At 73.0% G+C, this 229231-nt stretch carries 209 protein-coding genes, 2 rRNA genes and 2 pseudogenes (1 of these 213 cut by a window edge); 62 read left to right on the forward strand and 151 right to left on the reverse strand.

Annotated features, from left to right (window positions below):
• Nucleotides 1-7: 7 nt before the first annotated feature.
• The 14 genes from ACH5HR_RS09125 to ACH5HR_RS09190 form a co-directional block, all read right to left on the reverse strand.
• Nucleotides 8-3120 (reverse strand): 23S ribosomal RNA (locus ACH5HR_RS09125).
• Nucleotides 3121-3548: 428 nt separating this feature from the next.
• Nucleotides 3549-5074, reverse strand: a 16S ribosomal RNA gene (locus tag ACH5HR_RS09130).
• Together the 16S and 23S rRNA genes form the textbook arrangement of a ribosomal RNA operon.
• Before the next feature lie 484 nt (nucleotides 5075-5558).
• Nucleotides 5559-6818: a tyrosine--tRNA ligase gene (gene tyrS / locus ACH5HR_RS09135; protein ID WP_416477511.1), complete on the reverse strand. Its 1260-nt coding sequence runs from the start codon at nucleotides 6816-6818 to the stop codon at nucleotides 5559-5561.
• Between the two features lie 85 nt (nucleotides 6819-6903).
• The gene (locus ACH5HR_RS09140; protein ID WP_416477512.1) at nucleotides 6904-7581 is read right to left on the reverse strand and encodes a DNA-3-methyladenine glycosylase; all 678 of its coding nucleotides are present in this window, start codon (nucleotides 7579-7581) and stop codon (nucleotides 6904-6906) included.
• On the reverse strand, nucleotides 7578-8201 hold the full coding sequence (locus ACH5HR_RS09145) for a uridine kinase family protein (protein ID WP_416477514.1): 624 nt from the start codon (nucleotides 8199-8201) through the stop codon (nucleotides 7578-7580). Before ACH5HR_RS09145 ends, ACH5HR_RS09140 begins: the two co-directional genes overlap by 4 nt.
• A complete protein-coding gene (gene argH / locus ACH5HR_RS09150) occupies nucleotides 8202-9668 on the reverse strand; it encodes an argininosuccinate lyase (RefSeq protein WP_416477515.1) in 1467 nt (488 codons plus the stop codon).
• Nucleotides 9669-9670: 2 nt separating this feature from the next.
• Nucleotides 9671-10900: an argininosuccinate synthase gene (locus ACH5HR_RS09155; RefSeq protein WP_416477516.1), complete on the reverse strand. Its 1230-nt coding sequence runs from the start codon at nucleotides 10898-10900 to the stop codon at nucleotides 9671-9673.
• 46 nt (nucleotides 10901-10946) lie between these two features.
• Nucleotides 10947-11483 (reverse strand): arginine repressor, encoded by a 537-nt coding sequence (locus ACH5HR_RS09160; protein ID WP_402375135.1) that lies wholly within the window; start codon nucleotides 11481-11483, stop codon nucleotides 10947-10949.
• The gene (gene argF, locus ACH5HR_RS09165; protein ID WP_416477518.1) at nucleotides 11480-12412 is read right to left on the reverse strand and encodes an ornithine carbamoyltransferase; all 933 of its coding nucleotides are present in this window, start codon (nucleotides 12410-12412) and stop codon (nucleotides 11480-11482) included. The genes ACH5HR_RS09160 and argF overlap by 4 nt, the downstream gene beginning before the upstream one ends.
• Complete coding sequence (locus tag ACH5HR_RS09170) at nucleotides 12412-13668, reverse strand: acetylornithine transaminase (protein ID WP_416477520.1); 1257 nt, start codon at nucleotides 13666-13668, stop codon at nucleotides 12412-12414. Before ACH5HR_RS09170 ends, argF begins: the two co-directional genes overlap by 1 nt.
• Nucleotides 13665-14627, reverse strand: coding sequence for an acetylglutamate kinase (gene argB, locus ACH5HR_RS09175; protein ID WP_402375140.1), 963 nt, complete (start codon nucleotides 14625-14627; stop codon nucleotides 13665-13667). Before argB ends, ACH5HR_RS09170 begins: the two co-directional genes overlap by 4 nt.
• Nucleotides 14624-15814, reverse strand: a complete 1191-nt coding sequence (gene argJ / locus ACH5HR_RS09180) for a bifunctional glutamate N-acetyltransferase/amino-acid acetyltransferase ArgJ (protein ID WP_402375142.1) — start codon at nucleotides 15812-15814, stop codon at nucleotides 14624-14626. The genes argB and argJ overlap by 4 nt, the downstream gene beginning before the upstream one ends.
• Nucleotides 15811-16884: an N-acetyl-gamma-glutamyl-phosphate reductase gene (gene argC / locus ACH5HR_RS09185; RefSeq protein WP_416477521.1), complete on the reverse strand. Its 1074-nt coding sequence runs from the start codon at nucleotides 16882-16884 to the stop codon at nucleotides 15811-15813. Before argC ends, argJ begins: the two co-directional genes overlap by 4 nt.
• 54 nt (nucleotides 16885-16938) lie before the next feature.
• Nucleotides 16939-17445 (reverse strand): GNAT family N-acetyltransferase, encoded by a 507-nt coding sequence (locus ACH5HR_RS09190; protein WP_402375146.1) that lies wholly within the window; start codon nucleotides 17443-17445, stop codon nucleotides 16939-16941.
• Nucleotides 17446-17480: 35 nt separating this feature from the next.
• On the opposite strand from ACH5HR_RS09190, the gene ACH5HR_RS09195 reads away from it, so the two are divergent.
• Genes ACH5HR_RS09195 through ACH5HR_RS09205 form a run of 3 tightly spaced genes read left to right on the forward strand, consistent with a single transcriptional unit; the run spans nucleotide 17481 to nucleotide 20125 of the window.
• Nucleotides 17481-18464 (forward strand): quinone oxidoreductase family protein, encoded by a 984-nt coding sequence (locus ACH5HR_RS09195; protein ID WP_416477522.1) that lies wholly within the window; start codon nucleotides 17481-17483, stop codon nucleotides 18462-18464.
• Between the two features lie 45 nt (nucleotides 18465-18509).
• On the forward strand, nucleotides 18510-19349 hold the full coding sequence (locus tag ACH5HR_RS09200) for a methyltransferase domain-containing protein (RefSeq protein ID WP_416477524.1): 840 nt from the start codon (nucleotides 18510-18512) through the stop codon (nucleotides 19347-19349).
• The gene (locus ACH5HR_RS09205) at nucleotides 19346-20125 is read left to right on the forward strand and encodes an LLM class F420-dependent oxidoreductase (protein WP_416477525.1); all 780 of its coding nucleotides are present in this window, start codon (nucleotides 19346-19348) and stop codon (nucleotides 20123-20125) included. The genes ACH5HR_RS09200 and ACH5HR_RS09205 overlap by 4 nt, the downstream gene beginning before the upstream one ends.
• A gap of 31 nt (nucleotides 20126-20156) precedes the next feature.
• On the opposite strand, the gene ACH5HR_RS09210 is transcribed toward ACH5HR_RS09205, so the two are convergent.
• The 8 genes from ACH5HR_RS09210 to infC form a co-directional block, all read right to left on the reverse strand.
• On the reverse strand, nucleotides 20157-21008 hold the full coding sequence (locus ACH5HR_RS09210; protein WP_416477527.1) for an SDR family NAD(P)-dependent oxidoreductase: 852 nt from the start codon (nucleotides 21006-21008) through the stop codon (nucleotides 20157-20159).
• A complete protein-coding gene (gene pheT / locus ACH5HR_RS09215; protein WP_416477529.1) occupies nucleotides 21001-23565 on the reverse strand; it encodes a phenylalanine--tRNA ligase subunit beta in 2565 nt (854 codons plus the stop codon). The genes ACH5HR_RS09210 and pheT overlap by 8 nt, the downstream gene beginning before the upstream one ends.
• Nucleotides 23565-24647 (reverse strand): phenylalanine--tRNA ligase subunit alpha, encoded by a 1083-nt coding sequence (pheS, locus tag ACH5HR_RS09220; RefSeq protein WP_402375160.1) that lies wholly within the window; start codon nucleotides 24645-24647, stop codon nucleotides 23565-23567. Before pheS ends, pheT begins: the two co-directional genes overlap by 1 nt.
• Nucleotides 24648-24681: 34 nt before the next feature.
• Nucleotides 24682-25347 (reverse strand): RNA 2',3'-cyclic phosphodiesterase, encoded by a 666-nt coding sequence (gene thpR / locus ACH5HR_RS09225; protein WP_402375163.1) that lies wholly within the window; start codon nucleotides 25345-25347, stop codon nucleotides 24682-24684.
• Nucleotides 25348-25378: 31 nt separating this feature from the next.
• A complete protein-coding gene (locus ACH5HR_RS09230; protein WP_416477531.1) occupies nucleotides 25379-26245 on the reverse strand; it encodes a TrmH family RNA methyltransferase in 867 nt (288 codons plus the stop codon).
• 43 nt (nucleotides 26246-26288) lie between these two features.
• Entirely contained in the window at nucleotides 26289-26672 is a 384-nt protein-coding gene (gene rplT, locus ACH5HR_RS09235) for a 50S ribosomal protein L20 (RefSeq protein WP_106267912.1), read from the reverse strand.
• A gap of 62 nt (nucleotides 26673-26734) precedes the next feature.
• A complete protein-coding gene (gene rpmI, locus ACH5HR_RS09240) occupies nucleotides 26735-26929 on the reverse strand; it encodes a 50S ribosomal protein L35 (protein WP_106267914.1) in 195 nt (64 codons plus the stop codon).
• 102 nt (nucleotides 26930-27031) lie between these two features.
• Nucleotides 27032-27763 carry a translation initiation factor IF-3 gene (gene infC, locus ACH5HR_RS09245; RefSeq protein WP_402375541.1) on the reverse strand — a complete coding sequence of 244 codons (732 nt, stop codon included), beginning with the start codon at nucleotides 27761-27763 and terminating at the stop codon, nucleotides 27032-27034.
• A 362-nt stretch (nucleotides 27764-28125) separates the two neighbouring features.
• Between infC and ACH5HR_RS09250 the strand changes: the two genes are divergently transcribed.
• The 5 genes from ACH5HR_RS09250 to ACH5HR_RS09270 all read left to right on the forward strand — a co-directional run bounded on the left by ACH5HR_RS09250 (nucleotide 28126) and on the right by ACH5HR_RS09270 (nucleotide 32022).
• Entirely contained in the window at nucleotides 28126-28569 is a 444-nt protein-coding gene (locus ACH5HR_RS09250; protein ID WP_402375167.1) for a Fur family transcriptional regulator, read from the forward strand.
• Nucleotides 28570-28633: 64 nt separating this feature from the next.
• Nucleotides 28634-30094: a catalase gene (locus ACH5HR_RS09255; RefSeq protein ID WP_402375168.1), complete on the forward strand. Its 1461-nt coding sequence runs from the start codon at nucleotides 28634-28636 to the stop codon at nucleotides 30092-30094.
• 212 nt (nucleotides 30095-30306) lie between these two features.
• Entirely contained in the window at nucleotides 30307-30678 is a 372-nt protein-coding gene (locus tag ACH5HR_RS09260; protein WP_416477534.1) for a DUF1844 domain-containing protein, read from the forward strand.
• Nucleotide 30679: 1 nt separating this feature from the next.
• Nucleotides 30680-31288, forward strand: a complete 609-nt coding sequence (locus ACH5HR_RS09265) for a hypothetical protein (protein ID WP_416477535.1) — start codon at nucleotides 30680-30682, stop codon at nucleotides 31286-31288.
• An 80-nt stretch (nucleotides 31289-31368) separates the two neighbouring features.
• A complete protein-coding gene (locus ACH5HR_RS09270; RefSeq protein WP_402375172.1) occupies nucleotides 31369-32022 on the forward strand; it encodes a S1C family serine protease in 654 nt (217 codons plus the stop codon).
• Nucleotides 32023-32032: 10 nt separating this feature from the next.
• Here ACH5HR_RS09270 and ACH5HR_RS09275 read toward each other — a convergent pair whose 3' ends face one another.
• Genes ACH5HR_RS09275 through ACH5HR_RS09305 form a run of 7 tightly spaced genes read right to left on the reverse strand, consistent with a single transcriptional unit; the run spans nucleotide 32033 to nucleotide 37071 of the window.
• Entirely contained in the window at nucleotides 32033-32770 is a 738-nt protein-coding gene (locus ACH5HR_RS09275) for an SseB family protein (RefSeq protein ID WP_402375174.1), read from the reverse strand.
• Nucleotides 32767-33498, reverse strand: coding sequence for a bifunctional 1-(5-phosphoribosyl)-5-((5-phosphoribosylamino)methylideneamino)imidazole-4-carboxamide isomerase/phosphoribosylanthranilate isomerase PriA (gene priA / locus ACH5HR_RS09280; protein WP_402375175.1), 732 nt, complete (start codon nucleotides 33496-33498; stop codon nucleotides 32767-32769). Before priA ends, ACH5HR_RS09275 begins: the two co-directional genes overlap by 4 nt.
• Nucleotides 33499-33544: 46 nt before the next feature.
• Complete coding sequence (gene hisH / locus ACH5HR_RS09285) at nucleotides 33545-34285, reverse strand: imidazole glycerol phosphate synthase subunit HisH (protein ID WP_402375177.1); 741 nt, start codon at nucleotides 34283-34285, stop codon at nucleotides 33545-33547.
• Nucleotides 34282-34827 (reverse strand): hypothetical protein, encoded by a 546-nt coding sequence (locus tag ACH5HR_RS09290; RefSeq protein ID WP_402375178.1) that lies wholly within the window; start codon nucleotides 34825-34827, stop codon nucleotides 34282-34284. Before ACH5HR_RS09290 ends, hisH begins: the two co-directional genes overlap by 4 nt.
• Before the next feature lies 1 nt (nucleotide 34828).
• The gene (gene hisB / locus ACH5HR_RS09295; RefSeq protein WP_402375180.1) at nucleotides 34829-35431 is read right to left on the reverse strand and encodes an imidazoleglycerol-phosphate dehydratase HisB; all 603 of its coding nucleotides are present in this window, start codon (nucleotides 35429-35431) and stop codon (nucleotides 34829-34831) included.
• Nucleotides 35431-36561, reverse strand: a complete 1131-nt coding sequence (locus tag ACH5HR_RS09300) for a histidinol-phosphate transaminase (RefSeq protein ID WP_416477539.1) — start codon at nucleotides 36559-36561, stop codon at nucleotides 35431-35433. The genes hisB and ACH5HR_RS09300 overlap by 1 nt, the downstream gene beginning before the upstream one ends.
• 42 nt (nucleotides 36562-36603) lie before the next feature.
• Nucleotides 36604-37071 (reverse strand): Rieske (2Fe-2S) protein, encoded by a 468-nt coding sequence (locus ACH5HR_RS09305; protein ID WP_416477540.1) that lies wholly within the window; start codon nucleotides 37069-37071, stop codon nucleotides 36604-36606.
• 62 nt (nucleotides 37072-37133) lie between these two features.
• Here ACH5HR_RS09305 and ACH5HR_RS09310 point away from each other — a divergent pair, with 62 nt between their 5' ends.
• Nucleotides 37134-37547 carry a hypothetical protein gene (locus tag ACH5HR_RS09310; protein WP_402375186.1) on the forward strand — a complete coding sequence of 138 codons (414 nt, stop codon included), beginning with the start codon at nucleotides 37134-37136 and terminating at the stop codon, nucleotides 37545-37547.
• Between the two features lie 243 nt (nucleotides 37548-37790).
• The gene (locus ACH5HR_RS09315; protein WP_416477698.1) at nucleotides 37791-40058 is read left to right on the forward strand and encodes a RecQ family ATP-dependent DNA helicase; all 2268 of its coding nucleotides are present in this window, start codon (nucleotides 37791-37793) and stop codon (nucleotides 40056-40058) included.
• Here ACH5HR_RS09315 and ACH5HR_RS09320 read toward each other — a convergent pair.
• Together ACH5HR_RS09320 and hisD are read right to left on the reverse strand one after the other, a co-directional pair.
• Complete coding sequence (locus ACH5HR_RS09320) at nucleotides 40055-43351, reverse strand: DEAD/DEAH box helicase (protein WP_416477541.1); 3297 nt, start codon at nucleotides 43349-43351, stop codon at nucleotides 40055-40057. The genes ACH5HR_RS09315 and ACH5HR_RS09320 overlap by 4 nt on opposite strands.
• A gap of 37 nt (nucleotides 43352-43388) precedes the next feature.
• Nucleotides 43389-44711, reverse strand: coding sequence for a histidinol dehydrogenase (gene hisD, locus ACH5HR_RS09325; RefSeq protein ID WP_416477543.1), 1323 nt, complete (start codon nucleotides 44709-44711; stop codon nucleotides 43389-43391).
• Nucleotides 44712-44784: 73 nt separating this feature from the next.
• Between hisD and ACH5HR_RS09330 the strand changes: the two genes are divergently transcribed.
• The gene (locus tag ACH5HR_RS09330; protein ID WP_416477545.1) at nucleotides 44785-45024 is read left to right on the forward strand and encodes an RNA-binding S4 domain-containing protein; all 240 of its coding nucleotides are present in this window, start codon (nucleotides 44785-44787) and stop codon (nucleotides 45022-45024) included.
• Here ACH5HR_RS09330 and ACH5HR_RS09335 read toward each other — a convergent pair.
• From ACH5HR_RS09335 to dnaE, 3 genes are read right to left on the reverse strand one after another with little or no spacing between them, the layout of a single operon-like run.
• Entirely contained in the window at nucleotides 45009-45416 is a 408-nt protein-coding gene (locus ACH5HR_RS09335) for a pyridoxamine 5'-phosphate oxidase family protein (RefSeq protein WP_402375194.1), read from the reverse strand. The two genes, ACH5HR_RS09330 and ACH5HR_RS09335, sit on opposite strands and share 16 nt — an antisense overlap.
• Nucleotides 45413-45937 (reverse strand): NUDIX hydrolase, encoded by a 525-nt coding sequence (locus tag ACH5HR_RS09340; protein WP_416477547.1) that lies wholly within the window; start codon nucleotides 45935-45937, stop codon nucleotides 45413-45415. Before ACH5HR_RS09340 ends, ACH5HR_RS09335 begins: the two co-directional genes overlap by 4 nt.
• Nucleotides 45934-49491 (reverse strand): DNA polymerase III subunit alpha, encoded by a 3558-nt coding sequence (gene dnaE / locus ACH5HR_RS09345; protein WP_402375198.1) that lies wholly within the window; start codon nucleotides 49489-49491, stop codon nucleotides 45934-45936. Before dnaE ends, ACH5HR_RS09340 begins: the two co-directional genes overlap by 4 nt.
• Nucleotides 49492-49609: 118 nt before the next feature.
• On the opposite strand from dnaE, the gene ACH5HR_RS09350 reads away from it, so the two are divergent.
• Nucleotides 49610-50578 carry a LacI family DNA-binding transcriptional regulator gene (locus ACH5HR_RS09350; RefSeq protein ID WP_402375200.1) on the forward strand — a complete coding sequence of 323 codons (969 nt, stop codon included), beginning with the start codon at nucleotides 49610-49612 and terminating at the stop codon, nucleotides 50576-50578.
• Nucleotides 50579-50594: 16 nt separating this feature from the next.
• Here the strand turns inward: ACH5HR_RS09350 and ACH5HR_RS09355 are convergent, their stop codons facing one another.
• The 21 genes from ACH5HR_RS09355 to mraZ form a co-directional block, all read right to left on the reverse strand.
• Nucleotides 50595-52520 (reverse strand): pectate lyase-like domain-containing protein, encoded by a 1926-nt coding sequence (locus ACH5HR_RS09355; protein WP_416477549.1) that lies wholly within the window; start codon nucleotides 52518-52520, stop codon nucleotides 50595-50597.
• A gap of 84 nt (nucleotides 52521-52604) precedes the next feature.
• On the reverse strand, nucleotides 52605-53534 hold the full coding sequence (locus ACH5HR_RS09360; RefSeq protein WP_402375204.1) for an RluA family pseudouridine synthase: 930 nt from the start codon (nucleotides 53532-53534) through the stop codon (nucleotides 52605-52607).
• The gene (locus tag ACH5HR_RS09365) at nucleotides 53534-54127 is read right to left on the reverse strand and encodes a signal peptidase II (protein ID WP_402375206.1); all 594 of its coding nucleotides are present in this window, start codon (nucleotides 54125-54127) and stop codon (nucleotides 53534-53536) included. The genes ACH5HR_RS09360 and ACH5HR_RS09365 overlap by 1 nt, the downstream gene beginning before the upstream one ends.
• Nucleotides 54128-54144: 17 nt before the next feature.
• Nucleotides 54145-54606, reverse strand: coding sequence for a TraR/DksA family transcriptional regulator (locus tag ACH5HR_RS09370; protein WP_402375547.1), 462 nt, complete (start codon nucleotides 54604-54606; stop codon nucleotides 54145-54147).
• Nucleotides 54607-54733: 127 nt separating this feature from the next.
• A complete protein-coding gene (locus ACH5HR_RS09375) occupies nucleotides 54734-55381 on the reverse strand; it encodes a DivIVA domain-containing protein (RefSeq protein ID WP_402375208.1) in 648 nt (215 codons plus the stop codon).
• 188 nt (nucleotides 55382-55569) lie between these two features.
• On the reverse strand, nucleotides 55570-55866 hold the full coding sequence (locus tag ACH5HR_RS09380) for a YggT family protein (RefSeq protein WP_402375210.1): 297 nt from the start codon (nucleotides 55864-55866) through the stop codon (nucleotides 55570-55572).
• Between the two features lie 166 nt (nucleotides 55867-56032).
• Complete coding sequence (locus ACH5HR_RS09385) at nucleotides 56033-56506, reverse strand: cell division protein SepF (protein ID WP_106267961.1); 474 nt, start codon at nucleotides 56504-56506, stop codon at nucleotides 56033-56035.
• Nucleotides 56507-56598: 92 nt separating this feature from the next.
• Nucleotides 56599-57408, reverse strand: a complete 810-nt coding sequence (gene pgeF / locus ACH5HR_RS09390; protein ID WP_402375212.1) for a peptidoglycan editing factor PgeF — start codon at nucleotides 57406-57408, stop codon at nucleotides 56599-56601.
• Nucleotides 57405-58709, reverse strand: coding sequence for a cell division protein FtsZ (gene ftsZ / locus ACH5HR_RS09395; RefSeq protein WP_416477552.1), 1305 nt, complete (start codon nucleotides 58707-58709; stop codon nucleotides 57405-57407). The genes pgeF and ftsZ overlap by 4 nt, the downstream gene beginning before the upstream one ends.
• A gap of 164 nt (nucleotides 58710-58873) precedes the next feature.
• Complete coding sequence (locus ACH5HR_RS09400; protein ID WP_416477554.1) at nucleotides 58874-59851, reverse strand: cell division protein FtsQ/DivIB; 978 nt, start codon at nucleotides 59849-59851, stop codon at nucleotides 58874-58876.
• On the reverse strand, nucleotides 59851-61368 hold the full coding sequence (gene murC / locus ACH5HR_RS09405; protein ID WP_416477555.1) for a UDP-N-acetylmuramate--L-alanine ligase: 1518 nt from the start codon (nucleotides 61366-61368) through the stop codon (nucleotides 59851-59853). The genes ACH5HR_RS09400 and murC overlap by 1 nt, the downstream gene beginning before the upstream one ends.
• A complete protein-coding gene (murG, locus tag ACH5HR_RS09410) occupies nucleotides 61365-62516 on the reverse strand; it encodes an undecaprenyldiphospho-muramoylpentapeptide beta-N-acetylglucosaminyltransferase (RefSeq protein ID WP_402375220.1) in 1152 nt (383 codons plus the stop codon). Before murG ends, murC begins: the two co-directional genes overlap by 4 nt.
• A 10-nt stretch (nucleotides 62517-62526) precedes the next feature.
• Nucleotides 62527-63762: an FtsW/RodA/SpoVE family cell cycle protein gene (locus tag ACH5HR_RS09415; protein WP_416477557.1), complete on the reverse strand. Its 1236-nt coding sequence runs from the start codon at nucleotides 63760-63762 to the stop codon at nucleotides 62527-62529.
• Between the two features lie 8 nt (nucleotides 63763-63770).
• Nucleotides 63771-65171 carry a UDP-N-acetylmuramoyl-L-alanine--D-glutamate ligase gene (gene murD, locus ACH5HR_RS09420; RefSeq protein WP_416477559.1) on the reverse strand — a complete coding sequence of 467 codons (1401 nt, stop codon included), beginning with the start codon at nucleotides 65169-65171 and terminating at the stop codon, nucleotides 63771-63773.
• Nucleotides 65172-65188: 17 nt separating this feature from the next.
• Nucleotides 65189-66271 (reverse strand): phospho-N-acetylmuramoyl-pentapeptide-transferase, encoded by a 1083-nt coding sequence (mraY, locus tag ACH5HR_RS09425; RefSeq protein ID WP_402375226.1) that lies wholly within the window; start codon nucleotides 66269-66271, stop codon nucleotides 65189-65191.
• Nucleotides 66268-67674: a UDP-N-acetylmuramoyl-tripeptide--D-alanyl-D-alanine ligase gene (locus tag ACH5HR_RS09430; protein WP_402375228.1), complete on the reverse strand. Its 1407-nt coding sequence runs from the start codon at nucleotides 67672-67674 to the stop codon at nucleotides 66268-66270. Before ACH5HR_RS09430 ends, mraY begins: the two co-directional genes overlap by 4 nt.
• A complete protein-coding gene (locus tag ACH5HR_RS09435) occupies nucleotides 67671-69269 on the reverse strand; it encodes a UDP-N-acetylmuramoyl-L-alanyl-D-glutamate--2,6-diaminopimelate ligase (protein WP_416477561.1) in 1599 nt (532 codons plus the stop codon). Before ACH5HR_RS09435 ends, ACH5HR_RS09430 begins: the two co-directional genes overlap by 4 nt.
• A 28-nt stretch (nucleotides 69270-69297) precedes the next feature.
• Entirely contained in the window at nucleotides 69298-71184 is a 1887-nt protein-coding gene (locus ACH5HR_RS09440; RefSeq protein ID WP_402375231.1) for a peptidoglycan D,D-transpeptidase FtsI family protein, read from the reverse strand.
• A gap of 59 nt (nucleotides 71185-71243) precedes the next feature.
• Complete coding sequence (ftsL, locus tag ACH5HR_RS09445) at nucleotides 71244-71666, reverse strand: cell division protein FtsL (protein ID WP_402375233.1); 423 nt, start codon at nucleotides 71664-71666, stop codon at nucleotides 71244-71246.
• Nucleotides 71663-72691, reverse strand: coding sequence for a 16S rRNA (cytosine(1402)-N(4))-methyltransferase RsmH (rsmH, locus tag ACH5HR_RS09450; RefSeq protein WP_402375235.1), 1029 nt, complete (start codon nucleotides 72689-72691; stop codon nucleotides 71663-71665). The genes ftsL and rsmH overlap by 4 nt, the downstream gene beginning before the upstream one ends.
• A gap of 153 nt (nucleotides 72692-72844) precedes the next feature.
• Nucleotides 72845-73279: a division/cell wall cluster transcriptional repressor MraZ gene (gene mraZ / locus ACH5HR_RS09455; RefSeq protein WP_518486616.1), complete on the reverse strand. Its 435-nt coding sequence runs from the start codon at nucleotides 73277-73279 to the stop codon at nucleotides 72845-72847.
• Between the two features lie 365 nt (nucleotides 73280-73644).
• Here mraZ and ACH5HR_RS09460 point away from each other — a divergent pair, with 365 nt between their 5' ends.
• The 3 genes from ACH5HR_RS09460 to ACH5HR_RS09470 are packed head-to-tail and all read left to right on the forward strand — an operon-like array spanning nucleotide 73645 to nucleotide 78270.
• Entirely contained in the window at nucleotides 73645-74658 is a 1014-nt protein-coding gene (locus ACH5HR_RS09460) for an AAA family ATPase (RefSeq protein ID WP_402375548.1), read from the forward strand.
• A gap of 1 nt (nucleotide 74659) precedes the next feature.
• A complete protein-coding gene (locus ACH5HR_RS09465; protein ID WP_416477564.1) occupies nucleotides 74660-75988 on the forward strand; it encodes a DUF58 domain-containing protein in 1329 nt (442 codons plus the stop codon).
• A complete protein-coding gene (locus ACH5HR_RS09470; RefSeq protein ID WP_416477566.1) occupies nucleotides 75958-78270 on the forward strand; it encodes a transglutaminase TgpA family protein in 2313 nt (770 codons plus the stop codon). Before ACH5HR_RS09465 ends, ACH5HR_RS09470 begins: the two co-directional genes overlap by 31 nt.
• Nucleotides 78271-78378: 108 nt before the next feature.
• On the opposite strand, the gene ACH5HR_RS09475 is transcribed toward ACH5HR_RS09470, so the two are convergent.
• Genes ACH5HR_RS09475 through ACH5HR_RS09485 form a run of 3 tightly spaced genes read right to left on the reverse strand, consistent with a single transcriptional unit; the run spans nucleotide 78379 to nucleotide 80497 of the window.
• Nucleotides 78379-78804 carry an SCO2097 family morphological protein gene (locus ACH5HR_RS09475; RefSeq protein ID WP_402375243.1) on the reverse strand — a complete coding sequence of 142 codons (426 nt, stop codon included), beginning with the start codon at nucleotides 78802-78804 and terminating at the stop codon, nucleotides 78379-78381.
• Between the two features lie 38 nt (nucleotides 78805-78842).
• Complete coding sequence (gene dinB, locus ACH5HR_RS09480) at nucleotides 78843-80090, reverse strand: DNA polymerase IV (protein ID WP_402375245.1); 1248 nt, start codon at nucleotides 80088-80090, stop codon at nucleotides 78843-78845.
• Nucleotides 80087-80497: an SAV_6107 family HEPN domain-containing protein gene (locus ACH5HR_RS09485; RefSeq protein ID WP_416477568.1), complete on the reverse strand. Its 411-nt coding sequence runs from the start codon at nucleotides 80495-80497 to the stop codon at nucleotides 80087-80089. The genes dinB and ACH5HR_RS09485 overlap by 4 nt, the downstream gene beginning before the upstream one ends.
• A 193-nt stretch (nucleotides 80498-80690) precedes the next feature.
• On the opposite strand from ACH5HR_RS09485, the gene ACH5HR_RS09490 reads away from it, so the two are divergent.
• On the forward strand, nucleotides 80691-81503 hold the full coding sequence (locus tag ACH5HR_RS09490) for a spermidine synthase (protein WP_416477570.1): 813 nt from the start codon (nucleotides 80691-80693) through the stop codon (nucleotides 81501-81503).
• Nucleotides 81504-81560: 57 nt separating this feature from the next.
• Here the strand turns inward: ACH5HR_RS09490 and ACH5HR_RS09495 are convergent, their stop codons facing one another.
• From ACH5HR_RS09495 to ACH5HR_RS09515, 5 genes are all read right to left on the reverse strand, one after another.
• Nucleotides 81561-81764, reverse strand: a complete 204-nt coding sequence (locus ACH5HR_RS09495; RefSeq protein WP_402375251.1) for a cold-shock protein — start codon at nucleotides 81762-81764, stop codon at nucleotides 81561-81563.
• Between the two features lie 178 nt (nucleotides 81765-81942).
• Nucleotides 81943-82869: a PAC2 family protein gene (locus tag ACH5HR_RS09500; protein ID WP_402375253.1), complete on the reverse strand. Its 927-nt coding sequence runs from the start codon at nucleotides 82867-82869 to the stop codon at nucleotides 81943-81945.
• An 80-nt stretch (nucleotides 82870-82949) separates the two neighbouring features.
• Nucleotides 82950-83390 (reverse strand): response regulator, encoded by a 441-nt coding sequence (locus ACH5HR_RS09505; RefSeq protein WP_402375255.1) that lies wholly within the window; start codon nucleotides 83388-83390, stop codon nucleotides 82950-82952.
• Nucleotides 83391-83399: 9 nt separating this feature from the next.
• A complete protein-coding gene (locus ACH5HR_RS09510; RefSeq protein ID WP_402375257.1) occupies nucleotides 83400-84563 on the reverse strand; it encodes a sensor histidine kinase in 1164 nt (387 codons plus the stop codon).
• Nucleotides 84560-85876: a PP2C family protein-serine/threonine phosphatase gene (locus ACH5HR_RS09515; protein WP_402375259.1), complete on the reverse strand. Its 1317-nt coding sequence runs from the start codon at nucleotides 85874-85876 to the stop codon at nucleotides 84560-84562. Before ACH5HR_RS09515 ends, ACH5HR_RS09510 begins: the two co-directional genes overlap by 4 nt.
• Before the next feature lie 142 nt (nucleotides 85877-86018).
• On the opposite strand from ACH5HR_RS09515, the gene ACH5HR_RS09520 reads away from it, so the two are divergent.
• Entirely contained in the window at nucleotides 86019-88280 is a 2262-nt protein-coding gene (locus tag ACH5HR_RS09520) for a HelD family protein (RefSeq protein WP_416477572.1), read from the forward strand.
• Nucleotides 88281-88322: 42 nt separating this feature from the next.
• Entirely contained in the window at nucleotides 88323-89561 is a 1239-nt protein-coding gene (gene serA / locus ACH5HR_RS09525; RefSeq protein WP_402375263.1) for a phosphoglycerate dehydrogenase, read from the forward strand.
• Between the two features lie 66 nt (nucleotides 89562-89627).
• Here the strand turns inward: serA and ACH5HR_RS09530 are convergent, their stop codons facing one another.
• The 3 genes from ACH5HR_RS09530 to ACH5HR_RS09540 all read right to left on the reverse strand — a co-directional run bounded on the left by ACH5HR_RS09530 (nucleotide 89628) and on the right by ACH5HR_RS09540 (nucleotide 90804).
• Nucleotides 89628-89810, reverse strand: a complete 183-nt coding sequence (locus ACH5HR_RS09530; protein ID WP_416477574.1) for a DUF5302 domain-containing protein — start codon at nucleotides 89808-89810, stop codon at nucleotides 89628-89630.
• Between the two features lie 47 nt (nucleotides 89811-89857).
• Entirely contained in the window at nucleotides 89858-90373 is a 516-nt protein-coding gene (gene nrdR, locus ACH5HR_RS09535; RefSeq protein WP_402375267.1) for a transcriptional regulator NrdR, read from the reverse strand.
• Between the two features lie 89 nt (nucleotides 90374-90462).
• Complete coding sequence (locus tag ACH5HR_RS09540; RefSeq protein ID WP_402375269.1) at nucleotides 90463-90804, reverse strand: LysM peptidoglycan-binding domain-containing protein; 342 nt, start codon at nucleotides 90802-90804, stop codon at nucleotides 90463-90465.
• 201 nt (nucleotides 90805-91005) lie between these two features.
• Between ACH5HR_RS09540 and lexA the strand changes: the two genes are divergently transcribed.
• Nucleotides 91006-91767 carry a transcriptional repressor LexA gene (gene lexA / locus ACH5HR_RS09545; RefSeq protein ID WP_416477576.1) on the forward strand — a complete coding sequence of 254 codons (762 nt, stop codon included), beginning with the start codon at nucleotides 91006-91008 and terminating at the stop codon, nucleotides 91765-91767.
• A 16-nt stretch (nucleotides 91768-91783) separates the two neighbouring features.
• On the opposite strand, the gene ACH5HR_RS09550 is transcribed toward lexA, so the two are convergent.
• The 3 genes from ACH5HR_RS09550 to hflX all read right to left on the reverse strand — a co-directional run bounded on the left by ACH5HR_RS09550 (nucleotide 91784) and on the right by hflX (nucleotide 96431).
• Nucleotides 91784-92743, reverse strand: coding sequence for an L-lactate dehydrogenase (locus tag ACH5HR_RS09550; RefSeq protein WP_416477578.1), 960 nt, complete (start codon nucleotides 92741-92743; stop codon nucleotides 91784-91786).
• Nucleotides 92744-92775: 32 nt separating this feature from the next.
• Entirely contained in the window at nucleotides 92776-94827 is a 2052-nt protein-coding gene (locus ACH5HR_RS09555; protein ID WP_416477580.1) for an ATP-dependent DNA helicase, read from the reverse strand.
• A gap of 74 nt (nucleotides 94828-94901) precedes the next feature.
• On the reverse strand, nucleotides 94902-96431 hold the full coding sequence (gene hflX / locus ACH5HR_RS09560) for a GTPase HflX (protein ID WP_449768916.1): 1530 nt from the start codon (nucleotides 96429-96431) through the stop codon (nucleotides 94902-94904).
• 82 nt (nucleotides 96432-96513) lie between these two features.
• Between hflX and ACH5HR_RS09565 the strand changes: the two genes are divergently transcribed.
• Nucleotides 96514-97119 (forward strand): class I SAM-dependent methyltransferase, encoded by a 606-nt coding sequence (locus ACH5HR_RS09565; protein WP_402375279.1) that lies wholly within the window; start codon nucleotides 96514-96516, stop codon nucleotides 97117-97119.
• Nucleotides 97120-97152: 33 nt separating this feature from the next.
• Here ACH5HR_RS09565 and dapF read toward each other — a convergent pair whose 3' ends face one another.
• Together dapF and miaA are read right to left on the reverse strand one after the other, a co-directional pair.
• Nucleotides 97153-98085, reverse strand: a complete 933-nt coding sequence (gene dapF / locus ACH5HR_RS09570; protein WP_416477581.1) for a diaminopimelate epimerase — start codon at nucleotides 98083-98085, stop codon at nucleotides 97153-97155.
• Nucleotides 98082-99080, reverse strand: a complete 999-nt coding sequence (miaA, locus tag ACH5HR_RS09575; protein ID WP_402375283.1) for a tRNA (adenosine(37)-N6)-dimethylallyltransferase MiaA — start codon at nucleotides 99078-99080, stop codon at nucleotides 98082-98084. Before miaA ends, dapF begins: the two co-directional genes overlap by 4 nt.
• Before the next feature lie 221 nt (nucleotides 99081-99301).
• Here miaA and ACH5HR_RS09580 point away from each other — a divergent pair, with 221 nt between their 5' ends.
• A complete protein-coding gene (locus ACH5HR_RS09580; RefSeq protein WP_416477582.1) occupies nucleotides 99302-99778 on the forward strand; it encodes a hypothetical protein in 477 nt (158 codons plus the stop codon).
• Here the strand turns inward: ACH5HR_RS09580 and ACH5HR_RS09585 are convergent.
• Nucleotides 99691-100392, reverse strand: a complete 702-nt coding sequence (locus ACH5HR_RS09585; RefSeq protein ID WP_416477583.1) for a hypothetical protein — start codon at nucleotides 100390-100392, stop codon at nucleotides 99691-99693. The two genes, ACH5HR_RS09580 and ACH5HR_RS09585, sit on opposite strands and share 88 nt — an antisense overlap.
• A 34-nt stretch (nucleotides 100393-100426) precedes the next feature.
• On the opposite strand from ACH5HR_RS09585, the gene ACH5HR_RS09590 reads away from it, so the two are divergent.
• Both ACH5HR_RS09590 and ACH5HR_RS09595 read left to right on the forward strand, forming a co-directional pair.
• The gene (locus ACH5HR_RS09590; RefSeq protein WP_402375289.1) at nucleotides 100427-100993 is read left to right on the forward strand and encodes a YbjN domain-containing protein; all 567 of its coding nucleotides are present in this window, start codon (nucleotides 100427-100429) and stop codon (nucleotides 100991-100993) included.
• 47 nt (nucleotides 100994-101040) lie between these two features.
• The gene (locus tag ACH5HR_RS09595; protein WP_416477699.1) at nucleotides 101041-101502 is read left to right on the forward strand and encodes a type III secretion system chaperone family protein; all 462 of its coding nucleotides are present in this window, start codon (nucleotides 101041-101043) and stop codon (nucleotides 101500-101502) included.
• A gap of 13 nt (nucleotides 101503-101515) precedes the next feature.
• On the opposite strand, the gene miaB is transcribed toward ACH5HR_RS09595, so the two are convergent.
• Nucleotides 101516-103156, reverse strand: coding sequence for a tRNA (N6-isopentenyl adenosine(37)-C2)-methylthiotransferase MiaB (miaB, locus tag ACH5HR_RS09600; protein ID WP_416477585.1), 1641 nt, complete (start codon nucleotides 103154-103156; stop codon nucleotides 101516-101518).
• 100 nt (nucleotides 103157-103256) lie between these two features.
• Here miaB and ACH5HR_RS09605 point away from each other — a divergent pair, with 100 nt between their 5' ends.
• The 4 genes from ACH5HR_RS09605 (at nucleotide 103257) to ACH5HR_RS09620 (ending at nucleotide 106740) form a co-directional block, all read left to right on the forward strand.
• On the forward strand, nucleotides 103257-104036 hold the full coding sequence (locus ACH5HR_RS09605; protein WP_402375293.1) for an amino acid ABC transporter ATP-binding protein: 780 nt from the start codon (nucleotides 103257-103259) through the stop codon (nucleotides 104034-104036).
• 35 nt (nucleotides 104037-104071) lie between these two features.
• Entirely contained in the window at nucleotides 104072-104917 is an 846-nt protein-coding gene (locus tag ACH5HR_RS09610; protein ID WP_402375295.1) for a glutamate ABC transporter substrate-binding protein, read from the forward strand.
• A gap of 192 nt (nucleotides 104918-105109) precedes the next feature.
• Nucleotides 105110-105787, forward strand: coding sequence for an ABC transporter permease subunit (locus ACH5HR_RS09615; RefSeq protein ID WP_402375297.1), 678 nt, complete (start codon nucleotides 105110-105112; stop codon nucleotides 105785-105787).
• A complete protein-coding gene (locus tag ACH5HR_RS09620) occupies nucleotides 105784-106740 on the forward strand; it encodes an amino acid ABC transporter permease (RefSeq protein WP_402375299.1) in 957 nt (318 codons plus the stop codon). Before ACH5HR_RS09615 ends, ACH5HR_RS09620 begins: the two co-directional genes overlap by 4 nt.
• 21 nt (nucleotides 106741-106761) lie before the next feature.
• Here the strand turns inward: ACH5HR_RS09620 and ACH5HR_RS09625 are convergent, their stop codons facing one another.
• From ACH5HR_RS09625 to ACH5HR_RS09635, 3 genes are all read right to left on the reverse strand, one after another.
• Nucleotides 106762-107364 (reverse strand): regulatory protein RecX, encoded by a 603-nt coding sequence (locus ACH5HR_RS09625; RefSeq protein WP_402375301.1) that lies wholly within the window; start codon nucleotides 107362-107364, stop codon nucleotides 106762-106764.
• A 13-nt stretch (nucleotides 107365-107377) separates the two neighbouring features.
• On the reverse strand, nucleotides 107378-108532 hold the full coding sequence (gene recA / locus ACH5HR_RS09630) for a recombinase RecA (RefSeq protein WP_402375552.1): 1155 nt from the start codon (nucleotides 108530-108532) through the stop codon (nucleotides 107378-107380).
• Nucleotides 108533-108737: 205 nt separating this feature from the next.
• A complete protein-coding gene (locus ACH5HR_RS09635) occupies nucleotides 108738-108971 on the reverse strand; it encodes a DUF3046 domain-containing protein (RefSeq protein WP_402375303.1) in 234 nt (77 codons plus the stop codon).
• Between the two features lie 60 nt (nucleotides 108972-109031).
• Between ACH5HR_RS09635 and ACH5HR_RS09640 the strand changes: the two genes are divergently transcribed.
• A complete protein-coding gene (locus tag ACH5HR_RS09640) occupies nucleotides 109032-113741 on the forward strand; it encodes an ATP-dependent helicase (RefSeq protein ID WP_416477588.1) in 4710 nt (1569 codons plus the stop codon).
• Here ACH5HR_RS09640 and ACH5HR_RS09645 read toward each other — a convergent pair.
• On the reverse strand, nucleotides 113707-114381 hold the full coding sequence (locus tag ACH5HR_RS09645; protein WP_416477589.1) for a DUF998 domain-containing protein: 675 nt from the start codon (nucleotides 114379-114381) through the stop codon (nucleotides 113707-113709). The two genes, ACH5HR_RS09640 and ACH5HR_RS09645, sit on opposite strands and share 35 nt — an antisense overlap.
• Before the next feature lie 158 nt (nucleotides 114382-114539).
• On the opposite strand from ACH5HR_RS09645, the gene ACH5HR_RS09650 reads away from it, so the two are divergent.
• Nucleotides 114540-115343, forward strand: coding sequence for a DNA-formamidopyrimidine glycosylase family protein (locus ACH5HR_RS09650; protein ID WP_416477590.1), 804 nt, complete (start codon nucleotides 114540-114542; stop codon nucleotides 115341-115343).
• Between the two features lie 12 nt (nucleotides 115344-115355).
• On the opposite strand, the gene ACH5HR_RS09655 is transcribed toward ACH5HR_RS09650, so the two are convergent.
• The 3 genes from ACH5HR_RS09655 to pgsA form a co-directional block, all read right to left on the reverse strand.
• A complete protein-coding gene (locus ACH5HR_RS09655; protein ID WP_402375311.1) occupies nucleotides 115356-115685 on the reverse strand; it encodes a helix-turn-helix domain-containing protein in 330 nt (109 codons plus the stop codon).
• 179 nt (nucleotides 115686-115864) lie between these two features.
• Nucleotides 115865-116341, reverse strand: coding sequence for a CinA family protein (locus ACH5HR_RS09660; protein WP_416477592.1), 477 nt, complete (start codon nucleotides 116339-116341; stop codon nucleotides 115865-115867).
• A gap of 8 nt (nucleotides 116342-116349) precedes the next feature.
• Complete coding sequence (gene pgsA / locus ACH5HR_RS09665; RefSeq protein ID WP_416477594.1) at nucleotides 116350-116940, reverse strand: CDP-diacylglycerol--glycerol-3-phosphate 3-phosphatidyltransferase; 591 nt, start codon at nucleotides 116938-116940, stop codon at nucleotides 116350-116352.
• A 109-nt stretch (nucleotides 116941-117049) separates the two neighbouring features.
• Here pgsA and ACH5HR_RS09670 point away from each other — a divergent pair, with 109 nt between their 5' ends.
• A complete protein-coding gene (locus ACH5HR_RS09670; RefSeq protein WP_416477595.1) occupies nucleotides 117050-118384 on the forward strand; it encodes a CapA family protein in 1335 nt (444 codons plus the stop codon).
• 3 nt (nucleotides 118385-118387) lie between these two features.
• Here ACH5HR_RS09670 and ACH5HR_RS09675 read toward each other — a convergent pair whose 3' ends face one another.
• The 4 genes from ACH5HR_RS09675 to dapA all read right to left on the reverse strand — a co-directional run bounded on the left by ACH5HR_RS09675 (nucleotide 118388) and on the right by dapA (nucleotide 124768).
• Complete coding sequence (locus ACH5HR_RS09675) at nucleotides 118388-121156, reverse strand: FtsK/SpoIIIE family DNA translocase (protein ID WP_402375319.1); 2769 nt, start codon at nucleotides 121154-121156, stop codon at nucleotides 118388-118390.
• 117 nt (nucleotides 121157-121273) lie between these two features.
• Complete coding sequence (locus tag ACH5HR_RS09680) at nucleotides 121274-121966, reverse strand: DUF4328 domain-containing protein (protein ID WP_416477597.1); 693 nt, start codon at nucleotides 121964-121966, stop codon at nucleotides 121274-121276.
• Nucleotides 121967-122137: 171 nt separating this feature from the next.
• Nucleotides 122138-123823, reverse strand: coding sequence for a ribonuclease J (locus ACH5HR_RS09685; RefSeq protein ID WP_416477599.1), 1686 nt, complete (start codon nucleotides 123821-123823; stop codon nucleotides 122138-122140).
• A gap of 21 nt (nucleotides 123824-123844) precedes the next feature.
• Nucleotides 123845-124768, reverse strand: coding sequence for a 4-hydroxy-tetrahydrodipicolinate synthase (gene dapA / locus ACH5HR_RS09690; protein WP_402375325.1), 924 nt, complete (start codon nucleotides 124766-124768; stop codon nucleotides 123845-123847).
• Nucleotides 124769-124911: 143 nt separating this feature from the next.
• Between dapA and ACH5HR_RS09695 the strand changes: the two genes are divergently transcribed.
• Genes ACH5HR_RS09695 through ACH5HR_RS09715 form a run of 5 tightly spaced genes read left to right on the forward strand, consistent with a single transcriptional unit; the run spans nucleotide 124912 to nucleotide 129200 of the window.
• On the forward strand, nucleotides 124912-126378 hold the full coding sequence (locus ACH5HR_RS09695; protein ID WP_416477601.1) for an NAD-dependent succinate-semialdehyde dehydrogenase: 1467 nt from the start codon (nucleotides 124912-124914) through the stop codon (nucleotides 126376-126378).
• Nucleotides 126379-126403: 25 nt separating this feature from the next.
• Nucleotides 126404-127117 carry an AzlC family ABC transporter permease gene (locus ACH5HR_RS09700; RefSeq protein ID WP_402375329.1) on the forward strand — a complete coding sequence of 238 codons (714 nt, stop codon included), beginning with the start codon at nucleotides 126404-126406 and terminating at the stop codon, nucleotides 127115-127117.
• Nucleotides 127114-127434 (forward strand): AzlD domain-containing protein, encoded by a 321-nt coding sequence (locus ACH5HR_RS09705; RefSeq protein ID WP_402375331.1) that lies wholly within the window; start codon nucleotides 127114-127116, stop codon nucleotides 127432-127434. The genes ACH5HR_RS09700 and ACH5HR_RS09705 overlap by 4 nt, the downstream gene beginning before the upstream one ends.
• 35 nt (nucleotides 127435-127469) lie before the next feature.
• Complete coding sequence (locus tag ACH5HR_RS09710) at nucleotides 127470-128672, forward strand: MFS transporter (protein ID WP_402375333.1); 1203 nt, start codon at nucleotides 127470-127472, stop codon at nucleotides 128670-128672.
• Between the two features lie 21 nt (nucleotides 128673-128693).
• Nucleotides 128694-129200, forward strand: a complete 507-nt coding sequence (locus tag ACH5HR_RS09715; protein WP_402375335.1) for a GNAT family N-acetyltransferase — start codon at nucleotides 128694-128696, stop codon at nucleotides 129198-129200.
• Here the strand turns inward: ACH5HR_RS09715 and ACH5HR_RS09720 are convergent.
• Nucleotides 129193-130008 (reverse strand): HdeD family acid-resistance protein, encoded by an 816-nt coding sequence (locus ACH5HR_RS09720; RefSeq protein ID WP_416477604.1) that lies wholly within the window; start codon nucleotides 130006-130008, stop codon nucleotides 129193-129195. The two genes, ACH5HR_RS09715 and ACH5HR_RS09720, sit on opposite strands and share 8 nt — an antisense overlap.
• Before the next feature lie 116 nt (nucleotides 130009-130124).
• On the opposite strand from ACH5HR_RS09720, the gene ACH5HR_RS09725 reads away from it, so the two are divergent.
• A complete protein-coding gene (locus ACH5HR_RS09725) occupies nucleotides 130125-131333 on the forward strand; it encodes an MFS transporter (RefSeq protein ID WP_402375339.1) in 1209 nt (402 codons plus the stop codon).
• Between the two features lie 28 nt (nucleotides 131334-131361).
• Here ACH5HR_RS09725 and ACH5HR_RS09730 read toward each other — a convergent pair whose 3' ends face one another.
• The 12 genes from ACH5HR_RS09730 to rimP form a co-directional block, all read right to left on the reverse strand.
• On the reverse strand, nucleotides 131362-131847 hold the full coding sequence (locus ACH5HR_RS09730) for a hypothetical protein (protein ID WP_416477606.1): 486 nt from the start codon (nucleotides 131845-131847) through the stop codon (nucleotides 131362-131364).
• Nucleotides 131844-132623, reverse strand: a complete 780-nt coding sequence (gene dapB / locus ACH5HR_RS09735; protein ID WP_416477608.1) for a 4-hydroxy-tetrahydrodipicolinate reductase — start codon at nucleotides 132621-132623, stop codon at nucleotides 131844-131846. The genes ACH5HR_RS09730 and dapB overlap by 4 nt, the downstream gene beginning before the upstream one ends.
• 10 nt (nucleotides 132624-132633) lie before the next feature.
• Nucleotides 132634-133962 carry a M16 family metallopeptidase gene (locus ACH5HR_RS09740; RefSeq protein WP_416477610.1) on the reverse strand — a complete coding sequence of 443 codons (1329 nt, stop codon included), beginning with the start codon at nucleotides 133960-133962 and terminating at the stop codon, nucleotides 132634-132636.
• 8 nt (nucleotides 133963-133970) lie between these two features.
• Nucleotides 133971-136241, reverse strand: a complete 2271-nt coding sequence (locus ACH5HR_RS09745; RefSeq protein WP_402375347.1) for a polyribonucleotide nucleotidyltransferase — start codon at nucleotides 136239-136241, stop codon at nucleotides 133971-133973.
• Nucleotides 136242-136451: 210 nt separating this feature from the next.
• Nucleotides 136452-136721: a 30S ribosomal protein S15 gene (gene rpsO, locus ACH5HR_RS09750; protein WP_402375349.1), complete on the reverse strand. Its 270-nt coding sequence runs from the start codon at nucleotides 136719-136721 to the stop codon at nucleotides 136452-136454.
• Between the two features lie 139 nt (nucleotides 136722-136860).
• A complete protein-coding gene (locus ACH5HR_RS09755; protein WP_402375351.1) occupies nucleotides 136861-137838 on the reverse strand; it encodes a bifunctional riboflavin kinase/FAD synthetase in 978 nt (325 codons plus the stop codon).
• A 92-nt stretch (nucleotides 137839-137930) separates the two neighbouring features.
• Nucleotides 137931-138890 (reverse strand): tRNA pseudouridine(55) synthase TruB, encoded by a 960-nt coding sequence (gene truB / locus ACH5HR_RS09760; protein WP_416477612.1) that lies wholly within the window; start codon nucleotides 138888-138890, stop codon nucleotides 137931-137933.
• A 1-nt stretch (nucleotide 138891) separates the two neighbouring features.
• Nucleotides 138892-139317 (reverse strand): 30S ribosome-binding factor RbfA, encoded by a 426-nt coding sequence (rbfA, locus tag ACH5HR_RS09765; protein WP_402375355.1) that lies wholly within the window; start codon nucleotides 139315-139317, stop codon nucleotides 138892-138894.
• An 87-nt stretch (nucleotides 139318-139404) separates the two neighbouring features.
• Complete coding sequence (gene infB / locus ACH5HR_RS09770; RefSeq protein ID WP_416477614.1) at nucleotides 139405-142290, reverse strand: translation initiation factor IF-2; 2886 nt, start codon at nucleotides 142288-142290, stop codon at nucleotides 139405-139407.
• Nucleotides 142291-142473: 183 nt separating this feature from the next.
• Nucleotides 142474-142833 carry a YlxR family protein gene (locus ACH5HR_RS09775; RefSeq protein ID WP_402375359.1) on the reverse strand — a complete coding sequence of 120 codons (360 nt, stop codon included), beginning with the start codon at nucleotides 142831-142833 and terminating at the stop codon, nucleotides 142474-142476.
• A gap of 14 nt (nucleotides 142834-142847) precedes the next feature.
• On the reverse strand, nucleotides 142848-143888 hold the full coding sequence (gene nusA, locus ACH5HR_RS09780) for a transcription termination factor NusA (protein ID WP_402375361.1): 1041 nt from the start codon (nucleotides 143886-143888) through the stop codon (nucleotides 142848-142850).
• A gap of 2 nt (nucleotides 143889-143890) precedes the next feature.
• Complete coding sequence (gene rimP, locus ACH5HR_RS09785) at nucleotides 143891-144427, reverse strand: ribosome maturation factor RimP (RefSeq protein WP_416477617.1); 537 nt, start codon at nucleotides 144425-144427, stop codon at nucleotides 143891-143893.
• Nucleotides 144428-144591: 164 nt separating this feature from the next.
• Here rimP and ACH5HR_RS09790 point away from each other — a divergent pair, with 164 nt between their 5' ends.
• A complete protein-coding gene (locus tag ACH5HR_RS09790) occupies nucleotides 144592-145767 on the forward strand; it encodes a DUF4439 domain-containing protein (RefSeq protein WP_416477619.1) in 1176 nt (391 codons plus the stop codon).
• A 24-nt stretch (nucleotides 145768-145791) separates the two neighbouring features.
• Here ACH5HR_RS09790 and ACH5HR_RS09795 read toward each other — a convergent pair whose 3' ends face one another.
• The gene (locus ACH5HR_RS09795) at nucleotides 145792-147639 is read right to left on the reverse strand and encodes a proline--tRNA ligase (protein ID WP_416477621.1); all 1848 of its coding nucleotides are present in this window, start codon (nucleotides 147637-147639) and stop codon (nucleotides 145792-145794) included.
• 49 nt (nucleotides 147640-147688) lie between these two features.
• On the opposite strand from ACH5HR_RS09795, the gene ACH5HR_RS09800 reads away from it, so the two are divergent.
• Nucleotides 147689-148597 (forward strand): DNA-formamidopyrimidine glycosylase family protein, encoded by a 909-nt coding sequence (locus ACH5HR_RS09800; RefSeq protein WP_416477622.1) that lies wholly within the window; start codon nucleotides 147689-147691, stop codon nucleotides 148595-148597.
• Between the two features lie 38 nt (nucleotides 148598-148635).
• On the opposite strand, the gene ACH5HR_RS09805 is transcribed toward ACH5HR_RS09800, so the two are convergent.
• The 5 genes from ACH5HR_RS09805 to ACH5HR_RS09825 form a co-directional block, all read right to left on the reverse strand.
• Nucleotides 148636-149568 carry a GNAT family N-acetyltransferase gene (locus ACH5HR_RS09805; protein WP_416477623.1) on the reverse strand — a complete coding sequence of 311 codons (933 nt, stop codon included), beginning with the start codon at nucleotides 149566-149568 and terminating at the stop codon, nucleotides 148636-148638.
• Between the two features lie 21 nt (nucleotides 149569-149589).
• Complete coding sequence (gene ispG, locus ACH5HR_RS09810; protein WP_402375373.1) at nucleotides 149590-150753, reverse strand: flavodoxin-dependent (E)-4-hydroxy-3-methylbut-2-enyl-diphosphate synthase; 1164 nt, start codon at nucleotides 150751-150753, stop codon at nucleotides 149590-149592.
• A gap of 85 nt (nucleotides 150754-150838) precedes the next feature.
• Complete coding sequence (locus ACH5HR_RS09815) at nucleotides 150839-152104, reverse strand: M50 family metallopeptidase (protein WP_416477624.1); 1266 nt, start codon at nucleotides 152102-152104, stop codon at nucleotides 150839-150841.
• A 33-nt stretch (nucleotides 152105-152137) separates the two neighbouring features.
• Nucleotides 152138-153328: a 1-deoxy-D-xylulose-5-phosphate reductoisomerase gene (dxr, locus tag ACH5HR_RS09820; RefSeq protein ID WP_416477625.1), complete on the reverse strand. Its 1191-nt coding sequence runs from the start codon at nucleotides 153326-153328 to the stop codon at nucleotides 152138-152140.
• Nucleotides 153329-153335: 7 nt separating this feature from the next.
• On the reverse strand, nucleotides 153336-153605 hold the full coding sequence (locus tag ACH5HR_RS09825) for a hypothetical protein (RefSeq protein ID WP_402375379.1): 270 nt from the start codon (nucleotides 153603-153605) through the stop codon (nucleotides 153336-153338).
• Nucleotides 153606-153757: 152 nt separating this feature from the next.
• Here ACH5HR_RS09825 and ACH5HR_RS09830 point away from each other — a divergent pair, with 152 nt between their 5' ends.
• On the forward strand, nucleotides 153758-153961 hold the full coding sequence (locus ACH5HR_RS09830) for a MerR family transcriptional regulator (RefSeq protein WP_416477626.1): 204 nt from the start codon (nucleotides 153758-153760) through the stop codon (nucleotides 153959-153961).
• A 56-nt stretch (nucleotides 153962-154017) separates the two neighbouring features.
• Here the strand turns inward: ACH5HR_RS09830 and ACH5HR_RS09835 are convergent, their stop codons facing one another.
• The 7 genes from ACH5HR_RS09835 to rpsB all read right to left on the reverse strand — a co-directional run bounded on the left by ACH5HR_RS09835 (nucleotide 154018) and on the right by rpsB (nucleotide 160136).
• Nucleotides 154018-154572 (reverse strand): DivIVA domain-containing protein, encoded by a 555-nt coding sequence (locus tag ACH5HR_RS09835; RefSeq protein ID WP_416477628.1) that lies wholly within the window; start codon nucleotides 154570-154572, stop codon nucleotides 154018-154020.
• Nucleotides 154569-155750: a dual-specificity RNA methyltransferase RlmN gene (rlmN, locus tag ACH5HR_RS09840; protein ID WP_480048874.1), complete on the reverse strand. Its 1182-nt coding sequence runs from the start codon at nucleotides 155748-155750 to the stop codon at nucleotides 154569-154571. The genes ACH5HR_RS09835 and rlmN overlap by 4 nt, the downstream gene beginning before the upstream one ends.
• Nucleotides 155751-155767: 17 nt before the next feature.
• Nucleotides 155768-156601 carry a phosphatidate cytidylyltransferase gene (locus ACH5HR_RS09845; RefSeq protein WP_402375385.1) on the reverse strand — a complete coding sequence of 278 codons (834 nt, stop codon included), beginning with the start codon at nucleotides 156599-156601 and terminating at the stop codon, nucleotides 155768-155770.
• The gene (gene frr, locus ACH5HR_RS09850) at nucleotides 156601-157158 is read right to left on the reverse strand and encodes a ribosome recycling factor (protein ID WP_402375387.1); all 558 of its coding nucleotides are present in this window, start codon (nucleotides 157156-157158) and stop codon (nucleotides 156601-156603) included. Before frr ends, ACH5HR_RS09845 begins: the two co-directional genes overlap by 1 nt.
• A 42-nt stretch (nucleotides 157159-157200) precedes the next feature.
• Nucleotides 157201-157965, reverse strand: coding sequence for a UMP kinase (gene pyrH / locus ACH5HR_RS09855; protein WP_402375389.1), 765 nt, complete (start codon nucleotides 157963-157965; stop codon nucleotides 157201-157203).
• A 164-nt stretch (nucleotides 157966-158129) separates the two neighbouring features.
• Complete coding sequence (gene tsf, locus ACH5HR_RS09860) at nucleotides 158130-158969, reverse strand: translation elongation factor Ts (protein WP_402375391.1); 840 nt, start codon at nucleotides 158967-158969, stop codon at nucleotides 158130-158132.
• A gap of 177 nt (nucleotides 158970-159146) precedes the next feature.
• Nucleotides 159147-160136 (reverse strand): 30S ribosomal protein S2, encoded by a 990-nt coding sequence (gene rpsB / locus ACH5HR_RS09865; RefSeq protein ID WP_416477631.1) that lies wholly within the window; start codon nucleotides 160134-160136, stop codon nucleotides 159147-159149.
• A gap of 459 nt (nucleotides 160137-160595) precedes the next feature.
• Between rpsB and ACH5HR_RS09870 the strand changes: the two genes are divergently transcribed.
• On the forward strand, nucleotides 160596-161141 hold the full coding sequence (locus tag ACH5HR_RS09870) for a murein hydrolase activator EnvC family protein (RefSeq protein ID WP_402375395.1): 546 nt from the start codon (nucleotides 160596-160598) through the stop codon (nucleotides 161139-161141).
• A gap of 66 nt (nucleotides 161142-161207) precedes the next feature.
• Here ACH5HR_RS09870 and ACH5HR_RS09875 read toward each other — a convergent pair whose 3' ends face one another.
• From ACH5HR_RS09875 to ACH5HR_RS10020, 30 genes are all read right to left on the reverse strand, one after another.
• Complete coding sequence (locus tag ACH5HR_RS09875; RefSeq protein ID WP_416477632.1) at nucleotides 161208-162152, reverse strand: tyrosine recombinase XerC; 945 nt, start codon at nucleotides 162150-162152, stop codon at nucleotides 161208-161210.
• 87 nt (nucleotides 162153-162239) lie between these two features.
• Nucleotides 162240-163499: a DNA-processing protein DprA gene (gene dprA, locus ACH5HR_RS09880; protein WP_416477634.1), complete on the reverse strand. Its 1260-nt coding sequence runs from the start codon at nucleotides 163497-163499 to the stop codon at nucleotides 162240-162242.
• Complete coding sequence (locus tag ACH5HR_RS09885; RefSeq protein ID WP_402375400.1) at nucleotides 163483-165024, reverse strand: YifB family Mg chelatase-like AAA ATPase; 1542 nt, start codon at nucleotides 165022-165024, stop codon at nucleotides 163483-163485. Before ACH5HR_RS09885 ends, dprA begins: the two co-directional genes overlap by 17 nt.
• Nucleotides 165021-165377: a YraN family protein gene (locus ACH5HR_RS09890; RefSeq protein ID WP_402375402.1), complete on the reverse strand. Its 357-nt coding sequence runs from the start codon at nucleotides 165375-165377 to the stop codon at nucleotides 165021-165023. Before ACH5HR_RS09890 ends, ACH5HR_RS09885 begins: the two co-directional genes overlap by 4 nt.
• Before the next feature lie 131 nt (nucleotides 165378-165508).
• The gene (locus ACH5HR_RS09895; RefSeq protein WP_106268126.1) at nucleotides 165509-165808 is read right to left on the reverse strand and encodes a DUF2469 domain-containing protein; all 300 of its coding nucleotides are present in this window, start codon (nucleotides 165806-165808) and stop codon (nucleotides 165509-165511) included.
• Between the two features lie 7 nt (nucleotides 165809-165815).
• Nucleotides 165816-166646: a ribonuclease HII gene (rnhB, locus tag ACH5HR_RS09900; RefSeq protein WP_416477636.1), complete on the reverse strand. Its 831-nt coding sequence runs from the start codon at nucleotides 166644-166646 to the stop codon at nucleotides 165816-165818.
• Nucleotides 166643-167455: a signal peptidase I gene (lepB, locus tag ACH5HR_RS09905; protein ID WP_402375407.1), complete on the reverse strand. Its 813-nt coding sequence runs from the start codon at nucleotides 167453-167455 to the stop codon at nucleotides 166643-166645. Before lepB ends, rnhB begins: the two co-directional genes overlap by 4 nt.
• Nucleotides 167456-167563: 108 nt before the next feature.
• Nucleotides 167564-167920 carry a 50S ribosomal protein L19 gene (gene rplS, locus ACH5HR_RS09910; protein WP_402375409.1) on the reverse strand — a complete coding sequence of 119 codons (357 nt, stop codon included), beginning with the start codon at nucleotides 167918-167920 and terminating at the stop codon, nucleotides 167564-167566.
• 141 nt (nucleotides 167921-168061) lie between these two features.
• Entirely contained in the window at nucleotides 168062-168943 is an 882-nt protein-coding gene (gene trmD, locus ACH5HR_RS09915; RefSeq protein WP_416477637.1) for a tRNA (guanosine(37)-N1)-methyltransferase TrmD, read from the reverse strand.
• A gap of 1 nt (nucleotide 168944) precedes the next feature.
• Entirely contained in the window at nucleotides 168945-169508 is a 564-nt protein-coding gene (rimM, locus tag ACH5HR_RS09920) for a ribosome maturation factor RimM (protein ID WP_402375413.1), read from the reverse strand.
• A gap of 105 nt (nucleotides 169509-169613) precedes the next feature.
• Nucleotides 169614-169853 carry an RNA-binding protein gene (locus ACH5HR_RS09925; RefSeq protein WP_416477638.1) on the reverse strand — a complete coding sequence of 80 codons (240 nt, stop codon included), beginning with the start codon at nucleotides 169851-169853 and terminating at the stop codon, nucleotides 169614-169616.
• The gene (gene rpsP / locus ACH5HR_RS09930) at nucleotides 169853-170272 is read right to left on the reverse strand and encodes a 30S ribosomal protein S16 (protein WP_416477640.1); all 420 of its coding nucleotides are present in this window, start codon (nucleotides 170270-170272) and stop codon (nucleotides 169853-169855) included. Before rpsP ends, ACH5HR_RS09925 begins: the two co-directional genes overlap by 1 nt.
• Nucleotides 170273-170517: 245 nt before the next feature.
• On the reverse strand, nucleotides 170518-171630 hold the full coding sequence (locus tag ACH5HR_RS09935) for an amidohydrolase family protein (protein WP_402375418.1): 1113 nt from the start codon (nucleotides 171628-171630) through the stop codon (nucleotides 170518-170520).
• 20 nt (nucleotides 171631-171650) lie between these two features.
• Nucleotides 171651-173285 carry a signal recognition particle protein gene (ffh, locus tag ACH5HR_RS09940; RefSeq protein WP_416477642.1) on the reverse strand — a complete coding sequence of 545 codons (1635 nt, stop codon included), beginning with the start codon at nucleotides 173283-173285 and terminating at the stop codon, nucleotides 171651-171653.
• 44 nt (nucleotides 173286-173329) lie between these two features.
• Nucleotides 173330-175096 carry a [protein-PII] uridylyltransferase family protein gene (locus ACH5HR_RS09945; RefSeq protein ID WP_416477643.1) on the reverse strand — a complete coding sequence of 589 codons (1767 nt, stop codon included), beginning with the start codon at nucleotides 175094-175096 and terminating at the stop codon, nucleotides 173330-173332.
• Between the two features lie 177 nt (nucleotides 175097-175273).
• Nucleotides 175274-175612, reverse strand: coding sequence for a P-II family nitrogen regulator (locus ACH5HR_RS09950; protein WP_106268146.1), 339 nt, complete (start codon nucleotides 175610-175612; stop codon nucleotides 175274-175276).
• Complete coding sequence (locus ACH5HR_RS09955; protein WP_402375424.1) at nucleotides 175609-176895, reverse strand: ammonium transporter; 1287 nt, start codon at nucleotides 176893-176895, stop codon at nucleotides 175609-175611. The genes ACH5HR_RS09950 and ACH5HR_RS09955 overlap by 4 nt, the downstream gene beginning before the upstream one ends.
• Nucleotides 176896-177095: 200 nt before the next feature.
• A complete protein-coding gene (ftsY, locus tag ACH5HR_RS09960) occupies nucleotides 177096-178244 on the reverse strand; it encodes a signal recognition particle-docking protein FtsY (protein WP_416477645.1) in 1149 nt (382 codons plus the stop codon).
• Between the two features lie 39 nt (nucleotides 178245-178283).
• A complete protein-coding gene (locus ACH5HR_RS09965) occupies nucleotides 178284-178619 on the reverse strand; it encodes a hypothetical protein (protein WP_402375428.1) in 336 nt (111 codons plus the stop codon).
• Between the two features lie 11 nt (nucleotides 178620-178630).
• Nucleotides 178631-182200 carry a chromosome segregation protein SMC gene (gene smc / locus ACH5HR_RS09970; RefSeq protein WP_416477647.1) on the reverse strand — a complete coding sequence of 1190 codons (3570 nt, stop codon included), beginning with the start codon at nucleotides 182198-182200 and terminating at the stop codon, nucleotides 178631-178633.
• A 136-nt stretch (nucleotides 182201-182336) separates the two neighbouring features.
• Entirely contained in the window at nucleotides 182337-182777 is a 441-nt protein-coding gene (gene ndk / locus ACH5HR_RS09975) for a nucleoside-diphosphate kinase (RefSeq protein ID WP_402375432.1), read from the reverse strand.
• Nucleotides 182778-182878: 101 nt separating this feature from the next.
• On the reverse strand, nucleotides 182879-183322 hold the full coding sequence (locus ACH5HR_RS09980) for a DUF4233 domain-containing protein (protein ID WP_416477648.1): 444 nt from the start codon (nucleotides 183320-183322) through the stop codon (nucleotides 182879-182881).
• On the reverse strand, nucleotides 183319-185031 hold the full coding sequence (locus ACH5HR_RS09985) for an MDR family MFS transporter (RefSeq protein ID WP_416477650.1): 1713 nt from the start codon (nucleotides 185029-185031) through the stop codon (nucleotides 183319-183321). The genes ACH5HR_RS09980 and ACH5HR_RS09985 overlap by 4 nt, the downstream gene beginning before the upstream one ends.
• Before the next feature lie 71 nt (nucleotides 185032-185102).
• Complete coding sequence (locus ACH5HR_RS09990) at nucleotides 185103-185714, reverse strand: TetR/AcrR family transcriptional regulator (protein ID WP_402375438.1); 612 nt, start codon at nucleotides 185712-185714, stop codon at nucleotides 185103-185105.
• Nucleotides 185715-185771: 57 nt separating this feature from the next.
• Nucleotides 185772-186542 (reverse strand): dihydroxyacetone kinase phosphoryl donor subunit DhaM, encoded by a 771-nt coding sequence (dhaM, locus tag ACH5HR_RS09995; protein ID WP_416477652.1) that lies wholly within the window; start codon nucleotides 186540-186542, stop codon nucleotides 185772-185774.
• The gene (gene dhaL, locus ACH5HR_RS10000; protein ID WP_416477700.1) at nucleotides 186539-187150 is read right to left on the reverse strand and encodes a dihydroxyacetone kinase subunit DhaL; all 612 of its coding nucleotides are present in this window, start codon (nucleotides 187148-187150) and stop codon (nucleotides 186539-186541) included. Before dhaL ends, dhaM begins: the two co-directional genes overlap by 4 nt.
• A 32-nt stretch (nucleotides 187151-187182) precedes the next feature.
• Nucleotides 187183-188178 carry a dihydroxyacetone kinase subunit DhaK gene (dhaK, locus tag ACH5HR_RS10005; protein ID WP_416477653.1) on the reverse strand — a complete coding sequence of 332 codons (996 nt, stop codon included), beginning with the start codon at nucleotides 188176-188178 and terminating at the stop codon, nucleotides 187183-187185.
• Nucleotides 188179-188289: 111 nt separating this feature from the next.
• Nucleotides 188290-189696: a bifunctional folylpolyglutamate synthase/dihydrofolate synthase gene (locus tag ACH5HR_RS10010; RefSeq protein ID WP_416477654.1), complete on the reverse strand. Its 1407-nt coding sequence runs from the start codon at nucleotides 189694-189696 to the stop codon at nucleotides 188290-188292.
• A complete protein-coding gene (gene ileS, locus ACH5HR_RS10015) occupies nucleotides 189693-193010 on the reverse strand; it encodes an isoleucine--tRNA ligase (protein WP_416477655.1) in 3318 nt (1105 codons plus the stop codon). The genes ACH5HR_RS10010 and ileS overlap by 4 nt, the downstream gene beginning before the upstream one ends.
• 431 nt (nucleotides 193011-193441) lie before the next feature.
• Complete coding sequence (locus tag ACH5HR_RS10020) at nucleotides 193442-194179, reverse strand: phosphotransferase (protein ID WP_416477656.1); 738 nt, start codon at nucleotides 194177-194179, stop codon at nucleotides 193442-193444.
• A 218-nt stretch (nucleotides 194180-194397) separates the two neighbouring features.
• On the opposite strand from ACH5HR_RS10020, the pseudogene ACH5HR_RS10025 reads away from it, so the two are divergent.
• The 3 genes and pseudogenes from ACH5HR_RS10025 to ACH5HR_RS10035 form a co-directional block, all read left to right on the forward strand.
• Nucleotides 194398-194835 (forward strand): annotated as a pseudogene (locus ACH5HR_RS10025) (histidine phosphatase family protein); the annotation flags it as partial.
• A 94-nt stretch (nucleotides 194836-194929) separates the two neighbouring features.
• A complete protein-coding gene (locus ACH5HR_RS10030) occupies nucleotides 194930-195061 on the forward strand; it encodes a hypothetical protein (protein WP_402375558.1) in 132 nt (43 codons plus the stop codon).
• Nucleotides 195062-195168: 107 nt separating this feature from the next.
• Nucleotides 195169-195711 carry a GNAT family N-acetyltransferase gene (locus tag ACH5HR_RS10035; RefSeq protein WP_416477657.1) on the forward strand — a complete coding sequence of 181 codons (543 nt, stop codon included), beginning with the start codon at nucleotides 195169-195171 and terminating at the stop codon, nucleotides 195709-195711.
• 151 nt (nucleotides 195712-195862) lie between these two features.
• Here the strand turns inward: ACH5HR_RS10035 and ACH5HR_RS10040 are convergent, their stop codons facing one another.
• A complete protein-coding gene (locus tag ACH5HR_RS10040; protein ID WP_416477658.1) occupies nucleotides 195863-196726 on the reverse strand; it encodes a PHP domain-containing protein in 864 nt (287 codons plus the stop codon).
• A 34-nt stretch (nucleotides 196727-196760) separates the two neighbouring features.
• A pseudogene (locus ACH5HR_RS10045) lies at nucleotides 196761-197129 on the reverse strand (maleylpyruvate isomerase family mycothiol-dependent enzyme); the annotation flags it as partial.
• Between the two features lie 106 nt (nucleotides 197130-197235).
• On the opposite strand from ACH5HR_RS10045, the gene ACH5HR_RS10050 reads away from it, so the two are divergent.
• Both ACH5HR_RS10050 and ACH5HR_RS10055 read left to right on the forward strand, forming a co-directional pair.
• Nucleotides 197236-198036 carry an alpha/beta fold hydrolase gene (locus ACH5HR_RS10050; RefSeq protein WP_416477659.1) on the forward strand — a complete coding sequence of 267 codons (801 nt, stop codon included), beginning with the start codon at nucleotides 197236-197238 and terminating at the stop codon, nucleotides 198034-198036.
• On the forward strand, nucleotides 198036-199361 hold the full coding sequence (locus ACH5HR_RS10055; RefSeq protein WP_416477661.1) for an MFS transporter: 1326 nt from the start codon (nucleotides 198036-198038) through the stop codon (nucleotides 199359-199361). Before ACH5HR_RS10050 ends, ACH5HR_RS10055 begins: the two co-directional genes overlap by 1 nt.
• Here the strand turns inward: ACH5HR_RS10055 and ACH5HR_RS10060 are convergent.
• The 4 genes from ACH5HR_RS10060 to ACH5HR_RS10075 are packed head-to-tail and all read right to left on the reverse strand — an operon-like array spanning nucleotide 199330 to nucleotide 202861.
• Entirely contained in the window at nucleotides 199330-200001 is a 672-nt protein-coding gene (locus ACH5HR_RS10060) for a universal stress protein (RefSeq protein WP_402375460.1), read from the reverse strand. The genes ACH5HR_RS10055 and ACH5HR_RS10060 overlap by 32 nt on opposite strands.
• Before the next feature lie 50 nt (nucleotides 200002-200051).
• Complete coding sequence (locus ACH5HR_RS10065; protein ID WP_402375461.1) at nucleotides 200052-200831, reverse strand: SDR family oxidoreductase; 780 nt, start codon at nucleotides 200829-200831, stop codon at nucleotides 200052-200054.
• Nucleotides 200832-200850: 19 nt separating this feature from the next.
• Nucleotides 200851-202392 carry a molybdopterin-dependent oxidoreductase gene (locus ACH5HR_RS10070; protein WP_416477664.1) on the reverse strand — a complete coding sequence of 514 codons (1542 nt, stop codon included), beginning with the start codon at nucleotides 202390-202392 and terminating at the stop codon, nucleotides 200851-200853.
• Between the two features lie 43 nt (nucleotides 202393-202435).
• Nucleotides 202436-202861, reverse strand: coding sequence for a CoA-binding protein (locus ACH5HR_RS10075; RefSeq protein ID WP_402375465.1), 426 nt, complete (start codon nucleotides 202859-202861; stop codon nucleotides 202436-202438).
• 229 nt (nucleotides 202862-203090) lie between these two features.
• Here ACH5HR_RS10075 and ACH5HR_RS10080 point away from each other — a divergent pair, with 229 nt between their 5' ends.
• From ACH5HR_RS10080 to ACH5HR_RS10090, 3 genes are read left to right on the forward strand one after another with little or no spacing between them, the layout of a single operon-like run.
• A complete protein-coding gene (locus tag ACH5HR_RS10080) occupies nucleotides 203091-204113 on the forward strand; it encodes a putative F420-0 ABC transporter substrate-binding protein (protein WP_416477665.1) in 1023 nt (340 codons plus the stop codon).
• Nucleotides 204106-205191, forward strand: a complete 1086-nt coding sequence (locus ACH5HR_RS10085) for a putative F420-0 ABC transporter permease subunit (protein WP_416477667.1) — start codon at nucleotides 204106-204108, stop codon at nucleotides 205189-205191. The genes ACH5HR_RS10080 and ACH5HR_RS10085 overlap by 8 nt, the downstream gene beginning before the upstream one ends.
• Entirely contained in the window at nucleotides 205188-206033 is an 846-nt protein-coding gene (locus tag ACH5HR_RS10090) for an ATP-binding cassette domain-containing protein (RefSeq protein WP_402375470.1), read from the forward strand. The genes ACH5HR_RS10085 and ACH5HR_RS10090 overlap by 4 nt, the downstream gene beginning before the upstream one ends.
• A 5-nt stretch (nucleotides 206034-206038) precedes the next feature.
• On the opposite strand, the gene ACH5HR_RS10095 is transcribed toward ACH5HR_RS10090, so the two are convergent.
• Complete coding sequence (locus tag ACH5HR_RS10095; RefSeq protein ID WP_416477668.1) at nucleotides 206039-206665, reverse strand: hypothetical protein; 627 nt, start codon at nucleotides 206663-206665, stop codon at nucleotides 206039-206041.
• A 119-nt stretch (nucleotides 206666-206784) separates the two neighbouring features.
• On the opposite strand from ACH5HR_RS10095, the gene ACH5HR_RS10100 reads away from it, so the two are divergent.
• From ACH5HR_RS10100 to ACH5HR_RS10110, 3 genes are all read left to right on the forward strand, one after another.
• Nucleotides 206785-207378, forward strand: coding sequence for an HhH-GPD-type base excision DNA repair protein (locus tag ACH5HR_RS10100; RefSeq protein WP_416477670.1), 594 nt, complete (start codon nucleotides 206785-206787; stop codon nucleotides 207376-207378).
• Nucleotides 207375-208439, forward strand: coding sequence for a glutathione S-transferase family protein (locus ACH5HR_RS10105; RefSeq protein WP_416477672.1), 1065 nt, complete (start codon nucleotides 207375-207377; stop codon nucleotides 208437-208439). Before ACH5HR_RS10100 ends, ACH5HR_RS10105 begins: the two co-directional genes overlap by 4 nt.
• Before the next feature lie 73 nt (nucleotides 208440-208512).
• Entirely contained in the window at nucleotides 208513-209361 is an 849-nt protein-coding gene (locus tag ACH5HR_RS10110) for a hypothetical protein (RefSeq protein ID WP_416477674.1), read from the forward strand.
• A gap of 9 nt (nucleotides 209362-209370) precedes the next feature.
• Here ACH5HR_RS10110 and ACH5HR_RS10115 read toward each other — a convergent pair whose 3' ends face one another.
• Nucleotides 209371-210042, reverse strand: a complete 672-nt coding sequence (locus tag ACH5HR_RS10115; protein ID WP_402375480.1) for an AfsR/SARP family transcriptional regulator — start codon at nucleotides 210040-210042, stop codon at nucleotides 209371-209373.
• A 210-nt stretch (nucleotides 210043-210252) separates the two neighbouring features.
• On the opposite strand from ACH5HR_RS10115, the gene ACH5HR_RS10120 reads away from it, so the two are divergent.
• Genes ACH5HR_RS10120 through ACH5HR_RS10170 form a run of 11 tightly spaced genes read left to right on the forward strand, consistent with a single transcriptional unit; the run spans nucleotide 210253 to nucleotide 225686 of the window.
• Nucleotides 210253-210909 carry a hypothetical protein gene (locus ACH5HR_RS10120; protein WP_402375482.1) on the forward strand — a complete coding sequence of 219 codons (657 nt, stop codon included), beginning with the start codon at nucleotides 210253-210255 and terminating at the stop codon, nucleotides 210907-210909.
• A 1-nt stretch (nucleotide 210910) separates the two neighbouring features.
• A complete protein-coding gene (locus ACH5HR_RS10125) occupies nucleotides 210911-211228 on the forward strand; it encodes a LysM peptidoglycan-binding domain-containing protein (RefSeq protein ID WP_402375484.1) in 318 nt (105 codons plus the stop codon).
• Nucleotides 211225-212367: a hypothetical protein gene (locus ACH5HR_RS10130; RefSeq protein ID WP_416477677.1), complete on the forward strand. Its 1143-nt coding sequence runs from the start codon at nucleotides 211225-211227 to the stop codon at nucleotides 212365-212367. Before ACH5HR_RS10125 ends, ACH5HR_RS10130 begins: the two co-directional genes overlap by 4 nt.
• Nucleotides 212368-212377: 10 nt before the next feature.
• Nucleotides 212378-212872, forward strand: coding sequence for a phage baseplate assembly protein V (locus ACH5HR_RS10135; protein WP_402375488.1), 495 nt, complete (start codon nucleotides 212378-212380; stop codon nucleotides 212870-212872).
• Nucleotides 212872-213189 (forward strand): hypothetical protein, encoded by a 318-nt coding sequence (locus ACH5HR_RS10140; protein WP_416477678.1) that lies wholly within the window; start codon nucleotides 212872-212874, stop codon nucleotides 213187-213189. Before ACH5HR_RS10135 ends, ACH5HR_RS10140 begins: the two co-directional genes overlap by 1 nt.
• Nucleotides 213186-213608, forward strand: coding sequence for a GPW/gp25 family protein (locus tag ACH5HR_RS10145; RefSeq protein ID WP_402375492.1), 423 nt, complete (start codon nucleotides 213186-213188; stop codon nucleotides 213606-213608). The genes ACH5HR_RS10140 and ACH5HR_RS10145 overlap by 4 nt, the downstream gene beginning before the upstream one ends.
• Before the next feature lie 5 nt (nucleotides 213609-213613).
• A complete protein-coding gene (locus ACH5HR_RS10150; RefSeq protein ID WP_416477680.1) occupies nucleotides 213614-216169 on the forward strand; it encodes a baseplate J/gp47 family protein in 2556 nt (851 codons plus the stop codon).
• Complete coding sequence (locus ACH5HR_RS10155; protein WP_416477682.1) at nucleotides 216166-218628, forward strand: baseplate J/gp47 family protein; 2463 nt, start codon at nucleotides 216166-216168, stop codon at nucleotides 218626-218628. The genes ACH5HR_RS10150 and ACH5HR_RS10155 overlap by 4 nt, the downstream gene beginning before the upstream one ends.
• Entirely contained in the window at nucleotides 218625-220832 is a 2208-nt protein-coding gene (locus ACH5HR_RS10160; RefSeq protein ID WP_416477683.1) for a phage tail protein, read from the forward strand. Before ACH5HR_RS10155 ends, ACH5HR_RS10160 begins: the two co-directional genes overlap by 4 nt.
• Nucleotides 220833-220834: 2 nt before the next feature.
• Complete coding sequence (locus ACH5HR_RS10165; RefSeq protein WP_416477685.1) at nucleotides 220835-223759, forward strand: DUF6519 domain-containing protein; 2925 nt, start codon at nucleotides 220835-220837, stop codon at nucleotides 223757-223759.
• Between the two features lie 10 nt (nucleotides 223760-223769).
• Nucleotides 223770-225686 (forward strand): SH3 domain-containing protein, encoded by a 1917-nt coding sequence (locus tag ACH5HR_RS10170; RefSeq protein ID WP_416477686.1) that lies wholly within the window; start codon nucleotides 223770-223772, stop codon nucleotides 225684-225686.
• 51 nt (nucleotides 225687-225737) lie between these two features.
• On the opposite strand, the gene ACH5HR_RS10175 is transcribed toward ACH5HR_RS10170, so the two are convergent.
• The 3 genes in view from ACH5HR_RS10175 to ACH5HR_RS10185 are tightly spaced (each overlapping or abutting the next) and all read right to left on the reverse strand, a layout consistent with a single transcriptional unit that may run on beyond the window.
• Nucleotides 225738-226787, reverse strand: coding sequence for an eCIS core domain-containing protein (locus tag ACH5HR_RS10175; RefSeq protein ID WP_416477687.1), 1050 nt, complete (start codon nucleotides 226785-226787; stop codon nucleotides 225738-225740).
• Nucleotides 226784-228688 carry an ATP-binding protein gene (locus tag ACH5HR_RS10180; RefSeq protein ID WP_416477688.1) on the reverse strand — a complete coding sequence of 635 codons (1905 nt, stop codon included), beginning with the start codon at nucleotides 228686-228688 and terminating at the stop codon, nucleotides 226784-226786. The genes ACH5HR_RS10175 and ACH5HR_RS10180 overlap by 4 nt, the downstream gene beginning before the upstream one ends.
• On the reverse strand, nucleotides 228685-229231 hold the 3' portion of the coding sequence (locus ACH5HR_RS10185) for a Pvc16 family protein (protein ID WP_416477689.1). The gene runs 698 nt beyond the window's last position; 547 of the gene's 1245 nt are visible here — the last part of the coding sequence; the start codon falls outside the window, past its right edge; its stop codon occupies nucleotides 228685-228687. Before ACH5HR_RS10185 ends, ACH5HR_RS10180 begins: the two co-directional genes overlap by 4 nt.

A 229231-nucleotide genomic window follows, 5' to 3' on the forward strand; every position in this document is an offset into this window, starting at 1 on the left:
GTGTGTTGTGTTGAAGTTGTTGGCTTATTAGTACCGGTCAGCTGCGACAGTCGTTGGTCCTGTCTTCCACTTCCGGCCTATCTACCCAGTGGTCTAGCTGGGTGCCTTCACCCCACGAGGGGGATGGAAACCTCATCTTGAAGCAGGCTTCCCGCTTAGATGCTTTCAGCGGTTATCCCTTCCGAACGTAGCGAACCAGCGGTGCTCCTGGCGGAACAACTGGCATACCAGAGGTTCGTCCGTCCCGGTCCTCTCGTACTAGGGACAGCCCTTCTCAAGTTTCCTGCGCGCGCAGCGGATAGGGACCGAACTGTCTCACGACGTTCTAAACCCAGCTCGCGTGCCGCTTTAATGGGCGAACAGCCCAACCCTTGGGACCTACTCCAGCCCCAGGATGCGACGAGCCGACATCGAGGTGCCAAACCATCCCGTCGATATGGACTCTTGGGGAAGATCAGCCTGTTATCCCCGGGGTACCTTTTATCCGTTGAGCGACGGCGCTTCCACAAGCCACCGCCGGATCACTAGTTCCGACTTTCGTCCCTGCTTGACCTGTCGGTCTCACAGTCAAGCTCCCTTGTGCACTTGCACTCGACACCTGATTGCCAACCAGGCTGAGGGAACCTTTGAGCGCCTCCGTTACATTTTGGGAGGCAACCGCCCCAGTTAAACTACCCACCAGGCACTGTCCCTGATCCGGATCACGGACCGAGGTTAGATGGTCGATGCGGTCAGAGTGGTATTTCAACGATGACTCCACTCGCGCTGGCGCGCGGGCTTCATAGTCTCCCACCTATCCTACACAAACCGCACCGAACACCAATACCAAGCTATAGTAAAGGTCCCGGGGTCTTTCCGTCCTGCTGCGCGTAACGAGCATCTTTACTCGTAGTGCAATTTCGCCGAGTTCGCGGTTGAGACAGCGGAGAAGTCGTTACGCCATTCGTGCAGGTCGGAACTTACCCGACAAGGAATTTCGCTACCTTAGGATGGTTATAGTTACCACCGCCGTTTACTGGGGCTTAAATTCTGGGCTTCGCCCGAAGGCTGACCCGTCCTCTTAACCTTCCAGCACCGGGCAGGCGTCAGTCCGTATACATCGTCTTGCGACTTCGCACGGACCTGTGTTTTTAGTAAACAGTCGCTTCTCCCTGGTCTCTGCGGCCCTTGCTGCCGTCACCCGCGAGGGGTTGGACAGTTCGGGCCCCCCTTCTCCCGAAGTTACGGGGGCATTTTGCCGAGTTCCTTAACCACGATTTGCTCGATCGCCTTGGTATTCTCTACCTGACCACCTGAGTCGGTTTGGGGTACGGGCGGCTAGAACCTCGCGTCGAGGCTTTTCTTGGCAGCAGAGGATCACCCGATTCCCGCTTGTGCGGTCACCGTCAGCTCTCACCGTGTGTGCTTCGCGGATTTACCTACGAAGCCGGCTACGGCCTTGGACGTGGTCTACCATCGCCACGCCGGGCTACCTTCCTGCGTCACCCCTGTTAACACGCTTACCTACTACCGGTTCGGGTCCCACGCCTCGCCACCGGTGTCACCCGAAGGTGACGGTGGTGGTCCGGGGTGGTTAGCATCACCGGGCTCGGTATGGGCGGTTCTTCGCCGGTAGGAGAATATCAACTCCTTGTCCATCGACTACGCCTGTCGGCCTCGCCTTAGGTCCCGACTTACCCAGGGCGGATTAACCTGGCCCTGGAACCCTTGGTCATTCGGCGGACGGGTTTCTCACCCGTCTTTCGCTACTCATGCCTGCATTCTCACTCGTGTGGCCTCCACCGCTGGATCACTCCGCGGCTTCACTGCCCACACGACGCTCCCCTACCCACCCACACACCTGAACACCCCTCAAGGGGATGCTGGGTAAAGTGTGAGTGCCACGGCTTCGGCGGTGTACTTGAGCCCCGCTACATTGTCGGCGCGGAATCACTTGACCAGTGAGCTATTACGCACTCTTTCAAGGGTGGCTGCTTCTAAGCCAACCTCCTGGTTGTCTGTGCAACTCCACATCCTTTCCCACTGAGCACACGCTTAGGGGCCTTAGCCGGTGGTCTGGGCTGTTTCCCTCTCGACTACGAAGCTTATCCCCCGCAGTCTCACTGCCACGCTCTGGCTTACCGGCATTCGGAGTTTGGTTGACGTCAGTAACCTGGTGAGGCCCATCGGCCATCCAGTAGCTCTACCTCCGGTAAGGAACGCGTGACGCTGCACCTAAATGCATTTCGGGGAGAACCAGCTATCACGAAGTTTGATTGGCCTTTCACCCCTAACCACAGGTCATCCCCTCAGTTTTCAACCTAAGTGGGTTCGGTCCTCCACGCCGTCTTACCGGCGCTTCAACCTGCCCATGGCTAGATCACTTCGCTTCGGGTCTAGACCCGGCGACTGCATCGCCCTGTTCGGACTCGCTTTCGCTACGGCTTCCCCACACGGGTTAACCTCGCCACCGAGCACTAACTCGCAGGCTCATTCTTCAAAAGGCACGCCGTCACCCCTGCTAGGGAGGCTCCGACGGATTGTAGGCACACGGTTTCAGGTACTATTTCACTCCCCTCCCGGGGTACTTTTCACCTTTCCCTCACGGTACTTGTCCGCTATCGGTCACTAGGTAGTATTTAGGCTTAGCAAGTGGTCTTGCCAGATTCACACGGGATTTCTCGGGCCCCGTGCTACTTGGGATCCCCTTCACCAGGCCACGCCATTTCGTCTACGGGACTCCCACCCTCTACGGTCCGCCTTTCAATGCGGTTCGACTATGACACGACTTTCTTACTGGTCAGGACCATGTCAGTGATCCTCGAAAGGTCCCACAACCCCATACACGCAACGCCTGACAGCTTGACACGCATATGGTTTGGCCTCATCCGCTTTCGCTCGCCACTACTCACGGAATATCTCTTCCTGCCGGTACTGAGATGTTTCACTTCCCGACGTTCCCCCCTGCACCCTATGAATTCAGGTACAGGTGACCGCACATGACTACGGCCGGGTTCCCCCATTCGGACATCCTCGGATCACAGCTCGTTTGCCAGCTCCCCGAGGCTTAACGCAGGCTACAACGTCCTTCTTCGGCTCCTAGTGCCAAGGCATTCACCGTGTGCCCTTAAAAACTTCGACACACACTACAAATATGCTACAGAAATCCAAGAATAATACTTGAACATCTGGGATGCTCGCGTCCACTGTGCAGTTCTCAAGCAACGGACGGTCCCGCCGGCCCACCGGTGCACCCACCCCCACAACCGTGGAGCGGTCTGCACCAGACCAACGACCCGTATCCATCCGAGGACAAGCCCCGACCACTTCCATGGCCGGTTGCCTCAGGACCCAACAGTGTGCTCAACCAACCCACCAGCCACGCCGACCACGTTCCAGACCACCACCCAAGAGCAGCAGACGTACTAGCAGCCGACCGCACCAGCGGACCGACGTTCGTCAATGTTCCACCCAGAGCAACCACCAGACGCACGTTCGGCGCCTACAGCAGCTGTGCATGACCACCCACCACGAGGCAAGCCCCGCAGCGAGCAGTATGTGCTCCTTAGAAAGGAGGTGATCCAGCCGCACCTTCCGGTACGGCTACCTTGTTACGACTTAGTCCCAATCGCCGGTCCCACCTTCGACCACTCCCCCCGGAAAACCGGTTGGGCCATGAGCTTCGGGTGTTACCAACTTTCGTGACTTGACGGGCGGTGTGTACAAGGCCCGGGAACGTATTCACCGCAGCGTTGCTGATCTGCGATTACTAGCGACTCCGACTTCATGGGGTCGAGTTGCAGACCCCAATCCGAACTGAGACCGGCTTTTTGGGATTCGCTCCACCTTACGGTATCGCAGCCCTCTGTACCGGCCATTGTAGCATGCGTGAAGCCCAAGACATAAGGGGCATGATGATTTGACGTCATCCCCGCCTTCCTCCGAGTTGACCCCGGCAGTCTCCCATGAGTCCCCGGCATAACCCGCTGGCAACATGGGACGAGGGTTGCGCTCGTTGCGGGACTTAACCCAACATCTCACGACACGAGCTGACGACAACCATGCACCACCTGTGCACCGACCTTGCGGAACCACCATCTCTGGCAGCGTCCGGTGCATGTCAAGCCTTGGTAAGGTTCTTCGCGTTGCATCGAATTAATCCGCATGCTCCGCCGCTTGTGCGGGCCCCCGTCAATTCCTTTGAGTTTTAGCCTTGCGGCCGTACTCCCCAGGCGGGGCACTTAATGCGTTAGCTGCGGCACGGAACTCGTGGAATGAGCCCCACACCTAGTGCCCAACGTTTACGGCATGGACTACCAGGGTATCTAATCCTGTTCGCTCCCCATGCTTTCGCTCCTCAGCGTCAGTGACTGCCCAGAGACCTGCCTTCGCCATCGGTGTTCCTCCTGATATCTGCGCATTCCACCGCTACACCAGGAATTCCAGTCTCCCCTACAGTACTCTAGTCTGCCCGTACCCGATGCAAGCCCGAAGTTGAGCCTCGGGATTTCACACCAGACGCGACAAACCGCCTACGAGCTCTTTACGCCCAATAATTCCGGACAACGCTTGCGCCCTACGTATTACCGCGGCTGCTGGCACGTAGTTAGCCGGCGCTTCTTCTGCAGGTACCGTCCACCCGAAGGCCTTCTTCCCTGCTGAAAGAGGTTTACAACCCGAAGGCCGTCATCCCTCACGCGGCGTCGCTGCATCAGGCTTTCGCCCATTGTGCAATATTCCCCACTGCTGCCTCCCGTAGGAGTCTGGGCCGTGTCTCAGTCCCAGTGTGGCCGGTCGCCCTCTCAGGCCGGCTACCCGTCGACGCCTTGGTAGGCCATCACCCCACCAACAAGCTGATAGGCCGCGAGCCCATCCCCCACCGAAAAACTTTCCAACACCCACCATGCGGCAGATGCTCATATCCGGTATTAGACCCCGTTTCCAAGGCTTATCCCGAAGTGGAGGGCAGGTTGCTCACGTGTTACTCACCCGTTCGCCACTGATCCACCCAGCAAGCTGGGCTTCACCGTTCGACTTGCATGTGTTAAGCACGCCGCCAGCGTTCGTCCTGAGCCAGGATCAAACTCTCCGTAAAAGAGAGAAAACAACCAACAACCCCCGAAAGAGCCGCCAGTCGCCTATCGATACTGGCCAGACCAAACAGACTAGCTGTTCAATCCAGTCCAAAGGAACCAAAAAGGTTCAAAATTTGGCATTGACTATCAAGCACACTGTTGAGTTCTCAAACAACCGACGCACACCATCCAAGACCGGAACAACCGCTCCGACCCCGTCCGGGGCAACCCTTCAACCTTACCCGGTCCGATCCTCTTGGTCAACCTTCGCTCCGTGAGCGCCGGCCGACCTGGATCGGGTGGGTCCTCGATCGATCGGGCACACTACTGTACCCGATCTGAAGGTTCGAGGTGGTCCACCCGCGGGACCGGCCACCGGTACCCAGCCCGTGGGCTGTCTCCTCGGTGTCCGTGCCTCCCTCTCGGGCGAACGACCAGAACATTACACATGCTCCGGCCCCCGGACCAAATCCGCAGGCCAGAGCATGTTTCCGGTCCGGACGGTCAGCCGGCGTCCGCGACAGCGAGGGTCTTCTTGCCCCGCCGCAGCACCGCGTACCGGCCGTGCAGCAGGTCCTCCGCCCGGAGGAGAGCGTCCTCCGACTCGACCTTGACGTTGTTGACGTAGGCGCCGCCGTCCGCGACCGCCCGTCGACCGGCGGCGCGCGACGCCACCAGGCCGCTGTCCACGAGCGCGTCGAGCACGGGCGTCCCGACCTGCACCTCGGCGCGGGGCAGCTCCGCCGTCGCGGCCCCCAGCGTCTCGGCGTCCAGCGAGGTCAGCTCGCCCCGGCCGAACAGCGCCTGGCTCGCGGCGACCACCGCCTCCGTCGCCGCGGCGCCGTGCACCAGGGTGGTGACGTCCGCGGCGAGCGTCTTCTGGGCGATGCGAGCGAAGGGGCGGTCCGCCACCTCACGCTCGAGGTCCCCGATCTCCTCGCGCGTCCGGAACGTGAAGATCTTCAGCCACGGCACGACGTCCGAGTCGGACGCGTTGAGCCAGTACTGGTAGAAGGCGTACGGACTCATCAGGTCCGGCGCCAGCCAGACCGCGCCACCCTCGGTCTTGCCGAACTTGGTGCCGTCGGCCTTGGTGATCAACGGCGTCGTCATGACATGGACCGTCTCGCCCTCGGAGCGTCGCACGAGCTCGACCCCGGAGAGCAGGTTCCCCCACTGGTCGTTGCCACCGGTCTGCAGGGTGACCCCGTGGCGACGGTAGAGCTCCAGGAAGTCGATGCCCTGCAGGATCTGGTAGCTGAACTCGGTGAAGCTGATCCCCTCGTCCGAGCTCAGCCGGCGCGCCACCGTGTCCTTGGCCAGCATGGTGCCCAGGCGGTAGTGCTTGCCCACGTCGCGCAGAAAGTCGATGGCCGACATCCCGTCGATCCAGTCGAGGTTGTTGACCAGGACCGCCGGGTTGTCGCCGTCGAAGTCGAGGAAGCGGGAGATCTGCGCCTTGAGACGTTCCGTCCACTCGGCGACGGTCTCCTTGGTGTTGAGCACCCGCTCGCCGGACTGACGAGGGTCCCCGATCATCCCCGTCGCCCCACCGACCAGCGCGACAGCCCTGTGCCCGGCACGCTGCAGGTGCCTCAGCAGGATGAGCTGGACGAGGTGACCGTGGTGCAGGCTCGGCGCCGTCGGGTCGAAGCCGCAGTAGTACGCGATCGGCCCCTCCGAGAGCGCGTCGCGCAGCGCAGCCTCGTCGGTGGTCTGCGCCACCAGGCCTCGCCAGTGCAGCTCATCGAGAACGTCGGTCACCGTGTGCTCCTCGGGGTGGTTCGTCGCGGCCCGGCCGAGCCGCCCACCTAGTGTGCCCGATCCGCCGGCCGGCCCCGCGCGTGTCTCAGCGCCCCCGGCGCGACACCGGTCGGTACGCCGACACGGTCGGCTCGTCGACGAGCCACGACCGCCACCCGAACCTGGACGGGTCCGCACCTTCGCCGCCCACACCGACGCGTGGTCCGGTCGCGACGGCGCGCGGCAACGGGTCCACCGGCAGGTGCACGACGACGGCGCCCTCGGCGTCGGTCACGCCCGCGCCGTCGTCCCCACGGTCGAGCGCGAGCGCGACCGTGAGCCGCGCGGGGCCACGAGCGATCTGCCGGTCGGAGTCGCACCGGCCCGCCGCCGTGCGACGCGCACGCGCCAGCTCGGTGCCCGCGACGACCTCGCCAGCACGCAGGAGGACGGCCGAGGCCCTGCCCACAGGCCCGCACACCACGTTGACGCAGTGGTGCAGGCCGAGGTGACGGTAGACGTAGAGGCGGCCGGGCCCGCCGAACATGGACCGGTTGCGCTCGGTGCGGCCCCGGTAGGCGTGCGACGCCGGGTCGACGGCCCCGGCGTACGCCTCGACCTCCGTCAGGCGCAGAGTGACCTCGCCCTCGGGCGTCCGGCGCGTGACGTAGGCGCCGAGCAGGTCGCGCGCCACGGTGTGCACGTCCCGGTCGTACCAGGCCGGGCCGGGGACCTGCCACGGCACGGTCGCCGTCCGCGAGGTGCCCGCCGTCGTACCCGTCATATCGCCTCCCGTGACTCCGGCGCCGTCGTGCGCGACCGGCCGAAGCCGTCGAGGTGGACGTCGGCCCGCGCGCGGGTCTGCTCCGCAGCGTAGTGCGCTGCTTCGTCGGCCATCCACCTCAACCAGTGGGGCCGCGCCGCCGCACCGTCGCGCGCGAGGCCGCGCCGCAGCCGCTCCTCGTCGCCGGCCTCGACCCAGATCCGCAGCACGGCCCACGGGTCGACCTGCCGCGCGGCAGCCCCGCACCCCTCGACCACGAGGAAGGGCGCCGGTGGCACGGTGTGCGCCTCGGCGTACGTCCCGGCCTCCCAGTCGAACCGCCGGTACTCCCCCGCACTGCCCGCCGCCAGCGGGTCCAGCACCCACGAGCGCAGTCGTGCCGCGCCGCCGTCGGGCCCGGCCTCCCAGCCCTCGTAGAGGTCGTCCATGTGCACCACCTGGCAGACGAGCTCGGAAGCCAGCTGGGTGGCGAGGGTCGTCTTGCCCGACCCCGCAGGGCCGTCGACGCAGACGAGCCGGGTGGTCCGCCACGGGGCGGACGCACCCGGCCCGGGCAGACGCGGGACGCCGTCGTGCACCTGCTGCACGACGGCGGCGAGCACCTCCGCGCCGACGCTCACTCAGCCCTCGGCCCAGAACCTGAACTCGGTGGCACGCTCCTTCGCGGCCTCGAGCTGCTCCGTGACCCGCGCCGGTGCGGTGCCGCCCACGGCGTCCCGGGACGCGACGGACCCCTCGACCGTCAGCACTTCGCGCACCGCCGGCGTCAGATGGCTCGACACCGCCGCGAGGTCGGCGTCCGAGAGGTCCCACAGCTCGATGCCGCGCTCCTCGCAGACCCGTACGCAAGCGCCCGCGACCTCGTGCGCGACCCGGAACGGCACGCCGGAGCGCACCAGCCACTCGGCGACGTCGGTGGCCAGGGAGAACCCCTGCGGTGCGAGCTCCGCCATGCGGCCTGTGTCGAACGTCAGCGTCCGGACCATGCCGGCGAAGGCCGGCAGCAGGACGGTGAGCGTGTCCACCTGGTCGAAGACCGGCTCCTTGTCCTCCTGCAGGTCGCGGTTGTACGCGAGCGGCAGGCCCTTCAGCGTCGCCAGGAGCCCGGTCAGGTCGCCGATCAGCCGGCCGGACTTGCCGCGCGCGAGCTCCGCGATGTCCGGGTTCTTCTTCTGCGGCATGATGCTCGACCCGGTCGACCAGGAGTCGTCGAGGCGGACGAACCCGAACTCCTTGGTGTTCCACGCGATGATCTCCTCGGAGAACCTCGACAGGTCCACCCCGATCATCGCCGCGACGAACGCGAACTCCGCGACCACGTCCCGGGCGGCGGTGCCGTCGATCGAGTTCTCGACCGGACCGTCGAAGCCCAGCTCGGCGGCCACCGCGGCCGGGTCCAGACCCAGCGACGACCCCGCGAGCGCTCCCGACCCGTACGGCGAGCGGGCCGCGCGCACGTCCCAGTCGATGAGCCGGTCCACGTCGCGCAGCAGCGGCCACGCGTGCGCCAGCAGGTGGTGCGCGAGCAGCACGGGCTGAGCGTGCTGCAGGTGCGTGCGGCCGGGCATGACCGCGTCGCCGGCCGCCTCCGCCTGGGTGATGAGCTCGTCGACGACCGTGACGACCTGCTGGGCGATCAGGCGGGCGTTCTGGCGCAGGTACATCCGCACCTGCGTGGCGATCTGGTCGTTGCGCGACCGGCCGGCACGGAGCTTGCCACCGAGCTCGTCCCCGGCGCGCTCCATGAGGCCCCGCTCGAGGGCGGTGTGCACGTCCTCGTCACCGAGCCGGGGAAGGAACGCGCCGGACTCGACGTCGGCCTCGAGCCGGTCGAGGGCCTCCAGCATGCCGGTGAGCTCGTCGTCGTCGAGCAGGCCGGCTCGGTGCAGGACCCGGGCGTGCGCCCGCGACCCGGCGACGTCGTGCACCGCGAGCCGCCAGTCGAAGTGCGTCGACTGCGACAGCGCCTGGAGCTCCGGCGAGGGGCCGCCGGCGAACCGGCCGCCCCACAGGCTCACCGACGCCGGCGCAGCGACCGCGTCGTTCGGCCCCGCGCCGCCGTCGGACCGCTTCTCGATGTCGGCCATGGTCAGAGGTCTCCGGTGCCGAAGTCGACGCCGTTGCCGAAGCGCTCGTCGCGAGCCGCGGCCTGCTTGGCGGCGAGACCGTAGATCTCGATGAAGCCCTTGGCGTGCGACTGGTCGAACGAGTCGCCCTCGTCGTACGTCGCGAGGTTGAAGTCGTAGAGCGCGGCCTCGGACTTGCGCCCCGTCACGGTGGCGCGGCCGCCGTGCAGCACGAGGCGGATGTCGCCCGAGACGTACTTCTGCGTCTCGTCGACGAACACGTCGAGGTTCTTCTTCAGCGGGCTGAACCACATGCCGTCGTAGACCAGCTCGGACCAGCGCTGCTCGACGCCCTTCTTGAAGCGGGACTGCTCGCGCTCCAGAGTCACGTTCTCGAGCTCCTGGTGCGCCGCGATGAGCGCCATGGCGCCCGGCGCCTCGTAGACCTCGCGAGACTTGATGCCCACGAGGCGGTCCTCGACGATGTCGATCCGGCCCACGCCCTGGGCACCGGCCCGGCGGTTCATCTCCATGATCGCCTGGAGCGGGGAGACCGCGACCCCGTCCAGCGCGACGGGCACGCCCTCGGCGAAGGTCACGACGACCTCGTCGGCGACCGGCGGGAACGTGGGGTCGTCGGTGTAGGAGTAGACGTCCTTGGTGGGCTCGTTCCAGATGTCCTCGAGGAAGCCGGTCTCCACGGCCCGGCCCCACACGTTCTGGTCGATAGAGAAGGGGTTCTTCTTCGTCGTCGCGATCGGCAGGTCGTGCTTCTCCGCGTAGTCGATCGCCTTCTCCCGCGTCAGCGCCAGGTCGCGCACCGGGGCGATCGTCTTGAGGTCCGGCGCGAGCGAGGTGGTGGCCACCTCGAAGCGGACCTGGTCGTTGCCCTTGCCGGTGCACCCGTGCGCCACCGTCTGCGCACCGAACTGGCGGGCGGCCCGCACCATGTGCTTGACGATGACCGGACGCGAGATCGCGGAGACGAGCGGGTAGCGGTCGAGGTACAGGCCGTTCGCCTTGAGCGCCGGCATGCAGTACTCGTCGGCGAACTCGTCGCGCGCGTCCGCCACGTACGCCTCGACGGCACCGCAGTCGAGGGCGCGCTGGCGGATCATCTCCATGTCCTCACCGCCCTGGCCGACGTCGACGGCGACGGCGACGACCTCGGCACCGGTCGCCTCGGCGATCCAGCCGATCGCGACGGAGGTGTCCAGGCCGCCGGAGTAGGCGAGCACCACGCGTTCAGTCATGAAACTTCATCCTTGCTGTGCGGTTGAGGGGTCGAGTCTGACAGGCTCAGGCGTCCGGTGACGCCGTGAGCTCGAGGAACCGTGCGGCGAGCTCGTCGCCGCCGGCCGGGTCCCGGGCGATCACCAGGATCGTGTCGTCCCCGGCGATGCAGCCGAGGACCCCGGGGAAGACGGAGTGGTCGATGGCGGAGGCCAGGTAGTTCGCGGCCCCGGGCGGTGTGCGCAGCACGACCTGGTTGCCGGACGCCTCGGCCGAGACCAGGAGGTCGGCGCAGAGCCGGGCCAGGCGGGCCGCGAGGTAGCCGGAGTCGTGGCCGCCGACGCCGGGGGCCTGCACGCTGCGGTCGCCGCCCTCGCCGGGCACGGCGTAGACGAGCGAGCCGTCCGCGCTGCGGACCTTCTCGGCACGCAGCTCGATGAGGTCGCGCGAGAGCGTGCCCTGGGTGACGGACAGCCCTTCGTCGGCGAGCTCGCGGGCGAGCTCCGCCTGCGAGTGGATCGCGGTGCGCCGCACGATCTCGACGATGCGCGCGTGCCGCGCCGCCTTGGTGGTGAGCGGGCCGTGGGCGGGCGTCGCGCTCATCGCTGCTCCAGGAGGAACGTCAGGACGGCCTTCTGGGCGTGCAGACGGTTCTCCGCCTCGTCCCAGACGACGGACCGGGGGCCGTCGATGACCTCGCCGGCGACCTCCTTGCCGCGGTAGGCCGGCAGGCAGTGCAGGAAGAGGGCGTCGTCCTTCGCTCCCGCCATGAGGTCGGGCGTGACCTGGTACGGCAGGAGGTCGGCGACCCGCTGGGTGGCCTCGTCCTCGTCGCCCATCGACACCCAGGTGTCGGTCACCACGACGTCGGCGCCGACGACGGCGGCCGCGGCGTCCGTGGTCACGGCGACCGAGCCGCCCGTGGTCGCGGCGATCCCGTCGGCGCGGGCCACGACGTCATCGGTCGGGAGGTAGCCGTCAGGGCCGCAGACGACGACGTGCAGTCCGGCGGTCGCCCCGGCGAGCAGGTACGAGACCGCCATGTTGTTCGCCGCGTCCCCGACGTAGACGAGCCGCTGGCCCGGCAGGGCCGCGATCCCGCCGCGGTGCTGCGCGATCGTGACCAGGTCGGCCAGGAGCTGGCAGGGGTGGAAGTCGTCCGTCAGCGCGTTCACCACGGGCACCCGGGAGACGGCGGCCATCTCCTCGATCCGAGCCTGACCGAACGTCCGCCACACGATCGCGGAGACCTGCCGGTCCAGCACGCGGGTGACGTCCGCGACGGACTCCCGTACCCCGATCTGGGCGAGCCGCCCGTCGACCGTGACCGGGAAGCCACCCATCTCGGCGATCCCTGTCGAGAAGGAGACCTGGGTGCGCAGGGTCGGCTTGTCGAAGACGAGGGCCACCCCCTGGGGTCCGGCCAGCGGGGTGCGCACGGTGCGGTCCTCACGGAACGCCATCGCGAGCTCGAGCACCTCGCGCTGCTCGGCCGGCGTGAGGTCGTCGTCACGCAGGAAGTGACGGGGCATCATTCCTCCTCCGGGTTCTCGGGGACGGTCACACCGGCGAAGAAGCGCGCGGCGTCCAGGGCCTGATCGGCCGTCAGGACCAGTGGTGGGGCGAGCCGCACGGCGTCCGGCGCGACGGCGTTGACGATCAGTCCGGCGTCGAGTGCCGCGGCGGCGACCTGCGGTGCCACGGGACGCGCGAGCTCGACCGCCAGGAGCAGGCCGTGCCCGCGGACGCCCGTCACCAGGGGGTTGCCGCCCGCGGTGATCGCCCGGCGCAGCACCTTACCGACCTCGTGGGCGCGGGCGAGCAGCCGGTCGCGCTCGATGACGCCGATCGTGGCGAGGCCGGCGGCCGCGGCCACCGGGTTGCCGCCGAACGTCGTCCCGTGCTGCCCGCGGCCCAGCAGCGTCGCCGCCTGTTCCCCGAGCGCCAGGACCGCGCCCACGGGGAACCCGGCACCGAGGCCCTTGGCCAGCGTGACGACGTCGGGCACGACGCCCCCGCCGATCTCCGGGTGCTGGAAGGCGAACCAGGCGCCGGTGCGTCCCATGCCGGTCTGCACCTCGTCGAGCACGAGGAGCGCGCCGGCGTCGCTGGTGAGCCGGCGTCCCAGCGCCAGGTAGCCCTCGGGCAGTGCCCGGACACCCGCTTCACCCTGCACCGGCTCGACCACCAGGGCCGCGACCTCACCCCGCTCGGCGACGGCCGCCGGGGAGAACGCAGCCTCCAGCGCGTCCGTGTCGCCGAAGGGCAGGTGCTCGACGTCGCCCGGCAGCGGCTCGAAGGGCTCGCGGTAGCCGGGCTTGTGCGTCAGGGCGAGCGCGCCCATGGTCCGTCCGTGGAACCCGCCCTCGAGAGCCAGGACCCGGGTGCGCCCGGTGCGGCGCGTCATCTTGAACGCCGCCTCGTTGGCCTCCGTGCCGGAGTTCGTGAAGAAGACCTTGGACCCCTCGGGCGCCTCGGCGATCTGCAGCAGGCGTTCGGCCAGCGTGATCTGCGTGGGCGTGGCGAAGAAGTTCGACACGTGCCCGAGCGTGCCGAGCTGCGCGCTCACCGCCGCCGTGAGGGTGGGGTGCGCGTGGCCGAGAGCATTCACCGCGATGCCGGCGAGAAGGTCGAGGTAGCGCGTGCCCTCAACGTCCCACACGTAGGCTCCGTCGCCGCGCACGAGGATGCGCTGCGGCGGGCCGAAGGTGTCCATCACCGATCGGGTGTACGCCTCGGTCCACCCGGGGGCGCTCAGGTCACGGCCGGTGCTGGTGATCTCGCTCATGGGGTGAGCTCCTGGTCGGTTCGCAGCGGGACGTCGGGCACGACCATCGTGCCGTTGCCACGGGAGGTGAAGACCTCCAGCAGCACGGAGTGGGGCTGGCGGCCGTCGATGACCGAGGCGCGCGGCACGCCGCCCTGGACGGCCCGCAGGCACGCCTCCATCTTGGGGACCATGCCGGCCGTCAGGCTCGGCAGGAGCGCCGCCAGCTCCCCGGCCGGGATCTGCTCCACCAGGGAGTCCCGGTCGGGCCAGCTCGTGTACAGACCCTCGACGTCGGTGAGCACGATGAGCTTCTTCGCACCGAGCGCCACCGCGAGCGCCGCCGCGGCGGTGTCCGCGTTGACGTTCAGCACCTGGGTGGGGTCGTCGATGTCGGGAGCGACGGTGGAGACCACGGGGATGCGGCCGGCGTCGAGCAGGTCCTGCACCGCCGAGGGGTTGACCTGGACGACGTCGCCGACGAGGCCCACGTCCACGGGCTCGCCGTCGACCGTGGCGTGGCGGCGCACGGCCCCGAACAGCCCGCCGTCCTCCCCCGACAGCCCGACGGCGCGGGGCGCGTGGGCGTTGATCAGCCCGACGAGCTCGCGCGAGACCTGGCCCGTGAGGACCATCCGCACCACCTCCATCGCCTCGGGCGTGGTCACGCGCAGACCGCCCCGGAACTCGGAGGCGATGCCGACGCGGTCGAGCATCCGGGAGATCTGCGGACCGCCGCCGTGCACCACGACGGGGCGCAGGCCGACCTGGCGCAGGAACACCATGTCTTGCGCGAAGGCCGCCTTGAGGTCGTCGTCGATCATGGCGTTGCCGCCGTACTTGACCACGACGAGCGCGCCGGCGAACTCCTGCAGCCACGGGAGGGCCTCGATGAGGACTTCGGCCTTCTGATCGGGGCGCAGGCCGGTGCGGGTGTCGAAGGCGGGTCCGGCGGCGCTCGCCGTGTCGTGGTCGCTCATGAGGAGTACGCGCTGTTCTCGTGGACGTAGTCGTGGGTGAGGTCGTTGGTCCAGACGGTCACGGACGCATCGCCGGCGTGCAGGTCGACCTCCACGTGCACCTCGCGGTCGGAGGCCAGGTCGACGAGCTCCCGTGGCGCACCGACGCCGCCCGCCCGGCAGACCTGCACGCCGTTGATGGAGACGTCGAGCGTCAGCGGGTCGAATGGGGCGACCTCGGGCGGCACCGTGCCGACGGCCGCGAGCACGCGGCCCCAGTTCGGGTCGTTGCCGAACACGGCGGACTTGAAGAGATTGGACCGGGTCACCGCTCGGGCGCACGCGAGCGCGGCGTCCTCGGTGGTGGCGTTCCGCAGGGTGACCGCGATGTCGTGACTGGCGCCCTCGGCGTCCGCGACGAGCTGGCGCGCGAGCGAGGCGGTGACCTCGGTGACCGCGGCCGTCAGCTCGTCGAGGCCGGTCTTGACACCGGACGCACCGCTCGCGAGCAGGATCACGGTGTCGTTGGTGGACATGCAGCCGTCCGAGTCGACGCGGTCGAAGGTCGTTCGGGTGGCGGCGCGGAGCGCGGCATCGGCCGTGGCCGGGTCGACGACGGCATCGGTCGTGATCACCGAGAGCATGGTCGCGAGCCCGGGGGCGAGCATGCCCGCACCCTTCGCCATGCCGCCGACGCTCCACCCGTCCCGCTCGGCGACCGCGGTCTTGGCGACCGTGTCGGTCGTCATGATCGCGTGCGCTGCGTCCGGGCCGCCGTCGGCCGTCAGCGATCCCGCGGCGGCGTCCACGCCGCTCAGCAGCGCGTCGAGGTCGAGCCGGAGGCCGATGAGGCCCGTGCTGCACACGAGCACGTCGCCGGCCCCGACCTCCTCCTCGGGCGTGGCGGCAACGGTAGACAGGACCCCGGCCACGTGCTCGGCCGTGCGGTGCGTGTCGGCGAACCCCTCGGGACCGGTGCAGGCGTTGGCACCGCCGGAGTTCAGCACGACGGCGCGCGCGGCGCCGTCCGAGACTGCCTGTCGCGTCCAGACCACCGGGGCGGCCTGCACGCGGTTGGACGTCAGCACGGCGGCCGCGGTGCGCAGCGGACCGTCGTTGACGACCAGCGCGACGTCACGCCCGCCCGAGTCCTTGAGGCCGGCGGCGACGCCGGCGGCCCGGAATCCTGCCGGGGCGGTGACGCTCATGGTGCGACTCCTTCGGTGCGCAGGCCGGCCGTCTCCGGCAGGCCGAGGGCGAGGTTCATGGCCTGGACCGCCTGGCCGGCGGTGCCCTTGACCAGGTTGTCGAGGGCGGTCACCGTCACGACACGGCCGGCGCCTTCGTCGAGAGCCACCTGGACCAACGCCGCGTTGGCGCCGAGGGTCGCCGCCGTCGACGGCCACTGCCCCTCCGGCAGCAGCTCGACGAACGGCTCGTCGGCGCAGGCCTCCTCCCACACGGCGCGGACCTCGGCGGACGTGGCGCCACCGCGCCCGGGCGCAAGGCGCGCCGTGACCGTGGCGAGGATCCCGCGCGACATCGGCACGAGCGTCGGGGTGAAGCTGATCGAGACGTCCGGCGCTCCCGCGGTACGCAGGTTCTGGGCGATCTCCGGGATGTGCCGGTGCGTGCCGCCGACGGCGTAGGGCACGGCGGCGCCCAGGCCTTCGGCCGCGAGCAGGTGCGGCTTGAGCGCCTTGCCCGCGCCGGAGAACCCGTTGGCGAGGACGGCGACGACGTCGGTCGGGCTGACGAGGCCGGCGGCGACGCCCGGCTGCAGACCGAGGGTCACGGCGGTGACGTTGCACCCGGGCACCGCGATGCGGCGCACCCCCGCCAGGTGGTCGCGCTGGTGCGTGCCGTCCGCGTGGCTCAGCTCGGGCAGCCCGTACGGCCACGTCCCGGCGTGCGCGGAGCCGTAGAACGACTCCCAGTCCGCCGCAGAGGCCAGCCGGTGGTCGGCGCCGAGGTCGAGGACGAGGACGTCGTCGGGCAGCTGGGCGGCGATCTCGCCGGACGCGCCGTGCGGCAGCCCGAGCACGACGACGTCGTGGCCGGCGAGGGCCTCGGCCGTGGTGGGCTCGAGCACCTTGTCGGCCAGCGACCGCAGGTGCGGCTGCACCTCGCCCAGTTGGCTGCCCGCGTTGGAGTGCGCGGTGACGGTGCCGATCTCGAGGTGCGGGTGCGCCGCGGCGAGGCGCAGGAACTCTCCGCCGGCGTAGCCGGACGCTCCGGCGACGGCGACGCGGAACCTGGCGTCCGGTGTGCTGACCATACGCGACACTATACATACCTATGCGCACGCCGGTGAAGATATTCCACGTGGTGGTCAGGTGGAAGGTCGGCCGAGGCTGCGATACATCACGTGCAGGCCGACGCGACCGTGCGCGGGGCTGCGGAACGCGCCGGGCACCGTGCCGACCACCTCGAAGCCCAGCGACCGCCACAGGCGCACCGCCGCCGTGTTGGACTCGACCACGGCGTTGAACTGGATACCGAGGAAGCCCTCCTGCCGGTGCCAGTCGATCACGTGCTCGGCCAGCGCGCGGCCGACACCACGCCCTCGCGCAGCGTCCGCGACCATGAACGACGCGGTGCCGACGTGGTCGCCGTGGCCCGGGCGGTTCGGCCCCATCTTCGCCGTCCCCAGGATCTCGTCGTCGTCCACGGCGACGACGGTGCGGCCCGGCGGACGCTCCATCCACAGCTCGCATGCCTGCTCGGACGTCAGGTCGAGCGGGTAGGCGTAGGTCTCGCCGGCACGGACGACCGCCTCGACGAGGGGCCACAGGATCGGCCAGTCGGCGTCGGTCGCGGCACGGATCTCCAGGGTCACGACCACAGGCTACGGGCGGGCCGTAGGCTCGGAGCATGCGTGCAGTCGTGGCCCGGTCGGCGGGCGGTCCCGAGGTCCTGGAGTACACCGAGCGTCCCGACCCGGAGCCCGGCCCGGGTGAGCTGCTGGTGCGGGTGGCCGCCGCCGGCGTGAACTTCATCGACACCTACCGCCGTGCGGGCGTCTACCCGATGGACTACCCGCACGTGGTCGGTGTGGAAGGTTCCGGCACGGTCGAGGCGTGCGGGCCGGGGGTGGACCGGTTCGCCGTCGGCGACCGCGTCGCCTGGCACCAGGCGCCCGGGTCGTACGCAGAGCTCGCCGTGGTCGGCGCCGACGTCGCGGTCCGCGTGCCGACCGGTCTCGACCTGACGACCGCCGCCGCGCTGCCCCTGCAGGGCATGACGGCGCACTACCTGGTCGCCTCGACCTTCGAGGTGGGCCTGGGGCACGACGTGCTCCTCACCGCGGGTGCCGGCGGCGTCGGGCTCCTGGCGACGCAGCTCGCCGCGGCGCGCGGCGGACGGGTGCTGACCACCGTCTCGACACCGGAGAAGGCCGCGCTCTCGTCCGCGGCAGGGGCGGCCCACACCATCGACTACGCGGCGATGGACGACCTCGCCGCCGAGCTGCCCGCCGTCGTCCACGAGCTGACCGACGGCGCGGGCGTGCACGTGGCGTACGACGGCGTGGGTGCGGCCACCTTCGACGCCTCGCTGGCGTCGTTGCGTCGACGGGGCACGCTGGTGCTGTTCGGCGGGGCGTCCGGACAGGTGCCGCCGTTCGACCTGCAGCGGCTCAACTCGGGCGGGTCGCTGTACGTCACCCGCCCCACGCTCGCGCACTACACCGCGACCCGTGCCGAGCTCGAGTGGCGGGCCGGCGAGGTGCTCGGCGCCGCCGCTCGTGGAGACCTCGAGGTCCGCGTCGGGGCGACCTACCCGCTGGCGGACGCCGCCGCGGCGCACACCGCCCTCGAGGGTCGGAAGACGACCGGCAAGGTGCTCCTGCTGCCGTAGGGATGTATCTTGATGTCAAGATACTTGACGTCAAGGGAGATTTCGGTGGCCGACTGGTCCCCCGCCGCCTACCTGCGATACACCGACGAGCGGTCCCGCCCGTTCGCCGAGCTCCTCGCGCGCATCCCCGGAGAGCCCGCCACCGTGGTCGACCTCGGCTGCGGTCCCGGGCACCTCACCGCGCTGCTGCGCGCACGCTGGCCCGACGCCGACGTCCTCGGCGTCGACGACTCGCCCGCGATGATCGAGCGGGCGACCGCGGACAACCACGACCCGCGGGCGCGGTACCAGCTCGCCGACCTGCGGGACCACGCCGCCGACCGCACGTCGACGGCCCGCGCAGACCTCGTCGTCAGCAACGCCGCGCTGCAGTGGGTCCCCGGCCACCGCGACCTCCTGAGGCCCCTGGCCGCGACCGCCACCCAGACCTTCGCCCTCCAGGTCCCCGGCAACCACGACGCGCCCAGCCACGCCCTGCTCCGCGAGGTGGCGGCCCGCGAGCCGTACGCCGCCGTCGTCGGACCGGTGCCCCGGCGTGCGACGGCGGACCCGGCCGAGTACCTCGACCTGCTCGCCGCGCCCGGCTGGACCGTCGACGCGTGGGAGACCACGTACACGCACGTGCTGGCTGGCCCGGACCCCGTGCTCCGCTGGATCTCGGCGACCGGGGCGCAGCCCACGCTGCAGGCGCTGGCGGCGCACGACCACACCCACGGCACCGCACTGCAGGCGGCCTTCGCGGACGAGTACGGTGCCGCGCTGCGGGACGCCTACCCCGAGCGGGCCTACGGCACGCCGCTGGAGTTCCGGCGGGTCTTCGCCGTGGCGAGCCGCACCGTGCACCCGTTGAGCGAGGCACCGCGCGGCGCTAGCGTGCCGACATGACCTCACGCCCCGTCCGCATCGCCTATCAGCTCGGTCAGCAGCACGGCGACTACGCCACGATCCGCGACACGGTGCTTCGCGCTGAGGATGCCGGAGTCGACGTCGTGTTCAACTGGGACCACTTCTTCCCGCTCTCCGGAGAACCCGACGGCAAGCACTTCGAGTGCTGGACCATGCTCGGCGCCTGGGCCGAACAGACCGAACGGGTCGAGATCGGCGCCCTCGTGACGGGCAACGGCTACCGCAACCCCGACCTCTTGGCCGACATGGCGCGCACCGTCGACCACATCAGCGGCGGTCGGCTCGTCCTCGGCATCGGGGCCGGGTGGGCCGAGAAGGACTACCGGGAGTTCGGCTACGAGTTCGGCACGGCCGGGACGCGCATCGCCGACCTCACCGCGGCACTCCCCCGCATCCGTGCACGCCTCGCGGCCGGCAACCCCGCGCCCACGCGCGAGATCCCGCTGCTCATCGGCGGCGGCGGTGAGAAGAAGATGCTGCGACTGGTCGCCGAGCACGCCGACGTGTGGCACTCGTTCGGCGACGCCGAGACCCTGCGCCACAAGTCGCGCGTGCTCGCGGCCCACGGCGACGACGTCGGCCGGGACACGGACGCTCAGGTCGAACGATCCATCGGCGTCAAGCGGCCCCCGCAGGAGATCGCCGACGACCTGGTCGACGCGGGTGCCACCCTGTTCACCATCGGCACCAGCGGGCCGGAGTTCGACCTCGACCTGGTCCGGCAGTGGGTCGCCTGGCGCGACGCGCGTCAGTGACCGTGCGTGGTGACCGAGCGCCGCGCCGCCGTCAGCGTCCCGTGAGGTCCGGTCCGAGCCGGTCGGAGCCGTTCGCGGGCAGCACCCGCAGGTGACGGGACGTGGGGCCCGTGCCGGTCTCCACCAGCTTGCGCAACGAGGACGGCGTGTCGTGCGTGACCCGGACGTACCAGCCGGAGCACGCGTCCAGGTCACCGCTCGCTATCGCGGCCACCATCTCGACGGTGCGCTCTACCGGTGTCCACTCTGTGCGGTCGGCGTGCATCGCCATCGAGCCCGTCATGTCGGTGGCCACCGTGCCCGGTGCCACCTCGAAGACGCGGAGCCCGCTCCCGGTGCCGGCGACGTGCAGGTGATGGCCGAGGCGCAGCAGTGCCGTCTTGCTCACGTTGTAGGCACTCGCCACCGCCATGTCGTGCGTGCCGGCACCACTGTTGACGTCGACCACGCGGCCGCCGCCACGCGCCAGCATGGCCGGCACCACGTGCCGCGCCAGGAGGAACGGGCCGCGCACGTTGGTCTCGACGACCTGCCACCACTCGTCGGCATCCGCCTCCCAGAGCGGAACCTCGGTGTCGATGCGACCGGCGTTGTTCACCAGCAGGTCGATGCCGCCGAGCCCGCCGTCGGCGACCGGTGCCTCGGCCCGGGCCACGGCCTCGGCGACCGCACCCGGTTCCGTGACGTCGACCGGCAGCGCGAGCGCCGTCCGGCCGCGGTCACGCACCTCAGCCGCGACGCGGGCGAGCCGGGCCTCGTCGCGCGCCAGGAGCGCGACGTCGAGACCGGCGTCGGCCAGCCCGAGGGCGACCGCCCGGCCGATGCCGCGGGTCGCGCCCGTGACGAGCGCCGTGCGGGCGGCAGGCACCGCGCCCTCAGCCACGCAGGACCGCCCCCACCCGCTCGGCGGTGGCGGCCACGACGCCGTCGCGCACGGAGCGGACGTCGTCAGCGCTCAGCGTGCGGTCGGCGGCGCGCAGCCGCAGCGAGTACGCCAACGACTTCTTGCCGGCACCGACCTGCTCGCCGGTGAAGACGTCGAAGAGCCGCACGTCCTCGAGGAGCTCCCCGGCACCCGCCACGATCGCCGCGCGGACGTCCTGCGCGGGGACCTCGGCGTCCACCACGAATGCGAAGTCCTCCTTGGCGGCGGGGAACGCCGACACCGACGACGCCACGACGGGCGCTCCGCTCGCCGCCGCGGCCAGGGCCGAGAGGTCGAGCTCGAAGGCCGACGCGCGGGCCGGCAGCCCGAGCCGCTCGACGACCTTGGGGTGGAGCTCGCCGGCGTGGCCGACGAGCGTGCCGTCCGGCAGGCCGATACGCGCGCACCTGCCGGGGTGCCACGGCTGGTGGTCCGGGTCCGCGGACACGACCACGTCGACGCCGACGACCTGCGCGACGAGCCGCGCGGCCTCCACGGCGTCGGCCCAGTCGACGGGCCGACCCTCGCCCCACCAACCGGTGGGCACCGCGTGCCCGGCGAGAACCCCGGCCACGCGACGAGGCTGCGACGGCGTGGCGGCAGCGAGGGCGTCGAGCTGCTCCGCGCTGGGGCGCACACCGACCGGGAGCTGCGGCGCGGCCGGGGAGCCCGGCGTCGGACGGGACACCAGGCCGATCTCGAAGACCGACACGTCGTCCAGGCCGCGCGAGACGTTGCGGCGGGCGGCCTCGAGCAGCGTGACCAGGAGGTTGGTGCGCAGCAGCGGCCTGTCCTCCGCCAGCGGGTTCACGAGCCGCAGCGCCGCGCGGCGCGGGTCGTCGGCCGGCAGGTCGAGGGCGTCCAGGTCGGGCTCCCCGATGAACGGGTACGTGAGCACCTCGACGAGACCGGCGTCCGCGAGCGCTCGCGCCACGGACCGTCGCAGGCGCTGCTCGGCGGTCAGGCCACGGCCTCCGGGAGCGGCCGGGAGCAGCGACGGGATCTGGTCGTAGCCGGCGATGCGCACGACCTCCTCGACCAGGGTCGCCGGCTCGGTGAGGTCCGGGCGCCAGGTCGGCGGCGTCACCTCCAGCCGGTCACCGCTGCCGTCGACCACGGCGCAGCCGATCTGGTCGAGGATCGCGACGACCTGGTCGCGGGTGTAGTCCACGCCCGCCGTGCGGGTGGGCAGGGTGACGTCGAGCAGGATCGGCCGCGGCGGCGTCGTGGTGTCCACGTCGCCGACGGCGGGGTCGGCCGTGCCGCCGGCCAGCTCGACCAGCAGGTCCACGACGCGCTGCGCCGCGACGGCGGGCAGGTGCGGGTCCACGCCGCGCTCGAACCGCTTGGCCGCCTCGGAGGGCAGCTTGTGCCGGCGGGCCGTCCGGGCGACGGTGACCTGGTCGAAGTGCGCGGCCTCGATCAGCACGTCGGTGGTGGTCCCCGACACCTCGGAGGAGGCGCCGCCCATGACGCCGGCCAGGCCGAGCACCCGGGCGCCCCGGGCGCCGTCCGGCGAGTCGGTGATGAGCAGGTCCTCGGCGTCCAGGGCGCGGTCGACGTCGTCGAGCGTCGTCAGCCGCTCGGACGGCGTGGCCCGGCGCACCACGATCGGCTCGGCCACCTGGGTCAGGTCGTAGGCGTGCAGCGGCTGGCCCAGGTCGAGCATGACGTAGTTGGTCACGTCGACGGTGAGCGAGATGGACCGCATGCCGGATCCCTCGAGCCGGCGCCTCATCCAGGCCGGCGTCGGGGCAGCCGGGTCGATGCCGCGCACGACGCGCGTCACGAACCGGTCGCAGCCGACCCGCCCGTCGATCGGCGCGCCGTCGTCGACCACGACGGCGAACCCGTCCTCGGTCGCCGCGGGCGGCGACGTCGGCAGGGCGCCCGGGAGCCCGCGGTCCGTGAAGGCGGCGCCCGTGGAGTGCGCGTACTCGCGCGCGACGCCGCGGTAGCTGAACGCGTAGCCGCGGTCCGGGGTGACGTTGATCTCGAGGACCTCGTCGCCCAGGCCGAGCAGCGCGATCGCGTCCTGGCCGGGCGTGAGCGCCTCCGCGTCGTGACCGGCGTCGGTGAGCACCAGGATGCCGTCGTGGTCCTCGCCGAGCCCCAGCTCCTTCGTGGAGCAGATCATGCCGTCCGACACGTGCCCGTAGGTCTTGCGCGCCGCGATCTCGAACCCGCCGGGCAGCACCGTCCCGGGCAGCGAGACGACGACGAGGTCACCGACGCCGAAGTTGTGCGCGCCGCACACGATCCCCCGGGCGCCGTCGTCGTCGTTGTGCTCCGGGCCGACGTCGACCCGGCACCAGTTGATGGTCTTGCCGTTCTTCTGCGGCTCCCCCGTCAGCTCGAGCACCCGGCCGACGACGAGGGGCCCCGACACGGCGGCCGGGTGGATCTCCTCCTCCTCGAGACCGACCCGCACCAGGTCGGCCGCCAGCTGTTCCGTCGTCAGGCCGCCGGGCAGGTCGACGTGGTCGGCGAGCCAGTCAGCAACGATGCGGGGCATCAGATCTCCGTCCCGAACTGGGTGGAGAAGCGCACGTCGCCCTCCACCATGTCGTGCATGTCAGCGATGGAGTGCCGCAGCATGAGCGTGCGCTCGATCCCCATGCCGAAGGCGAAGCCCGAGTACTCCTCGGGGTCCACGCCGGTGGCACGCAGCACGTTCGGGTGAACCATGCCGCAACCGCCCCACTCGATCCAGCCCGGGCCGCCCTTCTTCTGCGGGAACCACAGGTCCATCTCGGCGCTGGGCTCGGTGAAGGGGAAGAAGCTCGGGCGCAGCCGCGTGCGAGCCTCGGGCCCGAACATCGCGCGTGCGAACGCGTCCAGCGTGCCCACCAGGTTCGCCATCGTCAGACCCTTGTCGACCGCGAGACCCTCGACCTGGTGGAACACCGGCGTGTGGGTCGCGTCCAGGGCGTCGGTGCGGAACGTCTTGCCGGGGCACGCGATGTACAGGGGCACCCCGCGCTCCAGCAAGGACCGGGCCTGCACCGGCGACGTGTGGGTACGCAGCACGAGGTTCGGCGGGTCCTGGTCCGGCGCACCGTCAAGGACCTCGGTGCCCGCCACGTAGAACGTGTCCTGCATCTGCCGGGCGGGGTGGTCGGGTCCGAAGTTGAGCGCGTCGAAGTTGAACCACTCGGTCTCGACCTCGGGTCCGTCGGCGATCTCCCAGCCGAGCCCGACGAAGAAGTCGGCGATGCGCTCCTGGATCGACTCGATCGGGTGTCGCGCACCTCGCGGGGCGCGGTCGGTCGGCAGCGTGACGTCGACCGCCTCGTCGGCCAGGACCCTGGCGTCGCGTTCGGCCTCCAGCTCGACCTGGCGGGCGGACAGCGCCTGGTTGAGGCGACCCCGCCGCGGTCCCACGTTCTTGCCGGCAGCGGACTTGTCCGGCCCGGGCAGGGCACCGATAGCACGGTTGGCCAGCGCCAGGGTGCTCCGGTCGCCGGTGTGCCGCGTGCGGACGGCCTTCAGCGCGTCGAGGTCGGGTGCCGCGGCGATGTCGGCCAGGGCCGCCTCGACGGCGGTGTCGAGGGCGGCGACGTCCAGCGGGTCGGGCAGCGGTTCGGGCGCAGACATGCGGGCCTTCCTGGAGTTGAGCGTGGCGGCGGGCTCAGTCTATGTGCCCGTCCGGGGCACTCCCGTCGACCGGTTCGTCGCGGCCGATCGGCAGGACCGCGACGTCGGAGTGCGCCGGGCCGCCCGACCGGCCGGCGCCAAGCTCGGACGCGACCACGTGCACGCTGCCGACCTGCCAGCGCGGACCGGCGTAGACCGCCAAGGCGCGGGCCCACGACCCGAAGGGCGAGGCGTCGGTGGGGCGTCGCCGCTCGCGTCCCCCGCCGCGGCGCTCGACCGCGCCGCGCTGGACGGAGGCCCGGGCCACCGTGAGGTGCGGACGGCCGCCCACCCGGTCCTCCGCCGGGACGCCCTCGGCCGCCGCGACGTCGGTCACGACGTCGGTGAGACGGCGCAGCGTCGGCACGCCGTCGCGCACCCCCACCCACAGGGTCCGTCCGCCGAACGTCCCGCTGCCGGCCAGGGACAGCCGGAACGGCTCAACCTGGGCCAGCGCCTCCCGCAGCGAGTCCACGTAGCCGGGCACCGCGCCGTCGGGCACCCTCCCGTGGAACGCGAGGGTGACGTGCCGCTGCTCGGGGACGATCCAGCGCAGGCGTACGCCGGGCTCCGGCTCGGCGGAGGCCCTGACGCCGCCGAGGGCCAGGTCGAGGTGCGTCGAGGCGTCGGCCGGGGGATAGACCGCGGTGAAGAGTCGCACCCGGCGATCTTAGGCCCCGGGTCCGACGCGATCAGCGCTGGGCGCGACCGGAGGCGTACAGGCAGACGGTCGCGGCCGTCGCCAGGTTCAGCGACTCGGCACGGCCGCGGATCGGCACGCGGACGACGGCGTCGGCCAGCTCGCGGTCCGCCGCCGGCAGGCCCCACGCCTCGTTGCCGAAGACCCAGGCCGAGGACTCCGCCAGGTCCGGCACCCCCGCGGGGCGCTCCGCCGTCGGCCCGGCGACGTCCAGGAGGTCGTCGAGGTCGTGGTCGCCCGCGCCGTCGGCGGCGAGCACGGTGCACCCGGCCGCGCGGACGGCGTCGACCACGTCGGCGAGCGGGACGCCGGACACGACCGGCAGGTGGAAGAGCGAGCCCGCGGTGGAGCGCACGACCTTCGGGTTGTGCACGTCGACGCTGTCCCCGGCGAGGACGACGAGGTCGGCACCGGCGGCGTCGGCCGCCCGGATCACGGTGCCCGCGTTGCCCGGGTCGCGCACGGTCGCCAGCACGGCGACCAGCAGGGGACGACGGCGGCCCTCGGTCAGCGTCCCGAGCGCCGCCTGGAGCGTCGGTCGCTCCGCACGCACGACGGCCAGCACCCCCTGGGCGTCCGGGCTCATGGCCGCCAGGACCTCGGGAGTGCCGACGTGGACGTACAGGGCCGCCTCGAGGGCGGCGTCCAGGATCTCGGCGTAGCGCTGCGCCGCGGCCTCCGTGAGGTAGACGTCGCGTACCGCGGCCGGGGCGTGCCGGACCGCCTCGCGGACGCCCTGCGGACCCTCGACGAGCAGCTGACCGTGCTGCGAACGCGCAGGACGCCCGGACAGTGCCCTGACCTGCTTGACGCGCGCCGCTCGCGGGTTGGCGAGGGTCACGTCGGGGATGCGAGGCATCGGCAGGTGGGCTGTCCGGGCGTCCGGGTGGTGCGGCGCAGGCTCAGGCGGCCTTGGGCGCGTTGACGTCCGTGGGGAGGGCGTCCTTCGCGACCTGGACCAGCGCGTTGAACGCGGCGATGTCGTTGACCGCGAGCTCGGCGAGCATGCGACGGTCGACCTCGACGCCCGCGGCCTTGAGGCCCTGGACGAAGCGGTTGTAGGTCATGCCCTGCGCGCGGGACGCAGCGTTGATGCGCTGGATCCAGAGCTTGCGGAAGTCGCCCTTCTTGGCCTTCCGGTCGCGGTACGAGTAGACGAAGGAGTGGGTGACCTGCTCCTTGGCCTTCCGGTACAGGCGCGAGCGCTGGCCGCGGTAGCCGCTGGCGCGCTCGAGGGTCGTACGACGCTTCTTGTGGGCGTTGACCGCCCGCTTCACGCGTGCCACGTGATGCTCCTTGCAGTTTGGGTCGGAAGATGGCTACCGGCGGGATCGGCCGCCGGCGAGGCTCACTTGCCGAGCAGCTTCTTGATTCGCTTGACGTCGGCGGGTGCGACGTCCTGGTCCACGGCGAGCCGACGCGTACGGCGGCTCGACTTGTGCTCGAGGTAGTGGCGAGCGTTGGTCTGCTCGCGCATGAGCTTGCCCTTGCCGGTCACCCGGAAGCGCTTCTTGGAGCCGGAGTGCGTCTTGTTCTTCGGCATGACTGCCGTCTCTCCTCGTGTCGGTCACCCGCCCGAGGGCAGGAGACGTGATGCTGACCGCGGCCGGTGCGCCGGCCCGGTGTCAGGTGGTCTGTCGAGCCGTCAGCTGGACCGCTGGCTCGGCTTGGGTGCGGGCCGCGGCGCCGACGTCGACTCGTCCTGCTCCGGAGCCGAGGCCTCGGCGGGCTTCTCGGCCGGTGCGGCAGGCTGCTCCTGCGAGGCGGCCTTGGCGCGAGCCTCGGCCTTGACCTCGGACTTGGTCTTGCGCTGGGCGTCCACCTCGGCGGAGCGCTTGCGCTGCTCGCTCTTGGCGTCGGCCTTCTTCTTGACCGGCCCGAGGACCATGGTCATGTTGCGCCCGTCCTGCTTGGGCATCGACTCGACGAAGCCGAGCTCCGCCACGTCGTCCGCGAGCCGCTGCAGCAGCCGCACGCCCATCTCGGGGCGCGACTGCTCACGGCCACGGAACATGATCATGACCTTGACCTTGTCGCCGGCGGACAGGAAGCGCTCGACGTGGCCCTTCTTGGTGGCGTAGTCGTGCGGGTCGATCTTCAGGCGGAACCGGATCTCCTTGAGGAGGGTGTTCGCCTGCTTGCGACGCGCCTCACGCGCCTTCATGTCCGACTCGTACTTGAACTTGCCGAAGTCCATGAGCTTGGCCACGGGCGGCCGGGCGTCCGGCGCCACCTCGACGAGGTCGAGGTCGGCGTCCTGCGCCAGCTTGAGGGCGACCCCTGTGGCGACCACGCCGACCTGTTCCCCGCCCGGGCCGATGAGCCGGACCTCGGGGACGCGGATCCGGTCGTTGATGCGAGGCTCGCTGATGGTGATGCTCCTAGAAGTCGTCGTGAGACCGCCAGGAACGAAGGAAGGCCCCCGCCCTGAGCGAACAGGTGGAGGCCATCGTCCGGTGACGTCGAGCGCAGAACGCCGACGACCGGAGGCAGGACGACGCGTGCCGTCCGACCGGACCCGGCCCCTGTCGGCGCTGCCTCGCGGCACGGCGCCCGTCGGTGCTCGGGTGGGATGATCTCCACTTGCTGCACCCGGCCGTCGAGAACGGTCGGGTCGGTCAGCACACGAGACTAGCACGAGCCACCCCCGGACCGGCCAGCACCTGAACAGCCCCACCGTGTCACGTACGTCACGCGGCCAGATTGGAATCATTCCAGACAACGTCGTAGGCTGCGGACATGGCCCACACCACCCCCGCCGACACGGCGACCGCGGAGCACGAGCTCTTGCGTGCCGCCGGTCTCCGGGTGACCGGTGTGCGGCTCGCGGTGCTGCGTGCGCTCGACGGGCACGAGCACTCGACGGCCGACGACGTCATCCGTGCCGTGCGCACCGACCTCGGCACCGCCTCGGTGCAGGCCGTCTACGACTCGTTGAACACCCTGTCCACGGCGGGCCTGCTGCGGCGGATGGAACCTGCCGGCCACCCCGCCCGGTACGAGCGCCGCGTCGGCGACAACCACCACCACGTGGTGTGCCGCGGCTGCGGCCTCGTGGCCGACGTGGACTGCACCGTGGGCCACGCACCCTGCCTGACACCGAGCGACACCCACGGGTTCACCGTCGATCTCGCCGAGGTCACCTTCTGGGGCACGTGCTCCCGGTGCGCCGAGGCGCGCTGATCCCCCTCCACCTCCCCTTGCGCAAGTCCCCGAACCCTGAGAAAGCCCTGAGAAAGGACGTTCTATGACGACCCCCTTCACGACGACGCAGACCGGTACGCCGGTCGCGAGCGACCAGCACTCCCTGACCGTCGGGTCCGACGGTCCCACCGTCCTCCACGATCGCTACCTCGTCGAGAAGCTCGCGTCGTTCAACCGTGAGCGGGTCCCGGAGCGGAACCCGCACGCGAAGGGCGGCGGCGCCTTCGGTGAGTTCGAGGTCACCGAGGACGTATCGCAGTACACCAGCGCCGCCGTCTTCCAGCCGGGCGCCAAGGCCGAGACCCTCCTGCGGTTCTCGTCCGTGGCCGGCGAGCAGGGCTCCCCCGACACCTGGCGCGACGTCCGCGGCTTCTCGCTGCGCTTCTACACCACCGAGGGCAACCTCGACGTCGTCGGCAACAACACGCCCACGTTCTTCCTGCGCGACGCGATGAAGTTCCCCGACTTCATCCACTCCCAGAAGCGCCTCGGCGCCTCGGGTCTGCGCGACGCCGACATGCAGTGGGACTTCTGGACCCTGTCCCCGGAGTCGGCCCACCAGGTCACCTACGTCATGGGTGACCGCGGCCTGTCGAAGTCGTGGCGGCACCTCAACGGATACGGCTCGCACACCTACCAGTGGGTGAACGCCGAGGGCGAGCGCTTCTGGGTGCAGTACCACTTCCTGTCCCAGCAGGGTGTGGTGAACATGTCGGCCGAGGACGCCGAGCGCATCGCTGGCGAGGACGCCGACTACTACCGTCGCGACCTGTACGAGGCCATCGACCGCGGCGAGTTCCCCTCGTGGGACGTCTACGTCCAGGTCATGCCGTACGAGGACGCGAAGTCGTACCGCTTCAACCCGTTCGACATGACGAAGACCTGGTCGAAGAAGGACTACCCGCGCATCAAGGTCGGCACGTTCACGCTGAACCGCAACCCGCGCAACTTCTTCGCAGAGATCGAGCAGGCGGCCTTCTCGCCGGGCAACCAGGTGCCCGGCACCGGCATCTCGCCCGACAAGATGCTCATGGCTCGGGTCTTCTCGTACCCGGACGCGCAGCGCCACCGCATCGGCACCAACTTCAACCAGCTGCCGGTCAACCAGCCGCACGCCGCCCCCGTCGCGAACTACATGCACCAGGGCAACATGCAGTACCACTTCAACGGCCCGGAGCACCGCGTCTACACGCCGAACTCGTTCGGCGCCGCCGGTGGCCCCGTGGCCGACCCGGTGCGCGGCGTCGAGGCGGCGTGGGAGACGGACGGCGAGCTGATGCGCTCTGCGCAGACCCTGCACTCCGAGGACGACGACTTCGGCCAGGCGGGCACCCTGTACCGGGAGGTCTTCGACGACGCAGCCAAGGCACGCTTCCTCGAGACCCTCACCGGGCAGGGCCGGTCGATCACCATCGACGAGATCCGCGAGCGGTTCTTCCAGTACTGGACGAACGTCGACGCCGAGCTGGGCGCCAAGCTCCGCGCCGAGGTCGCCGCCGGCTGAGCCGGAGCGCAGCACAGGGTGGGGGCCGAGGCACGAGGCACCCGCCCGCCGCGGAGCGCAGGCTCGGCCGGCCATGACACCGCCGGCTGAGCCGGAGCGCAGCACAGGGTGGGGGCCGAGGCACGAGGCACCCGCCCGCCGCACGCCGTCCGAGGCCGGGCCCGCTCCTGCGGGCCCGGCCACCGGTCTGTCCGGGCCCAGACGGGGCCACGATGGACCCCCTGGGTCATACCCCCGATCCCGGTGCCGTCCCGAACGCCGGCACGGCGACGCGCGACATCGCCGACGTGGCCGCCGTCGAGGTCATCACCACCGCTGCCGTCCACCTCATGAGCGCCGCCGCCGTCAAGTGCGGCCTGGCGGAGGAGGACTCGGCCGAGCACCTCGACCTCGACGAGGCCCGCAAGCTCATCACGGCGCTCGCCGCGCTGGTGACCGCCGCCGCACCGGACATCGGCAACCAGCACGCCCGGTCGTTGCGCGACGGTCTGCGCTCCCTCCAGCTCGCCTTCCGCGAGGCGTCCGTCGTCCCGGATGAGCCGGGCGAGGGGCCGGGCGAGAAGTACACGGGCTCCGTCGTCTGACATGTCGCAGTCCTCGGGCCCGTGGGAGCCGTCGACGGCGCCGGTCGCGTCCAGCGTCGCCGCGCCGGACGATCCCGCGCGGCCGGGGCGCGCACGCCGGCGCGGCCGGACCGCGAAGATCACCGCCGTCGTGCTCGCCGTGCTGCTGGTGGCGGCTCTCGTCGCCGTGGGTTACCTGTGGCGGACGACGTCCGCCTGGGAGGACCACGCCAGCCGGTGGGAGTCGGAGGCGCACGGCTACGCCGAGGAGGTCGCGTCGCTGCAGGCCGAGCTGGACGGTGTGACCGCCGAGCTCGTCTCGGCGCGTGAGCAGCTCGACACGGCGACCGCGCGGATCACCGACCTGGCCGACGAGAAGGCTCAGCTCGGCGACGAGAACGTTGCCAGCCAGCAGTACCTCGACTACCAACGGCGTGTGAGCGAGGCGGCCGGCGTGGTCGCCACCGCCCTGGGCCAGTGCACGGCCGCCCAGTTCCAGCTCATCGGCTACCTGGAGGACCGTAACGCCTACGACCCGGCCGACCTGGAGCGGTTCGCGGCCGACGTCGAGGCGCTGTGCGCGGAGGCCAACGACGCGAACACCCAGCTCCAGCAGGAGCTCGCGCAGTGAGTCGGCCGGCTCGGAGACCGGCCGGGCTCGCCGCCGTCCTGCTCACGGCGGTCGTCACGTCGTGCGCAGAGGTCCCCGACATGCCGCCGCCTGTGCCCGAGGACATCGTCCCGTCGGTCGCGGCACCGACGCTGTCCGCCGAGGGGTCGGACCAGCTCTCCCCCGACGGGTTCGACGCCGTCCAGCGCATGGCCGTGCGGATCCGGAACGTCGGATGCAGCAGCCTGTCGACCGGGTCCGGGTTCGCCGTCGACGAGCACACCCTCATCACGAACCGGCACGTGGTCGCAGACTCAGCCTCCCTGCAGGTAAGCACCTACGACGGCCGCGACCTCGACGTGTCGGCGGCGAGCACCGCGGCGCTGGCGGACCTCGCCGTCGTCCGCACCGAGGAGCCCTTGCCGTCCTACCCGCGGATCGCCGACGACGACCCCGAGCAGGGCGACGACGTGACGGTCGTGGGCTATCCGGCGGGCGGCCGCCTGACCGTGACGGCCGGGCAGGTCATCGGCACCACGAGGGACCCTCTGCACGAGAACCTCGGCGAGGTCCTGGTCACGGACGCGCCCGTGGAGCCCGGGTCGTCCGGCTCGGCGGCCCTGGACGACGACGGCGAGGTCATCGGCGTCGTCTACGCGAAGACGACGGACGGACGGTCGTTGCTCGTCCCGCAGTCGACGCTGCGCGAGATGCTCGACGACTCCGCGTCGTTCACCGAGCTCGTGCCCTGCTGAGGCGCCGGCGTCAGCGTGCCGCGGCGATGCGCAGCTCGAGCGAGTCCACCCGGTCCGCGACCACCTTCGCCGCGGCCAGCCGCGCGTTGACCTGCCCGAGCACGGTGTCCAGCCCCGCGCGGTCCAGGCCCGGGTCCAGTGCCAGGACGACGGCGACCTCGGCCTTGCGGCCCGGCTCGGCGGAGGCGCGCACGACGTGCTGGACGGGCGCGGCCGCGTCGACGATGGCGCGAGCCACCTCGGCGTCGACCTCCAGCCCGTCGTCCGTCGGCACCAGGGCGGGACGCCACTCGATCCCCTGGGCCAGTGCCCAGACGGCGGGTCGGGGCACGAGCGCGGTCACCGGGCCTTCCGGGTCGACGACGAGCAGCGACCACTTCTCGTTGACCGCGGACAGTGCCGCGCGCGTCGCCTCGACCGGGACGGGACGTGCGTCCGCGCGCCAGGCCCGCATCGACGCGACCGACGTGAAGACCGGCAGGGCCCGCCGTCCGTCGGCGGACTCGAGCGCCACGACGCCCGAGGACGCCTCCTTGTCGACCGTGTGCTCGACACCGTCGTGCTCGACCGTGCCGGTCGCCTCCACCTCGGCGAGCACCGGGACGAGCACGCGGGTCTGCGCCAGACGTGCGACGACGTCCCGCAGCGGGGTGGTGCCGGCCTGCAGGCCGTCGAGCCGGCGCACGAGCTCGGGGTCGGCCGAGCCGTCGTCGCCGGCGAACTGGCTGGTCGGTTGGATGGACCTCATGGGCGCCCCGCGACGTCGAGCGCCTCGGGGAGCGTGAACGCGCCCGCGTAGAGCGCCTTGCCCACGACGGCGCCCTCGACGCCGTCACCGGTCAGTGCACGCAACGCGACCAGGTCGTCCAGCGAGGAGATGCCCCCGGAGGCGACGACCTTGGCCGGCGTCTTGGCCGCGACCTCACGCAGGAGCTGCACGTTCGGGCCGCGGAGCGTGCCGTCCTTGGTGACGTCGGTGACGACGTACCGGGAGCAGCCGGCGTCGTCGAGACGCGCGAGGACCTCCCAGAGGTCGCCACCCTCCTGCGTCCAGCCCCGCGCGGCGAGCGTCGTGCCGCGCACGTCCAGGCCGACGGCGACCTTGTCCCCGTGCTCGGCGATGACTCGTGCCGTCCACTCGGGATCCTCGAGGGCCGCGGTGCCGATGTTGACGCGGCGCGCGCCCGTCGCGAGGGCACGCTCCAACGACGCGTCGTCCCGGATGCCTCCGGAGAGCTCGACCTGGACGTCGACCTCGGCCACGACGCTCGCGAGCAGCTCCGCGTTGGAGCCGCGCCCGAACGCGGCGTCGAGGTCCACCAGGTGGATCCACTCCGCGCCGCCGGTCTGCCAGTCGAGAGCGGCGGCACGCGGGTCGCCGTAGGAGGTCTCCGAGCCGGCCTCTCCCTGGACCAGGCGGACGGCCTGGCCGTCGGCGACGTCGACGGCGGGCAGCAGGACGAGGCGTTCGGTCATGCGTCAGGACTCCAGTCGTGAGGGGTGGCGGGGCGGCCGGAGCGTCTCACAGCGACCGCACCCAGTTCTCGAGCAGGGTGGCGCCGGCGTCGCCGGACTTCTCGGGGTGGAACTGCGTCGCGGACAGCGGGCCGTCCTCGACGGCCGCGACGAACCGGGCGGGCTCCCCGGCCGGACCGTGGGAGGACCACGTGACGCGCGGAGGGACGTAGCGCGGGTCGGCGGCGTCGTCGTGCCCCTGGGTGAACGTCTGGGCCGCGTAGGAGTGCACGAAGTAGAACCGCTCCTGCTCGACCCCGGCGAACAGGGTGGATCCCGGCGCCGCCTCGACGCCCGACCAGCCCATGTGCGGCACCACGGGTGCCTCCAGCCGGTCGACGACGCCGCGCCACTCCCCCATGCCGTCGGCCCGGACGCCGTGCTCGACGCCCGCATCGAACATCACCTGCATGCCGACGCAGACTCCGAGCACGGGCCTGCCGCCGGCGAGCCGACGGTCGACGATCTGGTCGCCGCGAACCGCCCGGAGGGCTTCCATGCAGGCTGCGAACGCTCCGACGCCCGGGACCACCAGGCCGTCCGCCTCCGCGGCGGCGTGCCGGTCGGCCGTCAGCTCGACGTCGGCCCCGACCCGCTCGAGGGCGCGCACGGCGGACCGCACGTTGCCGAACCCGTAGTCGAGCACCACGACGCGAGGACGCGTCGTCGGGGCACCGTGAGGCGCGGGCCGCGCGTTGAGCTCGGCGGCGGCGCCGTCGTCGGGCAGCAGGCCGGGAGCGGCCGTCATCGCTTCTTCTTCCGTCCCTTGCGGGCCACCTGCGAGAGCATCCGCACCGCCTTGAGCCGGCCGATGCCCGTCGACGAGACCACACCGGGCAGGTCGGCGAGCGTGAGGTGTCCGGTCAGGAGGTCCTCGAGCGCGTCGGGCGCGCCGCCGAGCACGAGCCCGGGCGGCAGCTCACCGTCGTCCGTCCCGTCGACGTAGCGCACGCAGGTGAGCTGCTCGCCCCAGCGGGTGACGAGCACGAGCGGGACGCCCGCGACGAGCTGGGAGATCGAGACGGCGGCGCGGTTCGGCAGGTCGTCCGAGGTGTCGCGCAGCACGCCGAGCGCACCGACCGGCGTCGGGACGACGTCGACGTCGATGTCCGCCAGCGCGCACGCGGCCGCGAGCGGCTCCGCCTCGGCGACCTGGGTGATCAGGACCGCGAGCTCGGGCGCCCTGCGTGCTCCCGTGAGGCCCGACAGGTCGTCGGGGATCTCGATGTCTCCGGGCACGTCGGGCAGCTCCTGGTGCCCGGGCTGGTCAGGTGTGGAGGGACTGGGCACCCTACAGCGCTCCCTTGGTCGACGGGATGCCCTCGACGCGCGGGTCGCGGGCGACGGCGGCCCGCAGCGCGCGGGCCAGGGCCTTGAACTGGGCCTCGACGATGTGGTGCGGGTCACGGCCTGCCAGGACCCGGACGTGGAGGCAGATGTCGGCGTGGTGGGCGACCGACTCCAGGACGTGCCGGGTGAGGGACCCGGTGAAGTGGCCACCGATGAGGTGGTACTCCTGCCCGGCGGGCTCGCCGGAGTGCACCAGGTAGGGCCGTCCCGACACGTCGACGACGGCCTGGGCGAGCGCCTCGTCGAGGGGGACGAGGGCGTCGCCGAACCGCGCGATCCCCTTCTTGTCGCCCAGGGCTTGCTTGAGCGCCTCGCCGAGCACGATCGCGGTGTCCTCGACCGTGTGGTGGGCGTCGATGTGGGTGTCCCCCGTGGCCCGGACGGTCAGGTCGATCAAGGAGTGCTTGCCCAGGGCGGTGAGCATGTGGTCGTAGAACGGCACGGTGGTGGAGATGTCGGTCCGACCGGTGCCGTCGAGGTCCAGCTCGACGACGACGCTCGACTCGCTCGTGGTGCGCTCCACGCGCGCGGTGCGGTCTGCCATCACTGCTCCTTCTCGCCGATCACGTCGGTCAACGCGTCCTTGAACGCCTGCGTCTCGTCGGGCGTTCCCACCGAGACCCGCAACCAGCCCTCGGGGCCGGTCTCACGGATGAGCACGCCGCGGTCCAACAGCTGCTGCCAGACGGCGTGCCGGTCGTCGAGCACGCCGAAGAGGACGAAGTTCGCGTCGGTCTCGGCGACCTGGAGCGGCCGGCCGTCGACGTGCTGCTGGCGCAACCATGCCACGAGCTCGTCGCGCCCCGCACGCAGGTCCGCCACCTGGGCGAGCAGCGAGTCGCGGTGCTCGAGCGCCGCGCGGGCCGCGGCCTGGGTGACCGCCGACAGGTGGTACGGCAGCCGGACGACGCGGAGCGCGTCGACAAGCTCCGACGACGCCGCCAGGTAGCCGAGCCGCAGGCCCGCGGCCGCGAACGCCTTGGACATGGTGCGCGTCACGGCCAGGTGCGGATACCGGTCGAGGAGCGCGAGCGCCGACGGCGTGCCCTCGCGCCGGAACTCTGCGTAGGCCTCGTCGACCACGACCACGGCGGGCACCCGCGCCGCGGCGTCCAGGATCTTCTCGATCGTCGCGGTGGGCAGCGCGGTGCCGGTCGGGTTGTTGGGGCTGGCGAGCAGGACGACCGACGGCTGCTCGGCCTCGATGAGCGCGACCGCCTCTTCGGGGGCGACGGTGAAGTCCTCGGCCCGGCGGCCGGTCACCCACCGGGTGTGGGTGTCTCGCGCGTACTCGGGGTACATCGAGTACGTGGGGGCGAACGACACCGCGGTGCGGCCGGGCCCGCCGAAGGCCTGCAGGAGGTGCAGCATGATCTCGTTCGAGCCGTTGGCGGCCCACACCTGTGCGGGGTCGAGCCGCACGCCCGACTCCACTGCCAGGTAGTCCGCGAGGTCGGCCCGCAGGTCCCCGAAGTCGCGGTCCGGGTAGCGGTTCAGCGTGCGCGACGCCTGCGCGACGCGCTCGGCGATGGTCTCCACGACGGCGTCGGACGGCGCGTAGGGGTTCTCGTTGACGTTGAGCCGCACGGGCACGTCGAGCTGCGGGGCGCCGTAGGGCACCTCGTCGGCGAGCTCAGGGCGCAGCGGCAGCGCGGGAGCGTCAGGGGTGGTCACCGACCCAGTCTACGAGCGACCGGGCGGTGCTCCGCCTTGCCGTCAGGAGACGACGACGTCGGCACCGGAGATCTCGACGGCGATCTCTCCGAGGGGCTCGGGCGCCGGGCCGGCCTGCACCGCGGCGTCGGTGAGCGAGAACACCGAACGGTGGCAAGGGCACTCGAGGACGCCGTCGCCGGGGGTGACGGTGCAGCCCTGGTGGGTGCAGACCGCGCTGAACGCGTGCACCTCGTCCTCGGTCGGCCTGGTCACGAGCACCGGCACGCCGGCGACCTCGGCACTCACCGCGCCGCCGACCGGCACGTCGTCCAGGGCGACCACGGCCTGGCCCGCCGCAGAGGCGCTGACCTCGTCGGCCGACCGGTCCGAGCCCGTCCCCTCCGCGCACGCCACCAGGACGCCGCCGCCGGCCACGGCCCCCGCCACGAGGCCCGCGCCGCGCAGCACCTGGCGGCGTGACCGGCACCCGGCACCGGGAGAAGGCGGGGAAACGGTGGACTCGTTCATGGGACGGGCTCCTGGGAGGTCTCGTGGTGACGTCGGCCATACCGGGTGGCAGCATGTCCATCATGGACGCCCCCACCGGACCGGTGCCAGCGGCACGCGGCCGAGGCGCCGTCGGCCCCTCCTGGGTGTGGCGGTCCCTGGCCGCGTCCGGCGTGCTGGTCTCGGCCGTGGTGCACCTCGTGCTGTGGACCCGTGGCTACGACGACATCGACCTCGTGGGGCCGCTCTTCCTCGTCAATGCCGTCAGCGGCGTGGTCCTGGCCGTGCTGCTGCTCACGTGGCGGCACTGGCTGCCCCTGGTGGGCGGCATCGTCTTCGGCGCCGCGACGTTGCTGGCGTTCATCACCTCCGCCACGTCCGACCTGCTCGGTGTCTCGTCGGAGCTCGTCGGGGTGAACGAGCTCGTCGCCGCGGCCGCGGAGCTCGTCGCCGTCGTGGCCTCCACCGTGGCGCTCGTCCGAGAGCACGCGCACTGAGCCTGTGGACGACCACGGCGGGCTGTCGCCGATTCGGCCTACGATCGCAGGGTGACCTCCTCGGACGACCCGTACGCCGACCTCGTACCCGCCTGGACCGACGACGACGTCCCCCCGGACGACGACGTCCCCCCGCCGGTCGACGACGCGCCACCGGACGACGGTCTCGTCCCGCCGGCCGACGCCGCCGCTGCGCGCCCCGCCACCGACCGGTCGGAGGCCGCCAAGCGGGCCAAGCTCGCGATGCTGCGCGGCCTGATGGACACCGCCGGCGGCGAGGGCGGGACACTGCGCGAGCAGGCGACCGAGGCGCTGCGAGCCCTGGTCGGCCGGGACGACGCCGAGCTCCGTGACGACCAGTGGAGCGCGATCGAGGCGCTGGTGGCGTTCCACCGCCGCGCGCTGGTGGTGCAGCGCACCGGCTGGGGCAAGTCCGCGGTGTACTTCGTGGCGACCAGCCTGCTGCGTGCCCGCGGCGCGGGTCCCACGGTGATCGTCTCCCCGCTGCTCGCGCTCATGCGAGACCAGATCTCGGCCGCCGCGCGCGCAGGGATCCACGCGGTGACGATCAACTCCGCCAACGTCACCGAGTGGGACCAGGTGCACGCCCAGATCGCCGCCGGCGAGGTGGACGTCCTGCTGTGCTCCCCGGAACGTCTCAACAACCCCTCGTTCCGCGACGAGGTGCTGCCCCGCCTGGCGGCCGACGCCGGGCTCGTCGTGGTGGACGAGGCGCACTGCATCTCCGACTGGGGGCACGACTTCCGCCCTGACTACCGGCGCATCCGCACGCTGCTGGCCGACCTGCCGCCGGGCATCCCCGTGCTCGCCACGACGGCCACGGCCAACGAGCGGGTGACCCGCGACGTCGCCGAGCAGATGGCGGTCCACGCCGACGGACGCAGTGCGGGCGTGGCCGCCGACGACGGCGCGCTGGTGACGACCGACGACGTGCTCGTGCTGCGGGGCGCCCTCGACCGCGAGTCCCTGCACCTGGCGGTGCTCGAGCTCGGGGACCAGCCGACCCGCGTCGCCTGGCTGGTCGAGGCGCTGCAGGAGATCGACGGGTCCGGGATCGTCTACTGCCTGACCGTCTCCGCCGCCGAGGAGGTGGCGTCCCAGCTCCGGGGCGCCGGACTCGCCGTGGCCGCGTACACCGGGCGCACCGACCCGACGCAGCGTGCGCAGCTGGAGGAGGACCTCAAGGAGAACCGGGTCAAGGCCCTGGTCGCGACGTCCGCGCTCGGCATGGGCTTCGACAAGCCGGACCTCGCGTTCGTCGTGCACCTGGGGGCGCCGTCCTCCCCGATCGCCTACTACCAGCAGGTCGGCCGTGCAGGACGTGGCGTGGACGACGCCGTCGTCGTGCTGCTGCCCGGGCACGAGGACAAGGCGATCTGGGACTGGTTCGGGTCGCAGGCCTTCCCGGCCGAGCCCCAGGTCCGGGCCACCCTCGCTGCGCTCGCCCAGACGGGCGAGACGATGTCGACCGCGAACCTCGAGACGTACGTCGACCTCAAGCGGTCCCGCCTCGAGTCGATGCTCAAGGTCCTGGACGTCGACGGTGCGGTCCGCCGCGTGAAGGGCGGCTGGGTGGCCACCGGGGTCGAGTGGGTCTACGACGCCGCCCGGTACGAGCGCGTCGCCGAGACGCGCCGCACGGAGGCCCAGGCGATGCTCGACTACGTGGCCACGACGGGGTGCAGGATGCGGTTCCTGCGTGCGCAGCTGGACGACCCGGCGTTGCCCGACGGCTGGACGTGCGGTCGCTGCGACCGGTGCGGCGGGGTGACTCTGCCGCCCCCGCCGTCCAGCGAGTCGGTCGCCGAGGCTCGTTCGGAGATGGACCGTCCCGGCGTCGGGGTCGAGCCCCGCAAGATGTGGCCCTCCGGTCTGGCGACGCTCGGGCTGGACGTCAAGGGCAAGATCCCGGAGTCCGAGCGCGCCGAGCCCGGTCGCGCCGTCGCACGGTTCGACGGGCTGGGATGGTCGGGACCTGTGCGCGAGCTGTTCGCGCCGACGACGCCGGACGGCGAGACACCGACCGCGCTCCGGACCGCGGCGGCGCGGGTGCTCGACGACTGGGACGCGATCCGTACGGCTGGTGGCGCCGACGAGGGGTCCGGTGCCGCGCCTGACGCCGGTGTCGACCGGCGGCTCGTCGTCGAGGGTGTGGTCGCCGTGCGCTCCGTGACGCGGCCGCAGCTCACCTATCACCTGGCCAACGGCCTGGCGTCCTACCTGGGCGTCCCGCTCATCGGGGCCGTCGGTCCCGCGCCGGGAGCCGAGGAGCCAGGCCGGCACGACGTGAACTCGGCCATGCGGCTCGCCGGCGTCGTCCAGCGGCTGCGGCTCGAGCTCGGCGAGGCAGCACTGTCCGGCCTCCCGGGTCGCACCGTGCTGCTGGTGGACGACTGGACCGAGTCGGGGTGGACCCTCACCGTCGCGGCACGGCTCCTGCGCCAGGCCGGCGCGGCAGCGGTCCACCCGTTCGTGCTCGGCGTGCGCTAACCGTCGAGCAGGCCGCGCACGTCGTCGGCGGCGAGCGCCCCGGCGAACGCTCCGGCGTCGTCGTCGAGGACCGCGTCGAACAGCGCGGCCTTGCGCTGGGCGAGCGCCATGACCTTCTCCTCGATGGTGTCGGCGGCGACCATCCGGGTGACGACCACCCGGCGGGTCTGGCCGATCCGGTGCGTGCGGTCGATGGCCTGCGCCTCGGCCGCCGGGTTCCACCAGGGGTCGAGCAGGTAGACGTAGTCCGCCTCGGTGAGGTTGAGGCCCACGCCGCCCGCCTTGAGGCTGATGAGGAACACCGGAGCGGTGCCCTGTTTGAATCCGCGGATCACCGCCGCCCGGTTCCGGGTGCTCCCGTCCAGGTAGGCCACGGGCAGGCCGGCCTCCGCGCACCGCTCCTCCACGCGGCGCAAGAACGAGGTGAACTGGGAGAACACCAGGGCTCGATGTCCCTCGGCGGCGAGCTCGACGAGCTGGTCGACGACGGTGTCCAGCTTGGTCGAGGTGGTCCCGGCGTAGGCGTCGTCGACGAGTGCGGCGTCCAGGGCGAGACGCCGCAGCGTCGTCAGGGAGCGGAAGATCGCCGCGCGGTTGGCCTCGAAGTCGCTGAGCAGGCCCAGCAGCCGCTGCCGCTCACGCTGCAGGTGCGTGTCGTAGACCTTGCGGTGGTCGGGAGCGAGCGGCACCCTCAGCACCTGCTCCTGGCGGGCGGGCAGCTCCGGAGCGACCTGCGCCTTGGTGCGTCGCAGCATCAGCACCCGGATGCGCCGCTTGAGACGTTCCAGCGCACGGTTTCCCGCCGCGATGACCGCGGCGTCGTCGTCCTGGGCGGCGGCGGCGACCGGTCGGATGGTCTCGGCCCGGAAGCGGTGCAACGACGGGTACAGCCCCGGTGCCACGATCGCGAGCATCGCCCACAGCTCGGTGAGGTTGTTCTCCAGCGGCGTGCCCGTGATCGCCAGCTTGAAAGGGACGTCGAGCCGGCGAGCCGTCTGGTTCGCCCGGGTGCGCGGGTTCTTCGCGAACTGGGCCTCGTCCAGGATCAGGCCGGACCACTCGAGAGCGTCGAACGCCTCGAACTCCAGCCTGTACACGGCGTACGAGGTGACGACGACGTCGGCGCCGTCGACGATCTCGGCCAGGCGACGGCCCAGCTTCTTGGTCGTGGCGGCGAGAGCGGCCACCTCCAGGCCGGGAGTGAAGCGCGCAGCCTCGTCGACCCAGTTGCCGACGACGGACGCGGGCGCCACGACGACGAACGGTAGTGCGGTCTGCCCGTCGGCCGCCGCGTCCGCGCGGACGCGGGCGAGGAAGGCGAGCGTCTCGACCGTCTTGCCGAGCCCCATGTCGTCCGCGAGGATGCCGCCGAGCCCGTGCTGCCACAGGTAGGTGAGCCACTCGTACGCCTGGTGCTGATAGGGACGCAGGTCAGCATGCAACCCCTCTGGGGGCTCGAGGTGCACCGGTGTGCCACCCCCGTCGGCGATCCGGCGCAGGTCCGCCACCGAGCGGAGCCACCGGTCGGGGACCCGTACCTCGTCCGCGGACTCCTCCAGCTCGCCCCAGAGCTGGGTGTCGTAGCGGCTCAGGCTGAGGCGCCCCGGCCGGTCGCTGAGCGCGGTGGCCTCCTCGATGAGCGAGCGCAGCCGGCCGAGCGAGCGCTGGTTCAGGTGCAGCCACGAACCGTCCACGAGCAGCAGCCGCTTGCGTCCGTGCGCCAGAGCGGTGAAGAGTTTCGTGAACGGCACCTCCTTGCCGGCGACCGTCACCGAGATGCCCAGGTCGAGCCAGTCGGAGCGTCCGGACGGCGCACCGTCGACGACCACGCGCGGGCGCCCGTCCAGGTGGTGGTAGTCGGGCGCCGGGTCGCCCTCGACCCGCACCTCGGCGGCCGCGAGCGCCGGCAGCACGTCCTGCGCCAGGTCCAGGGCGTCTAGCCCGGTGAACCGCTGGTGGTCGTCGATCTCGAACCGCTCGAACCCGGCGATGCCGCGGACCACGGACGTGGCCTTCTCCCGAATCTCCGCCTCGGTCTCCGGGTCGCGGCCCGGGTCCGCCACCGCACCCGTCAGCGGGACGGCACGGGGCTCCCCGTCTCCCCGCGGGTAGCGCCACGTCCAGGTCAGGTCGGCGTGCTCGGGCGAGCCGAACAGGGCGGTGGCGACGAGCAGGGGCCGAGGGTTCTCCGGCAGCTCCACGCTCCCGTCCGAGGCGACGCGAGCGGCACGGCGCAGGGCGGGCAGATGCTCGGTGAAGAACTCGTCGACGTCCGACGCCGGCACGTCGGTGGGGCCGAGCGCCACCAGCTCGCGGACGCCCTCCCCGAGTCGCTGCGAGGCCGGACCGATCCGGAGCACCGCCCGGCCGTCTCTCGTCTCGACGGCGTACAGGCCGGTGTCGCCGACGGTGCCGAGCTGCGCCTCGCCGGACGCGTCGGCCCCGTCCAGGGCGACGACGGGCGACAACCGCACCCCGTCGGCCGACGCCGCGACCTCGAGCCGGACCGTCGCCGCCCTCGCCAGGTGGACGTCGTCACGGGCTCCGTGGCCGACGAACGGGATCTGCAGGTCTGCGGCCTCGGCCAGGAGCGCCCACAACCCTCGCCCGCCGGCGTCGAGCGGACGCCACGCGTCCCGGGACCGCACGGAGCGGTCCTCGAGGGCGGCGCCCAGGTCCGCGAACCAGCGCCGCACCTCCGGCACGGGTGTGGCGCGGACACCGGCGAACGCGTAGAGGCCACGGGTCAGGGCGTCCCAGCTCGCCTCAGGGGCCGTCTTCCAGCCGCCGCCGCGCGACGGGACCACCGGCCGGACCGACAGCCCGGGAGCGGCCTCCCCCAGGGCGCCGTCGAGGCGGAAGCGCAGCGCGACGGGCAGCACTCCGCCGGACGACGGAGCCGCCGTCGGACCGGAAGCGCCCGTGACGGCGGCGAGACGGTCCCGCCAGTCCGTGCCGCCCGTGCCGCTCCGGCCTTCCTCGCCGTGCGGGCGGACGTGGAGCAGCGTGGCCGCGACGTGCTTGCAGTCGACCGCGACCGGGCACGAGCAGGACGAGGCGTGGAACGCGTAGCGACCCGCGTCGTCGACCACGAACCAGATGCGGCAGTCGTAGGGCTGCGGGCCGCTGCCCGCCACCCGCGCGCTCAGGACGAGCCCGTCGGCGTCCCACCGCCAGGAGGCGACCATGCCCGCGCGCTGGTAGCCCTGCGCACGGCGGAACGTCGTGGTGCCCACGATCCCGCCGACGACGAGCGGGTCGAGCCGGGGCGGCAGGGCGGAAGGGGCGGGCATGGGACCCATCGTCCCACCACGCCCTGACACGACCAGCTCAGAAGCGGCCGCGCACCGCCTCGCCGTGCGCGGGAAGGTCCTCGTCGACCGCGATCGCGGCGATGCGGTCGGCCACCTTCGCCAGCGCCTCCCGGGAGTAGTCGACGACCTGCACCGAGCGCAGGAACGCGTGCACGCCCAGCCCGCTGGCGAAGCGTGCGGTCCCGCCCGTGGGCAGCACGTGGTTCGAACCCGCCATGTAGTCGCCGAGCGAGACCGGCGAGTACGGGCCGACGAAGATCGCCCCCGCCGACCGGACGCGCTCGGCGAGCTCGGCGGCCCTCTCGGTCTGGATCTCCAGGTGCTCGGCGCCGTAGGCGTCGACCACCGACAACCCTTGGTCGAGGTCGTCCACCAGCACCACCGCCGACTGCGGTCCGGCGAGCGCCGTCGTGACGCGGGCGGCGTGCTTCGTGGCCTCCGCGAGGTCCACCAGCTTCGCCTCCACCGCGCCTGCGAGCTCCACCGACGGCGTCACGAGCACCGAGGCCGCCATCAGGTCGTGCTCGGCCTGGCTGACGAGGTCGAGCGCCACGTGCCCCGCGTCGGCGGTGTGGTCGGCGAGGACGGCGATCTCCGTGGGACCGGCCTCGGCGTCGATGCCGACGACGCCGCGCACGAGCCGCTTGGCGGCGGCGACGTAGACGTTGCCCGGACCGGTGACGACGTCGACCGGCTCGCAGAGGACCTCTCCGTCGACAGGCTCGCTCCCGTACGCGCCGTAGGCGAACATCGCCACCGCCTGGGCACCGCCGACCGCGTAGACCTCGTCGACGCCGAGCAGGGCGCACGCCGCCAGGATCGTGGGGTGCGGGAGGCCGCCGGAGTCCTTCTGCGGGGGCGAGGCCACCGCGAGGGACGGCACGCCCGCCTCCTGCGCGGCGACGACGTTCATGATCACCGACGACGGGTAGACCGCCAGGCCGCCCGGCGCGTAGAGACCCACGCGCTCGACGGGGATCCAGCGCTGCCGCACCTCCGCGCCGTCGGCCAGGACGGTCGTGTGCTCGGTGGGCATCTGGTCGGCGTGCACTGCTCGCACGCGGACGATCGCCTCCTCGAGCCCGTCGCGGACGAGCGGGTCGAGGCCGGCCAGGGCCTCGTCGATCGCGTGCCGGGGCACCCGCAGATGATCCGGGCGCACCCCGTCGAAACGCTCGCCCAGGTCGCGCAGCGCGGCGGCGCCACGGGTCCGGACGTCGGTCAGGATCGGAGCGACGGCGTCGACGGCCTGCTCCACGCCGACCTCAGGGCGCGGCAGCACCCTCAGCAGCTCGGCGCGGGACAGGACCTGTCCACGAAGATCGATGCGTTGGATCACGTCCCCAGTCTAGGCCGTGCCCTACGGGCCCGGCCGGTCGTCCCGGACGGTGGTCGCTGGGACAATACGAGGCATGGACAACCCCCTCGAGGTCCCGATCCGCGACGACGTCATCCGGCTCGGCCAGTTCCTCAAGCTCGCCGGCCTCGCCGAGTCCGGGAACCACGCCCGCGACCTCGTGGCCGACGGCGACGTCCGCGTCGACGGCGAGACCGAGACGCGGCGCGGGCGTCAGCTGCGCGCCGGCGCACGGGTGACGGTCGTCGGCCCCGAGGGCGAGGAGACCGCCGTCGTCGTTCAGGACGACATGTAGGCCGACGCCATCACCCGGTCCGGGGTCAGCTGCAGCACGATCCGGTCCGGGTCGTGCTCGAGCTGCCGGAACCGCTTCGCGTAGCGGCGGACCGCCTCGGCCACCTCGTCAGCGTCCTCCACGACGGCGATCGTCCCCTCGAGCGTCATCCACCGGCCGCCGTCGACCTGGCAGACGGCAGCCCGTGGCGGCTCACCGTCCGGTCCCCGGCGGCGGGCGTTGCGCGCCTTGACCGACGTGCGCCGCGCGGTGATCCGCACGACACCCCGCTCGGCGTCCCAGGTGAAGGCCACGGGGACCACGTGCGGCGTGCCGTCGGCGCGCAGCGTGGTCAGCGTCGCGAGGTGCCGTTCCGTGACGAAGACGAGCTGCTCGGGGTTGAGTCGGATCACGGGCGCGAGCCTACGCCCCCTGCCGCGCGTCCCGGACCGTCGAAGCCGCGGACCGTCACGCGCGGGACGGCGCCGTCGTGCAGGGCACGCAGCACCACCAGCTCGTGGGGCACGACCGGCTCCGGCAGGTGCACGAACGGGAACCAGCGCAGGTCCGCCGCCTTGTCGCGCTCCTGCAGCACGGGGTCGCCCTGCCACCGGCTCGCCGCGAAGAAGAAGTCGACCCGCTGCTCCAGCGCCGGGCCGCCGGGCAGTCCCCGGTGCATCACGGTCAACGCCTCGAGGTCCGCCGGTGCGACGGTCACCCCGAGCTCTTCGCGCGCCTCCCGCACGGCGGCCTCGAGCACCGACTCGCCCTCCTCGACGTGGCCCGCCGCGCCGGCCGCCCAGTACCCGTCCATGAAGCCGGTGCCGGACCGCAGCTGCAGCAGCACCTGACCCTCGCGGCGCAGCAGCAGGTAGACGGCCGGCACCACGCGGAACCGGTGGCCCGCGGTGCCGTCGTCCCAGGCGGCGCTCATGACAGGCAGCTCGGGCCGAGCAGGGCCTTGAGGTCGCCGAAGAGCGCGGGCGACTTCTCGACCCGCAGCCGGTCGGCCGCGCGCACCACCGTCTTCTTGCCGGGCTCGGCCACGTGCACGTGGACCTCGGCCGGTCCCGGGTGCGACGTCAGCACCTCGCGCAACCGCACCATCACCGGCTCGACGCACCGCGTGTGGGGCACGGTCACCTGCACCGGGGAGTCGGCCACCGCCGAGGTGTCCGGCAGGGTCACCTCCTGCGCCTGGAGCTGCATCTGCTCGTCACGCCGACGGACCCGGCCCTTGAGCGTGACCACCTGGTCCTCGGCGAGGACGGTGGAGTAGGCCAGGTAGGTCTCGCCGAAGAACATGACCTCGACGGAACCCTCCAGGTCCTCGATGGTCACGGCCGCCCACGGGTTGCCGTTCTTGCTCATCTTGCGCTGCACGGAGGTCAGCAGCCCGGCGACGGTGACGGAGGAACCGTCCGGACGGCCCTCGTCGGCCATGAGCGACGCGATGGACGTGTCGGCCGCACGCGCCAGCACGTGCTCCATGCCGGACAACGGGTGGTCCGAGACGTACAGCCCCAGCATCTCCCGCTCGAACGCGAGCAGCTGCTTCTTGTCCCAGTCCGGCAGGTCCGGCACGTCGACGCTGAAGCTCATCTTCTCGTCGCCCGCGCCCAGGTCGGCGAACAGGTCGAACTGCCCCTTCGCCTCCTCGCGCTTGACCGAGATCACCGAGTCCACCGCCTGCTCGTGGACGACGAGCAACGCGCGGCGCGGGTGCCCGAGGGAGTCGAACGCCCCGGCCTTGATCAGCGACTCGATGGTGCGCTTGTTGCACACCACGGCCGGCACCTTGTCGAGGAAGTCGGTGAACGAGGTGAAGTCGCCGTGCTCCTCGCGGGCCGCGAGGATCGCCGAGACGACGTTCGCGCCGACGTTGCGCACCGCCGTCAGCCCGAACCTGATGTCGTCACCGACGGCCGTGAACTTCGCGGCCGACTCGTTGACGTCCGGCGGCAGGACGGTGATGCGCATCCGGCGGCACTCGCCGAGATACAGCGCCATCTTGTCCTTGTCGTCCCGCACGGACTGCAGGAGCCCCGCCATGTACTCCGTGGGGTACTTCGCCTTGAGGTACGCCGTCCAGTAGGCGACCAGCCCGTACCCGGCGGAGTGCGCCTTGTTGAACGCATAGCCGGCGAACGGCACCAGGACGTCCCAGACGGCCTTGATCGCAGCGTCGGAGTAGCCCCGCTCCTTGCAGCCGGCCTCGAAGTTCACGAACTCCTTGGCGAGCACCTCGGGCTTCTTCTTGCCCATGGCGCGGCGCAGGAGGTCCGCCTGGCCGAGCGAGTAGCCCGCGAGGATCTGCGCGGCGCGCTGCACCTGCTCCTGGTAGACGATCAGACCGTAGGTCTCGTCCAGGACCTCGGACAACGGCTCGGCCAGCTCACGGTGGATCGGCTCGATCTTCTGCATGCCGTTCTTGCGCAGCGCATAGTTCACGTGCGAGTTCATGCCCATCGGCCCGGGTCGGTACAGCGCGATGACCGCCGAGAGGTCGTCGAACTTGTCGGGACGCATCTGGCGCAGCAGCGAGCGCATCGGGCCGCCGTCGAGCTGGAACACGCCGAGGGTCTCGCCGCGGGCGAGCAGCTCGTAGGTGGCGACGTCGTCGAGCGGGACGTGCTCGATCTCGACCGCGTCCTTGCCGTTCATGGTGATGTTCTCGAGCGCGTCGTCGAGGATCGTGAGGTTTCGGAGCCCGAGGAAGTCCATCTTGATCAGGCCGAGACCCTCGGACGTCGGGTAGTCGAACTGTGTGATCACCGCGCCGTCCTGCGGGCGCCGCATGATCGGGATGACGTCGATCAGCGGCTCGCTCGACATGATCACGCCCGCCGCGTGGACGCCCCACTGGCGCTTGAGCCCTTCGATGCCGCGCGCCGTCTCCACCACGCGCTGGGCCTCGGGGTCGGTGTCGTGCACCTGCCGGAACTCGGAGGCCTCCGAGTAGCGCTCGTGCTCGGGGTCGAAGATGCCGGACAGCGGGATGTCCTTGCCCATGACGGGCGGCGGCATCGCCTTGGTGAGCTTCTCCCCCATCGCGAACGGGAATCCGAGCACGCGGGAGGCGTCCTTGAGGGCCTGCTTGGCCTTGATCGACCCGTAGGTGACGATCATCGCCACCCGGTCGTCGCCGTACTTGTCGCTCACGTAGCGGATGACCTCGGCGCGCCGGCGCTCGTCGAAGTCGACGTCGACGTCCGGCATGGAGACGCGTTCCGGGTTGAGGAACCGCTCGAAGATCAGTCCGTGCTCGAGCGGGTCGAGCTCGGTGATGCCCATCACGTAGGACACCATCGAGCCGGCCGCCGAACCACGGCCGGGGCCGACGCGGATGCCCTGCTCCTTGGCCCAGTTGATAAAGTCGGCGACGACGAGGAAGTACCCCGGGAAGCCCATCTGGATGATGACCTCGGTCTCGTACTTCGCCTGCGCACGGACCTCGTCCGGCACCCCCGCCGGGTAGCGGCGGTGCAGGCCGTGCTCGACCTCCTTGACGAACCAGGAGATCTCGTCCTCGCCGTCGGGCACCGGGAAGTTCGGCATGTAGTTCGCGCCGGTGTCGAACGAGACCTCGCACCGCTCCGCGATGAGCAACGTGTTGTCGACCGCCTCCGGCATCTCGGCGAACAGCCGCCGCATCTCGGCACCGGACTTGACGTAGAAGTTGTCGCCGCTGAACGCGAACCGGCTACCACCCTGGTCGTAGGTCGGCTCGTCCAGCGTGGACCCGGAGTTCACCGCCAGCAGCACCTCGTGCGCGTGGGAGTCCTCCTGCTTGGTGTAGTGCAGGTCGTTGGTCGCGACCAGCGGCGCCCCGATGTGCTCCGCCAGGCGCAGCAGGTCCTTGGACGTGCGGGACTCGATCTCGATCCCGTGGTCCATGAGCTCGACGAAGTAATTCTCCTTGCCGAAGATGTCCTGGTACTCCCCGGCCGCCCGGACCGCGTCGTCCCACTGGCCGAGGCGCAGGCGCGTCTGGATCTCGCCGGACGGGCAGCCCGAGGTGGCCATCAGGCCCTCGGCATAGGTCTCGAGCAGCTCGCGGTCCATGCGCGGCCACTTGCCCATCTGGCCGTCCAGGGACGCCAACGACGACGCCCGGAACAGGTTGTGCATGCCGGTGTTGTCCCGGGACCACAGCGTCATGTGGGTGTAGGCGCCGCCCGCGGAGACGTCGTCGCGCCGCTGGTGCTGCTCGCCCCACTGGACCTTGGTGCGGTCGTGCCGGCTGGTGCCCGGCGTGACGTACGCCTCGACACCGATGATCGGCTTGACCCCGAACTTCTGCGCGGTGCTCCAGAAGTCGAACGCCCCGAACAGGTACCCGTGGTCGGTGATCGCGATCGCCTTCTGGCCCAGCCGCGCCACCTCGGTGAACAGGTCGTTCATCCGGGCCGCACCGTCCAGCATCGAGTACTCGGTGTGGACGTGGAGGTGGACGAAGTCGTCGTTCTTCTCAGGTGCGTCCGGCATGGGGTCGAGTCTAGGAGCCGCCACCGACCTTCGACGACGCCCCTCGCCGGATCCCCCGGCACCGCCCCGCGCCGTCCGCGTACAGTGCTCCCAACACCCGCCCGGAGAAGGAGGAGCCGTGGCCTCAGTGACGAGTGCCGACGTCGCCCGCGCCGCGGGGGTCTCCCGCACCACCGTCAGCTACGTCCTCAACGACACCCCTGGTGCGTCCGTCTCCGAGGCGACCCGCGAGCACGTCCGGGCGACGGCCTCCCGGCTGGGGTACGCGCCGTCGGCGGCCGCTCGCACGCTGCGACGCGGGCGCAGCGACCTGGTCGTCTGCGTGCTGCCCGACTGGCCGACCGGCCCCGTCGTGGACTCGCTGCTGGACCACCTCACCGACGTGCTCGCCGAGCGCGGGCTGTTCGTGCTGGTCCACCACCACCGCGACTCGCGCGCGCTGGCCGAGCTGTGGCGGGCCGTGACACCACGCGCCGTCGTCGGGCTCGCCCCGTTCCTCCCCGCCGACGTGCGGGCGATGGAGCAGGCCGGGATCGCCGTCGTCGGGTCGGTCGAGTCCGCCGACGGCGGGGCCTTCGACCGCTCGCAGCACGACCTCGCCGTGCTCCAGGTCGACCACCTGACCGCCCGCGGGCACCGCTGGGTCGCGTTCGCCACGACGACGGACGGTCGGCTGCGCCGGTTCGGCGACGCCCGCTTCGCCGGGGTCCGCGACGCCTGCGCGGCACGCGGGCTGCCCGAGCCCCGGCAGGCCGCCGTGCGGACGGACGAGCCGGCCGGCGCGACGGTCCGCTCCTGGCACGCGAGCGGCGTCACCGCCGTCGCCGCGTACAACGACGAGGTCGCCCTGGCCCTGCTCGCCGGCGCCCGGGACGCCGGCCTGGCGGTCCCCGACGATATCGCGGTGATCGGCGTCGACGACGCCCCCGCCGCCCGGGTCACGACGCCCCCGCTGACCACCGTGGCCCAACCGGTGACGGCCCAGTCCGAGCACCTGGCGGCGAGCGTGCTGGCGGTGCTCGACGGGCACGGGCGGCCGCCCTGGCCGGACGACCCCGCCCGCGTCGTCGTGCGATCGTCGACCTGACGCCGCTCGGCGCCGGTCAGGGCACCGGGTAGTCCACGACGTACTCCGGGGACCCCGACGTCGACGGCGGCACCGCGTCGCCCACCCCGTTGACGACGTGCTGGATCGTGCCGGCACTGAGGTTGACCGTCATGAGGTGGTGCAGCCGAACCCCCGGTACCTGCGGCACCGAGAACCCGTTCTCCGTGATGATCTCCGGGTTGTTCTGGTTGAACACGTACACGCCCGCGCCGAACAGGCGGTGCCGCTCGACGTCGTCGGCGACCTTGTACCCCTCCCAGCCGAGCGTGCCGTCCGGCTGCGTCCAGTCCGCCTGGGTCGGCGGGTCGTAGGGCAGCTCGTTCTGGTAGAGGACCACGGTGCCGTCCTCGCCGTTCCAGATCGTGTTGTGCTCCTGGAAGTGCTCGACGAAGAGCCCGGTGGCGGTGACGCGGTCGCCGTCGACCACCACGCCGTTGCGGCCGACGTTCGTGGCCCAGCGCTCCGTGTCGCCGTTGACGCCCGCGGACCCGTCCGTCGCGAAGCCCTCGACGCCGTGGTCGCCGCGCCACACCCAGGTGTGGTCGATGAGCACGTCGTGCGAGTTCACGTCGAGAGCCACGTCCGCCTTGCCGACGTGCGGGCCGCCCACCCGGAAGTACACGTCGGACAACGTGATCGGGTCGGCGGCGTCCGACCTGTGGTTCTTGCCGCGCTCCTTGCCGATGCGCAGCAGCGCCGGCGACTCCTCGGTCCCGGCGTCGATGGAGACACCGGCCACGACGACCCCGGAGGTGTCGGCGACCGTCAGCGGCACCGCGCCGTCGACGGCGGTGAGCGTGGCGTGCCCCATGCCGAGCACGACCGTGCCCGGCCGCTTGACGGAGATGCTCCGGTCGACGTCGTAGACGCCGGGCGTGAGCAGCAGGTGCTTTCCGCGAGCCAGCTGGCTGTTGATCCTCGCCACGGAGTCGCCGGGCCGTGCGACGTAGAAGTCCGCGATCGGCAGCGTGCGGCCGGGGGCGAGGCCGTCGGCCCACGAGACGCCGCGAGTATCCGTCTGCGCGGCGGGGACGCGCACCTGGTAACGCCCCTCGTCGTCGACGAACAGGTACGGCTTCTCACGGCTCACCGGCGTCGTCTCGAGCGTGGTGTACGGCTCCGTCGGAAAGTTCTGCTCGCCCGGCGCACCGTCGACCCCGGCGAAGACCTGGTTCCACACCGCGTTGGACCAGCCGCCACCGAGCTCGCTGTTGCGCGTGAGCCACTGCTGCTGCGAGCCGTTGGTCACCTCGGTGTCGAACCGGGAGTCGGCGATGAAGCCGCCGCTGGCGTACTGCGGGCCCGCCGAGCAGTAGTCCATGAGCGAGAGCGGGCCGCGCACGTCGAGACGACGCATCGAGACAGCCTGCGACACCGCCCAGAAGTTCGTCGTCGCCTCGCAGTCGCCCTGGCCCGCGGTGTTCACGTCGAGCGACAGGTTCGACACGGTCCGCCAGAAGTTGACCAGCGCGATGCAGTTCGGGTTCGCGGGGTCGTCCGAAAGGCAGCGGTTGCGCACCTCGATCGTGCCGTCGACGGTGACGTCGGACGGCGAGGCGCCCAGACCGGCGACCTCGGTGTAGTACCCGACGTCGATCTGCAACGGATCCTCGGCCGAGCCGTAGGTGCCGGGCAGGAAGTAGACGGCGTGCCGGTCGGTACCCATCTCGGCGTCGACCTGCCGGTCGTGCAGGGAGTCCATCGTGGCCTGGATCTCGTCCTGCGGCGTGCTGGGACCGAACACGGTCACGTGCGGGCCGAAGTCCGGGTCGGTGGCGTCGACCAGGTCGGGCCGGGCGGCCTGCGCGCCGGGCATGGTGGCGATGGCGGTCACGAGAGCTGCTCCTGCGGCGACGGCAGGCACGAGCCGGCGGCGCGGCTGCCGTGCGCTCGCTCGTGCCGCTGCGTGGGGTGATGACATGCGTCCTCCTCGTCGAGGTCGTGGGTGACTCGTGTCACCCGTCGCCACGAGAGTAGCCCGCTGCTGCCACCGGGACAAGCGCCGTCAGGCGTAGGCGCCGCGGACGACCTCGAGAGCCGACTGCAGGTCGTCGGGGTACTCGCTGCTCACCTCGACGCGGCCACCCGTCAGCGGGTGCTCGAAACCCAGCCGCATCGCGTGCAGCCACTGCCGCTCGAGCCCGACCCTCGATGCCAGCACCGGGTCCGCGCCGTACGTGAGGTCACCCACCAGCGGGTGCCGCAACGCCGCGAAGTGCACGCGGATCTGGTGCGTCCGACCCGTCTCCAGGTGCACCTGCGCCAACGAGGCCGCCGGGAGCATCTCGAGGACCTCGTAGTGCGTCACCGACGCCTTGCCCTCCGCCACCACGGCGAACCGGTAGTCGTGGTGCGGGTGCCGGCCGATGGGCGCGTCGATGGTCCCGGTCGTCGGCTCGGGGTGGCCCTGGACCAGCGCGTGGTAGACCTTGTCCACCGTGCGCTCCTTGAAGGCGCGCTTCAGTCCGGTGTACGCCAGCTCGCTCTTGGCCACGGCCATCAGGCCGGAGGTCCCGACGTCCAGCCGGTGCACGATCCCCTGACGCTCGGCCGCCCCCGACGTCGAGATCCGGTACCCCGCCGCCGCCAAGGCTCCGACCACCGTCGGTCCCGTCCACCCCGGCGACGGGTGCGCTGCGACCCCGACCGGCTTGTCGACGACCACGACGTCGTCGTCCTCGTAGGCGATCCGCATCCCCTCGACGGGCTCGGCGACGACCGGCGGCGCCGACGACACCTCGGGCACGTCGACCTCCAGCCAGCCACCGGGGGCCACCCGGTCCGACTTGCCGACCTCCCGGCCGTCGAGACGCACCGCTCCGGCGGCGGCGAGCTCTGCCGCCTGCGTGCGCGAGAAGCCCAGCATGCGCCCGAGGGCGACGTCGACCCGCTCTCCGGCCAGGCCGTCCGGCACCGGCAGCGTGCGCACTGTCATCAGGCGGCGTCCCGGGCCTCGCGGCTGCCGTCGATCCCGATGCCGCGGAACGACAGCACGATGATCATGCCCGCCGCGGCCACGATCGCGATGTCGGCAACGTTGCCGACGAAGAAGTCGGCGTAGGCGATCATGTCCACGACCTCACCGCGGGCGAACCCTGGTTGGCGCAGCAACCGGTCGCCGAGGTTACCGAGGGCACCGCCGAGCAGCAGCCCGAGCGCGACCGTCCAGCCCGCCGAACCCAGCCGGCGCATCGCCCGCACGATGACCACGACGACCGCCACCACGACGATCGTGAGGACCCAGGTGTACCCGTTGGCCATGAAGGACAGGGCCGCCCCCGGGTTGAACACCAGGGTGAGGCCGAGCAGGTCACCCAGGAGCGCGACGCGCACGCCCTCGGTGAGCGCGGACAGCGCCCACCACTTCGTGAGCTGATCGACGACGAGGACCACCGCCGCCAGCAAGAACGCCCACCGACCCAGCCGGCCGCGGCGCACCGACGTCTCGGGAGGGAGCGTCGGTGCAGACGTCTCGGGCTCGTCGGGGATCTCGGGAACCGGCTCGGCACCGGTGGGCGTGGAGGACATCGCGCCCGATTCTACGGTCAGCGCCGCTCCTCGCGCGCCTTCGCCTCCACCGACAGCGTCGCCCGCGGGAAGGCCTGCAACCGCGCCTTGCCGATCGGGTGCCCGGTGATCTCGCAGGTGGCGTAGGTGCCGTTGCTGATCCGGCCGATCGCGTGCGACGTCTGCGCCAGCAGGTCACGCAGGTTGTTCACCAGCGTCAGCTCCTGCTCGCGCTCGAGGGCGCTCGAGCCGTAGTCGGCCTGGTCGTCCCCCGCACCGTCCCCGGAGTTGCGCAACAGGTCGCTCAGCTCGGCGTCCGCTGCGGCCAGCTCCCGGGTGTAGCGCTCACGGTCCTCCAGCAGGAGGAAGGCGAGCTCGGACACCTCCTGGAGCGTCCAGGGGTCCTCCCCGTCACGCACCGGGAACTTCTTGACGTCCCGCGCGAGGTTCGGGAACTCGCCCCGGACCGTCTCTCGCTGGGAGGTGGAGAGCTTGGCCATTCGCTGCCCTTCCGTTCGTGAGGTCACCGCAGCGTAAGTGCGCGGACCGGCCCGCACAACAGCACGCGCCGAGGTGGCGTGTCCTGGGGTAAGGCCGGTCCGCGCAGGGACCGCTCCGGAGGTCCGCTCAGAGTTCCTGCGGACGCCCCGCGCCGGCGTTCTGCCGCTGCGGCGGGAGCGCCGAGCCGCGGGCGTCCAGGTCACCGAGCAGGTTCTGCAGGAAGCTCTTGAGCCGCGTGCGGTAGTCCCGCTCGAACAGCCGGAGCTCGTCGATCTTGCGCTCGAGGAGCGAACGCTCCTGCTCGAGCTGGGAGAGCGTGCGGTGGCTCGTCTCCTCCGCCTCGCGCACGATGCGGCTGCCCTCCGACTTCGCCTCGGAGATCAGGCGGTCACCCTCCTCCTGGCCCGAGCGCACGTAGTCGTCGTGCAGCTTCTGGGCGAGCTGGAGCATGCCGGTGGCCGACTCCGGCTCTGCGTGCGGCTTGTCGCCGGCCGGCTGCGCAGCGGCCGCAGCGGCGGCCGCTGCCTGGACCTGCGCCGCGACGTCTGGCTGCTCGGCGGACTGCTGCGCGGCCTCGCTGCGGCTCAGCTCACCCACACGGCGCTCGGCCGCGGCGAGCTTGGATCGCAGGTCGTCGTTCTCCTCCTGCACGGACGTGAGCGTGCGAACGACCTCGTCGAGGAAGTCGTCGACCTCTTCGACGTCGTAGCCCTCGCGGAACTTCGTCGCCGAGAACTTCTTGTTGAGGATGTCCTCTGCCGTCAGCAGTGCCATCGTGTCACCTCGTTGCCGTAGCGCGGTCCAGTGCACGGACCCGGAGCGTCCGTGGATGACCACGGTAGCGGACGCCCGCTGCGACGGCCCCCCGGGGGAGCCGCGCTCACGGTGTCTTCACAGGTCCGGCGTGGGCTGGTCCCGCGTGTCGCGGGACCGGGAGAAGGGTTGCCGGCGAGCCCGGCCGGTCAGGCGGTCGCGGAGAGGAATCCCGCCACGCGCAAAAGGATCGACGTGGCGAAGAACAGCACGAGGAACGCCAGGTCGAGGCGGACGCTGCCCAGCGTCAACGGCGGGATGACGCGCCGCAGCGCGCGCAGGGGCGGGTCGGTGACCGTGTACACCGCCTCCGCAAGGATCAGCACGATGCCGCGCGGACGCCACTCCCGGGCGAAGACCTGCACCCAGTCGAAGACGAGCCGGACGATGAGGCAGACGAGGAACAGGAACAGGGCGAAGTAGACGACGCCGAAGATCACACTCACGAGGGCAACTTACCGGACGCACGACGCGGGGCCCCGGGGGGGGTGGCGGGGCCCGCCGCGGGGGGGGTGGAGGGCGGGGGGGTTGTCGGGCCCCCCCGCGGGCCACCGCCCGGCCCCCCGGCGGGGGGGCCGGGGGGGGGCCCCGGGGCCCCGCGTCGTGGTCGTGTCAGCTCTGGTTGTAGAAGGCGCCGGCGCGGGGGTCGGGCCGCTCGGCGACCTGCTCCTCGCCGGTGATCTCCACGTGCTCGGGCGAGAGCAGGAAGACCTTGTTCGTCACACGCTCGATCGACCCGTGGAGGCCGAAGATCAGGCCGGCCGAGAAGTCGACGAGGCGCTTGGCGTCCGCGTCGTCCATGTCGGAGAGGTTCATGATCACCGGGGTGCCGCCGCGGAAGGCCTCACCGATGAGCCGGGCGTCGTTGTACGACCGGGGGTGGATCGTGGTGATCCGTCGCAGGTCGCCACCGGCGAACGCGTCCATCGGTGCTCCGTCCCGGTGCAGAGGCGTGACCTCGGCCTGGTAGTCGTCGTCGCGCACCGGCTCCAGCTCCTCGTCGAACTCGTCGAGGTACTCCCCGTCGGGGCGCTGGTCGTCGGCCAGCCCCAGGTACAGCATCGTCTTGCGAAGCGCTCCGCCCATCGCCCTGCTCCGTTTCGTCGGTAGGTCTGTGACTTGACGGTAACCAGCAGCGCGCGGTAAGCGCCGCACGACACGCCGTGCACGGCACGGACTCAGCCGAGCACGATCACACCCGCCTGCCTGCCCGTGACCGCACCCGCGGCCGTCGCCCGCCGGTGCGAGAAGAGGTCGGGATCGGTGCGGGTGCAGCGTTCCAGCCGGCTCGCGGGCACACCCAGCGCGGCCAGCCGGGCGCGGACGCCGGCCGGCAGGTCGAGGGCGGGGGTCCCGGCCTCGGTGACGGCCCAAGCCTCCGGGACGACGGCGGTGACCTCGTCGCGCAGGTCCTCGGGCACCTCGTAGCACGGCCCGCACACGGCCGGTCCGACGGCGGCCCGCAGGTCGTCGAGGCGCGCCCCGCGAGCGACCATGGCCTCGACCGCACGGTCGACCACGCCGGCCACGAGCCCTCGACGACCGGCGTGCGCGACGCCGACGACACGTGCCACGGGGTCCGCGAGGAGCACCGGGACGCAGTCCGCCACCAGCACGCCGAGACCCAGCCCGTCCTCGGCGGTGACGAGCCCGTCGGCCTCCCCCGCGCTCAGCGGCGGCGTCGACGACTCCCACTCGGTGCGCTCCGCACTCCCGAGCGTCAGCACCGTGGGCCCGTGCACCTGGTTCGCGAACGCGACGGGCGCCCCGATCCAGTCGGCCACCTGCGCGCGGTTGCGCCGAACCCGGGCCTCCTCGTCCCCGGTCGTCGTGCCGAGGTCGAGCGAGGACCACGGAGCGGGCGACACGCCCCCGTGCCGCGTGGTGAAGCCGGCCACGACGCCCGGACCGAGGTCCACGCGCAGCAGCCCGGCTCCGAGGTCCGCGGGCAAGAGCGCCTCCTGGGCCCAGGTGGCCGACGACGTCACTTGAGGAAGTCGGGCACGTCGAGCTCCGGCTCGGGCCGGGATCTCTCGGCCACCCGGGGCACCTCGACCGGCCGTTCCACCGTCACGCCCTCGCCGGCGCCATCCTCGACCACGGTGAAGGCAGGACGCGGCTGCCCGGAGCCCACCGGCTGCAGGCTCGCGGGGACGTCGTCGGGGTCGGCCGGGATCGGCCGGGGCCGGGCGTGGGCCGGTTCGGCGGCGGGCACCGGCGCGGTCGCGGGCGAGCCGCCGTGGGGCGACGCCGCCGGGGCGGTACGGGCGCTGTCCCCGGCTGACGACGAGCTCGCACCGGCGACCTGGCCCAGGGCGCGGGAGTCCTCGCGCGTCTTCGGCAGCCCGCCGTCGAACCCGGCCGCGATGACCGTGACCCGCACCTCGTCGCCGAGGGCGTCGTCGATCACCGTGCCGAAGATGATGTTCGCCTCCGGGTGCGCCGCCTCCTGCACGAGGCGCGCCGCCTCGTGCACCTCGAACAGCCCGAGGTCGCTGCCGCCCTGGATGGACAGCAGCACCCCGTGGGCGCCGTCGATGGAGGCCTCGAGCAGCGGCGAGGAGATCGCCAGCTCGGCCGCCTGCACCGCGCGGTCCTCGCCACGCGCCGACCCGATGCCCATGAGGGCGGAGCCCGCTCCCTGCATCACCGACTTGACGTCGGCGAAGTCGAGGTTGATCAGGCCCGGCGTCGTGATGAGGTCGGTGATCCCCTGCACGCCGGAGTGCAGCACCTGGTCCGCCGAGTGGAACGCGGCGATCGCCGAGACGCTCTTGTCGGACATGGACAGCAGGCGGTCGTTGGGGATCACGATGAGGGTGTCGACCTCCTCGCGGAGCGCCTCGATCCCCTGCTCCGCCTGGACGGACCGGCGCCGTCCCTCGAAGGTGAACGGCCGCGTCACGACGCCGACCGTCAGCGCGCCCAGCGAGCGCGCGATCCGGGCCACGACGGGCGCGCCGCCGGTACCGGTGCCGCCGCCCTCGCCGGCCGTGACGAAGACCATGTCGGCCCCGCGCAGGACGTCCTCGATCTCCTCCTCGTGGTCCTCGGCGGCCTTGCGCCCGACCTCCGGGTCGGCGCCGGCGCCCAGGCCGCGGGTGAGCTCGCGCCCGACGTCGAGCTTGACGTCGGCGTCCGACATCAGCAGCGCCTGAGCGTCCGTGTTGATGGCGATGAACTCGACGCCCTTGAGGCCGACCTCGATCATGCGGTTCACGGCGTTCACGCCGCCACCGCCGATGCCGACCACCTTGATCACTGCCAGGTAGTTCTGCGGAGTTGCCACGTCGTTGCCTCTCGGGTCGTTCCGGGTCCTGACCCCACCGTCGTCGTCCAACCTTCAGGTTGTAGTTGAAGGTGAGAGTTATGTCAGGTTGCTGCTGTGACGACGGTAGGTCGCCCGGACCGGCGCCCGCCGGACGTGGCCCGGCGTGTCGCGACCGCTCAGCCTCACCGGGTCACCGGGAGCTCCGGCGACGACACGTCGATCACCCCGGCGTCCTTCGCGACCTCGCGCAGGGTCTGGACGACCTCCACCTTCAGCGGGAGGCTGCCGGCCCCGCCCCAGCGCACGCTCACGCCGTCACGCAGGACGGTCTCCACGTCGTCCTGCGTCTGTGCGCTGACCTGCTCGACCTCACGGGCCAGGTGCGTCGGCAGAGCGGCGACGACGGCCAGCGCCGCCTGCAGGCTGCCCACCGACTCGTCGTCGAGCGGGACCGAGACCACGGGCAGCCTCCGGGGAGCCTTCTGGCGCGACCCCACGTGCACACCCTCCGCGTCGACCAGCACGTAGCGGCCGCCGTCGGGCACCGCCGCCACGGGCTCGCGCGAGGTGAGCACCACGTCCATCCCCTGCGGCCACGAGCGTTCGACGCTCACGTCCTTGACACCGCGCAAGCCGAGGATCTCACGGCGCATCGCACCGCTGTCGATCCGCAGCAGCGGCGTCCCGGCCGAGGCCTCGACCACCTCGCGGACCGCGTCCGCGTCGACCGTGGTCCCCTCGCCGGACACGCTCACCTCGCTGCGCTCGAGTGCCAGCAGGTCGGACCAACCAGCCACCCACCCCGCACCACCGAGCAGGGCGAGCACGAGCACGAGCGCGACCACCACGCGCCACGAGCGGTGACGTCGCATCGCCGAGCGCTCGGCGAGCCGGTCGGCCATCGCCGAGGAGACCCGGCCGGGCGCACCCGCCCCTGCATCGCTCGGGCTCGCCGCGCTGCCGGCGCTCGCCGCGCTGCCCGTCGAACGCTCCAGGGACCGGCCCGGTGAGCGGGCCGACCCGGGCCGGCCCGACGGCTGCGAGGTCGCCGACCCCTTGCCCTTCTCCGGCCTCGGGCGCGCCGGGCTCCCCGCCGAGCCGGCGCCCGCCGCCGGGGGCGACGGACGCCGGGACGTGCGAGGACGTGGTGGCGGGCGCATCACCCCATGGTCGCGCCGTCTGGCCTCCCACCGGGACCCGCCACGCCGGGCCGGGCGCGGAGCCGGGCCAGGATCACATCGGCGAGCTCGGTGACGTCACCCGCTCCGACCGTGATCAGGAGGTCGCCGGGACGCGCCAGGTCGGCGACGGCGTCCGCCGCCGCGAACCGGTCCTCGACCGGCCGCAGGGACCCGCCCGAGAGCGTGCCGTCGGACAGGTCGGTGATCGTGCGCGCCGTGACGGTCGGGTCGACGTCCTCCCGGGCGCGGTAGACACCCGTCACGACGACCTCGTCCGCCAGCTCCAACGCCGACGCGAAGCGGTCCGCGAAGGCCCGGGTCCGCGAGTACAGGTGCGGCTGGAAGAGCACGAGCACCCGGCCCTCCCCCGCCGCGGGTCGCGCGGCACGCAGCAGCGCCTCGACCTCGGTGGGGTGGTGGTCGTAGCTGTCGAAGACGCGGACGCCGTCCGCCGCACCCTTGGGCTCGAAGCGCCGGCCCGTGCCGACGAACTCCGCCGCGCCGCGCACGGCCTCGGCGGGGGCGACCCCGAGGAGCACGGCGGTGACGACGGCGGCGGTGGCGTTGAGGACGTTGTGCGCGCCCGGCACCGCCAGGTCCAGCACGTGCTCACCGGGGCCGAGCAGCCCTCCGCCCACGGTCGCGCGCACCGTCCCGGCACCGACCACGACGTCCCGCACGACGACGTCGGCCCCTGCAGCGGTGCCGTACGTCACGACACGACCGCCGGCCTCCCGGTGCGCGGCCGCGAGCCGCGCCGAGCCGGGGTCGTCGGCACAGGCCACCAGCCACCCGTCCGGCGTGATCCGCGCGGCGAAGTCGACGAACGCCTGCTCGAACGCCTCCTGCGAGCCGTAGTGGTCGAGGTGGTCGGCCTCCACGTTCGTCACGACCGCCACCGTCGGCGCGTAGTTGAGGAACGAGCCGTCCGACTCGTCGGCCTCCGCGACGACCAGGTCCGACGCTCCGGCATGGCCGCCGGGGACGGCCTGCTCGCCGCCGCCGTCGTCGCGGACGCGCACCGTCCCGCCGATCGCGAAAGACGGGTCCAGCCCGCCGGCGCGCAGGACGGTCGCGACCATCGCGGACGTCGTGGTCTTCCCGTGCGCCCCGGCGACCGCGACCCCCCGCCGACCGGCCATCAAGGCGGCGAGGGCCTCCGAGCGGTGCAGCACCCGCACGCCGGCCGCTCGTGCCGCCGTCAGCTCCGGGTTGTCCGGGCGGACCGCGGAGGACACCACGACGGTGTCGACCCGCGCCGCCCCCGTCGCGTCGACCACCTGGCCGGCGTCATGGCCCACCCACACCCGCACCCCGTCGGACTCGAGCGCGTCGAGCGCGGGGCTCCGGACGGCGTCGGAACCCTGCACGTCGAGACCGCGAGCCGCGAGGAGCCGCGCCACCACGGAGACGCCGGCTCCGCCCACGCCGATCAGGTGCACGCGGCCGAGCTCCGTCACGGGCACCGGGGCGCTGCCCGACCCCGGGCCACTCATCGCGCGCCGCCCGCCGCGGCGTCGGCCACCAGGTCCGCCATCCGGGCAGCGGCGTCACGCACTCCGACGGAGCCCGCGGCCGCCGACATCGCCGCGAGGCGCTCCCGGTCCCCGACGAGCGGAGGCACGTGCGCGGCGACCCAGGCGGCGTCGAGCTCGGCGTCGTCGACCAGCAGCCCGCCGCCGGCACCCACGACCCCGGAGGCGTTGAGCCGCTGCTCGCCGTTGCCGATCGGCAGCGGGACGTACACGGCGGGCAGCCCCAGGGCCGTCAGCTCGCAGACCGTCCCCGCCCCGGACCGTGCCACCACGAGATCGCAGGCCGCGAGCGCCTGGTGCATCTCGGACAGGTACTCGCGCACCTGGTAGCGCGCCGCGTCATGCCCGCCGGCGGAGACCGCCTCGTCGACCGCGGCACGCACGGGCGTGGACTTGTCCCGGCCGGTCAGGTGCAGCACCTGCAGACCGGCGCCGAGCAGCGCGTCCGCCGCGCCCGCGACGGCCTCGTTGACGCGCAGGGCACCCGACGAACCGCCGGTGACCAGGAGCGTGGGCAGCGTCGGGTCGAGGCCGAGCGCCTCGGCCGCACGCCGGCGCGCGGCGGCGGCGTCGCGCTCGCGCTCGTCGACCAGCGCGGCGATCTCCGCCCGCAGCGGGAGCCCGACGCAGGTCGCGCCCGGCAGCGCGGTCTCGGCGAACGTGGTCCCCACGGCCGCGGCCCAGCGGGCACCGAGACGGTTCGCCAGGCCCGGTCGCGCGTTCTGCTCGTGGATGACCACGGGGACGCCGCGGCGGCGGGCCGCGAGGTAGGCGGGCGTCGAGACGTACCCGCCGAAGCCGACGACGGCGCGGGCACCGATCTCGTCGATCGCCGCCTCGGCGGCCTTCACGGCCGACCCGAGCCGGCCGGGCAGGCGCAGGAGGTCGACGCTGGGACGGCGCGGGAGCGGGACGCGCGGGATCTCGCGCAGCTCGTAGCCGCGGGCGGGGACCAGGTCGGCCTCGAGACCGGCGGCGGTGCCCAGCACGAGGAACGACGCCTCGGGCTCCCGTGCGCGCAGCTCGTCCGCGACGGCCAGGAGGGGGTTGACGTGGCCGGCGGTCCCGCCGCCGGCCAGCACGACGGATCGTACGGAGGAGGAGTTCACACGCCGGACCCTACCGGCCCGCGCGGCGCCCCCGGCCGAGCACCGTCAGCGATCGCCGCACCACTCCGCCACGGGCGGCGAAGGCCTCGGGCGCGCCGGGCTCGGACCGCGCAAAGCTGATCACCATCCCGAGCGCGACCATGGTCGCCACCAGGGCCGACCCGCCCGCCGAGACGAGCGGCAGGGGCACGCCGATGACGGGGAACACCCCCACGACGACGCCGATGTTGAGGAACGCCTGCCCCACGACCCAGCAGGCGACAGCCGCCGTGGTGATCTTCACGAACGGGTCGGGGTGCCGGCGGACCACCCGGGCCATCGCCACCCCGAGCACGGCGAACAGCGCGAGCACCAGGAGGGTGCCCAGCAGCCCGAGCTCCTCGCCGATGACCGCGTAGATGAAGTCGTTGTGCGCCTCCGGCAGGTACCGCCACTTCTCCCGGCTCGCCCCGAGCCCGACGCCGAAGAGCCCGCCGGTGCCGAGGCCCCACAGGCCGTGCAGCGACTGGTAGCACTCACCCTGCGGGTCGGTGCAGCCGCCGTAGGTCGTCATGATGCGCCCGATGCGGTTCGTGTTGCCGACGACGAAGAACGCGACGACGACGAAGGTCGCGACGGCACCGCCGAGGACCAGCATCTTCGACGGCGCCCCGGCGACCCACAGCGCCCCTGCCACCAGCCCGGCCATCACGAGCATGGTGCCCAGGTCGTGGCCGGCCAGCACCAGGCCGAGCAGGACGAGGGCGCCCGGGACCGCCGGGAGGAACGCGTGCCCCCACGAGCCCAGCAGGTGCTGCTTGCGGCCGAGCACGGCACCGAGCCACAGCGCCAGCGCCAGCTTGCTCACCTCGGCGGGCTGCACGACGATCCCGCCCAGGCGCACCCAGCCGACGTTGCCGCCCGCCCCGAGACCGAGCGCCGGGACCAGCGTGAGGGACTGGAGAGCGATCGCCGCGACGAGGGCGGGCCAGGCGAGACGTTTGTACCAGCGCAGCGGCAGGCGCATCGCCAGGATCATGAACGGGATGCCGATCAGCGCGAAGCGCGCCTGGTCCAGGCCGGCCGTGTACGGCGAGTCGCCCGCGGCGATCGACGTGACGGTGGTGCTCGACAGCACCATGATCAGCCCGATCACCAGCAGGAGCCCGGTGGCGCCCACGAGCAGGTAGTAGCTGGTGGCGGCGGAGTTCCACTGCCCGAGCCACGGCCTGTCCGTGCCTCGCCGCACCCCCTGGGTGACCGCCATCGTGCTCCCTACGCCAGGTCCTGCACCGCCGCGGCGAACGCGTCACCCCGTTCGGCGTAGGACGAGAACTGGTCCATGGACGCCCCCGCCGGTGCGAGCAGCACGGTGTCGCCGGGGACGGCGACCTCCCGTGCGGCTCCCACCGCCCGGTACATCACGGTGCCAGTGTCGCCGGGATCGACCACGACGACGGGGATCTCGGGTGCGTGTCGGGCCAGCGCGTCGGTCCACGGCGCCGGGTCCGTGCCGATGACGACGGCGGCACGCAGCCGGTCCGCGCGGCTCGCGACCAGGTCGTCGAAGGACGCGCCCTTGGCGAGCCCGCCGGCGATCCACACGGCGGTGCCGGGCGGGCAGGCCGCCAGCGCGGCCGCGGCCGCGTGCGCGTTGGTGGCCTTCGAGTCGTCGACGTAGGCCACGCCGTCGAGGTGGCGGACGACGGCGGCACGGTGGGCGTCCGGGCGGAAGGCTCGCAGGCCGTCACGCACGGCACGCGCCTCGACACCGTGCGCCCGGGCGAGCGCCGCGGCGGCCAGGGCGTCGGCGACGACGTGCGGCGGCGCGCCGTCAGGCCCGAGGTGCGCCAGGTCGTCGAGGGTCCCCAGCTCCGCGGCGGTGCGCAACCGGTCCCGGGCGTCGGCCGGTGCGTGGAAGGCGCGGTCCACGAGGACCCCCTCGACGACGCCGACCTGTCCCGGTCCGGGCGCACCGAGGGTGAACCCGACCGCGAGCGCTCCCTCCGCGACGTCCGCGTCGCGCACCAGCTGCTCGGTGCGCGGGTCCGCCACGTTGTACACGCACGCCACCCGCGCCCCGCGGTAGACCCGGCCCTTGGCGGCGGCGTACGCCTCCGGCGAGCCGTGCCAGTCGAGGTGGTCGGCCGCCACGTTGAGCACGGCGCCGGCCTCGACCTCCATCGAGACCGTGTGGTGCAGCTGGAAGCTGGAGAGCTCCACGGCGAGCACGTCGAGGTCGGTGTCCTGCGCCGCGGCCAGCACGGGGGTGCCCACGTTGCCCACCGCGGCGGTCCGCAGGCCCGCCGCGGTGAGGATGGACGCCAGCATCCGCACGGTGGTGGTCTTGCCGTTGGTGCCCGTCACCGCGAGCCACGGGGCGCCGGCGCGCAGCCGCCACGCCAGCTCCACCTCGCTCCACACCGGCACGCCGGCCCTCCGCGCCGCCGTCAGCAGCGCTGCCGACGGGGGCCAGCCCGGCGACGCCACCACGAGGTCGGCCGCCGCCACGAGCCGCTCGGCGACCGCGGCGGCCGTCGCGTCGGCACCCACGACGTCGGCGTCCTGGGCGCGGGCGTCCACCGTGACCACGGACGCCGCGCGCCCGGACAGGGCGGCGACCACGGCCCGCCCGGTCACCCCGAGCCCGGCCACCAGCACGCGCGCTCCGTCCACCGGCCCGGACGATCCGGTCAACTGACGACCCACTCGGCGTAGAAGACGCCCATCCCCAGCGCGGCGAAGAACCCGGCGATGAGCCAGAAGCGGATGACGATCGTCACCTCGCCCCACCCGGACAGCTCGAAGTGGTGATGCAGCGGCGCCATCTTGAAGACCCGCTTGCCGGTGAGCTTGAACGACCCGATCTGGATGATGTCGCTCATCACGATGATGACGAACAGGCCGCCGATGATCGCCGCGAGGATCTCGGTACGGCTGAGGATCGACAGCCCGGCGAGCGCGCCACCCAGGGCCAGCGAGCCGGTGTCGCCCATGAAGATCTTGGCCGGGCTCGCGTTCCACCACAGGAAGCCGACGCAGGCGCCCATGATCGCGGCCGCGACGATCGCGAGGTCCTGCGGGTCGCGGACCTCGTAGCAGCCCGGTCCGGCCGCAGCGACCCGCTGGCACGACTGGTTGAGCTGCCAGATCCCGACGAGCACGTACGCACCGAACACGATGAGCGAGGACCCGGTGGCCAGCCCGTCGAGACCGTCGGTGAGGTTCACCGCGTTCGACCAGGCCGTGATGAGGAAGTTCGCCCAGATCACGAACAGGAGCAGGCCCACGGTCGCACCGGCGAAGGCGAGGTCCAGGTTGGTGTCGCGCAGGAACGAGATCCGCGTCGAGGCGGGCGTCCGGGAGTTCGCGTTGGGGAACTCCAGGGCCAGCACCGCGAAGGAGATGCCGACGAACCCCTGGCCGATGATCTTGGCCCGCGCCGTCAGACCGAGCGACCGCTGCTTGCGGATCTTGGTGAAGTCGTCCAGGAACCCGACCAGCCCCAGGCCGGTCATGAGGTACAGCGCCAGCAGCGCCGAGGCGCTCGGTGGCCGACCGGCGAAGATCATCGACGCCGCCACCCCCAGGAGCGTGGCCCCGATGATGACCACGCCGCCCATGGTAGGCGTGCCGCGCTTGGTGAAGTGCGCCGTCGGGCCGTCCTGGCGGACGAACTGGCCGTAGTTGCGACGCACCAGGAACTTGATGAACAGGGGCGTGCCGAGGAGCGCGACCAGCAACGAGACGCCGGCGGCTGCGAGGACCGCGATCACGCGTCTGCCTCCACGAGCTGGTCGGCGAGCCGCCACAGGCCGGAGCCCTGCGACGCCTTGACGAGGACGACGTCGCCCTCGGTCAGCTCGGCGGAGAGCACCTCCCGCGCGGCCTCCAGATCAGGCACGAACACCGACTCCTCTCCCCAGGAGCCCTCCTGCTGGGCCCCCTCGTGGACGTGGTACGCCCCCTCGCCGACGACGACGAGGCGCTTGACGTTGAGCCGGACGGCGAGCCGCCCGATGGCGTCGTGCTCGACGCGCGCGGCGTCGCCGAGCTCGAGCATCTCACCGACGACGGCGACCGACCGGCGGGTGCGCCCCGCCATCACGGCCAGCGTACGCAACGCCGCCCGCATCGAGTCCGGGTTCGCGTTGTAGGAGTCGTCGACGATCGTCACCCCGTCCGACCGCTCGACGACGGCCATGCGGTGCGGGCTCAACGGCCCGGCCTCCGACAGCCGCGAGGCGACCGCGTCGAGGGGCACACCGAGCTCGAGAGCCGCCGCCGCAGCGGCGAGCGCGTTGGTCACGTGGTGAGCGCCGACGAGCCGCAGCGTCACCGGGGCGGAGCCGTCGGCGGTGGTCAGCGTGAACCGTGCCCGTCCGCCGTCGACCACGACGTCGCGCGCGCGGACGCTCGACGCCGGGATCGTGCCGAAGGTGACCACGGCGGTGGTCGGGGCGGCCCGGGCGGCCATCGCGGCGACCCGCGAGTCGTCCACGTTGAGGACCGTCGTCCCGCCCGGGCGGACACCCTCGACCATCTCGCCCTTGGTGCGTGCGATCGTCTCGACGTCGCCGAACCGGCCCAGGTGTGCCGTGCCGACCGCGAGGACGATCCCGACGTCCGGCGGGGCCAGTCGTGTCAGTGCGGTGATGTCGCCCGGCGCGTCGGCGCCCATCTCCAGCACCAGCACCCGGGTGGCGGTGGTGACCCGCAGCACGGTCAGGGGCAGCCCGATCTCGTTGTTGAAGGAACCGGCGGGCACCACGATCGCCTCCGGACCCACGTCCGGCCCGAGGAGCTGGCCGAGCAGATCCTTCGTCGTCGTCTTGCCGACCGAACCCGTCACGGCCACCACGCGGACCTCCGCCGCCGCGCGCACCCGCTCCAGCACCACGCGGGCGAGCTCACCGAGCGCGACCTGGACGTCCCCCACGACGACGCACGGGACGCCGTCGACCGGTCGGGTCGCCAGCACGAGCGCGGCACCGGCCGCGACGGCTGCCGCCGCGAAGTCGTGGCCGTCGACGTTCTGCCCCGGCACCGCGACGAAGAGCGACCCCGCCTCGACCAGCCGCGAGTCGACGACGACGGGCCCGGTCACGGCCACGCCGGCCTCGGCGAGCAGCGTCCCGGACGTAGCGTCGGCCACCTCGGCGGCAGTGAGCTCGATCATGCGGAAGGGGTCCTCTCTGCACGGGCACGCAGGGCGCTGCGGGCCTCGACACGGTCGTCCAGGGCGACGTCGACGCCCCGGACCTCCTGGATGGTCTCGTGGCCGCGCCCGGCGACCAGCACGGTGTCGTCCGGACCTGCCTCCAGCACGGCTCGCCGGATGGCCTCGTCGCGGGGGGCGACCTCCTGCACGACGACGTCGCGCCCCGTCGCACGGGCGCTCGCCCGGGCGGCCTCGGCCCCGGGGAGCACCTCGGAGCGGATCTTCGCGGCGTCCTCGTCGTGCGGGTCGTCGTCCGTCAGCACGACGACGTCGGCGCCCGCCACGGCTGCGGCGCCCATCGCGGGCCGCTTGCCCGGGTCGCGGTCGCCCGTGGCCCCGAAGACCACGACGAGGCGGCCCGCCGTCGTCGGCCGCAGCGCCGCCAGCGCGAGCTCGAGCGCGTCGGTGTTGTGCGCGAAGTCCACGACCACGCGCGGGTGCCCCGCACCACCGGCGCCGACCACCTCCATGCGGCCGGGCACCCGGGCGGACAGCCCGTCCGCGGCCTCGAGGGCGGCCGCGACGTCCTCCAGGGCGGCACCGGAAGCCAGCACCATGACGACGGCGAGCGCCGCGTTCGCCACGTTGAAGCCACCCGGGAGCGCGGTGGAGGTCCGCAGCTCGCGACCGTCGGTGTGCGTCAGCGTGAAGGCCGAGCCCGTGCCGTGCGGGACGACGTCGCAGACCGTCCAGTCCGCCGCAGGGGCGTCCGCCTCGGCGGGCAGCGTGCGCACCGTCTCGACCGGGACGCCGGCGGTCGCCGCCATCCGCTCGCCCCAGGCGTCGTCCACGACGACGACGCCGCGCCGCGACCGTGCCGGGGTGAACAGCTCGGCCTTGGCCGCGAAGTAGGTCGGCAGGTCGCCGTGGAAGTCCAGGTGGTCCTGGCTCAGGTTGGTGAAGCCGGCCACGTCGTAGACGATGCCGTCCACCCGGCGCATCGTCACGGCGTGCGACGAGACCTCCATCGCCAGCGCGTCGACGCCGATCTCGCGCATCCTCGCCAGCAGCGCCTGGAGATCGGCGGCCTCCGGGGTCGTCAACCTGCTCGGCAGCACCTGGTCGCCGGCGCGGGTCTCGACCGTGCCGACCAGCCCGCCACGGTGCCCGAGGGCGCGCAGCAGGTGGTCCACCTGGTACGTCGTCGTCGTCTTGCCGTTGGTCCCCGTCACCGCGAACGTCGTCAGGTCCTGGGCCGGCGCGCCGTGCACCCAGGCCGCGACGGGCCCCAGGACGGCGCGCACGTCGGCGGCGACCAGCACGGGGACGTCCAGACCGGCCAGCAGACCGGCCCCGGCGGCATCGGTCAGGACGGCCGGCGCACCCCGACCCACGGCGTCCGCGGCGAACGCCGCACCGTGGCTGCGTGCACCGGGCAGGGCGACGAACAGGTCTCCCGGGACCACGGCCCGGTTGTCGCTGGCGACGGCCGTCACGACGGTGTCGGCGGGTGGTCCGGAGGACGCGGCGGTCAGCCCGAAGGCCGCGGCGAGGTCGGCCAGCCGACGCGGGACAGGATCCGTGGGACGGATGCGATCGGTCGGGGATGTCACGGGGTAGAACCTACCTGCTGCTGACAGGTCACCAGGTCAGCGGGAACTGGTCGACGGGACGCGTCGAGGGCGGCACGCCCTCCTTGCGCAACGTGTAGCCCATCAGCTCGGAGAACACCGGCGCAGCGACCACCCCGCCGTAGATCGACGACCGAGGGCTCTTGAGGAAGACGGACACCGTGTAGCGCGGGTCGTCCGCCGGCGCGACGCCGATGTACGACGCCACGTAGGTGGTGCCGCCGCCCTCGAACATCTGGGAGGTGCCGGTCTTGCCGGCCACCCGGTAGCCGGGCACCTGCGCGGCCGATCCGGTCCCTTCCTCGCTGGTCGCGGCCTCCATCATGGTCAGCACGTCGTCGGCCGTCCGCTCCGAGACGACCCGCTCGCCCTCGCCCGGTTCCGCGTCGGTACGGACGCCGTCGGGCGTCTGCGTGCCCGCCAGGACGGTGGCAGGCATGCGGACGCCGTCGTTGGCGATCGTCGAGAAGACCTGCGTGGCCTGCATCGCGCTCACCGCCACGCCCTGCCCGAAGAGCACCGTGTACGGCGTGCGGTTCTCGATCTCGTCGATGTTCTCGTCCGGCAGCAGCCCGGCGCTCTCGCCGGGCAGCCCCAGGGCCGTCCGCTCGCCCAGGCCGAACTTGCGCAGGTAGTCGTACCGCACGGCCCACGGGATCTCCTGGCCCATCATCACCGTGCCGGTGTTGGAGGACTGCGCCAGGATCCCTGCCAGCGTCCACCGCTCGACCGGGTGCGGGTGCGAGTCGCTGAAGGTCTCGCCGTCGACGGTGTAGGTGTCCGGCACCTCGAACTGGTCGGTGGGCTCCCAGTAGTCGCCCTCGAGCGCCGCGGCCATCGCGATCACCTTGCCGGTCGAACCTGGCTCGAAGACCACGTTCACGGCGCGGGAGCCGTCGGCGACGGCGTCGGTCGTGCGGTCGTTCGGGTCGACGTCGCCCGAGTCGGCCATCGCGACGACCTCGCCCGTGCGCAGGTCGTGGACGATCGCCATGGCGTACGCCGCGCCGGTGTCGCGGACGGCGTCGTCGAGGAGCTCCTCCGCCTTCCACTGCACGTCCGCGTCGATCGTCAGGCACACGTCCTGGCCGGGCACCGCCACCACGGACTCGATCTCCGAGGCGGGGATCGGCACACCGTCGCGCCCCCGCTCGTACGTGCGCGTGCCGTCGGTCCCGGCCAGCACGTCGTCCAACGCCGCCTCGACCCCGCCCTGGCCGTCCATCTCGGAGTTCACGTACCCCAGGATCGGTCCGGCGACCGCGCCCGACGGGTAGGTCCGCTTCGAGCTCAGCTCGGTGCGGATGTACGCCCGCAGGTCCAGCTCGGTGACGGCGCGCTGCACCTCGGGCACGACGCCCTCCTTGAGCTTCACGTACCGGTCCTCGCCGTTGAGCCTGGCGGCGAGCGTCTCCTCCGTCTCGCCCAGCACGGGCCCCAGGAGCTGGGCGATGCCCAGGGCGCCGTCCTGGACCGGGTCTCCCTCGGCGTCGTGCCGGGAGTTGCCCCGGAAGTTCTGGATCGACTCCTGGTCCGCGATGATCGAGTACCGGTCGACCGACGTGGCCAGGACCGTGCCGTCCCGGTCGAGGATGTCCCCGCGGTGCGCCGGCGTCACCTGCGTGGCGAGCCGGTCCTGCTGGGCGTCGGAGGCGAGCGCCGCCCCCTGCACCACCTGGACCTGCACGAGCCTGCCGACGAACACCGTCAGGACGATCGCGGCGAGGACGATGAGCCACCGCTGCCGGCGTGCGGGGTCCCCCGGCTCGCGCCGGCGAGGGGTCCGCCCCTTCGCCGGTGGCGACGGTGGTGGCCGCCGTCGGCTCGTGGCGGCCTTCCGGCCGGCCGCACCGGCGCTCCGCGTCGCGCGGCTCCGGCCGGCGGGTTGTCTCGTCACCCCTCGATCTTGCGTCCGGGTCGGGCCGGATCGTCGGGGCCGCGCCGGGCGTGTCGCGCTCACGGTCCCTCCGGGGCCCCCGCGAGGATCTCGCCCTCGAGCACGGAGAGCATCGTCATGTCCTCGGCCGGGACCATGCCCAGCCGGTTCGCCTGCTGGGGCAGCGACGACTCGGCCTCCCGCAGCTCCGCCTGGACCTCCTGGACGTCCTGGGCCACGAGACCGACCTCACGCTGCAGGCGCGACATCTCGTAGGATCCGCGCGCCATCGAGGTGTTGAGCAGCAGGGCGGAGAGCAGTGCCCCGACCAGCACGACGGCGCACAGGACCATGAACGGCAGCCCCGACGCCGCCTGCAGCGGCGCCCGGACGGCGTCGAGCCGGCGCCCGGCCCCGCCCTCGACGGCGGTGAGCGGTGCCCGGCGCGGCGTCGGCTCGCCGCGGCGTTCCGGGAACGTGGCGGGTGCTCGCAGGGCGCTCATCGCGGCTCCTTCCGGGTCGGGCTGGTGATCAGGTGGTCGGGTGTGGGACGCACCCGGCGCGCGGCCCGCAGGCGGACCGACGCCGACCGTGGGTTGCGCTCGAGCTCGACGGCGTCGGCCACCTCGGCGCCCCGGGTCAGGGCCTCCAGGTAGGGCCGGTGCGTCTCCGGCTCGACGGGCAGCCCCGACGGCGCACTCGAGGTGGTGCCGCGGGCGATGGCCCGCTTGACGATCCGGTCCTCCAGCGAGTGGTACGACTCCACGACGATCCGGCCACCGACGGCGAGCGTCTCGATCGCGGCGGGCACTGCACGCTCGAGCACCTCGATCTCGCCGTTCACCTCGATGCGCAGCGCCTGGAACGTCCGCTTCGACGGGTTGCCGCCCGTCTTGCGTGCCGCCGCCGGGATGGCGGCACGCACGGCGTCGGCCAGCTCCGCCGTCCGCTCCCACGGCCGTTCCTCGCGCCGGCGGACCAGTGCCCGGGCGACGCGGGGCGCGAACCGCTCCTCGCCGTACACCCGCAGGATCCGCGCGAGGTCGCGCTCGTCGTAGGTGTTGAGCACGTCCGCCGCCGTCATCCCGCGCGACTGGTCCATCCGCATGTCCAGGGGCGCGTCCTGGGCGTAGGCGAAGCCCCGCCCGGCCTCGTCGAGCTGGAGCGACGACACCCCGAGATCCATCAGCACGCCCTGGACGAGCCCGTCGGACGTGCCGGCGTGGTCGGCCGCGACGTCGCCGACCTCGTCGTACACGGCGTGCACGGGCACGAAGCGCTCGCCGAACCGCGCCAGCCGCGCGGACGCGAGCTCGAGGGCCTGGCTGTCGCGGTCGACGCCCAGCACGCGGACCCCGGGGAGCTGCTCGAGGACGGCCTCGGTGTGCCCGCCCATCCCGAGGGTGCAGTCCACGAGCACGCTGCCCGGCTCGGCGAGCGCCGGCGCGAGCAGGTCCACGCAGCGCTGCAGCAGCACGGGCACGTGCCGGTCCTGCGCGGGCCGTGCTCCGTCGTCGTCCGTGCTCATGCTGCCCCCTCTCCGAGGTCGTGCCGGTTCGCTGCGGCCCGCCCGACCAGGTCTCCCTCCGCGTCGTTCTGGCGCCGGGGAAGTGCGCCAGACCCTCGCGGGAGGAGGCCTCGTCGTGCGGGCCGATGGTGCCTGTGCTGTTGTCCGGTGCCGTCAGAACTGCAGGTCGGGGAAGATCTCCTCGGCCACGTCGGAGTACGACGACTCCTGCTCGGCCAGGTAGGACTCCCACGCCTGCGCGTCCCAGACCTCGACACGGGTACCGGCGCCGATCACGGCGACGTCCCGGCCGAGGCCGGCGTACTCGCGCAGCGCCGCGGGTATCACCACGCGGCCCTGCTTGTCCGGCACCTCGTCGCTCGCCCCCGACAGGAACACGCGCAGGTAGTCGCGTGCCTGCCGGCTGGTGACCGGCGCCTGCCGGACCTGCTCGTACATGCGGGAGAACTCGTCCATCGGCAGCAGGAACAGACAACGCTCCTGACCTCGCGTCATGACGAGCCCTGCGGCGAGCCGGGCGCGGAACTTCGCCGGGAGGATCAACCGGCCCTTCTCGTCGAGCCGAGGGGTGTACGTGCCGAGGAGCAGCCCCGTACCCGGGAACTGGTCCCCCAGTGCTGCTGCCACGGTCCGCACCTCCCCTCGGGCTCCCGCTCCCTCCACGCTACTCCACTTTCCTCCACCAGGCGCGGTCTGACATGGGTGGAACTACCCATCCGCGGGACTTGACGAACGTCCACGCAGGTCAGCGGATCGGTGCTGCGGTGGAGCGTGGTGGAGGGCCTCGGCGTCCACCACGTGATCGACATCACGTGCAGGTCACGGAACGACTAGGCTGCTCGCAGCACCATGACGGACGACCGGAGGCCCTCCCTGTGCAGACCGACCACGCCACCAGCGCCGTCAGCGGCGGTCCTGTCCCGGTCCAGCAGACCAACACCGGCCCCGATGCGCTGCGCGCCGGGCTCGGTGAGCTGGTCGCCGCCACCGCACGGGTCCGTGCGTCCGTCGAGTCCGTGGTGCCGGGCCGGCCCGACCTCGCCCGGCTGACCGTCGCCGTCCTCCTGGCCGAGGGTCACCTGCTCGTCGAGGACGTCCCGGGCGTCGGCAAGACCACCCTCGCGAAGGCGCTCGCCCGGACCATCGACTGCCGCGTCGGCCGGGTGCAGTTCACCCCGGACCTCCTGCCGAGCGACCTCACCGGGGTCAACATCTACCGCTCGTCGAGCGGAGAGTTCGAGTTCCGGCCGGGCCCGGTGTTCAACAACGTGGTCATCGGCGACGAGATCAACCGTGCGTCGCCCAAGACGCAGTCCGCCCTCCTCGAGTGCATGGAGGAGGGCCAGACCACCGTCGACGGGACCACGTACACCCTGCCGCGGCCGTTCCTCGTGCTGGCCACGCAGAACCCGGTCGAGATGGAGGGCACCTACCCGCTGCCGGAGGCCCAGCGCGACCGCTTCATGGCCCGGCTCGCGATCGGCTACCCCGACAACGACGCCGAGATGCGCATGCTCGACTCCCAGCAGGCCACCGACCCGTTCGCGCACCTGGAGCCCGTCACGACGGCGGAAGCCATGATCCGCTACGCGGCCTGGGCCCGCGCCGTGCACGCCGCCCCCGCGGTCAAGCAGTACGTCATCGACCTCGTCGTGGCCACCCGTGAGCACGACGGGCTGCGGCTCGGCGCCTCACCGCGAGCATCCCTCCAGCTCCTCCGGGTCGCCAAGGCCCACGCGGCCATGGTGGGCCGCCAGCACGTGCTGCCCGACGACGTCCAGGCGCTCGCCGTACCGGTCCTGGCGCACCGGCTGATCCTGTCCACGGAGTCACGGCTGGCCGGCGTCAGCGCGGTGGAGATCGTGCGCGACGTGGTCGACCGCACCGTGGTCCCGGCCGGGGTCACCTCACCCGCGGCGGCGCAGCGTCGCGCGACGCTCGGCAGGGCCGCGAACCCGAGCCACTGACATGACAGGACAGGGAGGTGGGTCGGCGTTCCGACGCCTGGCCCGGGTACGACCGACCGGGCGTGGCGGCGCGCTGCTGGTGGCAGGGGCGGTGCTCGTGGCGACCGGCATCGTCCTCGATCTGCCCGACGTCGTCGGGCTCGGTGCCGCCGCGGTCCTGGCGGTCACGGCCGCGTGCGCCACGCTCGGGTGGCAGCGGCTCGAGGCAGGGCGTGGCGCGCTCGACGTCGAGCGCGCCATCGAGCCGGACCCCGTGGTCGCCGGTCGTCCCGCCACCACCCGCCTGACCGTCCGGGCCCGCGCGCGCACCGGCGCGGCCTACGAGAGACTCGCCCGGCTGCGGCTGTCCGAGCAGGCCGCCCACGAGCTCGCCGGACCGTCCGGGATCCACGCGCGCGTGCGCGCCCGCCCCGACCGCATCGACGTGCAGTACTCCCTCGCACCCGTGCGCCGCGGCCGCTGGCCGCTGGGCCCGGTGCTCACCACCCGCACCGACGTCTTCGGCCTGGCGCGGACCACCCAGCCCCTCGGCAGGGCGACGCGCGTCTCGGTCTGGCCGCGGACCACCGCCCTGCCCGCGCGGGCCGCGGCGCTCGGAGACGTCGACCGCGCGGCAGTCGGCGCCCGCCTCGCCTCCAGCGACGACTCTGTGCTGCGCGAGTACGTCCCCGGCGACGACCCCCGCCGAGTCCACTGGGCCGGCTCGGCGCGCCAGGGCCGGCTGATGGTCCGCGCCGACGAGAGCGCCGGGCTGCGTCCCGTCACGGTGCTGCTCGACCGCGAGCTGCTGGCCCCACCGCCCGACGACCGCCCCGGAGCGCGTCCGCCCGCCCGGGACGTCGTCGACGACGGAGAATGGGCCGTCGAGCTCGCCGCCTCGGTGGCGACGTCGTTCCTCGAGGCCGGGCACCCGACCCGCCTGGTCGCCACGACGACCACCCCGGGACGCACCGAGCACGCCGCCGGCCGCCGCAGCGGCCGCGCACAGCTGCTCGACGCGACCGTGGACCTCACGGGCCTGCGCGGCAGCGAGGCCGACCGGGCCCTCACCACCACCGTCCGGTCGCTGCGCGCCGACCGGACGGGATCCGAGGTCACCGTCGCCGTGATCGGGCCGAGGAGCGGCGGACCGCAGCGCCACGCCCTCGCGTCCCTCGGTGCCGACGGCGTCGGCTGGGCCTTCCTCGTGGTCCCCCGTGCCGCCGGGATGCGTCACGACGTCGGCCCGACCGCCGACGACCTGCGGGCCGCCGGGTGGCGCGTCGCGCCGTGCACCCCCGGCACCCCCGTGGAGCGGGCGTGGTCGACGCTGACGGAGAGCGTCGCATGATCCCGTCGTACGCCGGCCCGACGGCCCGGCTGATCGCCACGACCGTCCTGGTGGCGGTAGCCGTCGGCGCCTCCATGCTCGCGCTCACCGCCCTCGTGCTGCCGGGCGACTGGGTACGCACCGGACTCGTCGGCATCGCGCTGGTCGCAGCCACCACCGGGATCACGCGGGCCCTGCTCGAACGGCGTGCACGCGGACGCGGACGCGGCGAGACCGCGGGAGGTTCCGTCGTCCCGACGCTCTGCGGCGCGGCCGTCGCCGCGTGGTACGTGCTGGCCACCTACGGTGCTCCGACCTCCCAGCCGCAGCTCTTCATCGGGTCCGACGCCGTGGGCCGGGTGGTGGATCGCCTGGGGGACGCCGGCGAGATCATCCGGTCCGAGGTCGCCCCCGTACCGGGAACGCTGCCGATCACGTTGCTGACGGCTGGCGGCACCCTCGCCGTGCTGCTCCTCGGCGACGCCCTCGCGGGAGGTCTGCGCTGGCCGGCGGCAGTCGGGATCCCGCTGCTCGCCCTGTGGTGCCCTCCGCTCGTCCTCGTCGGGTCGGTCCCTCCCGCCGTCTTCGTCGTCGTCGTCGCGGCGCTGCTCCTGCTGCTCTCGGTCGCGGCCGGCGAACGTCGGCGGCCGCGTACCGAACGTCCGCCGGCCGCGGTGCGGCGGGCCGAGAGCGCGCGGAGCGTCGTCACCACCGCCGTCGCCCTCGTCGTCGCGGTGGCGGCCGGCCTCGTGGCCGCGGTGTCGAGCAGCCTGCCCGGGTACGCGGGGGCCTGGTACCAGAACTTCACGACCACGGGTGACACCATCCAGCTCTCCGAGGACCTCGACGTGCTGAGCAGCCTCACCGAACGGTCGGGCGAGGTGGTGCTCACCTACACGGGCGTCGAGGAGGACGTGGGGCCGCTGCGCAGCTACACGGCCACCGCCTTCGACGGCCGGCGGTGGCAGCGCGGGGAGGAGCGCGACGGCCGGCCGTTCGCCGGCGACGAGCTGCTGTGGCCGGACGACCTCGCCACCGGCGGGCTGCAGGAGCGGCAGGACCTGTCGGTGACCGTGGGCTCGCTGAGGGACGACCAGCTGCCCGTCGCCATCGAGCCCCGGCGGGTCGACGCCGGCGGCACCTGGGGCTACGACCCGCTGCGTGACGAGGTGGTCGGCGACCGGACCGACGTGGGCGACGTCTACACGATGGGCGTGCGTCCCCGTGACCTGGACCCGCAGCTCCTGCGCGACGCGGGCGCCGGCGTCACCGAGGACGCCTACCTCACGGTTCCGCAGACGGAGCACTCGCAGGAGGTGGCAGCCCTTGCAGCGGAGGTCGTCGGCGAGACCGACAACGCCTACGAGCAGGCCGTCGCCCTCCAGCAGTGGTTGCGCGACCCCGCCACGTTCACCTACTCCACGCAGCTGCCCCGGGGCGGCACCGGGGACCCGGTCTGGGACTTCCTGCAGCACCGCACCGGGTACTGCGTGCAGTTCGCGACAACGATGTCGGTGATGGCTCGCACGTTGGGCATCCCCACGCGGCTCGGGGTCGGCTTCCTCCCCGGCGAGGCCGTCGACGACGCAGCGAGCGACGGCTCCCGCTGGCAGGTGACCGGGAAGGACTCCCACGCCTGGCCGGAGCTCTACTTCGAGGGTGCCGGCTGGGTGCGGTTCGAACCGACGCCCGCGACGCAGACCGGGACCGCCCCCGCCTACACCACCGCCGAGATCGACGCCCCGGCCGACCCGGCCCCTCAGCGGGAGGTGCCACCACCGGCCGCCGAGCAGCCTGAACCGAGCGAGCCGACGGAGCCGGTGCCGACCGAGCCGCCGGTCGCCGTCGAGCCGGAGCCCGCGGACACCCTGCCCGCGTGGGCCTGGGTGGCGCTGGCTGCGGGCCTGCTCGCGGGAGCGGGGACGACCGCGTTCCTGCTGCTACGGCGACGGCGGCACACAGGCCCGGTCGACGCCGAGCAGGCGTGGCAGCAGGTGGTCGCGGCGCTGGCTCGCGAGGGGGTGTCGCTGCCCCCGCCCACGACACCGCGACAGGCCCCCGGGGCCGTGGTCGACGCGGTCACCAGGGCGCGCGGCAGGGCGCCGGTGCCGGAGGTGCACGACGACCTCACCACGCTCGCGGAGGCCGTCGAACGGGCGCGCTACGCCGGGCCGGCAGACCAGAGCGGCGACATGACCGGCGGCGCGTCCGACGACGTCGAGCCGGGCCGGCCGGACGTCACCGAGCCGGACCTCGCCGAGGTGGCGGCGCGGGTGACCCAGCGCCTGACCGACAGGTCGTGAGCAAACCGGTCCGGCGGACCTCGTAGGTCGCGCCGAGCCGAGCCCGTCGGCCTGGTCGTCGGCCTGGTCGTCGGCCTGGTGCGTCAGCCCAGCGCCTCGCGGCCCTGTCTAACGACCCTGGTCTCGCCGGCGGTCCCAGCGCTCTTCGAGGCGAGCCAGGAAGCCCGGGCCCTTGCTCGGTGCCGCAGCCCGGTTCCGGCGCTCGCCCGAACCCGCGTGAGCGGCAGAGGAGGGGTCCACGGTGCCGTCCGCAGCGACGACCCCCTGCGGCCCCTTCTTGCGCGGCGCCGAGAACGCGTAGACGACGCCCGCGAACATCAGGACGAATCCTGCGACACCCAGCAGGGTCAACGACGATGCGACCCCGATCACCAGGAGCACCAGGCCCAGCACCACGCACAGCCCTGCGAGGACGTACCGCAGCGGTGAACGATGGCGCGAACGCTGGAGCGTCGTGGCCAGCCGGGGGTCATCGCTCTCGAGCGCGCGCTCCATCTGCTCCAGGACGCGCTGCTCGTACTCTGACAGAGGCATCGGGCCCCCCGATCTCGCTGTAGTTTCGTGGCCTGCCCCTAGGATATGCCTGCCGGGCGCTGGACGGTAGTCGGCGACGCCCCGAGGGCGATGGCGGCCGAGCCGAACCTCTCTCGCACGGCGTCCACCGCCAGCTCCGCGTCGCGTCGCGCCCCGAGCTGCGAGTCGTCGTCGAACAGCGACGGCTGAGACGTGAGCTCTGCCCGGGCGCGGAGATTCTCACCCCGCACCCCGACGAGACGGACCGGCAGCCCTTCGAGGTCGACCGCCGCGAGCAGCCCGCGAGCCACCGTGTACACGTCCTGCGCCACGTCCGTCGGTACCTCGAGCGTGCGGGACCGTGACATGGTCCGGAAGTCGCTGGTGCGCACCTTGAGGGCGACGGTCCGCGCCACCACTCCCTGGTGGCGCATCCGGCCCGCCACCCGGTCGCTGAGCTCGCGGAGCCGCCGCGCCACCTCGGCGAGGTCGTGCAGGTCCCGGCCGAACGTGGACTCGGCACCGATGCTCCGTTCGGCGCGTCCCGCGACCACGGGGCGCGGGTCCCGTCCCCAGGCGAGGTCGTGCAGGTGCGCCCCCGAGACCCGGCCGACGGCGGCCTGCAGCACCGCGACGTCGGTGTCGGCGAGCTGGGCGACCGTGCTGATGCCCCAGCGGGCCAGGACCTGCTCCGTCTTCTCCCCCACGCCCCACAGCGCGCCGACCGGGAGCTCGCGCAGGAACCGCTCGGTCGCGGCCGCGGGCACCAGGAGCAGACCGTCGGGCTTGGCGTGCGTCGAGGCCAGCTTGGCGACGAGCTTGTTGCGGCCGATGCCGACCGAGCAGGTGATGCCGTGCTCCGCGCGCACCTGCTCGCGCAGCGCCGCGCCGATGGCGGTGGGCCTGCCGAGACGACGCCGTGCGCCGGCCACGTCGAGGAACGCCTCGTCGACCGAGACCTGCTCGACGACCGCCGTCACGTCGCCCAGCATCGCCATCACCGAGCGGGACACGTCCCGGTAGCGGCGATGGTCCGGCGGCACCACGACGGCCTGCGGGCACCGACGCAGCGCGTGGGCCATCGACATCGCCGACCGGATGCCGTAGGCACGCGCCTCGTAGGTGGCCGCGAGCACGACGCCCCGCTCCCGGCCGCCGACGATGACGGGCAGCCCCCGCAGCTCCGGCCGCCGCGCGAGCTCGACCGATGCGAAGAACGCGTCCATGTCGACGTGCAGGATCGACGAGCCCTCCTCGTCGTCCCCCCAGTCGCGCCGCACGTCCGTGGAGCGCGGACCGCGGCTCACGATGCCGCCGTCACGGCACCGCGTGCAGCCCGCAGGGAGAAGCCGGCGTCCGGGTCGAGCCGGAGACCCACCTCGTCCCGGAAGTCCTCGGCGCACGCGAGCAGCTCGTCCGCGCGGGCCGGCGTGACGTCCTCGCCGTGCCCGGCGTCCACGGCTGCCCGCAGACGCGCACCGGACGCGAAGTACACGCTCCACGCCGCCAGCTCGGGCTCCACCCGGGTCAGCAGGTCCCACACCGCCCTCGCGCGCCCCCGGGGCGCGTCCCCGTGGAGCGCCACGACCGCGGCGGCAGAGCGCAAGGCCGCCAGGTGGGCGTGGACGAAGCGCTCCGCGGCTGCGGTGGCAGCGACCGCGGCGGCCAGCTCCGCGTCGGCCCGCGCCAGGAGCCTGTCCACACGGTCGGGCACGGGTGCACCGCCTCGTGCTGTCATCGCACACCTCCTGACCCCTCGGCGGGACCGCCCCGCCCTCGCATCTTCGAACGTCTGTTCGATCCTGTCAAGGCGTGTCGCACGAGAGACTGTCCCCATGGCTCGACGCTCCCGCACCACCCGTCCGGACCGATCATCGCGCGAGGCACCGACACTCCCCTCGGGCCCGGTGCCGATCGACACCGGGACGGCGCACCTCGAACCCGACCCCGACCACGCCGGGCGGGTGACGTTGCACGTCAACGGCGTGCCGAGCTCCTGCCTCGACCTCGACGACCCGGGCTTCCTCGCCTTCGAGTACCTCCAGCAGATGGCCGCCGTCGTCGACCTGCTCGACCCGGGGCCCGTGCGCGCCCTCCACCTCGGCGCCGCGGGGTGCGCCCTCCCCCGGCAGATCGAGCACGTCCGGCCCGACTCCCGCCAGCTCGGCGTCGACGTCGACGCCCGCCTGCTGACGCTCGTGCGCGAGTGGTTCTCGCTGCCCCGGTCGCCCCGGCTGCGGCTCCGGGCCGACGACGCCGGGCACGCCTTGTCGACCCTGCCGGCCGCGTCGTTCGACGTCGTCGTGCGTGACGCGTTCGCCGGCGACGCGACCCCCGAACATCTCGCGGGCCGCGCCTTCGCCGACGCGGCGCTACGGGTCCTGCGGCCTGGCGGGCTGCTCCTGGTGAACTGTGCCGACCGGCCACCGCTGGAGCTGACGCGGCGCGAGCTGGCGTCGTTCGCGGCGTCCCTCGACCCGGACGCCGCCGGGCACGGACGCCTCGCCCTGATCGCCGAGCCGGCCGTGCTCAAGGGCCGTCGATACGGCAACGTCGTGATCGCCGCCGTCGCTCCGCAGACCGACGGCTCGGCGTCCGACGGACCCGACCTCGCCGACACCCGGCTGGCGCGCGCCCTGCGATCCCTGGCCGTGCCCGCGCAGACCGTCACGGGTGGCGACCTGGCTCGCCTCGTCGGGTCGGCCGCGCCGCTGCCCTGAGACGCCGCAGGCCGCTCCCCGAGACCCGAGGGGCGGCCTGCGGCGGGACGTGCCGCCTCAGAGCGGGACGACCTGCTCCGCCTGCGGACCCTTCGGTCCCTGCGTGATCTGGAACTCGACCCGCTGGGCCTCGTCGAGCGTTCGGTACCCCTGCGTCTCGATCGCGGAGTAGTGGACGAAGACGTCGGCCCCGCCGCCGTCCTGGGCGATGAACCCGTAGCCCTTCTCGGAGTTGAACCACTTCACAGAACCCTGCGCCATGCTGATCCTTCGACCTTCCGTCCGGTGCACGGGTGCACCGGACGGGCACCCGCCGTCGCACCGCGCCGGAACCGGTCCGTGGGCCGGTGAGCAGGTGCGACGCCCGACAGTGTGGCATGGACCACTACGTTCCGCACGGGATGCGCGCGGTACCGGTCCCGGCGTCGCGACCCTCTGGTCAGCCGTCGTCGCGCTGGGCGAGAAACCTCTCGAACTCGGCACCGAGCTCGTCGGCCGTCGGGAGCGCGGCGTCCTCGGCGAGGAGGTTCGTCCGGCCCACCGACCGGGTGAAGGCGTCGTACTGCTCCTCGAGCTGGTGCACGACGGCGGCGACCTCCTCGTTCTCGGCCACGAGCTCGGCGACCTCGACCTGCGTCTCGGCCGCTGCCTCCGCGAGCCGGTCCGTCCCGAGCGCCAGCCCGGTCGCCTTCTCCAGGTGCTGCAGCGCGACGACGGCGGCGGGTACATAGCGGGACTGCGCCAGGTAGTGCGGTACGTGGACCGTCACTCCCAGCGCGTCGTGCTCGGTCTGCCCGAGCCTCAGCTCCAGGAGCGCGCCCAGCGAACCGGGCACCCGCACCTGGCCGAAGAACGAGGTGTAGTCCTCGACCAGCCCTTCGCGGGTGCCGTGCGCCGTCAACGTCAGCGGGCGCGTGTGGGGGACCCCCATCGGGATCCCGTGGACGCCGACGGTCAGGGACACGCCGAACCGCTCCACGATCTCGCGCACCGCGCGGACCACGCGCTCCCACTGCACGTCCGGCTCGACGCCGTGCAGCAGGAGGAATCCCGTGCCCTCGCCGTCCGTCAGATGGTCGACCACGAGCGACGGCTCGTCGTAGTCCGCCCACCGGTTCGCGTCGAAGGTCATCGCCGGACGCCTCGACCTATAGTCCACGAGTCGGTCGACGTCGAAGGTGATCAGTCGCGTGGCCGTGAACCGTTCGAGCAGGTGCCCGACGGTGATCTCACCGGCGGACCCCGCATCGACGAAGCCGCGCAGAGCGTGCACCAGGACCGGCGCACCGCTCGCCGCCGGCTCGTCGCCGAACGTGCGCTCGATCGCCTCGTCGTCCACCTCGTAGATCCCCTGCGGGTCCAGCACCCGTTCCTCCTCGTCTCGACCACCACGACGCAACAGCGTCCCTCGGGACAACCAGCGTGCCCCCCGAGATCTTCCCGACCTCAGCGACGCGGGAGCCGGACCACGGAGACGAAGAACTCGTCGATCTGCTGCACGACGTCGATGAACCGCTCGAAGTCGACCGGCTTGGTCACGTACGCGTTGGCGTGCAGCGCGTAGGAGCGCAGCACGTCCTCCTCCGCCTCCGACGTGGTGAGGACGACGACCGGGATGTGCTTCAGCACCGGGTCCTCCTTCACCAGCCCGAGGACCTCCCGGCCGTCCATGCGCGGCAGGTTGAGGTCGAGCAGGATGAGGTCCGGCCGCGGGGCCTGCGCGTACTCGCCCTCGCGCCGCAGGAACTCCATCGCGCTCACGCCGTCGGACACCACCGACAGCTGGTTGGCGACCTTGTGCTCGGCGAAGGCCTCGCGCGTCATGAGGACGTCGCCGGGATCGTCCTCCACCAGAAGGACCTCGATACCGACCTGCTGCTCCGTCATCCCGCCACCCTAAGCGGACCCGGCAAGGGTCCACCGGATGGTCGTGCCCAGCGTGGCGTCGGGATCGATCCAGACCCGCCCGCCGTGATGCTCGACCACCCGCTTGACGAGGGCCAGCCCGATGCCGGTCCCGCTGTACACCTCCTTGGGATGCAGCCGCTGGAAGATGACGAACACCCGCTCGGCGTACTGGGAGTCGATGCCGATCCCGTTGTCGCGGCACGCCAGCTCCCAGCCCTCTCCGTCCTCGCCGCGAGCGGCGGTCAGGTGCACCCGGGGCGGGCGGTCGGGGTGGCGGAACTTCAGGGCGTTGCCGACGACGTTGCGCAGGAGCATCGTCAACAGGCTCTTCTCGCCCCGCACCACCGGCAGCGGGTCGTGGGTGACCTCCGCTCCCTCGTCCTCGATCCGGTGGGAGAGGTCGGCCAGCACCTGCCGCAGGACCGCTTCGAGGTCCACGTCCTCCGGGGCCTCCCCCGTCCTGCCGACCCGGGAGAAGCTCAGCAGGTCCTGGATGAGGCGTTGCATGCGGTGGGCGCCGTCCACGGCGAACGCGATGTACTGGTCCGCCCGGTCGTCCAGCTGGTCGCCGTAGCGCTTCTGCAACAGCTGCGTGAAGCTCGCGACCTTGCGCAGCGGCTCCTGCAGGTCGTGCGAGGCGACGTAGGCGAACTGCTCGAGGTCGCGGTTCGACCGCTCCAGCTCCCCGGCCTGCTCCTGCAGCCGGTCCTGGGCGTCCCTGGCCTCGACGTGCGCCTCGCGGGCCTCGGCGACCTGGCGCACCAGCTCGCGGCGCATGTGCTCGACGTCCTGGCTCAGGGCCGCGACCTCACCGGTACCCACCCGCGGGATCTCGTGGTCGTGCTCACCGGTGCTGGCCTTGCGCACCTCGGCGGCAAGGGTCCCGATGGGCGCGGTCACCCCACGCTGGACCGCCTGCCAGACCACCCAGCCGAGGACCACCGCCACGATGCCCAGCACGCCGACGACGACCAGCACGACCTCGTTCCACACCCGGGCGAGCTCGATGGCCTCGGCATCGGCGCCGTCCGCCAGCAGCCGCAGCGACACGAGGACGGCGACGAACGCCACCACCAGGACCAGCAGGAGCACCACGCCCGCCCCGCGCAGGAGCCGCCGCAGGCCCGTCAGCACCGAAGAACGCTCGCTCACCAGCGCGCCCATTCCGCCGAGTCCGCCAGCGTCGACGAACGCTCGCCGATCACTTCGCGCGTGCCGGTCCACCCGACGACGAGCATGGCCGCGTCGTCGACGAGCGGACCACCGTGGATCGCCCGCACCCGACGCAGGACACGTTCGACGACGCCCACGAACCCTGACCCGTCGAGCTCCTGCTGCACGAGCCGGTGCAGCCCGTCGACGCCGACCCGCTCAGGCCCACGGCGACCCCGCCGCTCCGGGCCGGCCGCGGAGTCCGCGACGGAGGCCTCGACCAGCCCGTCGGTGTACATGAGCACGGCGAACGGACCGTCGACCTCCAGCCGCTGCGGGCGCCAGCCACCGTCGATCGGGATGCCGAGCGCGCGACCGCGCGACGTCGGCTCGACCACGTCGCAGCGGACGGCCCCGACGGGACCGGTCAGGAGCATCGGGGCGGGGTGCCCGGCGAGGTAGACGTCGATCGAGCCGCGGTCGGCCGCGACGGCCACCTGGCAGAGCGTCACGAAGATCTCCGGCTGGGACCGCTCCGTCACCAGGACGCGCTCCAGGTGACCGAGCACGTCGGCAGGCGGCGTCCCGGTCAGGACCAGCGTGCGCCAGGCCGTGCGCAGGGTCGCGCCGAGCGCGGCCTCGTCCGGCCCGTGCCCCGCCACGTCCCCGATCATCGACAGCACCGTGCCGTCGGCCATCTCGACGGAGTCGAAGAAGTCGCCACCCAGCAGCCCGTTACCCCCGGGCAGGTACCCGACCATCACCGACACGGCGACGTCCTCGACCAGCGGCTTCGGCAGCAGCGCACGTTCGAGCCGTGCCGTCTCCGCGGCGCGTACCTCGCTGCGGTACAGGGCCCGCTGCTGCGCGGCCGACCGCCGGCGCTGGAGCGCGTACCGCAACGAGCGCGCCAGGAGGTCGGGGCCGGTCTCGCCCTTGACGAGGTAGTCGTCCGCGCCCGCCGCGACGGCTCGCACGCCCTGGTCGATGCCGGCGTGCCCCGTCAGCACGACGAGGGCCGGCGGCACCGAGTGACGTTCGGTCGAGCGACGCAGACGTTCGACCGCGGCGAGACCGACCGCGTCCGGCAGCCCCAGGTCCACGACCAGGCAGTCCACGGCGGTCTGGGCGAGCTCTTCGGCCGCCTGGGCCACCGACGTCGCACGGCGCACCTCGATCGCGATCTCGGCGTCGGCGAGCAGCTCGGTCACCAGCAGTGCGTCGCCGTCGTCGTCCTCGACGAGCAGCACCACGGCCGGCTCCGCCGACTCTCCGTCCTCGGACCCGGCGCGTCCCCCGTCGCCGCTGATCATGACCGCGATCCTATGCCGTCGCACCCGCCGCGTCATCGCCCACGACCCGGCGCGTCGTCGGCGCCCGGCAGCGGGCGGCGCGCTCGTGCCGCGACGCATGGAATGATGGTCGGCCGCAGATCGAGCAGCATCGGGAGGACGTGTGGCGGGCAGGCACGAGGAGCTGGCGCGCGAGCAGGCGGTCGTGACCCGCCTGTACGACCGCCTGGACGCGCTGCGCGCCACCACGCGCGAGCGGCTGGCGGACGTCCGCCGGGTGGGGCCGTCGGGCTCGCCCCAGAACCGGAGCGAGCGCGACGCGTTCGCGACGCTGTACGCCGACCGTGCGGCCCAGCTCGACGCCGTCGAGGACCGGCTCGCCTTCGGGCGGCTCGACCTCGACGACGACGAGGTGCGCTACGTGGGACGGCTGGGCCTCACCGACGAGGAGCACCGGACGCTGCTCACCGACTGGCGCGCACCCGCCGCCCAGGCCTTCTACCGGGCGACGGCGATGCACCCCGACGGGGTGCGCCGTCGTCGTCACGTGGTCACCGCGGGCCGGACCGTCACGGGGTACGAGGACGAGGTGCTCGACCTCGACGCCGTCGCGGACGGCCTCGACGTGTCCTCGCTCTCCGGGGAGGGCGCGCTGCTGGCGTCGCTCGCCAGCCGACGGACCGGTCGCATGGCGGACATCGTCGCCACGATCCAGGGTGAGCAGGACCGCATCGTCCGCGACGACCTCGGCGGCGCCCTCGTCGTCCAGGGCGGGCCCGGCACCGGCAAGACGGCCGTGGCGCTGCACCGCGCCGCGTACCTGCTCTACGCGCACCGGCGGGTCCTGGAGCGCTCGGGCGTGCTCCTGGTCGGCCCGAGCCGCGCCTTCCTGCGCTACATCGACCAGGTGCTCCCTTCGCTGGGCGAGACCGGCGTCGTCTCGACGACCATCGCCGAGCTCCTGCCCGGGCTGCGTGCCGACGCCGTCGACGAGGGCCGGGTCGCCGAGATCAAGGGCCGGCTCCTGTGGCGCGCGGCGATCCGGCGTGCCGTGCGAGCCCGCGAACGGATCCCGGCCCGGGACGTGCCGGTGCGCATCGACGGCGTCGACCTCGAGGTCAGGCGGCGCGACGTCCGCGACGCGATCGGCCGCGCCCGCCGGACCCACAAGCCGCACAACGAGGCGCGAGCCACGTTCGTGCGCGAGATGCTCGCGCGGCTCGTCGACCAGTACCGCGTGCGCACCGACTCCGAGCTGTCCGACCACGACGTCGCGGTGCTGAACGAGGACCTCCGGGCGGACCGCGACGTGCGGGTCGCCCTCAACCTCGCCTGGTTCCCGCTCACGCCCGAGAAGCTCGTCGCCGACCTGTGGTCCAAGCCCCACCGGCTGGCCGAGGCCGCCCCCGAGCTCAGCGCTCCCGAGCGCGGGCTGCTGCGCCGATCGCCCGACGCGCCGTGGACGGAGTCCGACGTCCCGCTCCTGGACGAGGCGGCCGAGCTCCTCGGGGTCGACGACTCGCTGGCCAGGGCCGAGGCCCGCGCCGCCGAGGCGCAGCGCGCCTCCGAGCTGGAGTATGCACGCTCGGTGCTCGAGTCCACCGGGGCCGGCGGCGGGCTCGTCGACGCCGAGACCCTGGCTGCCCGGTTCACCGAGACCGGTCCGGTGCTGACCACCGCCGAGCGCGCCGCGGCGGACCGCTCCTGGACCTACGGCCACGTCGTGGTCGACGAGGCGCAGGAGCTGAGCCCGATGGCGTGGCACGCGATCGTGCGCCGGGTCCCGTCCCGGTCGATGACGATCGTCGGTGACGTCGCCCAGACGTCGTCCGCGGCCGGCGCGGACTCCTGGCCCGCGGCGCTCGATCCCGTGCTGCGCGACGGCTGGCGGCTGAGCGAGCTGACCGTCAGCTACCGGACCCCCGCGGCCGTGGCCGACGCCGCCCAGCGCATGGCGACGGCGGCCGGGCTCCCGGTCTCGCCGCTGACCGCTGCCCGCGACGTGCCCGGTGCCCTCCAGGTCGACCGGGTCGGCGACCCGGTCGCGGCCGCCGCCGCCCGGGCGGCCGACCTCGCCCGCGAGCACGTCGCCGCCGACGGGTCGGGACGGGTGGCGATCATCGCCGGGCAGCACGCCGTCGGAGACCTGGACGAGCGGGTGGCGGCGGCGCTCACCGACGCGCTCGGGGCCACCGAGGCCGCACGGCTCGCCGCCCAGCGCCCCGAGGACGCCCAGGTGGTCGTCACCTCGCCCCGCGAGGCGAAGGGCCTGGAGTACGACGCCGTCGTGCTGGTCGAGCCGGCCGACGTCGCGTCCGGCCCGGGTCGCTGGGGCGACCTGTACGTGGCCATGACGCGGACGACGCAGCAGCTCGTCGTGCTGCACGCCCGAGACCTTCCCGACGGCCTGGTGGACGAAGGGTGAGACGGGTTTGTGGGTCGCGTCGCGGAGGCGCACCATAGGTCCGTGCTGCGCGCCCTACTCCTTGAGAACGTCCATCCCGCTGCTGTCGAGATCCTCCGCGATGCGGGGATCGAGGTCGAGACGCGCTCCGGCGCGCTCGACGAGGCCGAGCTGATCGAGACGCTCGCCGACTTCCAGATCCTCGGCATCCGCTCCAAGACCCAGGTCACCCGTCGCGTCCTGGAGTCCGTGCCCGGCCTGCTGGCCGTCGGCACGTTCTCCATCGGGACGAATCAGATCGACCTCGAGGCGGCGTCGTCGCACGGCGTCGCCGTGTTCAACGCACCGTTCTCGAACACCCGCTCGGTCGTCGAGCTGGCGGTCTCGGAGATCATCGCCCTGACCCGGCGGCTCACCGTGCGGGACAAGGCGCTGCACGACGGCGTCTGGGACAAGACGGCCGAGGGCTCGCACGAGGTGCGCGGCCGCACGCTCGGCATCATCGGGTACGGGAACATCGGCTCCCAGCTCTCGGTGCTGGCCGAGAACCTGGGCATGAAGGTCGTCTTCTACGACGCTGCCGAGAAGCTCGCGCTCGGCAACGCCCACCGCGTGGAGACGCTGGGCGAGCTCCTGGAGGTCGCCGACGCGGTGACGATCCACGTGGACGGGCGCCCCGGGAACGCCGGGATGTTCACCGGTGACATGTTCGCGCGGATGAAGCCGGGGGCGATCTTCCTCAACCTCTCGCGCGGCTTCGTCGTCGACGTCGAGTCCCTGCGTGAGCACATCCTCTCGGGCCACCTCTCCGGTGCGGCCGTCGACGTCTTCCCGACCGAGCCGAAGAAGCGCGGCGACCACTTCGAGTCGCCGTTGCGCGGCCTCGACAACGTCATCCTCACCCCGCACGTCGGCGGCTCGACCCTCGAGGCGCAGGAGTCGATCGGTCACTTCGTCGCGAAGAAGCTGCGCGAGTACTTCTTGACCGCCTCGACGACGCTCTCGGTGAACCTGCCGAACCTGCAGCTCGAGCACACCGGGGTCGGGCGGATCGCACTGCTCCACCGCAACGTGCCGGGCGTGCTCGCTGCCGTCAACCAGGTCTTCGCCGACCATGGTGCCAACATCGAGGCCCAGATGCTCGCCACGCGGGGGGACCTCGGCTACGTGGTCACCGACATCTCCGACGTCACGCAGCGTGGGGCCTCGAAGAAGCTCATGGCGATGGACACCACGGTGCGGCTGCGGATCCGCGACGCGTTCGAGCGCCCGGAGTTCCCGCCGGGGCCCGCCGCCGGCTGACCACGCACGCCGCACCGGAGCACGAAGGGCCCGCACCATGGTGCGGGCCCTTCGTCGTCAGGTCCGTCAGCCCGACTTGCGCCGGAACATCGGCTGCACGGGACCGGCGGTCTCCGAACCGTGCACGGATCCGGTGTTCCGCTCGGAGTCGGACGTGCGGTGGCGCGCAGCGTTCTTCTTGTCCAGGGCCTCCTTGAACCGTGCCTTGGCATCGTCGCCGGGGGCGGTCGTCCTCTTGTCGTCTGTCATAGGCCCAGCATGCGCCCCTCGGCCCGCGGGCGCGAGGGCTTTTCCGATCACGTGGACGCGGTGGGAGCCTCCTCCACCGAGCCGCCGGGCGCCGTACCCGCGGCCGTCTCGCGCTCGGCCCGTTCCGCGCGCAGGGATGTGATCGCTGCGTCGAAGTCGTCGAGCGAGTCGAACGCCTGGTAGACCGAGGCGAAACGCAGGTAGGCGACCTCGTCGAGCTCCCGGAGGGGACCCAGGATGGCCAGGCCGATCTCGTAGGCGTCGATCTCCGCGCTGCCCGAGCCACGCAGCGTCTCCTCGACCCGCTGCGCCAGGAGCGCCAGGTCGTCGGCGCTCACCGGCCGACCCTGGCACGCCTTGCGCACCCCGGCGACGACCTTGTCACGGCTGAACGGTTCGGTCGCGCCCGAACGTTTGACGACGGAGAGGCTCGCGGTCTCGATCGTGGTGAAACGGCGCTGGCAGTTCGGGCACTGGCGGCGGCGTCGGATCGACGATCCGTCGTCGGCGGTACGAGAGTCGACCACGCGCGAGTCGGCGTGTCGGCAGAACGGGCAGTGCATCCGGAGTCTCCTGCGGTCGGGCCGGGCCCGTGCCCGGCTGCCCGACGAAAGTATGCGCCAGCCAGCCCTCGGTGCAACACCACGTGCCGCTAGTCGAGCGGCAGCACCAGGACCTGCCCCGCCCTGAGCTCCGCGCCGCCCAGCCCGTTCAGCTCTTGCAGCGCGGCGACGACGTCCCGCAGGTCCTCGCCCGGGGTCGCCACCGACCGCGCATACTCCCACAACGTCTCGCCCGGCGCCACGGTCTCGAGCCGCACCTCCTGCGCACGGTCCGGCGCGTCCGCGACGGCACTGGCACCCCAGGCGACGGCCGGCACGGCCAGGAGAAGCACCGCCAGGGCGACGAGCACGCGGCGCCCGCGAACCGTGAGGCGTAGGCCACCGAGGCCCAGGAAGCCTGCGGCCTGCGAGACCACTGCGATCGATGCCATTGCTTCGCCCTCCCGGAGCCGCACGGGCCTCTCGAACACCTGTCCGTCAAACGTATGTTCGTCGAACGCTTGTACACATTGGTATCACGGCGACCCGACACGCGTCGAGAGATCTCGAACAGATGTTTGATGTCGGTGCGGATCTGCCCTACTCTGACGGGAGCGATGACAGGTTTGTCTGGTTCTTGACGGGAGAGACGCATGACGACGACACGCGAGACCGAAGGCGCCGGGTCCGGTACGCACGACGGCACGCTCGCGTCCGTCTCCGAGATCTCCACCGGTCCGGACCGGCTGACCCCGCGCCAGCGAAGGGTCCTCGAGACGATCCGCGCCTCGGTCGAGAGCCGCGGTTATCCACCGACGATGCGGGAGATCGGCGAGGCCGTCGGCCTGGCCAGCCCGTCGTCGGTCAAGCATCAGCTCACCACGCTCGAGCGCAAGGGATATCTGCGCCGCGACCCTAACCGTCCGCGGGCGATGGAGGTCGTGGACCCCTCGGCGGGCGACGGAGCGGCCTCCACCGCGGGCTCACCGGTCGCGTCGTCGAGCCTGCCGACCCCGGACGGGTCCGAGAGCGAGGTCGCGACGCCGTCCTACGTGCCGCTCGTCGGTCGTATCGCCGCCGGTGGGCCGATCCTGGCCGAGCAGGTCGTCGAGGACGTCTTCCCGCTCCCCCGCCAGGTCGTGGGTGACGGTGAGCTCTTCCTGCTCAAGGTCGCGGGCGACTCGATGATCGACGCGGCCATCTGCGACGGGGACTGGGTGGTGGTCCGTCGCCAGAAAGTCGCGGAGCAGGGTGAGATCGTCGCCGCGATGCTGGACGGCGAGGCCACGGTCAAGACGTTCAAGCAGACCGGCGGTCACACCTGGCTGATGCCCCAGAACTCCGCGTACGACCCGATCTCCGGGGACGAAGCACAGGTCCTCGGCCGGGTGGTCGCCGTCCTGCGCAGCCTGTGACGTCGACGCTCTGCGGCTAGAGCCCGAATCGCTGCTGCACCGACCGCACGCTCGCGGCCGACGACCGGAGGCCGGCCACCTCCTGCTCGGACAGCGGGGTGTCGACGACGGTCGTCGCGCCCCGGGCATCCACCAGCGTCGGCAGGGACAGGCACACGTCCCTGATCCCGTGGAAGTTCTCGATCCGGGTGGAGACGGGCATCACACGGTGCTCGTCGTTGAGCACCGCCTCCACGATCCGCGTCGCGGCGAGCCCGACCGCGTAGTTGGTCGCCCCCTTGCCGGCGATCACGCGGTACGCGGACTCGACCACGTCGCGCGTGATCACCTTCCGGGTGGCGTCGTCGAGCGGCGGGCGGCCCGGGAGCGCCTCCCACTCCAGGAGCGGCACCCCGGCGATGCGAGCGGAGCTCCACAGCGCGATCTCGGAGTCGCCGTGCTCGCCGGCGATGTAGGCGTGCACGTTCGCCGTCGCCACCCCGCAGTGCTGTGCGAGCGCCCCGCGCAGCCGTGACGAGTCGAGCACCGTGCCCGAGCCGAAGACCCGCTCGGGCGGCAGCCCGGAGATCTGCTGTGCCGCGTACGTCACGACGTCGACCGGGTTGGTCACCATCAGGAAGATGGCGTCGGGCGCGACCTCGAGGAGGCCCGGGAGGATCTTGCGGGTCAGCGAGATGGTCGCTTCCGCGAGGTCCAGTCGAGACTGTCCCGGCCGCTGCTTCGCTCCAGCGGTGACGATCACGACGTCGGCGCCGCGGCACACCTCGACGTCGTCCGAGCCGATCACCTCGGCCTGGGGGACGAACATCCCGCCGTGCTGCAGGTCGAGCACCTCGGCCTCGACCTTGGCCCGGTTGACGTCCTGGAGGGCGACCGTCCTGGCGGTGCCACGCGCCAGCGCTGTGAAGGCGAGGGTGGCCCCCACCGCACCGGCACCGACGACGGCGATCTTGGTCCTGCTGCGAGGTGCTGTCACCCGGTCAGACTAGGTCGCGCCCGTGCGGGGCGCTACGCGAGCCGCCGGAGCGCGGAGCGCACCAGCTCGGTGTCGGTCGTGCGCCAGAAGTCCGGCATCGACCGTGTCAGGAACGTGCCGTAGCGTGCGGTGACGAGCCGGGGGTCGAGCACGGCCACCACGCCGCGGTCGTCAGTCGACCGGATGAGGCGGCCCGCGCCCTGGGCGAGCAGGAGCGCCGCGTGGGTCGCGGCCACCTGCATGAACCCGTTGCCACCGGCCTGCTCGACGGCTCGGGCACGTGCCGCCTTCACGGGGTCGTCCGGTCGCGGGAACGGTACCCGGTCGATGATCACGAGCCGACAGGCGTCACCCGGCACGTCCACCCCCTGCCACAGCGACAGCGTGCCGAAGAGGCAGGTCGCCGGGTCGGCCGCGAACTGCTGCACCAGGGTGGGCAGCTGGTCGTCCCCCTGGCAGAGCACCGGGACGTCCAGCCGTTCGCGCATCGCCTCGGCGGCGGCCGTGGCCGCCCGCCGGGACGAGAACAGCCCGAGCGTCCGACCCCCGGCCGCCTCGACGAGTCCCGCGATCTCGTCCAGCTGGGCCTCGGTCGTCGGCTCGCGCCCCGGGGCGGGCAGATGCTTGGCCACGTAGCAGATGCCCTGCTTGCGGTAGTCGAACGGGCTGCCCACGTCCAGCCCACGCCAGACGGCGTCGTCCTCGCCCGTCGAGGCCGCGAGGCCGAGGGACCGGGCGACCGGGTCGAACGTGCCGCCGAGGGCCAGCGTCGCCGACGTGAGCACACCGGTCCGCTCGCCCAGGAGCTGGGTGCTGATCAGTCCCGCGACCGCGAGCGGCGCGGCGTGCAGCCGGCCCACCCCGTCGCCCCACGGCGCGTCGGCCGGGGGGCGCGAGCACCACAGCACGTCGGCGCTCGTGTCTTCCGCCGCCATGCGCTCGGCGACCTCGAACAGCTGTGTGAGGGCCGACTGCGCCATCTTCAGGCCGGCGTCCGGCTCAGCCCCCCGATCCGGCTTGACGTCGCTCAGGAGCGTCCGGGCGGCGTCGCGGACCGCTTCGACCGCGGTCTGCAGCTCGCCGGGCAGGCCCTGCGGGTAACGCTCCGCCGGGACCCGCGCGAGGACCTCTGCCAGCGACCGTGCGGCGGCGTCGAGGTCGTCGGTCAGCGTCCCGCCGTGCTGACGCACGAGCCGGGCGGCGTGCTCCACCGTGCCTCCGGACAGGTCCACGGTCGCCGCCGCCGTGATCCGGTCGGCCAGCTCGTGCGCCTCGTCTACCACGAGCACGTCGTGCTCCGGCAGCACGTTGGTGTTGCCGGACGCCGCGATCCCGAGCATCGCATGGTTGGTCACCACGACGTCGGCCTCGCGCGCGGTGTTCCGCGCCTGCTCCCCGAAGCACTCGTCGATCAGGGGGCAGCGCTGCCCGAGACATTCCAGCGACGTCACGGACACCTGCCGCCAGGCCCGGTCCGGCACGCCCGGGACCAGGTCGTCCCGGTCACCGGTGTCGGTCTCCTGGGCCCACTCGTGCAGCCGCCGGACGTGGTCGGCCAGCCGCGCGCCGTCGTCGGACCGGCCCCGTGGCGCCGCCGCGGGGTGCTGCTCGGCCGACGAACCCTCGCCAGGGCCGGGGTCGGCCGGGAGGTCGAACAGCGTGGCGCCGTCGACGGGATAGCCGCCGGTGACCTTGTGCCGGCAGAGGTAGTTGTGCCAGCCCTTGAGCAGCGCGACGCGCGGCGGCCGTGCCAGCCGCGGCGCGACGGCGTCGGCGACCAGGGGGAGGTCACGGGTGATCACCTGACGCTGCAGCGCGAGGGTCGCGGTGGAGACCACGACGCGCTCGCCGGCCGTGACGGCGTGCCGGACGGCGGGTACCAGGTACCCGAGAGACTTGCCCGTGCCGGTGCCCGCCTGGACGAGGAGGTGCCGACCGGACTCCACGGCGTCGGTGACCGCCTCGGCCATCCGGTCCTGGCCCTCGCGCCGCGACCCGCCGAGGGCCGCCACGGCGAGGTCGAGGAGCTCGGTGACCTCGGGCGGCTGCTCGGCGGGTTCTGCGGACGAGGCGGACGAGTTCACCGGACGATCCTACGGGCGTGGGAGGCGCCGCGGGTGCCCGGTCCACAGCACACGGACGACGGCGGTCGCCCGGCTCAGAGCGCCACACCCTCCAGCTCCGCGGCGAGCGCAGCGTCGACCCGGCCGCGCAGGCGCGTGCCGTCGGCGAGGTGCTCCTCCCCGGCGAGCTCGCCGTTCTCGTGGACCCGGTGGACGAGGTCGCCGCGCGAGTACGGCACCACGAGGTCGATCTCGACCGCGGGGCGCGGCAGCGTGTCGGCGATCAGCGCGCGGAGCTCGGCGATGCCCTCGCCCGAGTGCGCCGAGACCACCGCCGTGCGGCGTTCCCTGCGCTGGATGCGGCCCACGACCGTCGGGTCGGCCACGTCGGCCTTGTTGAGCACCACGACCTCGGGCACGTCGTCCATGCCGGGGATCTCCGCGAGCACCTCCCGGACGGCGTCGATCTGGCCCTCCGGGTCCGGGTGGGAGGCATCGACGACGTGCAGCAGCAGGGCGGCGTCGCCGACCTCCTCGAGCGTGGACCGGAACGCCTCGACGAGCTGGTGCGGCAGGTGCCGGACGAACCCGACGGTGTCGGCGTAGGTGAAGACGCGGCCGTCCTCGGTCCGGGACCGGCGAACGGTCGGGTCGAGGGTGGCGAACAGCGCGTTCTCCACGAGCACCCCGGCGCCCGTCAGCGCGTTGAGCAGCGACGACTTGCCGGCGTTGGTGTAGCCCGCGATCGCCACGTTCGGGATCGCGTGCCGCTTGCGGTCGTGCCGCTTGGTCTCCCGGGCGGGTGCCATCGCCGCGATCTCCCGGCGCAGCTTGGCCATGCGGTTGCGGATGCGGCGGCGGTCGAGCTCGATCTTGGTCTCACCGGGTCCGCGCGAGCCCATGCCGGCTCCCGCCCCGCCGACCTGGCCACCGGCCTGCCGGGACATCGACTCGCCCCAGCCGCGCAGACGCGGCAGGAGGTACTCGAGCTGGGCGAGCTCGACCTGCGCCTTGCCCTCCCGGGACTTGGCGTGCTGGGCGAAGATGTCGAGGATCAGGGCGGTGCGGTCGACCACCTTGACCTTGACGATGTCCTCCAGCGCACGCCGCTGGGACGGCGCCAGCTCGGTGTCGACCACGACCGTGTCCGCGCCGGACGCCGCCACGATCTCGGCGAGCTCAGCGGCCTTGCCGGAGCCGAGGAACGTGCCGGGGTCGGGCTTGGCGCGCTTCTGCAGCAGTCCGTCGAGCACCTGGGAACCGGCCGTCTCGGCGAGCGCCGCGAGCTCGCGCAGGGAGACGTCGGCCTCGCGCGCCGCGGCCTCGCCACCCGGGAAGAGCCCCACGAGCACGACCTTCTCGAGGCGCAGCTGGCGGTACTCGACCTCGGTGACGTCGTCGAGCTCGGTCGAGAGGCCGGCGACGCGCCGCAGCGCGGCCCGCTCGGCGAGGTCGAGCTGGTCCCCGTCGTGGGCGGCGTGGACCGTCGTGCCCTCGGCCCGAGCGGTCCCGGCCCGCGCCAGCACCCGCGCGACGACGTCGTTCGCGATCGACTGCGCGTCACGGGACGCGCTCGGTCCGGTGGCGGCGGTGGTCTGTTCGGGATCGGTCGGGATGTGGGTCAAGACGGTCCTCTCCATGGGGTACGTGGGTGCAACAAGGATCCCACGCGGATTCGTCCCGGCCGAAGGGATTTACGATGCGTGCGTGAGCGACCACTACTTCACGGCCGAGCCGGCCTCCGACGCCGAGCGACGGCTGGTCGCCGTCGACCTGGCGGGCACCGCCACGCAGGTCGAGGTGGCGGGCGGCATCTTCTCTCCCGGCGGCCTCGACAAGGGCACCCGGGTGCTGCTCGGCGAGGTCCCGGCGCCGCCGGCGGGCGACCTGCTGGACCTCGGCTGCGGCTGGGGCCCCATCGCCCTCACGATGGCGCTGCGGGCCCCCGGCGCGACGGTGTGGGCGGTGGACGTCAACCTCCGTGCGCTCGACCTGGTGCGCCGCAACGCGGAGCGGCTCGGGGTCGCCGGGCGGGTCCGTGCCGTCACGCCGGACGAGGTGCCCCACGACGTCCGGTTCGCCGCCCTCTGGTCGAACCCGCCGATCCGGGTCGGCAAGCAGGTGCTGCACGACATGCTGCGCAGGTGGCTCCCGCGCCTGGTCCCGGGTGGTGCGCCGGGCGGGGCCTGGCTGGTGGTCCAGAAGAACCTCGGTTCCGACTCCCTGGCCCGCTGGATCGAGGCGGAGCTCGACCTGCCGACCGAGCGGGTCACGTCGTCCAAGGGGTTCCGCGTCCTGCACTCCACCCGCTGACGAGCGCCCGGGTCCGGCCCGGAGCGGCGCAGGCTACAGCTCGACGTCTCCGCTGAAGACCAGCTCGGCCGGACCGGCGAGCTCGACGTGCCCGCCGTCGAGCAGCCGCACCCGGACCTCGCCGCCGGGGACCTCGACGAACCACGTGGTCGGGACCTCGTCGGGGTCGGCCGCCCCGTGCGCGGCCCACGCACGGACCGCGAGCGCCGCAGCGCAGGCACCCGTGCCGCACGAGCGCGTCTCCCCCACGCCCCGCTCGTGCACACGCATGCGCACCCGGCCGGCGGTGACGCCGTCGGGCATGGTCTCCTCGCCGAGCGGCACGACGAGCTCGACGTTGGTGCCGTGCGGCGGCAGGGGGTCGACGGCGGGTGTGCGGGTGAGGTCCAGCGCGTCGAGCTCCGCCGGCCGGGACAGGGCGACGACGGTGTGCGGGTTGCCGAGGTCCACGCTGAGCGCGGGGCGCGGGGCGTCCCATCCGGCGGTCATGACTGCTGCGTCGGCTCCGGACTCCACGGCCTCCCGGCCGCCGGGGTACGTCCACGGCCCCATGTCGACCGCGTACCAGCCGTTCGGCTCCCTGCGCACGCGCTTGACGCCACCGCGGGTGCCGAGAGCGAGCTCGTCGCCGCCGGACAGGTCGACCAGCCCGAGGCTCTCGGCGAAGGCGGCGAACACCCGCACCCCGTTGCCGCACATCTCGGCCGCCGTGCCGTCGGAGTTGCGGTAGTCCATGAACCAGATCGCGCCCGGCTCCTCACCGAGCACGGCGTCGGCCGTGGCCTCGCCGGCGCGGGCGAGCGCCGCCGTCGGAGCGAGGCGGATGACGCCGTCCGCGCCGATGCCCGCGCGGCGGTCCGCCAGGCGCCGCACCTGGTCCGGGGTGAGGTCGAGGTCTCCTCGGGTGTCGGCGACCAGGACGAAGTCGTTCTGCGTCCCGTGGCCCTTGGTGAAGCGCAAGGTCATGAGCCCAGACTACGGCGTACCGGGCCCTCGCCCGGCGGAGACAGCTCGCCGGCGTCGGCGGCCCGCACGACGGCGAGCGCCTCGTCGAGCAGGCTCCGCGAGCCCGCGTCGAGCCACCGGACGCGGGGGTCGCGGCCGAACCAGCCCATCTGCTTGCGGGCCAGCCGGCGCGTGTTGGCCACGACGTCCGCCCGCGCCTCGTCCTCGGTCCGCTCCCCGGCGAACCAGCGCAGCACCTCGGCGTAGCCGACCGCACGGGCGGCCGTGGCGCCGAGGCCGGGGCCGGTCCCGCCCTGGTGCGGCGCGGCGAGCGCACGCACCTCGTCGACCAGCCCCGCCTCCCACATGCGGTCCACGCGTCCCGCCACCCGGGTGTCGAGCGTCTCGCGGTCGCAGTCGAGGCCGATCTGGACGGCGGGTCGGACGTACTCCTGCCGGGGCAGGTTCGCGGTGTACGGCTGCCCGGTGATCTCGATGACCTCCAGCGCCCGGACGACGCGCCGCGTGTTCGCCGGGCCGATCGAGTCCGCGGCCGCCGGGTCGAGCCGGGCGAGCTCGGCGTGCAGGACGCGCCCACCCTCGGACTCGGCCCGTTCCTCGAACCTGGCCCGCACCACGGGGTCCGTGCCGGGAAAGTCCAGGTGGTCCAGCAGCGCACGCACGTAGAGACCCGACCCGCCCACGACGACGGCCCGTGCTCCTCGGCCGGCGACGGCGTCGAGGTCCGCCCGGGCGTCGGCCTGGTAGCGCGCCACCGAGGCGTCCTCGTCGGGGTCGAGGACGTCGACCTGGTGGTGCACGATCCCCCGGCGCTCGGCGAGCGGCACCTTCGCGGTCCCGATGTCCATGCCCCGGTAGAGCTGGAAGGCGTCCGCGTTCACGATCTCGGCGGCGACGGGCCGAGCGCCGCGGACGCCGTCGGACAACGCCTGCGCCAGGTCCAGCGCGAGGTCCGACTTCCCGGTGGCGGTTGGTCCTACGACGGCGACGATCACGGGTCCACGCTAGCCGCAGCAGCCCTTGACCTTGACCCTGGGGCAGGGGATCTGCTGGCCGTGGCCCGCGGGCGTTCGACGCCGTGCGCGCCGCCGCCACGCGAGACGCACGCCACCCGTCCGGCTCTCCCCGGGAGATCTACCTCGGCGGCGACCCGTTCCGCTGCCAGGTCGCCCCACGCTACGGCACCTGATCCCCCGGCCCGGGTTACGCTCCGCGGGTGCTGCTGCTGACCACCTTCGCCGTGAGCCTGCTGTCCGGGCTGGTGCCGGTCGTCAGCGTCGAGGTCTACCTGGGCGGGCTGGCCGCAGCCACCGACGCCGCCGCCTCCCCCGGCCTCGTGGCCGGCCTCGCCGTGGCGGCCGGTGTCGGCCAGACCCTCGCGAAGGTGGCCTGGTACCTCGCCGCCGCGCGTTCGATGGAGTCTCCTCGGCTGCAGCGCAAGCTCGCCCAGGACAAGTGGCGTCGCGGGTTCGAGCGCTGGCGGCAGCGGGTCACCGGGCGCCCGGTCCTCACCGCGGCGGTGCTGCTCGCCTCCGCGGGCGTGGGCTTCCCGCCGCTGATGATCATCGCCGTCGTCGCCGGGTCGTTGCGGGTGCCGATGGCCGTCTACGTCCCGACGGTCCTGGTGGGGCGCACCGTGCGGTTCTGGCTGCTGCTCGCGGGCGTCGGCTGGTTCGCCGCGTCCGCGACCTGATCAGTCGGTGCCACCCCGCTCCAGGTGACCACGTCGTACCGGCCGGGCAGGTGGGGTCCGGCCGCGGTGACGGATCGTGTCGTCGCCGTCCAGCCACCGGCTCGGGCGAGCCGGTCCAGGACGGTCGCCACGGCCGGCGTGCAGGACGACGCTCCCTCGCCGCGCGGGTCGCCGCTCGCCACCAGCAGCACGTCGCAGGCGCTCAGCGCATCTGCCGCCCCGGCGAGCGACGCGTCGTCCGCGTCCGCCGCCAGCTCGACGACGAGCGCCTCCGCGGCGGCGTCCGCGCCGACGGCCTCGCCCAGGACGAGCTGCACGACCGAGGCGGGTACGCCACCCCGGCCGGCCACGGACCTTGCGGGCCACCGGTCGAGGCCCGGGACCCACCGGTCGGCGATCCCGGCGGCCCCCAGCGAGGGCCGGCGGCGCCCGACGGCGGTCCGGGTGGCGGGCGCGAGCACGCCCCACCGGGCCGGCCACGCCCCGTCCGGACCGGCGGCCCTGACGAGCTCGTCCCGCACCGCCCGGCGCAACCGGTCGACGGGCCGCGCGAGACCGGCGGCGCCCGGTACGAGGAGGACGGTGGCGGGAAGGACCACGGCGTGGACGGGCACCGTCCCACGGTACCGGGCCGTGTAGCGTGGGCATGTGAGGTTCTTCGGATCACGTCGGGCCGCGAGGTCGTCCGCGCCATCGGTCTCCGAGGGCGGTGAGCCGGACCAGTTCCGCGCCGACGTCCGGAACGTCCTGCTCGCCGGACCGGTCGGCGACGCCGTGGGAGCCGTGCCCGGGCCGGTCTCCCGCGAACGCATCAGCGCATGGCTGGACCAGTCGGGGTTCACCTACTTCGTCGACACCGACGGCGACCTCGGCGGGCTGTGGCACGGCAGGCTCTTCTACTTCCTGCCGCTGGGCCCGGACGGCGAGGTGCTCCAGGTCCGCGGCCAGTGGCACCGCGAGGCGACCATCGAGCGGCTCGGCGAGGTGCTCGAGATCTGCAACGAGTGGAACGCCGAGCGCATCTGGCCCAAGACGTACGCGCGCGTGCGCGACGACGGCGCGATCGTCGTCTGCGCGGAGGTCACCGTCAGCGTCGAGCACGGCGCGAACGACGACCAGCTCGCCCAGCACCTGCAGTGCGGCCTGTCCACGTCGGCCATGTTCTTCGAGCACCTCGACGAGGTCTTCGGCGACCCGCTGCGGAGCGCACCGTGAGCGGCCCCCTGCGACGTGCCACGGACGCCGTCCTCCAGGCCGCCCGCCTGCGGGGCCGGGGCGGCCAGGGCGGCGCTCGCCCCTCGCTCCCGACACCTGTCTCCCTGGCCCGTGTGGGCAACGACCTGGCCCGGCGCGGCTACCGGTTCCGCACCGACGACGACGGCGACATCACCGGCACGTGGGACGGCAACCGCTTCTGGTTCCTCCTGCTGGGCGAGGAGTCCGAGATCCTCCAGGTGCGCGGCCGCTGGGCCGGCACGGTGCCGGAGTCCGCCCGCCCGGCCGTCCTCCAGGCGTGCAACGACTGGAACCGCGAGCGCATCTGGCCGAAGGTCTACACCCGCCCGGAAGGCGGCGGCCTGGCCCTCTACACCGAGGTCTCGGTCGACCTGGAGCACGGCGCGACGGACTCCCAGCTCGCGGAGACCGTGTCCTGCGGCCTGGTCACGGCCGCCCAGTTCTTCTCCAGCGTCGGTCCGCTGACGGACCCGTCCGCGTCCTCCTGACAGCTCGGGACGCTCAGCCGCGCAGCGTCGGCATGCCCAGCACCACGGGTCCGTCCGGCGCCGGGGCGCCGTGCGAGTGCTCGTCCCCGCCGCCACCGAGGCGCGCCCGCTCACGCCGCACCCACGCGTCACCGGACCGCGTGCGGCGCACGGCGTAGGTGCCGCCGTCGACGGCGGAGTCCGCGATGAGGTGGTGCGGCGCGGCACGCGTGACCTCGACCGTCACCATGTCGCCAGGACGCGGCAGCTGCGGGTCGAGCTCGGCCGGGTCGGCGAGGCGGGGGTCGTCGAGGCCGGCGGGCTGGTCGGCCGGGGTGTCGCCGTCGGCCACGGTTCCCGCCGGCAGCGCGAGGTGGACCAGCCGGTTGTCACGGGCCCGGCCGCTCAGGCGGTGCGTGGCGCCGTCCTTCTTGCCCGAACCCTCCGCGACCAGCACCTCGAGGGTGCGGCCCACCTGGCGGGCCGACTCCTCGCCGCTGATGCGCTCCTGCAGGGCGAGGAGCCGTTCGAACCGCTCCTGGACGACCTCCTTGGGGAGCTGGTCGTCCATCGTCGCGGCCGGGGTGCCCGGGCGGGGCGAGTACTGGAACATGTAGGCCGAGCCGAAGCGCGAGGCCTCGACGACCCGTAGCGTCTCGGCGAAGTCCTCCTCCGTCTCGCCCGGGAAGCCCACGATGATGTCGGTGGTGATCGCGGCGTCGGGCATCGCGGCACGGACCCGGTCGAGGATGCCGAGGAACTTCTCCGACCGGTAGCTGCGACGCATCGCCCGCAGGACCCGGTCGGAGCCGGACTGCAACGGCATGTGGAGCTGCGGCATGACGTTCGGCGTCTCGGCCATCGCCTCGATCACGTCGTCGGTGAACGCCGCCGGGTGCGGGGAGGTGAACCGCACCCGCTCCAGGCCGTCGATCTCGCCGCAGGCGCGCAGCAGCTTGGCGAACGCGCCCCGGTCGCCGAACTCGACGCCGTAGCTGTTGACGTTCTGGCCGAGCAGGGTCACCTCGACGGCACCCGCGTCGACGAGCGCCTGGACCTCGGCCAGGACCTCGCCCGGGCGGCGGTCGCGCTCCTTGCCGCGCAGGTGCGGCACGATGCAGAAGGTGCACGTGTTGTTGCAGCCCACGGAGATCGAGACCCAGCCCGCGTACACGGACTCGCGCCGGGTCGGCAGCGTCGACGGGAAGACCTGCAGGGACTCGGCGATCTCGACCTGGGCGGACTCGTTGTGCCGGGCGCGCTCCAGCAGCACCGGCAGCGCGTCGAGGTTGTGGGTGCCGAAGACGACGTCCACCCAGGGCGCCTTCGTCACGATCTCGCCACGATCCTTCTGGGCGAGACAGCCTCCGACGGCGATCTGCATGCCGGGCCGGGCAGCCTTGAGGCTCGCGAGCTGGCCGAGGTTCCCGTACAGGCGCGTCGCGGCGTTCTCGCGCACCGCGCACGTGTTGATCACGACGACGTCGGCGTTGCTCGCGGCGTCGTCGGCGGCCGTCGCCCGGGAATATCCGGCCTGCTCGAGCATGCCGGCCATGTGCTCCGAGTCGTGCACGTTCATCTGGCACCCGAGGGTGCGGACCACGTATGTTCGGGCGCCGGGGTCCGGGAGCACGGGCGAGCCGGTGTGGTGCGGTGTAGGCATGGTGGTGGACATCGCCACCCAGGATACGGCGCCCGGACGTCGTTACCGATTCGTTGCCGACGCAGGACTCCCGATGCTGGTGAACGAAACTTCGACTGGTTAGGTTCATGGGATGGATAGCAGCGGATCGGCTCGCGCAGCGGGTGAGCACCTGGGTGCTCCGCTCGTCGAGCTCGAGCGAGTCAACAAGCACTTCGGTGACCTGCACGTGCTGCAGGACATCAACCTGACCGTGCGCAAGGGTGAGGTGCTCGTCGTCATCGGCCCGTCGGGTTCGGGCAAGTCCACCCTGTGCCGCGCGATCAACCGGTTGGAAACGATCGACGACGGCGACATCCGCATCGACGGAGAGCCGCTGCCCGCCGAGGGTCGCGACCTCGCCCGCCTCCGTGCCGACGTCGGCATGGTGTTCCAGGCGTTCAACCTGTTCGCCCACAAGTCGGTGCTCGAGAACGTCACCCTCGGGCCGCGCAAGGTGCGCCGGGTCCCCAAGGCCAAGGCCGACGAGGAGGGTCTCGCGCTCCTCGACCGCGTCGGGGTCAAGAACCAGGCCGACAAGCTGCCGGCCCAGCTCTCCGGCGGTCAGCAGCAGCGCGTCGCCATCGCCCGCTCGCTCGCGATGCACCCCAAGGTCATGCTCTTCGACGAGCCCACCTCGGCCCTGGACCCCGAGATGATCAACGAGGTGCTCGACGCGATGGTCCAGCTCGCGCACGAGGGCATGACGATGATCGTCGTGACCCACGAGATGGGGTTCGCCCGCAAGGCCGCTGACCGCGTCGTCTTCATGGCCGACGGGCAGATCGTCGAAGAGGCCACGCCCGAGGAGTTCTTCACGAACCCGCGCAGCGACCGCGCCAAGGACTTCCTGTCCAAGATCCTCACCCACTGACTTCCCCACCCTGCACAACCGACGAAGGGAACACCATGCGCACACGCACCACGGGGGCGATCGCGCTCGCGGCCACCGCCGCGCTGACGCTCGCCGCCTGCTCCGACGACGGAGGCTCGAGCGGCGGCGAGGCCGAGGGCGGCGGCGAATCGGTCACCATCGGCATCAAGTTCGACCAGCCGGGCCTCGGGTTCATGGAGGGTGACACGCCCTCCGGCTTCGACGTCGAGGTCGCCAAGTACGTGGCCGGCGAGCTCGGCTACTCCGAGGACCAGATCACCTGGACGGAGGCGCCGTCCGCCCAGCGGGAGACGCTGCTGTCCACCGGCCAGGTCGACATGATCTTCGCGACCTACTCGATCACCGACGAGCGGCGCGAGCAGGTCTCCTTCGCCGGACCGTACTTCGTGGCCGGCCAGGACCTCCTGGTCGCCGCCGACAACACGGACATCACCGGCCCGGACACCCTCGACGGCAAGAACCTGTGCTCCGTCACCGGTTCGACCTCCGCCCAGCGGATCAAGGACGAGTACTCCGAGGGCGTCAACCTGCTCGAGCAGCCGGGCTACGCCGAGTGCGTGACCGCCCTCGTCGCAGGCCAGGTCGACGCGGTCACCACCGACGACGTCATCCTGGCGGGCCTGGGCGCGCAGCCGTCCAACGCCGGCCAGGTGAAGGTCGTCGGCAACACCTTCTCCGAGGAGCTGTACGGCGTCGGCATCCCGCAGGGGTCCGACCAGTGCGAGGCCATCAACGAGGCCATCACCAAGATGGTCGACGACGGCGCCTGGCAGGAGGCGCTCGACGCCGCGACCGAGGGCACCGGGTACGTCCCGAACGCCGACCTCAACCCGCCGGAGTACGAGCCCTGCGACGCGTGACGCAGCGCTGACCGGGGCCCGGGGCCCCCCCCCCCCCCCGGGCGGGGCCCCCCCCCCCCCGCCCCCCCCCCCCCCCCCCCGCCCCCCCCCCCCCACCCCGCCACGCTCAGCGTGGCGGGCCCGGGCCACCCGGCAGGCGACGCCGTACCGACTGCCCTCGACCGACCTACCCTCCGAAGGAGCGACTGCCGCGTGCAGGAGTACCTCGACATCGTCCGCGAGTACGACGTGCTCGGCGCGTTCTGGGTGAACATCCAGCTCGCGTTCTGGGCCGCTCTGCTGGCCCTCGCCCTGGGGTCCGTGCTGGCGTTGTTCCGCATCTCGCCGATCGGCAGCCTCCAGTGGGCCGGCACCACCTACGTCACGGTGTTCCGGAACATGCCCCTGACGATCATCATGGTCTTCATGGTGCTCGGCGCCTGGGGTCAGCTCGACCTGTCGCTCTCGACCGACTTCAACACGAACTTCTTCTGGCTCGCCGTCATCGGGCTGTCCGTCTACCACGCGGCCTTCGTGTGCGAGGCGATCCGCTCGGGGGTGAACACGGTGCCGGTGGGCCAGGCCGAGGCGGCGCGCTCCATCGGGTTGTCGTTCCTCCCCGCGGCCTGGCTCGTCATCCTCCCGCAGGCCTTCCGCGGCGCCATCGCGCCGCTGGGCAACGTCCTCATCGCGCTGATCAAGAACACGACGGTGGCGGCGGCAGCCTCGGTCGCCACGGAGACGTCATCGGTGATGAAGACGATGATCGAGTTCCGGTCCGACTACATCTACGCGATCTTCTTCACCTTCGCGATCGGGTACGTGATCCTCGTGACGCCGGTGGGGCTGTTGACCACATCTCTCTCGAGGAGCCTGGCGGTGTCCCGATGAACGCCCAGTCCGTCCTGTTCGACGCACCGGGCCCGCGAGCCCGTCGGCGCATCCTGCTCGGCAACCTCGTCGGCGCCGTGATCGTCGCCGGCGTCATCGCCCTCGTCCTGCTCCGGCTCGCCGAGAAGGGCCAGCTCGACCCGACACTGTGGCTGCACGCCGTCGACGCCGACGCGTGGGCGTACTACTACTGGCCCGGGTTCCTGGCGACCCTGCGCGCTGCTGCGCTGGCGATCGTCGGTGCGATGGTCTTCGGCCTCCTCTTCGGAGTGGGCCGCCTGTCGTCACACCTCCTGGTCCGCACGGTGTGCGGCACGATCGTGGAGTTCTTCCGCGCGGTGCCGGTGCTGCTCATGATGGTGTTCTTCTGGCTGCTGCTCGCCAACGGAGGCGTGGAGAACTCCTCGTTCTGGGGCGTGGTCATCGCGCTCGTCCTCTACAACGGGTCGGTCGTCGCCGAGCTGGTGCGCTCCGGCGTCCACGGTCTGCCGAGCGGGCAGCGGGAGGCAGCGCTCTCCGTGGGCCTGACCCGAGGTCAGTCGCTGCGCTCGGTCGAGGTGCCGCAGGCGCTGGTGGCGATGCTGCCTGCGCTCGTCTCGCAGCTGGTCGTGGTGCTCAAGGACTCGGCGCTCGGCGCGATCATCTCCTACAGCGAGCTCCTGCAGCACGCACGTCGCCTCGGTTCCGGCCAGGGCAACATCCTGCAGGCGCTCACGGTGGCGGCCGTCCTCTTCATCGTCGTCAACTACAGCCTGTCGAAGCTGGCGGAGCGGCTCAGCCGTACGCTGCGGCGGACGTCGGGCAAGACGGGGACGATGGCCGCCGGGCTGGACGCCGGTGTGGGAGCGGGAGCTACCGCGGTCGCCACCGGCCCTGCTGCGCGCCTCGACGAGGGCCCCGGTGCCCCCGGTACAGGCCCCGGCGACCGGGACCACCCGACACGCTGGTCCTAGGCGTCCGCGCGTCCGCTGCCGTCAGTCGCCGAGGAAGACGTCGTCGAGCTCGTCGAGCTCATCCCCCTCGGCGGCGAGAGCCTCCTTCACCGCGGCGAACGCCACCGACGGGTTGTGGCCCTTGCGGCTGAGCGATCCGACGGCCCGACGGACCCGCTTGTCGCGGTCGAGCCCGCGCGTCCGCGCCACGTGCTTGCGGGCGAGCTCGGCGGCAGCTGCGCGCTCGTCGTCGGCGTCGATCTGCTCGAGGGCCACGGCGGCGGTCTCGGTGTCGACGCCGCGGCGGTGCAGCTCCGCCGAGATCGCCCGCCGCGCCTGGCCCTTCTCGGTGTGACGGGTCCGGACGATCATCTCGGCGTACTCGACGTCGTCGATGAGACGGACCTCCTCGAACCGGTCGAGCACCGGGTCCACGACATGTTCGGGGAACCCTTTGCGCGTCAGCGACCGTTCGAGCTCGGCACGGCTCTTGGGTGCTGCCGTGAGGGACCGCAGCACGGCCTCGCGGGCCAGCTCCACCGCCTCCTCGACAGAGAGCTCCCCCGTGTCGAGACGTTCCGCGACGTTCGGGCGGCCGCGACGCTTCCCCTCGCCGCGACCGCCCTGGCGCTGGTCCCAGGCCATCAGCGCGCGCCCGTCAGAACGGCGCCTTCTTCGCCTTGGCCGCGGCCGACCGGGTCGCCGCCTTGGCCTTCGCCGGCGTCTTGCCGTCGTCCGGGCTCGCCACCGAGGCCGTCGACGCCGCAGCGTCGGTCACCGGCTCCGTGCCGTCACCCTCGGCGGGGGCGTCGACCGCAGCACCGACGCCGAGCTTCTCCTTGATCCGCTTCTCGAGCTCGTTGGCCAGGTCGGGGTTGTCGCGCAGGAAGGCGCGGGCGTTCTCCTTGCCCTGCCCGAGCTGGTCCCCGTCGTAGGTGAACCAGGACCCGGACTTGCGCACGAACCCGTGCTCCACGCCCATGTCGATCAGGCCACCCTCGCGGGAGATCCCGACGCCGTAGAGGATGTCGAACTCGGCCTGCTTGAACGGCGGCGCCATCTTGTTCTTGACGACCTTGACCCGCGTGCGGTTGCCGACCGCGTCGGTCCCCTCCTTGAGGGTCTCGATCCGGCGGATGTCCATGCGCACCGAGGCGTAGAACTTCAGCGCCTTGCCACCCGTGGTCGTCTCAGGGGAGCCGAAGAAGACTCCGATCTTCTCGCGGAGCTGGTTGATGAAGATCGCCGTGGTGCCCGAGGAGCTCAGGGCGCCGGAGATCTTGCGCAGCGCCTGCGACATGAGCCGCGCCTGCAGGCCCACGTGACTGTCGCCCATCTCGCCCTCGATCTCCGCCTTGGGCACGAGGGCCGCGACGGAGTCGATCACGATGATGTCGATGGCGCCCGACCGGATGAGCATGTCCGTGATCTCCAGGGCCTGCTCACCGGTGTCCGGCTGCGAGACGAGCAGCGCGTCGGTGTCGACGCCGAGCTTCTTCGCATAGTCCGGGTCCAGGGCGTGCTCGGCGTCCACGAACGCCGCGATGCCGCCGTTCCGCTGGGCGTTGGCCACCGCGTGCAGCGCGATGGTCGTCTTGCCGGAGGACTCCGGGCCGTAGACCTCGACGACACGCCCGCGGGGCAGTCCTCCGATGCCGAGCGCGACGTCGAGCGCGATCGACCCGGTCGGGATGACCTCGACCGGGGCGCGCCCCTCCTGGCCCAGGCGCATGACGGAGCCCTTGCCGAAGCTGCGGTCGATCTGGGCGAGCGCGGCTTCGAGAGCCTTCTCGCGGTCTTCCGATGCTGGCATGTTGGTCACCTTCGGGTTCTGGGCGCGGCCGCGCGCCTTCGGCTTGCTGTTCATGTTGCGACGACCGTACTCGGGGCCACCGACAACGATCCGCACCACCCGCCGGCCTGTGGACGACGGGCCGCAGACGTCCTGCTGTGGTCACACTCTACCCGAACGCGTGTTCGATCCCCGGGGTCGGAGACCGGCGTGTCGGCGGGGCACCTCAGCGCGGCGGCGGCGCCTGCCGGTTCCGGTCGGTGCCCCAGCGCCGGTCCGCGGGCACGTCGAGCGCGTCGCAGAGCGCGTGCCACACGTCCCGGGGCTCGACGCCGGCGGCGAGCGCCTCGGCCGGCGTCCGGTCGCCGAGGCGTGGCAGCACCTGCTCCCGGACGAGCGTGCGGCCGAGGGCCCGGCCGAAGACCTCGTCGACGAGCTGGGAGAAGTCTGAGTAGCGCACTCCCCCAGGGTGCCACGTCGGCAGCGCGCGGCTGTCGGTGTCGCGGTGCACGATGGGGCGGTGGCCACGACCTCCGACGACCCGCTCACCCGGTTCGCGCCCCCCACCCGGGCCTGGTTCGGCGGCGCGTTCGCGAGGCCGACGGCGGCGCAGACGGGCGCCTGGGACGCCATCGGCGGCGACCACCACGCCCTGGTGGTCGCACCGACCGGCTCCGGGAAGACGCTGGCGGCGTTCCTCTGGGCGATCGACCGGTTGGCGTCCGCTGCCCCGCCGCGCGACCCGGCTCGTCGCTGCCGGGTGCTCTACGTCTCCCCGCTCAAGGCTCTCGCGGCGGACGTCCAGCGCAACCTGCGCGCTCCGCTCGCCGGCATCCGCCATGCCGCCGCGCGCGACGGCGGGGTCGCCCACGAGGTGACGGTCGGCATGCGCACGGGTGACACCCCGGCGTCCGAGCGCCGGGCGTTCGCCACCCGCCCCCCGGACGTCCTCGTGACCACCCCCGAGTCGCTGTTCCTCGTGCTGACCTCGGCGGCACGGACAGGGCTGGCCGGTGTCGGGACGGTGATCGTCGACGAGATCCACGCCGTCGCCGGGACCAAGCGCGGTGCGCACCTCGCTCTCACGCTGGAGCGGCTCGACGAGCTGCTGGACCGACCGGCCCAGCGCATCGGGCTCTCCGCCACCGTCCGCCCGGTGGACGAGGTCGCCGGGTTCCTGGGTGGCGGCCGCGCCCGGGCGGACGGCGGGCGCGAGGTCGTCGTGGTGCAACCACCGGCCGACAAGCGCTGGGACCTCCAGGTCGCCGTCCCCGTCCCCGACCTGACGGACCTCGGCGGGACGGACGAGCCGGACCTGACCGGTGCAGCGGCGGGACCGCAGCGCCAGGCCTCGGTCTGGCCGCACGTCACCGACCGGGTGGTCGACCTCGTCGCGGCGCACCGGTCGACCCTCGTGTTCACCAACTCGCGGCGCGGGGCGGAACGGCTCACGGCGCGGATCAACGAGACGTGGGCCGAACGGCAGGGGCTCACCCTCCCCGACCCCGGCGCGGAGCAGGCCGCGCTGACGCCCGGGCAGTCGGGCACGGCCTCGTCCCGCCCCGACGACGCGCCCGTGCTGGCGCGTGCCCACCACGGGTCCATGAGCCGGGCCGAGCGCACGCGCACCGAGTCCGACCTCAAGGCAGGGGTGCTGCCCGCCGTCGTCGCGACGTCGTCCCTCGAGCTCGGCATCGACATGGGCGCCGTCGACCTCGTGGTCCAGGTCGGTGCGCCGCCGTCGGTCGCCAGCGGGCTGCAGCGCATCGGCCGCGCCGGCCACCAGGTGGGCGCCGTGTCACGGGGTGTCGTGCTGCCCACCTTCCGCGGTGACCTCGTCCCGGCCACCGTCGTCGCGCAGCGCATGCAGGACGGGGACATCGAGCCGCTGCACGTGGTGACCAACCCGTTGGACGTCCTCGCCCAGCAGGTGGTGGCCGCCCTGGCCGTCGACGACTGGCCCGCCGACGACCTCCTGGCGCTCGTGCGCCGGTCCGCACCGTTCACGGGGCTCGGGGACGCCACCTGGCACGCCGTCCTGGACATGCTCGCCGGACGCTACCCGAGCGAGGAGTTCGGCGAGCTGCGCGCCCGGATCGTCTGGGACCGGATCACCGGCGGCCTCTCCGCGCGCCCCGGGGCCCAGCGCCTGGCGGTCACGAGCGGCGGGACCATCCCCGACCGCGGGCTCTACGGTGTCTTCCTGGCAGGGGACGACGGCGGTCGCGGCGGCAAGCGGGTCGGCGAGCTGGACGAGGAGATGGTCTACGAGTCCCGGGCGGGCGACACGTTCACGCTCGGGTCCTCGACGTGGCGCATCGAGGACATCACGCCGGACCGCGTGGTCGTCACGCCGGCACCCGGCCTGCCCGGGCGGCTGCCGTTCTGGAAGGGCGACGCCCCCGGGCGCCCCGCGCCGTTGGGCCGCGCCGTCGGAGCGTTCGTCCGCGAGGCCGACGAGGCGCTGGCCGCCGACCCTCAGGCCGGCCGTGCGCACCTGCGGGACGCCGGGCTGGACGCCTGGGCCGCGGACAACCTGGCGGGCTACCTCACCGAGCAGCGCGCCGCCACGGGGCGATTGCCGGACGACCGGACGGTCGTGGTGGAGCGGTTCCGGGACGAGCTCGGCGACTGGCGGGTGGTGGTGCACTCGCCGCTCGGCGCCCGGGTGCACGCGCCGTGGGCGCTCGCCGTCGCCGCCCGGCTGCGGGATCGCCTGGGTGCCGACGTCGCCGCGATGCCGGGTGACGACGGCATCGTGCTGCGCCTGCCCGGTGACTCGCCCTGGGACGTGGAGGCCGGCGACGCCGGTGCGGAGCCCGTCGTCACCACCGAGGACCTCCTCCTCGACCCCGAGGAGGTGACCGACACCGTGCGCACCGAGCTCGGCTCCTCCGTGCTCTTCGCCGCGCGCTTCCGGGAGGCGGCGGCCCGCGCCCTGCTGCTGCCCCGCCGTCGGCCCGACCGGAGGTCCCCGCTGTGGCAGCAGCGCCAGCGCGCCGCCCAGCTGCTGCAGGTCGCCTCCGCCCACCCCGACTTCCCGATCATGCTCGAGGCTGCCCGGGAGTGCCTCCAGGACGACTTCGACGTCGCGGCCCTGCGCACGCTCATGACCGACCTGGCCGCCGGCCGCGTCCGTCTGGTCGAGGTGACCACGCCCGAACCGTCGCCCTTCGCCCGGTCCCTGCTGTTCGGCTACACAGCACAGTTCCTGTACGACGGCGATGCGCCGCTCGCCGAGCGACGTGCGGCCGCGCTGTCCCTCGACCCGGCGCTGCTGGCCGAGCTCCTCGGCGAACAAGGGGCGACCGACCTCGCCGATCTCCTCGACCCCGCCGCCGTCGAACGCACCGAGGCGGAGCTGCAGGGCCTGGACCCCGCACGGCAGGCCAAGGACGCCGAGGGTGTGTGGGACCTGCTGCGCCGGACCGGCCCGCACCCCGTGGCCGCGCTGCGCGAGCGCACCCGTGAGGACGCACGCGACGACGTGGGCGCCTGGCTCGACGAGCTGGCCCGGGCGCGACGGACCTTCCCCGTCCGGTTGGCCGGGGGCGAGCAGTGGGCCGTCGTCGAGGACGCGGCGCGGCTGCGCGACGCCCTCGGCGCAGCCCTGCCCGCCGGTCTGGCCGAGGCCCACACCACGCCGGTGCCCGATCCCCTGGGTGACCTCGTGCGCCGGCACGCCCGGACGCACGGTCCGTTCACCGTCACCGACGTCGCGCGCCGGTTCGGCCTCGGGGTCGCGGTCGTCGCCACCGTGGTCGCGAGGCTCGAGGCGGACGGGCTCCTGGTCCGGGGCGCCCTGCGGCCGGAGGTCCTCGGCGGCACCGGCGACGACCTGTGCGACCCGCGTGTCCTGCGCACCCTGCGCCGCCGTTCCCTGGCCGCCCTGCGGGCCGAGGTGGAACCGGTCGAGCCCGAGGCGCTCGGCGTCTTCCTGCCTCGCTGGCAAGGGGTCACGTCCTCGCCGCTACGAGGCACCGACGGCGTCCTGCGGGTCGTGGAGCAGCTGGCCGGTTCCGCCGTGCCCGCCTCCGCCCTGGAGACCCTCGTGCTGCCTGCGCGCGTGGCCGACTACTCACCCGCACTCCTCGACGAGCTGACCACCACCGGTGAGGTGCTGTGGGCCGGGCACGCCTCGTTGGCCGGCGGAGGCGGGGACGGGATGGTGAGCCTGCACCTGAGCGACGACGCGCCGCTCACGCTCGCCGCGCCGTCCGACCTCGCGCCCGACGGCCCGCTGGACACCGACCTGCACCGGGTGGTGCTCGACCTGCTCTCCGGTTCCGGCGGACACTTCCTGCCGCGGCTGGCCGAGCTGGCGGACGCCGCGCCGCAGGACACCCTGGAGGTCCTGTGGGACCTGGTGTGGGCCGGCCACGTCACGAACGACGGGCTGGCGGTGCTCCGCGAGCGGGTCGGCCCCCGCGGGGGCGTGCACCGAGCACCGCGCACGCCGGCGCGCGCCCGCCCCGTCCGCCGGTCACGGTTCGCCCACGCCCGACCGGTGGCACCACGCGGCGGTGGTGGTCGATGGTCGGCGCTGCCGGTGCGCGAGGCGGACCCGACCCTGCGCACTCACGCGCTGACGCAGGTGCTGCTGGATCGGCACGGCGTGCTCACACGTGCCGTGGCGCCCTCCGAGGGAGTGACGGGGCAGTTCCGAGAGGTCTACCGCGTGCTGTCCGGCCTCGAGGAGCGGGGCGCGGTGCGCCGTGGCTACTTCGTCGAACGCCTCGGCGGATCCCAGTTCGCGCTCCCCGGAGCCGTCGACCAGCTGCGGGTCGACGCCGCGGAGCGCGACCGTCTGCGCGCCGACCCGGACGCGACGCGTCGTGCCGTGCTGCTCGCGGCCACGGACCCGGCCAACCCCTACGGCGCCGCCCTGGCCTGGCCACGGCCATCGACCGGGTCGAGCGACTCCCCCGTGCACCGCCCGGGCCGCAAGGCGGGAGCCGTCGTCGTGCTCACGGGCGGGTCGCTCACGCTCTACGTGGAACGGGGTGGGCGCACCCTGCTGTCCTTCACCGACGACGCCGCCGAGCTCGCCCCGGCTGCCGCCGTCCTCGCCGAAGCGGCCGGCACGGGGCGGCTGGGCAAGGTGCTGGTCCAGCGCATCGACGGCACGCCCGCACTGACCGCCGCCCGGGATCGTGGACCGGCCGCCGCAGCCCTGCTCGACCACGGCTTCGGGATCACGCCACAAGGTCTACGGGTCGCGGCTCGCTGACAGGCGCCGCGACGGCGGTCGGCAGCGCGGCGTCGGAGGTGTCCGGCGGCTCCCGGTCGACGATGTCGGCGAGGAGGAACAGATACCCGATCATGAGGACGAAACCCACGCGCTCGAGCAGGCCGAAGGCCACGATCCCCGAACCGACCGCGGCGAGCGGCAGGTGGACGGCCAGGAACGTCGCGACCAGCATCGCCAACGCGGTCGTCGCACGCTGCAGCCGCCGCGGCGCGGCCGAGCGGGGCGCACCGACCTGCCGCGCCACGCAGTGGCCCACCACCGGCAGCACCACGAACGCCGCTGCCGCGCTCGTGCGGTGCACCGCGGCGGACAAGGTCGTCTCCACGCCCGGCGGGTCCGTCGGGAACACTCCCACCAGCACCATCGCGACGGCGAAGACGACCATCGCGGCACCCGGCAGCGGGCCGACCGCCAACCCCGACCGGTATGCCCGTGCCACCACCACGAGCCCGACGAGCGCGAGCACCGTCCCACCGAGCAGGATCGCCTCGCCACCGCCGGAGACGAACGCGTAGAAGCTCACGGGATCGACCACGGGATCCACGACGCCGGCACCGAGGACGTGTGCGGCGACCATCGCGCCGAGCGCCACCGCACCGAACCATCCGACGGTGCGCACGCTGCCACGAGCCGCCTGGGCAGGGCGAGATTCTGGTGCAAGGGGAGACATGGACCCAAGGATGTCCGAAAAGTCCGCGCCGATCCATCGGGTACCTCCCTGGTCCGTCCCTGACGGGTGACCGTGGCACCCTGAGTCCACCAGGAAGGGAGGGTCAGGTGCCCGAAGGTGACGTCCTGCGGCTGACCGCGGAGCGGCTCGACCAGGCGCTGCGCGGCTCGCCGCTCGTGCGCGCGGAGCTTCGCTGGCCCAGCGCTGCGGGAGCAGATCTCGTCGGCCGCACCGTGACGTCGTGCACGGCCTACGGCAAGCACGTCCTGACCCGGCTGGACGACGGCCGGACGCTGCACACGCATCTGCGGATGGACGGCTCGTGGCGGGTCGAGCGCACGGGCGGGCGCGCCGCGGCGGCACGACGGCCTGAGATACGCGCCGTCCTGGCCACGACGCGCTGGACCTGCGTGGGGTGGCGTCTCGGCATGCTCGACCTGCTGCGGACCCGTGACGAGCCGCACCTGCTCGCCCACCTGGGACCGGACGTGCTGGCGGACGACTTCCCCGGCGACGGCCTGGACGAAGCCGTGCGCCGGATGCGTGAGCAGGGCCCTCGGCCACTGTGCGACGTGCTGCTCGACCAGGGCGTCGTCGCCGGCCTGGGCACGATCTGGATGGCCGAGTCGCTGTACGCCTCGCGCCTGTGGCCCTGGACCCCGGCGGAAGCGTTGGACGACGCGGCGCACCGTCGGCTGCTGGCCACGGCTCGACGGCTCATGGGACGCAGCGTCGACATCGGTCGCTCTCGCGGGCTGCAGGAGGTGCCCCGCGCGGTGCACGGACAGCTCGGCAGGCCGTGCCGCCGATGCCGGACGTCCGTCGCCGTCGGGCAGGCCAATGAGCCTCCGTACGAACGTCCGGTCTTCTGGTGCCCGACGTGCCAGGCGAGCGACGCTCCGGCCCGTTGAGCCGGTCGCGCCTCAGCCGACCGGCGTCAGGTCCTCGCGCGAGGCGGTGCCGCGGGAGTACATCCCCGCGAGCACGTCGGCCGGGATGGTGTCCGGCACGTGCAGGCCCTCGGCGACGGCGATCTTGTCGCTGACCTCGCGCAGCACGAGCGACAGCGGCACGTCCAGGGCCTCGCAGATCGAGGCGAGCAGCTCCGAGGAGGCTTCCTTCTGGCCGCGCTCGACCTCGCTGAGATAGCCCAGCGAGACCCGTGCCGCCGAGGACACCTCACGCAGGGTGCGCCCCTGACGCTGCCGCGCGTCGCGCAGCACGTCACCGATCTCTCGTCGTAGGACGATCATGTCGCGCCCCCTTCCTTCGTCCGCCACCCCGTATCGAGGGGTGGCACTACCGTACCCCGAGCGGTGTGGCGCGCGTCGACCGGGACGCGCATCGATACGGGTTCGTGGCCTGTCTGCGATCACACCTGCCCAACGCCCGGCCCCCCTCCGGTGTTCCCGGCGCCCGGGCGCACCTCGGATCACCGCCCGGCCGACACGGATCCTTCACCATCGACCAGCTCCTCGGCGAGCGTCAGAACCGCGTCCACGGCCCCGCGGCGGACGGCGGCACGGTCGCCGCCGAGCTCGAACCGGCGCACCGCCGACGCCACGGGGGTCACCACCGCGACGAACACCAGGCCGGGCGGTCTGCCGTCCTGCGGGTCGGGCCCGGCCACCCCCGTCGTCGCGAGACCGACGTCGGCGCCGGTCGCCTGCCGCACGCCGCGCGCCATCGCCTCGGCCACGTCCGGGTCGACGGCGCCACGCTCGTCGAGCAGGCCGGCGTCCACCCCCAGCAGCGTTGCCTTGAGCTCGGTCGCATAGGCGACGACACCGCCGCGGACCACCGTCGACGCGCCGGGCACCTCGACCAGCGACGCCGTGACGAGCCCGCCGGTCAGCGACTCCGCGACGCCGATCGTCCAGCCCTGCGCCGCGGCGTACGAGAGCAGCATCCGAGCCCTCACCCGGCGGGCTCCGAACGCTGCGCGTCACGGCGGATGCGCCACCCCTGGACGAGGTAGTCGAGCCCCGTGACGACGGTGACGGCGACGGCGGCGCCCATCACCACCCATGCGAGGACCAGGACCGACGCGTGGAGGTGGTCCAGCGGGAGCAGGAAGAGCAAGATCGCCGCGATCTGCAGCACCGTCTTGATCTTGCCGCCGCGCGAGGCCGGCATCACCGCGTATCGCAGCATCCCCATGCGCATCACGGTGATCCCCAGCTCACGCACCAGGATGACGGCGGGCACCCACCAGGGCAGCTCGCCGAGCGGCCACCAGAGCAGCACGAGCGCCGCGCCCACGAGGGCCTTGTCGGCGATCGGGTCGAGGATCTTGCCCAGGTCGGTGACCAGGCCCCGGGAACGGGCGAGGTGACCGTCGACCTGGTCGCTCACGGCGGCCACGGCGAAGATGACGGTCGCCACGAGGCGCCAGGTCACGGACTGACCGTCGTCGACGAGCAGCGCCCACGCGAAGACCGGCACGAGGGCGATGCGCACCATGGTCACGAGGTTCGCGATGTTCCACGGTGAGGGTGTGGCGTCCATCCGTCCAGCCTACTGGGGCGGGTGACGGCCGGATCCCGCCGGTCGCTTCACCCGGTGCGCCCCTGCCGGCCCGCGACCCGCGCGGCCGGAGGCCCGGTACTCTCGCGGGGTGCAGCACTCGAGGCTCCGTGGACCGGCGCACGCGCGCGACCGAGGCGCGCCCGCCGCGGCCCTGGTCCGCGTCGCCGTGGTCGCGACCATCGCGCTCGGCGTCGTCACGTCGTGCCAGATCGTCGCCGACGACCCGGCCGGTCCGGGGACCGTCACGGCGTCGCCGGACCCTGCCGTCGCGAAGGAGTCGCCGCCGGAACCCGTGCCGCCGGCGACGTTCACGGTCCTCGCGGCGGGCGACCTGCTCCCGCACGGGCCGGTGGTCCGGTCCGCCGGGGGCGGAAGCGACTTCGCCGGGCTGCTGGCCGGCCTCGACCCGTGGGTGGCGGGGGCCGACCTCGCGCTGTGCCACATGGAGGTCCCGGTCGCCCCGCCCGGCACGGCCCCGAGCGGCTACCCGATGTTCGGCGCGCCCGCAGGCCTCGTGGACGCGGTCGCCGCCCAGGGCTGGGACGGGTGCTCGACCGCCTCCAACCACTCGGTCGACCGCGCCTACGACGGTGTGGTCGCCACTCTCGACGCCTTCGACGACGCCGGCCTCGGGCACGTGGGCACGGCCCGCTCGGAGACCGAGCAGTCCGCGCCGCAGCGGTACGAGCTGGATCGGTCGGGCCGCACGCTGACCGTGGCCCACCTCTCGGCGACGTACGGCCTCAACGGTCTGCCGATGCCCCCCGAGGCGCCGTGGGCGGTCGATCTCATCGACGCCGAGCGGCTCGTCGACGACGCACGGCGCGCCCGCGAGGAGGGTGCTGACGTCGTGCTGGTCAGCCTGCACGCAGGCGTCGAGTACACGGAGGACCTCACCGACGAGCAGGTGGACGTGGTCGCCGAGCTCGGCACCTCCGGCGCGGTGGACCTGGTGATCGGCCACCACGCGCACGTGCCGCAGCGCGTCGAGCGGGTCGACGGCGGTCCCGACGGAAGCGGGATGTGGGTGGCCTACGGTCTGGGAAACCTGCTGTCGAACCAGAGCGCGGCGTGCTGCGACGCCCGCACGAGCAACGGCGTGCTGCTGTCCGCGACCTTCGCCCAGGAACGTCCGTCCGGACCCACCCTGGTCAGCAAGGTGAGATGGACCGGGACCACCGTCGACATCGCGGCCGGGCACCGGGTGCACGCGCTGCCCGACGTGCTGGAGGACCCGGGCAGCACGACCCTCTCGTCGGCGGAGCTGGCCGACCGCCAGGATCGCGTCGAGGACGCCGTCCGCGACACGGCCCGGGAACGCACCCGGCCGTCCGACCCGACCGGCGACGAACCGGTGGTGCTCCCCCGCGAGGACGCGGCGGACGCCGACGACGACCAGCACTCGACCCGGCCCGAGCGGTAGGGCTCAGCGCACCGGGTCCTGCGCGTCGGTGTCCGCACCGTCGTGGTAGTCGGTGGCGACCGGGGGCCGGTGCGAGTCCGTGCCCTCGGCGTACGGGTCCGCCGTCCCGTCGTCGGACTCCTGGTCGTAGGCCGGCGCCGGGGCTGATTCCCCACGGATCAGGGCGAGCGCGGCGGGTAGATCGTCGGGCTGCACCAGTACCTCGCGAGCCTTCGAGCCCTCCGACGGCCCCACGATCTCGCGGGACTCGAGGAGGTCCATGAGCCGCCCCGCCTTCGCGAAGCCGACCCGCAGCTTGCGCTGCAGCATCGACGTGGAGCCGAACTGCGTGGAGACCACCAGCTCCGCCGCCTGGAGGAGCAGGTCGAGGTCGTCGCCGATGTCGTCGTCGATCTGCTTCTTCGCGGCGGCCGGCGCCGTGACGTCCTGGCGGTAGACCGGCTTGAGCTGCGACTTCACGTGCTCGACGACGGCGTGCACCTCGGACTCGGTGACCCAGGCCCCCTGCACACGCATCGGCTTGGCGGCCCCCATCGGCAGGAACAGGGCGTCACCCTGGCCGATGAGCTTCTCGGCCCCCGGCTGGTCCAGCACGACGCGCGAGTCGGTGACCGAGGACGTCGCGAACGCGAGCCGCGATGGCACGTTGGCCTTGATCAGCCCCGTGACGACGTCGACGGACGGCCGCTGCGTCGCCAGGACCAGGTGGATCCCGGCCGCACGTGCCAGCTGGGTGATGCGCTGGATCGAGGCCTCGACGTCCCGGGGGGCGACCATCATCAGGTCCGCCAGCTCGTCGACGACGACCAGCAGGTACGGGTACGGAGCGATCTTGCGCTCCGAGCCCGGCAAGGGCTTGACCTTGCCGGAGCGGACCCCGGCGTTGAAGTCGTCGATGTGCTTGAAGCCGAACGTCGCGAGGTCGTCGTACCGGGCGTCCATCTCGCGCACGACCCACTCGAGCGCCTCGGCCGCCTTCTTGGGGCTCGTGATGATGGGGGTGATGAGGTGCGGGATGCCCTCGTAGATCGTCAGCTCGACACGCTTGGGGTCCACCAGGACCAGTCGCACCTGCTCCGGCGTCGCCCGCATGAGGATCGAGGTGATCATCGAGTTGATGAAGCTCGACTTGCCGGCGCCGGTCGCACCCGCGACGAGGATGTGCGGCATCTTCGCCAGGTTGGCGACCACGAACCCGCCCTCGACGTCCTTGCCGACGCCCATGACCATCGCGTGCTCGGTGCGGCGTGCCGCCGACGAGCGCAGGACGTCGCCGAGGACCACCGTCTCGCGGTCCGAGTTGGGGATCTCGATGCCGATCGCCGACTTGCCCGGGATGGGCGACAGGATCCGCACGTCGGCGCTCGCCACCGCGTAGGCGATGTTGTTGGACAACGAGGTGATGCGCTCGACCTTCGTCTTCGCGCCGACCTCGACCTCGTACCGGGTCACCGTGGGGCCGCGGGTGAAGTTCGTGACCTCGGCGTCCACGCCGAAGTCGGCGAAGACCTTGGTCAGCGACTCGACGACCCGGTCGTTCACCGCGGAGCGCGTCTTGTGGGGCGCGCCCTCGACCAGGGCCTCCTCGCTCGGCAGCAGGTAGACCGTGTCGCCTGAGAGCATCGGTTGCTCCGCGCGACCTGCCGGGGCGGGCGACGGCTCGGGTGCGCTGCGCGGGGCGTCCGCCGCGGCGGCCGGGACGATGGTGCCGGAAGGCTTTGTCCCGGACGGCACCCGCTGCGTGGCGGCCGTGCCGTCACCCTTGCGGCGCCCGGCCGAGCTCGGGCTCCCGGCCGGGTCGAGCGTGGCGGCCTTCTCGAAGGCCTCGTCGCCGGCGTACTGGTCCAGCTCGGCCGCGGCGGCGTCCGCCGCACGCTCGGCCTTGGTGCGGCGCTTGCGCCGCTTGCGCGGCGTGGCCGCGTCGTCCGACCCGTCGTGCGCCGAGACGCCGTCGGCGAGCCGCAGCCGGTCGTCGGACGCCTCGTCCTCGTGGTGGTTCCCGGTCAGGCGGTCGTACAGGCCGCGCACCCGTTCGGGGATGCGGTGGACGGGCGTCGCGGTGACGACGAGCAGCCCGAAGAAGCCGAGCAGGAGGAAGAGCGGGACCGCCACCCAGGTGGTGACCCCGATGACGACGGGGGTCGCGGCGAGGTAGCCGATGATGCCGCCGGCCTCCTGCACCTGCGCGAAGCCGTCACGCGGCGACGGGGTCCCCTCGGCGATCGCCACCAGCGAGCAGACAGAGACGACGAGGAGGCTCAGCCCGATGGCGACGCGAGAGTTCGCGCGGCCGCGCTCGGGGTGCCGCATCACCCGGACCCCTAGCCAGATCAGCAGCACCGGGACGGCCACGCCGGCCAGGCCCACGGTGCCCGCCACGACGGCATGGACGACCAGACCGAACGTCCCGGGGATCCCCCACCACTCGCGCGCGGCCACGACGAGCGCGACGGCGATGAGGAAGAAGGCGACGCCGTCCCGACGGTGCTCCGGTTCCAGGTCTCTCGCTCCCTTGGTGATCGTGCGTGTCACGGTGCCCAGGCCGTGCGCGACGCCCAGGTAGGCACCACGCACCATCCGGACCGGCCACGGCGGACCGCTGCGGGCCGGTCGCCGCCCGGACGCCCGCGCACCGCGCGAGGCTCCTGAGCGGGCCGACGACGACCGTGCGGACGCGCCACGTCCCGAGGCGGACGACGAGGCGCGCCGCCCCGTCCGTGCCCCGCCCCGCGCAGCCCCGGAGTTCTTCCGGGCGGTCGTCCGGGTCGCCATGATCCTCTCACCGTACCCGGGCGCCTCCGCCCGGCGCCGCAGGTCGCGGGCGCGTGTCACACCCGCCGGGCGTGAGCACGGTCACGTGCGTCAGCCGCCGGGCGGCCCCGGCCCCCGTCAGCCGGCCGGGAGTGACCGCTGCGCGGCCGTGACCTCGCGGACGACGCGGATCCACAGCACCAGGGCGACGGCGACCGCGGCGGTCGCGACGCCGTCCAGCACGGGAAGCAGCCCGGGGTCGGACCGGCTGAACCCGGAGGTGATGAACGCCGCCCTGTTCGACGCCCACAGCATGACGAGCCAGCTCACCCACCACAGCCCGAGCCCCGGCATCCGCCGCAGGCCGGTGGTCCCCTGACGCACGTCCCGCACGACCTGGTACGGGAACCACAACGACACCACCGGCACCAACCAGCCCAGCCAGATCCACACGACGCCCCGGACGTGCCGTTCCTGCGGCCGCGCGGCGACGGCGATCTGACGGCTGCGGTGGAGCCAGAGGCACGTGACGACGAACGCTGCGAGCTGCACCGGGAGAAGCAGGGTGGCGAAGCTGTCGTAGGTGGTCCAGACGTCGCCGGGGCTCTCCCCCGCGTCGACGGCACGGCTGAACTCCTGGGCCGCGCCGGACGACGACGCGAACATCAGCGCCTGGACCAGCCCCCAGGCGGACGCCAGCGCGACGGACCATGTCGCCAGCCCCGTCGGAGCGACCCGGGTCGGCGCCGGCTGGCCCCACGGGTCCGAAGGGCCGGACGTCCTGCCACCCGCCGGCGACACCGGAGCGTGGGCCCCGTACGTGGGCTCCACGGGACGGGCCGGAGGGGTCGCGCGCGCTGGCGTGACCGACGGCGGAGCGAAAGGGTCAGGATCGGACATCTGTTCCTCCACAAGACGGACAAGTCGCGCGAGGATAGCGCAAACTGGCGCATCCAGGTCGCCGCGGGTCGATCGAGGGTCGACCGAAGGTCCCTCGTCGGCTCAGGCCTCGACGACGACCGGGACGATCATCGGACGACGGCGCAGCCGCCGGTTGACCCACTGGCCGATGACGCGCCGCATCACCTGCTGCAGCTGGTGGGTGTCGGTCGCGCCCCCGGCGATCGCGTCCTCGAGCGCCTTGACGACGTCCGGCTGGATCTCGTCGAAGACCGCCGCACCCTCGGCCATGCCGCGCGCGAGGATCTGCGGGCCCGCGAGCACCTTGCCGGTGGCCGAGTCCACGACGGCGAAGACGGACACGAAGCCCTCCTCGCTGAGCACCCGGCGGTCCTTGAGCTCGTTCTCGGTGACCTCGCCGACCGACGACCCGTCGACGAACACGTACCCGCAGGGCACGGCACCGACCACGGTGGCGCGCCCGTCGACCAGGTCCACGACGACGCCGTCCTCCGCCAGCACGACGCGGTCGGCGGGGATGCCGGTCTTCACCGCGAGCGCCGCGTTGGCCACGAGGTGCCGCACCTCGCCGTGCACGGGCATGACGTTCTGGGGCTTGATGATGTTGTAGCAGTAGAGCAGCTCGCCCGCGCTGGCGTGGCCCGAGACGTGGACCTTCGCGTTGCCCGAGTGCACGACGCGTGCGCCGAGCCGCGTGAGGCCGTTGATGACTCGGAACACGGAGTTCTCGTTGCCGGGGATCAAGGAGCTGGCGAGGATCACCGTGTCGCCGTGCCCGATCTTGACGCGGTGGTCGCCGTTCGCCATCCGGCTCAGCGCCGCCATCGGCTCGCCCTGCGAGCCGGTGCACATGTACACCAGCTCGTCGTCCGGGATGTCGCCGGTCCGCTTGAGGTCGACGAGCACTCCGGGCGGCACGTCGAGATAGCCGAGCTCGGCCGCGATGCCCATGTTGCGGATCATCGAGCGACCCGCGAGCGCGACCTTGCGCCCGTGCGCGTGGGCGGCGTTGAGGACCTGCTGGACGCGGTGGACGTGCGAGGAGAACGAGGCGACGACGACGCGCTTCTCCGCCTGGGCGAACACGCTGTCCAGGACGGGCCCGATCTCGACCTCGTGGGTGACGAAGCCCGGGACCTCGGCGTTGGTGGAGTCCACCATGAAGAGGTCGACACCCTGCTCACCCAGGCGCGCGAAAGCCCGCAGGTCCGTGACACGGCCGTCCAGCGGGAGCTGGTCCATCTTGAAGTCGCCGGTGTGCAGGACCGTGCCCGCACCCGTGGTGACGGCCACGGCGAGCGCGTCGGGGATGGAGTGGTTGACGGCGACGAACTCGAGGCCGAAGACGCCGAGCCGCACCGTGTCGTTCTCGGCGACGACCCGCGTCACCGGCTTGATGCGGTGCTCCTTCAGCTTCGCCTCGAGGAACGCGAGCGTGAGCTGCGAGCCGTAGATCGGGATGTCGCGACGGCGCCGCAGCAGGTAGGGCACGGCGCCGATGTGGTCCTCGTGGCCGTGGGTGAGGACGATCGCCTCGATGTCGTCGAGCCGGCCGGAGAGGTACTCGAAGTCCGGCAGGATCAGGTCGACGCCGGGCTGGTGGTCCTCGGGGAACAGGACGCCGCAGTCGATGATCAGCAGCCGGCCGTCGTACTCGAGGACGGCCATGTTCCGGCCGACCTCGCCGAGCCCGCCGAGCGCCACGATGCGCAGCCCGCCGGCGGGCAGCTCGGGAGGAAGAGGGAGTTCGGGGTGAGGGTGGCTCACGTGGCCTCCTGGCCTGTGGGGTTACGGGACGGTGGTGGCGGCGTCCAGGACACCGCCGGCGATGAGGGCGGCGCGCATCATGGCGACGTCGGCGTCGGTGGCGGCGACGTTCGGCAGGCGCAGCTCGCGGTTGCCCACGGCACCGAGCAGCTCGAGGGCGGCCTTGGTCATGCCGGCCTGGGCACCGGCACCGTTGATGGCGGCGATGACGGGCAGCGTCGTGCAGAAGGTCTCGAGCGCGCCGGCGTGGTCTCCGGCGTCGAAGCGCCGCACGACCTCGGCGAACTGCCCGGCCACCACGTGGGCGGAGACGGAGACGATCCCGGCACCACCGTGGGAGAGGAAGGGCAGCAGCAGCGTGTCGTCGCCCGAGTACCAGGCGAGACCCGTGGCGGCACGCAGCGCGGGGACGCCGGTCAGGTCGCCGGTGGCATCCTTGGTCGCGACCACCCGCGGGTGCGCGGCGATGCGCTCGTACGTCGCCGGCGCGATGCGCACGCCCGCACGGCCCGGGATGTCGTACAGCATGACGGGCAGCTCGGTCGCGTCCGCGACCGCTGCGAAGTGGCGGTAGAGACCCTCCTGCGTCGGGCGGGAGTAGTACGGCGAGACGACGAGCAGGCCGTCCGCGCCGGCCTCCGCAGCCTGCTCGGCCATGCGCACGGCGTGCGCCGTGTCGTTCGACCCGGCCCCGGAGAGCACCGCCGCACGGTCGCCGACGGCGTCGACGACGGCGCGCACGAGCGCCGCCTTCTCGGGGGTGTGGGTCGCGGGCGCCTCGCCCGTGGTCCCCGACAGCACCAGGCCGTCGTTCCCCTCGTCGACCAGGCGCCGCGCCAGCGACGCCGCGGCCTTCAGATCGATCTCCCCGGTGCTCGTCATGGGCGTGACCATCGCGGTGAGAACCGCGCCGAAAGGGCGCGCAGGGGTGCCGGGCAGCGTCATGGGGACACCGTACCGTTCGGTACCCCCTCCTGGTGCCCCTGTCCACGGGTTCGCGACCGGCGGGATGAGACGTCGTGCCAGGGTGCCGTGCGCCGCCTGCCAGGGCTGTTGCGGCGACCCGGTGCCCGCACATACTGGATGGTATGACTGCGACGACGACCCTCTCCTCCGTGCGTGACGCCCCGACCCAGGTCCTCGTCGGCGGCGAGTGGCGACCGGCATCGGGCGGCTCCAGCTTCGAGGTCGTGGACCCCGCCACCGAAGAGGTCCTGACGAGCGTGGCGGACGGCACGGGCGACGACGGCATCGCCGCCCTGGCGGCCGCGCACGACGCCGCGCCGGCCTGGGCCGCGGTACCGCCCCGAGACCGCTCGGAGCTGCTGCGGGCCTGCTTCGAGGCGATCGTGGAGCGCACCGACGAGCTCGCCGCACTCATCACCGCGGAGGGCGGCAAGCCGCTCGCCGAGTCCCGGGCCGAGGTCGCGTACGGTGCCGAGTTCTTCCGCTGGTTCGCGGAGGAGGCGGTGCGGGCGCCAGGGATGATGCGCACCGCGCCGGCCGGGAGCAACCACCAGCTCGTGCACCGCCGGCCCGTCGGCCCGTCGCTGCTGATCACGCCGTGGAACTTCCCGATCGCCATGGCCACGCGCAAGATCGGACCCGCCCTCGCCGCGGGGTGCCCGGTGGTGATCAAGCCCGCGCAGCTCACGCCGCTGACCACCATGGCGGTCGCCGAGATCCTCCGTGCGGAGCTCGCCGCACGGGACCTGCCCACCGGCGTGGTGAACGTGGTGCCCACGTCGTCGGCGAAGACGGTGACCGAGCCGGTGATCGCCGACGGCCGCCTGCGCAAGCTCTCGTTCACAGGGTCGACGGGCGTCGGGCGGGTCCTGCTCGGGCAGGCCGCCGAGCAGGTGCTCAACTGCTCCATGGAGCTGGGCGGCAACGCGCCGTTCGTCGTCTTCGCCGACGCCGACCTCGACGCGGCCGTGGAGGGCGCGATGGTCGCCAAGCTGCGCAACGGCGGACAGTCCTGCGTCGCGGCCAACCGCTTCCTGGTGCACGGCTCGCTCGCGGACGAGTTCGCCGAACGGCTCGCCGAGCGGTTCGCCGGGCTGAGCGTGGGTCCGGGTGCTGAGGGACACGACGTCGGCCCCCTGATCGGCGCGAGCGCCGTCGACAAGGTCGACGAGCTCGTGACCGACGCGACCGATCGCGGTGCGCGTGCGGTCGCGGGTGGCGCGCGGCCGGACCGCAAGGGCTACTTCTACTCCCCCACCGTGCTCGCGGGCACTCCTGCCGACGCCCGCTGCGTCACCGAGGAGATCTTCGGTCCCGTCGCGCCCGTCGTCGCCTTCGACGACGTCGACGAGGGGATCGCCCTGGCCAACGGGACCGAGTACGGCCTCGCTGCCTACGCCTACACCCGCGACGTGGACCTCGCGATGCGGGCCGCGCACGAGATCGACGCGGGCATGATCGGCATCAACCGCGGCATGGTCTCGGACGCGAGCGCACCGTTCGGCGGGGTCAAGCAGTCCGGTCTGGGTCGCGAGGGCGGGGCAGCCGGACTGGAGGAGTACCAGGAGTCGGTGTACGTCGCGTTGTGACGAGCCGCCCGGACCATGGTTTCCTGTGGCCGTGAGCCGTCCATCCTCTCCCGAGGTCTCCGCCGCCGTCCGGCAGGGCGTCAGTGTGGCCGTGGCCACGGGCCTGTACGGGATCTCGTTCGGCGCCCTGGCCGTGGTCGCCGGCCTGACCGTGGCGCAGACCGCCGTCCTGAGCCTCCTGCTGTTCACGGGCGGCTCCCAGTTCGCCCTCATCGGCGTCGTCGCCGCCGGCGGGTCGCCCGTCGCGGCCGTGGCGACGTCGACGCTGCTCGGTGCGCGCAACATGCTCTACGGCGCCGTCGTCTCCCCTCTGCTGTCCCTGCGGGGCTGGCGCCGGGCGGCAGCCGCCCATCTGACGATCGACGAGTCGACGGCGGTCGCCGTCGGGCAGCGCACGCCCGCGGCGGTCCGCGCCGGGTTCTGGACGGCCGGCGTCGGGGTCTTCGTGCTGTGGAACGCCTTCACGCTGGCGGGTGCGCTGGCCGGTGACGCCCTCGGCGACCCGCGGGCGTGGGGCCTCGACGCTGCCGCGGGGGCGGCGTTCCTCGCGCTGGTGTGGCCCCGCCTCGCCGAGCGCCGGGCGCAGGTCGTGGCAGGGCTGGCCGTCGTGGTCACGCTGGCGCTGGTCCCGGTCGCGCCGGCCGGGGTCCCGGTGCTCGCCGCGGCGGCCGTCGCCGTCGTGGCCGGAGCCGTCGCCCCTGCCGCACCGCGCCGCACGACCAGCGAGGACGACCGATGACCACGACCATGCTGTGGATCACCGTGCTCCTCGCCTCGCTCGCCAGCTTCGGCCTGAAGCTCGCCGGCCACCTGATACCGGAGCACTGGCTGGCCACCCAGCGGGTGCAGCGTACGTCGACGCTCGTGACCGTGGCGCTGCTCGTCTCGTTGGTCGTCGTGCAGACGTTCGCCGACGGCTCGTTGGTCGTCGTCGACGCCCGCGTCCCGGCCCTCGCGGTCGCAGCCGTCGCCCTGGCCCTGCGGGCGCCGTTCATCGTGGTGGTCGTGCTCGCGGCGGCCGCCGCCGCCGGCCTGCGGGCGCTCGGGTGGGGCTGAGGCCGGGCGCACGACCCACCTCCCCGCGCCCCGAGGTGGCTCTCGCCCGCTGGTCGCTCATGGCGCAGTTCGCGCTGTTCGGTGTGCTGGGCACGTCCTGGATGAGCCGCCTGCCCTCGATCCGGTCCGAGCTGGGGCTCAGCGCGGGCCAGCTCGGCTCGCTCCTGGTCGTCGGCGGAGCCGGCTCGCTCCTCGCGGTGCTCGTCGCCGGGGCCGTCGTCGCGCGGTTCGGCAGCCGGCGCACGCTCGTCGCGGCCACGGCGGGCAACGCGGTGGGCTTCGGGCTCCTCGCGCTCGCGACGACCACCGCCAACATCCCGCTGTTCGCCGTCGGGGCGTGCCTGAACGGGATGTGCGGAGCCCTGACCAACATCCCCATCAACATCAGTGCCGCCGGCGTGGAACGTGCCGTCGGGCGGGCCATCCTCCCCCACTTCCACGCGGCGTTCTCCGTCGGGGCCGCCCTCGGTGCGCTCGTCGGCGCCGCCTTCGCCTGGTCGGGAGCGCACGTCGCCGTCCAGCTCGTCGTGGTGGTCGCCGTCGTGACCGTCGTGCGTGCCCTGCTCGTCGTCCCCTCGACGAGGTTGGCCCCGCCCCGCGACCAGGCGCCCGCCGACGGAGCACCAGCGCGTCGCGGCGGCGGGGTGCGAGCCGCCATGGCCGCCTGGCGCGAGCCCCGCACGCTGCTGGTGGGTCTGGTGCTCCTCGCCGCGTCCCTCTCGGAAGGGTCCGCCGGGACCTGGCTGTCCCTCGCCGTCGTCGACGGGTTCGCCGCCCGCGAGGCGGTCGGCGCCGTCGCCTACGGGACGTTCGTCGCGTCGATGACCGTCGTCCGGTTCGCGGGCACAGGCCTGATCGACCGCTACGGGAGGGTGACCGTGCTCCGCGTGTCGGGGGCGTCCGCGCTGCTCGGGCTGCTCCTCTTCGGGCTCTCGCCCACCCTCGCCCTGGCCTGGGCCGGGATCGTGCTCTGGGGCTGCGGCGCCGCGCTCGCGAACCCGATCGCCATCTCCGCGGCCTCCGACGAACCTACCCACGCCGCGCCCCGCGTCGCGGTCGCGACCTCGTTCTCGACCGTGGCGATGCTTGCCGCCCCACCCCTGCTCGGCCTGCTGGCCGACCAGGTGGGCGTGCGCTCGGCCCTGCTCGTCATCTGCGGCGCCGTGGTGCTCAGCCTCGCGGTGGCGGGCCAGGTCCGGCCCCCGCAACACCGGGCCGCGGCGCCCGCCGACGACTGACGAGCACCTAGGGTGGTGCCCATGGCACTGTTCCGCGAGACCGCCGACGTCTCCGTCCGCCCCGCAGTCCCCGGCGACGAGGAAGCGGTGACGCGGGTCCAGGTCGAGGCCTGGCGGGCGACCCACGCCGACACGCTCGGTGACGCCGTCGACGCCCTCGACGAGCAGACCATGGTGGAGCGGTGGACGGACGCGATCTCGCGGCCGCCCGGGCCGGGCTTCGCCGTGCTCGTCGCGCTGGACGGACCGCGGGTCGTCGGTTTCGCCGCCGTCGGCCCAGGACAGGTCATGGCCCTGGAGGTCGCCCCGGACCACCGGCTCGCCGGGCACGGGTCCCGACTGCTCGCCGCCGCCGTCGACCGGCTGCGCACCGACGGCTCGCAGGAGGTCGTCACCTGGGTGCTCGACGGCGACGAGGGCCGCGAACGCTTCCTGTCCTCGTCCGGCCTCGGTCCCGACGGCGTCGACCGTGCGCTCGCCACCGGCGCGCGGGACGTCGTCGAGCGCCGCTGGTCGGCGGTCATCTGACCCTGCCGGCACCTCCGGGCGTCTCCCGCGGCTCGTCGCCCCCGGTCGTGTCGTCCACGGGGGTCGAGACGGACGGCGGACCGTCCGTGGTCCCCCGCGACGCCGGCCCGGCCACCGCCGCCGGGGCGGCCTGCGGGTTCGCGGAGCCCAGCACCGAGCCGCCCGTCACGACGGCGCCGACCCGCTCCGCCTGCTCTCGCAGCCCCCACAGCTCGCGGGAGACCGAGCGGACCGCGAACCCGGACACCAGGTGGATCGAGCCCGCCACGAAGGCGAACAGCGCGAACACGATGGTCACCAGCCGCAGCACGTCCAGCAGGTCGAGCGGGCGGGTGACGAGCAGCAGACCGAACAGCCCCGCCGTGAGGCCGAACGTGATCATCCACGGCCAGCCGAGGTCACGGTTGCGGGCCAGGGCGGCGCCCCCGACGACGGTGACGATCCCGAGCACGATCGCCCAGCTGGCCAGGACGTAGTACAGCGGCGTCGGCTCCAGGTCGGGCCAGAACGCGACGGCCACGCCGAAGAGGACGTTGACGCCCGCCTGCGCCAGCCACCACGCCGAGCCGACCTGACGGCGGTGCACGAACCACTGCACCACCACCAGCATCGCGTCGAGCACGAGGAACGCGCCGACGAGCACCCGCAGCACCTCGAGCTCACCGAGCGGCTCGATCATCAGCAGCAGCCCGAGCACCACGAAGGCGATCCCGCGGACCACGGGCAGCCACCAGACCCGTCGGAACGGGTTGCGGAACGTGCCGCCGGCGCCGTCCTGCGTCCCGGCCTCCCCGTCGTCGGGCGCCATGCGCGATCCTCTCGTCGTCGACTGCTGACCTGCGCTCAGGCTACGAGCGCTCCCGCGTCCGTGCACGGCAGCGCGTGCGCGGGAGCGGCGGCCGGTGAGGATGACACGATGAGTCGGTGCCGCCGTCAGCCTCCTCCACCCGCACCGTCCGCGACGCCGCCGGCGGGATCACGGTCCTCGCGGTGGCGAACTTCGTCGCCATCACCACCGAGGTGCTGCCCGTCGGCCTGCTGCCGCAGCTCGCCCGCGGCGTCGGCGTCTCCGAGTCGACGGCCGGGCTCCTCGTCACCGTCTACGCCCTCGTCGTCGCGGTCTGTGCCGTCCCGCTGACCCTGGCCACGCAACGGTTCCCGCGCAAGCCGCTGCTCCTGGTCACGCTCGCCACCTACGTGGCCGGCAACCTGCTCGTCGCCGTCGCCCCGACCTACGCCGTCATGGCGGCCGGACGCACCATCGGCGGGATCGGCCACGCCGTCTTCTTCTCGGTGTCGATCGCGTACGCCGCCCGCCTCGTGGGTCCCCTGTACACCGGCCGGGCACTGACGCTCGTCACCGCCGGCGGCACGATGGGATTCGTCCTGGGCGTGCCGCTCTCGACGTCGCTGGGCACGGCGGTCGGCTGGCGCTGGTCGTTCGCGCTGCTCGGTGGCGTCTGCGCCCTCACGGCGGTGCTGGTGGCACGCCTGCTGCCCGCGGTCGACGTCGGCCCGCCGCCGGCTCGCGACCGCTCGGCCGCCCGCCAGGGACGCCGGCGGCTGGGCGTCGTCGTCGGCACCAACACGGTGCTGTTCGGCGGGCACTACACCGTGTACACCTACGTCTCGGTGCTGCTGCTGGCGACCGGGCTGTCCGAGGCGGCGGTCGGTCCCGTGCTCCTGCTCTTCGGCGCACTGGGGCTCGTCGGGCTGTGGGCGGCGGCCCGCTACCTGGACCGCACGCCCCGCGCCCTGACCATCACGGCGATGGCCACGATCGTCGGCTCGCTGACCGTCCTCGCCCTGGTCCTGCCCCAGCCGGTGGGCGTCCTCGTGGCCGGCGGCGTGTGGCTCGCCGCGTTCGGGGCGATCCCCGCGACCTTCCAGGCGGCGGCGTTGCGCACGCAGGGCGCGACGGCGGACGTCGCCGGGGCGTTCGTCAACGGGACCTCGAACCTCGGCATCGGCCTCGGGGCCGCCCTCGGAGCCGGCGTCGTGGCCGGTCCTGGCGGCAGCGTGCTGGCACTGACGGGTGCGGGCGTGGTCGCCGTGGCGTGCGTCGTCGTGCTCGTGGCGCGCGGCGCGTTCCCGCAGGACCCGGCGGCGGTCGGGACCGACCCGGGGCGGTAGCCCGCCGGGCACAGGAGGGCTGGCGGCGTCAGTCGCGCGGCCTGAAGAGCGCCGAGGCCTGCCGCAGGGCGGCGCGCGCACGACGGCGGTCCCCCGCAGCGTCGTAGGCGAAGGCCAGGCGGTACCAGGTGCGCCAGTCCTTCGGCGCGGCGTCCACCGCGTCCCGGAACTGCGCGAACGCCGCGTCCGCGGCCGCCCGGTCGATCCTGCCGCCCGCAGAGCGCGGAAGATCGTCCACCGGGAGCTGGCCGTCCGCCGCCAGCTCGTCGGCCATGCGCTGCACGCGTGCGGCCAGCCAGAACTCACGGGCGACGAGCCCGATCACCAGCAGCGGGATGACCAGCACGGCGAGGCCGATGCTGATCAGCAGCGGCTCGCCGCTGCCCAGCATGGCTGCGCCGCGCTCCGCGATCGCCACCACGTACAGCGCCAGGAGGGCGGTGACGGCGAGCGCGCCGACCAGCCCGCGAGGCAGCCTGCGCCGGACGCCCTCCGGAGCGCCGCCGTCGGTCACGACAGGTCCAGCACGTTCTCGAGGCCCACGGTCAGGCCGGGCCGAGAGGTGATCTCGCGAACGGCCACCAGGACGCCCGGCATGAAGCTGGCCCGGTCGAAGGAGTCCTGGCGGATCGTCAGCTGCTCACCGGCGTTGCCGAAGAGGATCTCCTCGTGTGCCACCAGCCCGCGCAGCCGCACCGCGTGCACCCGGACGCCGTCGACGTCCGCACCCCGTGCGTCCCAGCCGTCCTGGGTCGCGTCGGGCGACGGGCCGAGCCCGGCGTCGGCCCGGGCGGAAGCGATCGCCGCGGCGGTGTGGCGGGCCGTGCCGGAGGGCGCGTCGACCTTGTCCGGGTGGTGCAGCTCGACGACCTCGGCCGACTCGAAGTAGCGCGCCGCCTTGGCCGCGAACGTCATCGCCAGCACCGCGGAGAGCCCGAAGTTGGGTGCGATGAGCACCCCGAGCCCCCCACCGGTGCCCTCGGCGTCCAGCCGCTCGAGGTGCTCCACCACCCGGCCTCGGGACGCGTCGTCCCACCCGGTGGTACCGACCACCACGTGGGCCCCGGCGTCCAGGGCGGCATGGACGTTGGCCTCCGTCACCGCCGGGACCGTGAAGTCCACCGCGACGTCCGCGCCGGCGTCCCGGACCCCGACCTCGACGTCGTCCCCCGCGTTCAGGCGGGCGACGAGCTCGAGGCCGTCCGCCTCCTCGACGGCGGCGCACGTCTGGGCGCCCATGCGCCCGGCGGCGCCGATGACCGCCACACGGACGGTGCTGCTGGTGCTCACGATGGTCTCCTCATTCTCCGAAGGGGCCGACGCGCACCACCGAGCGCGGGCGCGACGCGAGATCGGCGGCCAGCTCCCGCACGTCGGTGGCGGTGACGGCACGGATGCGTGCCAACGACTCGTCGACCGTCACGAGCTCGCCGAGCACGAGCTCCGCGCGGCCCAGCCGGCTCATGCGCGACCCGGAGTCCTCCAGGCCGAGGACCATGCCGCCGGAGAGCTGACCGACGGAACGCTCCAGCTCGGCGTCCGTGATGCCGTCGGCCGCGAGACGCTCCAGCTCGGCCACCATCAGCGTGGTGACCTGGTCGACCTTGCCCGGGGCGCACCCGGCGTAGAGACCGAACAGCCCCAGCCCGCCGTGCCCCTGCCCGAACGAGTAGGTGGCGTACGCCAGGCCGCGCTTCTCCCGGATCTCCTGGAACAACCGGGACGACATCCCGCCACCGAGTGCGGCGTGCATCACCGTGGAGGCGAACCGCCGGTCGTCGGAGGCGCTGAGCCCGGTGCCGCCGACGATCACGTTGGCCTGCTCGACCTGCCGGCGGATCGTCAGCTCGACGCCGGCGGCGGGCACGCCGACGGCGTCCGGGGCGCTCGACCGACGCCCACGAGGCAGGCCCGCCGGATCGAGGTCCCACCCGCCGACCACGAGCGCGTCACCGACCTGCTGCACGATCGTGTCGTGGTCCACGCCGCCGGCCGCGGCGACCACGAGGGTCTCCGGGCGGTAGTGCCACCGGTAGTGCTCCAGCACCGCGTCGCGAGGCACGGCGCGGATCGTGTCGGGGGTCCCGCCGATCGGGCGGCCGAGCGGGTGCGTGCCGAGGGCCGCCGCGGCGAACTCCTCGTGGACGACCTCGCCCGGGTCGTCGTCCGTCATCGCGATCTCTTCGAGGATGACGCCACGCTCGGTCTCGAGCTCGTCGGCGTCGAGGCGCGCGGAGGTGACCATGTCGGCGATCACCTCGATCGCCATGGGGACGTCGTCGTCGAGCACCCGCGCGTAGTAGCAGGTGTACTCCTTGCCGGTGGCGGCGTTCGCCTCGCCGCCGACGGCGTCGAACGCCTCGGCGATGTCGAGCGCGGAGCGGGTGCGGGTGCCCTTGAAGAGCAGGTGCTCGAGGAAGTGCGTGGAACCGTGGTGGCCGTCGGTCTCGTCGCGCGAACCGACCCCGACCCAGGCCCCGACGGTGGCCGAACGGAGCCCTGGCATGTGCTCGGTGAGCACACGCACACCGCCGGGCAGGACGCTGCGACGGATCGTCGCGCCGTCCTGCCCGGCGGTCAGCTCGGCACCGGGCTGGCCCGCTCCGACGAGCGGGAGGTGCTGGCTCATACGGTCGATCAGGCCTCGCCCTGCGGCTCGGACTGCTCGTCGGCCCCTGTCGCGGCCTCGGCCTTCTCGTCGTCCTCGGTGACGGCGACGAGCGAGAGCTTGCCCCGCGGGTCGATCTCACCGATCTCGACCTGGATCTTCTGGCCGATGGACAGCACGTCGTCGACGTTCTCGACCCGCTTGCCGCCCACGAGCTTGCGGAGCTGGCTGATGTGCAGCAGCCCGTCCTTGCCCGGGGAGAGCGAGATGAACGCACCGAACGACGTCGTCTTGACGACCGTGCCGACGAAGCGCTCGCCGACCTCCGGCACGTGCGGGTTGGCGATCGCGTTGATCGCCGCGCGCGCGGCCTCGGCCGACGGACCGTCGGTCGCGCCGATGTAGACCGTGCCGTCGTCCTCGATGGAGATGTCGGCGCCGGTCTCCTCCTGGATCTGGTTGATCATCTTGCCCTTGGGCCCGATGACCTCGCCGATCTTGTCCACGGGGACCTTGACGGCGATGACGCGCGGTGCGTTCGGCGACATCTCGTCCGGCACGTCGATCGCCTCGGCGAGGACGTCCAGGATCGTCAGGCGCGCGTCGCGCGCCTGACCCAGCGCGGCCGTCAGGACCGACGCCGGGATGCCGTCCAGCTTGGTGTCGAGCTGGATCGCCGTGACGAACTCGCGGGTACCGGCGACCTTGAAGTCCATGTCGCCGAACGCGTCCTCGGCACCCAGGATGTCGGTCATCGCCGCATAACGGACCTCCTCGCCGTCGCCGGACGGCACCGTGTCGGAGACGAGTCCCATCGCGATGCCCGCCACAGGGGCCTTCAGGGGCACACCGGCGTTGAGCAGCGAGAGCGTCGAGGCGCAGACCGAGCCCATCGATGTCGACCCGTTGGAGCCGAGCGCCTCGGAGACCTGGCGGATCGCGTAGGGGAACTCCTCGCGGCTCGGCAGGACCGGTACCAGGGCACGCTCGGCGAGCGCGCCGTGGCCGATCTCGCGACGCTTCGGGCTGCCGACGCGGCCCGTCTCGCCCGTCGAGTACGGCGGGAAGTTGTAGTTGTGCATGTAGCGCTTGCGCGTGACCGGCCCGAGCGAGTCGATCTGCTGCTCCATGCGCAGCATGTTCAGCGTGGTGACGCCCATGATCTGCGTCTCGCCGCGCTCGAACAGCGCCGAGCCGTGCACCCGGGGCAGCACCTCGACCTCGGCCGACAGCGTGCGGATGTCCGCCAGCCCACGACCGTCGATGCGCACGCCCTCGGTGAGGACGCGCTGACGCACCAGCTGCTTCTGCAGCGAGCGGTAGGCAGCCGACAGCTCCTTCTCGCGGCCGTCGAAGCCCGCCTGCAGCTCGCCGAGCATCTGCGACTTGATCTCGTCGAGACGCCCCTCGCGCTCCTGCTTGTCGGCGATCGACAGCGCGTCGCGCAGCGTGCCCGACACGGCCGACTCGACCGCTGAGTACGCGTCGTCGGCGTACTCCGGGAACAGCGGGAACTCCTGGACGTCCTTCGCGGCCTGCTGCGCCAGGGAGATCTGGGCGTCGCACAGCGCGGCGATGAACGGCTTGGAGGCCTCGATACCCTCGGCCACGACCTGCTCGGTGGGCGCCGTGGCGCCCTCGGAACGGATGAGGTTCCAGGCGTCGTCGGTGGCCTCGGCCTCGATCATCGCGATGGCCACGTCGTCGCTGCCGTCGGCCGTGGTGACCTTGCGGCCCGCCACGACCATCTCGAAGACGGCGCGCTCCTTGTCGGAGTGCTTCGGGAACGCGACCCACTGGTCGTCGACGAGCGCGATGCGCACGGCGCCGGCCGGGCCCGAGAACGGCAGACCGGAGATCTGCGTGGACGCGGACGCGGCGTTCATCGCCAGGACGTCGTAGGCGTCGTCCGGGTGCTGAGCCATGACCGTGATGACGATCTGGACCTCGTTGCGCAGCCCCTTGACGAACAGCGGGCGCAGCGGGCGGTCCGTGAGGCGGCACGTGAGGATCGCCTCGGTGGACGGACGTCCCTCGCGACGGAAGAACGACCCGGGGATGCGACCGGCGGCGTACATCCGCTCCTCGACGTCCACCGTCAGCGGGAAGAAGTCGAAGTGGTCCTTGGGGTGCTTACCGACGGCGGTGGTCGACAGCAGCATCGTGTCGCCGTCGAGGTAGGCCGCGACGGCGCCGGCGGCCTGACGGGCCAGCCGGCCCGTCTCGAAACGGATGGTGCGGGTGCCGAAGCGGCCGTTGTCGATGACGGCCTCGGCGGAAGTGATCTCGGGACCCTCCACGGGTGCCCTCCTGATTCTCGAAGGCGCCGCCATCCGAGCGACGGTCTTCGATCGAGGCCCACGGAACCCGCACACCGGACGTACCGGGCGGTTCGGGGGGCCACTACCGAGGACCGGACGACGGCCCGGCGGCGCGGTGTGGGTGTCTTACCAGGACATCACACCAGACCAGCCCGGCCCCTGCGAGAGGGCCGGGCCGGCGAGGTGATGTCAGCGGCGCAGGCCGAGGCGCTCGATGAGCGCGCGGTAGCGCACGATGTCGATCTTCTGCAGGTAGCCCTGCAGGCGGCGGCGCTGGCCGACGAGCAGCAGGAGGCCACGACGCGAGTGGTGGTCGTGCTTGTGCTCCTTGAGGTGCTCGTTCAGGTCGTTGATGCGCTGCGTCAGCAGCGCGATCTGCACCTCGGGCGAGCCGGTGTCGCCCTCGTGAGTCGCGTACTCGGTGATGATGGACTGCTTGGTGGCAGCGTCGAGCGGCATGGCTCTCCCTCTGGTGTCGTTGCGCGGTGCTCCGGGACTTCTTCACCGGGGCGCTCTGGATCCGCGGCCGAACTACGGCACCGCTCATCGTAGCAGCGCGGGGCCCGCTCGCCGGGCCGGGTGACCGGCGTCACCGGCCTCAGGCGACGAGGACCGACCGGGCTCGCGCGACGTCGTCGTGCATCTGCTTCACGAGCGGCTCGATCCCGTCGAACCGGAGGGTGGGCCTCAGGTGCTCGACGAGCTCGAGGACGACCTCCTCGTCGTACAGGTCCAGGTCCGTGCGGTCGAGCACGTACGCCTCGACGCGTCGTTCGACCCCGTCGAACGTCGGGTTGGTCCCGATCGAGATCGCCGCCGGCAGCCGGACGTCGGGATGGCCGGGCTCCTCCGCGGCGAGCGAGGGGCGCCGCAGCCAGCCCGCGTACACGCCGTCCGCGGGCACCATCCCGGCGATCCCGCCGAGGTTCGCGGTCGGGAAGCCGAGCTCGCGTCCGCGCGCGTCGCCGTGGACGACGGTCCCTCGCACCCGGTGCGGGCGGCCGAGCACGTCGGCGGCCTGGGCGGCGTCACCCTCGGCGAGCAGGGCACGCGCCGCCGAGCTCGACCAGCGCTGCCGTGCGCCGGCCGACTCCGGGAGGCACTCGCCCACGTCGTCGACCGCCACGACCTCGAACCCGTGCTCACCGCCGAGCTCGACCATCGTCGCCAGCGTGCCGGCGTTGTCGCGACCGAACCGGACGTCGTGGCCGACGACCACGCTGCGGGCGCCGAGACCTTCGGTGAGGTAGCGCGTGACGAACTCCTGCGGGCCCTGCGCCGCGAACCCGAGCGAGTACCGGATGACCAGCACGGCGTCGAGCCCCGTCGCCGCCAGGAGGTCCAGCCGGTCGGCGAGCCCGGTGAGGAGCTCCGGAGCGGCCTGCGGACGGTGCACGACGGCGGGGTGCGGGTCGAACGTCACGGCGACGGCAGCGAGGCCGTCGGCGTGCGCGAGCCGCACCAGCCGCCCGAGGACCGCCTGGTGGCCGCGGTGGACGCCGTCGAAGTTGCCGATCGTGACGGCCGACGGTCCGAAGCCGTCGGGGACCTGGTCCAGGTCGGTGAACACTTGCACGCCGATCGTGCTCCTCGCTCGGGATCTCGTGGGGGCGCCGCGGGTGACACCGACGGACCAGGATAGTCACGTGCCGCAGGGCAGATGGACCGTCAGCCGGACGGCGCCAGCACCAGGACCGGTCGCGCCAGGCGCTCGCCCCGTCGCGTGGTGTCCTCCAGGAGCGCCACGAGGGTGCCGTCGGGACCGATCCCGGCCTGCGTCCCCTCCGCACCCGAGGGGGCGACCCACTGGCCGTAGCCCAGCGCCGTCGTCTCGGCCGCCGTCAGCTCGCGGACCTCGAACGAGACCCGTGCGGCGTCGGCCGGCGTGAGGGTGGCCAGGACGCCGTCGGCATCGGCCTGCGCCTCCATCTCGGCCAGGGTGCACGCGGCGGCCAGCCCGTAGCCGCCCACCCGTGTGCGGCGCAGCGCGGTGAGGTGCCCGGCCGTGCCGAGGGCTGTGCCCAGGTCGCGGCCGAGGGCGCGCACGTAGGTCCCCGAGGAGACCACGACGCTCACGTCGAGGTCCACCACCGAGGTGCCGTCCGCCGTCACGCCCGGACGCACGGCACGGACGTCGAACGCACTCACCGTCACCGGACGGGCCGCGAGCTCGACGTCCTCGCCGGCACGGGCGCGGTCGTAGGCGCGCCGACCGTCGACCTTGATCGCGCTGACGGTGGTCGGCACCTGCTGGATGTCCCCCGTCAGGGCCGCGACCTCCCGGTCGAGGTCGGCACCGTCGATCCCGGCACCGACCCCGGGCGTCGAGACCACCTCACCCTCGGCGTCGTCCGTGGTGGTGCCGACGCCCAGCCGGATCGTCGCGTCGTAGGCCTTGTCGGCCCCCACCACGTACGTCAGGAGGCGGGTCGCCCGGCCGACGCCGACGACGAGCACGCCGGTGGCCATCGGGTCGAGCGTCCCGGCATGGCCGACCTTGCGCGTCCCGGCCAGCCGCCGGCACCGGCCGACGACGTCGTGGCTCGTCAGGCCGGCGGGCTTGTCGACGACGAGGAAGCCGTCAGCCGCGGTGGGCCGGCGCGGCGGCCGGGGGCGCTGCTCGGCCACGTCAGTCGTCGTCGGCCGTGCGGTAAGGGTCGGCCTCCCCGGCCGGCTCCTTGCCCTCTCGCAACGCCGCCAGCTCGGCGTCGCGACGCCGTGCCTCGAGCAGGGCGGCGTCGAGGTGCGCGGCCGTCTCCGGCACCGAGTCCAGGTGGAACTCGATGCTCGGCGTCAGGCGCGTCTGCGTCTGCTTGCCGACCTCGGACCGGATCATGCCCTTGGCGCTCTCGAGCGCCGCCGCCGTGCCGAGCCGGTCCTCGTCGTCGCCGTAGACCGTGTAGAACACCGCGGCCTGCTGCAGGTCGCCCGTGACACGGACGTCCGTGACCGTGACGAACCCGAGCCGCGGGTCCTTGATCCGCGTGTCGAGCAGCTGCGCGACGATCTCCTTGATGCGGTCCGCCAGCTTGCGGGCCCGTGGGTTCTCGCTCATCCGTACTCCCTCTCGTGACGCCGACGGCGTCCCGCACGCACCGCCGGGATCAGCGGGACGGGCGGGACGCCGTCGGAAGTGCGGACCTCAGTCGCGCGGGATCTCGCGCATCTCGAAGGTCTCGATGATGTCGCCCTCGGTGACGTCGTTGAACGACCCGAGACCGATACCGCACTCGAAGCCCTCGCGGACCTCGGTGACGTCATCCTTCTCGCGACGCAGCGACTCCACGTTCAGGTCGTCACCGACGACCTTGCCGTCGCGCAGGACGCGCGCCTTCGTGTTTCGCCTGATCGTGCCGGACCGGACGATCGAACCGGCGATGTTGCCGAACTTCGAGGAACGGAACACCTGGCGGATCTCGGCGCTGCCGAGCTTCGCCTCCTCGAACTCGGGCTTGAGCATGCCCTTGAGCGCTGCCTCGATCTCGTCGATCGCCTGGTAGATGACCGAGTAGAACTTGACGTCGACGCCCTCGCGCTCCGCCAGGTCCTCGACACGCTCGCCGTAGCGGACGTTGAAGCCGATGATCACGGCGTTGTCCACCGTGGCCAGGTTCACGTCGTTCTGCGTGACGTCGCCGACGCCGCGGTGGATGACGCGCAGGTCCACCTCGTCGCCCACGTCGATCTTGAGCAGCGCGTCCTCCAGGGCCTCGACGGCACCGGAGACATCGCCCTTGAGGACCAGGTTGAGGGTCTCGACCTTGCCCTGCTCGAGCGCCTTGGTGAAGTCCTCGAGGCTGATGCGCTTGCGGCGCTTCGCCAGGAGGGCGGCACGCTCGGCCGCCTCGCGCTTCTCGGCGATCTGACGGGCCGTGCGCTCGTCCGGCGCCACCAGGAAGGTGTCACCGGCGCCCGGCACGGACGCCAGGCCCAGCACCAGGACCGGACGTGCCGGGCCCGCCTGCCGGACGGACTCGCCGTGCTCGTCGAACATCGCGCGCACCCGGCCGTGCGCCGTGCCGGCGACGATCGCGTCGCCGACGTTCAGCGTGCCGGACTGCACGAGCACGGTCGCGACGGAACCGCGACCCTTGTCCAGGTGCGCCTCGATCGCGACACCACGGGCGTCCTTCTCCGGGTTGGCCCGGAGGTCGAGCGCCGCGTCCGCGGTGAGCAGCACGGCCTCGAGCAGGCTGTCGATGCCCTGGCGCTGCAGCGCGGAGACGTCGACGAACATCGTCTCGCCGCCGTACTCCTCGGCCACCAGGTTGTACTCGGTGAGCTGCTGCCGGATCTTGTCCGGGTTCGCGCCCTCCTTGTCCACCTTGTTGACCGCGACCACGATCGGCACGTCGGCCGCCTGGGCGTGGTTCAGCGCCTCGATCGTCTGCGGCATGACGCCGTCGTCCGCGGCCACCACGAGGATCGCGATGTCCGTGACCTTGGCACCACGGGCACGCATGGCGGTGAACGCCTCGTGACCCGGGGTGTCGATGAACGTGACGGCACGGTCGGCACCCTCGTGCTCGGTGTGCACCTGGTACGCACCGATGTGCTGGGTGATCCCGCCCGCTTCACCGGCCACCACATCGGTGGACCGGATGGCGTCGAGGAGCTTCGTCTTACCGTGGTCGACGTGACCCATGACGGTCACGACCGGCGGTCGAGCCATCAGGTCCGCGTCGTCCTCGCCGGCCTCCTCGGCCTCGAGGTCGATGTCGAAGGACCCGAGCAGCTCGCGGTCCTCCTCCTCGGCGGAGACCATCTCGATCCGGTAGCCGAGCTCGACGCCCAGCGTCGCGAAGGTGTCCTCGTCGAGGGACTGCGTGGCCGTGGCCATCTCGCCCAGGTGCATCAGCACCGTGACGAGCGAGGCCGGGTTCGCGTCGATCTTGTCGGCGAAGTCGTTGAGCGACGCACCGTGGCGCAGACGCACCGTGGTGCTGCCGTTGCCGCGCGGGACGCTGACGCCGCCGAGCGACGGCGCCTGCATCTGCTCGAACTCCTGGCGCTTCGCCCGCTTCGACTTGCGCCCCCGGACGGGACGACCGCCGGCGCGACCGAACGCACCCTGCGTGCTGCCACGACCGGCACCGCCACGACCGCGGAACCCGCCACCGCCACCGGGGCGGAAGCCTCCGCGCCCGCCGCCGGGTGCACCACCGGGGCCACCGGGACCGCCGCCCTGGCCACCACGGCCACGGCCACCGCCGCCACCGCGGCCACCGGCTGCCGGGCGCTCGCCCGGACGCGGCATGCTGGTCTTGCCGGGCATCATGCCCGGGTTGGGACGAGGCCCGCCCGGACGCGGCGCCGCGGGGCGGGGACCACCGGGACGCGGACCACCCGGGCGCTCACCCTGGGCCGGGGCTGCCTCGCCACGCTGCGGACGCTGCATGCCCTGCTGCGACGCGTAGGGGTTGTTCCCCGGTCGCGGCGAGCCGGAGCGCTGCATGCCCTGCTTCGAGGCGTAGGGGTTGTTGCCGGGGCGCGGCTGACCACCGCGACCGCCGGAACGCTGCTGACCGCCAGGCTTGGAGCCGGGCTTCGGCGCGGCACCCGGCTTGGGTGCGGCACCAGGCTTCGGCGCCGCACCCGGCTTGGGCGCAGCACCGGGCTTCGGCGCGGCGTCGGCCTCGGGCGTCGGCTCCGGGGCGGCGTCGGGCCGCGTCGCACCCGGCTTCGGGGCGGCTTCGGGCTGCGGGGCAGCGTCGGGCTTCGGCGCGGCCTCCTGCTTCGGGGCCGCCTCGGCCGCCGGGGCGGCAGGCTCTGCCGGTGCCGGCTTGGCCGGCGCGTTCCGAGCGCCCGGCTTGGGCGCTCCCGGCTTCTTCGGGGTGGGCTGGGCGCTCTTCGTGCCCTGCTCGCCACCGGCACCCTGGAACTTGCTGCGCATGGTGCGCTCGACCGGTGCCTCGAGCGTCGAGGACGCCGAACGGACGAACTCACCTGACGCCTTCAGCTCGGCCATCAGGGTCTTGCTTTCCACTCCGAGCTGCTTCGCCAGCTCGTGGACGCGGATCTTCGCCACATCTCTCCTGTCTCGGCCCCACCGAGAACAGGCAGGACCGTCGTTAGTACCGAGTACTCATCGCTGGGGACTCATCGGGTGCCCATCGGCTTCTGACCCGCTTCCTTGTCGATGTACGCGTGGTGCGGCCGGACGATGGCGTCCGGTCGTGTCGTGCGTGGCGGCTTGTGCCACGCAGGGGTGTCAACGGTCCTGCTGCTCCAGAAATGCCCGGACGCCCGCGAGGTCGAGCGGAGCGGCAGCGTGCAGAGCACGCGGCACGGCCCGCCGTCGCACGGCGCTCTCCAGGCAGGCGAGGTCCGGATGGATCCAGGCTCCTCGCCCCGGCAGGCTCCCACGCACGTCGACGACCACCCGGGTCGCTTCCCGAGGTGCGCCGTCGGACGCCGCGATCACCAGCCGCAGGAGTTCCGACCGCAGGTCACGGGCCCGGCACCCGACACAGGTACGCACCGGCCCTGCCGTCGACGGCGAGGGATGGTGCGGGCGTGCCGAGCCCAGGGCGCGCGGCCCGGTCCCCGTCAGTCTAACGCGACTGGTCATTGCTCTCGACCAGCTCAGGCGTCCTCGCCCGGGGAGGCGGCCGCTGCGGCCTCGTCAGCCCCCTCGTCCGAGCGGATGTCGATCCGCCAGCCCGTGAGCTTCGCGGCGAGCCTCGCGTTCTGCCCTTCCTTGCCGATCGCCAGCGAGAGCTGGTAGTCCGGCACGACGGCGCGGGCGGCCCGAGCATCGGGGTCGACGACGGTGACCGAGCTCACACGTGCCGGTGACAGCGCGTTCGCCACGAACCGTGCCGGGTCGTCGCTGTGGTCGACGAGGTCGATCTTCTCGCCGTGGAGCTCAGCCATCACCGCCCGGACGCGCGAGCCCATCGGGCCGATGCAGGCGCCCTTCGCGTTGAGGCCGGCCACCTTCGAGCGGACCGCGACCTTGGTGCGGTGCCCTGCCTCCCGGGCCACGGCCGTGATCTCCACGGACCCGTCGGCGACCTCCGGGACCTCCAGCTCGAACAGCTTGCGGACGAGCCCCGGGTGGGTTCGGCTGAGCGTGACCTGGGCGCCCTTCATGCCCCGCGAGACCTCCACCACGTAGCCCCGCAGGCGCTCGCCGTGGGTGTACTCCTCGCCCGGTACCTGCTCGTGCGGCGGCAGCACCGCCTCGGTGCCGCCGACGTCCACGAGGATGACCCGGGGGTCACGCCCCTGCTGGATGACGCCGGCGAGGACCTCGCCCTCCTTGCCCCGGAACATGCCGAGCACCTGGTCGTCCTCGGCGTCGCGCAGACGCTGGACGATCACCTGCCGGGCCGTCGCGGTGGCGATGCGTCCGAAGTTCGCGGGCGTGTGGTCGAACTCGGGCCCCAGCTCCACCAGCTCACGACCCTCCGGGTCCTCGGGGTCCGGGGTGCGGATCGCCTCCTGCGCGTACACGGTGACGTGGCCCGACCGGCGGTCGAGCTCGACCCGGGCCTGCTGGTAAGCGTCCGGCGTGCGGTGGTAGGCCGAGAGCAGCGCCTGCTCGATGGCCTCGACCAGGACGTCCAGGCTGATCTCCCTCTCGCGCTCCAGCAGCCTCAGCGTGCTCATGTCGATGTCCATCGTCAGCCTTCCTCACCGTCGCGGGCCGTGCCCGCGTCCTCGTCCTCGTCCTCGTCCTCGAGCCGTTTCAGCTCGACCTCGACCTTGCCCTTGCGCACGTCCGACAACGGGACGCGAGCACCGCCGTCCAGCACCAGCACCAGGCCGTCGCCGGCCTCGACGACGTCGCGCAGGCGACCCGTCGTCGTACCGCCGTCGGCCAGCGTGAGCCGCACCGTCCGCGTCCGGGCGCGGCGGTAGTGCCGCGGCTCCGTCAGCGGGCGGGAGGCGCCCGGCGTCGAGACCTCCAACGTGTACTGGCCGCGCACCACGTCCGTGTCGTCCAGGGTCGACGAGATCTCCCGCGACACGTCACCGAGCCGGTCCGAGTCCAGGCTCCCGACCTCGTCGTCCGGCAGGTCCACCGTGACCCGCACCATCGACCGGTTCCCGGCCCGCACGACGCGCGCGTCCTCCAGGTGCAGCCCGGCGGCCTCGACGACGGGCGAGACCACCGACCCGATGCGTTCGTCCGAGGTATGGCTCCGCTCTGGTGCCATGGATGCCTCCCGTGGGTTCTCCCGCGCCGGGACGTCCCGCGGCCGGTGTGTCGTTGTACGTCGTGCGTCGTCCAGCCTAACGAACGCGGTGCCGCTCGCGTGCCGAACGACCCGCCCCGGCAGGTGGAGGAACGTCACACCCCGACGTGGCAAGATCAGGCACGATGGAACCGCTTCCCGCACCTGCTCCGGTCCACCGACGACGACGCCGGGCCACCGCCGCCGGCGCGCTCGTCGCCGTGCTCCTGTCGGGCTGCGGGCTGCGGCTCGAGACTCCCCCGCCCGCCGAGCCCGTGCCCGACTCCGTGGAGATCGTGCGCCGTACTGCCGTCTCGGACGCCCTCTACGTCGCCGAGCAGGCCGAGTCGGCGGTGCAGGCGCTCGACGGCAGACGCGCCCGGCTCACCACCGAGCTCGAGCTCGTCGCCACCCAGTCACGCGAGCAGGCCGCAGAGCTCGGGGGCGTGTACGACTCCGGCCTCGAGCCGGAGAACAGCGACGGCACGCCGGAGGAGTCCCCCAGCGAGGCGCCACCGGTCGCGCCGCAAGATGTCGTGGACGCGCTCGTGGACGCCTCGGGCCGCAGCCGCACCGCGGCCGGCACGACGACCGACGGTCCGCTCGCACGGCTGCTCGCCTCGGTCGGCGCGGCGCAGGCCGTCTCCGCCGGCCGGGTCGTGGACTACACCGACGGGCAGGTCCCCGCGCCGGTCGCGCCGGTGGTGCCGGAGCCCGACCCGGTCGCGGCGGACGCCGGTGGCGAGGATGACGACGGCGAGGGCGACGACGGCGCGAGCGACGACGGCGGCACCTCCGCGCTCTCCCTGCTCGCCGCACCGAGCGAGGTGGACCCGACGCCGTCGCCGTCCGTCGAGGAGGGGGTCTCCAGCACCGTGCCCGACTCCGACGAGCCTGCCGTGGTGCCGCGTGGACTCACGGCCGCCGACCTGCGGACGCTGATCGAGTCGGAGGACTCGGCGGGCTACGCGCTGCGGGTCCGTGCCGCGCGGGCCTCCGGCGACACCCGCGAGCGCCTGGCCGAGCGAGCCGCCGCCCACACGGCCCGTGGCCAGGCGTGGGCGCTGGTCGCCGGGACGAGCCGCACCGACCAGGACCCTCGTCAGGTCGCGTACACCGTGCCGCGGGAGGGCAAGTCCGCAGCGGTGGTGCGGTCCGTCGAGGAGAGCCTCGCCACGGACTACGCCAGCCTCGTCGGCACGACGGCGCCCGACACCCGGGCGGTCCTCGTGGACCTGCTCGTGGAGTCGGCCGTCACGCTCGACGCCTGGGGCGCCGAGCCCGTCGCCTTCCCCGGACTGCCGGAGCAGCAGGACGACTGACCGTGCCGCCCCGCCGTCCACGGCTCAGGCGAGCAGCTCCTCGACCCGCGCGGCGACGACGTCGACGACGTCGGCGACCGCCACCTGGTCCGCGTCGCCGGTCCGCGGCCGGACCTCGACGACGCCGTCGGCCAGACCCTTGCCCACGACGACGACCAGGGGCACGCCGAACAGCTCGGCGTCCTTGAACTTCACGCCGGGCGACACCTTCGGACGGTCGTCGTAGATGACCTCGACGCCGCGTCCCGCCAGCGCCTCGGCGATCTCGGCGGCCTGGTCGAACACCTCGCTGCCCTTGCCCGTCGCGACCACGTGCACGTGGGCCGGCGCCACGTGGGCCGGCCAGGCGAGGCCCTTGTCGTCGTGGTGGGCCTCCGCGAGCGCGGCCAGCACCCGGGTCACGCCGATGCCGTAGGACCCCATGGTGACCGTGGTCTGCTTGCCGTTCGGGTCCAGCACGTTCAGCCCCAGGGACTCCGCGTACTTGCGGCCGAGCTGGAAGATGTGGCCGATCTCGATGCCTCGGGCCAGCTCCAGCGGTCCCGACCCGTCCGGCGCGAGGTCGCCGTCGCGCACCTCGGCCGCCTCGATCGTGCCGTCCGCGGTGAAGTCGCGCTCGGCGACCAGGTCGAAGACGTGCCGGCCCGGCGCGTCGGCGCCCGTGATCCACCGCGTCCCGGCGACCACGCGCGGGTCGAGCAGGTACCGGATCGCGGACCGCGTGGTCACGGCGCCGGCGGTGGACTCGTCGGGAACCTGCTGGCCCTGCGGACCGAGCACGCCCGGCCCGATGTATCCCTTGACGAGCTCGGGGTGGGCCGCGAAGTCGGCGTCGGTGGCGGGCTCCGCCTCGGCGGGAGCCAGTCCGGCCTCGAGCCGCTTGACGTCGACCTCACGGTCCCCGGGCACGCCGACCACGAGCAGCTCCCGGACGCCGTCCGGCTGCGTGACGGCGAGCACCACGTTCTTCAGCGTGTCGGCGGCCGTCCAGGGCCGGTCCTCACGCGGGTGGTGGGCGTTCGCGAAGTCCACCAGGGTCGCGATGGTCGGGGTGTCGGGGGTGTCCTCGACGTGCGCGGCCGGGGCGTCGTCGTACGGCAGGGCGGCCGGCACCGGCGTCACGACGGCCTCGACGTTCGCCGCGTAGCCCGACGCCGAGCGCACGAACGTGTCCTCGCCGATCGGCGACGGCGAGAGGAACTCCTCGGAGCGGGAACCGCCCATGGCGCCCGACGTCGCCGAGACGATGACGTACTCGAGGCCGAGCCGGTCGAAGATCCGTCGGTACGCGCCGCGCTGCCGCTCGTACGACTGCGCCAGGCCCTCGTCGTCGATGTCGAACGAGTAGGCGTCCTTCATGATGAACTCGCGGCCGCGGATCAGCCCGGCCCGCGGGCGGGCCTCGTCGCGGTACTTGGTCTGGACCTGGTAGAGCGCCAGCGGCAGGTCCTTGTAGGACGAGTAGAGGTCCTTGACCAGGAGCGTGAACATCTCCTCGTGCGTGGGGGCCAGCAGGTAGTCGGCCTCCTTGCGGTCCCGCAGGCGGAACAGGTTGGGCCCGTACTCGGTCCAGCGCCCGGTGGTCTCGTACGGCTCGCGCGGCAGCAGGGCCGGGAAGTGGACCTCCTGGGCCCCGATCGCGTCCATCTCCTCGCGCACGACGGCCTCGATCTTCGCCAGGACGCGCAGTCCCAGCGGCAGCCAGGAGTAGATCCCGGGGGCGGCGCGGCGGATGTAGCCCGCCCGGACGAGCAGCCGGTGGCTGGCGACCTCGGCGTCGGCCGGGTCCTCGCGCAGGGTGCGGACGAACAGGGAGGAGAGCCTCAGCAGGTCGCGGGGGCGAGCGGCGCTGCGGGCGGACACGATCGACATGCGGCCCAGCCTAGCGGCGCGCACGGGGTGCTTCGGCGACACTGGGACCATGCCCGAGCTGCCCGAGGTCGAGGCGCTGGCCCGGTTCCTCGACGAACGGACGTCCGGCCGCACGGTCGCCGCCGCCGACGTCGCGGCGATCGCCGCGCTCAAGACGCACGACCCGCCGGTCGACGCCCTCGTCGGCGGTACGGTCAGCGGCGCCACGCGGCACGGCAAGTGGCTCGACCTCGCCGTCGTGCCCGCCGCCGGTTCGTCGGCGGACGACGGCGCGCTGCACCTGGTCTTCCACCTCGCCCGCGGCGGGTGGGTGCGGTGGCACGACTCCGCGCCGACCACACCCGTGCGACCCCGCCTGGGAGGGTCCTCCAAGGGTGCCGCGTTGGCGCTGCGTCTACGGTTCGACGACGGCAGCGGCGTCGACCTCACCGAGGCGGGCACCCGCAAGCGGCTCGCCGTCCACGTCGTCCACGACCCCCTGGACGTCGAGCAGGTGCGCACCCTCGGCGTGGAGCCGCTGTCGCCGGAGCTCACACCGGCGGTGCTCGGCAACCTGCTGGGGGCGCGCAGCCAGCAGGTCAAGGGGCTGCTGCGGGACCAGCACGTGATCGCCGGCATCGGCAACGCCTACTCCGACGAGATCCTGCACGCGGCCCGCGTCTCCCCCTTCCGGCTGACGCGGACGTTCACCGACGACGACGTCACCGCGCTGCACGACGCCACCGTGACGACACTCCGCGAGGCCGTGGAGGCGTCGGCGGGCCGTCCGGCGGCCCAGCTCAAGGACGCCAAGCGGTCACGGATGCGGGTGCACGGACGGACCGGCGAGAGGTGCGAGGTCTGCGGCGACGTCGTGCGCGAGGTCAGCTTCGCGGACAGCTCGCTGCAGTACTGCGCGACCTGCCAGACCGGAGGTCAGGTGCTGGCGGACCGACGCACCTCGAAGTTCCTGCGCTGACCGGCGAGCGGCCGGGCCGGGGGCCGGCCTGCCACGGCTCAGAACAGGACCGTGGAGAACGTGCCGACCCGTTCGAACCCCACCCGGTGGTAGGCCGCGAGCGCCGGGGCGTTGTACGAGTTGACGTACAGCGAGACCGTCGGGGCGACGTCGCGCCGGGTCAGGGCGACGACGGCGGCCATGCCCTGCACCGAGAGCCCTTCACCGCGCCGTGCCGGGTCCACCCAGACACCCTGGACCTGCGCCACTCCCCCGGCGACCGCCCCGAGCTCGGCCTTGAAGACCACGGCTGCCCCGCCGCCGTCCGGCTCCTCGGCGACGCGCACGTAGGAGCGTCCCTCGGCGATCAGCGACCGCACCCGGGCGGCGTACGCTCCACCGCCGGTGGCGACCGGCGAATAGCCGACCTCCTCGGTGAACATCCGCACGCAGGCGGGCAGCACCAGGTCGATCTCCGTGGCGCGGGAACGACGGACCTGCGGGTCCGGGTCGACGTCCGGATCGCGGTCGATCACCAGCGAGGGCTGGTCGATCCGCACCTCGCGGGGCGCGGGCCACACGCGCGAGAGGAGCTCCCACAGCCGCTGCACCACCGCCCGCTCACCCACGATCGAGCTGGAGCGTCGCCCCTGGACGCGTGCGGCGGCGGCGAAGGCGGCGACGGCGTCGTCGACGGTCCGAGGGCCGAGCGAGGCCGGGACGACCGGCACGAGGTTCGCTCCGGCCCAGCACACGGCGACCAGGGGGCCCGACTCCGGGAAGCCCCACAGCTCACCGCCCGCCGCCGCGATGCCCGAACGGTCCGCGACGTCGATCCGGGCGGCGGCGAGCACCGACGAGACGGGGTCCGCGGCACAGACGCGCCGCGCCGCCGCGAGGTCCGCCGGTCCGAGGACCCGTGCGGCAGGGCCGCGGCGGAACCCGCCGGACAGCGTGGAGCGCGGGTCGCGCACCGCCGGTCGCCAGCCCATCGCTCCGCCTCCAGGTCTGTGTCAGGACACCGAGACGACCGGCGCGCCGGTCTGCGTGTCGTTCTCCGGTGCCGGCATCGACTCCGCGATGCGCATGGCCTCCTCGATGAGCGTCTCGACGATCATCGCCTCGGGCACGGTCTTGATGACCTCGCCCTTGACGAAGATCTGCCCCTTGCCGTTGCCGGACGCGACGCCGAGGTCGGCCTCGCGGGCCTCGCCCGGCCCGTTGACGACGCAGCCCATGACCGCCACGCGCAGCGGTACCTCCATGCCCTCGAGCCCGGCGGTCACCTTCTCCGCCAGTGAGTACACGTCCACCTGGGCGCGTCCGCACGACGGGCAGGAGACGATCTCGAGCTTGCGCTCGCGCAGGTTGAGGGACTGCAGGATCTGCAGGCCGACCTTGACCTCCTCGACCGGCGGCGCGGACAGCGAGACCCGGATCGTGTCCCCGATCCCCTGGCTCAGCAGGGCGCCGAACGCCGTGGCCGACTTGATGGTGCCCTGGAACGCCGGCCCCGCCTCGGTCACCCCCAGGTGCAGCGGCCAGTCGCCGCGCTGCGACAGGAGCTCGTAGGCGCGCACCATCACGACCGGGTCGTTGTGCTTGACCGAGATCTTGAAGTCGTGGAAGTCGTGCTCCTCGAACAGGCTCGCCTCCCACACGGCCGACTCGACGAGCGCCTCCGGTGTCGGCTTGCCGTACTTCTCGAGCAGCCGCTTGTCGAGCGATCCCGCGTTCACCCCGATGCGCAGCGACGTGCCGTGGTCCTTGGCCGCCTGCGCGATCTCCTTGACCTGGTCGTCGAATCGCTTGATGTTGCCGGGGTTCACCCGGACGGCCGCGCACCCTGCCTCGATCGCGGCGAACACGTACTTCGGCTGGAAGTGGATGTCGGCGATCACGGGGATCTGGGACTTCTTGGCGATGATCGGCAGCGCGTCGGCGTCGTCCTGCGTCGGGCAGGCGACCCGGACGATGTCGCAGCCCGAGGCGGTGAGCTCGGCGATCTGCTGGAGCGTGCCGTTGATGTCCGTCGTCTTCGTCGTCGTCATCGACTGGACGCTGACGGGCGCGTCACCGCCGACGTACACGTCGCCGACCCGGATCTTGCGGGTCTTCTTGCGCGGGGCGAGCACGGGGGCGGGAGCGGCAGGGATGCCGAGGTTCACAGCAGTCACCCTCCCAGTATCGCGCGAACTGGGGTGTGGTACGCACGCGGGAGGCGGACCTCACCGGCGTGCCGACGGAGCGGTCACACGAAATTCACAGGAGGCGGACGGGATCCACGAGGTCGGCGACCATGAGGACCGCCCCCACGCCGATGAGCACCACGAAGACCACGTAGGCGACCGGCATCATCTTCGCGACGTCCGCGGGGCCGGGCAGCGTGGCGCCCCGGACGCGCGCGACGGTGCGCCGCGCGCCCTCGTACAGCGCGTTGACCACGTGTCCGCCGTCCAGCGGCAGGAGCGGGATGAGGTTGAACATGAACAGGGCGATGTTCAGCGCCGCCACGAGCATCAGCATGAGCTGCACGCGGGCCAGGACCGTGTAGTCCTCCGCCCCGGCGTAGTCGACGGCGACGCGGCCGACGCCGACGACGGACATCACCGAGTCCTGGGCGCGCGGCTCGTCGGTGAACGCCTGGTAGGCCGCGTCGTAGATGCGCACCGGCAGGGTGGCGATCGCGTGCGCCGTGCCAGAGACCTGCAGCCACACCGCCTCGGGCACGCTGGAGACGGGCAGGGGCTGCCGTTCCACGCTGGAGGACACACCCAGCAGCGCGCCGTCGACCATGACGGGCTCGCCGTCGTCGCCCGTCACCGCGTAGCCCTCGTCGTCCGTGAGCGGCCGCTCCGCCGGGGTCGGCGTGACCTGCAGCGTGACCTCGTCGCCGTCGCGCAGCACGGTGAGCGGGGCCTCCTGGCCCGCGGAGTCGTTGACCATCCCCACGAGCTGGGACCAGTCCTCGACCTGCACGCCGTCGAACGACACGACCTCGTCGCCGGGCCGGACCCCGGCGGCGGCCGCCGCGGAGTCGTCGCCGACCTCCGCGACCGTCGTCGTCGCCGCAAGCATCCCGATGCCGAGGAACACCACGGCCAGCAGCACGACGGCGATGACGAGGTTCATCACCGGCCCGCCGAGCATCACCACCAGCTTCTTCGGCGTCGAGAGGTGGTAGAACGCCCGGTGCTCCTCACCGGGACGGATCTCGCTGACGCTGGCGTCGCGGGCGTCGGCGATCACCTGGCCGAAGAAGCCGCCCCGGCTCCGGGCGCCCGGACGTGCCGGCGGCATCATCCCGACCAGGCGCACGTAGCCGCCGAGCGGGATCGCCTTGAGCCCGTACTCGGTCTCGCCCTTCTTCCGCGACCAGAGGGTGGGGCCGAACCCGACCATGTACTCGCTGACGCGCACGCCGAACTTCTTGGCCGGCACCATGTGGCCGACCTCGTGCAGCGCGATCGAGACGAGGATGCCGAGCACGATGACGACGATGCCGACGACGACGGGAAGGATGTCCACGCCGCCAGGGTAGGCGACGAATCTGGGAACCGATCAGCGCCGGGCGAGCAGCTCGTCGGCTCGAGAACGTGCCCAGCGCTCGACGTCCTCGACGACGTCGAGCGTCACGCCGGCCGGGTCGACCCCCTCGTGCTCGCCCAGCACGCGCTCGACCGTGTCGACGATGTCGCAAAACCCGACCCGGCCGTCGAGGAACGCCGCGACACCCTGCTCGTTGGCGGCGTTGTAGACCGCCGGGTGGGTTCCCGACGCGGCGGCGGCGGCCCGCGCGAGCCCGACCGCCGGGAAGGTGCCGTCGTCCAGCGGCTCGAACGTCCAGCTCGTCGCCTGCGACCAGTCGCACGGCGGGCTGACCACGTCCAGCCGGTCGGGCCACGACAGGCCGAGCGCGATCGGCAGACGCATGTCCGGCGGGGAGGCCTGCGCGATCGTGGAGCCGTCGCAGAACTCGACCATGGAGTGCACCACCGACTGCGGGTGCACCACGACGGTGATGTCGTCGGTCGGCACGTCGAAGAGCAGGTGCGCCTCGATCAGCTCGAGGCCCTTGTTCATGAGGCTCGCGGAGTTGACGGTCACGACCGGACCCATCGCCCACGTCGGGTGCGCGAGCGCCTGCTCGGCGGTGACCGCCTTGATCTCGTCACGGCTCCGGCCGCGGAACGGCCCGCCCGAGGCCGTCAGGATCAGCCGACGGACCTCGCTGTGGTCGCGCGTGTGCGCTCCGCCGCGCAGCGCCTGGGCGATCGCCGAGTGCTCGGAGTCGACCGGCACGATCTGCTCCGGGGCCGCCAGCGCCTTGACCAGCGGTCCGCCGACCACCAGCGACTCCTTGTTCGCCAGCGCCAGCGTCGAGCCGGACTGCAGCGCCGCCAGCGTCGGCCGCAGGCCCACCGAGCCCGTGATGCCGTTGAGGACGACGTCGTCGCCGCGGCCCGCGAGCTCGGTGGCGGCGTCCGGTCCGGACAGCACCTCGACCCCCGCCGCCGTCCCGAGCCGCGCCTCCAGTGCTTCCCGGAGCGCGCCGGCCCGGCCCGCCTCGGCCACCGCGACCGCGGACACGCCCAGCCGCGCCGCCTGCTCGGCCAGCAGGCCGACGTCGGAGCCGCCGGCGCTGAGCGCCGTCACCCGGAACCGGTCGGGATGGGCGAGCACGACGTCGACGGCCTGCGTGCCGATCGAGCCGGTGGAACCGAGGAGCGTGACGGTGCGGGTCGCAGACATGGGCACATCATCGCAGCACGTCGGCTCGCGCCCGGCCTCGACGAGTGGCCCCGCGGGCACCGGTCACGATGGCGAGGGCCACCGCCGTGGTCGCGACGACGACGGCGGCGGGCACGGGCAGCGCGTCGGTCCCCGACCGTGCGACGACGGCTGCCGCGACGACGAGCCGCGCCCCCACCGCGACGCCGTAGGACGGTGCGAGCGCCGTGGCGGCGGCCGACGCCGCGACGGCGACCATCGCGACCGCGATGACCGTGCGCCGGTCGCGCCGGGCCACGAGCACCACCAGGGTGGGCCACGGGAGCGTGTCGCGCTGAGCACCGGGGGCGGAGGGACCGGTTCTGTCGTCGTCATGAGATCGACGTCAGAGCTTGACATTGATGTCGATGTCAAGGGCGCCACGACGGAGCCGGACCCGAGGAGGCACGCATGAAGATCGGCGAGGTGGCCCGCCGGACGGGCGTGGCGCCACGGCTGGTGCGCTACTACGAGCAGCAGGGCCTGCCCACCGCCGAGCGTGCGGCCGACGGCTACCGCCGCTACGACGAGGCGGACGTCGAACGCGTGGAGCGCGTCGCGGGCAAGGTGCGCGCGGGGATACCGACGCGCCTCGTCAAGGCCGCTGCCCGCTGACGCGTGACCGCCGAGCCGTGACGCAGCGCAGGCCGGCCGGGTCGACGGTGACCGCGTCACTCGACGCCGAGCAGCACCTCGATGGCTCGTGCCAGGAACTTGTCCACCGAGGCCTCGGCGTAGGCGTCCGAGCCCTTGGCGCGACCGAAGGTGGCCGAGCGCACCTCGGCAGCCGTCAGCGGCTCCTGACGGTCGAAGTAGCCCACCAGCCGATCGCACAGGGAGTCGACGTCGTCCACGTCGTACCCCTGCTGGCCACGCTCCGCCGGCGCGAACTTGGCGCCGTCCGGGCGGCCCAGCCGGCCGTACAGGGTGCGGGCGCGCTCCGCGAGAGCGCCCATCCACGCCTCCTGCCCGTGCTGGTTGACGAAGTCGGCCCGCTGCCGGGCGATGAACGCACCCTCCAGGCGGTCGAGGGCGGCGTCGACCTCGTGGGTGTTGTACCCGCCGCGGACGAGCTCGAACGTCGACGTCGCGATGTCGGCGTTCGTCATCGGCTCCGGCGTCCGGCCCTCGTACGCCTGGCGGGCGTGGTCGAAGAAGTCGTCGACCTCGTCCGGGTCGTACCCGGAGCGCATCTTCGACACGGCGGAAAAGAGGGTGCTGCTCACTCGTCGTCCTCCTCGGCGGCCAGCTGCCCGCAGGCGCCATCGATGTCGCTCCCGCGGGTGTCACGGATCGTGGTCGGGATCCCGTGCCCGCGCAATCGTGCCACGAACTCGTCCTCGACGGAACGCTCGCTGGCCGTCCAGATCGACCCGGGGGTCGGGTTCAGCGGGATCGGGTTGACGTGCACCCACCCCTTGCCACGGGCGTTGAGCTTCTCGCCGAGCAGGTCGGCTCGCCAGGCGTGGTCGTTCATGTCCTTGATCAGCGCGTACTCGATCGAGACGCGGCGGCCGGTCACCTCGAAGTACCGGCGAGCCGTGTCCAGCGTCTCGTCGACGCTCCACCGTGTGTTGATGGGCACGAGCTCCGAGCGCAGGTCGTCGTCCGGTGCGTGCAGGCTCAGCGCCAGCGTGACCGGGATGCCCTCGTCGGTGAGCCTGCGCATCGCCGGGACCAGGCCCACCGTCGAGACGGTGATGTTCCGGGCCGACATGCCGAGGCCCTGCGGCGCCGGCGCCACGAGCGCACGGACCGTCTCGATGACCGCCTTGTAGTTGGCCAGGGGCTCGCCCATGCCCATGAACACCAGGTTGTTCAGCCGGGCGGGACCACCCGGGATCTCCCCCCGATCGAGCGACCGGAAGGCCGCCCGCACCTGCTCCAGGATCTCCGCGGTGGACAGGTTGCGGGTCAGCCCGAGCTGGCCCGTCGCGCAGAACGGGCACGCCATGCCGCACCCGGCCTGCGAGGAGACGCAGAGGGTGGTCCGGTTCGGGTAGCGCATCAGCACCGACTCGACCTTGGCCTCGTCGAAGAGGTGCCAGAGCGTCTTGACCGTGGTGCCGCCGTCGGCCTCCATGCGCCGGGTCGGCCGGATCAGCGGCGGGAACATCGTCGTGGCGAGGGCGTCCCTGGTCGCCTTCGGCAGGTCGGTCATCTCGGCGGGGTCGGAGGTGAAGTGGGTGAAGTAGTGCGCCGCGAGCTGCTTGGCGCGGAACGGCTTCTCCCCCATCTCGACGACGGACGCCACCCGCTCCTGCGGGGTCAGGTCGGCGAAGTGCCGCGGCGGCTTGCCGCGGCGCTTGGGCGCCATCTGCAGCGGGAGGGGCTTCGTCTCGTCGGACGGCCGGACGGCGGGGACGCCGAGCTCGGTCGCGGTGCGAGCGGTGGGTGTTGCCATGACGGTTCCTTCGGGGCTCAGACGGTCGCCTGCAGGACGAGATACACGAACGGCGCGGTGACCACGAGCGAGTCGAGTCGGTCCAGCACGCCCCCGTGACCCGGGAGCAGCGAACCCATGTCCTTCAAGTCTAGGTCGCGCTTGATGAGGGACTCGGCCAGGTCCCCGGCGGTCGCCGTGACGGCGGTCAGCACGCCGAGACCGACACCGAGCCACCAGGGGGCGTCCAGGACGAGCAACGCCCCGGCGACGCCGACGGCGACGGTCAGCAGGACCGAGCCGCCCAGCCCTTCCCAGCTCTTCTTGGGGCTCACCGACGGCGCGAGCGGATGCCTCCCGAAGAGCACACCCGCCACGTAGCCGCCGACGTCGTTCGCCACGGCGAGCAGCACGAAGAGCACCACGCGCAGCTCGCCGTCCGGCTCGTCGAGGATGAGCAGCACGAAACCGGCCAGGAACGGCAGGTACGTCGCGGCGAAGACACCCGCCGACGCGTCCCGCAACGCCCGCGGTCCGGAGCCGTCGAGCACCCGCCACACCACGACCGCACCGACCGTGAGCACGAAGGCCACCAGCAGCGCCTCGGCCCCGGCCGCGTAGGCCGATACCGCCATGCCGGCGCCGCCGACGAGCAGCGGCGTCAGCGGGATCGCGATCTCTCGTCGCGCGAAGGCGGTGCGCAGCTCCCACAGCGCCGCGCTCTGCGCCACGATCACGAACGCGACGAACGGCTCCGGCCGGAACCAGAGCGAGGCTGCGAGAGCGACGAGCAGGCCGATACCGACCGCGACGGCCGCCGGGAGGTTGCGCCCGGCGCGAGAGGGTCCGCGCTGCGCGTCGACAGATGACATCAGACCTCGAGCAGCTCGCTCTCCTTGCTGGCGAGGATCTGGTCCACGAGGTCGACGTGCTTCTTGGTCAGCGACTCCAGCTCCTTCTCGGCGCGCGAGCCCTCGTCCTCGCCGACCTCCCCGTCCTTGACGAACCGGTCGATCTGCTCCTTCGCCTTGCGACGCACGCCACGCACCGAGATCCGGGCGTCCTCCGCCTTCGTCTTGGCGAGCTTGACGTAGTCCCGGCGGCGCTCCTCGGTCAGCGTCGGCATGATGATGCGGATCGAGTTGCCGTCGTTCGACGGGTTGACCCCCAGGTCGGACTCGCGCAGCGCCTTCTCGATCGCCGCCATCGACCCCTTGTCGAACGGTGAGATCAGCACCGTGCGCGCGTCCGGGATGTTGAACGAGGCGAGCTGCTGCAGCGGTGTGGGCGCGCCGTAGTAGTCCACCTCGATCGAGGAGAACATGCCGGCGTTCGCACGTCCCGTGCGGATACCGGCGAACTGCTCCTTGGCGAACTCGATCGCCGTGTCCATCTTCTCCTCGGCCTCGAGGAGGGTGTCGTCGATCACCCGGTGCTCCTTGTTCGTGAGATGTGGCTTCGTCAGGACGACTCAGCGGGTCGTGACCGAGGTCCCGATCTGGTCGCCGAGCAGTGCACGGGTCACGTTACCGCTCTCCTCCAGGCCGAAGACGCGCATGTGCACGTCGTTGTCGCGGCACAGGGACAGCGCGGTGGCGTCCATGACGTTCAGGCCACGGACCAGGGCGTCGGTGTACGTGAGGTGGTCGAGCTTCTTCGCGGCGGGGTCGGTCCGGGGGTCGGCGGTGTACACGCCGTCGACACCGTTCTTGCCCATCAGCACCTCGTCGCAGTGCGTCTCGAGGGCGCGCTGCACGGAGACCGTGTCCGTCGAGAAGTACGGCATGCCCGCGCCGGCGCCGAAGATGACCACGCGGCCCTTCTCCAGGTGCCGGATGGCGCGCAGCGGGATGTACGGCTCGGCCACCTGCCCCATGGTGATGGCCGTCTGCACGCGCGTCTTGACGCCGTCCTGCTCGAGGAAGTCCTGCAGCGCCAGGCAGTTCATGACCGTGCCGAGCATGCCCATGTAGTCCGCGCGGGCACGGTCCAGGCCGGCGCGGGAGAGCTCGGCACCGCGGAAGAAGTTCCCCCCGCCGACGACGATCGCGACCTGCACGCCCTGGCGGACGGCGTCACCGATCTCCTGGGCGACGCGGCGTACCACGCCCGTCTCCAGCCCGACGTTACCCCCGCCGAACGTCTCGCCGGAAAGCTTGAGCAGCACTCGCCGCGCGCCGGATTCCTGGTGCGGGGCCGCTGTGGCGACGAGCTGGTCCTGGTCGATCTGGGTCATGCCACCGTCCGTCTCTGTGCACGCCCGGGTGATCTGCCCGGGTCGGTCTCCTCGCGCATCCTGGCACCGGATGCGCGCACCCGCTCTCCGGCGCTCCGTGGCGGATGCGAGCGAGCATGCGACGGCCCGGCCGCGCCGTCGGGCACGACCGGGCCGAGAGTGCGTCAGTTGCCGACGCGGAAGCGGACGAAGCCCTGCAGCTCGCCACCGGTAGCGGCGACGTGCTTGGCGACCGTCGTCTTCGGGTCCTTCGCGAGAGGCTGGTCCAGCAGGACGACCTCCTTGAAGAAGCCGTTCAGCCGGCCCTCGACGATCTTGGGCAGAGCCGCCTCGGGCTTGCCCTCGTTCTTCGAGGTCTCGAGCGCGATCTCGCGCTCCTTGGCGACCGTGTCGGCCGGGACGTCGTCGCGCGTCAGGTACGTCGGCGCGATCGCGGCGACGTGCTGGGCGACGTCCTTCGCCACCGCCTCGGCGGCGGCGTCGGTGACGACCAGGACGCCGATCGACGGCGGCAGGTCCTTCGCGGTCTTGTGCAGGTACGCCGTGACCTTCGGGCCCTCGACGCGTGCGACGCGGCGCAGCACGATCTTCTCGCCCAGCGTCGCGGCCTGGCCGTCGATGAGCTCGGTGACGGTACCGTCACCGGCCGGCGCGGCCAGGGCGGCGTCGAGGTCGGCGGCACCGGACGCGGCGACGGCCTCGAGCACCGACTCGGCGAGCGAGACGAAGATCTCGTTCTTCGCCACGAAGTCGGTCTCCGAGTTGAGCTCGATCATGGTCGCGGCCTGGCCGCCGTCGGCGTCGACGATCTTGACGGCGACGAGACCCTCGGACGTCGTGCGGTCTTCGCGCTTCGCCACGCCCTTCAGGCCCTTGACGCGGATGATCTCCAGCGCCTTCTCGGCGTTGCCGTCGGCCTCGTCGAGGGCCTTCTTGACGTCGAGCATGCCCGCGCCGGTGCGCTCGCGCAGGGCCTTGATGTCAGCGGCGGTGTAGTTCGCCATGGGGGGGTGTCCTCCGTGCAGGTCGGTCGGTGTGCGGTGAGGCGGGGGGGGGGGGGGGGGGGGGGCCCCCCCCCCCCCCCCCCCCCCCCCCCCCGCCGCGGGGCGCCCCGGGGGGGGGGGGGGGGGGGGGTGGGGGGGGGGGGGGGGGGGGGCCCCCCCCCCCCCCCCCGCCGCAGATCACTCGGACTTCTCGGTCTCGGCCTCCGCCGCGGCCTCGACGGCCGGAGCGGCGTCGGCGCCGGGGGCCACGGCCTCGCCGTCGCCCGGCACAGCCTCCGAGGCGGCGACGGCCGGAGCGGCCTCCGCAGCCTCGACGGCCTCGGCGGCCTCCGTGCTCTCGGCCGGCACGGTGCCCTCGGCGGCCACGGTGTCCGCGGCGCCCTCGGACTTCTCCGCCTCGGCACCGGCGAGAAGCTCGCGCTCCCACTCGGCCAGCGGCTCGGCCTCGGTCTCGGCGGCCGTGCCCTTCTTGCCGGAGGCGCGCTGCATCAGGCCCTCGGCGGCCGCGTCGGCGACGACGCGGGTGAGCAGCGTGACGGAGCGGATCGCGTCGTCGTTGCCCGGGATCGCGTAGTCGACCATGTCGGGGTCGCAGTTCGTGTCGAGGATCGCGACGACCGGGATGCCCAGCTTGCGCGCCTCGTCGACGGCGAGGTGCTCCTTGTTGGTGTCCACGATCCACACGGCGGACGGTGTCTTGGCCATGTCCCGGATGCCACCGAGCGTGCGCGCGAGCTTGTCCTTCTCGCGGCGCAGGACCAGCAGCTCCTTCTTCGTCAGGGACGAGGAGGCGACGTCGTCGAAGTCGATCTCCTCGAGCTCCTTGAGGCGCTGGAGACGCTTGTGCACGGTGGTGAAGTTGGTGAGCATGCCACCGAGCCAGCGGTGGTTGACGTACGGCATGCCGACGCGGGCGGCCTGCTCGGCGACGGGCTCCTGCGCCTGCTTCTTCGTGCCGACGAACAGGATGGTGCCGCCGTGGGCGACGGTCTCCTTGACGAACTCGTAGGCGCGGTCGATGTACGACAGCGACTGCTGGAGGTCGACGATGTAGATGCCGTTGCGCTCGGTGAAGATGAACCGCTTCATCTTCGGGTTCCAACGGCGGGTCTGGTGCCCGAAGTGGACACCGCTCTCGAGGAGCTGGCGCATGGTCACGACGGCCATGACTGGTCCTTTCGCCGCGCGGACCCGGGATCCTCCCGGTGACCGCGCGCATCAGGTGACCGCCGCGCGGGGCGGTCACGGTGCTTCGGTTGTCGGCGGCGGGCATCCGGCCCGGCACCCCTGGCATCACGCCGCGTCTGCGCCGCCGGCCCCGGAGGGACGGACGGACCGCTGCAGGCTCGGCCGCGCTCGCTCCGACCACGAGAGGACGGACGAGCACGTACGTGATGCGCGATGTCGACCGCTGCCTGCCCCGTCCGGGCCCCCGACGAGGATGTCGAGGGCAGGACGACGCGTGGGCAGCACTGGTCGCAGCAGGAAGTCTACCCGACGGGGTTCTCCGGCCGGACCGGTCACGGGCGTGGCACGGCTCACCCGGGCGGTACCCACGACCCGGCGGTGTCCACAGGCTCCCCGCCGGGCCGCACCGCGGCGGCGCCGGTCGGTGAGCCTGGGATCATGCCGTACACCGCACGGACCCCGCGCCTCGCCGTCCGCACCCTCCTGTCCGTCGTCGTCCTGACCGCGACCCTGCTCGCGAGCACCTGGGGCACGGCGACGGTGCAGGCCGCCCCGAGCGGCCTGCCCGGGCCGTGGCAGCCGCCTGCGGAGGGCAGCGTGCTGGAGCGGTTCGACCCTCCTGCCAGCCCTTGGTCCGCGGGGCACCGGGGGATCGACCTCGCGGCACCCCCGGGGACCACCGTCGTCGCGCCCACCGCGGGCGTCGTCACGTTCGCTGGCCAGGTCGGCGGGAAACCGGTCCTGGTCGTCTCGCACGGCGACCTGCGATCGACGTTCGAACCGGTGGAGGCCACGGCCGCGGTGGGCGCTCGCGTCTCGGCGGGCCAGCTCGTGGGCCAGGTGGCGGCGGACGCGGGCTCGTCGCACTGCGCACCGACCGGATGCCTGCACTGGGGCGTGCGCCGCGGCGCGGCGTACCTCGACCCGCTCGCACTGCTCGGCCAGGCGTCACCGATCGTGCTGCTGCCCCTGCCCGCCGCGTGACGGGCGCCCCCTCGGACCGGGCCGTTCCAGGCCTACCTCGAACGGGAACGGCGGGACGCCGGCCGTTCAGGCCCGGGGGAATGCCTGGCGGAAGACCTGCTGGAGCCGTTCGGCGTCGACGTGCGTGTACCGCTGGGTGGTCCCGAGGTCCGCATGGCCCAGCACCTCCTGCACCGACCGCAGGTCCGAGCCGCCAGCCAGCAGGTGCGTCGCCGCGGAGTGGCGCAGGTCGTGCGGAGCGATGTCGTCGACCCCGGCGACGGCGGCGAGCCGGTGCACCTGCTCGCGTGCCTGGCGCTGCCCCCACCGACCGCCACGGTCGCCCAGGAACAACGCCGGTGGCGAGTCTGCCCGGTCCAGCTCCGGCCGCCCTCGGCCCAGCCACGCGGTCACCGCCCGAGCAGCGGGGACACCGAACGGCACCACCCGCTCCTTGCCGCCCTTGCCGAGCACCCGCACGAGCCGTTCGTCGAGGTTCACGTCGCGGACGTCGCACGCGACGAGCTCGCCGATGCGCACTCCCGAGCCGTAGAGGAGCTCGGCCGCCGCCCAGACGCGCAGCGCCGTCGGCCGCTGCCCGACTTCTGCCTCGTCGGCGTGCTGACGCGCCGTGTCGAGCAGCAGAGCCGCGGCCTCGGGCGAGAGCACGGTCGGCAGCGTCCGGGAGATCCGGGGGTTCGCGAGGCGCACCGACGGGTCGGAGGTGATCAGTCCTTCGCGGAGTGCCCAACGCAGGAAGGCCCGAGCCGCAGCACTGCGCCGGGCGAGCGTCGCCCGCGACAGGCCTCGGTCGGCCTGGGTGCCGAGCCAGCCGCGCAGGGCACCCAGATCGATCCCGTCCAGTCCCGACGCCCCGTGCCGCACGGCGTACCGCAGCAGACCCGTGACGTCAGCCCGGTAGGCGCGTCGGGTGTGCGCCGAGTGGCCTCGTTGGGCCGCCAGGTACCGCGTGAACCTGTCCACCGCGTCGGCGAGAGCGGCGGGCAGCGGCGGGACGTCCGGGCTGGTCATCAGCGCCAGTGTGCCGGGTCCAGGGGTGGCAACTGCGCAGGTGGCGCGGCGTTTCGCCGCTCTCGCTCAGCGCCGCGCCCCTCCGGCTCAGCGTCCCGCTCCCGCCCCGCGCCACCGGGCTCCGTCGCGCCGTGCGAGGCCGCGACGGTCCAGCCCACCCAGCACCGTCACGACCCGGCGCGGCGGCAGGCCGGCGGTCCGCGCCAGCGCGTCGACCGTCGCGGCGGCACGCGCCGGCAGCGCGTCCAGGACGAGCAGCTCGTCCGGCCCCAGTCCCGCCCGCGGGTCCTGCTGTGGTCCGTCGCCGGCGCCGGCCGGGACGGCGTCCGTCCCGAGTGCTCCCGCGAGCTCCGCCGCCTCGCTCGCGTCCGTGACGCAGACCGCCGCGCCGTCCCGCAGGAGGCCGTGACACCCGGCCGAGGCCATCGACGTGACCGGTCCGGGCACCGCTCCGACCGGACGGTGGAGCTCGGCGGCACGTCGCGCCGTCGACAGCGCACCCGACCGACGCGCCGCCTCGACCACCACCGTGGCGCCCGTGACGGCCGCGATGATGCGGTTGCGGGACAGGAACCGCTGGCGGAACGGCGCGGACCCCGGTGGCACCTCGCTGACGACGGCGCCGCCGGAGTCGACCACCCGGCGCAGCAGGGAGTCGTTCCCCTGCGGGTAGAAGCGGTCCACGCCGCCGGCGAGCACCGCGCACGTGGCACCCCCGCCCGCGACCGCGCCTCGGTGCGCCGCGGCATCGATGCCGTAGGCGCCACCGGACACGACGGTGAACCCTCGGTCGACGAGCGCTGCCGAGAGGTCCTCCGCGACCCGTTCGCCGTACGACGTGGCCGCGCGAGCACCGACGACGGCCACGGAACGGGACGACCAGGTGGCCAGGTCCGCGGCGCCCCGCACCCAGAGCGCGAAGGGTCCGGCGATGCCCAGGTCGGCGAGCGACGTCGGCCAACGGGGATCAGCAGGAGTCAGGAGCGCACCGTCGTACTGGTGCAGCACGCGCAGCTCGCGCCGCGGGTCGAGGCTCGCCAGACGCTGCGACCAGCGCCCGACTGCGTCGGTGAGCCGCCGCAGGGTGCCCTCCTGCACCGCCGCCGCCAGCCGGCTCAGCTCCTCCCCTCGCAGCACCCGGGCCGGATCCGTCGCCGCGTCGAGCAGCCAGCCGAGCGCACCGACAGCCCCGAGGTGGGCGACAAGGGCGCCGGCGACGACGTCTCCCGGCTCGGCCAGCCGGCTCCAGGCGGCGGCCGCCAGCAGCGGGTCGTCGATGTCGAAGCGGACCCGGACGCCCGGACGCGGTGGCTCCAGGTCGAACAACGGCTCACCCACGGCGCTCACCGGTCCGGAACATCATGGCGGCGTCCACGTCGGCCGTCGTCGGGACCTCGCGACCGTCCAGGTCCGCGACGGTCCAGGCGACCCGCAGCAGCCGGTCCGCCCCGCGCATCGAGAGGTCACCGGCGTCGATCTGCTTCTCCACCTGGGCGAGGACACCGGGCTGCCCGCGGAGCCGGCCGCGCAGCCACGGTCCGGGAAGCTCCACGTTGGTGCTCCAGCCCGTGCCGGACCAGCGCGCGCGAGCCACGGCACGGGCCTGGCCCACCCGCGCGGCGACGACGGCGGATGCCTCGCCGCGCCCACCCAGCACGCGTTCCGCCCGGGTGAGCCCCGCGAGGTGCACCTGGAGGTCGACGCGGTCGAGCAGCGGACCCGACAGCCGGCCCACGTAGCGACGCCTCGCCGTCGGCGTGCACGTGCACTCGAGCCCGGCGTTGGTGCTCGCCATCCCGCACGGGCAGGGGTTGGCCGCGAGCACGAGCTGGAAACGGGCCGGGTAGCGGGTCGCGCCACCACTACGGTGCAGGACGAGCTCTCCCGCCTCGAGCGGCTGTCGCAAGGTCTGCAGCACGCGGGGCGCGAACTCGGGCGCCTCGTCGAGGAAGAGCACGCCGCGATGCGCCCGGGACACGGCACCGGGCCGTGCCAGTCCGGTGCCGCCTCCGACGATCGAGCTGGGCGTGGCGGTGTGGTGCGGGTCCTCGAAGGGCGGACGTTGCAGGAGCCCGCCACCAGGGTCGAAGGTGCCCGCGACCGAGTGCACGCCGGTCACCTCCACGGCCTCGGCCTCCGTCAGGTCCGGGAGGATCCCGGGCAGCCGCGCGGCCAGCATCGTCTTGCCCGCCCCGGGCGGCCCGATCATGAGCAGATGGTGCCCGCCCGCGGCCGCCACCTCGAGGGCCATGCGGGCCTCGCTCTGACCCACCACGTCCCGCAGGTCGCCCTCGGGCCGGCGCACCACCGCCGGCCCCACCCGCGGGACCGCGACGACGCCATGGCCGCGGTCCAGCGTGCCGCCGTGCAGCCGGACGACGTCTGCCAGATGGGCGGCCTCGTGGACCGTCGCACCGGGGACCAGACGCGCCTCGGGCGCGTCGGCGGACGAGACCACCACGTCCCCGCAGCCCGCCGCGACGGACGCCGCCACGGCGGGCAGGACCCCACGGACCGGTTGCAGGCGCCCGTCCAGGCCCAGCTCAGCGAGATGCACGACCCGCTCGAGACCGTGGTGCGGCACCACGCCGGCGCCGGCCAGCACGGCCACGGCGACGGCGAGGTCGAACCCCGTGCCGGACTTGCGCAACGAGGCCGGCGACAGGTTCACCGTGATCTTGCGCTGCGGCCACGTGATCCCGCTGGAGAGCACCGCGGCGCGGACCCGGTCCCGGGACTCGGCGAGCGCAGCGTCCGGCAGACCCACCAGCGTGAACCCCGGCACGGAGGCCGCAAGCTGCGCCTGCACCTCGACGACGTGGCCCTCCATGCCGCTCAGGGCGACCGACGCCGTGGTGCCCAGCCCGCTCACAGGACCCCCTGCAGGTGCTCGACCTGTGCCGCACCGGAGCGCGGCAGCACGACGGCCACCACATCGATGCGGACCTCGCACCGCGGGGCCGAGCGGCTGTGCAGCCACTCCCCCGTCAGGCGCCTGATCCGGTCGAGCTTCGCCTGCGTGACCGCCTCGGCCGGGTGCCCGAACGCCGTCCCGCGACGCGTCTTGACCTCGACGACCACGATCGTGGCGTCTCGGCGCGTCACCAGGTCCAGCTCACCGCGGGTACCGCGCCAGTTGCGCTCGATCACCTCGTACCCGCGCTCTGTCAGGTAGCGCGCAGCCACCTGCTCTCCGTATCGCCCCACGGCGTCCTTGGCCAGCACGGAACCACCTCCGCGCACCACGATGCGGTGGCTCCGGGCCCGCTGCGGGCGTCTCGAGACGGTTCGTGGACCGCCGGACCCTGTGGGTGGCCTCGCCGCCGCGCGATCCCGCGGGCACGACCGAACCCGCGCTACAGGGCGATGTCCGCCTTCGCGAGCTCCTCGACGTTGACGTCCTTGAACGTCACGACCCGCACCGACTTCACGAAGCGCGCGGAGCGGTAGACGTCCCAGACCCACGCGTCGGCGAGCCGGAGCTCGAAGTACACCTCGCCGGCCGCCGAGCGCACCTGCAGGTCGACCTGGTTCGCCAGGTAGAAGCGGCGTTCGGTCTCCACCACGTAGGAGAACAGCCCGACGACGTCGCGGTACTCGCGGTAGAGCGCGAGCTCCATGTCGTTCTCGTAGTTCTCGAGGTCCTCGGCACTCACGCGGTCATCATCCCACCCGGGAGCGCAGGGGCACGCCCGACCCGACGCTCACCTCGTCCAGCGTGACCACCGCCGGCTCCGCCACGGCGGCCGCGGGCGGAGCGTCGGCCGTCGGCGCTGGTGCTGCCACGGTCGTGTCGTCCAGGACCCGCAGGTTCCAGGACCGCCGGTGCTGCGGCGTCGCCCCGTGCCGACGGAGCGCCTCCAGGTGCGCCGGAGCGGAGTAGCCCTTGTTCTGCTCCCAGGCGAACGCGGGGTACTGCGCTGCGAGCCTGCGCAGCAGCCCGTCGCGCTCGACCTTGGCGAGCACGCTGGCCGCGGCGACCGAGGAGCACTGCAGATCGGCCTTGACGAGGGTCCGCACCCCCGGTTCCGGGGCGTCGAGCGTGCGGCTCGGGTCCATCTCCGCCGCCTCGAACAGGTCGGCGTGCGGCCGGCTGAGCCAGTCGTGCGAACCGTCGAGCAGCACGACGTCGACGTCACCCGCCGTCCGGCGCACCTGCGCGAGCGCGCGCCGCCCGGCCAGCCGCAACGCGGCGACGATGCCGTGCGCGTCGATCTCCGCCGGTCCGGCGTGCCCGACGGCCCAGGCCACGGCCCACCGACGCAGCGGGTCCACCATGTCCTCGCGTGCCGAGGGCGAGAGCAGCTTGGAGTCGGTCAGTCCTCGCGGTGCCGTCCTCGTACCGGCGTCGACGACCACCAGGCCGACGCTGACCGGGCCCGCCAGGGCACCGCGGCCGACCTCGTCCATGCCGCCCACCAGCAGCGCACCCTCGCCGATCAGCGCCCGCTCGGACCGCAGGGTGGGACTACGACGGGTGCTGCGTACGCTCACGGCTCTGGCACCTCGGAGAAGACGTCGCCGGGGTTGCGCAGCATGCGGGCGTCGTTGAACGGCCAGACGACCACGAACGCGGAACCCACCACGTTGTCCATCGGCACGAACCCGCCACCGGGCTTGCCGGTGTTGAACCGCGAGTCCTGCGAGTTCGGCCGGTTGTCGCCCATGACGAAGACCATGTCGTCCGGGACCACCGTCTCGAACTCGGTGCTGCTCGGTTCCACCCCGGGGGCGATGTACTCGGTCTCGTCGATCGCCACCCCGTTGACGCTGACGCGACCCTCCGCGTCGCAGCACACCACCGTGTCGCCGGGCGTGCCGACGACCCGCTTGATGAGGTGCTCACCCGTGTCCTGCGGCAGCAGCCCGACGAACGTCGCCGCGTCCCGCACCGCGTTGCCCACCGGGCCGCGGTCCGGTGCCTCGTACGGCGGGAGCCAGCCGCCCGGGTCCTTGAAGACCACGATGTCTCCACGGTTGACGTCCAGGGCGTCGGGCACGAGCCGGGAGACCATCACGCGGTCGCCGACCTGCAGGGTCTCCTCCATCGAGGAGCTCGGGATGTAGAAGGCCTGGACCAGGAACGTCTTGATCAACCAGGACAGGACCAGGGCGCTGACGATGATGATCGCCGTCTCGCGCAGCAGGCTCATCCCTCCGCCCGACCGGGCCGGGCGGGCGGCCGCGTGGGCGGGAACCGTCCCGTATCGCGTGGCGTCGTTCCCGTCGACGGCATCGGGGTCCGGCATGCCTTCGGGCTCGGGTCGGCGCTCTGCGGAGGTCACAGGGTCGGAGTCTGCCACGTCCACACCTTGCCAGAAGCAACATCGCAGCGCGAAACGCCGACGGGCGGCCCCTCCGCTGGAGGGACCGCCCGTCGGGACGCTCGGCGGGAGACCTCCCGCCACGGCTCACTTGGCCGGGGTAGCGCGCTTCTCGCGGATCTTGGCCTTCTTGCCGCGCAGCGAGCGCAGGTAGTAGAGCTTCGCGCGGCGGACGTCACCGCGGGTGACGACCTCGACCGAGTCGACGGTCGGGGCGTGCACCGGGAAGGTGCGCTCCACACCGACGCCGAAGCTGATCTTGCGGACGGTGAAGGTCGAGCCCACGCCGCTGTTGCGGCGGGCGATGACCACGCCCTGGAAGGCCTGGACACGAGAGCGGCTGCCCTCGACGACCTTCACGTTGACCTTGACGGTGTCTCCGGCACGGAAGTCCGGGATGTCGTCGCGCATCGCTGCCGCGTCGACGTTGTCGAGCGTCTTCATGGTTGTCTCCCCACCCTGCCACAGGTCAGAGCAAGCTCTGGGCCCGCACACGGCGGGCCGAAGTCTTGTCCGAGGTGGTGCACCGTCCTCGGCCCGATGGTCTCCCCTGTGGCAGAGTTCGGGCTGCGGCACACCAGCGACCTATTCTGCCACACGCTCCAGCCGTGGACCCGGTCGAGGAGCGTCCGGAGTCTCGTGAGACGCGCCACATGGTTCCCCGGCCGGCACGACACGCCACCCGAGACCGGCGAGGACCGTGCGGTCGTGCGCGTCGAGCAGGGCGGGGTCGAGCGCGGCCACCATGTCCGGTCGACGCGCGGCGGTCCGCTCGAGGGCTCGGTCACGGCGCCACCGGTCGATGCGGGCGTGGTGGCCGGAGAGCAGCACCTCCGGCACCTCGCGACCGTCCCACGTCGGCGGCTTCGTGTAGACGGGGTACTCCAGGAGGCCTGCCGCGCCGTGGGACTCCTCGACCAGCGAGTGCGGGTTCCCGACGACACCGGGCAGCAGCCTGCCCACTGCCTCGACCATGACGAGGGCCGCGACCTCTCCCCCGTTGAGCACGTAGTCGCCGATCGACAGCTCGCTGACCCGGTGCCCAGCGGCCCGGTAGCGCTCCGCCACCCGGGCGTCGATGCCCTCGTAGCGCCCGCACGCCACCACCAGCTGGTCCTCCGTCGCCAGCTCCTCGGCGCGCCGCTGCGTGAACACGTCCCCCGACGGCGTCGGCACGACCAGGTGCGCGCCGCGCGCCGCGGCGTCGGCGCCGGTGTCCGTCCTGGCGCCCGCGGACGGGTCGGGCAGGAGGTCGTCCAGCGCACGACCCCACACGTCAGGCCGCATGACCATCCCCGCTCCCCCACCGAAGGGCGTGTCGTCCACGGTGCGGTGTCGGTCGGTGGTCCAGTCCCGCAGGTCGTGGACACGCAGGTCGAGCAGTCCCGCCCGGCGGGCCTTGCCGACGAGCGACAGGTCGAGCGCGGCGAGGTAGTCGGGGAAGATCGTGACGACGTCGATCCGCACGTCAGGCCTCGTCCTCGTCGGGCGCCTCGGCCGCGTCCGCACGGTCGACGACGACGGCGCCCGCGTCGCGGGCCAGCAGCCCGCCCGGAGGGGTCAGCCCGACACGGCCACCGGGCACGTCGACCACCGGCACGATCGCGTGCACGAACGGCACGAGGGTGCGCTCGCCGCCGGTCTCACGCAGCACCAGGGCGTCGTGCGCGGGCAGATGCTCGAGACCGACGACCTCGCCCACGACGGTGCCGTCGGCCAGCTCGGCCCGCAGACCGGTCAGCTCGTGCGGGTACCAGGCGTCCTCCTCGTCCGACTCCGCGGACTCGACCACGAGCTCGACGCCGCGCAGGCCCTCCGCCGTGCTGCGGTCGGACGACTCGGCGAACTGGACGAGCCAGCGGCCCTGGTGCACGCGCGTCGCGGCGATCGTGAGCGGTCCGGCCTCGGGCGGGACCGTCTGGAGCACCGCACCCGTCGCGAACCGCTCCTCCGGGACGTCGGTCCGGACGTCGAGCGCCACCTCGCCCCGCAGGCCGTGCGCCTTGCCGATGCGAGCCACCACCAGCTCCATGTCTACTCCTCGTGGTCGGTCGGGCCTCAGGGCCCAGTGAACACGACGAGGCCCGGTCCCGTGGCGGGACCGGGCCTCGTCGGTGCTGCTCGTCGCTCTCGGCGCTCAGCGGCGGTCGACGTCCACGACGTCGACGCGCACCGCGCCGTCGGTCGCCAGCGCGCCGACGACGGTGCGGAGCGCCTTCGCCGTGCGGCCACCGCGGCCGATCACCCGGCCGAGGTCGTCGGGGTGGACCCGGACCTCGAGCAGGTCACCGCGGCGCTGCGTGCGTGCCGTCACCTGGACGTCGTCCGGGTTGTCGACGATGCCGCGCACCAGGTGCTCGAGAGCGTCCGCGAGCATCAGGCCTCGGCCTCAGCCTCGTCGGACTCCTCGGCCTTGGTGGCGGACTTCTTCTCGGCAGCCTTCGCCTTGGCCTTCTCGGCCTCGGCGTGGACGGCCTCGACGGCGGCGGAGCTGTCGCCCGCGGCCTGCTTGGTCCGCAGGGTGCCCTCGGCACCCGGCAGGCCCTTGAACTTCTGCCAGTCGCCCGTGACGCGCAGCAGGGCGGCGACCTGCTCGGTCGGCTGTGCGCCGACTCCGAGCCAGTACTGGGCGCGCTCCGAGCTGATGTCGATGAGCGACGGCTCCTCGGTCGGGTGGTACTTGCCGATCTCCTCGATCACCCGGCCATCACGCTTGGTGCGCGAGTCGGCGACGACGACGCGGTAGTACGGTGCCCGGATCTTGCCGAGGCGCTTCAGACGAATCTTGACGGCCACTGGTGTGGACTCTCCTGGTTCTGTGGGTGCGACCCGGACACCGCGCGGGTGGGGTCCTGCGGGTGGGTGGGTCAGGACTAGGCCTGCGCAGGTGAGAGGGGCCTGGGCACGCCGAGTACCCCGCTATTGTGCCAGACGCCGGCGACCTCCCCAACCTCGGCTCGGTCACACCCGTGCCGAGCGCGCCGGGGGGCACCCTCCCCCGCGACCACGGCACCGCCACGGGGACGACCAAGGCACGCCGGTCAGGGTGCGACGACCCGTCCGCGCAGGACGACGGCTGTGGGGTGGCGCAGGACCTCGACGTCCTCGCGCGGGTCCGCAGGGTAGACGACGAAGTCCGCGCTGGAGCCCTCCACCATCGCCCCGTGGCCGAGGTAGGCGCGGGCCCGCCAGGTCGCCATCGCGACGACCTCGGCGGCCGGGATCCCGGCGGCGACCAGCTCGGAGCACTCGTCCGCGATCCGCCCGTGGTCGATGGTGCCGCCCGCGTCGGTCCCGACGAGGAGCGGGATCCCGGCGTCGTACATCGCCCGGACCTGATCGTACCGGCGTTGGTGCATGTGCCGCATGCGGGCGGCGTAGACCGGGTACTTGCCGGCGGCCTGCTGGGCGATCGCGTCGAACTGCGCCACCTGGAGCAGCGTCGGCGTGACGTGGATGCCTCGTTGGGCGATCTCGGGCATCACGTCGGGCGTGATGCCCGTGCCGTGCTCGATGCCGTCGACGCCCGCCGCGAGCAGATCCTCGATCACCTCGGTGGAGAAGGCGTGCACCGTGACCCGCGCGGCCTCGGCGTGCGCGGCGGCCACCGCCTCGGTGAGCACGTCGACCGGCCACAGCGGGCGCAGGTCGCCCTCCGCCCCCAGGTCACGGTCGATCCAGTCACCGACGAGCTTGACCCAGCCGTCCCCGGCACGGGCCTGCTCACGCACGACGCGCGGGAGGTCGGCGACGTCGTCGAGCTCCAGGCCGTAGTGGCGGAGGTAGCGCTTGGGACGGGCCAGGTGCGAGCCGGCCCGCACGAGCCTCGGCAGGTCCGCCCGCTGCGCCACCCAGGAGGTGTCGAGCGGAGAACCGGCGTCACGGGCCAGGAGCACCCCGGAGTCACGGTCGGCCAGGGCCTGCTTGACGGCGGCGTCCTCGTCGACGGCCCCGCCGGCGTCGAGCCCCACGTGGCAGTGCACGTCGACCAGGCCCGGGAGCACCCAGCCCTCGATCTGCGTGGCAGGGCTGCCCTGCGGCGTGGGCCGCAGCAGGCTGAGCCGGCCCTCGCGGACCCACATCTCGCCGACCTCGCGGTTGCCGTCGAGCAGGATGCGACCCGTGACGTGCAGGGGAACGTGCGGCACCGACATGACGGCAGCCTACCGGGGCGTCAGCGCCCGCCGCCGAGCAGCTTGCCGAGGTCGCCCGGCAGCTCCAGGTTCTCGAGGTCCTTGCCGGACTGCTGGTCGTCCCCGCCCGACACGCCGAAGGCGGAGCCGGCCGGTGCGGACTTCTTCGCACCGCCACCCAGCGCACGCTGCATGGCCTCACGCTCCTGCTGCGCCCGCTTGGCGGGGTTGCCCGACTTGCCCTTGACCTTCTTCTTGGGCTGCTGCTTGCCGCGCGACTTCTTGCCACCGCCCGGCATCCCGGGCATCCCCGGCACGCCGCCCGGCATCCCCGGCATCCCGCCGCCCTGGGACATCTGGCGCATCATCTTCTGCGCCTGCGTGAACCGGTCGAGGAGCCCGTTGACCGCCGCGGTGGTCTGGCCGGCGCCGCGCGCGATCCGTGCGCGCCGCGAGCCGTTGATGATCTTGGGGTTCTCCCGCTCGGCCGGCGTCATCGACTGGATGAGCGCCTGGACCCGGTCGACCTCCCGCTCGTCGAAGTTCTCGATCTGGTCGCGCATCTGGGCCATGCCCGGCATCATCCCGAGCATCTTCTTCATCGAGCCGAGCTTCTTCATCTGCTGCATCTGCGACAGGAAGTCGCTCAGCGTGAAGTCCTCGCCCTGGGCGACCTTCGCCGCCATCTTCTCGGCCTCGTCGGCGTCGAACGCCTTCTCGGCCTGCTCGATGAGCGTCAGCACGTCGCCCATGTCGAGGATGCGGGACGCCATGCGGTCCGGGTGGAAGACCTCGAAGTCCGTGAGCTTCTCACCGGTCGAGGCGAACATGATCGGCCGGCCGGTGACCTGGGCGACCGACAGCGCCGCACCACCGCGGGCGTCACCGTCGAGCTTGGACAGCACCACACCCGTGAAGTCGACGCCCTCGGCGAAGGACCGGGCGGTCGTCACCGCGTCCTGACCGATCATCGCGTCGATCACGAACAGGACCTCGTCCGGCGTGATCGCCGACCGGATGTCGGCAGCCTGCTGCATGAGGACCTGGTCCACACCCAGCCGGCCCGCCGTGTCGACGATCACGACGTCGTGCTGCTTCGACCGCGCCTCGGCGACGCCGTCGCGCGCCACGCCCACGGGGTCTCCCACGAGAGCGGCGTCGGCCACGTCGTGGTCCGAGGTGTTGCCCGGGTGCGGCGCGAAGACGGGGACACCCGCGCGGTCGGCCACCACGGAGAGCTGGGTCACGGCGTTCGGACGCTGCAGGTCGGCCGCGACGAGGATCGGTGTGTGCCCCTGCTCCTTCAGGGCGAGGGCAAGCTTGCCCGCCAGGGTGGTCTTGCCGGCACCCTGCAGACCCGCGAGCATGATGACCGTCGGCGGGTTCTTCGCGAGCTGCAGCGGCCGGGTGCTGCCACCGAGGATCGTCACGAGCTCGTCGTTGACGATCTTGACGACCTGCTGCGCCGGGTTCAGCGCGCCCGAGACCTCCGCGCCGAGCGCACGCTCGCGCACGGCCGCCGTGAAGTGCCGCACGACGGGCACGGCGACGTCCGCGTCGAGCAGCGCGCGGCGGATCTCTCGCACGGTCGCGTCGATGTCGGCCTCGGAGAGCCGTCCCCGACCGCGCAGGTTCTTGAAGGTCGCGGTGAGCCGGTCCGACAGGGAGTTGAACACCAGGTGGTCCTCTTCGCGGGGTGGATGAAGTGCGGTCCCCTAGCCTACCGGCCCCCTCCGGTCGTCCCGGACGCCACCGTGAGCGCGGTGCGCGCGGCCCGGGTCAGCTGGTCGACCAAGCTCGCCCGCCAGCCGGTCCACCCGGCGGGGCCGAGCGACGAGGCGTCGCTCTCGGTCAGCGCGCGCAGCACCTCGAGCAGGTCGAGCCGGTGGTCGATGCCCTCGAGCAGCCTGCGCACCGTCGCCGGGTCCTCGGGGTCGGCGCTCGTGCCGAGCTCCGCGAGCAGCAGGTGCTGGCGCACCAGCGTCGCCACGTCGGCGACGAACGGCTCGTCGAAGCCCATGCGCCGCACGACGGCCGGGACGATGCGCGCCCCTTCCGCGGAGTGGTCCGACGCCTCAGGACGCCGTCGCTTGCCGATGTCGTGCAGGATCGCGGCGACGAGCAGCAGGTCCGCGGGCAGGTCCGGCGCGGCGACGCCGCGGGCGAGCTGTTGCTTGCGCACCGCCGTCGCGAGCGCGGCCGTCTCGACGAGGTGGCGGTCGACGGTGTGCCGGTGGACGGCGGCGCGCTGCGGCTTGTTGCGCACGTCCGCCCACTCCGGGATCCACGTCGTCACCGCTCCGGCGAGGTCGAGAGCCTCCCAGACGTGGATCTGCGCGGAACCGGAACCGAGCAGGGTGAGCAGGTGCCCACGGGCGGCGCGGGGCCACGGTTCGGGCAGCGGTGGGCACTCGGCCAGGGAGTGCACGGTCACGGGCGACAGCGCGAGACCCGTCCGGGCCGCCGTGGCCGCGGCACGCAACGACAGCAGCGGGTCCTCGGCCGGCTGCGCGGTGACCGCCAGCACGAGCTCGCCGTCGTGCTCCACGAGGCCCTCTCCCACGGACCGCAGCCGTGGCGGCTGCCGCCGTCCCCGGACCAGCACGGGCTTGCGCGTGGCGGGGCGCTGGAGCGCCTGGCGGGCGCGGCGCACGGTCGAGTCGAGCGCGAAGGAGATCTCGCGACCGGCCGCGGCCAGGCTCGCCAGCAGCTCGTCGGGGTCGTCGTGCCCCGTCAGCGCGGCCACCTCGTCGAGGTCGGCGAGCAGCAGGCGGGTCGACCGCCGCCGTGTCACGACCTGCAGGGCGTCCCGCACGTCGAGCAGGTGGGCGTACGCGGTGTCCACGCGTCCGTGCGGCCGGTCGGTGAGCCACGTCGCGGCGAGCGCGGACAGCACGACCGCGTCGCGGATGCCGCCCCGCGCCTCCTTGAGGTCCGGTTCGACGAGGTACGCCAGCTCGCCGGAGCGCTCGGCGCGTTCTCGCACCCCGGACAGCAGCTCGGGCAGCCGCCGGCGGGACGCCGAGCGCCAGTCCGTGAGGATCCCCGACGCGGCGCGGTGGACGACGACGGCGTCCCCCGCCACGGGCCGCACGTCGAGCCAGCCGACGGCGGCAGGAAGGTCGCGCGTGGCGAGCTGCCGGGTCTGGTTGAGGGACCGCACGGCGTGGTCGATGTCGACCCCGGAGTCCCACAGCGGGTACCAGAGCCGCTCGGCGACCTCGGCCAGCTCGGCCGGCTTGTGCGAGCGGCCGTCGTGCACCAGCACGAGATCGAGGTCGGACAGCGGTCCCAGCTCACCGCGCCCCAGGGAGCCGACCGCCGCCAGCGCGATGCCCGCCGGCTCGACGCCCGCCGTCGCCTCCGCGTACAGCTCGGAGAGGCGCTCGGTGACGATCTGCTGGAGCGTGGCTCGGCGGGCGACGCCGGAGCGCCCGGGGCCGCTGAGGTCGGCGGCGGCGGCGAGCAGCGCCTGGCGCAGCCCCACGACAGGGCCCCGCCCCCCCGGGGGCGGGGGGGGGGGCCGGGGGGGGGGGGGGGGGGGGGGGCGCCGGGGGGGGCCGGCCCAGCCCCACGCCCGGGCCCCGCACCCCGGTGCCGGGGTGCGGGGCCCTGTCGTGGGGCCGTGCGGGGCCGCCCGTGGGAGGGAGGTCGGGCATCGGCGTCAGAGCGCGGCGTCGCCGTGCTCGCCGGTGCGGACCCGCGCGACGTCGTCGACCGGGACCGTCCAGACCTTGCCGTCGCCGATCTTGCCCGTCTGGGCCGCGCCCACGACCACGTCGACGATCGCGGCGGCGTCCTCGTCGGCGATGAGGACCTCGATGCGGACCTTCGGGACGAGGTCCACGGTGTACTCGGCACCGCGGTAGACCTCGGTGTGGCCCTTCTGCCGGCCGTAGCCGCTGGCCTCGCTGACCGTCATGCCACGGACGCCGGCGGCCTCGAGGGCCGACTTCACGTCGTCGAGACGGTGGGGCTGGATGACGCCTGTGACGAGCTTCATGCTCGGACCTCCTTGATGACGGAACCCTGCTGGATCGTCTCGTACGCCGTCTCGCTGTGGACGGCGAGGTCGATGCCGCTGACCTCCTCCTCCTCGGAGATGCGCCAGCCCATCGTGGCCTTGAGCGCCAGGCCCACGACCAGCGTGACGACACCGGCGAAGACCACCGCGACGAGCGCGATGACGACCTGGACGCCGAGCTGCTCGATGCCGCCGCCGTAGAGCAGGCCGGTCTCGGTCGCGAGGAAGCCGAGGGAGACGGTGCCCCAGAGACCCGCGACCAGGTGGATCCCGACGACGTCGAGGGAGTCGTCGAAGCCCAGCTTGAACTTCAGGCCGACCGCGACGGCCGACAGCGCCCCGGCGACCACGCCGATGGCGATCGCACCGACCGGGGACACGTCACCGGCGGCCGGGGTGATGGCGACCAGACCGGCCACGACGCCCGACGCGGCGCCCAGCGAGGTGGCCGAGCCGTCACGCAGCTTCTCCGTGATCAGCCAGCCGAGGATCGCGGCGGCCGTGGCGGTGGTCGTGTTGACCCAGGCGAGGCCGGCAGCGCCGTCGGCGCCGTAGGCCGAGCCGGCGTTGAAGCCGAACCAGCCGAACCACAGCAGCGCCGCGCCCAGCATCACCAGAGGCAGGTTGTGCGGTCGCATGGCGTCGGTGCCGAAGCCCTTGCGCTTGCCGACGATCAGTGCCAGCACGAGCGCGGCGACACCGGCGTTGATGTGCACCACCGTGCCGCCCGCGAAGTCGATCGGTGCGGCGTCACCGAAGACGAACGGACCCGCGTCGGACAGCAGGCCGCCGCCCCAGACCATGTGGGCCATCGGGAAGTAGGACAGCGTCGCCCACACGCCCGCGAAGACCATCCACGTCCCGAACTTCACGCGGTCGGCGATGGCGCCCGAGATGAGCGCGACGGTGATGATGGCGAACGTCGCCTGGAAGCCGACGTCGACGATCGTCGGGATGCCGTCGACGACCCACTCACCGGCGTCGTCGAGGACGGCGCCCCCACCGAGCCCGAACTGCTCGAACGGGTTGCCGAAGAGCGAGTAGCCCTCAGCCCCCACGCCCGTGCCGTAGGACATCGACCAGCCCCACAGGACGTAGATGACGCCGACGACGGCCATGGCGCCGAACGACATCATCATCATGTTCAGGACGGACTTGCCACGAACCATGCCTCCGTAGAACAACGCCAGGCCTGGCGTCATCAGGAGCACGAGCGATGCTGCGGTCAGCATCCACGCGGTCACTCCGGTATCCAGCTCCATCGTGTCACTCCCCTCGCCAGCCCGTGTGGCCGGTCGGGGACAACCGTGTCGGCGCGGCGTTTCCACTGGACGGAGGTCGTGTTACCGCCGTGTCACAGACGAGGCATCCGCGTAAACATCGGGTTTCTGTCCAGAGTGCGAGACGTTCGGCGCCTCGCCGTGATCTTCCTGTGACCCGCCCGAGACCTCGCCGCGACCGGTCAGCCGAGCAGCCCGTCGACGAACTGCTCCGGGTCGAACGGCGCCAGGTCGTCCGGCCCTTCGCCCAGCCCGACCAGCTTGACCGGCACGCCCAGCTCACGCTGCACCGCCACGACGATCCCGCCCCTGGCGGTCCCGTCCAGCTTGGTGAGCACGATGCCGGTCACGCCGGCGACCTCGCCGAAGACCTTCGCCTGCTGCATCCCGTTCTGCCCCGTGGTGGCGTCCAGCACCAGCAGGACCTCGCCGAGCGGGGCCTCCCGGGTGATGACGCGGCTGATCTTGCCGAGCTCGTCCATCAGGCCTGCCTTGTTCTGCAGGCGGCCGGCCGTGTCCACGAGCACGACGTCGACGTCGTCCCGCGACCCCTTGGCCACCGCGTCGAACGCGACGGCGGCCGGGTCGGCGCCCTCACGGTCCGAGCGCACCGTCTCCACGCCCACCCGCGCGCCCCAGGTGGCGAGCTGGTCCGCCGCCGCCGCGCGGAACGTGTCGGCAGCACCCAGCACCACCGAGCGGCCCTCGGCGACGAGCACCCGGGCGAGCTTGCCCACCGTGGTCGTCTTGCCGGTGCCGTTGACCCCGACGACGAGGACGACTGCGGGCTTCGGCACGCCGTCGACCACCGGACGGGTGGTGGCGATCGTCCGGTCCATGGTGGGGTCGACGACCTTCAGCAGCTCGGACCGCAGCAGCTCACGCACCGCGCCGGCGTCGCGCACGCCCTCGACCTGCACCCGGGTGCGCAACCCCTCGAGCAGTTCACCGGCCGGACCCGCGCCGATGTCCGCGAGCAGGAGCGTCTCCTCCAGCTCGTCCCAGTCGTCGTCGGTGAGGTCCGCACGCGACAGGACGCTCAGCAGTCGAGCGCCCAGCGGCGACCCGGAGCGCGCGAGCCGGTCGCGCAGCCGCACCATCCGGCCCGCGACAGGCGCGGGCGTCTCGAGCACCGGGGCGGCGGGAGCCGTCTCCACCGGTGCGGCGTCCGGCGGCGCGAGCGTGTCCTGCGTGGCCTCGTCGACGGCCGGCGGGGCGCCGCCGTCGTCCCGACGACGGCGGCGGAGCCGAGGTGCGAGGAGAGCGGAGCCGACGCCCGCGAGGAGGACGACGCCAAGAACGATCCAGAGCCAGAGAAGATCTTCAGTCACGGTGCCCCAGTCTCCCAGACCGTGCGCCGCCGTGGCGCGTCAGACGCCGCGCACTCCCGGGTCACCGGTCCGCGGGGTCGCGTGGAACGGTGTGCTGACCCGCTCCTGGGCACGTTGCAGCACCCCGGAGAGCTCGTCGGCGTCGACGTAGGCGGGCGCGTCCTCGACGGCCGCGGCGAAGAAGGCGTCCATGTCGGTGTCGACGGGATCAGGAGCGGCGGTTCGACGGCGGCGGCTCAGACCGGCACGGAAGTCCCGCACGAAGGCGCCCACGCCGCGGATGTCGTCGTCGTCCCGCTTCTCCATGACGTTGGCGACCAGGAAGACCGCCCCGGCCACCAGGAGCGAGACGAGAATCCACACGACGAGAGCCATGACACCCATTGTCACCCGGCCTCCACCGCTTCGCGCAGCCTCTGGGAGATGACGGTCGTCACACCGTCGCCACGCATCGTGACGCCGTAGAGCGCGTCCGCGACCTCCATCGTGCGCTTCTGGTGCGTGATCACCACGAGCTGGGAGTCCTCCTGCAGCTCGCGGAAGATCTCGAGCAGCCGCCCCAGGTTGACGTCGTCGAGCGCCGCCTCGACCTCGTCCATCACGTAGAAAGGGCTCGGGCGGGCCTTGAAGATCGACACGAGGAACGCCACCGCCGTCAGCGACCGCTCCCCGCCGGAGAGCAGCGACAGCCGCTTGACCTTCTTGCCGGCCGGCCGTGCCTCCACCTCGATGCCCGTGGTGAGCAGGTCCCCGGGCTCGGTGAGGACCAGCCTGCCCTCGCCGCCGGGGAACAGCCGCGAGAAGACTCGCTCGAACTGGGCCGCGGTGTCCTGGTACGCCTCTGCGAAGACCTGTTGGACCCGCTCGTCGATCTCGGCCACGATCTGCAGCAGGTCCTCGCGGGACCCCTTGAGGTCCGCGAGCTGCTCGGTCAGGAACCGGTGACGTTCCTCCAGCGCGGCGAACTCCTCGAGGGCCAGCGGGTTCACCGTGCCGATCCGCTTGAGCGCGCGCTCGGCCGTCGCGAGACGCTTCTCCTGCTCGGCGCGCACGTACGGCACGGGCTCCGGGTCCGGGTCGTCCTCGGCCGCGTCCGCCGGCCGCGGCACCGGGACGTCGCGGTGCGGGCCGAACTCCTCCACCAGTGCCTCCGGGTCGGTCCCGAGCTCCTCGACCGCCCGGGCGTGGAGCTGTTCGAGCCGGGCCACCTGCTGCGCGCGAGCGACCTCGTCGCGGTGCGCCACGTCGGTCAGGTCGCGCAGCTCGCCGGACAGCCGGTCCACGTCCGCGCGCACGGCGTCGACCTCGGCCCGCTGCTCCTCCCGCTCCGCCTCCGCGGCGGCGCGCTCGGCCGCGGCGCGTTCCGCCGAACGCGCGAGGACGTCGAGCGCCGTCGTGACGTCGGCCCGGACCCCGGCGGCGCGGTCGGCCTCGGCCGCCCGACGCCGGGCACGTGCCGCCGCCTGCTCCCGCGCGCGGCGTTCCTGCGCGGCGGCGCGCGCCAACCCCTGCGCGCGGCCCGAGACCGCCCGCGCACGCTCCTCGGCGGTGCGCAGGGTCAGCCGCGCCTCCGTCTCCGCCCGCCGTGCGGCGGCCGCGTCCCGCTGCGCCGTGTCCCGGGCCTCGGTCGCCGCGGCGATGTCCTCCTCGGACCGGGTCGGCTCCGCCTCGGCCACCTCCAGACGGTGGACCAGGTCGTCGAGCTCGGTGGCATCCTTGTCGCGACGCTCCGTCGCCTCCGCCAGCGCCGCCCGGTGACGCTCTGCCTCCGCCTGCGCACCGGTGCGTGCGGAACCCAGCGTGCCGAGCTGCTCCGCCACGGCCGCCATCGCCGCGTCCGACTCGTGCAACCGCTCCAGCGTCTCGTCGTGGCGGGCCTGTGCCGCCTCGAGCGTCGCCCGGGCGTCGACCTGCTCGTCGCGCGCCCGGTCGCCCCGCGCCACGGCGTCCTCCAGACCTGCCCGCGCCTCCTCCAGCGCGCTGGTCAGGTGCAGCACGCTCGGCGCCGCCGCCGAGCCGCCCGACGCGCGGGTCGCGGCGAGCAGGTCGCCGGCCCGGGTCACGGCCACGGCCTCCGGGTGCGCCGCCACCACGGCGCGCGCCTGCGCGAGATCCTCCACCACCACGACGGCCGCGAGCAGATGGCGCAGCGCAGCCGCCGCCGGTCCCGTGGCCGTCACGACGTCGACGCCTCGACGCGCGCCGTCCGGCAGCGGGACGTCCAGCGGCGCCGAGGTACCGCCGTCGGGCCCGCCCACCACCAGGCCGGCGCGTCCGGCGTCGTCGTCGCGCAGCAGGCGCAGCGCGTCGACAGCGGCCTCCAGGCTCTCCACCGCCACGGCGTCGGCCAAGGGCCCCAGGGCGGCCGCGACCGCCTCCTCGTAGCCGGTCTCGACACCGAGGAGCGAGGCCACGGAACCGAGGACGCCGGCCGGGTCCGCGGCGAGCAGCGCGCCCGCGCCGTCCTTCCGGTCGAGGCTGAGGCTCAGCGTCTCGACGCGCGCGGACCACGTCGCGCGGTCGGTCTCGGCGGCGGCGGCCTGCTCCTCGAGGCGTTCGACGGCGGAGCGCGCCCGGGTCAGCGCGGCGACGGCCTGCTCGTGGTCGGCGTCGAGGCCCTCCTCCCCGGCCTCGGCGCCCAGCACGTCCCGCTCCAGCTCGGCGAAACGGTCCGCCGCCTCCTCCGCCCGGCGCTCCGCCTCCGCAAGCCCGGCCTGCACGCGCTCGATCTCGGCGTCGGCGGCCTCCACCCGGCTGCGCCGTGCGGCGACCTGCCCGGACAGCCGGGCCAGTCCTTCGCGCCGGTCGGCGGCCCCGCGCAGCAGGGTGGCGAGCTCCTTCTCGGCCGTCGCCGCAGCTTTCTCGGTGTCCGCCCGAGCGGTGACGGTGCCCTCGAGCGCCGTCCGGGTGATCTCCACCTCGCGCGCCAGCTCGGCCTCCGAGGCGCGGGCTCGCTCCGCCTGGGCCTCGAGCTCGTCGGGGTCCTGCCCGCGGTGCTCCGGCTCGGCGGTGCCGAGCAGCCGGACCCGTTCGTCGGCCAGTGACGCCAGCCCTCGCAGCCGCTCCCGCACGGCACCGAGCCCGTGGAACGTGTCGGTGGCGCGGTGGGCGGCCTGCGCCGAGGCGGCCGCCGCGACCTCCAGCCGGGCCAGCCGCTGGCGGGCGACTCCCAGCGCGTCCTCCGCCGTCTGACGGCGCTGCGCCAGGGCCGCCTCGTCGGCACGCTCCTGCTCGAGCTGGGCGCCGAGCTGGGCGAGGTCGTCGGCGAGCAGCCGGGCGCGGGCGTCCCGCAGGTCGGCCTGCACCGTTCGCGCCTTGCGGGCCGCCTCCGCCTGGCGGCCCAGCGGGCCGAGCTGTCGGCGCAGCTCCGTGGTGAGGTCGGTGAGGCGGGCCAGGTTGCCGGCCATCGCCTCGAGCTTGCGCAGCGCCTTCTCCTTGCGCTTGCGGTGCTTGAGGACTCCCGCGGCCTCCTCGATGAATCCGCGCCGCTCCTCAGGGCTCGCGCGCAGCACCTGGTCGAGCTGTCCCTGGCCGACCACCACGTGCATCTCGCGGCCGATCCCCGAGTCGCTGAGCAGCTCCTGGATGTCCAGCAGGCGGCACGAGCTGCCGTTGATCGCGTACTCGGAGCCGCCGCTGCGGAAGAGCGTGCGGGAGATCGTCACCTCGGTGTAGTCGATGGGCAGCGCACCGTCGGTGTTGTCGATGGTGAGCGACACCTCTGCCCGGCCCAGCGGCGGGCGGCCCGCGGTGCCGGCGAAGATGACGTCCTCCATCTTGCCGCCGCGCAGCGACTTGGCGCCCTGCTCACCCATCACCCAGGACAAGGCGTCGACGACGTTCGACTTCCCGGAGCCGTTGGGGCCGACGACGCACGTGATGCCGGGCTCGAGGCTCAGTGTCGTCGCCGAGGCGAACGACTTGAAGCCTCGGAGCGTCAGCGTCTTGAGGTGCACGTGGCCGAGAGTATCCGTCGCACCCCGCGATCGGCCGCATCTGGCCCGGCGTCGCCCTGTTCCGGGCGCCGCGGAGACGAGACGTGCCGCCCTGGACGGATCCAGGACGGCACGTCGACCCTCATGATGCTCCTGATCAGGCCCGGGGGAACCAGAGCGCGATCTCGCGCTCGGCGGACTCCGGCGAGTCCGAGCCGTGCACCAGGTTCTGCTGGACCTTCAGACCCCAGTCCCGGCCGAGGTCGCCCCGGATGGTGCCGGGGGCGGCGGCCGTCGGGTCGGTGGCACCGGCCAGCGAACGGAACCCGGCGATGACGCCCTGTCCCTCGGCCACCACCGCGAGGACGGGGCCGGAGAGCATGAACTCGACGAGCGGGGCGTAGAACGGTTTGCCCTCGTGCTCGGCGTAGTGCTGGGCGAGGAGCTCGGGGCTGGCGTTCTTCAGCTCGACGGCCGTGAGCGTGTAGCCCTTGGCCTCGATGCGCCGCAGGATCTCACCGGACAGGCCGCGGCGGACGCCGTCGGGCTTGACGAGGACGAGGGTGCGCTCGGGCGCGGGCGTGGTTGCTTCGGTCATGGCCGTCACCCTATCGGCCGCGTCCTGCGCCGCTCCAGCACGCAGTACCGGACAGGACGGCGCCGGAGCCGTCCGACATCACGTGCTCGCGACGCGGCTCGTCAGTGGTTGGGCGCCGTCTCCGGGTGGGCCGCGTCGTACTCGGCACGCTCCCTGTCGATGCGCCCGCCGAGCCGCAACGAGACCACCCACATCGCGACGAAGACGGCCCCGACGAGGAACATCATCGGCAGCAGCAGGCCCATCGCCAGGACGGGGACCTGGGCGACCGATCCCGCCAGGTAGCCCCCCGGACGGGCGACCATCCGCGAGAGCACGACGAGGACCAGGAAGAGCACCCCGGTGACGGTCCAGAGCGCGGCCGTGGTGCCGAGGACCAGGGGTCCGCGCTCGTAGGCCGAGTCCCGCAGCCCGTACAGGGCGAGGGCCGCGAACAGCACCGCGAACGCCTCGAGCTGCAGCACCGTGGCGGCGAACTGCACCTTGGCGGGCTTGCGGGGCTTGATCGTGTCGCCCGGACGCGGGCGATCGTCCTTCTTGCTCACCGGTCCACGATATCGGTCGGTGCGCCGCCCTCGCGCCCGACGGCGGCATCCACCGTCTCGCTCGGTGCGCCGTCACCTGCCTCCTCCTGCTCCGCCGCCGCGTCCGCTGCCGCCTGCTCGCGAGCCGCGACCCGGGCCGGGTCCTCGATCGCCTCACCGCGCGCCACCATGCCGGCGACGTCGGACAGCTTGATGACCGGCAGGAACAGCGCCAGCACGAAGCCGACGAGCACCAGCGGCACGAGGTACCAGAACGACGGCGCCAGGGCGTCGGCGTAGGCGTCGATGACGCCGGAGTGCAGCGGCTCGGGCAGCTCGGCGACCATCGCGGGGGTGAGGCTCGCCTCGGCGCCCGTCTCGGCGGCGCCCGGGACCCCGGCGAAGACCTGGCCGAGGTTGTCGGTCAGCCGGGAGGTGAAGATCGTGGTGAACAGCGCGACGCCCACGGAGGCGCCGACCTCGCGGAAGAAGTTGTTCGCGCTGGTCGCGGTGCCGAGCTCGCTCGGGTCGACGGCGTTCTGCACGGCGAGCACCACGACCTGCATCACCAGACCCATGCCGGCGCCGAGCGTGAAGATCATCGCCCCGAACACCCACATGGAGGTGTCGCCAGAGAGCGTCGTCAGCCACACCATGCCGGCCGCGACGACCGCCAGGCCCGCGACCGGGTAGGCCTTGTAGCGACCCGACTTCGCGACCGCGAAGCCCGAGACGATCGAGGTCAGCATGACACCGACCATCATCGGCAGCATGAGCCAGCCGGACTCGGTGACGCCGGCGCCCGTGGACATCTGCAGGAAGGTCGGCAGCATCGCCATCGCGGAGAACAGCCCCATGCCGAGCACGAGACCGATGAGGGTGGTGATCGTGAACGTGCGGTTCTTGAACAGGCGCAGCGGGATGAGCGGCTCCGCGGCGCGGTTCTCGGCGAGCACGAACGCCCCGACCGCCCCCACGGTCAGCGCCACGAGCCCGAGCAGGCGGCCGTCGGTCCAGTCGTAGCCGCCCTGTGCGAGGGACTCCCAGCTGGTGATGAGCACGATGCCCGTGGTGGCCACGGCCATCGAGACGATCCCGGCCCAGTCCACCGGGCGCGACGAGCGGTGCGACGGCAGGCGCAGGGCGAACCACGCGATGGCGAAGGCCGCGAACCCCACGGGGATGTTGATCCAGAACGCCCACCGCCACCCCGGCCCCTCGGTGAGCCAGCCGCCGAGCAGCGGCCCGAGGACGGCCGAGATGCCGAACAGCGCACCGAGGGGGCCCATGTACTTGCCACGCTCGGACGCGGGGACGATGTCGGCGATGATCGACTGCGACAGGATCATCAGGCCGCCACCGCCCAGCCCCTGCACGGCCCGCCACAGCACCAGCGTGAGCATGGAGTCGGCCATCCCGGCGCCGGCCGAGGCCAGCGTGAACAGCCCGATCGCGACGAGGAACGGCCACCGGCGGCCGTACAGGTCGCCGAACTTGCCGTACAACGGCATGCCGATGGCGACCGCCAGGATGTAGGCGGTGACGACCCAGCCCTGGTGCGCGACGCCGTCGAGCTCGCCGACGATGGTCGGCATCGCCGTCGAGACGATCGTCTGGTCGAGCGACGACAGGAACATCGACGCCATGAGGGCGCCGAAGATCAGCCAGATGGTGCGCTGCGTCAGGACGACGAGCGGCTTGTCCGGCGCGGGGGCGGGAGCATGGGCCATGGGAGTACCTCGTTCAGGGGCTGTGCGGAGGGCTGTGCGGGAGCAGGGGCGGGCGCGCCGGGGCGGTCCGGTCAGGCGTTGACGACGGCGGCGATCTTGGCGAGCACCGCCGGGAGGTGCTCGGTGACGTCGCCGCGGCGGCCACCGGCGTCCCAGTCGTCGAGCGCGGCACGGACCAGGACGAAGACGACCATCGTGCAGGTGGCGGGATCGGTCGGCAGCGGCTGCCGGGAGTGCCGCTCGGCGAACAGGTCCTCGATCTGGTTCTTGTGTCGTTCGAACCAGGCGAAGTGGCACGCGAGCAGCCTCGGCTCGGCCTGCATGAGCTCGAGGACGCGCGCCGGCGCGTGCGGGCCGGAGCCGGCCACGGCCCCGAGCAGTGCTGCCGCGAGGACCTCGAGGTCAGCGGTGAGCCGTCCGGTCGGCCCGCCGGCGACGAACTCCCCCCGGAACCCGGCGTCGAGGTCGAACGACGCCTGGCCGAGCACCGCGTCGTCCTTCGACTCGAAGTAGTTGAAGAACGTGCGCGGCGAGATCCCTGCCGCGTCGGCGATCGCCTCGACGGTGACGGCGTCGAACCCGTGGGCCAGGACGAGGCGTTGGGCGGCGTCGACGATGGCGTCGGCCCGTGCGCGCTTCTTGCGCGCTCGCAGGCCGGTGTCGTCGGCAGGTCTGTCGCTCACCGCTCAATAATGCATCCACTGCAACTTTGCATCAAGTGCAATATTGAGTGTTCCGCCTCACAGCTCGCCGAACCCGCCCTGCACCAGGCCGACGACGACGGCGACCGCCGCCTCCGCCTCAGGGCCCCGCGCGGTGATCGTCACCACGTCGCCCGCCGACGTCCCCAGGGACATGAGCTGCAGCACGCTGGTCGCGTCGGCGCCGTCGATGGTGACGGGCACGCCCAGGTCGGCGACGGCCCGGGCGACGACCGCGGCCGGGCGGGCGTGCAGACCGAGCGGGTTGCGCACCGGCACGGTGGCGGTCACCTCGTCGGCACCGCCCGACGACGACGGGCCCGGTAGCGGGATCGCCTCACCCGAGGCGCGCGTCCGCACGGCGGCCGGGCTGTCCGCGGTGCCCGCGCCGGGAGCCTCGACCAGCTGCAGCACAGGCTCCGGCCCGATGGACAGCACCGCCGCCCGGGCCGACTCCGCGACGGCGTCCAGGCCGGCACCCTGCTGGGCCGTCACGGCCGCCGCGACAGCACCCTCGACGAACGGCGCGGAGACGAGCCGCACCCGGGACGGCAGCTCCGGGTCCAGCTCCAGCGCGGACTCGACCGTCAGGACGGCGGACCCGAGGTCGGCCAGCACGACGACGTCGTCCACCACCGTCAGCGCCGCGGACAGCGCGTCCTGGACCCGCGTCAGCGACGTGCCCAGCCCGCCGTCGGGATCCCCGGCCGCGCACCGCAGCTCGACGTCCGGCGCCATCTGCCGGGCGAGCGCGGCCGTGCCGTCGGCGAGCATCACCGAGTGAGCCACCAGAACCAGTCCGACACTCACGCGTCGCGTCCCTCCGCGGCGGTCACGGCGGCCGCGAGGATGATCGCCGACGAGCGGGCGCCAGGATCCTGCGTGCCCGCGCTGCGCTCGGCCAGGTAGGAGGCCCGCCCCTTGGTCGCCACAAGCGGGACGGTCGCCTCGGCTCCGGCGGCGGCGGCCTCGGCCGCCGCACGCAGCACGTCGGCCACGTCCTCGGCGTCCTCCGCCCGCTCGGCGGCCTCGGCCGCCGGCTGCCAGGCGTCGACCATCGTCTTCTCCCCCACAGAGGCGTGGCCGCGTGCCACGATCCCCTCGACAGCGGCCTCCATCATCGACACCACACCGCTCGCGGACAGGTCCGGGCGGTCGGTCACCTTGGAGGCGCGCAGCAGGGCGGTGCCGTACAGCGGCCCGGCGGCGCCACCCACCGTGGACATCAGGGTGGTGGCGGCGAGGCGCAGCACCTGCCCGACCGTCTCCCGCGGAGGGAGAGCAGGATCGTCCAGGCGCTCGACGACGGCGCTCAGCCCTCGATCCATGTTGACCCCGTGGTCCCCGTCACCCACCCGGCGGTCGAGCTCGGTCAGCTCGTCCCGCGCGGCACGGACATCCGTGGCAGCGGTCTGCATCCAACGTTCGGCCCAGGCGACATCCAGCACGGTCACCACCGTAGCGCCGGTGTGCGCACCGGAGCGTCCCACAGCTCGGTCAGCTCGGCGTCGAGCCGCAGCACCGTGACCGAGGCACCCTGCATCTCCAAGGACGTCACGAGGCTGCCGACCAGGGACCGCGTCACCTCGACGCCGCGCTCGGCGAGCATCTCCCGTGCCCGGCCGTACACGACGTAGAGCTCGCTCAGCGGCGTGCCCCCCATCCCGTTGACGAACAGCAGGACCTGCTCCCCCGCCGTCAGACCCAGGTCCTCCACGACCGGTTCCAGGAGCCGCTGCGTGATGTCGTGCGCGCCCGAGGCGGTGACGCGGTGCCGGCCCGGCTCGCCGTGGATCCCGATGCCGATCTCGACCTCGTCGTCGGCCAGCTCGAAGCCGGGGCGCCCCACGTGGGGCACCGTGCAGGCGGTCAGCGCGACACCCATGGACCGCACGCCGGCAGCGACCCGCTCGGCCAGGGCTCGCACCGTCGCCAGGTCGTCGCCGCGGGCGGCGGCCGCACCGGCGATCTTCTCGACCGCGACCGTCCCGGCGACGCCTCGTCGGCCGGCCGTGAACAGCGAGTCCTCGACGGCGACGTCGTCGTTGACGAGGACGCTGGCGACCTCGATCCCCTCGGCCTCGACGAGCTCCACCCCGGTCTCGAAGTTGAGCACGTCACCCGTGTAGTTCTTCACGATCGCGAGGACGCCCGCACCGCCGTCGGCCGCCTGGAGCGCGGCGGACACCTGGTCCGGGGTGGGAGACGTGAAGACGGCGCCCGGCACGGCCGCGTCGAGCATCCCCGGACCGACGAACCCGGCGTGCAACGGCTCGTGGCCGGAGCCGCCGCCGCTCACGACGGCGACCTGGCCCGGCGGGGTGCCGCCGACACGTCGCACGAACGTGGGGTCGAACCGCACCTCGACGTCGTCGGCGTGCGCCAGGGCGAACCCGCGCAGCGAGTCGTCGACAGCCTGTGCCGGGTCGTCCAGCAGCTTCTTCATCACGGCCTCCCGAGGCGTTGTGCGTGTGATCCATACAACACCCCACGCCCGACCCGTGCAGAATCGGCCGTGCCGCGGTCCCGCTCCGCCGCGTACCGCTCCGCAGGCGGCTCAGCCCCGGCCGAGCAGGACGCGCGCGTCCGCCACGGTGATCACCGACCCCGTGACGACGACCCCGGTCCCCGTACCGACCCCGACGACGTCCTCGGCCTCGGCGAGGTCGGTGGCGACCTGCAGGGCGGCGTCGAGGCGTTCCGAGGTGTGCACCCGGTCCTCGCCGAAGATCTCCCGCGCCAGCTCGGCGAGGTCGTGCGGGTCCGCCGAGCGCTCGGACGAGTTGCGGGTCAGCACCACGTGCGACAGCGCGGGCTCCAGCGTGGCCAGCAGGCTCTCGGCGTCCTTGTCGGCCAACACCCCGACCACCCCGACCACGGCCCGCAGGCTGAACGACTCGTCCAGCGCCGCGACCAGGGCCTCGGCACCGTGCGGGTTGTGCGCGGCGTCGACCAGCACCGTGGGGCTCGAGCGCAGCAGCTCGAGGCGACCGGGCACCGAGACGTCGGCGAACGCCGTCTCCACGACGCCGCCGTCCAGCGCCCGCCCACCGAGCATCTGCTCGACGGCGGTCAGGGCGAGCAGGGCGTTGTGCGCCTGGTGCGCGCCGTGCAGCGGCACGAACACGTCCGTGTAGGTCGCCAGCGGCGTGCGCAGCGCGACGAGCTGCCCGCCGACGGCGATGTGGCGCGCGGCCACGTCGAGGTCGACGCCTTCGCGCAGCAGGCGCGCCCCGACGTCGGCGGCCCGCTCGGCGAGCACCTCGTCGACCTCGGGCCGCTGCTCGGCCACCACGGCGGTGGCCTTCCGCTTGATGATGCCCGCCTTGACCTCGGCGATCTCGGCGGGGGTCGACCCGAGCCACGTCTCGTGGTCGATGCTGATCGGGGTGATCACCGCGACCTCCGCGTCGACGGTGTTGGTGGTGTCCCACGTGCCACCCATGCCCACCTCGAGCACCGCGACGTCGACCGGGGCGTCGGCGAACGCCGCGAACGCGAGTCCCGTGAGCACCTCGAAGAAGTTCAGCCGCGACTGCCCCGACTCCTCGAGCTCGGCGTCGACCACCTGGACGTAGGGGAAGACGTCCTCCCAGACCTCCACGAACCGGGCCGCGCCGAGCGGCTCGCCGTCGATCTGGATGCGCTCGGTGACGCTCGTCAGGTGCGGCGAGGTGAACAGGCCCGTGCGCAGCCCGTGCTCGCGCACGAGGCGCTCGGCCATGCGGGCCGTCGACGACTTGCCGTTGGTGCCGGTCAGGTGGATGGCACGGAAGGACCGCTGCGGGTCACCCAGCAGCTCCAGCAGCCGGGCGACGCGGTCGATGGTCGGCGACACGTCGTGCTCCGGGGCGCGCGAGACGATGTGCGTGTAGACGCGCTCGAGATCCTCGCGGGCCGCGGCGTCCTCCGCGGCTGCGCGGGCCGCCTTGCGCTCGGCGGCCTTGACCTTCTTGTCGCTCATGCGTCTCCCTCGTGCTTCGTGACGTGGACGGCGCGGGTCGTCCCGTCGGTCCCGGTCACCGTCAGGTGCTCGGCCAGCGTCTCGCGCATCACCAGCGTGCGGTGCGCCTCGACGTCCGCCAGGTGCTCGGCGGGCACGTCGAGAGCGAGGTCGATGCGGTCGCTCACCTCGAGCCCGGCGGCCTTGCGGGCGTCCTGCACGTCGCGGACGACGTCGCGGGCGTACCCCTCGGCGCGCAGCGCGTCGTCGAGCGCGAGGTCGAGGACGACGAACCCGCCGCCCGGCAGCACGCTGGCCGCGACGTCCTGTCCCGCCTCCTCGCCGACGACGGTCGTCAGCTCGTACTCGGGCTCCAGCAGCGCGACGCCGCCGTCATCCGTGGCGACGACCACGACGCCGTCGGCGACATGCCAAGCGCCGGACTTCGCGGCCTTGATCACCGCCTGCACGCCCCGGCCGAGGCGCGGACCGGCCGCACGGGCGTTGACGGCCAGCCGCTCGGTGATGCCGAACCGCTCGGACGCCTCGGCGTCCGCCCGCACCAGGTCCACCGCCTTGACGTTGAGCTCGGAGGTGAGCAGCCCGACGTAGTCCGCGAGCGCCTCCGGGTCCGGCACGGCGACCGTGAGTCGCGCCAGCGGCTGGCGCACCCGCAGCTGGTTGGCCTTGCGCAGCGCCAGCGTCGTGGAGACGACGGCGCGCACCTCGTCCATCGCGGCGACGAGCGCGTCGTCAGCCACCAGGGCGGGGACGTTCTGCGCCGCGGGCCAGTCGGCGAGGTGCACCGACCGCTCCCCCGTCAGGCCCCGCCAGATCTCCTCGGTCAGCAGCGGCGCGAGCGGTGCCATGACGCGGCACAGCACCTCGAGCGCCGTGTACAGCGTGTCGAAAGCATCGGCGTCCTCGGCCCAGAAGCGGTCCCGCTGGGTGCGCACGTACCAGTTGGTGAGCACGTCCAGGTGCTCGCGCACCGACTCGCACGCCCCGGAGATGTCGTAGGCGTCGAGCTGCTCGGTGACCGTCACCACGAGGTCGTGCGTGCGCGCCAGCAGGTACCGGTCGAGCGCCGGCATCCCGGCCACGCGCTCGGGCGCGACGGGCCTCGCGGCGTAGCCTCCGCCGTCGGGGCCCGCCGCGCTGTTCGCGTACAGGGTGAAGAAGTAGTACGTGCTCCACAGCGGCAGGAGCACCTGGCGGACGGCGTCGCGGATGCCGTCCTCGGTCACCACGAGGTTGCCGCCGCGCAGGATCGGGCTGGCCATGAGGAACCAGCGCATGGCGTCCGAGCCGTCGCGATCGAACACCTCGGAGACGTCCGGGTAGTTGCGCAGCGACTTGCTCATCTTGCGTCCGTCGGAGCCCAGCACGATGCCGTGCGAGACGGCGGTGCGGAACGCCGGGCGGTCGAACAGCGCGGTGGCCAGGACGTGCAACGTGTAGAACCAGCCGCGCGTCTGGCCGATGTACTCGACGATGAAGTCGCCCGGGTAGTGGTGCTCGAACCACTCGCGGTTGTCGAACGGGTAGTGCACCTGCGCGTACGGCATGGAGCCGGAGTCGAACCAGACGTCGAGCACGTCCTCGACGCGGCGCATCGTGGACCGGCCCGTCGGGTCGTCGGGGTTCGGCCGGGTGAGCTCGTCGACGAACGGGCGGTGCAGGTCTGGCTCGCCGGCCGCGTTGCGCGGCAGACGGCCGAAGTCCCGCTCGATCTCGGCGAACGAGCCGTAGACGTCGGTGCGCGGGTAGGCCGGGTCGTCGCTCTGCCACACCGGCACCGGCGAGCCCCAGAAGCGGTTGCGGGTGATCGACCAGTCGCGGGCGTTCTCCAGCCACCGACCGAACTGGCCGTGCTGGATGTGGTCCGGCGTCCAGGAGATCTGCTCGTTCAGCTCGAGCATGCGGTCCTTGACCTTGGTGACCTCCACGAACCACGAGGACACGCCCATGTACATCAGCGGCTGGCGGCAGCGCCAGCAGTGCGGGTACGAGTGGTCGTAGGACTCGCGGCGCAGCAGCACGGTGCCGGGAGTGACGGCACCGGTGTCGGCCTCGCCGCGGGTGCCCGCCTTGAGGTGGTCGATGATCGGCAGGTTCGCGTCGAAGACCTGCAGGCCGGCGTACTCGTCAACGGGGTGCGTGAACTTGCCGTCGGCACCCACGGGCATGACGGAGGCGACGCCCTCGCGGTCGCAGACGATCTTGTCGTCCTCGCCGAACGCGCCGGCGGAGTGCACCAGGCCCGTACCGTCGGTGGTGGTGACGAAGTCCGCCGGCACGACGCGGTGCGCGCGCTCCCGGCCCTCGTAGTAGGTGAACGGCGGGCGGTAGGCGACCTCGAGCAGGTCGGCGCCCGTCAGCCGCCCGACCACGCGCGGCTCCTCGGCGCCCTCGTCGGTCAGCTCGCGGGCGTAGTGGCCCAGCCGCGCCTCGGCGAGGACGTAGCGCTCGGCGGTCCCGCTGAACGCCGACTCCACGACGACGTAGTCGATGTCCTCGCCGACCATGATCAGCAGGTTGGAGGGCAGCGTCCACGGCGTGGTGGTCCACACGAGCAGCTTGTCGCCGGCGCGCACGGCGTCCGCGGCGCCGTCGGGCACCGACGTGACCTCGAAGCCGACCGTGACGGCCGGGTCCTGGCGGTTCTGGTAGACGTCGTCGTCCATGCGCAGCTCGTGGTTGGACAGCGGCGTCTGGTCGTTCCAGCAGTACGGCAGCACGCGGAAGTCGGAGTAGACCAGGCCCTTGCGGTAGAGCTCGGCGAACGCCCACATGACCGACTCCATGTAGGTCGGGTCGAGGGTCTTGTAGTCGCCGTCGAAGTCGACCCAGCGCGCCTGGCGGGTCACGTAGTCGCGCCACTCCGAGGTGTACTTCAGCACGGAGCTGCGGCACGCGTCGTTGAACTTCTCGATGCCCAGCTCGAGGATCTCGTCCTTGGTCTTGATGCCGAGCTGGCTCATCGCCTCGAGCTCGGCGGGCAGGCCGTGCGTGTCCCAGCCGAACCGGCGCTCGACGCGCTTGCCGCGCATCGTCTGGTAGCGCGGGACGACGTCCTTGGCGTACCCGGTCAGCAGGTGGCCGTAGTGCGGCAGGCCGTTGGCGAAGGGCGGGCCGTCGTAGAAGACGAACTCGTTCGCGCCGTCGGTGCCGGCGTCGTTCTTGGCGACCGAGGCCCGGAACGTGGCGTCGGCCTCCCAGTAGGACAGGATCTCCTGCTCGATCTCGGGCAGGCGGGGCGAGGCGGGGATGCCGAACGCCTCGCCGGGCGCGCTTGCTGACGAGGGGACCGAGCGGTGCAACGGATAGGCCATGGGTGGGCTCCTGGACGAGCGACGGGTGGTACGACGACGGCACTGCTGCACGAGGACGACGTCGGCTTCCGCTGGTGCGATCGCCGAGCCGCGGTACCACCCCGCTTGCGGACCCCTCACCTCGAGGATCGGGGTCCACCACTCGTTCACGGCTGTGACGGGCCTACCCGTCCGGTTCTACTGGGCCCACACGGGCCGTTCTTCCGGAGGCTCGCCGGTGATGGCCGGGTCGACGCCTGTGCCTCGATGATACCGAGCCGCGCAACCCGCCGCGCTCACGTGCGCGTATTTTTCGTCGGCGTGCAGCCGACTCTTCTCGATCCTGCAGAAATGATTAATAAGGCCTGCTACGCGGCCCCGTAAGCAGCGCTAAATCACCTGCATGGGCTGCTGGTCTGGCCACGTGCCGGCGGCCTCGCGTCATGGTTCTGCTAACTCAGTCGTGCGGCGTCCCGCCGATACATGGCCGCGTGCTCGAGCAGGTGGGGTGCGCCGGTGGCGTGGGCGTGCTCCTCGGTCCAGTCGGCGAGGTCGTGAAGCCTGTGGCCCATGGTGCGCATCAGGTCAGCGACGGGCGGTGCGGCGTCGCGGCCGTAGCTGTCGAGCAGGTGGGCCAGCCGCGCTTCGGGCGGTGGTCCGTCGGGAGGTGCGGGCATGTCTTCGCACCAGCCGCAGATCCGGTAGGCGAGGTAGGCGAGGTCCCACACGCGTGGCCCGGGTGAAGCCATGTCCATGTCGATGAAGCCGACCAGCTGCTCGCCGTTGTGGACCATGTTGTAGGGCGCGACGTCGTTGAGGCAGATCACCTCGGCGGGCTCGTGGGCCGGCATCCGCCACACGGCACTGGTGAGGGAGAAGTTCCGGGTCGCGTCGTGCCAGCACCGCAGCAACCTCCCAGCGCGCATGGCTGTCCCGGGTTCCCATACCCAGGCGGGCGCCGGCCATCCTGCCGTCTCGCCGGCCAGGTAGCTGAGTACCTCTCGGCCTTGATCGTCCACGCCCAGCGGCGTCGGGACGGCTCGGACTCCCTGGGCGCGGACCCAGGCGAGCAGCGCCTGGATGGTCGGTGTCCACGGCCCGGCAGTTCGGCGGACGGTGTCGCCGATTCTCACGACCTCATTGACGTTGCCGCCGGTGAAGTCGCTACCGGTCTCGTCACCTGAACTCATCGCTAGATGCTCGCACGGGAGCCTTCGCTTGCCGCCCCATGTCATATCGCTGACGCTGATCCGTGCCGCAAGCCCTGAAGCTCACACTCGTGACGCTACGGCCCGGTGCTTGGTCAGGTAGACCGCCCCGCTGATGTGCTGGCCGAGCTGCCCGCTCGCCGGCTCCAGGTCTCGTTTCGGGCCGTGGGGCGTGTGGCGTATGGCGTGGGGCGTGGGGCGTGGGGCGTGCCACGCTCCTGCGTTGGGCGCTACTGACTCGATTCTCCGCGTGCCGCATCTTCCTGGCGACGCACCACGTCGACGGGCTGGTCGGTGGCCCGTTCGACTCCGAGTTGACGGCGAAAGGCCCCGACGACGCCGGTCGGATCGCCGCAGCTCTGGCCGAGAGGATCGGCGTCGGACCCAGCCGGTCCCTGGTCTCCTCGGGTCTTCGCCGGACGGCGCAAACGGCGACAGTGATCGGCGACATTTTGGACATCGCACCCGACCTCGGCAGTCGACTGCAGGAGAAGTCGTACGGCGTGGCGGAAGGACGCGAGCAATCCTGGTTGGGCGAACGGTTCGTCCCGCCACCGGCGGTAGGCAACCGGCTGCGTCCCCACGAGGGGAACGATGGCGCCGAAACGCGCCTGGAGGTGGCGTCGAGGGTCTACGAGGCGACGTCCGACGCCCTGGCGCGCGACGTGGATGACCTGGTGATCGTGACCCACGGGTACGCGGCGTACGTTCGTGGTCGCGGCGTGGATCGGGATGCCGATCGAGGCCGCCGGCCACGCCGCCTTCCCCGTGCACTCGGGCAGCATCACGACGCTGCGCGAGGACGACTTCTTCCACAACCGCGCCGTCCTGGCGGTGGCAGAGACGTCGCACCTGCAACGTTGACGGACGCCGGGCGGACTGTAGATTCCCCCGACGATCAGCGAAGCGCGACGATGCGACCCGCATCGCGCGACCAAGACGACGCGCATAGGCGGCGATAGTCTGCCGGGGTGGCGAACTTGGGGTCGGTCGCGTGGCCGCCTGCACCGATCAGCACGGAGCGTCTCGTGCTTCGCCTGCCAGAGGCTCGCGACCGGCCGACGATCATCGATCTGTACTCGTCACCTGACGTCGGCGAGTACATCGGTGGCGCGCAGTCGCGGGACGAGTTGGAGCGACGGATCTCCAAGGAGCCTCGCGTCGGGGTCGGTCAGTTCATCGTTGATCGAAAGGGGACGATGATCGGGACTGTGCAGATCGTGCGGCGCGACGAGGACTTCGCCGTGCGCTCAACTGCTGGCAGGGTCGAGCTGGGATACCTCTTCCTTCCCGAGGTGTGGGGTCAGGGCTACGCCCGGGAAGCGTGTGCAGCATTGCTCGAGTGGTTCGCTGCTGAGGCGCCCTCGGAACGGGTGATGGTGCCGACGCAGGCAGGGAACGTGCGCGCAATCCGCCTGGCGGAGTGGCTGGGCTTTGTCGAGGTGGCTCGGGAAGAAGCGTTCGGAGTCGAGCAGTGGATCGGTGAGCACCCAGGTCACTCCCTGTCTGTATGACGACGGCATGAGGCAAGCGGGCGTAGTTTCCAGCCCTCACCGTCGGCCGTGGCCTAGTTCGATCTACGCTGCGCCTCCGGCACGACATGCCCGAGATCGCGCAAGGTAGGCAGGCGGGTCCGCACAATCTGCGCTGCACGTCGACATGTGCCTAGACAAAACGAGAACGAACCCAAAGCTCCTCCGCTGCACTTCCCGGTCGGAAGCCGAAGTGCTCGAGCATCGCGGTCGCTTCGGGAAAGTTGGAAGCGACGGCGTCGGGTGTGTGAGCGTCGCTGCCGAAGCTCACCGCCTTCCCGCCTGCGTCGGCCCACCATTCCGGAATCCACGACCAGAGCCGCCGAGTGTTCATCTCGAGCGCGCGACCGCCTTCGGCGATCGACCGCAGAGCCATCCGGAAGCCCTCCTCGAAAGGGCGTGGGTCGAACGGCCCTGCGGTTCGAGTGGGCCACATCCGCACCGCGTAGTCGATGTGCGTGAAGACCTCGAACGCGTCGGAGCCTTTCACCATGACGGGGACGTGTGCGAGGTAGGCGTCCATGACCTCGGCCGGGTCGTGCTCACGGAACAGGGTGTGGGGCTCGGCGTGCCCGTCGCCGAGGTTGAGCGTATGCAGCGAGCCGAGAACCCGATCGATGAGATCCAGGTCGACGATCTCTGCGGCCCGCCGGCCGACGAGGTGCGGCTGCCCGAGCTCGACCCCGGTGTGGATACGGAGGTCGGGGAACTCGTGGCGCATGCGGTCGATGGCACCCAGGTAGCCGGCAGCGTCGAACGGTGCAAAGTCAACTCTGCCGGCGCTGTTGAGGAAGCCCTGCTGGTGGGGCATCAGGTCCTCGGGCCCCGCGCGCCAGGTGTCGGGGATGTCGAGGTGTTCGGTGAAGTAGATGGCCTCGAGCCCGATCCTCACCGCCTGTGCGCACGTGGATCGCATGCGCCCCACCGCATGGGAAGCGGGGCCACCGGTGTCCCATGACCACTCGCTGTGCACGTGACTGTCGGCTGGCAACGTCATGGACCCATGCTGCCCGGTCGTCGGTGCGGTCGACCACCGCGCGGAACGCGTCCAGCGTGCGCCGCGGATCAGCCGCTCGGTGCCGCGCCACCCCCTGGTCGTTCGTACGGTCGAAGTCGAGCTGCGCGGCGGCCATCTGCCGGACGAACCCCCACCGTGTTGTCGTCGCGGAACCGATCAGGTGCGCCAGGACGTCGTGCACGGACCACCCGGGGCAGAGCGACGGCGCCTCCCACTGGTCCGCCGAGAGGCCGTCGAGGTCACGGGCGAGGCTGCGACGCTCCGCATGCACGGCATCCCACATGGTGCTCTGGTCCATGGTCGTACTCCTTCGGTCGGGTCCCGCGCCGAGGATCGGGCGGCGGTTGCGCCAAGACAGGCTGGTGACCGCCGCCGTACTCATCGCGGTGGCGGCTGCCAGCAGGACCACACGCCGGCCGCAGGCGGTCGCGAAGCCCAGACCCGTATCCTCGGCTCGACACCCGACAAGACCGAAAGGGCGACGACCGATGACGGCGTCTGATCTGATCGTCCGGCGAGACGGCGTGAGCCTCGCGGTCACCGACCGCGGTGGTGACGGCCCGCCGGTGATCCTGCTGCACGGGCTTGCGGGAAGCTCGCGGGAGCTGCTGCCCACCGCGGACACGCTCACCGACCGGTTCCGCGTGCTCCTGGTCGACCAACGGGGGCACGGCCGCAGTACGCGCCGACCCGACGACCTGTCGCGTGAAGCCTTCGTCGACGACATCGTCGCCGTGATCGAGAAGCTAGCCGACCACCCGGTGCGTCTCGTCGGGCAGTCGATGGGAGCCCACACGGCGTTCCTCACGGCGTCTGCGCGGCCCGACCTGGTCGACTGCCTCGTCATGCTCGAAGGGCACGTCGCCGGAGACGACGATCCCGGCGCTGCACGCGGGCTCGGAGAGTTCTTCGCGACATGGCCACCCTCGTTCGCCGACGAGACCGCCGCACGAAGGGTGCTCGGTGACTCACCCCTCGCCGATGCCTGGATCGACGACCTCGAGCGCACGCTCGACGGCCTGCGCCCACGATTCGACGCCGACGTCGTGCGGGCCGTCATCGAGGCGGTCCATGCGCCTCGGTGGGACGAGTGGGAGGCCCTGACCACGCCGACGCTCGCCGCCTTCGCCGACGAAGGCATGTTCACCGCCGAGGCGAAGCACGAGCTGGTCCGCCGTCGTCCCGGGACATGGCGCGCCGATCTGGCGGGCGCCGGGCACGATGCCCACCTCGACGCCTTCGACGACTGGATCGGCGTGCTGCGCGCATTCTTCGGCAAGGAGCACTGATGCACGACGACACCGAGGCCGCGCTCGGCCTCTCCTCCGACGGCACTGCCGTGGTGGACCCGCAACAGCGCCGGACGGTGGTCGTCCTCGTCCTCGCTCAGGTCCTCTCCGGCGCCGGCCTCGCTGCCGGCATCACCGTCGGCGCTCTCCTCGCTGCCGACATGCTCGCGACCACCGCCTACGCCGGTCTGCCCGCCGCCCTGTTCACCGCGGGGTCCGCCGCCGCGGCGCTCGTCGTCGGTCGCCTGTCCCAGCGGTGGGGTCGCCGCGCCGGCCTGACCTTCGGCTATCTCACCGGGGCGGTCGGTGCCGCCGGGGTGGTCCTCGCCGCGGTGGCAGACGCCGTCGTGCTCCTCTTCGTCGCCTTCGCCGTCTACGGTGCGGGCACCGCGACGAACCTCCAGGCCCGGTACGCGGGCGCCGACCTGGCCTCGCCCCGGCACCGTGGCCGGGCCGTGAGCACCGTGCTCGTGGCCACGACCGTCGGTGCCGTGGCCGGCCCCAACCTCGTCGGTGTCATGGGTGACCTCGCGGCCGGCTGGGGCATCCCGCCGCTCGCCGGGCCCTTCCTCCTCGGCGGGGTCGCCTATGCGGCGGCCGGCGTGGTGCTCTGGGTGCTGCTGCGGCCCGACCCGTTGCTGCTCGCCCGCGAACGTGCAGCGCGGGCCGTGCCCGAGCCAGGGGCGTCCGAGGTCGCGTCCGCCGCGGAGGCGGTGGGAGGGTCGACCGGCCGCCAGGTCAGCCGCACCGTGCTGCTCGCCGGCACGATCATGGTGCTGACCCAGGGCGTCATGGTCGCCATCATGACGATGACGCCGGTCCACATGGAGCAGCACGGTCATGCCGTGGCCACCGCCGGGTTCGTCATCGCCGTGCACGTCGGGATGATGTACCTGCCGTCGCCGCTGTCCGGCTGGCTCACCGACCGGTTCGGCCCCGTGCGCGTCGCCGCCGCGGCCGCGCTCACGCTGCTCGCGGCCGGGCTGGTCTCGGCGCTCGTCCCGCCGTCGTCCGTCGCGGGGATCGCCGTGGGGCTCGGGCTGCTCGGGCTGGGCTGGAGCCTCGGCCTGGTATCGGGCACCGCCCTGCTCACGACGTCGGTGCCGCTGGACGTCCGAGCACGGACCCAAGGGGCGGTGGACCTGGCCGTGGCCCTGGCGGGTGCCGCCGGCGGGCTCGGTTCCGGGTTCGTGGTGGCCGGGTCCAGCTTCGCGGTCCTCGCCCTGGGCGGGGGCCTGCTCGCCCTGCTCGTGCTCCCGGTCATCGCGCTGTCCGCGCGACCTCGGCGTGCTGCTACCGGGGACTCGTCCCGCCGGGGTCCGTGACCTGGACGTGCGCATCGGCACGACGACCTCGGGGCTCGGTGGGGCCGGCCACCAGCACGGGCACCGGCGCCTTGCGCACCACCTCCTCTGCCACGCTGCCGAGCAGCCGCACGGACAGTCCGCGCCCCCTGCGCCCCACGATCAGCACGTCCACGTCGTCCTGACCGGCACGGTGGATGAGCGCCTGAGCCGGCGGCCCGCTGAGCACCTCGCACATCACGTCGTGCCCGGCGGCGAGCGCCCGGGCCGCCTCGAGCCGGTCGGTGGCGACTCCGTGCCGCCCGTGCTCGTCAGCCGCCGCGGCGTCGTAGTCCACCACCGTCGCGAGCAGGAGAGAACGCCGGCCGTCCTGGACGAGGTCCAGTGCCGCGCTCAGTGCCGCCTCCGACTCCGGCGACCCGTCGACACCGACCAGGACCCGCGCGCCGTCGACGGCGTCACCGTGCCGTTGGGAGGACAGGACCTGGGGGATGCGCTCGACCCGGTCGGGCGCCATGGCGGCGAGGACCGGCCCCAGCACGACGGCACTGATCAGCCACCACGGGGAGCGGTGACCGCGACGGGCCATCCACAGCATGGTGGCCAATCCTGCGCCGACCCAGAGGCCGCAGACGAGGAGGACGTACTGGCCGGCTGACATGCACCCATTGTCGTGGAGGCGGCAGGCGTCTGCCAGGCGGCAGCACGATGTCACACCCCGGTGCGGGCGATCTTGGAGTTGTGCACCTGCGCGCGGGGGCGGATCACCATGAGGTCCAGGTTGACGTGCGGCGGCCGGGTCAGGGCGTACCCGATGGCGTCGGCGACGTCGTCGGCCACGAGCGGCTGGAAGCCTTCGTACACCGCGGCGGCCTTCTCGGCGTCGCCGGCGAACCGCACCAGCGAGAACTCCTCCGTGGCGACCGCGCCGGGGGCGATCTCCACGACGCGGACCGGCTCGCCGGCGAGCTCCCACCGCAGCGTCGTCGAGAGCATCCGCTCGCCGTGCTTGGCCGCGGTGTACCCGGCGCCGCCCTCGTAGGCGCCGTGCGCGGCGGTCGAGGTCACGACGACGACGTCCACGCCCGGGCCGTCGGCGCCTGCGCCCCGCTCGGCCGAGGTGCGCAGCAGCGGCAGCACGGCCTTCGTGACCCGCAGCGTGCCCAGGACGTTGAGCTCGTACATCTGCCGCCACTGGTCGACGTCGGCGTCCTCGACCCGGTCGAGGCCGAACGCGCCACCGGCGTTGTTCACCACGCCGTCGAGCCCGCCCGTCGCGGTCAGGTGCTCGGCCAGGCTCGCGACAGCACCGTCGTCGGTCACGTCGAGCGGGAAGGCCTCGGCGCCGGTCTCGGCCGCGAGCGCCTCCAGCCGGTCGGCACGGCGGGCAGCGGCGACGACGTCGAACCCTTCGGTCCGGAGCCGGCGGACGGTGGCGGCACCGATCCCGGACGAGGCGCCGGTGACCAGGATGCGACGAGGTGCGTTCATGGCTCGACACTATCCGCGATCAGCCGACGCTGACCTGCACGGTGTGCCAGCCGGACGCTCCGTCGGGTGCCGGCGGGGCCTCGTCGCTGGTCTGGACCTGACCGGCGGTGTCGGTGGCACGCACCGCGACCGTGTGGTCCCCCGCGGTGGCGTCCCAGACGTAGCGCCACTGCCGCCACGTGTCAGGTCCTACCGTCTCGGCGACCTCGGCCGCCTGCCAGGGTCCGTCGTCGATGCTGACCTCGACCGCGTCGACCCCGGTGTGCTGCGCCCAGGCCACCCCGGCGACGACCACCTCGCCGGCGTCGACCGACCCCGACCGCGGCACGTCGATCCGCGACTGCAGCTTGACGGGGCCGAGGGCGGACCAGCCGCGCGGCGTCCAGTACCCCTCGTCGTCGGCGAACCGGGTCACCTTCAGCTCGGTGACCCACTTGGTGGCGGACACGTAGCCGTACAGTCCGGGCACCACGAGCCTCGCCGGAAAGCCGTGCTGCTCGGGCAGCGGCTCACCGTTCATGCCGATCGCCAGCAGCGACTCACGCTCCGGGTCGGTGAGGATCTCGAGCGGTGTGCCGGCGGACCACCCGTCGACGCTGGAGGACAGCACCATGTCGGCGTCCGCCTGCGGCCGCGCGCGGGCCAGCAGGTCGCGGACCGGGTAGCCGAGCCACAGCGCGTTGCCGACCAGGTCACCGCCCACCGGGTTCGAGACGCAGGCCAGGGTCACGTGGTGCTCCGTCATGGGCAGCGCGAGCAGCTCGTCCCAGGTGATCTCGAACGGTTCGTCCACCAGCCCCGTGACCCGCAGCGACCACTCGGCCGGGTCGACGGCGGGGACCCGCAGCGCCGTGTCGATGCGGTAGAAGTCGTGGTTCGGGGTGAGGTACGGCTCGGCGCCGGGCACCTTCAGGTCCGCGCCCGCCGGGACCGCCCCCGCGGGGCTCGCCGGTACCGGCAGCCTGATCGCCTCGCGGACGGCCTCGACCGCACGGCTGCCCGCGGAGACCGCACGGGCCGCCACCAGGGACACGACCGCCCCGGCCGCGGCGATCCCCGACCAGGCGAGGAACGTCCGGCGGGAGGCTCCGCCGTCGGGCACGGGGGTGCCGGCCGGAGCCGGGGCGGGGAGCCGGGCGACGAGCACGCGCAGCAGCGCGACCGACACCCCGACGCCGATCAGGCTGGGCAACATCCAGGCGGTCGTGGCGCCGGGGCGGTTCATCGCGACGAGCGCGAGGGCCACGCCCACGGCGCCCAGCAGGACGGCGCCCGACGGCGGCACCCGCCGTTCCAGCCAGCCCGCCAGCGCCGCGCCCCCGGCGAGGACCACGCCCATCGTGGCGAGCAGGACCGCCTTGTCAGCGGTGCCGAACCACTCGACGGCGACGTCCTTCAACCACGGCGGGACGACGTCGACGAAGGCGCCACCGAGCGCGAGCACCGGAGAGGCGACGGGGTCGACGAACGCAGCGACGAGCTCGGCCAGTGCCAAGCCGGCAGCGGCCGCCACGACCCCGGCGAGGGCCGCCCACCAGCCACCGGTGCTCCTGCTGCTCATGGGGTCCACTCTCCCACCGCCCGGCGCGCGGCGGGCTGTGCCGTCAGGAGGTGGCGAGGCGAGGCAGCTCGATGGCCGGGCAGCGGTCCATCACCATGTCGAGGCCTGCACCGCGCACCCGCTCGGCGGCGCTCTCGTCGATGACGCCGAGTTGGAACCAGACCGCCCGGGCGCCGATCTCGACGGCCTGGTCGGCGACGTCGCCCGCCAGCTCGGAGCGCACGAACACGTCCACCACGTCGACGTCGAACGGGATGTCCGCCAGGCTCGCGTAGCCCTGCTCGCCGTGCACGGTGGGGGCGGTCGGGTGGACCGGCACGACCCGCTTGCCGTGCTCCTGCAGCACCCGGGCGACCCCGTAGGCGGCACGCGCGGTGTTGGTGGACAGCCCCACGACCGCCCACGTGGTGGTGTCCTCCAGGACTCGCCGGATCGTGTCGTCGCCCTGCGGGGCCCGTGAAGTCGTCATGTCGGTGCCAACCGGGCGGTGCGGTGCCGTGTTCCCCAGACCGCCGAACAGCCTGGACGGTGTCATAGGCTGGTGAGGCGGACCACGGGCACCGGTGAATCGCTCGTCGGCGCGGCCCCTCCCTCTGGGTCGTAGGTCCCCCTCGGTGCGAGATGACGCGCCCGCCCTGCTTCTGCTGCGCCCGCTGCTGTGCGGCGCAGCGCTGACCGCTCGAGAGGGAGCCCTCCGCGTGCCTCGTTCGCACCTGCTCGTCCTGCCCGCTGCCGTTGCCGTCCTGGCACTCACCGCCTGCTCGCCCGGCGGCGACCCGGCCGAGGCCGCCCCGGACGATCCGGGCGCGCCCGGTTCGACGGCCGACGCCGGATACCCGCTCACGCTCGACAACTGCGGCACCGAGGTCACCATCGACGCCGCCCCCCAACGCGTCGTGACGATCAAGTCCTCGACCGCCGAGACGATGCTGGCGCTCGGGCTCGGCGACCGGATCGTCGGCGCGGCGTTCCTCGACGGCCAGGTGCCCGAGTGGCTCGCCGCGGACGCCGAGGGCACCGCCGTCGCCGAGCCCTTCAGCGACGAGGTCCCCGGCACCGAGGCCGTGCTCGAGCTCGAACCCGACCTGGTGTACGCCGGCTGGGAATCGAACGTGTCGGCGGAGGGCGTCGGCGACCGCGAGACGCTCGCGTCGCTCGGGGTGCACTCCTACGTGGCCCCCGCGGCCTGCAAGGACCCGGAGTACATGCCGAACCCGCTCACGTTCGAGGACGTGTGGGCGGAGATCCGCGAGGCGGGGAAGATCTTCGACGTCACCGGCAAGGCGGAGGAGCTCGTCGCGGAGCAGCGCGCGACGCTCGACGCGATCACGCCCGACGAGCGCCGCCTGGACGCGCTCTGGTACTCCTCGGGCAGCGACATCCCGTACGTCGGCGCCGGGATCGGCGCCCCGCAGATGATCCTCGACGCCGTGGGGCTCACCAACGTCGCGGGCGACGTCGAGGACACGTGGACCCCCATGGCCTGGGAGGAGATCGTCGACGCCGACCCGGACGTCGTCGTGCTCGTGGACGCCGCCTGGAACAGCGCCGAGGACAAGATCGCGCGGCTCGAGGAGAACCCCGCCACCGCGAGCCTGAGCGCGGTGCAGGCCGAGCGCTACCTCGTGGTGCCGTTCCCTGCCTCCGAGGCGGGTGTCCGCAACGCGGACGCCGCGCGGGACCTGTCCGAGCAGCTCGCCGGGATCGACGTCGATGACTGAGACGGCCGCGCGCGCCACCGCCGCGACCCCCCGTGCGGGGACGCTGTCGCGACGGCGGTTGCTCGCGTGGCTCGCCGGGACGACGACGGCGCTCGTGGGGACCGTCGTCGTGGCCGTGGCGATCGGCCCGGCCGGGCTGATGCCGTCGGACGTGGCACAGGTGGTGGCCACGCGCGTCGGCCTCGGCGACATGCTCGGGCTCGCCGCCCCCGACACGCTCACCGACGGCATCGTGTGGCAGCTGCGGATGCCCCGAGTGCTGACCGCCGCCGCCGTGGGGGCCGGGCTGGCGGTGTGCGGCGTCGTGATGCAGTCCCTCACCCGCAACCCGCTCGCCGACCCGTACCTGCTCGGCCTGAGCTCGGGGGCGTCCTTCGGCGCGGCGTGCGTGCTGGTCCTCGGCCTGACGGCGGTGCTGCCGGTCGCGGCGTTCGTGGGGTCGACGGCGGCACTCGTCGCCACCCTGGCGCTCGCGTCGGCGTCGGGCCGCGGCGCCGGCGGACTCTCCCCCGCGCGGACGGTGCTGGCCGGGCTCGCGGTGTCCCAGCTCGCCGCCGCCGCGACGAGCTTCGTCATCTTCTGGTCCGCGAAGGGCGACCAGTACCGCGAGATCCTGTCGTGGTTGCTGGGCTCCGTCGCGGGTGCGACGTGGACGTCGGTGGCCGTGGCCGGCGGCGCCGCGCTCGTCATCGGTGCCGTGCTGGCCTCGACCGGGTCGCTGCTGGACGCCTTCACCTTCGGGGACACCTCGGCTGCCGCGCTCGGCGTGCCCGTGGCCCGCGTCCGGTGGGGGCTGCTGCTCGCGGTGGCTCTGCTGACCGGTGCGCTGGTGTCCCAGTCGGGTGCGATCGGGTTCGTCGGGCTGATCCTGCCGCACGCCGTCCGGCAGCTCGTCGGGGCGCGGCACCGCGCGCTGCTGCCGCTGTCCATGCTGTGCGGGGCGACGTTCCTGGTCTGGGCGGACACCGTGGCCCGCACCGTCTTCGCCCCGCGCGAGCTGCCCGTGGGGATCGTCACCGCCGCCATCGGTGCCCCGGTGTTCGCCGTGCTGCTCTGGAAAGGACGGGCCCGCTCATGACGCAGACCTCCGAACGCTCGGCTCACGTCGCGGATGCCGCGCCGGACGCCGGCCTCGCGGCCGAGCGGGTGCGGTGGTCCGTCGGCGGACGCCTGATCCTCGACGACGTCGACGTGACCGCTCCGCCGGCCGCCGTGACCGGGCTGCTCGGCCCCAACGGGACGGGCAAGTCCACGCTCCTGCGACTGGTCGCCGGGGTGCAGCGACCTGACGGCGGACGGGTCTCGCTGGCCGGGGCTGCCGGCGCGGAGGACCTGCTGGCGATGCCACGCCGTCGGCGGGCCAGGATGCTGGCGTTCGTGGAGCAGGACGCCGCCACCGAGCTCCCGGTCACGGTGCTCGACGCCGTGCTGCTCGGGCGCACCCCGCACCGGTCGCTGCTCGCCGGTCCCACGGACGACGACCAGGCGCTCGCCCGCGCCGCGCTCGACCGCGTCGGCGCCCTGGCGCTGAGCGCACGCGACGTCACCACGCTCTCCGGCGGCGAGCGCCAGCGCGTCCACATGGCCCGCGCGCTCGCCCAGGCGCCCCGCGTCCTGCTGCTCGACGAGCCGACCAACCACCTGGACGTGGCGGCCCAGCTGGCGACGATGCGGCTCGTGCGCGAGCTCACCGTCGAGGGCGTCACCGTGCTGGCCGCGCTGCACGACCTCTCGCTGGCCGCGGCGACCTGCGACCACGCCGTCGTCCTCGCTCCGGGCGATGCCGGGCACGTGGTCGCTGCCGGGCCTGTCGACGAGGTGCTGGTGCCCGAGGTGATCGACCCGGTGTACGGGGTGCGGACCACCGTGCTGCGCCATCCCCGCACCGGCCGGCCCGTCCTGACCTTCGAGGAGGTCTGACGGGATCACGCGCTCTCGGTGAGGTCGACGACGTACCAGCTCCCGTCCGGCCCGGCCAGGAGCGTCGCCCGGAGGCCGTACTGCCCGGCGGGGATGTGGTCCTCGCCCTCGGGGGTGCGCAGCGTCGTTCCGGTCGTGTGCACCCGCGTCTCCAGCAGGTAGACGTCCTTGTCCATCTCCGGGTCGAGATCCTCGGGTGCCACGACCTCCTCGGCGGGCACCCGCCGCACGAGCTCGACGCGCGAGGGCCCCGCCTCGATCTCGATGCCCGCAGCGACCGCCTCTAGGGCGATGTCGCGTTTCGTCGCGCAGGCCGCACACTCGGGTGCCGACATCCTCTCCAGCTCGCCGGCGTCCCCGGTGCGGTAGACGCGCTGCTCCAGGGCGAGATACTGCTCCAGCGCCGCCACGGCGCCGTCGACGTCCGCCTCCGGGGTGTCGGGGGCCGGGGTGCTCTCGACGGTGCTCCCGGTGGTGCCCTCGATGGGGTCCGGGTCGGCCGGCGGAGGATCCTGCGCCGGACCGGCGCAGGAGGCCGCCAGCAGGGCCGTCGCGACCGCAGTCGCCACGCCGATGATCGCCCGGCGCGGGCGACCGGCCGAGCGGGTGCGCGGTGCTTCGTGTGCTCTCATGCCGGGCGACGCTACGACGACGGGGCAGCCCCGCGCCGCCGTCGTCCACAGCCTGTGGACAAGTGCCGGCGGGTGCCCGCCGGGCCGCAGCCGGCGGCGACATCCGGCAGGATGGACGCATGGCTACCGACCTCTGGATCACCGGCGACACGGCCACGGACACGCTCCTCGGCGACGATCCGTTCGCGCTGCTGATCGGGATGCTGCTCGACCAGCAGTACCCGATGGAGCACGCGTTCGCCGGACCCCGCAAGATCCTCGACAGGTTCGGGACGCTCGAGCCCCGCGCGATCGCCGACGCCGACCCGGACGAGTTCGTCACGATGGCGACCACTCCCCCGGCGATCCACCGGTACGGGCGCTCGATGGCGGGCCGCGTGCAGGCGGTGGCCCGCGCCGTCGTCGACGACTACGACGGCGACGTGACGCGGATCTGGACGGAGCCCGGAACCTCCGGCGAGGCGCCGACGGGCGCCGAGGTCGTCAAGCGGCTCAACGCCCTGCCCGGCTTCGGCACGCAGAAGGCGCAGATCTTCCTGGCGCTGCTCGGCAAGCAGCGGGGCGTCGAGCCCACGGGCTGGCGCGAGGCGGCGGGCCACTACGGCGACGAGGGGTCGCGCCGGTCGATCGCCGACGTGACCAGCGCCGAGTCCCTGCAAGAGGTCCGCGCGTTCAAGAAGGCGGCCAAGGCCGCCGCGAAGGAGACCAGGTGAACGACGGCACGACGACGGGACGCCCGGAGCACTCCCAGGGCGGCACGTACACGGTCGAGGGCCAGGAGTTCGTGCGCGACTCGAACTACATCAGCACACGCGTCACGCGCGACGGCGCCGACGGCTATCCCGTCGAGGCCGGCCGCTACCGGCTCGTCGCCGCGCGGGCCTGCCCCTGGGCGAACCGTTCGATCATCGTGCGCCGGCTGCTCGGTCTCGAGGACGCGATCAGCCTGGGCCTGCCGGGCCCGACGCACGACGAACGTAGCTGGACGTTCGACCTCGACCCCGGCGGCAAGGACCCGGTGCTGGGCATCGAACGCCTGCAGGAGGCATTCTTCGCGCGCGACCCCGACTACCGGCGCGGCATCACCGTCCCCGCGATCGTGGACACCCGCGACGGTGCCGTGGTCACCAACGACTACCCGCAGATCACCCTGGACCTGTCGACCGAGTGGGCCGAGCACCACCGCGAGGGTGCGCCGCGGCTGCTGCCGGAGGACCCGGCCGAACGCGCCGAGATGGACGCGGTGATGCGCCGCGTCTACACCGAGGTCAACAACGGCGTGTACCGCTGTGGGTTCGCCGGCTCCCAGGAGGCTTACGACGAGGCCTACGCCCGGCTCTTCACCGCGCTGGACTGGCTCGCAGAACGCCTCGCGGAGCGCCGGTTCCTCATGGGTGGATCCATCACCGAGGCCGACGTACGCCTGTTCACCACGCTGGTGCGGTTCGACGCCGTCTACCACGGGCACTTCAAGTGCAACCGGAACAAGCTCACCGAGATGCCGGTGCTGTGGGCCTACGCGCGCGACCTCTTCCAGCTGCCCGGGTTCGGCGACACCGTCGACTTCGCGCAGATCAAGGAGCACTACTACGTGGTGCACACCGACATCAACCCGACGCAGATCGTGCCCGCCGGACCCGACCTGCGCGGCTGGCTCGACCCGCACGGGCGCGAGTCGCTCGGCGACGACCCGTGGGGCGGCGGCACCCAGCCAGGTCCGGTGCGCGACGGCGAACAGGTGGCGGCCGGGCACAGCCCGCTCGCGCCAGGATGACCGGCGGCGCCGACGTGCCGCGCCCGAGCGGCAGTGCCGCCGTCAGGCCGGGGGCCGGATAGGCTCGGGCGTCATGACCTCCCTGCTCCCTCTCGGTACAGCCCCGCGCCCTGCGACGGGTGACGACCTCTCCGCACGGCTGCGCGACGCCCTCGGCGACGCGGCCGGCGGTCAGGTGCACGGACTCGACCAGGCGCGGATCGAGGCGAACCTCGACGGCGCGGACGTGCACTCGCTCGAGATCGACCTCACGGGGGTGGCGTTCGTCCCCGTCCAGGGCGAAGCACCCGAGGCCCCGTCGTGGGATCCCGACGTCGTCTCCCGCGACGAGGCGGTGCTGCGGACGCTTCGCCTCGACGCGCACCCCCTGACCGCGGTCGACCTCCCGGTGGACCTGGCTGCCGAGCTGCAGGGCGTGCTGTTCGCATGGGTGGCCGGAGCCGACGGCTCCGTCGGGGCCGAGCTCGTCGAGCCGTCCGAGGACGCGCCCGTCACCGGGAACGCGCGCGTCGCGGTCTCCCGCGAGGGGCTGGCCGGCACCGTGCGCGGGCTGCTCACCGTCGCCCTGGCCGGCAACGGCATCCAGCTCACGGACTTCGACCTGCGGATCGACCAGACCGGCCCACGGGACGCCGCCATCGCGATCGGCGCGTCGATCAAGAAGGGCATGTTCCTCTCCGCGAAGATCACCGCGACCGCGTCGGCCGCGGTGGACGACGCCATGGTGCTCACCGTGGGCGACGTCCAGCTCTCCAGCGGCAACCCGATCGTCGGGGCGCTCCTCGGGACGATGAAGGGGCGCGTCGAAGAGGTCGCCGGCCGGCGGATCGACCTCGCGGGCGCGCTGCCTCCGGGCGTGCGCCTGAGCGACGTGCGGCTCGACGTCGGCGACGAGATCGTGCTGACGGCGCAGCTGGGCTGAGCCGGCCGATCACCGCGGGGCGTCGACCAGCTCCCGGGTGGACGGCGAGGGCTCGACGCCGAGCTCGCTGCGCAGGGTCCGTGCGAGGACCTGGTAGGCGCGACGGGCCTCGCACAGGTTCCCCTCGGCGAGGTGGATCGCGATGACCGTGCGGTGCGCGCTCTCGCGCAGCTCGTCGGCCCGCACCGCGGCGAGCGCGGCGTCCAGCGCCAGTCCGAAGCGCCGTTGGTCGGCCAGGTGTCGCGCGCCCTCCTCCAGCACGTGCAGGCGCAGCTGGTGGAGACGTTCACGCTCGGCGGCCAGCCACTCCTCGTCCCAGTCCTGCAGCAGCTCGCCCGCGGTGGCGTCGAAGAGGTCCGTGTCGACGTCGTCCGCCCCGAGCAGGGCCTGCGAACGCTCGACGAGCCGTGCGACGTCGACGTCGGTGCAGTCGAGCTCGACCGTGCCGTGCGCGGAGACGACGAGGCCGCGCGCCACGTTGTTGATGCGCCAGAGGCTCGTCCGCAGGCAGGCCAGCGCCCGCTGCTCGACGGTCGCCGGCCAGAGACGACCGGCGAGCTGGCTCCGACCGGTACGACCCCGCAGCGCCAGCAGCGCCACGAGCCGCTGGGCGCCCACGGGCAGCGTGACCGCCCGACCGTCGACCTCGAGCACGAACCCGCCCAGGAGCCGCAACGACACCTGCGGTGCCGGCCGGGGCGGCGGCAGTCTGCGATGTCCCTCGGTCCCCATCGGATCCCCCCTCACGGCGACGGCCAACCCGCGCGGTACGACGCGCGCCCCTGCGCACGCTCCCTCCTCTTGACAAGAGGCGTCCACCCTCGCCCTTGATACGCGCCGGGTGACGACGGCGTGACACCTGCGTGACGCCGTCGGCCCAGCATGGCGGGCATGAGCAGCTTTCCGGGCAATCCGCGGGTCCTGCCGGGCGCCGTCGTCGCCGTCGACCCTGTGAGCCCGCTCGCCCGCATCGTGGTCTTCCAGTACAACCCTGACGAGGTGACACGCCAGATCCGGCCGCGGACCCCGCCGTCCGGCGCGGGCGGCGGATCGGACGCCCAACGCATCTGGGGCGCACCGACGGAGTCCATCTCGATGACCCTCGAGCTCGACGCGACGGACGGCATGGAGGCCTCCGACCCCGTCGCGACCACCGCCGGGGTCGCACCGCAGCTCGCTGCCCTCGAGATGCTGCTGCACCCCAGCGCCGCGTCGGTGGCGATCAACACGGGGCTGCTGGCGGCCGGCACCATCGAGGTGCTGCCCCCGCAGGGACCGCTGACGGTGCTCGTCTGGGGCCCGGGCCGGGTGGTACCGGTGACCGTCGAGAGCCTGTCGGTGCGGGAGCAGGCGTTCAACCAGGTCCTCGCGCCGATCCGCGCGAGCGTCGACGTCGCGCTGAGCACCCTGACGTACGACGACCTGTCCCCCACGAACCCCGGGTTCGCCCTGTACGTGGCGCACCACGTCGCCGCCGAGGCCCTCGCCTCGGTCGCGGGAGTCACGGGCGCGGTCGGTGCGGGCGTCGAGCTGTCGGTGGGAGGCTGAGATGTCCCGCTACGACGACGTCGAGACCGCCACCCTCGAGGTGGTCGCCGCGGACGGCACCCGTCGCAGCGTGCGCTACCACCGCCGTCGGAGCCTGCCGCCCCCGGCCGGAGACGCCGGCGACGGCGCGCCCGCGCCACGCCACACCGTCGTGCCCGGCGACCGGCTCGACCTCCTGAGCTACCGGTTCACCGGTGACCCGCTGGGGTTCTGGCGCCTGTGCGACGCCAACGCGGCGCTGGACCCCGACGAGCTCGTCGACGCCGAGGCCGTCGGCACCGAGATCGTCGTGCCGCAGCCGGGGGTGGGGGGACCATGACGCTGCTGGGTGTGCACCTGACCGTGCTGGCGGGGCGGACCGTACCGGTCCCGCTGCCGCCCGACGTCACGTCCCGCGTGCGTGGCGTGACGGTCACGGAGTCGGACGCCGGCCGCTCGGCGTTCACGGTCACGCTCGACGCGGGACGCAGCGGCCCGACGGCGGCCCTCGACACGTCGCTGCTCACGTCCTCGCCGCTGCGGGCCAACGCGCGGGTCGTGGTGATGCTCACCGTGGGCGCCGTCCCGGTGGTGCTCGCGGACGGGATCGTCACCGAGACGGCGCTGACGCCCGGCAGCGCCGACACCGCTGCCGAGCTGCAGGTCACGGGCCACGACCTGTCCCTGCTGCTCGACCGGCACGAGGCCCCCACCGAGCACGTGGGCCTCGACGACATGCTGCAGGTGCTCAAGATCGCGGCACCGTACCTGCCGCAGGGCGTGGTGCCGCAGGTCGTCCCGCCGCCCGCCCTCGACCCGCCGCTGCCCATCGAGCGGATCCCCACCCAGCAGGGCACGGACTGGGAGCACCTGGAGATGCTCGCGCACTACCACGGGTACGTGGTCGCCATGGTCCCCGGCCCCGCACCCGGCACGAGCACCCTGTACTGGGGCCCGCCCGTCCGCGCCGGGGCGCCTCAGCCCGCCCTGTCGGTCGACCTCGGGCCGGACACGAACGTCACCGGCTCGCCGCGGTTCCGCGAGGACGCGCTGGGCCCCGAGCTGGTCGAGGGGCAGGTCCAGGACCCGCGGCTCGGCACCGTGGTGCCGGTGCGCACCGTGGGTTCGCTGCGCCCGCCGCTGGCCGCCCTGCCGGTGTGGGCCGTGCAGCAGCCCGACGTGCGCACGCGGCAGTACCGCGACTCGGGCGTGCCCGCGACGACGGCGCTCGCCAGGGCCCAGGGGATCACGGACTCCAGCATCGACTGCGTCGAGGCGACCGGCACGCTCGACGGCGGTGCGTACGGCTCGGTCCTGCGGCCCCGCGGGCTGGTGGGGATGCGCGGCGCCGGATGGTCGCACGACGGCCTGTGGTACGTGCGCAGGGTGCAGCACCGCGTGGCGCGCGGCAGCTACACGGCCGACTTCACGCTGGTCCGCGAGGGCTACGGATCGACCGTCCCCGTGGTGCGGGTCTGAGGAGGCAGCGGTGAAGTTCTACGGCAAGTACCGGGGAACGGTCGAGAACAACCTCGACCCGCTGCAGCTGGGCCGCGTCCAGGTGGCGTGCCCGGCGGTGCTCGGCACCGGCAGCCTGAGCTGGGCCATGCCGTGCACCCCGTACGCGGGCGACGGCGTCGGGCTGTTCCTGGTACCACCGGTGGGCGCGAACGTGTGGGTGGAGTTCGAGGGCGGCGACGCGGCGCTGCCCATCCTCGGCGGCTGCTTCTGGGGCACCGGGCAGGTGCCTGCCGCGCCGGCCGTGGCCGAGACGAAGGTGCTCAAGACGGAGCACGTGACGATCGAGGCCAGCGACCTGCCGGGCGGTGGCGGCCTGACGCTGGCGGCCGAACCTCCGGCGGTCACCCTCCCTGTCGAGATCACGGCGACGAGCTCCGGCGTGGAGATCAGCACGGGTGCGGCCTCGGTGAGCGTCACGAAGACGTCGGTGTCGCTGAACCAGGGCGCCCTGGAGGTGACGTGATGCCGGGCCTGCTGCTCACCACGACGGCCAAGGTGGCGTGCGCCCACCAGGGTGCGGCCAGCCCGTCGGCCGGGGCGCCGCGCGTCAGCCTCGGCGGAGTGCCGGCGGTGCTCCAGACCGCTCCGTACACGGTGGCGGGCTGTGCCGCACCGCCGCAGACCGGCGGTCCCGACGCCACCGGGACGTGGACCACGGGCACCACCCGGGTGACGGCGAACGGCGTGCCGCTCGCCGTCCTCACCTCCACCGGCACCTGCGCACCCACCGGGGTGCCGATGCAGGCGCAGTCGACCCAGACCCGGGTGCGTGCGACATGAGCCCGTCCGCACCACCTCCGTCGCCGCGCCGGGTCCGGGCGGCACGGCACGTCGCGTTCCCGCTCCGCATGGACGCCGGGGGCCGTACCGACGTCGTCGACGACGAGGCGTACCTCAGCGGGCTCGTCGAGCAGGTCCTGTTCACCGCGCCCGGCGAGCGCGTCAACCGGCCGGACTTCGGCAGCGGCGTCGGGCGGCTCGTCTTCGCCCCGTCCGACGACGCTCTGGCGTCGTCCACGCAGGCTCTCGTGCAAGGTGCTCTGCAGCGGTGGCTCGGCGACCTGATCCGCGTCGAGGAGGTCCACGTCACGTCCGTCGATGCTCGACTCGAGGTGCTCGTGACCTACCTGCCGTTGTACGCCACCGGTCCCGAGCAGTCCCGCACGCTGTCGGTCGGCGGCCCGGCGGGTACGCCGTGAGCGCCGTGACGTTCGCACCCACGTTCTCGGCCGCCATCGACCGGGAGGCGCGGCGTGCCCTCGTCCGCGGGCGCGCCGACCTGGACGGCGTCGACTTCGTCCAGGTGCTCTCGAACCATGACGGCAGCCCGGGCCACGTCGCGGGCGCACCCGCCCAGCGCACGCTGCTGGTCCACCTGCTCAACGGCCCCGTCCCGGGCGGGTGGGACGCGGCGACGGTGGGCGTGGCAGGGGGCGTGCGCGAGGACCCGGACCTCAACCCGGTCGGCGTCGTCTGGGCGTACGGAGCCGTGGCCGTCGCCGGGACCGCGACGACGCCGCCCACGGAGCCACTCGACGGTGTGACCGACGCCGACAGGAGCCTCGTGGAGCAGACCCTCGCCGACGACGACGTCCGCGAGCGTGCCCTCGTGGTGCGGACCGACTCCTCCGGCGACCTGTCCACGTACACGCTGCGGCTGCTGGGCGCCGGCGGCGCAGGGGTGCCCGACGGCGTCGACCCGGCCCTGGCCACCGCGTCGTTCCGGTTCGGCGTCGACTGTCCCTCGGACCTCGACTGCCAGGTGCCCGCCGTGCCGCTCCCCCCGGTCGAGGCCCTGGCGCCCGGCGACTACCTCGCGCGGGACTACGAGGCGCTCCGCACGCGCCTGCTCGACCGGCTCGCCGCGCTGATGCCCGGATGGAGCGATCGCAGCCCGGCCGACCCGGCCGTCATGGTCGCCGAGCTCTACGCCGCGGTGGGCGACCGGCTGGCCTACTGGCAGGACGCGATCGCGGCCGAGGCCTACCTCGGCACGGCCCGCCGGCGGGCCTCGGTCCGCCGGCACGCCCGGCTCCTGGCCTATGCGGTGCACGAGGGCTGCTCGGCCCGCACCCTGCTGGCCCTGACCACCGATACCGCCCTCGACCTGCCTGCCGGCACCCCGGTGGCCGACGTTCCCTCCGGGGCTGCCGGACCGGCCGCCCCACCCGGCAGCGTCGAGCCCACCACACCGGTCGAGGCGTCGGACGCGGGCCGGCTCGTGTTCGAGACGTCCACCGCCCTGCGGATCTCCCCGGCTCGCAACGCCCTCGACCTGTACGCCTGGGGTGACGACGACCACGACCTGCCGGCGGGGACCACGGCGGCGTTCGTGCGCACCCCCGCGGGGATCGACCCGGTGCTGCGTGCCGGTGACCTGCTGGTCCTCGCCGAGGTCCCCGTCGGGGGCGAGGCGCGCCTCGGTGACCCGGCCCTCCGGTTCCCCGTGCGCCTCGTGGCCGACGCCCGTCAGCACACCGACCCGCTGGACCCGGCCGGCACCGTGTGGGAGGTCCGCTGGCACCCTGCCGACGCCCTGCCGGCGCCGCTGCCGGTGTCCGAGCCCGGGACGGCGGAGGCCCGCGCGGTGGCTCTGGCGAACGTCGTGGTCGCCGACCACGGGGCGACGGTGCGGGACGAGGCCCTCGTGCCGCCGAGCGTGCCCTCCGGCATCGACTACCGGCCGCGTCTGCAACGTCCCACGCTGTCCCGCGTCGATCCCGCGATCGACCCGTCGGCACCGGCGGCCTCCCTCCTCGCTCCCGACCCACGGCGCGCGGCCGCCTCGCTCCTGCTCGACGACGGGCTGCGCACCTGGCTGCCGCGGCCCGACCTGCTCGGCAGCGACCGGCTGGCCACCCACCTGGTGGCCGAGCCCGAGCCGGGCGGGGTGACCCGGCTGCGGTTCGGCACCGGCAGGCAGGGGCGCCGCCCCGCGGTCGGGACGAGTCCCCTGGCCACGTACCGGGTCGGTACGGGGACCACCGGCGACGTCGGCCCTGACCGGTTGGTGCGGCTGCTGGTGCGCCCCGACGGTTCCGATCCCGTCGGCGGGGCCGGCGTGCAGGTCTGGAACCCGGTCGCGGCATCCGGGGGCCGGGAGCCCGAGCCTCTGGAGCAGGTGCGTCAGCTCGCCCCGGCGGCGCTGCGCACCCAGCACCGGGCGGTCACCTCGCAGGACTACGCCCGGGTCGCGGAACAGCATCCCGGGACCCAGCGGGCGGTGGCCCGACGGCGGTGGACGGGGTCGTGGTACGCGCAGGCGGTCACGCTCGACCCGGTGGCGGCGCGCGACGACGACCCGGTGCTGCGCGCCGAGGTGCTGGCCGCGCTCGAGGTGCGGCGCATGGCCGGGGTGGACGTGACGCTCGAGCGGCGCCTGCACGTGCCGCTGGAGATCGTCGTGGGTGGCTGCGTCGAGCCCGGCTACCTGCCCGGTGACGTCGTGGCACGGCTGCGCGAGGTCTTCTCGGCGAGCCGGCGCCCGGACGGCGGCCACGGGTTCTTCCACCCGGACCGATTCACGTTCGGGCAGTCGCTGGCGGCGTCGGACGTGGTGGCGGCCGCGATGGCCGTCGACGGCGTGGCCTGGGTCGAGCTGCGCCGGTTCGCGCGTGCCGCGGCGTCGCGATCAGAAGCGGCGCAGAGCCTGCGGACGGCGGAGATCGTCATGGCGCCGCGCGAGCTGCTGCGCTGCGACTCGGACGCGAACCGGCCGGAGGCGGGCCACATCGAGTTCGCGCTGGGAGGCAGGCCGTGAGCGCCGACGACGTGCCCTACGAGCCGTACAATCCGCCCGGTCAGAGCGAGCTCGCCTGGCGGGTGTCCCCGCACGGCGCGACGCTGGAGCGGCTGCGCGCCGCCCTGGCGGACGGCGACCACCTGCCGCCGGTGCGTTCGCTCGCGACCCGCAGCGCCCGCGATCCCGCGGTCGCGCTGCTCGACGCGTGGGCGGTGGTGACCGACGTCGTCTCGTTCTACACCGAGCGCGTCGCGACGGAGGGCCTCCTGCGCACCGCGACGGAGCAGCTCTCGGTGCGCGCTCTGGCCCGCACCCTGGGATACGAGCTGCGCCCGGGCGTCGCGGCGCAGGTCGAGCTCGCGCTGGAGGCCGAGACCGCCCCCGGCGCGCCGGCGTCCGTCGTGGTCCCCGCGGGTACGCCCGTGCAGACGGTGCCCGCCCCCGAGTCGCTCCCCCAGGTCTTCGAGACCACGGGTGAGGTCGTCGCGCGGGGGGTGTGGAACACGCTGGCGGTGCACGACCGCGTCCCCCAGACGCTGGGCTTCGGCACCGTCGACGTGTGGCTGACCACGACGACGTCGGGCGTGGCCCTCGGTGACCGCCTGCTGGTGGTGGGCGCGGAACGGCGTGCGGTCTCCCCCGGCGACCCGCACTCCGCCGACCACGAGCGGTGGGACTTCCGGAAGGTCACCGCGGTGGACGTCGCCCCGCCGGAGGCGCCCGGCTGGACCCGGTTGCAGCTGGACCGTCCGATCGGCTACCGCAGGGCGCGTCCGCTCGTCGCCCGGGAGGACGTGCGGGTCTACCGCCTGGCGACCCGGTCGTCGCTGTTCGGGTGGAACGCCCCGGACCCCGGGCTCCTCCAGGGCCGGCAGGACGGCTGGGACGACTACGACCTGCCCGCGGGCGGCCGGGAGCTCGAGATCGACGGGGACGCGGCCGCCATCTCCCCCGGCTCGTGGATGGTGCTGGAGCAACCCGGCCGCACGGAGTCGTACCGGGTCACCGACGTCGTGCCCGACGGCGCGACGAAGTTCGCGCTGTCGGGCCGGCTCACGCGCGTCACGGTGGACACGCCGGAGGGCCTGGCCGCCTTCCGACGGAACAGCGTGCTGGTGCACGCGGTCAGCACGGAGCTGCCCGCAGCATGGATGCCGCGTCCCGACGCGGTGGGGGCCGGCGACCCCGGCACCGGGCACACGCTGGAGCTGACGGCCACCGACCCTCCGCTGGACCCCGAGCGGCTCGTGCTGGTGGCGGGCACCACCACGGCGGGCGACGAGCAGGTCGAGGCGACCACCGTCGTCGCGGTCGACCAGGTGAGCACGCCGCCCGGCGGCGGTGGAGCCCCGGGGCAGGTGGTCCAGCGCGTCACGCTCGAGCCGCCGCTGCGCCACGACTACCTCCCGGGCACGGTGCGCGTGCACGGCAACGTGGCGCACGCGACGCACGGCGAGACCGTGGACCAGGTGCTGGGCTCGGGCGACGGGCGCGCCGAGTTCGCCTCGTTCCTGCTGCGCCGCCCCCACCTGACGTACGTCCGCACGACGACGAACGCGACCGGGGCGGCGGCCGCGCTCGAGGTCCTGGTCGAGGGTGTCGCGTGGACCGAGGTCGGGTCCTTGCACGACGCCGGACCCACCGACCAGGTGTACGTGGTGCGCCAGGACGACGACGGCCTGTCCACGGTGACCTTCGGCGACGGGACCCACGGCGCACGGCTGCCCACCGGCACCGAGAACGTGCGCGCCGTCTACCGGGTCGGGATCGGCGCCGACGGCGCGGCGGAGCCCGGGCAGGTGTCGTTACCGGTGCGCAAGCCACGAGGGATCGCGCGGGTGCGCAACCTGGCGCCCTCCCGCGACTGGGCACCGCCCGAGGACCTCGAGTCGGCCAGGGCGAACGCGCCGCAACGGGTGCGCACGCTCGACCGGGTGGTGTCGGTGGACGACTACGCGGACTTCGCCCGCACCTACTCCGGCGTCGGCCGGGCCCGGGCGGACCTGGTGTGGGACGGCCGCCGCGAGACGGTCGTGGTCTCGGTGCTCGCCGCCGACGGCGGACCGGCGTCCGGCTCCCTGCTGGCCGACCTGGCGGCGACGATCGGTGCCGCCCGTGACGTGCGCGCCCCGCACGTGGTGCTCCCCGGCGAGGTGCTCGACGTCGGGGCACGGCTGAGCGTCCAGGCCCACCCGCGTCACGAGCCCGAGACGGTGCGCGACGCCGTCCGGTCGGCCCTGCTGACAGAGTTCGGTGATCTCCCGCTCGCCACGCCCGTGGCGGCGTCGCAGGTGCTCGTGACCGCCGCGGCCGTCGACGGGGTCGTCGCCGCCACCGTGCCGCAGCTGGTCGCGCTCGGTGCCACCGCCGTCGGTGACGACCTGCTGGTCGCCGCCGCCGCCCGATGGGCCCGGGACGCCCTGCTGGCCGCTCAGGCCCTGCGGCTGACGGCGCTCGACGTGGAGGTGACCTCATGACCAGGTCCGCGCGCGAGGCCGCCGTCACGCCGGAGCGTCGTGCGGAGCGCACCGCCTACCTCGCCTCGCTGCTGCCCGCCCACGTCCGCGAGCGTGATGAGGCCGCCGGCGGTCTGCTGCACGCGCTGCTGGAGGCGGTCGCGGGTGAGCTGGCCGTCGTCGAGGACGACCTGCAGCGCCTGTACGACGCCTGGTTCGTGGAGACCTCACCGGAGTGGGTGGTGCCGTACCTCGGCGAGCTCGTCGGTGTCACGGGCCTGCCCCCGGACCTGGGCGACGCCGGACCTGGGCGCCGGGCGGTCGTGGCCAACACGATCGCGTACCGGCAGCGCAAGGGCACGGTCGCCGTGCTCGAGCAGGTGGTCCGTGACGTCACCGGGTGGCCGGCGATGGCCGTGGAGCTCTACCGGCTGCTGGCCACCACGACGCACGTCAACCACGTGCGCACGGACCGCCCGGCGTGGGCGTCGCTGCGCAGCGCGGCCGACGTCGAGCTCGCCTCCCCGCGGCTCGCGTCCGGGGCGCTGACGAGGACGGCCCGCACCGGGGAGGTGCGCGCCGTCGCCCCGGGCCCGACAGGTGGCCGGGGCCGCTACGGCATCCCGAACGTCGGCGTCTTCGTGTTCGGCCTCCAGGTCTACGACGCCGTCGCCCAGCCGGCCCACCGCGACGACGACGGCGTGGTGACGACCTGGCACACCCACCCGCTGGGGCTCGACCAGCCACTGTTCGCCCCGCCGGCCGTCGAGGAGTCGGTGGAGCACCTCGCCGGCGAGGCCGACCTGCCCGTACCGTTGCGTCCCCGCCGGTTCCTCACCGCCCTGCGAGCGGCCCGCGCCGGGCAGCCGGGCGAGCCCGTCCCGGTGGCGGTGCGCGTCGAGGACGGTGCCCCGCTCGCCCCGGACCGGATCCGGGTGTGCGGGCTGGAGGACCTGGCGCCGACGGACGGCTGGCAGGTGATGGTCGACGTCGTGACCGGACGCCTGCACCCGTACCTCGACGGCGCCGCCGGCACCCCGGGCGCGCTGCACGTCGACCACGCGTACGGCGCGGTGGCGGACGTGGGCGCCGGCACGCAGGACCGCAGCGGCGCGCACGAGGACACGCTCGCCGCGGACGCGTTCATCGGTGACACCGACCGCGGCGGCGCGGCCGTCCTGGGCGTCCAGAGCCAGGTGGCGGTGCGGTCCGTACCACCGCCGCAGGCCGGCGAGCCGGACCTGGAGGTGTCCGTGGCGGACGCCGTCACGACCGTCGCGGACACCTGGGCGGACCCCGGGAGCACGGGCGGCACCCACGTCGTGTCCGTGGGTGACTCCGAGGAGTACGCCGGGGTCGGCATCGACGTCCCCGCCGAGACGCGGCTGGTGGTCGTCGCCGCCTCCTGGCGCGGTCGCAGGCTGCTCTCGGGAGACGTCGAGGCGCCCGTGCCCGGCGTGTACTCCCCCGAGGGCCTGCGCCCCCGGGTGGTGGGCGACGTCGTCGTCACGGGCGCCGCGGGCAGCTCGGTGCTGCTGGACGGCCTGGTGGTCTCCGGCGACGTCGTGGTGAGACCCGGCGACCTGGGATCGCTCACCCTCGGCCAGTGCACCGTGGCCGGCCGGGTCCGGGTCGAGGCCGACGAGGCGGTGGGGCCGGAGGCGGCGAACCGTGGCCTGACCGTGACCCTGCGACGCAGCGAGGTCGGCGGCGTCGACCTCGCGCCGACCGTCCCGCGGCTGCGGATCACCGACGGCGTCGTCGACCCGGCCCTCGCGCCCACCGGCCCCGTCGAGGCGGTCGACGCGGCGGGCGCCCACGCGGCCGTCGCCGGGACGACGCTGCTCGGTGACCTGCGGTGTCGCGTGCTCGAGCTGACGTCCAGCGTGTGCGACGGCGTCGCGAGCGTCGTGGACGCCCAACGCGGCTGCACCCGCTACTCCTACCTGGGCCCCGGCTCGCGCACTCCGCGACGCTACCGGTGCGTGCCGCCGTCGGACACCACGACGACCGACGCGCCGTCGTACGTCTCGACGGTGCCGGGATCGCCCTCCTACGCCGCGCTCGCGCCGAGCGCACCGGCCTCGATCCGCCGCGGCGGCGAGGACGGTGCCGAGATGGGCGTGCACCACCACCTCCACCGGCCGGGGCGGATCGACGCGGCGCGACGTCTCGTCGCGCCGTACGTCCCGGCCGGGCTGCAGATCGCGATGTTCGGGAGCTGACCATGCACGCAGACCTCACACGATGGACCTTCGACCCGGCGCTCGGCTACCGCTCGGTGCTCATGCAGCAGGGCCGGGTGCTCCTCGACGCGGAGTGGAACGAGCAGGCCGCGATCACGGCGCACCACGACCAGGTGCGCACCACCGACGTCGTCGGCCCGGCAGGCGGTCCGGAGCCCGACGACGGCGGACCGGGACCGTTCGCGCTGGTCTCGCTCGCGGACGGGGCCCCGCCGGCGGGAGCGGCCTGGTCGGACCTCGCGGTGACGCCCGGGCGGTACTACGTCGACGGGGTGCTCGCGGCCGCCTCCCCGAACCCGGACACCGCCGCTCCCGGCGCCTGGCCCCTGGCGAACCAGCCGCACCTGCGCACCATCGGCGCCGGCGTGGTCGCCGACCCCGGCCTGGCCGAGCCCGAGGACGACGGCCGGTACGCGGCCTACCTGGAGGTGTTCGACCACCTCGTCACCGCGGACGAGCGCCCGCAGCTCCTGGAGTCCGCACTCGGCGGCCCCGACACCGCCGTACGCGCGCAGACGGCCTGGCAGGTGCGCCTCGACCCGCTCGACGGCGAGGTGTGCTCCGATCTGACGGCCGCGGCACCGGCCGCACCACGGCGGATGGTGGCGGCGCTGCGCGAGGCGGACGACGACGTCGACCCGTGCCGGATCGTGGGCGGCGGCGGGTACCAGCGCCTCGAGAACCAGCTGTACCGGGTCGAGGTGTTCGACGTGGAGCCGACGCCACGCTTCGTGTGGTCGCGCGAGAACGGTTCGGTGGTGGCCGGGCTGCTCGACCTCGACGTGTCCACGGCGACCGGGGCAGACTCCGCGCTGAGCATCGATCGCCCTGGCCGCGACGACGAGCTGTCGATCCGCCAGGGCGACCTGGTCGAGGTGACGAGCGCCGACCGCAGGCTGCGAGGGCTTCCGGGTCTCCTCGCCAGCGTGGTCGCGGTGGCAGACCTGGTGCTGCACGTCGCGTGGGCCGACGCCGCCCCGACGTCGGTCGCAGCACTCGGCCGGGCGCCCGTGGTGCGGCGGTGGGACGGCGGGCCGAGCCCGCTGCGCACCACCTCGACCGACCTCGAGGGCGGCATCACGGTGCGGTTCCCGTCCGGCGGCACGCCGCAGGTCGGAGACTTCTGGCTGGTCCCGGCCCGCACGGCGCGGCTCGCGTTCGGCGTCACGGCCCGGCAGGGCACGCTCGAGTGGCCGTGGGACGCGCCGGACCCGCAGCCGCCGAACGGTCCGGCACGCCACCGCACGCCGATCGGCATCCTGGAACGCTCCGGCGGCACCTGGTCGCTGGACTCGGACTGCCGACACCTGTTCCCGCCGCTGACCCGCATGGCGGCGATCGACCTCGTCGGCGGTGACGGCCAGGAGGCCATGCCCGGCGACGAGCTGGACGAGCCCGTCCGCGTCGTCGTGCGGCAGGGCGGGGTGCCGGTCGTCGGCGCACCGGTGCGCTTCACCGCCGCCGGTGGGACGCTGCGCGACGCGAGCTCCGGCGACCCGCTGGGTGGGTCCGGGGTCACGCAGACCGGTCCCGACGGCGTGGCCGCCGTCCGCTGGACGCTCGACGAGGGCGCCGGGACCACGCAGACGCTCACCGCCGTGCGTCTCGACGACACCGACACGGAGACCGGGACCGCCGTCGTCGTCACCGGGCGGCTCAGCGTGGCCCGGCAGGTCGCGTGGGATCCGGCGTGCGAGGGCTTCGCGAGCACCCGCACGGTGCAGGAGGCGCTGTCGCAGGTGGTGACCACGCCCATGCTGCGCCTCCTCGGCGGTGATGGCCAGGAGGTCCACAGGACCGGGCAGACCGTGCCGCAGCTGGTCCGCGTGGTCGTGGACAGCCCGTGCGGGCCGGTCACCGCGAAGGTCGTGGCGCGCGGGTCGGACGGCGCGCGCGTGGCGGGGGTCGAGGACGGCTCGGCGGTCCCGCCGTCCCTGCCCGACGACGTCACGGAGGTGGCGGTGTCAGAGACGGACCGCGCAGGGGTCGCCGCGTTCGTCTGGCAGCCGCGGCTCGGCGACGGCACGCGCGAGCGGGGCCCGAGCGACGTCCTGACGATCACCCTCGCCGAGACGCCGGAGGCTGCCGCCGTGCAGGTCTCGGCCCGGCTCGACACGGCCGACGCGCGCACACCCGGCCTGCACGTGACAGGCGTGTCGTTCCTGGACGGCGGCGCGTTGCGGAACGACACGCTCGTCCAGACGAGTGCCATCTCCTCCGGAGTCGTCATCGACCTCGACGGCGAACCCCTGCCGACCAGCGTGCAGGGCAAGCCCGTGGCGCGGCTGCTGCTGGACCTGCCGTGGCCGACACCGGCCCTCGGCAACGACTTCGACCTCGGCACGACCTTCGCCACCCAGACGATCACGCTCGACGGCGAGACGAGCGCTGACGCCCGCCAGATCGTCTGGCAGCCGAACGACGGGCTGGGCGACGTGCTGGCGCGGGTCCGCGACCAGGTCCTGAAGTGGCAGGAGTCGGGTCAGGTACCGGACGGGACGCTGCCGCTGCGGATGCGATTCCAGCTCGACGGCTGGGCGGTGGTGGCTGCCGACGACCCGGCCCTGCACGTCAACGGCCAGGCCACGGTGGCCATGGACGACGGTCGCAGCGCCCTGGTGTTGCCGACCACCGACGAGGTCACCGGTGGCCGCTTCGAGACGTGGTTCTGGTTCGGCCGGCAGCGCCTCGTCGTCCCACCGGTCATCGTCGACGACTTCGAAGGCCGCACGCGCGGGTTCGTCGAGCGGAGGGCGATCGAGGCCGGGCTCGAGCTGCGGGTCGAGGAGATCGATGCGCCGGGCGTGCGTGGCGGCACGGTCGTGTCGACCGAACCGGCACAAGGTGCCGAGCTGCCGCCCGGCGAGCTGCTCACGATCCGCGTGGCCCGCGGTGTGAACGGCTGAGGTCGTCGTCATGGGCGGCGCCCTCGCGATGCACCCCGGCGGGACCGAGCGCGCCGTCGACACCTCGACGCCCGGTCCGGCACCTGCGCCGGCACCGGCCCGCGACCCCGCCGGCAGCGCCGTCGCGGACCATGATGTCGCCGGCGTCCGGCCCACCCGGGCAGGCGCTCCGGCCGGGCCCGGCGTCCGCGAGCTCTCGTCCGGCCGGTCAGTTCGTGAGATCGGCATCGTCAGCAGCTCGGGCGGTGTCCGGCTGCGCGAGCAGCCGTCGACCTCTGCGGACGTGCTCGGTCACCTGCCGCTCAACACGCACCTCTTCGTCGACTCCGAGAGGCGGGGCTGGTTCTTCGTCGGTCTGAACGACGGGCGCATCGGGTACTGCGCGGCCGAGTACATCAAGACAGACCTTCCGGAACCGAACGCCAACCTGTACCAGGTCCGGTCCGGGGACACGGCGTTGGGGATCTCCCTGCGTCACTACCCGGGTGCCGCCGTCTGGGGAAGTGATCACCGCTTCTTCATCAACGCGCTCGTCCACGTCAATGCCGGGCCAGGACTTCGGGGGATCGACAAGCCTCGTGCCGATGCGAGCTGGGCCGAGACGCAGGTCCGGGCCGGATACTGGATATGGATCCCGAGCCTGCCCTTCCTGCGCAGCCTGCGAGACCGCGTCTCCTCGGGATCGATCAGCTACGAAGCGTGGGACGCGGTCAAGACGGCGGCTGCTGCCGTCGCCGACTTCGTCATCGGGACGGGGGCCTTCATCGTCGGGCTCCTGCACGGGGCGCTCGAGTCGCTGTGGGATGTGCTCGCCGGCGTCGTCGGACTGGTCACCATGGTGTGGGACGTGCTGCGGAGCGTCCTGACCGGAAGTCTCCTGTCCGATGCCCGAGGACTCTGGAACGACATCAAGAACCTCGACTGGGGCGAGCTCGTCGAAGGGTGGATCGATCAGTTCGACCGGCGCTGGAACGCGTCGTCCGTCGCCAGCAGGTGGCACTTCCGTGGATGGGTCACGGGCTACGCCGTCATGGAAGTCCTCATGCTGGTCCTCTCCGGGGGGATCATCAGCGGCATCAAGTGGGTGGGCAAGGCGGCGAAGCTGGCCGGGGTCCTGGCCGCGATCCCGCGCGTGGCGAGGGCCGCGGCAGCGTTGCGCCGGAGCCGGCGCGCGGCGCAGCTCGCCCGGAGGCTCCGGCGCAGCGACGGGACACCCGGCGGTACCGGGGGCGGTGCGCCCCGACGCTCCCGGGGTCACACCGCCGAGGGTGTCGGAGACGACTTCACGCACGGCCCTCTGCCGGAGGTGGCGGACGACATCCCGGTGCAGACCAGGCGGGGGCCCAGCCGCTCCGAGGCCGAGACGCTGGAGGACTACGCCGACGCCATGCGACCCACCGGCCCGGGGAGCAGGCGCAGCCCAGCGTCCTCCGCGGCACGCGAGAGCGGAACGGGAGGGGCCCACATCCGCGAGAACCTCTACACCGGAACGACCCAGACGCGGGTCACCCGAAACCTCGTCCGGCACGGTGTCCTCGAGGTCACCGAGGACACCCTGCGGGTGCTCGACCCCGACAGATACCTGCGTTGGCTGCGTCGTGCCTACCGACGGCACGGTGGCGCCCACCTCGACCCGCGGGTGGAGGCGGCCGTCCGGCGCTACGTCCAGAGCGACGACCGGCTCCCCACGGTCGGCGTGAACCCGGCGGCCCGCGGATCGAGCCGTGCGGGGTCGCTGCCGGGGACGCACGCCGAAGTCCTCGCGGTCAACGACGTCCTCGCCAGCGGTGGATCGGCGCGGGTCGTCGTCGCCACGGTGCGCCGGACCGGCGGTCACTTCGCCGCATGCCTCCACTGCGGCGGCATCCTCCGAGAGCTCCGGCGCTCCATTCCCGAGCTGCGCATCGCGACCGGGTCGGCCAGGTGAGATCGGCCCCGAGCCGGCACCCGCCCCGCGGTTCTCGGTCGAGACCCGCGCTCACGGCAGCGGAACCCCGTAGAGCCGTGCCCAGTTCTTCCAGTCGAGCATCTGGTGGGCCGCATGCTCCGCGCTACCCGCCTGCCGGGAAGCCTCACCGGAGACGGTGCTCTGCGTCCGCGACGCGTTCGACGACCCGCGGCCGCCCCCACCTCGCACGGCCGGGTCGGTCGCGGGCAGCGCTTCCCGGTTCGCACGCGGGTCGTCGGCCGGGCGGGCGCCGTTGTCCCGCATCCAGCGCTGGAGCGCCGCCGCGAGGGACTCCCCCTCGACCTCTCCCGCGTAGTCGTCGCCGAACTCCGCCCCGGCGGCGTTGCTGGGGATGTCCTCCGGGGAGAAGCCGCTGCGGTAGTCGTCGCCCCACTCCGTGGCCCACTGGAACATCTCGTTGGCGAGACCGAGGCCCTCCGCCACCACGCTGCCCGTCGACGCGGCATAGCTCGCCGCCGCCCCGAAGTGCCGCACGTCCACCCAGCCGTAGGTGTCGCAGTAGAAGTACCGGCCGACGTTGCCGCCGTGGGCGTCGCTCAGCTCGTCGAGGACCTGGCCCACCGTCCGTCCGGCCGAGTGGTCGCGGACCCATTGCACGACGTCGTCAGCGTCCGTCGTCCCGGCCTGGTTCGGGGCTCGGTGCAGCACGGGTGTGCCCGACGGCGCACGGCCCGCCGCGCCGTCCCTGACGGCCGGCAGGTGGGCGCCCACCGGCAGCCCGACGGAAGCTCGTGACGCGACCCGGTTCGCCTGGGCCTCGGCAGCGGGACCGTCCGAGGTCGAGCCGCTGCGCTGCTGGACCACGTGCGCCGCCTCGTGGGCCGCCAGCTCGACGGACGCGTCGCGCGGCATCGACACCCGGTCACCCTGCGTGAAGGCGTGCGCCCGCACCCGCCGTCGCGTCTCGGCGTCCGAGGACGTGTCGCTGACCCGGATCCGGCGGAGGTCGTGGCCCGCGAACAACGGTTGCAGCCGATCGAGGTGCGGCAGACCTGCGCTGCCTGCCGAGGTCCTCGCGGCGACGTCCTCGGCCGTCTCGCGCCGACCACGCCCCCTCATCGCGCCGCACCCGCCCGCGGCCGCGCCGCCGACCAGGCCACGCGCCCGGACTTGCCGAGCTCCCAGCGCACCGCCCGGGCGAGGTGCTCCGTCTGCAACGGCCCGCCGTCGTCGGCGGCGAGGTATGCGGCCTGCAGCGCGGCGGAGGTGATCCCGCCGCCGGACAGGTCGGCCTCGGCGAGACGGTCGAGGTCGAGGTCGCGTCGTGGGACGGCGTCGGGCAGCGCCTGCTCCCACATCCGGCGACGCGCCGTGCGGTCCGGGTAGGGGAACGTCACGACGGCGGAGAGCCTGCGTGTGAACGCCGGGTCGAGGGCGCTGCGGGCGTTGGTGGTCAGCACCGCGAGCCCGCCGAACGCCTCCATGCGCTGCAGCAGGTACCCGACCTCCACGTTGGCGTAGCGGTCATGGCTGTCCTTGACCTCGGAGCGCTTGCCGAACAGGGCGTCGGCCTCGTCGAAGAGCAGCACCATACCGCCGTCCTCTGCCGCGTCGAACAGCCGGGCGAGCCGCTTCTCGGTCTCGCCGATGTACTTGTCGACCACCTGGGACAGGTCGACGTGCACGAGGTCGAGCTGCAGGTCGTGGGCGATCACCTCGGCGGCGAACGTCTTGCCGGTACCGCTGTCGCCCGCGAAGAGCGCGGCCGTTCCCCGCCCACGCGAGGACAGGGCACCGAACCCCCACTCGTCGAGGACCTTCGGGCGGTGCCGCACGGCTGCGGCCAGGGCGTGCAGCTGGTCGAGCTGCGCCTCGGGCAGCACCAGCCGGTCCCAGCCCGCTCGCGCGACGCGCACCTGGGCGAGCCCGCCCACGTCGCCTCGCGGCCGACGACGGCACGCGGACCACAACGGACGCCCGGCCGCGACCTCGAGCGCCACGGCGTCGACGTCACCCACCGCCAGGTCGAACGCTCCCGCGGCGGCCGCCACCTCGTCGTCGGGCACGACGGCGCCCGCTTCGTCGAGCGCGCCGGCCAGCGTGGCGCGCCGCTCCCCCGCCCCCAGCCGGGGCACGTCGACGACGGGCAGCCCGAGCCGTTCGAGCGCGGACGTGGCAGACCCGCCGTCGCCGAGGAGCACCACCGGTGCGTCGCTGGCGACGAGCGTGCGGCCGAGAGCACCGGGTGGTGCGGACGTGTCGAGGTCGACCAGCCAGGCGACCCCGCCCAGCACGGTCTCGCGCACCAGCCGCCGCACGAAGCGCTCCAGGTCGCCCGCAGCCGGCGGCAGGTCACCGGCGCCGAGCAGGCGCGGGGCGAGCCCCACGGACGCGCACGCCGCGGCAGCGACCGCCCGCGTGGTGCGGGGTTGCGGGCCGCGCAGCACGACGGGTCCGGACGCGGTCCAGCGTGCTGCCACCTCTGCGGCGACCGCGGACTGCGTCGGCGAGAGCCGGACGGGCACGGTGACGGGATGGCTGAGCACCTCCAGCCGCTCGTCGAGGGCGTCGACCCCGGCGAGCCGGTGCACCACCTGCTCGTCCGGGAGGAGGGGTCCGGCGACGACGGCGGTCGGGTCCGCCGGGCGCAGCAGCTCCCAGCGGCGCAGCGGCGCCTCGGGGACGAGCGCGTCCCAGTGCGCACCCGGCAGGTGCTCCAACGCGGCCGCGAAGCTCAGTCGTGGGCTGCCGGTGCGGTCGCTGAGCTCGCGGCCGACCGCACCGACGAGGTCCGGGCCGCAGGCCAGCAGCAAGGTCTGTCGTTCGAAGGTGCTGAGCCCGAACCCGGTCTCGATCTCGTCCAGCGGGCCGGGTGCCGTCTGCCCCGCGCGCAACCGGTCGAGGCGTGCCTGGGCCGGGCCGACGTCGGCGCCGGCCAGGATCGCACGCACCACGTCGAGCTCGCCGACCACGAGGTCGCGGACCTGCTCCGGCGCTGCCACCGTCGACGCCTCGCTCACGGCAGCGTCACCGAGGGTCCGTCGTAGGTGTCGCCGGACATGGTGGGCAGGCTCGCCACTCCGTCGACCGTGACCCGGACCATCCACGTGCCCGGCGTGAGCGCGGCGAGCGGCACGTCGAGGCGGTCGAGGGGAGGTCCCGCCTCGGGCACCGGTCCGGTGTGCTCCTCCACGAGCGCCGGGTCGGCGTCGTCCCCGCCGGCGACGCGGGCGAGGCTGACGGTGGCGCGCTGCCCGGCTGCCACGGGCGGCGTCACCGGCACCTCGACGTGCGTCCCGGTGGTGGTGGGCGTGCCGACGTCCGGCCGCACCACGAGCGGCAGGGTGTCGGAGCGACCGAGCACGCGGACGGGCTCCCCGGGCGCGCCGGGCGCCGCCTCGTGGACGACCTGGACCCCATGGACCCCCGCGCGCACGGCGTCGGTGAGGGTCACGGCGAGGCGATCCGTACGCGACGAGGGGTCCGGCGCGAGGCGTTCACCGGCCACCCGAACGGCGGTCCGGGCGCCGAGCAGGCCGCGACCGGTGAGCACGAGCATGGCC

This window comes from Isoptericola maris (assembly GCF_048065335.1).
Taxonomy (GTDB): domain Bacteria; phylum Actinomycetota; class Actinomycetes; order Actinomycetales; family Cellulomonadaceae; genus Isoptericola; species Isoptericola rhizosphaerae.

Bases quoted from the DNA above. Each gene is read 5' to 3' on its own strand.
- ACH5HR_RS09140 (WP_416477512.1), bottom strand. From the start codon at position 7,581: ATGACGGGTACGACGGCGGGCACCTCGCGGACGGCGACCGTGCCGTGG.
- argH (WP_416477515.1), bottom strand. From the start codon at position 9,668: ATGGCCGACATCGAGAAGCGGTCCGACGGCGGCGCGGGGCCGAACGAC.
- ACH5HR_RS09155 (WP_416477516.1), bottom strand. From the start codon at position 10,900: ATGACTGAACGCGTGGTGCTCGCCTACTCCGGCGGCCTGGACACCTCC.
- ACH5HR_RS09160 (WP_402375135.1), bottom strand. From the start codon at position 11,483: ATGAGCGCGACGCCCGCCCACGGCCCGCTCACCACCAAGGCGGCGCGG.
- argF (WP_416477518.1), bottom strand. From the start codon at position 12,412: ATGCCCCGTCACTTCCTGCGTGACGACGACCTCACGCCGGCCGAGCAG.
- ACH5HR_RS09170 (WP_416477520.1), bottom strand. From the start codon at position 13,668: ATGAGCGAGATCACCAGCACCGGCCGTGACCTGAGCGCCCCCGGGTGG.
- argB (WP_402375140.1), bottom strand. From the start codon at position 14,627: ATGAGCGACCACGACACGGCGAGCGCCGCCGGACCCGCCTTCGACACC.
- argJ (WP_402375142.1), bottom strand. From the start codon at position 15,814: ATGAGCGTCACCGCCCCGGCAGGATTCCGGGCCGCCGGCGTCGCCGCC.
- argC (WP_416477521.1), bottom strand. From the start codon at position 16,884: ATGGTCAGCACACCGGACGCCAGGTTCCGCGTCGCCGTCGCCGGAGCG.
- ACH5HR_RS09195 (WP_416477522.1), top strand. From the start codon at position 17,481: ATGCGTGCAGTCGTGGCCCGGTCGGCGGGCGGTCCCGAGGTCCTGGAG.
- ACH5HR_RS09205 (WP_416477525.1), top strand. From the start codon at position 19,346: ATGACCTCACGCCCCGTCCGCATCGCCTATCAGCTCGGTCAGCAGCAC.
- pheT (WP_416477529.1), bottom strand. From the start codon at position 23,565: ATGCCCCGCATCGTTGCTGACTGGCTCGCCGACCACGTCGACCTGCCC.
- pheS (WP_402375160.1), bottom strand. From the start codon at position 24,647: ATGTCTGCGCCCGAACCGCTGCCCGACCCGCTGGACGTCGCCGCCCTC.
- ACH5HR_RS09230 (WP_416477531.1), bottom strand. From the start codon at position 26,245: ATGCCTCGCATCCCCGACGTGACCCTCGCCAACCCGCGAGCGGCGCGC.
- rpmI (WP_106267914.1), bottom strand. From the start codon at position 26,929: ATGCCGAAGAACAAGACGCACTCCGGCTCCAAGAAGCGCTTCCGGGTG.
- ACH5HR_RS09250 (WP_402375167.1), top strand. From the start codon at position 28,126: ATGGCCCACACCACCCCCGCCGACACGGCGACCGCGGAGCACGAGCTC.
- ACH5HR_RS09255 (WP_402375168.1), top strand. From the start codon at position 28,634: ATGACGACCCCCTTCACGACGACGCAGACCGGTACGCCGGTCGCGAGC.
- ACH5HR_RS09260 (WP_416477534.1), top strand. From the start codon at position 30,307: ATGGACCCCCTGGGTCATACCCCCGATCCCGGTGCCGTCCCGAACGCC.
- ACH5HR_RS09265 (WP_416477535.1), top strand. From the start codon at position 30,680: ATGTCGCAGTCCTCGGGCCCGTGGGAGCCGTCGACGGCGCCGGTCGCG.
- ACH5HR_RS09270 (WP_402375172.1), top strand. From the start codon at position 31,369: ATGCCGCCGCCTGTGCCCGAGGACATCGTCCCGTCGGTCGCGGCACCG.
- ACH5HR_RS09275 (WP_402375174.1), bottom strand. From the start codon at position 32,770: ATGAGGTCCATCCAACCGACCAGCCAGTTCGCCGGCGACGACGGCTCG.
- priA (WP_402375175.1), bottom strand. From the start codon at position 33,498: ATGACCGAACGCCTCGTCCTGCTGCCCGCCGTCGACGTCGCCGACGGC.
- hisH (WP_402375177.1), bottom strand. From the start codon at position 34,285: ATGACGGCCGCTCCCGGCCTGCTGCCCGACGACGGCGCCGCCGCCGAG.
- hisB (WP_402375180.1), bottom strand. From the start codon at position 35,431: ATGGCAGACCGCACCGCGCGCGTGGAGCGCACCACGAGCGAGTCGAGC.
- ACH5HR_RS09305 (WP_416477540.1), bottom strand. From the start codon at position 37,071: ATGAACGAGTCCACCGTTTCCCCGCCTTCTCCCGGTGCCGGGTGCCGG.
- ACH5HR_RS09310 (WP_402375186.1), top strand. From the start codon at position 37,134: ATGGACGCCCCCACCGGACCGGTGCCAGCGGCACGCGGCCGAGGCGCC.
- ACH5HR_RS09315 (WP_416477698.1), top strand. From the start codon at position 37,791: ATGCTGCGCGGCCTGATGGACACCGCCGGCGGCGAGGGCGGGACACTG.
- ACH5HR_RS09320 (WP_416477541.1), bottom strand. From the start codon at position 43,351: ATGCCCGCCCCTTCCGCCCTGCCGCCCCGGCTCGACCCGCTCGTCGTC.
- ACH5HR_RS09330 (WP_416477545.1), top strand. From the start codon at position 44,785: ATGGACAACCCCCTCGAGGTCCCGATCCGCGACGACGTCATCCGGCTC.
- ACH5HR_RS09340 (WP_416477547.1), bottom strand. From the start codon at position 45,937: ATGAGCGCCGCCTGGGACGACGGCACCGCGGGCCACCGGTTCCGCGTG.
- dnaE (WP_402375198.1), bottom strand. From the start codon at position 49,491: ATGCCGGACGCACCTGAGAAGAACGACGACTTCGTCCACCTCCACGTC.
- ACH5HR_RS09355 (WP_416477549.1), bottom strand. From the start codon at position 52,520: ATGTCATCACCCCACGCAGCGGCACGAGCGAGCGCACGGCAGCCGCGC.
- ACH5HR_RS09360 (WP_402375204.1), bottom strand. From the start codon at position 53,534: ATGACAGTGCGCACGCTGCCGGTGCCGGACGGCCTGGCCGGAGAGCGG.
- ACH5HR_RS09365 (WP_402375206.1), bottom strand. From the start codon at position 54,127: ATGTCCTCCACGCCCACCGGTGCCGAGCCGGTTCCCGAGATCCCCGAC.
- ACH5HR_RS09370 (WP_402375547.1), bottom strand. From the start codon at position 54,606: ATGGCCAAGCTCTCCACCTCCCAGCGAGAGACGGTCCGGGGCGAGTTC.
- ACH5HR_RS09375 (WP_402375208.1), bottom strand. From the start codon at position 55,381: ATGGCACTGCTGACGGCAGAGGACATCCTCAACAAGAAGTTCTCGGCG.
- ACH5HR_RS09385 (WP_106267961.1), bottom strand. From the start codon at position 56,506: ATGGGCGGAGCGCTTCGCAAGACGATGCTGTACCTGGGGCTGGCCGAC.
- ACH5HR_RS09400 (WP_416477554.1), bottom strand. From the start codon at position 59,851: ATGCGCCCGCCACCACGTCCTCGCACGTCCCGGCGTCCGTCGCCCCCG.
- murC (WP_416477555.1), bottom strand. From the start codon at position 61,368: ATGAGTGGCCCGGGGTCGGGCAGCGCCCCGGTGCCCGTGACGGAGCTC.
- ACH5HR_RS09415 (WP_416477557.1), bottom strand. From the start codon at position 63,762: ATGGCGGTCACCCAGGGGGTGCGGCGAGGCACGGACAGGCCGTGGCTC.
- ACH5HR_RS09430 (WP_402375228.1), bottom strand. From the start codon at position 67,674: ATGATCGAGCTCACTGCCGCCGAGGTGGCCGACGCTACGTCCGGGACG.
- ftsL (WP_402375233.1), bottom strand. From the start codon at position 71,666: ATGAGCGCCCTGCGAGCACCCGCCACGTTCCCGGAACGCCGCGGCGAG.
- rsmH (WP_402375235.1), bottom strand. From the start codon at position 72,691: ATGAGCACGGACGACGACGGAGCACGGCCCGCGCAGGACCGGCACGTG.
- ACH5HR_RS09465 (WP_416477564.1), top strand. From the start codon at position 74,660: ATGACAGGACAGGGAGGTGGGTCGGCGTTCCGACGCCTGGCCCGGGTA.
- ACH5HR_RS09475 (WP_402375243.1), bottom strand. From the start codon at position 78,804: ATGCCTCTGTCAGAGTACGAGCAGCGCGTCCTGGAGCAGATGGAGCGC.
- ACH5HR_RS09495 (WP_402375251.1), bottom strand. From the start codon at position 81,764: ATGGCGCAGGGTTCTGTGAAGTGGTTCAACTCCGAGAAGGGCTACGGG.
- ACH5HR_RS09505 (WP_402375255.1), bottom strand. From the start codon at position 83,390: ATGACGGAGCAGCAGGTCGGTATCGAGGTCCTTCTGGTGGAGGACGAT.
- ACH5HR_RS09515 (WP_402375259.1), bottom strand. From the start codon at position 85,876: ATGATCAGCGGCGACGGGGGACGCGCCGGGTCCGAGGACGGAGAGTCG.
- ACH5HR_RS09530 (WP_416477574.1), bottom strand. From the start codon at position 89,810: ATGACAGACGACAAGAGGACGACCGCCCCCGGCGACGATGCCAAGGCA.
- nrdR (WP_402375267.1), bottom strand. From the start codon at position 90,373: ATGCACTGCCCGTTCTGCCGACACGCCGACTCGCGCGTGGTCGACTCT.
- ACH5HR_RS09540 (WP_402375269.1), bottom strand. From the start codon at position 90,804: ATGGCATCGATCGCAGTGGTCTCGCAGGCCGCAGGCTTCCTGGGCCTC.
- lexA (WP_416477576.1), top strand. From the start codon at position 91,006: ATGACGACGACACGCGAGACCGAAGGCGCCGGGTCCGGTACGCACGAC.
- dapF (WP_416477581.1), bottom strand. From the start codon at position 98,085: ATGACCTTGCGCTTCACCAAGGGCCACGGGACGCAGAACGACTTCGTC.
- miaB (WP_416477585.1), bottom strand. From the start codon at position 103,156: ATGTCCACCACCATGCCTACACCGCACCACACCGGCTCGCCCGTGCTC.
- ACH5HR_RS09605 (WP_402375293.1), top strand. From the start codon at position 103,257: ATGGATAGCAGCGGATCGGCTCGCGCAGCGGGTGAGCACCTGGGTGCT.
- ACH5HR_RS09610 (WP_402375295.1), top strand. From the start codon at position 104,072: ATGCGCACACGCACCACGGGGGCGATCGCGCTCGCGGCCACCGCCGCG.
- ACH5HR_RS09620 (WP_402375299.1), top strand. From the start codon at position 105,784: ATGAACGCCCAGTCCGTCCTGTTCGACGCACCGGGCCCGCGAGCCCGT.
- ACH5HR_RS09625 (WP_402375301.1), bottom strand. From the start codon at position 107,364: ATGGCCTGGGACCAGCGCCAGGGCGGTCGCGGCGAGGGGAAGCGTCGC.
- recA (WP_402375552.1), bottom strand. From the start codon at position 108,532: ATGCCAGCATCGGAAGACCGCGAGAAGGCTCTCGAAGCCGCGCTCGCC.
- ACH5HR_RS09655 (WP_402375311.1), bottom strand. From the start codon at position 115,685: ATGATCGTCCTACGACGAGAGATCGGTGACGTGCTGCGCGACGCGCGG.
- ACH5HR_RS09660 (WP_416477592.1), bottom strand. From the start codon at position 116,341: ATGCTGCTCTCGTACGCCGCGGCGCAGGGCTGGACGATCGGCGTCGCG.
- pgsA (WP_416477594.1), bottom strand. From the start codon at position 116,940: ATGGACGCCACACCCTCACCGTGGAACATCGCGAACCTCGTGACCATG.
- ACH5HR_RS09675 (WP_402375319.1), bottom strand. From the start codon at position 121,156: ATGGCGACCCGGACGACCGCCCGGAAGAACTCCGGGGCTGCGCGGGGC.
- dapA (WP_402375325.1), bottom strand. From the start codon at position 124,768: ATGACGCTGCCCGGCACCCCTGCGCGCCCTTTCGGCGCGGTTCTCACC.
- ACH5HR_RS09695 (WP_416477601.1), top strand. From the start codon at position 124,912: ATGACTGCGACGACGACCCTCTCCTCCGTGCGTGACGCCCCGACCCAG.
- ACH5HR_RS09705 (WP_402375331.1), top strand. From the start codon at position 127,114: ATGACCACGACCATGCTGTGGATCACCGTGCTCCTCGCCTCGCTCGCC.
- ACH5HR_RS09715 (WP_402375335.1), top strand. From the start codon at position 128,694: ATGGCACTGTTCCGCGAGACCGCCGACGTCTCCGTCCGCCCCGCAGTC.
- ACH5HR_RS09720 (WP_416477604.1), bottom strand. From the start codon at position 130,008: ATGGCGCCCGACGACGGGGAGGCCGGGACGCAGGACGGCGCCGGCGGC.
- ACH5HR_RS09740 (WP_416477610.1), bottom strand. From the start codon at position 133,962: ATGAGCCAGCACCTCCCGCTCGTCGGAGCGGGCCAGCCCGGTGCCGAG.
- rpsO (WP_402375349.1), bottom strand. From the start codon at position 136,721: ATGCCGCTCGACGCTGCCACCAAGCAGTCCATCATCACCGAGTACGCG.
- rbfA (WP_402375355.1), bottom strand. From the start codon at position 139,317: ATGAGCGAGAACCCACGGGCCCGCAAGCTGGCGGACCGCATCAAGGAG.
- ACH5HR_RS09775 (WP_402375359.1), bottom strand. From the start codon at position 142,833: ATGACCAGTCGCGTTAGACTGACGGGGACCGGGCCGCGCGCCCTGGGC.
- nusA (WP_402375361.1), bottom strand. From the start codon at position 143,888: ATGGACATCGACATGAGCACGCTGAGGCTGCTGGAGCGCGAGAGGGAG.
- rimP (WP_416477617.1), bottom strand. From the start codon at position 144,427: ATGGCACCAGAGCGGAGCCATACCTCGGACGAACGCATCGGGTCGGTG.
- ACH5HR_RS09790 (WP_416477619.1), top strand. From the start codon at position 144,592: ATGGAACCGCTTCCCGCACCTGCTCCGGTCCACCGACGACGACGCCGG.
- ACH5HR_RS09795 (WP_416477621.1), bottom strand. From the start codon at position 147,639: ATGTCGATCGTGTCCGCCCGCAGCGCCGCTCGCCCCCGCGACCTGCTG.
- ACH5HR_RS09800 (WP_416477622.1), top strand. From the start codon at position 147,689: ATGCCCGAGCTGCCCGAGGTCGAGGCGCTGGCCCGGTTCCTCGACGAA.
- ACH5HR_RS09805 (WP_416477623.1), bottom strand. From the start codon at position 149,568: ATGGGCTGGCGACCGGCGGTGCGCGACCCGCGCTCCACGCTGTCCGGC.
- dxr (WP_416477625.1), bottom strand. From the start codon at position 153,328: ATGTCTGCGACCCGCACCGTCACGCTCCTCGGTTCCACCGGCTCGATC.
- ACH5HR_RS09830 (WP_416477626.1), top strand. From the start codon at position 153,758: ATGAAGATCGGCGAGGTGGCCCGCCGGACGGGCGTGGCGCCACGGCTG.
- rlmN (WP_480048874.1), bottom strand. From the start codon at position 155,750: ATGGCAACACCCACCGCTCGCACCGCGACCGAGCTCGGCGTCCCCGCC.
- ACH5HR_RS09845 (WP_402375385.1), bottom strand. From the start codon at position 156,601: ATGTCATCTGTCGACGCGCAGCGCGGACCCTCTCGCGCCGGGCGCAAC.
- pyrH (WP_402375389.1), bottom strand. From the start codon at position 157,965: ATGACCCAGATCGACCAGGACCAGCTCGTCGCCACAGCGGCCCCGCAC.
- tsf (WP_402375391.1), bottom strand. From the start codon at position 158,969: ATGGCGAACTACACCGCCGCTGACATCAAGGCCCTGCGCGAGCGCACC.
- rpsB (WP_416477631.1), bottom strand. From the start codon at position 160,136: ATGGCCGTCGTGACCATGCGCCAGCTCCTCGAGAGCGGTGTCCACTTC.
- ACH5HR_RS09870 (WP_402375395.1), top strand. From the start codon at position 160,596: ATGCCGTACACCGCACGGACCCCGCGCCTCGCCGTCCGCACCCTCCTG.
- ACH5HR_RS09875 (WP_416477632.1), bottom strand. From the start codon at position 162,152: ATGACCAGCCCGGACGTCCCGCCGCTGCCCGCCGCTCTCGCCGACGCG.
- rplS (WP_402375409.1), bottom strand. From the start codon at position 167,920: ATGAAGACGCTCGACAACGTCGACGCGGCAGCGATGCGCGACGACATC.
- rimM (WP_402375413.1), bottom strand. From the start codon at position 169,508: ATGGAGCTGGTGGTGGCTCGCATCGGCAAGGCGCACGGCCTGCGGGGC.
- ACH5HR_RS09925 (WP_416477638.1), bottom strand. From the start codon at position 169,853: ATGCTCGCGGACGCTCTCGAGCACCTGGTGCGCGGCATCGTCGACAAC.
- ACH5HR_RS09935 (WP_402375418.1), bottom strand. From the start codon at position 171,630: ATGTCGGTGCCGCACGTTCCCCTGCACGTCACGGGTCGCATCCTGCTC.
- ACH5HR_RS09950 (WP_106268146.1), bottom strand. From the start codon at position 175,612: ATGAAGCTCGTCACAGGCGTCATCCAGCCCCACCGTCTCGACGACGTG.
- ACH5HR_RS09955 (WP_402375424.1), bottom strand. From the start codon at position 176,895: ATGGAGCTGGATACCGGAGTGACCGCGTGGATGCTGACCGCAGCATCG.
- ACH5HR_RS09965 (WP_402375428.1), bottom strand. From the start codon at position 178,619: ATGGCTCTCGTCGTGTGGATTCTCGTCTCGCTCCTGGTGGCCGGGGCG.
- ndk (WP_402375432.1), bottom strand. From the start codon at position 182,777: ATGACCGAAGCAACCACGCCCGCGCCCGAGCGCACCCTCGTCCTCGTC.
- ACH5HR_RS09985 (WP_416477650.1), bottom strand. From the start codon at position 185,031: ATGGCCCATGCTCCCGCCCCCGCGCCGGACAAGCCGCTCGTCGTCCTG.
- dhaL (WP_416477700.1), bottom strand. From the start codon at position 187,150: ATGCAGACCGCTGCCACGGATGTCCGTGCCGCGCGGGACGAGCTGACC.
- dhaK (WP_416477653.1), bottom strand. From the start codon at position 188,178: ATGAAGAAGCTGCTGGACGACCCGGCACAGGCTGTCGACGACTCGCTG.
- ACH5HR_RS10010 (WP_416477654.1), bottom strand. From the start codon at position 189,696: ATGAGCGACAAGAAGGTCAAGGCCGCCGAGCGCAAGGCGGCCCGCGCA.
- ileS (WP_416477655.1), bottom strand. From the start codon at position 193,010: ATGGCCTATCCGTTGCACCGCTCGGTCCCCTCGTCAGCAAGCGCGCCC.
- ACH5HR_RS10020 (WP_416477656.1), bottom strand. From the start codon at position 194,179: ATGAGTTCAGGTGACGAGACCGGTAGCGACTTCACCGGCGGCAACGTC.
- ACH5HR_RS10030 (WP_402375558.1), top strand. From the start codon at position 194,930: ATGCCGATCGAGGCCGCCGGCCACGCCGCCTTCCCCGTGCACTCGGGC.
- ACH5HR_RS10040 (WP_416477658.1), bottom strand. From the start codon at position 196,726: ATGACGTTGCCAGCCGACAGTCACGTGCACAGCGAGTGGTCATGGGAC.
- ACH5HR_RS10050 (WP_416477659.1), top strand. From the start codon at position 197,236: ATGACGGCGTCTGATCTGATCGTCCGGCGAGACGGCGTGAGCCTCGCG.
- ACH5HR_RS10055 (WP_416477661.1), top strand. From the start codon at position 198,036: ATGCACGACGACACCGAGGCCGCGCTCGGCCTCTCCTCCGACGGCACT.
- ACH5HR_RS10060 (WP_402375460.1), bottom strand. From the start codon at position 200,001: ATGTCAGCCGGCCAGTACGTCCTCCTCGTCTGCGGCCTCTGGGTCGGC.
- ACH5HR_RS10065 (WP_402375461.1), bottom strand. From the start codon at position 200,831: ATGAACGCACCTCGTCGCATCCTGGTCACCGGCGCCTCGTCCGGGATC.
- ACH5HR_RS10070 (WP_416477664.1), bottom strand. From the start codon at position 202,392: ATGAGCAGCAGGAGCACCGGTGGCTGGTGGGCGGCCCTCGCCGGGGTC.
- ACH5HR_RS10075 (WP_402375465.1), bottom strand. From the start codon at position 202,861: ATGACGACTTCACGGGCCCCGCAGGGCGACGACACGATCCGGCGAGTC.
- ACH5HR_RS10085 (WP_416477667.1), top strand. From the start codon at position 204,106: ATGACTGAGACGGCCGCGCGCGCCACCGCCGCGACCCCCCGTGCGGGG.
- ACH5HR_RS10090 (WP_402375470.1), top strand. From the start codon at position 205,188: ATGACGCAGACCTCCGAACGCTCGGCTCACGTCGCGGATGCCGCGCCG.
- ACH5HR_RS10095 (WP_416477668.1), bottom strand. From the start codon at position 206,665: ATGAGAGCACACGAAGCACCGCGCACCCGCTCGGCCGGTCGCCCGCGC.
- ACH5HR_RS10100 (WP_416477670.1), top strand. From the start codon at position 206,785: ATGGCTACCGACCTCTGGATCACCGGCGACACGGCCACGGACACGCTC.
- ACH5HR_RS10110 (WP_416477674.1), top strand. From the start codon at position 208,513: ATGACCTCCCTGCTCCCTCTCGGTACAGCCCCGCGCCCTGCGACGGGT.
- ACH5HR_RS10120 (WP_402375482.1), top strand. From the start codon at position 210,253: ATGAGCAGCTTTCCGGGCAATCCGCGGGTCCTGCCGGGCGCCGTCGTC.
- ACH5HR_RS10125 (WP_402375484.1), top strand. From the start codon at position 210,911: ATGTCCCGCTACGACGACGTCGAGACCGCCACCCTCGAGGTGGTCGCC.
- ACH5HR_RS10130 (WP_416477677.1), top strand. From the start codon at position 211,225: ATGACGCTGCTGGGTGTGCACCTGACCGTGCTGGCGGGGCGGACCGTA.
- ACH5HR_RS10140 (WP_416477678.1), top strand. From the start codon at position 212,872: ATGCCGGGCCTGCTGCTCACCACGACGGCCAAGGTGGCGTGCGCCCAC.
- ACH5HR_RS10145 (WP_402375492.1), top strand. From the start codon at position 213,186: ATGAGCCCGTCCGCACCACCTCCGTCGCCGCGCCGGGTCCGGGCGGCA.
- ACH5HR_RS10160 (WP_416477683.1), top strand. From the start codon at position 218,625: ATGACCAGGTCCGCGCGCGAGGCCGCCGTCACGCCGGAGCGTCGTGCG.
- ACH5HR_RS10165 (WP_416477685.1), top strand. From the start codon at position 220,835: ATGCACGCAGACCTCACACGATGGACCTTCGACCCGGCGCTCGGCTAC.
- ACH5HR_RS10170 (WP_416477686.1), top strand. From the start codon at position 223,770: ATGGGCGGCGCCCTCGCGATGCACCCCGGCGGGACCGAGCGCGCCGTC.
- ACH5HR_RS10175 (WP_416477687.1), bottom strand. From the start codon at position 226,787: ATGAGGGGGCGTGGTCGGCGCGAGACGGCCGAGGACGTCGCCGCGAGG.